Origin of the sequence: Amycolatopsis lurida, assembly GCF_900105055.1 — a bacterium.
GTDB lineage: Bacteria > Actinomycetota > Actinomycetes > Mycobacteriales > Pseudonocardiaceae > Amycolatopsis > Amycolatopsis lurida.
The window spans coordinates 167860-398545 of the sequence record NZ_FNTA01000003.1 but is presented as its reverse complement, the minus strand read 5'-3'; the positions used below and the strand labels follow the sequence as shown (position 1 = coordinate 398545).

The 230686-nt window shown below is 68.4% G+C and carries 211 protein-coding genes and 2 pseudogenes (2 of these 213 running past the window's edge); 103 read left to right on the top strand and 110 right to left on the bottom strand.

Annotated elements, in window-relative coordinates; genetic code table 11:
- The 8 genes in view from BLW75_RS04190 to BLW75_RS43385 are tightly spaced (at most 20 nt apart) and all read right to left on the bottom strand, a layout consistent with a single transcriptional unit that may run on beyond the window.
- A protein-coding gene (locus tag BLW75_RS04190; RefSeq protein WP_034317509.1) for a hypothetical protein crosses the window boundary here: on the bottom strand, window positions 1-94 show its 5' portion. Its footprint begins 92 nt before the window's first position; 94 of the gene's 186 nt are visible here — the first part of the coding sequence; its start codon is at window positions 92-94; its stop codon lies beyond the left edge, outside the window.
- Complete coding sequence (locus BLW75_RS04185) at window positions 87-380, bottom strand: hypothetical protein (protein ID WP_091596758.1); 294 nt, start codon at window positions 378-380, stop codon at window positions 87-89. The genes BLW75_RS04190 and BLW75_RS04185 overlap by 8 nt, the downstream gene beginning before the upstream one ends.
- A gap of 6 nt (window positions 381-386) precedes the next feature.
- Entirely contained in the window at window positions 387-530 is a 144-nt protein-coding gene (locus BLW75_RS42695) for a hypothetical protein (RefSeq protein ID WP_158005398.1), read from the bottom strand.
- Window positions 512-1477, bottom strand: a complete 966-nt coding sequence (locus tag BLW75_RS42150; protein ID WP_198935795.1) for a LysM peptidoglycan-binding domain-containing protein — start codon at window positions 1475-1477, stop codon at window positions 512-514. Before BLW75_RS42150 ends, BLW75_RS42695 begins: the two co-directional genes overlap by 19 nt.
- Entirely contained in the window at window positions 1474-1791 is a 318-nt protein-coding gene (locus BLW75_RS42145; RefSeq protein WP_034317512.1) for a hypothetical protein, read from the bottom strand. Before BLW75_RS42145 ends, BLW75_RS42150 begins: the two co-directional genes overlap by 4 nt.
- A gap of 15 nt (window positions 1792-1806) precedes the next feature.
- The gene (locus tag BLW75_RS04175) at window positions 1807-4062 is read right to left on the bottom strand and encodes a hypothetical protein (protein WP_034317515.1); all 2256 of its coding nucleotides are present in this window, start codon (window positions 4060-4062) and stop codon (window positions 1807-1809) included.
- Window positions 4063-4905, bottom strand: a complete 843-nt coding sequence (locus BLW75_RS04170) for a hypothetical protein (RefSeq protein WP_034317517.1) — start codon at window positions 4903-4905, stop codon at window positions 4063-4065.
- A gap of 20 nt (window positions 4906-4925) precedes the next feature.
- Window positions 4926-7847 carry a phage tail protein gene (locus BLW75_RS43385; RefSeq protein ID WP_241783869.1) on the bottom strand — a complete coding sequence of 974 codons (2922 nt, stop codon included), beginning with the start codon at window positions 7845-7847 and terminating at the stop codon, window positions 4926-4928.
- A gap of 132 nt (window positions 7848-7979) precedes the next feature.
- Between BLW75_RS43385 and BLW75_RS04160 the strand changes: the two genes are divergently transcribed.
- Window positions 7980-9284, top strand: a complete 1305-nt coding sequence (locus BLW75_RS04160; protein ID WP_158005399.1) for a pentapeptide repeat-containing protein — start codon at window positions 7980-7982, stop codon at window positions 9282-9284.
- Between the two features lie 23 nt (window positions 9285-9307).
- Here BLW75_RS04160 and BLW75_RS04155 read toward each other — a convergent pair whose 3' ends face one another.
- The 10 genes from BLW75_RS04155 to BLW75_RS04110 all read right to left on the bottom strand — a co-directional run bounded on the left by BLW75_RS04155 (window position 9308) and on the right by BLW75_RS04110 (window position 14097).
- Window positions 9308-9586: a hypothetical protein gene (locus BLW75_RS04155; protein ID WP_198935796.1), complete on the bottom strand. Its 279-nt coding sequence runs from the start codon at window positions 9584-9586 to the stop codon at window positions 9308-9310.
- Between the two features lie 125 nt (window positions 9587-9711).
- The gene (locus BLW75_RS04150; protein ID WP_034317520.1) at window positions 9712-9990 is read right to left on the bottom strand and encodes a hypothetical protein; all 279 of its coding nucleotides are present in this window, start codon (window positions 9988-9990) and stop codon (window positions 9712-9714) included.
- Between the two features lie 80 nt (window positions 9991-10070).
- Window positions 10071-10721 carry a phage tail tube protein gene (locus tag BLW75_RS04145; RefSeq protein WP_143055294.1) on the bottom strand — a complete coding sequence of 217 codons (651 nt, stop codon included), beginning with the start codon at window positions 10719-10721 and terminating at the stop codon, window positions 10071-10073.
- A gap of 12 nt (window positions 10722-10733) precedes the next feature.
- The gene (locus tag BLW75_RS04140) at window positions 10734-11156 is read right to left on the bottom strand and encodes a hypothetical protein (RefSeq protein WP_034317527.1); all 423 of its coding nucleotides are present in this window, start codon (window positions 11154-11156) and stop codon (window positions 10734-10736) included.
- Window positions 11153-11464, bottom strand: coding sequence for a hypothetical protein (locus BLW75_RS04135; RefSeq protein ID WP_034317530.1), 312 nt, complete (start codon window positions 11462-11464; stop codon window positions 11153-11155). Before BLW75_RS04135 ends, BLW75_RS04140 begins: the two co-directional genes overlap by 4 nt.
- A gap of 4 nt (window positions 11465-11468) precedes the next feature.
- On the bottom strand, window positions 11469-11798 hold the full coding sequence (locus tag BLW75_RS04130) for a hypothetical protein (protein WP_034317532.1): 330 nt from the start codon (window positions 11796-11798) through the stop codon (window positions 11469-11471).
- Window positions 11799-11812: 14 nt separating this feature from the next.
- Window positions 11813-12169 (bottom strand): hypothetical protein, encoded by a 357-nt coding sequence (locus BLW75_RS04125; protein ID WP_143055293.1) that lies wholly within the window; start codon window positions 12167-12169, stop codon window positions 11813-11815.
- 34 nt (window positions 12170-12203) lie between these two features.
- Complete coding sequence (locus BLW75_RS04120; RefSeq protein WP_034317539.1) at window positions 12204-12383, bottom strand: hypothetical protein; 180 nt, start codon at window positions 12381-12383, stop codon at window positions 12204-12206.
- Window positions 12383-13366 carry an SU10 major capsid protein gene (locus BLW75_RS04115; protein WP_034317544.1) on the bottom strand — a complete coding sequence of 328 codons (984 nt, stop codon included), beginning with the start codon at window positions 13364-13366 and terminating at the stop codon, window positions 12383-12385. The genes BLW75_RS04120 and BLW75_RS04115 overlap by 1 nt, the downstream gene beginning before the upstream one ends.
- 59 nt (window positions 13367-13425) lie before the next feature.
- Entirely contained in the window at window positions 13426-14097 is a 672-nt protein-coding gene (locus BLW75_RS04110; RefSeq protein WP_091596749.1) for a hypothetical protein, read from the bottom strand.
- 60 nt (window positions 14098-14157) lie between these two features.
- Here BLW75_RS04110 and BLW75_RS42140 point away from each other — a divergent pair, with 60 nt between their 5' ends.
- Window positions 14158-14349: a hypothetical protein gene (locus BLW75_RS42140; protein ID WP_143055292.1), complete on the top strand. Its 192-nt coding sequence runs from the start codon at window positions 14158-14160 to the stop codon at window positions 14347-14349.
- Window positions 14350-14749: 400 nt separating this feature from the next.
- Here BLW75_RS42140 and BLW75_RS04100 read toward each other — a convergent pair whose 3' ends face one another.
- From BLW75_RS04100 to BLW75_RS04090, 3 genes are all read right to left on the bottom strand, one after another.
- On the bottom strand, window positions 14750-16273 hold the full coding sequence (locus BLW75_RS04100) for a phage portal protein (RefSeq protein WP_241783871.1): 1524 nt from the start codon (window positions 16271-16273) through the stop codon (window positions 14750-14752).
- Window positions 16274-16294: 21 nt separating this feature from the next.
- Window positions 16295-17833 carry a terminase large subunit gene (locus BLW75_RS04095; RefSeq protein ID WP_241783873.1) on the bottom strand — a complete coding sequence of 513 codons (1539 nt, stop codon included), beginning with the start codon at window positions 17831-17833 and terminating at the stop codon, window positions 16295-16297.
- Window positions 17834-17999: 166 nt separating this feature from the next.
- The gene (locus tag BLW75_RS04090; RefSeq protein ID WP_034317550.1) at window positions 18000-18461 is read right to left on the bottom strand and encodes a phage terminase small subunit P27 family; all 462 of its coding nucleotides are present in this window, start codon (window positions 18459-18461) and stop codon (window positions 18000-18002) included.
- 335 nt (window positions 18462-18796) lie between these two features.
- On the opposite strand from BLW75_RS04090, the gene BLW75_RS04085 reads away from it, so the two are divergent.
- A complete protein-coding gene (locus BLW75_RS04085) occupies window positions 18797-19009 on the top strand; it encodes a hypothetical protein (RefSeq protein ID WP_034317552.1) in 213 nt (70 codons plus the stop codon).
- Window positions 19010-19269: 260 nt separating this feature from the next.
- Here BLW75_RS04085 and BLW75_RS04080 read toward each other — a convergent pair whose 3' ends face one another.
- The 3 genes from BLW75_RS04080 to BLW75_RS04070 form a co-directional block, all read right to left on the bottom strand.
- A complete protein-coding gene (locus tag BLW75_RS04080) occupies window positions 19270-19686 on the bottom strand; it encodes a hypothetical protein (RefSeq protein WP_034317555.1) in 417 nt (138 codons plus the stop codon).
- Window positions 19670-20374, bottom strand: coding sequence for an adenine nucleotide alpha hydrolase family protein (locus BLW75_RS04075; protein ID WP_091596743.1), 705 nt, complete (start codon window positions 20372-20374; stop codon window positions 19670-19672). The genes BLW75_RS04080 and BLW75_RS04075 overlap by 17 nt, the downstream gene beginning before the upstream one ends.
- A 69-nt stretch (window positions 20375-20443) precedes the next feature.
- A complete protein-coding gene (locus BLW75_RS04070) occupies window positions 20444-20677 on the bottom strand; it encodes a hypothetical protein (protein ID WP_034317562.1) in 234 nt (77 codons plus the stop codon).
- Between the two features lie 743 nt (window positions 20678-21420).
- Between BLW75_RS04070 and BLW75_RS04060 the strand changes: the two genes are divergently transcribed.
- The 5 genes from BLW75_RS04060 to BLW75_RS04045 all read left to right on the top strand — a co-directional run bounded on the left by BLW75_RS04060 (window position 21421) and on the right by BLW75_RS04045 (window position 24615).
- Complete coding sequence (locus BLW75_RS04060) at window positions 21421-21855, top strand: hypothetical protein (RefSeq protein WP_034317565.1); 435 nt, start codon at window positions 21421-21423, stop codon at window positions 21853-21855.
- 17 nt (window positions 21856-21872) lie between these two features.
- On the top strand, window positions 21873-22346 hold the full coding sequence (locus BLW75_RS04055; protein ID WP_034317568.1) for a hypothetical protein: 474 nt from the start codon (window positions 21873-21875) through the stop codon (window positions 22344-22346).
- Between the two features lie 96 nt (window positions 22347-22442).
- Window positions 22443-22859, top strand: a complete 417-nt coding sequence (locus tag BLW75_RS04050) for a hypothetical protein (protein ID WP_034317571.1) — start codon at window positions 22443-22445, stop codon at window positions 22857-22859.
- A gap of 66 nt (window positions 22860-22925) precedes the next feature.
- On the top strand, window positions 22926-23195 hold the full coding sequence (locus BLW75_RS42135; RefSeq protein WP_034317574.1) for a hypothetical protein: 270 nt from the start codon (window positions 22926-22928) through the stop codon (window positions 23193-23195).
- Window positions 23196-23559: 364 nt separating this feature from the next.
- On the top strand, window positions 23560-24615 hold the full coding sequence (locus BLW75_RS04045; RefSeq protein ID WP_158005400.1) for a DUF932 domain-containing protein: 1056 nt from the start codon (window positions 23560-23562) through the stop codon (window positions 24613-24615).
- Window positions 24616-25058: 443 nt separating this feature from the next.
- Here BLW75_RS04045 and BLW75_RS04040 read toward each other — a convergent pair whose 3' ends face one another.
- The 5 genes from BLW75_RS04040 to BLW75_RS04020 form a co-directional block, all read right to left on the bottom strand.
- The gene (locus tag BLW75_RS04040) at window positions 25059-25766 is read right to left on the bottom strand and encodes a DUF7341 domain-containing protein (RefSeq protein WP_034317580.1); all 708 of its coding nucleotides are present in this window, start codon (window positions 25764-25766) and stop codon (window positions 25059-25061) included.
- The gene (locus BLW75_RS04035; RefSeq protein WP_034317583.1) at window positions 25763-26314 is read right to left on the bottom strand and encodes a zinc finger domain-containing protein; all 552 of its coding nucleotides are present in this window, start codon (window positions 26312-26314) and stop codon (window positions 25763-25765) included. Before BLW75_RS04035 ends, BLW75_RS04040 begins: the two co-directional genes overlap by 4 nt.
- On the bottom strand, window positions 26311-27561 hold the full coding sequence (locus tag BLW75_RS04030; protein ID WP_091596737.1) for a hypothetical protein: 1251 nt from the start codon (window positions 27559-27561) through the stop codon (window positions 26311-26313). Before BLW75_RS04030 ends, BLW75_RS04035 begins: the two co-directional genes overlap by 4 nt.
- Before the next feature lie 78 nt (window positions 27562-27639).
- The gene (locus BLW75_RS04025; RefSeq protein WP_034317586.1) at window positions 27640-28074 is read right to left on the bottom strand and encodes a hypothetical protein; all 435 of its coding nucleotides are present in this window, start codon (window positions 28072-28074) and stop codon (window positions 27640-27642) included.
- Entirely contained in the window at window positions 28071-28406 is a 336-nt protein-coding gene (locus BLW75_RS04020; RefSeq protein ID WP_034317588.1) for a hypothetical protein, read from the bottom strand. Before BLW75_RS04020 ends, BLW75_RS04025 begins: the two co-directional genes overlap by 4 nt.
- Window positions 28407-28626: 220 nt before the next feature.
- Here BLW75_RS04020 and BLW75_RS04015 point away from each other — a divergent pair, with 220 nt between their 5' ends.
- From BLW75_RS04015 to BLW75_RS04000, 4 genes are read left to right on the top strand one after another with little or no spacing between them, the layout of a single operon-like run.
- Window positions 28627-29121, top strand: a complete 495-nt coding sequence (locus BLW75_RS04015) for a hypothetical protein (RefSeq protein ID WP_143055291.1) — start codon at window positions 28627-28629, stop codon at window positions 29119-29121.
- Complete coding sequence (locus BLW75_RS04010; RefSeq protein ID WP_143055290.1) at window positions 29118-29702, top strand: hypothetical protein; 585 nt, start codon at window positions 29118-29120, stop codon at window positions 29700-29702. The genes BLW75_RS04015 and BLW75_RS04010 overlap by 4 nt, the downstream gene beginning before the upstream one ends.
- Window positions 29703-30908: an MAB_1171c family putative transporter gene (locus BLW75_RS04005; protein ID WP_034317590.1), complete on the top strand. Its 1206-nt coding sequence runs from the start codon at window positions 29703-29705 to the stop codon at window positions 30906-30908.
- Entirely contained in the window at window positions 30886-31524 is a 639-nt protein-coding gene (locus tag BLW75_RS04000; protein WP_034317593.1) for a phosphatase PAP2 family protein, read from the top strand. Before BLW75_RS04005 ends, BLW75_RS04000 begins: the two co-directional genes overlap by 23 nt.
- An 8-nt stretch (window positions 31525-31532) precedes the next feature.
- Here BLW75_RS04000 and BLW75_RS03995 read toward each other — a convergent pair whose 3' ends face one another.
- Window positions 31533-32936, bottom strand: a complete 1404-nt coding sequence (locus BLW75_RS03995) for a helix-turn-helix domain-containing protein (RefSeq protein WP_091596727.1) — start codon at window positions 32934-32936, stop codon at window positions 31533-31535.
- A 247-nt stretch (window positions 32937-33183) separates the two neighbouring features.
- Between BLW75_RS03995 and BLW75_RS42130 the strand changes: the two genes are divergently transcribed.
- The 5 genes from BLW75_RS42130 (at window position 33184) to BLW75_RS03980 (ending at window position 36142) form a co-directional block, all read left to right on the top strand.
- Window positions 33184-33483 carry a hypothetical protein gene (locus BLW75_RS42130; protein ID WP_143055289.1) on the top strand — a complete coding sequence of 100 codons (300 nt, stop codon included), beginning with the start codon at window positions 33184-33186 and terminating at the stop codon, window positions 33481-33483.
- A gap of 41 nt (window positions 33484-33524) precedes the next feature.
- Entirely contained in the window at window positions 33525-33851 is a 327-nt protein-coding gene (locus BLW75_RS42125) for a hypothetical protein (RefSeq protein ID WP_143055288.1), read from the top strand.
- Window positions 33852-33967: 116 nt separating this feature from the next.
- Window positions 33968-34126: a hypothetical protein gene (locus BLW75_RS42690; RefSeq protein ID WP_167373466.1), complete on the top strand. Its 159-nt coding sequence runs from the start codon at window positions 33968-33970 to the stop codon at window positions 34124-34126.
- 13 nt (window positions 34127-34139) lie between these two features.
- Window positions 34140-35363 carry a JmjC domain-containing protein gene (locus BLW75_RS03985; protein WP_034317600.1) on the top strand — a complete coding sequence of 408 codons (1224 nt, stop codon included), beginning with the start codon at window positions 34140-34142 and terminating at the stop codon, window positions 35361-35363.
- 8 nt (window positions 35364-35371) lie between these two features.
- Complete coding sequence (locus BLW75_RS03980; protein WP_158005401.1) at window positions 35372-36142, top strand: aldo/keto reductase; 771 nt, start codon at window positions 35372-35374, stop codon at window positions 36140-36142.
- Window positions 36143-36152: 10 nt separating this feature from the next.
- Here the strand turns inward: BLW75_RS03980 and BLW75_RS03975 are convergent, their stop codons facing one another.
- The 3 genes from BLW75_RS03975 to BLW75_RS03965 form a co-directional block, all read right to left on the bottom strand.
- Window positions 36153-37016, bottom strand: coding sequence for a phosphotransferase (locus BLW75_RS03975; RefSeq protein WP_034317666.1), 864 nt, complete (start codon window positions 37014-37016; stop codon window positions 36153-36155).
- Between the two features lie 651 nt (window positions 37017-37667).
- On the bottom strand, window positions 37668-38162 hold the full coding sequence (locus BLW75_RS03970; RefSeq protein WP_034317606.1) for a TIGR03618 family F420-dependent PPOX class oxidoreductase: 495 nt from the start codon (window positions 38160-38162) through the stop codon (window positions 37668-37670).
- Window positions 38163-38180: 18 nt separating this feature from the next.
- Entirely contained in the window at window positions 38181-50099 is an 11919-nt protein-coding gene (locus tag BLW75_RS03965; RefSeq protein WP_158005402.1) for a type I polyketide synthase, read from the bottom strand.
- Window positions 50100-50279: 180 nt separating this feature from the next.
- Between BLW75_RS03965 and BLW75_RS03960 the strand changes: the two genes are divergently transcribed.
- The 3 genes and pseudogenes from BLW75_RS03960 to BLW75_RS03950 form a co-directional block, all read left to right on the top strand.
- On the top strand, window positions 50280-51557 hold the full coding sequence (locus BLW75_RS03960; protein ID WP_091596859.1) for a cytochrome P450: 1278 nt from the start codon (window positions 50280-50282) through the stop codon (window positions 51555-51557).
- Window positions 51557-58024, top strand: coding sequence for a type I polyketide synthase (locus tag BLW75_RS03955; protein WP_091596719.1), 6468 nt, complete (start codon window positions 51557-51559; stop codon window positions 58022-58024). Before BLW75_RS03960 ends, BLW75_RS03955 begins: the two co-directional genes overlap by 1 nt.
- A 143-nt stretch (window positions 58025-58167) precedes the next feature.
- Window positions 58168-61986 (top strand): annotated as a pseudogene (locus BLW75_RS03950) (type I polyketide synthase); the annotation flags it as partial.
- Between the two features lie 241 nt (window positions 61987-62227).
- Here BLW75_RS03950 and BLW75_RS43130 read toward each other — a convergent pair.
- Window positions 62228-62416 (bottom strand): GrpB family protein, encoded by a 189-nt coding sequence (locus tag BLW75_RS43130; RefSeq protein WP_198935821.1) that lies wholly within the window; start codon window positions 62414-62416, stop codon window positions 62228-62230.
- A 36-nt stretch (window positions 62417-62452) separates the two neighbouring features.
- Between BLW75_RS43130 and BLW75_RS03940 the strand changes: the two genes are divergently transcribed.
- Window positions 62453-64168, top strand: a complete 1716-nt coding sequence (locus tag BLW75_RS03940; RefSeq protein WP_034320762.1) for a cation:proton antiporter — start codon at window positions 62453-62455, stop codon at window positions 64166-64168.
- 56 nt (window positions 64169-64224) lie between these two features.
- Here the strand turns inward: BLW75_RS03940 and BLW75_RS42685 are convergent, their stop codons facing one another.
- On the bottom strand, window positions 64225-64374 hold the full coding sequence (locus tag BLW75_RS42685) for a hypothetical protein (protein WP_158005421.1): 150 nt from the start codon (window positions 64372-64374) through the stop codon (window positions 64225-64227).
- Between the two features lie 295 nt (window positions 64375-64669).
- Between BLW75_RS42685 and BLW75_RS03935 the strand changes: the two genes are divergently transcribed.
- On the top strand, window positions 64670-72991 hold the full coding sequence (locus BLW75_RS03935) for a SpvB/TcaC N-terminal domain-containing protein (RefSeq protein WP_241783994.1): 8322 nt from the start codon (window positions 64670-64672) through the stop codon (window positions 72989-72991).
- A 213-nt stretch (window positions 72992-73204) separates the two neighbouring features.
- Here the strand turns inward: BLW75_RS03935 and BLW75_RS03930 are convergent, their stop codons facing one another.
- Window positions 73205-74599: a KamA family radical SAM protein gene (locus tag BLW75_RS03930; RefSeq protein WP_034320707.1), complete on the bottom strand. Its 1395-nt coding sequence runs from the start codon at window positions 74597-74599 to the stop codon at window positions 73205-73207.
- Window positions 74600-74741: 142 nt separating this feature from the next.
- On the opposite strand from BLW75_RS03930, the gene BLW75_RS03925 reads away from it, so the two are divergent.
- The 3 genes from BLW75_RS03925 to BLW75_RS03915 are packed head-to-tail and all read left to right on the top strand — an operon-like array spanning window position 74742 to window position 78748.
- Complete coding sequence (locus BLW75_RS03925; RefSeq protein ID WP_034320757.1) at window positions 74742-76352, top strand: amidohydrolase; 1611 nt, start codon at window positions 74742-74744, stop codon at window positions 76350-76352.
- Between the two features lie 9 nt (window positions 76353-76361).
- Window positions 76362-77954: an apolipoprotein N-acyltransferase gene (lnt, locus tag BLW75_RS03920; protein WP_034320703.1), complete on the top strand. Its 1593-nt coding sequence runs from the start codon at window positions 76362-76364 to the stop codon at window positions 77952-77954.
- Window positions 77955-77980: 26 nt separating this feature from the next.
- Complete coding sequence (locus tag BLW75_RS03915) at window positions 77981-78748, top strand: polyprenol monophosphomannose synthase (protein ID WP_034320701.1); 768 nt, start codon at window positions 77981-77983, stop codon at window positions 78746-78748.
- Here the strand turns inward: BLW75_RS03915 and BLW75_RS03910 are convergent.
- Entirely contained in the window at window positions 78702-79499 is a 798-nt protein-coding gene (locus BLW75_RS03910; protein ID WP_034320699.1) for a DeoR/GlpR family DNA-binding transcription regulator, read from the bottom strand. The two genes, BLW75_RS03915 and BLW75_RS03910, sit on opposite strands and share 47 nt — an antisense overlap.
- A 51-nt stretch (window positions 79500-79550) precedes the next feature.
- Here BLW75_RS03910 and BLW75_RS03905 point away from each other — a divergent pair, with 51 nt between their 5' ends.
- From BLW75_RS03905 to BLW75_RS03895, 3 genes are all read left to right on the top strand, one after another.
- Window positions 79551-79925, top strand: coding sequence for a DUF4406 domain-containing protein (locus tag BLW75_RS03905; protein WP_241783993.1), 375 nt, complete (start codon window positions 79551-79553; stop codon window positions 79923-79925).
- Window positions 79926-79969: 44 nt separating this feature from the next.
- A complete protein-coding gene (locus BLW75_RS03900; RefSeq protein WP_034320694.1) occupies window positions 79970-81238 on the top strand; it encodes a sigma-70 family RNA polymerase sigma factor in 1269 nt (422 codons plus the stop codon).
- A gap of 69 nt (window positions 81239-81307) precedes the next feature.
- A complete protein-coding gene (locus BLW75_RS03895; protein ID WP_034320692.1) occupies window positions 81308-82093 on the top strand; it encodes an SDR family NAD(P)-dependent oxidoreductase in 786 nt (261 codons plus the stop codon).
- Here the strand turns inward: BLW75_RS03895 and BLW75_RS03890 are convergent.
- Window positions 81986-82978 (bottom strand): LysR family transcriptional regulator, encoded by a 993-nt coding sequence (locus tag BLW75_RS03890; RefSeq protein ID WP_034320689.1) that lies wholly within the window; start codon window positions 82976-82978, stop codon window positions 81986-81988. The genes BLW75_RS03895 and BLW75_RS03890 overlap by 108 nt on opposite strands.
- 73 nt (window positions 82979-83051) lie before the next feature.
- On the opposite strand from BLW75_RS03890, the gene dapA reads away from it, so the two are divergent.
- The gene (dapA, locus tag BLW75_RS03885) at window positions 83052-83957 is read left to right on the top strand and encodes a 4-hydroxy-tetrahydrodipicolinate synthase (RefSeq protein WP_034320686.1); all 906 of its coding nucleotides are present in this window, start codon (window positions 83052-83054) and stop codon (window positions 83955-83957) included.
- Between the two features lie 118 nt (window positions 83958-84075).
- Here the strand turns inward: dapA and BLW75_RS03880 are convergent, their stop codons facing one another.
- The 3 genes from BLW75_RS03880 to BLW75_RS03870 all read right to left on the bottom strand — a co-directional run bounded on the left by BLW75_RS03880 (window position 84076) and on the right by BLW75_RS03870 (window position 86839).
- Window positions 84076-84423 carry an RNA polymerase-binding protein RbpA gene (locus tag BLW75_RS03880; RefSeq protein WP_005151365.1) on the bottom strand — a complete coding sequence of 116 codons (348 nt, stop codon included), beginning with the start codon at window positions 84421-84423 and terminating at the stop codon, window positions 84076-84078.
- A 226-nt stretch (window positions 84424-84649) separates the two neighbouring features.
- Window positions 84650-85408 (bottom strand): thymidine kinase, encoded by a 759-nt coding sequence (locus BLW75_RS03875; protein WP_034320681.1) that lies wholly within the window; start codon window positions 85406-85408, stop codon window positions 84650-84652.
- A 30-nt stretch (window positions 85409-85438) separates the two neighbouring features.
- Entirely contained in the window at window positions 85439-86839 is a 1401-nt protein-coding gene (locus BLW75_RS03870) for an MFS transporter (protein ID WP_034320677.1), read from the bottom strand.
- Window positions 86840-87109: 270 nt separating this feature from the next.
- On the opposite strand from BLW75_RS03870, the gene BLW75_RS03865 reads away from it, so the two are divergent.
- Complete coding sequence (locus tag BLW75_RS03865; protein WP_034320674.1) at window positions 87110-87784, top strand: transglycosylase family protein; 675 nt, start codon at window positions 87110-87112, stop codon at window positions 87782-87784.
- A gap of 58 nt (window positions 87785-87842) precedes the next feature.
- Here the strand turns inward: BLW75_RS03865 and BLW75_RS03860 are convergent, their stop codons facing one another.
- Complete coding sequence (locus tag BLW75_RS03860; RefSeq protein WP_034320672.1) at window positions 87843-88622, bottom strand: glycerophosphodiester phosphodiesterase family protein; 780 nt, start codon at window positions 88620-88622, stop codon at window positions 87843-87845.
- Window positions 88623-88688: 66 nt separating this feature from the next.
- Here BLW75_RS03860 and BLW75_RS03855 point away from each other — a divergent pair, with 66 nt between their 5' ends.
- Window positions 88689-89072, top strand: coding sequence for a hypothetical protein (locus tag BLW75_RS03855; protein ID WP_034320669.1), 384 nt, complete (start codon window positions 88689-88691; stop codon window positions 89070-89072).
- A gap of 1 nt (window position 89073) precedes the next feature.
- Here BLW75_RS03855 and BLW75_RS03850 read toward each other — a convergent pair whose 3' ends face one another.
- Window positions 89074-90054: a tyrosine-type recombinase/integrase gene (locus tag BLW75_RS03850; protein ID WP_034320667.1), complete on the bottom strand. Its 981-nt coding sequence runs from the start codon at window positions 90052-90054 to the stop codon at window positions 89074-89076.
- Between the two features lie 780 nt (window positions 90055-90834).
- Here BLW75_RS03850 and BLW75_RS03845 point away from each other — a divergent pair.
- The 7 genes from BLW75_RS03845 to BLW75_RS03815 all read left to right on the top strand — a co-directional run bounded on the left by BLW75_RS03845 (window position 90835) and on the right by BLW75_RS03815 (window position 94224).
- Window positions 90835-91161, top strand: coding sequence for an ArsR/SmtB family transcription factor (locus tag BLW75_RS03845; protein ID WP_034320666.1), 327 nt, complete (start codon window positions 90835-90837; stop codon window positions 91159-91161).
- On the top strand, window positions 91158-91640 hold the full coding sequence (locus BLW75_RS03840; protein WP_034320663.1) for an SRPBCC family protein: 483 nt from the start codon (window positions 91158-91160) through the stop codon (window positions 91638-91640). The genes BLW75_RS03845 and BLW75_RS03840 overlap by 4 nt, the downstream gene beginning before the upstream one ends.
- Window positions 91641-91669: 29 nt before the next feature.
- Window positions 91670-92119: a pyridoxamine 5'-phosphate oxidase family protein gene (locus BLW75_RS03835; protein WP_158005420.1), complete on the top strand. Its 450-nt coding sequence runs from the start codon at window positions 91670-91672 to the stop codon at window positions 92117-92119.
- 18 nt (window positions 92120-92137) lie between these two features.
- Window positions 92138-92674 (top strand): DUF4303 domain-containing protein, encoded by a 537-nt coding sequence (locus BLW75_RS03830; RefSeq protein ID WP_091596710.1) that lies wholly within the window; start codon window positions 92138-92140, stop codon window positions 92672-92674.
- An 88-nt stretch (window positions 92675-92762) separates the two neighbouring features.
- Window positions 92763-93203, top strand: a complete 441-nt coding sequence (locus BLW75_RS03825) for a VOC family protein (protein WP_034320751.1) — start codon at window positions 92763-92765, stop codon at window positions 93201-93203.
- Window positions 93200-93352 carry a hypothetical protein gene (locus BLW75_RS43125; protein ID WP_198935822.1) on the top strand — a complete coding sequence of 51 codons (153 nt, stop codon included), beginning with the start codon at window positions 93200-93202 and terminating at the stop codon, window positions 93350-93352. Before BLW75_RS03825 ends, BLW75_RS43125 begins: the two co-directional genes overlap by 4 nt.
- A gap of 50 nt (window positions 93353-93402) precedes the next feature.
- Window positions 93403-94224, top strand: coding sequence for a class I SAM-dependent methyltransferase (locus BLW75_RS03815; RefSeq protein WP_034320656.1), 822 nt, complete (start codon window positions 93403-93405; stop codon window positions 94222-94224).
- A 1-nt stretch (window position 94225) separates the two neighbouring features.
- Here the strand turns inward: BLW75_RS03815 and BLW75_RS03810 are convergent, their stop codons facing one another.
- From BLW75_RS03810 to BLW75_RS03795, 4 genes are read right to left on the bottom strand one after another with little or no spacing between them, the layout of a single operon-like run.
- Window positions 94226-94867: a class I SAM-dependent DNA methyltransferase gene (locus BLW75_RS03810; protein ID WP_034320748.1), complete on the bottom strand. Its 642-nt coding sequence runs from the start codon at window positions 94865-94867 to the stop codon at window positions 94226-94228.
- A gap of 10 nt (window positions 94868-94877) precedes the next feature.
- The gene (locus tag BLW75_RS03805; RefSeq protein ID WP_034320653.1) at window positions 94878-95636 is read right to left on the bottom strand and encodes a putative protein N(5)-glutamine methyltransferase; all 759 of its coding nucleotides are present in this window, start codon (window positions 95634-95636) and stop codon (window positions 94878-94880) included.
- Window positions 95633-96400, bottom strand: a complete 768-nt coding sequence (locus tag BLW75_RS03800; RefSeq protein ID WP_034320649.1) for an NAD(P)-binding domain-containing protein — start codon at window positions 96398-96400, stop codon at window positions 95633-95635. The genes BLW75_RS03805 and BLW75_RS03800 overlap by 4 nt, the downstream gene beginning before the upstream one ends.
- A 2-nt stretch (window positions 96401-96402) precedes the next feature.
- Window positions 96403-96918, bottom strand: a complete 516-nt coding sequence (locus BLW75_RS03795; RefSeq protein ID WP_034320646.1) for a DinB family protein — start codon at window positions 96916-96918, stop codon at window positions 96403-96405.
- 144 nt (window positions 96919-97062) lie between these two features.
- On the opposite strand from BLW75_RS03795, the gene BLW75_RS03790 reads away from it, so the two are divergent.
- The 6 genes from BLW75_RS03790 to BLW75_RS03765 all read left to right on the top strand — a co-directional run bounded on the left by BLW75_RS03790 (window position 97063) and on the right by BLW75_RS03765 (window position 101688).
- Entirely contained in the window at window positions 97063-97596 is a 534-nt protein-coding gene (locus BLW75_RS03790; RefSeq protein WP_034320643.1) for an RNA polymerase sigma factor, read from the top strand.
- A 20-nt stretch (window positions 97597-97616) separates the two neighbouring features.
- Window positions 97617-98075: a peroxiredoxin family protein gene (locus tag BLW75_RS03785; protein WP_034320639.1), complete on the top strand. Its 459-nt coding sequence runs from the start codon at window positions 97617-97619 to the stop codon at window positions 98073-98075.
- A gap of 32 nt (window positions 98076-98107) precedes the next feature.
- Window positions 98108-98713, top strand: coding sequence for a TetR/AcrR family transcriptional regulator (locus tag BLW75_RS03780; protein WP_091596704.1), 606 nt, complete (start codon window positions 98108-98110; stop codon window positions 98711-98713).
- Window positions 98697-100316 carry an acyl-CoA dehydrogenase family protein gene (locus tag BLW75_RS03775; protein ID WP_034320635.1) on the top strand — a complete coding sequence of 540 codons (1620 nt, stop codon included), beginning with the start codon at window positions 98697-98699 and terminating at the stop codon, window positions 100314-100316. Before BLW75_RS03780 ends, BLW75_RS03775 begins: the two co-directional genes overlap by 17 nt.
- 267 nt (window positions 100317-100583) lie before the next feature.
- Window positions 100584-101015 carry a hypothetical protein gene (locus BLW75_RS03770; RefSeq protein ID WP_091596851.1) on the top strand — a complete coding sequence of 144 codons (432 nt, stop codon included), beginning with the start codon at window positions 100584-100586 and terminating at the stop codon, window positions 101013-101015.
- A gap of 25 nt (window positions 101016-101040) precedes the next feature.
- Window positions 101041-101688, top strand: a complete 648-nt coding sequence (locus BLW75_RS03765) for a DUF4865 family protein (RefSeq protein WP_034320745.1) — start codon at window positions 101041-101043, stop codon at window positions 101686-101688.
- Here BLW75_RS03765 and BLW75_RS03760 read toward each other — a convergent pair.
- Complete coding sequence (locus BLW75_RS03760; protein WP_034320630.1) at window positions 101625-102785, bottom strand: SWIM zinc finger family protein; 1161 nt, start codon at window positions 102783-102785, stop codon at window positions 101625-101627. The two genes, BLW75_RS03765 and BLW75_RS03760, sit on opposite strands and share 64 nt — an antisense overlap.
- Entirely contained in the window at window positions 102782-105499 is a 2718-nt protein-coding gene (locus BLW75_RS03755) for a DEAD/DEAH box helicase (protein WP_034320627.1), read from the bottom strand. The genes BLW75_RS03760 and BLW75_RS03755 overlap by 4 nt, the downstream gene beginning before the upstream one ends.
- 68 nt (window positions 105500-105567) lie before the next feature.
- On the opposite strand from BLW75_RS03755, the gene BLW75_RS03750 reads away from it, so the two are divergent.
- Window positions 105568-106362 (top strand): TetR/AcrR family transcriptional regulator, encoded by a 795-nt coding sequence (locus BLW75_RS03750; RefSeq protein ID WP_034320624.1) that lies wholly within the window; start codon window positions 105568-105570, stop codon window positions 106360-106362.
- 178 nt (window positions 106363-106540) lie between these two features.
- On the opposite strand, the gene BLW75_RS03745 is transcribed toward BLW75_RS03750, so the two are convergent.
- From BLW75_RS03745 to BLW75_RS03725, 5 genes are read right to left on the bottom strand one after another with little or no spacing between them, the layout of a single operon-like run.
- The gene (locus tag BLW75_RS03745) at window positions 106541-106771 is read right to left on the bottom strand and encodes a hypothetical protein (RefSeq protein ID WP_034320742.1); all 231 of its coding nucleotides are present in this window, start codon (window positions 106769-106771) and stop codon (window positions 106541-106543) included.
- A 5-nt stretch (window positions 106772-106776) separates the two neighbouring features.
- Entirely contained in the window at window positions 106777-107325 is a 549-nt protein-coding gene (locus BLW75_RS03740; protein ID WP_034320621.1) for a hypothetical protein, read from the bottom strand.
- Window positions 107309-108709, bottom strand: a complete 1401-nt coding sequence (locus tag BLW75_RS03735) for a hypothetical protein (RefSeq protein WP_091596701.1) — start codon at window positions 108707-108709, stop codon at window positions 107309-107311. The genes BLW75_RS03740 and BLW75_RS03735 overlap by 17 nt, the downstream gene beginning before the upstream one ends.
- Entirely contained in the window at window positions 108706-108993 is a 288-nt protein-coding gene (locus BLW75_RS03730; protein WP_034320618.1) for a hypothetical protein, read from the bottom strand. Before BLW75_RS03730 ends, BLW75_RS03735 begins: the two co-directional genes overlap by 4 nt.
- Before the next feature lie 12 nt (window positions 108994-109005).
- Window positions 109006-110031, bottom strand: a complete 1026-nt coding sequence (locus BLW75_RS03725) for a hypothetical protein (protein WP_034320615.1) — start codon at window positions 110029-110031, stop codon at window positions 109006-109008.
- 74 nt (window positions 110032-110105) lie between these two features.
- Here BLW75_RS03725 and BLW75_RS03720 point away from each other — a divergent pair, with 74 nt between their 5' ends.
- The 3 genes from BLW75_RS03720 (at window position 110106) to BLW75_RS03710 (ending at window position 113311) form a co-directional block, all read left to right on the top strand.
- Window positions 110106-111239 carry a glycosyltransferase gene (locus BLW75_RS03720; protein ID WP_034320737.1) on the top strand — a complete coding sequence of 378 codons (1134 nt, stop codon included), beginning with the start codon at window positions 110106-110108 and terminating at the stop codon, window positions 111237-111239.
- On the top strand, window positions 111236-112462 hold the full coding sequence (locus BLW75_RS03715; protein WP_034320611.1) for an RNA polymerase sigma factor: 1227 nt from the start codon (window positions 111236-111238) through the stop codon (window positions 112460-112462). Before BLW75_RS03720 ends, BLW75_RS03715 begins: the two co-directional genes overlap by 4 nt.
- A 75-nt stretch (window positions 112463-112537) precedes the next feature.
- On the top strand, window positions 112538-113311 hold the full coding sequence (locus BLW75_RS03710) for an alpha/beta fold hydrolase (protein WP_034320607.1): 774 nt from the start codon (window positions 112538-112540) through the stop codon (window positions 113309-113311).
- A 5-nt stretch (window positions 113312-113316) separates the two neighbouring features.
- Here BLW75_RS03710 and BLW75_RS03705 read toward each other — a convergent pair whose 3' ends face one another.
- Both BLW75_RS03705 and BLW75_RS03700 read right to left on the bottom strand, forming a co-directional pair.
- Complete coding sequence (locus tag BLW75_RS03705) at window positions 113317-113808, bottom strand: anthrone oxygenase family protein (RefSeq protein ID WP_034320603.1); 492 nt, start codon at window positions 113806-113808, stop codon at window positions 113317-113319.
- A gap of 32 nt (window positions 113809-113840) precedes the next feature.
- Window positions 113841-114668: a Rossmann-fold NAD(P)-binding domain-containing protein gene (locus BLW75_RS03700; RefSeq protein WP_034320600.1), complete on the bottom strand. Its 828-nt coding sequence runs from the start codon at window positions 114666-114668 to the stop codon at window positions 113841-113843.
- An 81-nt stretch (window positions 114669-114749) separates the two neighbouring features.
- Here BLW75_RS03700 and BLW75_RS03695 point away from each other — a divergent pair, with 81 nt between their 5' ends.
- Window positions 114750-115688, top strand: coding sequence for an AraC family transcriptional regulator (locus BLW75_RS03695; RefSeq protein WP_034320597.1), 939 nt, complete (start codon window positions 114750-114752; stop codon window positions 115686-115688).
- Here BLW75_RS03695 and BLW75_RS03690 read toward each other — a convergent pair.
- Entirely contained in the window at window positions 115667-116620 is a 954-nt protein-coding gene (locus BLW75_RS03690; RefSeq protein WP_034320593.1) for a helix-turn-helix transcriptional regulator, read from the bottom strand. The genes BLW75_RS03695 and BLW75_RS03690 overlap by 22 nt on opposite strands.
- Window positions 116621-116733: 113 nt before the next feature.
- Between BLW75_RS03690 and BLW75_RS03685 the strand changes: the two genes are divergently transcribed.
- Window positions 116734-117372 carry an SDR family NAD(P)-dependent oxidoreductase gene (locus tag BLW75_RS03685; RefSeq protein WP_034320590.1) on the top strand — a complete coding sequence of 213 codons (639 nt, stop codon included), beginning with the start codon at window positions 116734-116736 and terminating at the stop codon, window positions 117370-117372.
- A 5-nt stretch (window positions 117373-117377) separates the two neighbouring features.
- Here BLW75_RS03685 and BLW75_RS03680 read toward each other — a convergent pair whose 3' ends face one another.
- Window positions 117378-118181: a pentapeptide repeat-containing protein gene (locus BLW75_RS03680; protein WP_034320588.1), complete on the bottom strand. Its 804-nt coding sequence runs from the start codon at window positions 118179-118181 to the stop codon at window positions 117378-117380.
- Window positions 118182-118483: 302 nt separating this feature from the next.
- Between BLW75_RS03680 and BLW75_RS03675 the strand changes: the two genes are divergently transcribed.
- Window positions 118484-119623, top strand: coding sequence for a S8 family peptidase (locus tag BLW75_RS03675; RefSeq protein WP_034320585.1), 1140 nt, complete (start codon window positions 118484-118486; stop codon window positions 119621-119623).
- A 141-nt stretch (window positions 119624-119764) separates the two neighbouring features.
- On the opposite strand, the gene BLW75_RS03670 is transcribed toward BLW75_RS03675, so the two are convergent.
- Window positions 119765-120595: an SGNH/GDSL hydrolase family protein gene (locus tag BLW75_RS03670; protein ID WP_034320734.1), complete on the bottom strand. Its 831-nt coding sequence runs from the start codon at window positions 120593-120595 to the stop codon at window positions 119765-119767.
- Window positions 120596-120747: 152 nt separating this feature from the next.
- Here BLW75_RS03670 and BLW75_RS03665 point away from each other — a divergent pair, with 152 nt between their 5' ends.
- The gene (locus BLW75_RS03665) at window positions 120748-122016 is read left to right on the top strand and encodes a PucR-like N-terminal domain-containing protein (RefSeq protein ID WP_241783990.1); all 1269 of its coding nucleotides are present in this window, start codon (window positions 120748-120750) and stop codon (window positions 122014-122016) included.
- Here the strand turns inward: BLW75_RS03665 and BLW75_RS03660 are convergent.
- Window positions 121929-122765 (bottom strand): helix-turn-helix transcriptional regulator, encoded by an 837-nt coding sequence (locus tag BLW75_RS03660; protein WP_034320732.1) that lies wholly within the window; start codon window positions 122763-122765, stop codon window positions 121929-121931. The genes BLW75_RS03665 and BLW75_RS03660 overlap by 88 nt on opposite strands.
- 85 nt (window positions 122766-122850) lie before the next feature.
- Between BLW75_RS03660 and BLW75_RS03655 the strand changes: the two genes are divergently transcribed.
- The 3 genes from BLW75_RS03655 (at window position 122851) to BLW75_RS43380 (ending at window position 125375) form a co-directional block, all read left to right on the top strand.
- A complete protein-coding gene (locus BLW75_RS03655; RefSeq protein WP_034320583.1) occupies window positions 122851-123630 on the top strand; it encodes an SDR family NAD(P)-dependent oxidoreductase in 780 nt (259 codons plus the stop codon).
- A gap of 99 nt (window positions 123631-123729) precedes the next feature.
- Complete coding sequence (locus tag BLW75_RS03650) at window positions 123730-125130, top strand: WXG100 family type VII secretion target (RefSeq protein WP_241783988.1); 1401 nt, start codon at window positions 123730-123732, stop codon at window positions 125128-125130.
- Entirely contained in the window at window positions 125127-125375 is a 249-nt protein-coding gene (locus tag BLW75_RS43380) for a hypothetical protein (protein WP_241783986.1), read from the top strand. The genes BLW75_RS03650 and BLW75_RS43380 overlap by 4 nt, the downstream gene beginning before the upstream one ends.
- 370 nt (window positions 125376-125745) lie before the next feature.
- Here BLW75_RS43380 and BLW75_RS03645 read toward each other — a convergent pair whose 3' ends face one another.
- A complete protein-coding gene (locus BLW75_RS03645; protein ID WP_034320580.1) occupies window positions 125746-126651 on the bottom strand; it encodes an NADP-dependent oxidoreductase in 906 nt (301 codons plus the stop codon).
- Window positions 126652-126744: 93 nt separating this feature from the next.
- On the opposite strand from BLW75_RS03645, the gene BLW75_RS03640 reads away from it, so the two are divergent.
- Complete coding sequence (locus tag BLW75_RS03640; RefSeq protein WP_034320576.1) at window positions 126745-127704, top strand: AraC family transcriptional regulator; 960 nt, start codon at window positions 126745-126747, stop codon at window positions 127702-127704.
- 18 nt (window positions 127705-127722) lie between these two features.
- Here BLW75_RS03640 and BLW75_RS03635 read toward each other — a convergent pair whose 3' ends face one another.
- The 3 genes from BLW75_RS03635 to BLW75_RS03625 are packed head-to-tail and all read right to left on the bottom strand — an operon-like array spanning window position 127723 to window position 129847.
- Window positions 127723-128415: a class I SAM-dependent methyltransferase gene (locus BLW75_RS03635; RefSeq protein ID WP_034320730.1), complete on the bottom strand. Its 693-nt coding sequence runs from the start codon at window positions 128413-128415 to the stop codon at window positions 127723-127725.
- A gap of 11 nt (window positions 128416-128426) precedes the next feature.
- Window positions 128427-129077: an ABATE domain-containing protein gene (locus tag BLW75_RS42680; protein WP_395766702.1), complete on the bottom strand. Its 651-nt coding sequence runs from the start codon at window positions 129075-129077 to the stop codon at window positions 128427-128429.
- A gap of 2 nt (window positions 129078-129079) precedes the next feature.
- Window positions 129080-129847, bottom strand: coding sequence for an MBL fold metallo-hydrolase (locus BLW75_RS03625; protein WP_034320573.1), 768 nt, complete (start codon window positions 129845-129847; stop codon window positions 129080-129082).
- A 98-nt stretch (window positions 129848-129945) separates the two neighbouring features.
- Between BLW75_RS03625 and BLW75_RS03620 the strand changes: the two genes are divergently transcribed.
- Window positions 129946-130536 (top strand): CGNR zinc finger domain-containing protein, encoded by a 591-nt coding sequence (locus tag BLW75_RS03620; protein WP_034320571.1) that lies wholly within the window; start codon window positions 129946-129948, stop codon window positions 130534-130536.
- Here BLW75_RS03620 and BLW75_RS03615 read toward each other — a convergent pair.
- Both BLW75_RS03615 and BLW75_RS03610 read right to left on the bottom strand, forming a co-directional pair.
- Entirely contained in the window at window positions 130527-131657 is a 1131-nt protein-coding gene (locus tag BLW75_RS03615; protein ID WP_034320569.1) for an FAD-dependent oxidoreductase, read from the bottom strand. The two genes, BLW75_RS03620 and BLW75_RS03615, sit on opposite strands and share 10 nt — an antisense overlap.
- Window positions 131654-132328, bottom strand: coding sequence for a TetR/AcrR family transcriptional regulator (locus BLW75_RS03610; RefSeq protein WP_034320565.1), 675 nt, complete (start codon window positions 132326-132328; stop codon window positions 131654-131656). Before BLW75_RS03610 ends, BLW75_RS03615 begins: the two co-directional genes overlap by 4 nt.
- Window positions 132329-132542: 214 nt before the next feature.
- Here BLW75_RS03610 and rox point away from each other — a divergent pair, with 214 nt between their 5' ends.
- On the top strand, window positions 132543-133970 hold the full coding sequence (gene rox / locus BLW75_RS03605; RefSeq protein ID WP_034320561.1) for a rifampin monooxygenase: 1428 nt from the start codon (window positions 132543-132545) through the stop codon (window positions 133968-133970).
- A gap of 68 nt (window positions 133971-134038) precedes the next feature.
- Window positions 134039-134419 (top strand): VOC family protein, encoded by a 381-nt coding sequence (locus BLW75_RS03600; protein ID WP_034320725.1) that lies wholly within the window; start codon window positions 134039-134041, stop codon window positions 134417-134419.
- A gap of 26 nt (window positions 134420-134445) precedes the next feature.
- On the opposite strand, the gene BLW75_RS03595 is transcribed toward BLW75_RS03600, so the two are convergent.
- Window positions 134446-134892, bottom strand: coding sequence for an Lrp/AsnC family transcriptional regulator (locus BLW75_RS03595; protein ID WP_034320558.1), 447 nt, complete (start codon window positions 134890-134892; stop codon window positions 134446-134448).
- A 93-nt stretch (window positions 134893-134985) separates the two neighbouring features.
- Between BLW75_RS03595 and BLW75_RS03590 the strand changes: the two genes are divergently transcribed.
- The 3 genes from BLW75_RS03590 (at window position 134986) to BLW75_RS03580 (ending at window position 137474) form a co-directional block, all read left to right on the top strand.
- Window positions 134986-135855: an LLM class flavin-dependent oxidoreductase gene (locus BLW75_RS03590; RefSeq protein WP_034320554.1), complete on the top strand. Its 870-nt coding sequence runs from the start codon at window positions 134986-134988 to the stop codon at window positions 135853-135855.
- On the top strand, window positions 135852-136280 hold the full coding sequence (locus BLW75_RS03585; protein WP_034320551.1) for a nucleoside deaminase: 429 nt from the start codon (window positions 135852-135854) through the stop codon (window positions 136278-136280). The genes BLW75_RS03590 and BLW75_RS03585 overlap by 4 nt, the downstream gene beginning before the upstream one ends.
- A gap of 69 nt (window positions 136281-136349) precedes the next feature.
- Window positions 136350-137474: a tyrosine-type recombinase/integrase gene (locus tag BLW75_RS03580; RefSeq protein ID WP_158005419.1), complete on the top strand. Its 1125-nt coding sequence runs from the start codon at window positions 136350-136352 to the stop codon at window positions 137472-137474.
- On the opposite strand, the gene BLW75_RS03575 is transcribed toward BLW75_RS03580, so the two are convergent.
- Window positions 137465-137653 carry a hypothetical protein gene (locus tag BLW75_RS03575; protein ID WP_034320545.1) on the bottom strand — a complete coding sequence of 63 codons (189 nt, stop codon included), beginning with the start codon at window positions 137651-137653 and terminating at the stop codon, window positions 137465-137467. The genes BLW75_RS03580 and BLW75_RS03575 overlap by 10 nt on opposite strands.
- Before the next feature lie 25 nt (window positions 137654-137678).
- Here BLW75_RS03575 and BLW75_RS03570 point away from each other — a divergent pair, with 25 nt between their 5' ends.
- From BLW75_RS03570 to BLW75_RS03560, 3 genes are all read left to right on the top strand, one after another.
- On the top strand, window positions 137679-138191 hold the full coding sequence (locus tag BLW75_RS03570; protein WP_034320543.1) for a CGNR zinc finger domain-containing protein: 513 nt from the start codon (window positions 137679-137681) through the stop codon (window positions 138189-138191).
- 125 nt (window positions 138192-138316) lie between these two features.
- The gene (locus BLW75_RS03565; protein WP_034320541.1) at window positions 138317-139120 is read left to right on the top strand and encodes an SDR family oxidoreductase; all 804 of its coding nucleotides are present in this window, start codon (window positions 138317-138319) and stop codon (window positions 139118-139120) included.
- Window positions 139121-139177: 57 nt separating this feature from the next.
- The gene (locus tag BLW75_RS03560) at window positions 139178-140029 is read left to right on the top strand and encodes a helix-turn-helix transcriptional regulator (RefSeq protein ID WP_034320538.1); all 852 of its coding nucleotides are present in this window, start codon (window positions 139178-139180) and stop codon (window positions 140027-140029) included.
- Here the strand turns inward: BLW75_RS03560 and BLW75_RS03555 are convergent.
- Window positions 140026-141246 (bottom strand): hypothetical protein, encoded by a 1221-nt coding sequence (locus tag BLW75_RS03555; protein ID WP_241783984.1) that lies wholly within the window; start codon window positions 141244-141246, stop codon window positions 140026-140028. The genes BLW75_RS03560 and BLW75_RS03555 overlap by 4 nt on opposite strands.
- A 152-nt stretch (window positions 141247-141398) precedes the next feature.
- On the opposite strand from BLW75_RS03555, the gene BLW75_RS03550 reads away from it, so the two are divergent.
- Both BLW75_RS03550 and BLW75_RS03545 read left to right on the top strand, forming a co-directional pair.
- On the top strand, window positions 141399-142154 hold the full coding sequence (locus BLW75_RS03550; protein ID WP_034320532.1) for an SDR family oxidoreductase: 756 nt from the start codon (window positions 141399-141401) through the stop codon (window positions 142152-142154).
- A gap of 51 nt (window positions 142155-142205) precedes the next feature.
- The gene (locus BLW75_RS03545; protein ID WP_034320529.1) at window positions 142206-143081 is read left to right on the top strand and encodes a LysR substrate-binding domain-containing protein; all 876 of its coding nucleotides are present in this window, start codon (window positions 142206-142208) and stop codon (window positions 143079-143081) included.
- Here BLW75_RS03545 and BLW75_RS03540 read toward each other — a convergent pair.
- Window positions 143078-143536, bottom strand: coding sequence for a MarR family winged helix-turn-helix transcriptional regulator (locus BLW75_RS03540; protein WP_034320526.1), 459 nt, complete (start codon window positions 143534-143536; stop codon window positions 143078-143080). The two genes, BLW75_RS03545 and BLW75_RS03540, sit on opposite strands and share 4 nt — an antisense overlap.
- A gap of 90 nt (window positions 143537-143626) precedes the next feature.
- Between BLW75_RS03540 and BLW75_RS03535 the strand changes: the two genes are divergently transcribed.
- Window positions 143627-144721, top strand: coding sequence for an epoxide hydrolase family protein (locus tag BLW75_RS03535; protein ID WP_034320523.1), 1095 nt, complete (start codon window positions 143627-143629; stop codon window positions 144719-144721).
- 12 nt (window positions 144722-144733) lie between these two features.
- Here the strand turns inward: BLW75_RS03535 and BLW75_RS03530 are convergent, their stop codons facing one another.
- From BLW75_RS03530 to BLW75_RS03515, 4 genes are all read right to left on the bottom strand, one after another.
- Entirely contained in the window at window positions 144734-145909 is a 1176-nt protein-coding gene (locus tag BLW75_RS03530; protein WP_091596698.1) for a glycosyltransferase 87 family protein, read from the bottom strand.
- Between the two features lie 102 nt (window positions 145910-146011).
- The gene (locus tag BLW75_RS03525) at window positions 146012-146674 is read right to left on the bottom strand and encodes a response regulator transcription factor (protein WP_034320520.1); all 663 of its coding nucleotides are present in this window, start codon (window positions 146672-146674) and stop codon (window positions 146012-146014) included.
- Entirely contained in the window at window positions 146671-147912 is a 1242-nt protein-coding gene (locus tag BLW75_RS03520) for a sensor histidine kinase (protein WP_034320517.1), read from the bottom strand. The genes BLW75_RS03525 and BLW75_RS03520 overlap by 4 nt, the downstream gene beginning before the upstream one ends.
- A gap of 53 nt (window positions 147913-147965) precedes the next feature.
- A complete protein-coding gene (locus BLW75_RS03515) occupies window positions 147966-148691 on the bottom strand; it encodes a TetR family transcriptional regulator (RefSeq protein WP_034320513.1) in 726 nt (241 codons plus the stop codon).
- 99 nt (window positions 148692-148790) lie between these two features.
- On the opposite strand from BLW75_RS03515, the gene BLW75_RS03510 reads away from it, so the two are divergent.
- Window positions 148791-149249 (top strand): glycogen operon protein GlgX, encoded by a 459-nt coding sequence (locus tag BLW75_RS03510; protein ID WP_244175773.1) that lies wholly within the window; start codon window positions 148791-148793, stop codon window positions 149247-149249.
- 10 nt (window positions 149250-149259) lie between these two features.
- Here BLW75_RS03510 and BLW75_RS03505 read toward each other — a convergent pair whose 3' ends face one another.
- The 7 genes from BLW75_RS03505 to BLW75_RS03475 form a co-directional block, all read right to left on the bottom strand.
- Window positions 149260-149982, bottom strand: a complete 723-nt coding sequence (locus tag BLW75_RS03505) for a VanZ family protein (RefSeq protein WP_034320511.1) — start codon at window positions 149980-149982, stop codon at window positions 149260-149262.
- A gap of 124 nt (window positions 149983-150106) precedes the next feature.
- Window positions 150107-150712: a TetR/AcrR family transcriptional regulator gene (locus BLW75_RS03500; protein WP_091596693.1), complete on the bottom strand. Its 606-nt coding sequence runs from the start codon at window positions 150710-150712 to the stop codon at window positions 150107-150109.
- 28 nt (window positions 150713-150740) lie between these two features.
- Window positions 150741-151784, bottom strand: coding sequence for a hypothetical protein (locus BLW75_RS03495; RefSeq protein WP_034324913.1), 1044 nt, complete (start codon window positions 151782-151784; stop codon window positions 150741-150743).
- Window positions 151781-153259 (bottom strand): FAD-dependent oxidoreductase, encoded by a 1479-nt coding sequence (locus BLW75_RS03490; protein ID WP_034324911.1) that lies wholly within the window; start codon window positions 153257-153259, stop codon window positions 151781-151783. The genes BLW75_RS03495 and BLW75_RS03490 overlap by 4 nt, the downstream gene beginning before the upstream one ends.
- 208 nt (window positions 153260-153467) lie before the next feature.
- Entirely contained in the window at window positions 153468-157829 is a 4362-nt protein-coding gene (locus tag BLW75_RS03485; RefSeq protein ID WP_091596690.1) for a cation-translocating P-type ATPase, read from the bottom strand.
- Window positions 157830-157908: 79 nt separating this feature from the next.
- Window positions 157909-158571, bottom strand: coding sequence for a hypothetical protein (locus BLW75_RS03480; RefSeq protein ID WP_091596687.1), 663 nt, complete (start codon window positions 158569-158571; stop codon window positions 157909-157911).
- Between the two features lie 2 nt (window positions 158572-158573).
- On the bottom strand, window positions 158574-159296 hold the full coding sequence (locus BLW75_RS03475) for a helix-turn-helix domain-containing protein (protein WP_034318407.1): 723 nt from the start codon (window positions 159294-159296) through the stop codon (window positions 158574-158576).
- Window positions 159297-159426: 130 nt separating this feature from the next.
- On the opposite strand from BLW75_RS03475, the gene BLW75_RS03470 reads away from it, so the two are divergent.
- Window positions 159427-160890 (top strand): alpha/beta hydrolase, encoded by a 1464-nt coding sequence (locus tag BLW75_RS03470; protein WP_241783894.1) that lies wholly within the window; start codon window positions 159427-159429, stop codon window positions 160888-160890.
- Window positions 160891-161162: 272 nt separating this feature from the next.
- Here the strand turns inward: BLW75_RS03470 and BLW75_RS43375 are convergent, their stop codons facing one another.
- Window positions 161163-161507: a hypothetical protein gene (locus tag BLW75_RS43375; protein WP_241783896.1), complete on the bottom strand. Its 345-nt coding sequence runs from the start codon at window positions 161505-161507 to the stop codon at window positions 161163-161165.
- Window positions 161508-161584: 77 nt separating this feature from the next.
- Window positions 161585-162157 carry a TetR/AcrR family transcriptional regulator gene (locus BLW75_RS03465; RefSeq protein ID WP_034318416.1) on the bottom strand — a complete coding sequence of 191 codons (573 nt, stop codon included), beginning with the start codon at window positions 162155-162157 and terminating at the stop codon, window positions 161585-161587.
- 87 nt (window positions 162158-162244) lie between these two features.
- Here BLW75_RS03465 and BLW75_RS03460 point away from each other — a divergent pair, with 87 nt between their 5' ends.
- On the top strand, window positions 162245-162706 hold the full coding sequence (locus BLW75_RS03460) for a nuclear transport factor 2 family protein (RefSeq protein WP_034318419.1): 462 nt from the start codon (window positions 162245-162247) through the stop codon (window positions 162704-162706).
- Between the two features lie 11 nt (window positions 162707-162717).
- On the opposite strand, the gene BLW75_RS03455 is transcribed toward BLW75_RS03460, so the two are convergent.
- Window positions 162718-163401 carry a class I SAM-dependent methyltransferase gene (locus BLW75_RS03455; RefSeq protein WP_034318423.1) on the bottom strand — a complete coding sequence of 228 codons (684 nt, stop codon included), beginning with the start codon at window positions 163399-163401 and terminating at the stop codon, window positions 162718-162720.
- Window positions 163402-163499: 98 nt separating this feature from the next.
- Here BLW75_RS03455 and BLW75_RS03450 point away from each other — a divergent pair, with 98 nt between their 5' ends.
- The 3 genes from BLW75_RS03450 (at window position 163500) to BLW75_RS03440 (ending at window position 167107) form a co-directional block, all read left to right on the top strand.
- Complete coding sequence (locus BLW75_RS03450; RefSeq protein WP_091596684.1) at window positions 163500-164540, top strand: DUF2891 domain-containing protein; 1041 nt, start codon at window positions 163500-163502, stop codon at window positions 164538-164540.
- 578 nt (window positions 164541-165118) lie between these two features.
- Window positions 165119-165520, top strand: coding sequence for a hypothetical protein (locus BLW75_RS03445; RefSeq protein WP_241783898.1), 402 nt, complete (start codon window positions 165119-165121; stop codon window positions 165518-165520).
- Between the two features lie 123 nt (window positions 165521-165643).
- Window positions 165644-167107, top strand: a complete 1464-nt coding sequence (locus BLW75_RS03440; protein WP_241783900.1) for a trypsin-like serine protease — start codon at window positions 165644-165646, stop codon at window positions 167105-167107.
- A gap of 56 nt (window positions 167108-167163) precedes the next feature.
- Here the strand turns inward: BLW75_RS03440 and BLW75_RS03435 are convergent, their stop codons facing one another.
- On the bottom strand, window positions 167164-167595 hold the full coding sequence (locus BLW75_RS03435) for a hypothetical protein (RefSeq protein ID WP_241783902.1): 432 nt from the start codon (window positions 167593-167595) through the stop codon (window positions 167164-167166).
- Window positions 167596-167925: 330 nt separating this feature from the next.
- On the opposite strand from BLW75_RS03435, the gene BLW75_RS03430 reads away from it, so the two are divergent.
- Window positions 167926-168177, top strand: coding sequence for a hypothetical protein (locus tag BLW75_RS03430; protein ID WP_034318432.1), 252 nt, complete (start codon window positions 167926-167928; stop codon window positions 168175-168177).
- On the opposite strand, the pseudogene BLW75_RS03425 reads toward BLW75_RS03430, so the two are convergent.
- Window positions 168149-168562, bottom strand: a pseudogene (locus BLW75_RS03425) (aldehyde dehydrogenase family protein); the annotation flags it as partial. The gene BLW75_RS03430 and the pseudogene BLW75_RS03425 overlap by 29 nt on opposite strands.
- A gap of 114 nt (window positions 168563-168676) precedes the next feature.
- On the opposite strand from BLW75_RS03425, the gene BLW75_RS03420 reads away from it, so the two are divergent.
- Together BLW75_RS03420 and ligA are read left to right on the top strand one after the other, a co-directional pair.
- Window positions 168677-169774 carry a calcium:cation antiporter gene (locus BLW75_RS03420; protein ID WP_034318438.1) on the top strand — a complete coding sequence of 366 codons (1098 nt, stop codon included), beginning with the start codon at window positions 168677-168679 and terminating at the stop codon, window positions 169772-169774.
- 54 nt (window positions 169775-169828) lie between these two features.
- Window positions 169829-171820 carry an NAD-dependent DNA ligase LigA gene (gene ligA / locus BLW75_RS03415; RefSeq protein ID WP_034318442.1) on the top strand — a complete coding sequence of 664 codons (1992 nt, stop codon included), beginning with the start codon at window positions 169829-169831 and terminating at the stop codon, window positions 171818-171820.
- A 21-nt stretch (window positions 171821-171841) separates the two neighbouring features.
- Here the strand turns inward: ligA and BLW75_RS03410 are convergent, their stop codons facing one another.
- From BLW75_RS03410 to BLW75_RS03395, 4 genes are read right to left on the bottom strand one after another with little or no spacing between them, the layout of a single operon-like run.
- Window positions 171842-172972 carry a family 2 encapsulin nanocompartment cargo protein terpene cyclase gene (locus BLW75_RS03410; protein ID WP_034318445.1) on the bottom strand — a complete coding sequence of 377 codons (1131 nt, stop codon included), beginning with the start codon at window positions 172970-172972 and terminating at the stop codon, window positions 171842-171844.
- 27 nt (window positions 172973-172999) lie between these two features.
- Window positions 173000-173863 carry a geranyl diphosphate 2-C-methyltransferase gene (locus tag BLW75_RS03405; RefSeq protein WP_034318448.1) on the bottom strand — a complete coding sequence of 288 codons (864 nt, stop codon included), beginning with the start codon at window positions 173861-173863 and terminating at the stop codon, window positions 173000-173002.
- Window positions 173864-173901: 38 nt separating this feature from the next.
- Complete coding sequence (locus tag BLW75_RS03400) at window positions 173902-175290, bottom strand: family 2B encapsulin nanocompartment shell protein (RefSeq protein ID WP_034318451.1); 1389 nt, start codon at window positions 175288-175290, stop codon at window positions 173902-173904.
- Complete coding sequence (locus BLW75_RS03395; protein WP_034318454.1) at window positions 175287-176708, bottom strand: family 2B encapsulin nanocompartment shell protein; 1422 nt, start codon at window positions 176706-176708, stop codon at window positions 175287-175289. Before BLW75_RS03395 ends, BLW75_RS03400 begins: the two co-directional genes overlap by 4 nt.
- 454 nt (window positions 176709-177162) lie before the next feature.
- Between BLW75_RS03395 and cmtR the strand changes: the two genes are divergently transcribed.
- From cmtR to BLW75_RS03375, 4 genes are read left to right on the top strand one after another with little or no spacing between them, the layout of a single operon-like run.
- On the top strand, window positions 177163-177489 hold the full coding sequence (cmtR, locus tag BLW75_RS03390; protein WP_034318458.1) for a Cd(II)/Pb(II)-sensing metalloregulatory transcriptional regulator CmtR: 327 nt from the start codon (window positions 177163-177165) through the stop codon (window positions 177487-177489).
- A complete protein-coding gene (locus BLW75_RS03385; RefSeq protein WP_034318461.1) occupies window positions 177486-178139 on the top strand; it encodes a cation efflux transmembrane domain-containing protein in 654 nt (217 codons plus the stop codon). The genes cmtR and BLW75_RS03385 overlap by 4 nt, the downstream gene beginning before the upstream one ends.
- Window positions 178140-178149: 10 nt before the next feature.
- Window positions 178150-178761, top strand: coding sequence for a class I SAM-dependent methyltransferase (locus tag BLW75_RS03380; protein WP_034318464.1), 612 nt, complete (start codon window positions 178150-178152; stop codon window positions 178759-178761).
- A gap of 43 nt (window positions 178762-178804) precedes the next feature.
- Window positions 178805-179251: an LppU/SCO3897 family protein gene (locus tag BLW75_RS03375; RefSeq protein ID WP_034318467.1), complete on the top strand. Its 447-nt coding sequence runs from the start codon at window positions 178805-178807 to the stop codon at window positions 179249-179251.
- Here BLW75_RS03375 and BLW75_RS03370 read toward each other — a convergent pair.
- Window positions 179219-180058, bottom strand: coding sequence for an MBL fold metallo-hydrolase (locus tag BLW75_RS03370; RefSeq protein ID WP_034318470.1), 840 nt, complete (start codon window positions 180056-180058; stop codon window positions 179219-179221). The genes BLW75_RS03375 and BLW75_RS03370 overlap by 33 nt on opposite strands.
- A complete protein-coding gene (locus tag BLW75_RS03365; protein ID WP_034318472.1) occupies window positions 180052-180657 on the bottom strand; it encodes a TetR/AcrR family transcriptional regulator in 606 nt (201 codons plus the stop codon). The genes BLW75_RS03370 and BLW75_RS03365 overlap by 7 nt, the downstream gene beginning before the upstream one ends.
- Before the next feature lie 70 nt (window positions 180658-180727).
- Between BLW75_RS03365 and BLW75_RS03360 the strand changes: the two genes are divergently transcribed.
- Window positions 180728-181621, top strand: a complete 894-nt coding sequence (locus BLW75_RS03360; protein ID WP_034318474.1) for an NADP-dependent oxidoreductase — start codon at window positions 180728-180730, stop codon at window positions 181619-181621.
- A gap of 6 nt (window positions 181622-181627) precedes the next feature.
- Here the strand turns inward: BLW75_RS03360 and rraA are convergent, their stop codons facing one another.
- The gene (rraA, locus tag BLW75_RS03355; protein ID WP_034318691.1) at window positions 181628-182113 is read right to left on the bottom strand and encodes a ribonuclease E activity regulator RraA; all 486 of its coding nucleotides are present in this window, start codon (window positions 182111-182113) and stop codon (window positions 181628-181630) included.
- A 13-nt stretch (window positions 182114-182126) separates the two neighbouring features.
- Window positions 182127-182726, bottom strand: coding sequence for a TetR/AcrR family transcriptional regulator (locus BLW75_RS03350; RefSeq protein WP_034318477.1), 600 nt, complete (start codon window positions 182724-182726; stop codon window positions 182127-182129).
- Between the two features lie 62 nt (window positions 182727-182788).
- On the opposite strand from BLW75_RS03350, the gene BLW75_RS03345 reads away from it, so the two are divergent.
- Window positions 182789-183025 (top strand): hypothetical protein, encoded by a 237-nt coding sequence (locus tag BLW75_RS03345; RefSeq protein WP_034318480.1) that lies wholly within the window; start codon window positions 182789-182791, stop codon window positions 183023-183025.
- Between the two features lie 2 nt (window positions 183026-183027).
- On the opposite strand, the gene BLW75_RS03340 is transcribed toward BLW75_RS03345, so the two are convergent.
- Together BLW75_RS03340 and BLW75_RS03335 are read right to left on the bottom strand one after the other, a co-directional pair.
- The gene (locus BLW75_RS03340; RefSeq protein ID WP_034318484.1) at window positions 183028-183648 is read right to left on the bottom strand and encodes an NAD(P)-dependent oxidoreductase; all 621 of its coding nucleotides are present in this window, start codon (window positions 183646-183648) and stop codon (window positions 183028-183030) included.
- A complete protein-coding gene (locus BLW75_RS03335; RefSeq protein WP_198935804.1) occupies window positions 183645-184547 on the bottom strand; it encodes an EamA family transporter in 903 nt (300 codons plus the stop codon). The genes BLW75_RS03340 and BLW75_RS03335 overlap by 4 nt, the downstream gene beginning before the upstream one ends.
- A gap of 79 nt (window positions 184548-184626) precedes the next feature.
- On the opposite strand from BLW75_RS03335, the gene BLW75_RS03330 reads away from it, so the two are divergent.
- Window positions 184627-185511 (top strand): LysR family transcriptional regulator, encoded by an 885-nt coding sequence (locus BLW75_RS03330; protein ID WP_034318487.1) that lies wholly within the window; start codon window positions 184627-184629, stop codon window positions 185509-185511.
- A gap of 191 nt (window positions 185512-185702) precedes the next feature.
- On the opposite strand, the gene BLW75_RS03325 is transcribed toward BLW75_RS03330, so the two are convergent.
- Complete coding sequence (locus BLW75_RS03325) at window positions 185703-186563, bottom strand: NAD(P)-dependent oxidoreductase (RefSeq protein WP_034318490.1); 861 nt, start codon at window positions 186561-186563, stop codon at window positions 185703-185705.
- Between the two features lie 11 nt (window positions 186564-186574).
- Window positions 186575-187450, bottom strand: coding sequence for an NAD(P)-dependent oxidoreductase (locus BLW75_RS03320; protein ID WP_034318493.1), 876 nt, complete (start codon window positions 187448-187450; stop codon window positions 186575-186577).
- Window positions 187451-187545: 95 nt separating this feature from the next.
- Here BLW75_RS03320 and BLW75_RS03315 point away from each other — a divergent pair, with 95 nt between their 5' ends.
- The 4 genes from BLW75_RS03315 (at window position 187546) to BLW75_RS03300 (ending at window position 194805) form a co-directional block, all read left to right on the top strand.
- Window positions 187546-190734, top strand: a complete 3189-nt coding sequence (locus BLW75_RS03315; RefSeq protein WP_034318698.1) for an AfsR/SARP family transcriptional regulator — start codon at window positions 187546-187548, stop codon at window positions 190732-190734.
- Between the two features lie 147 nt (window positions 190735-190881).
- The gene (locus BLW75_RS03310) at window positions 190882-193458 is read left to right on the top strand and encodes an FtsX-like permease family protein (RefSeq protein ID WP_091596679.1); all 2577 of its coding nucleotides are present in this window, start codon (window positions 190882-190884) and stop codon (window positions 193456-193458) included.
- Window positions 193451-194143, top strand: a complete 693-nt coding sequence (locus BLW75_RS03305) for an ABC transporter ATP-binding protein (RefSeq protein ID WP_034318499.1) — start codon at window positions 193451-193453, stop codon at window positions 194141-194143. Before BLW75_RS03310 ends, BLW75_RS03305 begins: the two co-directional genes overlap by 8 nt.
- The gene (locus BLW75_RS03300) at window positions 194143-194805 is read left to right on the top strand and encodes an ABC transporter ATP-binding protein (RefSeq protein ID WP_034318501.1); all 663 of its coding nucleotides are present in this window, start codon (window positions 194143-194145) and stop codon (window positions 194803-194805) included. The genes BLW75_RS03305 and BLW75_RS03300 overlap by 1 nt, the downstream gene beginning before the upstream one ends.
- A 61-nt stretch (window positions 194806-194866) precedes the next feature.
- Here the strand turns inward: BLW75_RS03300 and BLW75_RS03295 are convergent, their stop codons facing one another.
- Window positions 194867-196510 (bottom strand): tannase/feruloyl esterase family alpha/beta hydrolase, encoded by a 1644-nt coding sequence (locus BLW75_RS03295; protein ID WP_034318504.1) that lies wholly within the window; start codon window positions 196508-196510, stop codon window positions 194867-194869.
- A gap of 200 nt (window positions 196511-196710) precedes the next feature.
- Between BLW75_RS03295 and BLW75_RS03290 the strand changes: the two genes are divergently transcribed.
- Window positions 196711-201003, top strand: coding sequence for a GH92 family glycosyl hydrolase (locus tag BLW75_RS03290; protein WP_034318507.1), 4293 nt, complete (start codon window positions 196711-196713; stop codon window positions 201001-201003).
- Window positions 201004-201094: 91 nt separating this feature from the next.
- Here BLW75_RS03290 and BLW75_RS03285 read toward each other — a convergent pair whose 3' ends face one another.
- Window positions 201095-202495, bottom strand: coding sequence for an MFS transporter (locus BLW75_RS03285; RefSeq protein ID WP_034318510.1), 1401 nt, complete (start codon window positions 202493-202495; stop codon window positions 201095-201097).
- 325 nt (window positions 202496-202820) lie between these two features.
- Between BLW75_RS03285 and BLW75_RS03280 the strand changes: the two genes are divergently transcribed.
- Genes BLW75_RS03280 through BLW75_RS03265 form a run of 4 tightly spaced genes read left to right on the top strand, consistent with a single transcriptional unit; the run spans window position 202821 to window position 209718 of the window.
- Window positions 202821-203717, top strand: a complete 897-nt coding sequence (locus tag BLW75_RS03280; protein ID WP_034318700.1) for an RNA polymerase sigma-70 factor — start codon at window positions 202821-202823, stop codon at window positions 203715-203717.
- Window positions 203718-203748: 31 nt separating this feature from the next.
- On the top strand, window positions 203749-204507 hold the full coding sequence (locus BLW75_RS03275) for an SDR family oxidoreductase (protein ID WP_034318514.1): 759 nt from the start codon (window positions 203749-203751) through the stop codon (window positions 204505-204507).
- A 55-nt stretch (window positions 204508-204562) separates the two neighbouring features.
- Window positions 204563-207634 carry a GH92 family glycosyl hydrolase gene (locus BLW75_RS03270; protein ID WP_034318517.1) on the top strand — a complete coding sequence of 1024 codons (3072 nt, stop codon included), beginning with the start codon at window positions 204563-204565 and terminating at the stop codon, window positions 207632-207634.
- Window positions 207631-209718, top strand: a complete 2088-nt coding sequence (locus BLW75_RS03265; protein ID WP_034318519.1) for an FUSC family protein — start codon at window positions 207631-207633, stop codon at window positions 209716-209718. The genes BLW75_RS03270 and BLW75_RS03265 overlap by 4 nt, the downstream gene beginning before the upstream one ends.
- A 49-nt stretch (window positions 209719-209767) precedes the next feature.
- Here the strand turns inward: BLW75_RS03265 and BLW75_RS03260 are convergent, their stop codons facing one another.
- A complete protein-coding gene (locus BLW75_RS03260; RefSeq protein WP_034318522.1) occupies window positions 209768-210412 on the bottom strand; it encodes a DUF4360 domain-containing protein in 645 nt (214 codons plus the stop codon).
- 275 nt (window positions 210413-210687) lie between these two features.
- Window positions 210688-211269, bottom strand: a complete 582-nt coding sequence (locus BLW75_RS03255; protein WP_091596675.1) for a DUF4360 domain-containing protein — start codon at window positions 211267-211269, stop codon at window positions 210688-210690.
- 229 nt (window positions 211270-211498) lie between these two features.
- Here BLW75_RS03255 and BLW75_RS42115 point away from each other — a divergent pair, with 229 nt between their 5' ends.
- Window positions 211499-211726, top strand: coding sequence for a hypothetical protein (locus BLW75_RS42115; RefSeq protein WP_143055287.1), 228 nt, complete (start codon window positions 211499-211501; stop codon window positions 211724-211726).
- Between the two features lie 43 nt (window positions 211727-211769).
- Window positions 211770-212759, top strand: a complete 990-nt coding sequence (locus BLW75_RS03250) for a malate dehydrogenase (protein WP_034318525.1) — start codon at window positions 211770-211772, stop codon at window positions 212757-212759.
- Between the two features lie 12 nt (window positions 212760-212771).
- Here the strand turns inward: BLW75_RS03250 and BLW75_RS03245 are convergent, their stop codons facing one another.
- Window positions 212772-213155 carry a MerR family transcriptional regulator gene (locus BLW75_RS03245; protein ID WP_034318528.1) on the bottom strand — a complete coding sequence of 128 codons (384 nt, stop codon included), beginning with the start codon at window positions 213153-213155 and terminating at the stop codon, window positions 212772-212774.
- A 52-nt stretch (window positions 213156-213207) separates the two neighbouring features.
- Between BLW75_RS03245 and BLW75_RS03240 the strand changes: the two genes are divergently transcribed.
- Together BLW75_RS03240 and BLW75_RS03235 are read left to right on the top strand one after the other, a co-directional pair.
- Complete coding sequence (locus tag BLW75_RS03240) at window positions 213208-214044, top strand: NAD(P)-dependent oxidoreductase (protein ID WP_091596672.1); 837 nt, start codon at window positions 213208-213210, stop codon at window positions 214042-214044.
- Between the two features lie 287 nt (window positions 214045-214331).
- Entirely contained in the window at window positions 214332-216779 is a 2448-nt protein-coding gene (locus BLW75_RS03235) for a DUF6493 family protein (protein ID WP_034318533.1), read from the top strand.
- Here the strand turns inward: BLW75_RS03235 and BLW75_RS03230 are convergent.
- Together BLW75_RS03230 and BLW75_RS03225 are read right to left on the bottom strand one after the other, a co-directional pair.
- Window positions 216762-217895, bottom strand: a complete 1134-nt coding sequence (locus tag BLW75_RS03230; RefSeq protein ID WP_034318535.1) for an SWIM zinc finger family protein — start codon at window positions 217893-217895, stop codon at window positions 216762-216764. The two genes, BLW75_RS03235 and BLW75_RS03230, sit on opposite strands and share 18 nt — an antisense overlap.
- A gap of 214 nt (window positions 217896-218109) precedes the next feature.
- On the bottom strand, window positions 218110-218310 hold the full coding sequence (locus tag BLW75_RS03225) for a hypothetical protein (protein WP_034318537.1): 201 nt from the start codon (window positions 218308-218310) through the stop codon (window positions 218110-218112).
- Between the two features lie 167 nt (window positions 218311-218477).
- On the opposite strand from BLW75_RS03225, the gene BLW75_RS03220 reads away from it, so the two are divergent.
- Complete coding sequence (locus BLW75_RS03220; protein ID WP_034318542.1) at window positions 218478-219350, top strand: helix-turn-helix domain-containing protein; 873 nt, start codon at window positions 218478-218480, stop codon at window positions 219348-219350.
- Window positions 219351-219355: 5 nt separating this feature from the next.
- On the opposite strand, the gene BLW75_RS03215 is transcribed toward BLW75_RS03220, so the two are convergent.
- Window positions 219356-220453, bottom strand: coding sequence for a ThiF family adenylyltransferase (locus tag BLW75_RS03215; RefSeq protein WP_034318545.1), 1098 nt, complete (start codon window positions 220451-220453; stop codon window positions 219356-219358).
- Between the two features lie 336 nt (window positions 220454-220789).
- On the opposite strand from BLW75_RS03215, the gene BLW75_RS03210 reads away from it, so the two are divergent.
- Complete coding sequence (locus tag BLW75_RS03210; protein ID WP_034318547.1) at window positions 220790-221659, top strand: DUF5753 domain-containing protein; 870 nt, start codon at window positions 220790-220792, stop codon at window positions 221657-221659.
- Window positions 221649-221882 carry a DUF397 domain-containing protein gene (locus BLW75_RS03205; RefSeq protein WP_034318548.1) on the top strand — a complete coding sequence of 78 codons (234 nt, stop codon included), beginning with the start codon at window positions 221649-221651 and terminating at the stop codon, window positions 221880-221882. The genes BLW75_RS03210 and BLW75_RS03205 overlap by 11 nt, the downstream gene beginning before the upstream one ends.
- Before the next feature lie 49 nt (window positions 221883-221931).
- Here BLW75_RS03205 and BLW75_RS03200 read toward each other — a convergent pair whose 3' ends face one another.
- Entirely contained in the window at window positions 221932-222798 is an 867-nt protein-coding gene (locus tag BLW75_RS03200; RefSeq protein WP_034318550.1) for a TetR/AcrR family transcriptional regulator, read from the bottom strand.
- 88 nt (window positions 222799-222886) lie between these two features.
- On the opposite strand from BLW75_RS03200, the gene BLW75_RS03195 reads away from it, so the two are divergent.
- Both BLW75_RS03195 and BLW75_RS03190 read left to right on the top strand, forming a co-directional pair.
- Complete coding sequence (locus BLW75_RS03195) at window positions 222887-224686, top strand: right-handed parallel beta-helix repeat-containing protein (RefSeq protein ID WP_034318554.1); 1800 nt, start codon at window positions 222887-222889, stop codon at window positions 224684-224686.
- Window positions 224687-224756: 70 nt separating this feature from the next.
- Window positions 224757-225386, top strand: coding sequence for a hypothetical protein (locus tag BLW75_RS03190; RefSeq protein WP_034318556.1), 630 nt, complete (start codon window positions 224757-224759; stop codon window positions 225384-225386).
- A gap of 18 nt (window positions 225387-225404) precedes the next feature.
- Here BLW75_RS03190 and BLW75_RS03185 read toward each other — a convergent pair whose 3' ends face one another.
- On the bottom strand, window positions 225405-226787 hold the full coding sequence (locus tag BLW75_RS03185; RefSeq protein WP_034318559.1) for an aminotransferase-like domain-containing protein: 1383 nt from the start codon (window positions 226785-226787) through the stop codon (window positions 225405-225407).
- Between the two features lie 31 nt (window positions 226788-226818).
- Between BLW75_RS03185 and BLW75_RS03180 the strand changes: the two genes are divergently transcribed.
- Window positions 226819-228009: an aminotransferase class V-fold PLP-dependent enzyme gene (locus tag BLW75_RS03180; protein ID WP_241783905.1), complete on the top strand. Its 1191-nt coding sequence runs from the start codon at window positions 226819-226821 to the stop codon at window positions 228007-228009.
- A gap of 56 nt (window positions 228010-228065) precedes the next feature.
- Here BLW75_RS03180 and BLW75_RS03175 read toward each other — a convergent pair whose 3' ends face one another.
- Together BLW75_RS03175 and BLW75_RS03170 are read right to left on the bottom strand one after the other, a co-directional pair.
- Window positions 228066-230108, bottom strand: coding sequence for a M3 family metallopeptidase (locus tag BLW75_RS03175; protein WP_034318566.1), 2043 nt, complete (start codon window positions 230106-230108; stop codon window positions 228066-228068).
- A gap of 102 nt (window positions 230109-230210) precedes the next feature.
- A protein-coding gene (locus BLW75_RS03170; protein WP_034318705.1) for a histidine phosphatase family protein crosses the window boundary here: on the bottom strand, window positions 230211-230686 show its 3' portion. The gene runs 235 nt beyond the window's last position; only the last 476 of its 711 coding nucleotides appear in the window; its start codon lies beyond the right edge, outside the window; the stop codon is at window positions 230211-230213.

Genomic DNA, 230686 nt, shown 5'->3' with positions numbered 1-230686 from the left:
CGGTGGCCGCCGCGTTTCGGGCGGCCTGGAGAACTGCGGGGGTGAGCACGGAGGCCGGATCGGTGATCGCCGTGCCGGAGCGGGTGTCAGGCACGGCCGGTCTCCCGGCTCTCGGCGGCCCGGTACAGGGTGTCTCCGGCGGTCTCAGCGGGCACCAGCGGTGCCCCCTGGCGGGTGCGGGGGTCTACCAGCGGGGTGACCTTCCTTTCGGCGGAGATGACGACACCGAACGCGGCCAGGAGGGTCACCAGGCCGGTGATGACGCCGGTGGTGGCGTTGCCCTGGTCGGTGGTGATCAGTCCGGAGCCGACGAGGCCGGACACGATCGCGGTGAGCGCGCCGACGATGGATCCGGCGATACGCAGGGGGTAACGAGACACGTGTGTCTACTCCTTGGGTTTACGGGGTGGGAGGGAATCGAGGTAGTCGTAGGCGCGGACGAACGCGCGGGCGGTTTTCCAGGCCAGCCAGACGAACAGGACGAGCAGGAGCAGCCAGCCGCCGTTGCCGGTCACGGGATCGTCAGCCACTGGCCCGCGTAGATACGGTTCGGGTTCGAGATGTTGTTCCGCGAGGCGAGAGCGGAGACGCTGGTGCCGAACTTCGCGGCGATGCCGGAGAGGGTGTCGCCGGACCGGATTTGGTAGCGCTGCCCGCCTGCCGTGCCGCCGCGGATTCGGATCTGCTGTCCGGCGTAGATGCGGTTCGGGTCGGAGATCCCGTTGAGCGCGGCCAGCGCGGCGACGGTGGTGCCGAATCGCGCGGCGATGCCGGAGAGGGTGTCGCCGGAGCGGACGGTGTAGACCTCGGTGTCGGCCGGTGGTGTCGGTGTCGGCGGGACCGGCTGCGGCGTCGGGGCGCTGCCGCCGGTGACGAGATCGGACAACGTGAACTGTCCGATGGTGGCGTTGCGGTCGACGTGGCCGCTGATCCCGGGAACGGTTCCGGTCTGGGTGTGCTGGTGCAGCGCGAGTTTCGGGTGGGTCCAGCCGGGGTTGCCGGGGTTGCCGTTGTATCGGGCGATCCACAGCAGCACGCCGTCATCGGCCCACCGGGCGGGGTCGAGGATTCGGGTGAACCAGTCCAGGTTCGCGTACACCAGAACCTTGCGGACGCCGGTCGCGGCGCGCAGCCGGGCGATGAACCGCGGAATGAAGGCGTTGGCGGTGCCGCGCAGTTCGGCGGCTTCCATGTCGAGCATCGGCGCCAGGGATCCGCTGGTGTGCAGGTTGTTTTGGCGCAGGTGGTTGGCGAAGTGATCGGCCTGGGCGTCCGGGTCGCCGGGGCGGGCGAAGTGGTATCCGCCGGGGACGACGCCGGCGAGGCGGGCAGCCGGGATGCGGGCGCCGCTGGTGCGGTCGGTGTAGCCGGTGCCTTCGGTGAGTTTGAACGAGCAGTAGTTGATTCCGTTGCCTCGCACGGCGTTCCAGTCTTGGACTGGATTCCAGTGCGACACGTCGATGCCGTAGTCGGTCAAGGGGTTGGCGGTCCTTCGGGTGGGCGGTTCATCTGGGCGCGCAGGGCGCCGACTTCGAGCAGCAGCCGCGCGTTCTCCTGGCGCACGGCGGACAGTTCGGTTTTCACGGCCGTGAGTTCGGCCAGGACGTCGCGGGTGTGGGTGGCGCGGTCTTTCAGCAGCGCCTGATATCCGGCGTGCAGTTCGGCCAGTGCCTGGTGATCGGCCGTAGTGCGGGCGGTGCGGATAGCGCGCCGCGCCGCGAGCAGGCCGGTGAGGGCGCCGGTGGCGGGGCCGAGGGTCGCGGCCAGCGCGGTGAGCCAGTCAGGCGTCACGGGCGGCTCCAGGGTTCAGCGGCGGACCCGGAGGGTGAGGGTGTCGGCGAGGCCGTCGGTGGTGTTGAGGGTGCGGCGGCTGCCGATGACGACAGCGGCGATAGGGCCGCCGAGTCCGTCGGGGTCGTGGATGTGGAGGGTGTCGAGGAGGCGTCGGCGGGGGTCGCCGACGACGGCGATGTCTTTGAGGACCGTGGTGGGCTGGGCGAGGTCGGCCAGCAGGGACGTGGTGATGGCCTGCATGGATTCGAGGGTTTGCCGGAACGGGTTGTCCGGCAGGGCGAGAACACGTCGGCCATAGCGGGCGATGGAGGCGTCATCGGTGGCGACGTGGGCAATAGGGCGGCCGTTGATCACGGGATTACCGACGAGCCGCAAGGCTGGCGTGCGGCGGTCGTCGAGGGCGAAGCGCAGGGCGAAGCTGTTGGTGTTCTGGATTTCCAGCTTGACGCGGTTCTGGCTGACGGGCATCGCTCGTACCGTGATGCCGGTGGTGACCTCGGCTCCGGTGTCCCGGCGTATCGGGCGGCAGGCGGAGAACCGTGTGTAGTCGTCGCTGGTGTAGGCGCTCAGGGTGTGTATCGACAGAGCGTTGCCGTGGAACGTGGATCTGGTTTGGAAGGTGACGATCGGTCGTGTGGTGCCCATGGGGGCTTCGAGTTCGTCGGCTGTCGCGGGTTCGTAGACGTTGACGTCTTTCATGGATTTCAGCCGGGGTACGGCGGTGAGGCTGATCTCGTTGCGGATCGAGTCCAGCGAGGTCGAGAGCGACAGCTCAGTAAGCGCCCCGGAAGCGGAGAGGGTCGCCGTAGTCGGTCGCGCGGCCAGGGCGTGGACGGTGTCTCGGTTGAGGAACCGGAAGCGCCCGTTCTCGGTGTAGCTGATCACTCCGAACTCCGCTGCCGCTGCTTGTTTGAGGACGTCGAAGGAGTCGGCGTTGACGATGTCGGGCAGGCCGGTCATCCAGTTCAGGCCGGTGTCGATCTCCGCTTGCGGCGTGTGCGGTGCGCCCCAGTCCGCGGGTGGTGCGGCCGCGATGCTGATTTGCAGGCAGCTCACCGGGACCGGTGTGCAGGCGAAAATGGAGGTTCCGCCGCTGCTCTCCTCGGAGATCAGGGGCACGGTCTCGGTCGCGATGGGCGTGATCGTGCCGTCGACCATCCAGCAGGTCTCGATCGTGTACTTGGGGTACGAGGTGTAGCGGAACCAGAGGCCGACCCGATGCCACGCGGCCTCCCCGGCGAAAGTGGGGCCGTTGATCGTGGTGACCAGGGACCGGTTCGAGTGGACCTTCAGCACGACTCGCCCGCCGGTGGTCACGCCGACGGCGAACGTCCCACCGGAAATGCCCCGGACGCCGGTGCTCATGCTGAGGATGTCACCGTTCATGTTCGGCGCGAAGGTGTTGCTGGCACCGGCTTTGCAGTGGAATTCGAACAGGTGCCCCCGGTCCGGCCAGCTGGGATAGAACTCCAGCGCCGCGTTGGCGTACATGGTCGCGGACAGCTTCGGCGTCCCGTTCGCCGCGAGCATCCCGTAGGGACCGGGGACGAACGCGGGCACGCTCGCGTCGAGCTTTTCACCGTAGCCGAAGTCGGAGTTGAACCCGACGTCGGCGATTAGGCCGCCGTGACAGGTCATCGCGAACATGCAGTCGGGCCGGGGTGGTGGGGAGGCGAAGATTCCGTTGCGCCGCAACACATAGTCGATGACCCACTGGGTGTTGATGCGCCATTGGAACGGCCACTCGGTGGTGTTGTAGTGCTGCTCCTCCTCTTGCGCGACCGGCGGCAGCGTCACCGATGCCCGGAGCGTTTCGGCAGGGTCCAGCGCGGCTAGCTCCACCGACCGGCCGGTCGCCGACAGCGTCAGCGTGCGGGTGGAGCCGGTGAACTGGCGGACGAGTTCCCGCCCCGACGCCGTGAGCAACCCCAGGTCACACGTCAGCGGAGCGTCGACGAGGTCGGTGTCGCGCAGCAGGGAATCCGGCCTGTACGGCGTGAGCATCCTGGCAACGTCGCGGGAATCGTCGGCGCGCTGGCCGGCGAGGGTGGCAGCCAGGGTCGCAGTCGTGTAGCCCTCGATCAGGGTGCACTCGTCCGGGAGATCCCCGGAGATCTGCCGTTCGATGACCAGGCTTTCGGCCACAGTGGACAAATCCGAGAGCGGATGGTCGAACCCTCCGCTCCTGCCCCAGTCCACGCGAACCTTGGCGCGGGGCTGGCGTTGCGGGGCGTCGACCGCCGCCGCCAGCTCGTCGGGTTGGGTCACCTATACCTCCAGCAGGGTGAGCGTGGTCGCGAACGACCCGGGAACGGGGTACTTCCACGGAATCGACTCGATCAGCACCATCGCGGCGCCGCCCCCGGCAGACCACACCACCGGCTCCGTGCCGCTGGTGAGCGACCACGCCGAGGTGGTCGCCGTTCCGGCCTGCCCTAGCACCAGACCGGGGCGTACTGACGCGGCCCCGTCCGTCGCGGGCACGGTCACCCTCATTCGAGCGCCGCGGCTGCTGGGCGTGGCCGGTGCCGTCGACACGGTGGTGATCACGACGTCGGTCGCGTTGAGCACGAACGCGGTCAACGCCACCGGGACCGTGGCGGCGACGTTGGCGGCGAACGTCACCGGCTCGCCCGGCAGGACCGGGACGGCGGACCGGGTCAGCAGCAGACCGCCGCCAGCGTCGGCCGTGGTCCACGTCAAAGCCCCGGACCCCGCAGGTGCCGGGTGATCCGGTGGGGTGACAGGGGTGGCCTGCCAGGTCAGGGTTCCGGCGGTAGCGAACCCTTCCGGGCCATGCTCGACGCTCCCGGCAGTGGCCACCTGGACAGATAGCCGGTTTCCGGCCGTCGGGTCCAGCAACCACACCGGTCCGCCGAGCAGGCCCGCGTATAGCAGCGACAGCCACCGGTGGGTGTCCTCGTCAAGGTAAGGCCAGGTGAGGACCCAGGTGCGGCGGATCCCGAGCCGGTCGAGTGTCGGGCGCCCCGTGATCGACCGGTGCAGCCCGCCGGTGCGGACCGGCACCATTTCCGGCGGGCCGCCCAGCGACGGTGACGGCAGTGCCCGTAGCGCGCCGAGCGGCCCCAGGCAGAACACGGAATCACCCATCACAATCACCGTCCCTTTCGCTAGCGCCGGGCGTTGGCTGCGTTGACCGTGTTCACCAGTCGCGCAGTCCCCGCCCCATCGACACGGAGCCGTGCGCCGTCCAGCGCGAGCAGCACCCCCGCCGTCACGGCGGCCGAGATCGACGCGGCGTCCAACGCGGACGTTCCCGGCGGGAACACCGGCCGGACCGGTGCAGCCGCCTGGCCGTTGGCTGCCGGTGCGGTGCCGTGAGCGGGTGGTGTGTCCACGTGCAGGGCGTTGGTGAGGCCGGTCAGGTAGTCCCGGATTTGCGGTTCGCCGTCTTCCAGCCCGGTCAGCAGACCGCGCATGATCAAGCGGCCGTTCGCGGTGAGGAGGACGCGGTCTCGTGCGGGTGGTCCCTTCCACGAGGTGATCCAGTTGGTGAGTTCGCCGAGCCGGTCTTTCACCCAGCCGAAGCCGGAGGTGAGGCCGTCGACCAGGCCGCGGATCACGTTCCGCCCGGCTTCCCACAGCAGGGACCCGAGATTGCCGAGCGCACCGAGGATGCGGCCCGGGATGCTGGCGACGAGATCGAGCACGCCGCCGATGCTGTGCGAGACGATCCCCTTGATCATTCCCCAGGCACCGGAGACGATGTTCTTCACGCCGGTCCACGCCTGATCCCAGTTGCCCGAGATCAGGCCCGTCACTACGGAAATGACGCCGGAGATCACGGTCAGCGCACCGGAGATGATCTCCACGATCGCGGAGAACTTGCCCTTCACCAGCCCGAACAGCTCCAGGATGATCGGCATCAAGAGCTGGCTGATCTGCGTGATCAGCGGGGTCAGCGCGACGGCGAGCTGCGTAAACAGCCCGGCGGCCTGCACGATCACCGGCAGCAGCGACGTCACCAAATCGAGCAGCGGCGGCAGCAGCCCCGACACGAGTTGCAGCAGCGGCGGCAGTATCGGCAGCAGCGCCGTCACGATCCCGAGGAACGCCTCCGCCAGCGGCGGGATCACCGGCAGCAGCGCCGCGAGGATCTGACCGGCGATCTGGCCGAGCAGCCCGCCGACCTCCGACAGCACCGGCGTGGCCGCCTGCAACGCAGTCGACACGACACCCGCGAGTTGCTGAATCGCTTGCACCACAACGGGAAGCACCGGCATCGCGGCGTTGAGCGCGGCCAGCAGCACCGAGGTGAACACCCCGCCCAGCGCCGACAGCACCGGCAGCACGGCCGAGAGGGCTTGCAGCAGCGCACCACCGAGCTGCCCGATGATCGGCGACAACGCGGTCAGCAACTGCCCCAGCGCCGGAGCCGCGAGCCGCAGCGCCTGCACCAGGAGCCCGCCGAACTGCGTGATCAGCGGCGCCAGCGTCCGCGCTAGCTCCACCAGAGCGGGAGTCAGCTCGGTGACCGCCGCGCCGAGAGCGCCGCCGAGCTGCCCCACCAGCTCCGCGACGGCTGGAGCCAGCGCGCCGACGATCGGGGCAAGCGCGGCAGCCGCCGGAACCAGGACCGCCGCCAATGCCTGGGCCGCCGTGCCCAGCACGGGAGCCAAGGCGGCGAGGACCTGGCCCAGCGGAGCGATCGCGGGGCCCAGCGCGGCGAACGCCGCCCCGATCATCGGCCCCAGCTGCGCAATCGCTGGAGCGATCGAGGTGACGATGGCCTGGCCAAGCGCGACGAGAACCGGCATCAACCCGGAGGTGACGGCGTGCAAGCCGTCGAAGATCTGGCCCAAGGCCCGTGCACCTTCGGCGGAGCGCACGAACTCGGCCATCTGGCCGGTGACGTCGACCAGGACCGTGAGCAGCCCGCCGCCGCCAGTGCTGGCGGCGGAGAACACCGCGAACACGACCTGCCCCAGGTTCTTCAGAACCGTGACCAGGTCACCCACAGCCGACAGACCGGCCGAGAGCCAGTCGCGGAGCTGTCCGGACTCGCGTGCCGCCGCGATGAAGTCGGCGAACTTCTGCGCGCCGTCGGCAAGGCCGGAGCCGAAGCCAGGCAGGAACTCCGCGCCCACGGCGGCGATATCGCGCAGCCCTTGCAGGAACGGATGCACCGCCTGTGAGAGCTCGTGCATGGTCGCCGAGGTATTGCCCAGGATCGAGCCGACGTCAGAGATCGTGCGGCCTTCGCGGGCGAACGCGACGAACCCGAGCGCGCCGGCGTTCAGCCCCTCGGAGATCCCGCCCAACCCGTGCCGCAGCAACGGCAGATACGTGCCCGACAGCGCGGTGATCTCCGAGGCCAGACCGGTGAACAGCCGCTGCTGCACCTCTTGCCTCAGCCCGACGAACTCCGGGCGCAGCGCGCGGACCGCGTTCGCGGCCGCCGCCATCGCAGGCGGAAAGTCCTTGATCGCCTCGGCGTACTTCTTCGGATCCTCCTGCTTGAGCGCATCGGAGAACCCGGAGATCCCGAGCTTGAGCGTCTGCATGATCGCCACGGCCGCGAGCCCGGCCGCCGGGACCGCCAGCAGCGACCCCGACGCGGTGGCCGCGACCGACCCGAGCCCGCCCAGCGCGGTCACGGCCTGCCCGGCACCGGCCGCCATCGCCCCGTACTTCAAGGTGGCCAGACCGACCGCACCCGAGTGCAGCGCTACCGCACCGGTCACCGACCGCATCCGGGACTCCACGTCGGACAGGCCGCGGAGACTCGCGCCGACCGACTTGTCCAGCACGACCTTGAGCGTGATGTTCTGGCCGTCGAGCCGCCGTTTCAGCGCAGCAAAGCGGGTTTCGGCCGGTTCAGCCTCCAGCTCAGCCAGCAGCCGGATCGCGGTCTGATCACCTTCACGGGCGGCCACGCGCAGTTGCTCGCGCAGCAGCGCGGTTTTCACCTCGGCCGACAGGCTGACCTTCGGGGCCTGTCCCTCGGCCTCGCGGACCTGATCGCGCAGGTGTCGCCCCAAGCCCTGGAGGGACGGCATGATCTTGAGATAGGCGTGAGCAACCGAGGTCACGGGCGTTCACCACCGAGACACTTCGATCGGTCAGGGCGGACATACCCGCGCCTCAGCAGCGCGCTGTGCTCAAATAGCTGGATGAACGGTGGGAGGAAAGATCAGCCTCTACGCGAGTTCGCGTGGGTCTGGGTGTGGTTGACCCTGGTTGTAAGCGTTGCGGCGGGTACCACGATCACCGCTCTGCTGTGGGGCGACACGCCGACCAACCATCGCGACGCGTTCGACATCGGATGGAAAAGCTCCGCAGCCGTGCTCGCGATCCTCGCCGCCTTCGTCACAGTCGAACGTCTACGCCTGAGCCAGCGGGAACATCACCGGCAACTTGACAACGACGAAGCCACGCACATCAACACACTGTCTTCGCAAGCCAGTGAGCAACTCGGCAGCGACAAAGCCGCCGTGCGCATCGGTGGACTTACCGATCTGGAGCGACTCGCCGAGCAATACCCCGACCTGCGGCAGACCGTGGTCGACAGGATTTGCGCGTACCTCCGCGCTCCCTACCAGCCTCCACCCAATTTAGCCGCTGTCACATTCGACGCCGAACCCGAGTCGAGGGGCGCCCCTGCCACCCAAGCGGGACCGAGATTGTCGGGACCGTCCGATGACGAGATAGCAGCCCGCCGACTCGAACTGGACGTGCGTCGAACTGCGCAGCAAATCTTACACCGACACCTAAGAAATGAATCACGACCAGAAAATTCACTCCACAATTTTTGGGATGGAATTAGCCTTGACCTTCGGGACGCCGCCCTCATCGAAATCGACTTCTCGAATTGTCGAATGGCATCCGCAGACTTCCGAGGGGCTAAGTTCTACGGTCGAGCTAAGTTTCTTGATGTTTCCTTCGACGGGGACGCTGAATTCGATGGGGCGACATTTACCAGGAGTGCTCATTTCAACAAGGCTACATTCGCAGCGAATGCTTCCTTTGACAATGTAGCGTTCAATGTGGCCACCTGGTTCACCAAGGCGACGTTCAGTAGGAATGCAACATTCGACATAGCGTCGTTCGATGGAATTGCGCGATTCAACCAGGCGACATTCGCCTCCGTCGCCTGGTTCGAAAACGCGACGTTTGTCGAAGAGGTGGCGTTTATTGGAGCGACGTTCACGAAGGGCGTCATGTTCGACGAGTCGACATTCGCTAAGGATGCCATCTTTAGCAACGCGATATTCGCCAGGGAAGCCCACTTTCAGAGTGCAACTTTCGAGGGGCGTGCCATATTTGACGCGGTGGAACATGACGCTAATTTTGAGTTTCATCACGCACGTGTCACCAAGCCGGGCCAATGGCATTCATGGCCTGCCGGTTGGCGGATGGAAGATTCTTCAGATGCGGCCGGTAATGTGGCATCGCTGGTTCGGATTAATTCGTCGCAGGACGATGTGCCCGGCTCACGATCCGGAGATGAGCCTGAGATCCAGGTGTAGCTCAATGTAAACTGTTCGGTCGGTCAGTCGCCACGCATCCATAGCGCGATTTCGCGTAGCGACTTCAGCTCCGCGTCAGCCGGTACACGGTCGGCCCGAGTGTCGACCGTTGGGGAAATTGATTTGTTCAACGGTCCGGCGAGCTCGGAATCGGTGACGTCTTGACCTAGCGCAACGGCGATAGTCGCCCACAGTGCCGTTACGCGTCGTTCGGTCGCAGCCAACAGCAGTTCGACTCGGGTTAACGTGCCGTGCGGGTCGTGCAGCCGCCAGACCGCCGCGTCGTCGGGCAGGTGCGCCACCAGCGCGCATAGCCGCCGGTAGGACAGGAGTCCGCGGTAGAGGTCGAGCAGATCGACCCCGTACCGCAGCAGATCGGTTTCGAGGGCTTCGGCGGTCGCCTCGTCTGCTAGGAGCAGGGCGACCGTTAGGGGTTTCCCCGCCCCAGCTCCTTCATGACGACGGCCGAGAAGTCTTCGGCGTCGGCGGCTGTGGCAGCCAGACCACGCCACTTGGCGTACTGATCGGGTCCGAGGATGAGTTTCAGCGCAGTCAGGTGCTTGCCGTCTTCCTCTGCTTCGAGGGCTTCGAGCGGGAACCGGTCCGGGCTGGGCAGGGTGAACCGCTTGCCGCGCCAGGTCACGGCCAGGTCCGCGCCGGGAGAGGCGGGCTTGCCGGTTGCTTCCGCGCGCTGTCGAGTCGCCATCAGGTGGTGTGCTCCTTCAATGAGGTGTGTTCGGAACTGTCGTTGCGGTGTGGATGCTGCTTAGCTGAGCTGGCTTAGCGTCACTTCCCGCGCGGCTGGTCCTCGGTGATCACGTCGAGCGCTCCCGTGGTGACCGCAGGTGCCCCGAACAGCACAGCGGGGTCGTCGGTGAGCCACACGGCGATGTAGGTTTTTCCCTTCGGCGGCGCCAGGGCGGAGAACTTCATGCCCCAGCGCGCTTCCTGGGAGCGGCCCCACTGTGCGTCTTCGGTTTCGGACACCTCGGCGCGCGGCAGGTACAGGCGGTGGTGGTAGACCTCGGTGTCGGAGACGGTGTCGATCCAGTCGACGCAGAGCGCGCGGACGTCGCCCTTGGGGATGGAGCTGATCTCGGCCCGGTAGACCTTTGGGGTACTGGTGCCGACGGCGGCGAACTTCATGCCACCGAAGTACGCGCTGAGCACTTCGCCCTTGGTTTCCTGGAACACCGAGGCTACGGTGAGTTCCTGTGACTTGTAGATGTAGCGGGCGGGTGTGAGTTGCTGCCAGTGCTCGGTGCCCTCTTTCTCGACTTTGCGGGCCAGGGTGGTGCCGTCCGGGGTGGACAGCCCGAGCCCGACCCACGGGGCCGCGAGTGGTGCGATGGGGTCGGCGGGTTCGGGGGTGTCCGCTGGTGCGAGCGACACCTCACCGGTACCGGGGACGCGGACAAGCGCGGAATTCATTGCCATGTAGGGGAAACCTCAAATGGTGGGGGTGCGCGCGAAGACAGCGGCGGCGCAGGTGGCCAGCGGTGCGGCCGTGTGTGGATCGATCCCCGCGAGTGGCGCGGTGATCGGTTCGGCTCGGATGATCAGGCCCGGCGGTGCGGGTGCGCAGAGCAGGCCGAGCGCGAGTCCGGCGAGGGCTTTCGAGGTGTGCGGGCTGTGGTGCCAGACGGTCAGCCGGATGACGGCACGTTGCACGGCGGGCCAGGTCCAGGTGTGGCCGTCCTCGGCGACGAGCAGCCACGGCAGCGATGGCGGTCCGCCGTCCGGCCCCGCGCCGGTCTCGGTCGAGACCTGGACTCGTTCGGCGACCGCGAGGCTCTGGCCGGCGAGCAGACCGCGCAGGCGCCGCACGACCAGCCCGGCGACGTCGACCGGTACCGGTACAGGACCTGTCACGTTCCGCCGTCCTGTTCGCTCTCGACCGACAGGCTCGCGGTTTCCGCCGCGCGTTTGAGCAGCCCGTAGCGTGCTTCCATCCCGACTCCGGCCGGGTGGCGGATGGCGACCGACCAGCCCACACGGTCGGTGTCAGGGTCGGCGTAGACGTCGATCGGCAGCGGCTCACCCGAGGTCACCACGTGCCCGGACGCGCGGGCAACCTCGCCGACCTTCTCAGCAACGGCCCGAATCTCTTGCTCGAACTCTGGCGAATGCAGAAGTCCGGCGACGGCGGCGTAGTCGATCGTGATGCGTTCCAGGGCCATCTGTTCAGCCCTCCACGTGAGTCAGGGCGAGTTCGTAATGGACGTAGCCAAACCGCGGTGACCACCGCGCCGGTTCCCCGGACACCTCGAACGTCCGCCCGTCCCACTCGATCCGCTCCCGCGCGGTGACCGGTACGGCGGTAAACGCCCGCCAGCCGGTGACCACCGCCTGACGGCCGGGCACGGCCGGTTCGGTCGAGCCGCCCGGCTGCATAAATCCGGCTACGGTCCGCCGGGGCGCGTCCGGGCCGTAAGTGAGCCGAGGAACCGGGTTCTCGTACTCGTCCGGCACCGGAACGGGGGTGACGACGACCAAGCGATGCGGGAAACGCACGAGGGTTCACCGCCTCACACAGTCCAGATGGTGAACGCCGCACGGGGCGCCGGGACTGGTGCGCGCAGCAGGTCCAGTTCGTCTTCGGTGAAGTACAGGCCGCCCCCGGCATGGGCGGCGGTCCGGGAATGCCCGCCGACGGTTTCGGAGGTGTTGCCGTCCGCCGGGGACGCCAGTGCCCGCAGGACCGCCGTGCAGACGACACCGGGCGCGGTGTCCGGCGGTGGGTCCGATAGGTCGGGAACCTCGTGCCGGACCCACGCGGAGGCGTCCTCCAGGAGCACGGCGGCGCGGGCTTCCTGTTCGGTGGTCAGTGGTGCTTCGGATCGGTTGCGGACGTCGGTGACGGTCGCCAGCGGCGGAAGGGACACGAGGTGATCACCTCCCGCCACCGGCTGGACTTGCTCAGCTGTCCGGACCGTCCTTCGGCGGACGTCCACCGGCCGCGCGGACTCCGACCTCGGACGGCAGTTTCCTGAGCGCGTCGGCGGTGGCCTTGTCGGTGACCTCGGCCTCGCCGTCGACGAAGGTCACGCCGAGGTCGTGCACGGTGAGTGCCGGGTACCTGGTGCTGGTGAACTTCATCAGGCACCCGCCACGGTGAGGCCGGTGATCTTGCCGTGGGCGTTCTCCGGCCCATATTCCAGCCCGATCTCCCCGTAGATCTGGGCCTTGTCCACCGAGCCGGTCTTGGCCAGGGGTTCGGAGAACAGGAAGCCCTTGCCGGGCGTCTCGAGCAGCACCGGCGCGCACTGGTCCAGGGACACCACTTCGACGGCATCGGCGGGCATGTAGCGGTTGAGCATCACGTTCAGCGTGCCGAAGTCGGTTTCGATGGTCGTCACCGAGACTCCGGCGACGTTGCGGGTCTGCTCGCGGTAGTTCTTCTTCGTGATGAACTCGTTCGTCAGCTGCCGTTTCTGCCACGCCCCGCACATCAGGGTCGCGGTCTCCGACACCTGAATACCGCCGCTCGTCCAGACCTTTTGCAGCAGGTCCAGCACCATCGCTTCCGTCAGCGGTGCGGGGGTGGCGTTGGTGATCACGTTCGTCTTGGTCGCCTCCAGGATCCCGCGCGTCTTGCGGACCTTGGAGTTATCGGTGGGCTCCTGGAACGTGCCGGTGATGAACCCGGCTTCCACGTCGCGCCCGATCTGGATCAGCGCCTGACGGGTCTGCCAGTCCATTTCGTTCACGACCGGGTTGGTGCCGCCGATCGACGCGGCGTTCGGGTGGGCCGAACCGGTGGCGGCGAACATCTGCTGCGTGGCCTGTCGGGTGTAGGTGACGCCGATGGTTTCCTGGTGGATCTCCAGGACGTTGCGCTCGGTGCCCCGGACGCGGGTGTCCGGACTGGGCGCGTCCGCGCCTTCGGCCCGCTGCCGGTTGGCGTCGGGGGCGCGCAGGTCGTAGACCTGCCAGGTGTGCACGACGGCGTTGGCGCGCTTGCCGCCGGTCAGGCCACCGATGGCGGACAGAAACGGCGTGTCGGTCGGAGTGAGGGCGAACAGTTCGCCCACGAAGTTCGGTGCGTTGTAGGTGTTGGCGATCGCGGCCACACCAGGCATAACGGTCTCCTGAAAGGTGTACGGGTGGTGTGCCGCCGACGCGGCCGGGAACAAGCGCGCTAGCGCTTCTGCGCTGCCTGTTCGGCTAGGCGCTGGTTTTTCAGCGTGATCGCCGTCGCCCAGTCGCCGCGCTTCTCCGCGTCGGCGATCTGCGAGTCATAGCCCGCCGGGCCGGACTGCCGCGCGCCTTGCGACGGGTCGGGCGCGGGCCGGCGAGGACCGGCCGGTTCACCAGTCCGGGCGAGATGCGGGCGGGCGAGAAGAACCGCGGCGAGGTCGGCCGCAATGGCGGTGGTGTCGATCTCGCCATCCGTGCTGACGTAGCGGTCGCGGTCGTCGAGGTAGCGGGGCGCGTCGGTCGGATCCGCCCACCCCGAGGCAGCGGCGCGGATCTCCGCGTCCACCGCCCGACGCCGCAACACGGCCACCTGTTTCTCGGCGGACTCGGCGCGCTTGGCGGCCTTCTCCGCGTCGGTCTGCTGCTCAGCCTCGATCGCGTCGAGCTTCGCCGCCTTCGCCTTGTGGTCTTTGGCGGTCTTCTCGGCCTTGCTCAGCTTGGCCTGGGCCTGCTCGAACAGGGCCTTGTAATCCGCTTCGGCGGCCTGCCCGGTCTCGGCCGGTGTGCTGGCCTGCCCGGTCTCGGGCGGGGTCGTGCCGGGCGCGGTCGTGCTCGGCTCCGGCGGGGTCTGCGAGGTGGGGGCGTTGTCGCCGGGTACGCGGGAATCAGTCACTACCTGTCCTCATGGGAATGCACTAAGTGCCATCAGAGGCACGTATGAAAAACTCGTGGCGTGAACGCCAAGCCAAAACGGACATGGGCCGCTGTGCCTGTCTTTGGCGCGTGCTCGGTCGGAGCTCAGGTCGTCGCCGGTGCCAGCAGCGGAATCACGGCGTGGCAGCTCGGCTGGATGCTGGTCGCCATGATCACGTTCGCAGGCGCCGCGATCACGACCGAAAGCCTTCAAAAAAAGGCTATTACTTGACTCCCTGCAACGCCGGGGGTTCAAGTAACTAGCGTGCTCGCAAAGCGTCCGCCAAGATCCATTGCCGATGCGTCGTACCTCCGGAGCCGGGGGTTCCGAGCATGAAGGTGACGAAGCCGACCCAGTGGCCGGTGGTCGTTGCGATCCAGGCGGTGAGCGTTCCTGGCACTAGCCCGGTGAGGTCCAGTCCGTCGGGGACAGTGCCTTTGGGCGCTCCGATCGGGTAAACGTGGCGTAGGTCGACCCACACGGGTTGACCTGGGTCAACCGTGTGCAGGTACGGCGCGCCTCCACGATCGGACATGTGTTCGATTATGCAATGCCCTTCGGTGGCAGGCTATGCGGCCTGAGCTGCGCTGACACGTCTCGCGCCTGGTATGTCCACGATGGCCAGCCAGCGTTACGACGTGCTTGCCGGTTCGCGGAACTGCACCGCCAGCGCGGGCCGAAGCCGTGATCCGGCAAGCACGCTCGGCCGCTCCTGCTCCTGTTCCTTGCGGTTCGGCAGCTCGGCGGGATCGCGATCCGGCGTCGGGCCGTTTCCGGTCGCGTCGTCTCGGTCGGTTTGCTGGGTGTCGGCCTCGCGGTCCTCGGTCTCCATGTCGCGGATCTGCGCGTCGGAGTAGCCGAGTGCACGGCGGGCGGAGCGGCGCGGCAAGAGCTTGTCCGCCGCGTACAGCTTCACCACGCCGTCGGCCTGGGCGGCGAACGTCGGCGTAGCGGGATCCACCCACTGGGTTTCGACCCGTAGCGCCTCGTCGGGCACCTTGCCGTCGCGCACGTGCAGGATGCGCTGCGCCACGCGGTTCCAGCCGCTGCCGAAGGAGCGTTGACGTCGTTCGGCCCGTTTGATGTGCCGGGACTCCGACGACCGGATCCCCTCGGCGCTGGCGGGGTTTTCCGTGCTGTAGCCGAGGAAGTGCGGCGGGAGCCCGGACAGGCTGGCAACGAGACGGGCCAGGGTGTTGAGCGTGTTGTGGAAGTTCGACAGGTCGGCTTCGGGGAACTGCCCGACCGCCACCCCATCATCCTTCGGCGATTTCGAGGACGCCCAGAGAACGCCGGCGACAGCCTCCCACGGAGTGAGCGGGTTTCCCTTGCTGTCAACAAAATCGTCCTTGTCGAAACCGAGCGCGTACCGTCGCGGCATCGCGTGGAACTCCGCGCTCACCATCATGTCGGTGGCGATCTTGCACGCAGCGTCCGACAGCGGCAGGACGCTCGCCAGCTCCGAGCGTCCAAGCCGCGGGGGCGCGCTGCGGCGCCTCCGCGTGCGGGGACGGTTCACCAGCGGCACGACGGGCACCACGCCCATGCCGTGCCCGTCGCGGTCGGTCTCTTCCCAGACTCCGCCGCCGTTGTCGGAGCTGTACCAGATGGTTTCGTTCGGCAGGTACAGCGTGGCGTAAGCCTCGGACTGGTCCCCGTCTCCGTCCTCGGAAAACTGCCGCTTCAGCGCCGCCCGGACCTCGCGAGTACGCGGGTCAATGTCCACATGGACGTCGAACGGGGACTCGACCGTCACCAGCGGCATCGACGGGCGGGCCTCGTTCGTGCCGACGATCGCGAAGGACCGGCCGAGCACCAGGGCGTCGATGTGGGCCTGCTCGGAGTGCAGGCCCAGCTCGTTCGCCGCCCAGATGTTCCACAGCTCCCGGTCTGCGGCCTGCTCACCGCCGAGCCGGAACCCGGTCACGTCCAGCCGCTCATCGAGCGAGTCCACGACCAGCTCAGGCCAGTTGATCACGACCTGCCGCACGCGGGTGTCCAGGCGGCGCAGCAGCTCCGGGTGCATGTACGACAGCGACTGCTCGCCCTCGTAGTAGGCATCGAGGATTTCCAGCCCAGGAATCTGCGCGTCATGCTGGCGAGTGATGCGGGTGATCCACTGCTCAGACGTCAGCTCAGCGAGGTTCACAGCCACGGCGACCTCCGTCCGTCGCGTTCAGCCCATGACGACCATCCGGCCGGACTTCTTCGGCTTCTGACCGCGCAGCCGCCAGCCCGAAACCGCCATGGCGGCGGTGGGTACCGCGTCGATGCGCTTGCCGGTCTTCCCGCGCTGGGGTTTGTCGGGTCGGATGAGGTCGGGTTCTCCGGGTGGATGGCGCACCTCCACGGAGTCGAAGCAGAACGCCGCAACTGGGTTGCCGTGGTGCGACCACGAGCGCGAGCGGGTCAGCGTCATGAGTTCGGTCATGCCGTGGGTCATTCCGCGGAACGTCTGCGGCACCGGATACATCGGCACTCGCGTGACCCGTTCCAGGCGCTGGCGGACGGGTTCGCCGCTCCACTCGTCGTAATTGATATCGGCGACCCGCAGCGCGGCGCAGTCGGCGGCGACGTCGGCCTCGATCACCTCGTAGTCGATGACTTCGCCGGGGGTGGTGGTGATCCAGCCCTGGTCGACCCACTGGGAGACGCGGTGGTCGGTGTGCTCGTCGAGGAAATCGACCCCAGACTCCGGGAGCCAGAACCGCCACAGCGCCGAGACGTGGCCGTCGATGCCGTCCGGCACGATCAGGCACCAGGCCGTCAGGTCCAGCTTGGACGCGAGATCCAGACCGCCCCAGGCTGGCCGGCGAGCAACCAGCTCCCGCAACCGCGCCGCTTCGGGGAACTCGGTTCCGGTGCACGCGGTGTAGAGGTGCATGGGCATCCACCGCGTGGACTGCGACACCCATTGATTCAGCCGGTACTGGCGGAAGCTGTTCTCTCGCGCCGGATCGTTGCGCGCTTCGAGCGCCTCTTCCCGCAGCGCGGCCAGCGACAGGAAGTCACCCAAGGCCGGGTTGGCGAAGTACCAGTTCGCTTCATCCCACGGGTCCGCATCTTGCGGGAGGTTGCGCAGGTAGACGAAGCGGTGTGGGGCGCGGGACGGGTCTTCGGCGATCTTCACGCACTCGTCGTGCTCGGACTTGGCGAAGCTGATGGGGTCGTTCCCCGCCGTTGTGGCGGCGAGCAGCAGTGGCTGCACTCGGGTGCCCATGCCGGTCCGCAGCGCGGCCCACAGGTCACCGTTCGGCTGGGTCAGGACCTCGTCGAAGATCACGCATGACGGGTTCGACCCGAGGTTGCCCAGCGCGTCGGCCGCGACGACCTGATAGACCGAGTTGGTTTTCTCGTCCACGATCCGGGCGGCGTGCTCGACCACCCGCAGCCGCTTCGACAGCACCGGCGACAGCGCGACCATGCGGGCGGCGACGTTGAACACCAGCCGCGCCTGGTCCTTGTCGCGGGCGGCGCCGTAGACCTCGGCGGACTCGACCCCGTCCCCGACGAGCATGTAGAGCGCGACGAACGCCAGCAGCTCGGACTTGCCGTTCTTCCGGGCGAGTTCGATCCAGCCGGACCGGTAGCGGCGGACGTAGGTCTGCCATTCCGGATCCCACCGGACCTCGCCGAACAGCGGCCGGACAATGTCGTCCCGCTGCCAGTCCGCGAGGATGAACGGGGTTCGTGCCCACCGGTCCTTAGTGTGCACGCAGATCTCTTCGGCGAACGCTTGCGCATGATCGGCGCGCTGATGGCAGAGGTGGTCGCCGCGTTGGCGGCAGGCACGTCCATCGAAGGACCAGCCGCACACCGGAAGCCGCGGAGCCTTCGCCTTACCGGTCTTGGAACTGGGTTTCCGCGTGTGGGAACGGGGTTTAGGAGAGGAGACGGCCCGCGTCGCCCGAGGTCCCGCCATCGGCGCTCACCTCGGCCTTGATCGCCTGCCGGTCCGACGGCGTCAGCCCAAAACGCGCCGCGAACGTCAGAAACGTGCGCTCGGAATCGGCCTGCACCTTCAATGCCGGGTTCGGCACCAGGCCCCCGCCGCCGGGAACCAGCAGCGCCGAGCCGTTCACCAGCGCGGTTGCCACTGCGTAGCGGGCCAGCGCCTCGCACAGCACACCGAACGCGTCGACGTCCCACGCAGTCAGGACTCTCCGGGTGATCATGCTCGGCGCGAGCCGATCCCAGATCGCCTGGCCCTTCTCCGACAGCCACTCCGGCGGCACGATCTCCACCTCAGGCGGCAGCGGCTCCGCGTCGTTGATCCGGTCCTTCCGGTCACCATGCAGGATCCGTAGCGAGGTCGGCTTGCCTGCGGGACCACGTTTTCCCATGAGTAGCAACACCTCGCGTCGATCCGGTTCACGATGGCTTACCGCTCATGTGCGGCCGGAACGGGCAACTCATATGGACGCCTCCACAGAAAGGAGGGCTTGAAAGGGCGCTATATGGTCTCAGAAGGGTCTTTTAAGGGCCTTAATGGGGCCATGTTAGGGCCATGTTGGGCAACTCATATGGACGCGCTTTTGTTGCAGTGCCCCGATTCTTTCCGGAAAAAACCCACAGGCTAGGCTCGTGCCCGGTGCCGCTCCCTCGTGGTCCGGTCGCTCCCGATTGTTCGGGGTCGACGATCGGGAGGTAGGTAAGCCTCCCTGAAGGGAGAACACGAATGAGTGAACACCGCAAGGATGGAGACGACTCCGGTGATCCGCTGCCGGACGAATCTCGCGGACGGTTGCCGGAGGATTCCGGCGGCCGACCGTTGGATCACGCCTCCAGCCGGGGTAAGAACCTCGACTGGAGGCGCAATCTCATCACGGTGATCCAGCTCCTGACGGTGCTGGCTGCCCTAGCCCACGAAGTGTGGAAGCTACTGGGCTAGGCAGGGGTGGGCGTCCGGCACGGGCGCCCACCCGTTCACATCGTTACGTGCCCTGAATACTTGACTCTCACCCAGGGTACGAGTCAAGTATCGCATCGCCCTTACTCAACGGAGCGTCGGGGACTTCGTGATGGCCTAGCTGGAGCCACTGGATGCCTTGCCGCGTCCCTTCGCCTTGGGGGCGGTGGTGGCCTTCTTGCGGGCGGCGCCGCGTCGCTTGGCTGCGGCGGCGGTCTGTCGCTTGCGTGGAGGCATTCAGTTCACCCCCTCTCGGTGTCGTCGGTCTCGGGCATCGTGACGCCGAGCAGTTCCGCGGTGGCGTAGCCGTCGAGGTACTTGTCCCCGATGACGACGAGACCAGCGGCGGCGAGGAAAGCGTCCTTGTCGTCCTGGCTCTTGAAGCAGACGCAGAACCAGTACTCGCTTTCGGTCGCGAGCTGCATCCGTTCCAGCTCGCGGGCGGTGCGTTCGCGGAAGCCGCGGTGAAGCGCGTCGAGCTCGGCGCGCGCGTCGTCCTCTTCGTCGCCCGTGTACTCGACGCCGGCGAGCGGATCGGGGTCCGGCTCGGCCGTGAGCAGGGCCAGCACGTCGTCATTGGACTTCATGCCGGACACGGACGACGACATTTTGAGCTGCGCGAGCAGCGCGGCATTGGGGTCGTCAGCGGGTGAGGTCATGGCGCAGCAACTCCAGCTCGGCGAGGGGGAACCAGTCCAGGACTCGGGCGTAGTCCTCGGGGGCGTGACGGCTCAGCGGTTCGATGAACCGGTAGTCCAGGCCGTCGAACGAGCGGCCGAACCACTCGTAGTCGATCGGCAGAGGGCAGCTGTGCCGGGTGAGCGCTGCCCGGACGTCGGCGATCTGCCAATCCCAGATGGCCGAGACCTTGCGCGTGTCCTGGCGGATCGGGCCGTGAGTGGACATGGCCATGCGCCGCATCGGGCTGTCGGTGGCCCGGACGCCGTCGACGTTCCACGCATCGGCGGGCAGGCCGACGTCCTGGCGCAGCGTCGCGGCCACGTCCTCGTAGGTGAACTCCGTCAGACCGGCCGCGTCGATGATCCGCCACCGCTCGGGCGGGCAGAACACGTAGTTGACCAGCCACCGGTAGAGGCTGGGGTGGGGCAGGTCGTAGATCTTCTGCCCGAAGAAGTCCTCATACATCTTGAGGCTATCGGCGACGAACCGGAGGCCAGGCACGCTGTAGAGGTGGTACGGCACCACGGGAATGCCGCGTTCACGCAACGCCAGCCACGCGCTCAGCGAGTCCTTACCTCGGGAGAAAGCGAGCAGAACCGGTTTCCCCTCGGCCTCCATCTCGCCGAGGATCTGTTCCGACGACGGCAAGCCGTCGATGGTGATCACGGGCACCTCCGTAGCTCATGGTGGGCACCGAGTGCACGAATGTGCACCAGGGCAACGGTTTCTCCGGTCTCAGCCGTCCCGGTCGCGGCGGACGATCTTGCCGACGCCGGACGCCGAGAGCCGCGCGGGCACTGCGGTGTCGCGGTAGGACTCACCCGCCGCTACCAGCTCGATGACCAGGCGATTTCGTTCCGCGTGCCACGCGTCCGCCTGCTCGGCGGCGCGCTCCAGTTCGTGGGCGAGGTCGGCGCGCCGCTGCTCGGCGCGAGCGATCGGGTCGGACGTAGGGGAAGGGGCGCTCAAAACCTGGCACCACCCCTCCGGGGTTCAGGGGCTTGTGCGCCGCGACACCGCTGAGGGGGCCTCCCCCTGGGACGCAACCGAGGCCGTTGCCGACAGGTGGGAACCGTGTAGCGCGCTCGGCGTACTCGTCCGGTTCGCCCGCGGTAGACACTTTGTCCTTAATGGACCATCAGGAACGGTGCCACCCACCTTTGGTTGCCACAGTTCGGGCGGTAACCCTGCTATGGCAACGGGCACACAACCCTCGGCCTCGTGCTGGATCATCAGCATCCAGACCAGCGGCCGTCAGCTCTCGGCGAATGATCGGCCAATGATCGGCCACGGTGGACGGCTGACCACAGCTGCGGCCCAGGTGGCTCGTGCAGTCAGTCAGATCACAGCGGCACACCGGATCCCGCGCCAGCACACCGGGCCGGAAGCGGGAGCGATGTCCTGCCGTGTAACCGCGTTGCGCGGAGCTGCCGAAAGCCGATCGGGCACGCGATCGACAGTCGGGACACCTGCCACCCGAACCTGTCATATGCGAACACCCCGGACGAGTGCATGCCCTATAGGCACGTCCAGGCATGGTGCAAATCCTCCTTTCATATGTCCGTCGAATCGTCAGAACATAAGGACACTAGCCCATTCGGGTGAAATTTCATGCTGAATATTGACTAGTGTTTTATGCAAATACACTCTGATTCGGCTAGTTCCAATTCGGGGTGCAGCAACACCCCGAAAATGAACCGAAAGGATCCGTTGTGTCGCGTGATTTTGTCATGCCCGAACGCGAGTATGGGCGCAACTATTTAGCGACTGCTCAGATAGCCGACTTGCCCACGCTGGCCGAAAGGATACTCGCAGATTTACAGACTATCGCCTCACGAGAATTGGCAGCTGGGGCGGATCTGAGTATTCACGTCAGGGGTTCCAAGAGGCTGACACTGTGCCTCGGCGGCTTGGCCAACGGCTATCTCTTTGCTTGCCTGCGGACTCGTCGACCCAGTGAGGAAGCGCAAGAACTCATCAAGCGCGCCTACCAGCTCCTGGATACCTACAACTGGCGCACTCTGAACGACGCGCGCGACGTCCGCTTCCTGCCGAACGTCGTTGTAGTGTCCGAAGAGGACTACGGTAGCGATCGCTGGACGCCTGGCGTTGTCGTTCACGAGCACGACGATTGGCGCAGCCAATGATGCGAAGAAGAGCCAACATGCTCGTGCTCCCGCAGCTGGGCAAATATACGGAGCCGCGTATTCTTGGCGATCGAGTTGTCGATACCGCACACATCACGCACCTGTCGGCTCTCGCGCGAATCATCGTGCAAGAGGTGGACCTGCAATTTCGTTCCACTGTATCGACACCCGAGCGGTTCGGCATCAATGCCTGGGTTTACGGCGAGCGTGTTCTCGACCTTGAGATCGCAGGCTTCCGCGACGCCGAACTGAACGATCCAGACTTTCTGCACGTGACCCGGCAAGAGTTCATCGACTTCGTCGATCGATTCAACTGGATAAATCTGGACGACGAGCGGGATCAGAGATTCCAAGGCGCGGTGTTTCTCTGCAACGAAAGAGAGCAGAGTATCCGGCATCACTTCGGGCGTGTCCGGATTTACCGGAGCTGGCGCCGTCATCTCGGGCGTCGCTACCAGCCGTTCTTGCCCTTGGCGCGCGGCTGGCTCTGACGCGTCCATCAACCCCTAGACGTGACTGTGCCCCCGGTCAACCGGTGCAGCAACACCATCCCGGGGGCGCAGCGCGGAACCCTGAAAGGATCTAACATGAGTTCCGACGAGCACGACTTTAGCGCCTTCATCCCCGGTCTGTCGCCTATCGACGCACACGAGGTCTACCTGCTAGCACGTGGTGTCTTCGTCAGCTCGCTGCGTAGCGCGGTGCTTGACTGCGCCGAGACGCGGGAGCGGTACTACGCAGCGGTCAGCGGCAGAAGTCTCGTCCTGCGAGTGCTTCACCTGATCTCCACGGGCTACGGCGGTACACCGAAGTTCAACGCGCCAGAGCTCGCCCCACCGTTGTGGCAGGCCGTTCTATCGGATTTCGTGCACTACGACGAGGATGAGAAGGTCCACGTGATCACCGAGAAGGGGCGCGGGGTGATCACGAGGTGGTATGAGTTGGTGCAACCGATCAAGGATCACCCGAGGTTCGCGCCACTGTGGGCAGAGGTGACCGACTAACACTTATGGGCGCGGGCCGGGGAAACTGTCCCCGGCCCGCGTTCGCGATCCCGGCAGGAGGTGCCCGTGTCAAGACCTAGCAAGGAGCTGACCGACGCTCAGCGACTCGCCGCCATCACCGCCCAGGCTGGCGTGGTGGACAGGCTGGACAAGAAGCGGGCGGCGGCCGAGAAAGCGCTGCGCGAACTCGTCGCCGACGCTCGCCGCGAGGGCCTTTTGAGTAAGGACCTCATGCAGGCCGCCGGGTGGTCCAGGGCCAAACTCGCTGGCGTTCTAAATGAGGCGGGAGTGCAGCCAGACCGGTCCGCGCCGCGTAAGCGATCGACGGCACCGTAGGCCCCTGACCTGCGGGTTTCACTCTTTCAGCCTATTGACTAGTGTTCAGGGTCTATACACTATCGGGAGGTTCCAGACATGGATCCGGCCTTGGTGCAGCAACACCGGGGGCGGACCCAACCGAAAGGATCACAACACTATGTCTAACCCTGTGAAGCCTGCCCCCAAGCAGGCCACTGCGGCCCCTGGTAAGCCTCCTGCGGCTGGCAAGGCCCCTGCGGATGGGAAGGCTGCCACCAATCGGCCCAGAAAGTCCGGGACGGCCTCCAAGGCTCCGGCTACGGTCAGTAAGACTCCGGCTACGGGGAAGGCTTCGGGCAAGACGGCTTCGGAGTCGGTCACCCCTGCTCCGGCGCTGCCGAAGGTGCGCGATGCTTGGTGCACCCTGGCTACCCAGGTCAATGGGTCGCGCACGGCGGCCGAGTTGGTCACGAAGGCGGGTTTGAAGGACTGGGATGTCCGCCCGGAGCCTGCGTTCGCGTTCGTGCCGACTGGTGCGTGCGTCGAGTGCGGCAAGGCGATAGGCGTGAAACACAAGGCGGACTGTTTCCTGGGTGAGGCCGAGCCGGGCGAGGAGTTCGACGGCAAGGTCGATGAGAACGACACGACCGAGCCGATGGAGATTCCGGGCTACTACGCGCTGGTGCGCACCAATCCGAGCACAGGTAGGCGCGAGGCGATCGGGGGTTCGGCTCGGCAGTTCACGCCCGCCGCGATCGAGGACCGCGCGCAGATGCTCACCGACATGGCCAAGCAGCTGAACGCGAAGTACGGTGCCGCTGGTCCATTGTGGAGCAACACGGCTGGGTTCGTGTCGATCCGGCAGGCCGACCCAATCAAGGTCGGCAAGGTCGACGAACTGGAGATGCGCGTGGTGGTGGTGTGCTCGCTCCTGCCGGGCAAGCCGTCGCAGGTGCTGTTCTCGCCGGTACGTCCGGCGTCGGCAACGGTGCAGCATTTCGGCTTGGCGCCGCAGAGCCTGGATGCGGTGTCGAATCCGAGTTCGCGGCTGTCTGAGGGCAGTCAGGCGATCGCGGCGGCACAGGCCGCCGTGGAAGAGGTCACGGAGCGCGCGGGCAAGCTGCTGGCCGCGAAAATGACGCTGACCGCCTTCGGGGAACTGTGCAACGAGTTGTGGAAGCCGCCGTCGGACACGGCGAACACCTGGTTGAAGGAACAGCACAAGGTCCGTAAGTCGATGCTGGAGATGCTGTTCTTCGGCGACTACGACATGTTCGCCGGAATCGGCAGGACTCGATGGGCCGCGTGGCAGGCAATCCAGACCGTCGCCGAGCACATGCCGCACGTGCCGATCAAGGATGATGACAAGGACGCCGAGCTTGCCCGCCGTGCCGAGCAAGCCTTGTTCGGCCGGTCGGCCAGCATTGCGGCGGAAGCACTGCGGAAGCTGGAGAAGTGACCATGCAGCCGTAGCCGTCTCGACGGCAACCAGCCACCCCAGGGGGACCGGACTTTGTCCGGTCCCCCTGGGGCTTTTCCGGGGCTCTACGGGCCTCTCAGGGCCTGAAACGGCCGGTGGATTGAGGGCAAGCAGCCATGCTCACCAGCCAAATCCGGGGGTCTGTCGGTGTCCGGTCCCTGTGGGGTTCTTCGGGGCCTGCGGGCCTCTCCAGGGTGGGAACGGCCGGAGATTTGGGGGTGTGCGGACAGCGGCTCACCGCGTGCGGCCTGCTCAGTGAGGGGTGCCGGGGCCAGCGTCCGGTGGCCGCTGTCCGCACATGACGAAGGCCCCGCGCCGGAGGGGGAGGGAGCGCGGGGCCTTCAAGGAAATCTTGACTACTTGGTGGGTATAGCTCCGCCAAGCCCTGTCAGTATCGCTGGTTCGTGATCATCGTGTCAAGGCTATTCACAGTCCAGGGCAAGGGTTTCCGCCCGCTGGCTGTCCAGCACCTGACCGAGCTGGGCCCAATGTTCCAGGCCCCACCGCGAATCGCAGGCCGCGCACACCGTTTCCACGCGGTCAGTGTCCACAGAGAGCGCTGGGCGGCGCAGCCATTCCTGCTCGGTGTCAGACCACACGAGAACCGTTGTGTGTCGGCAGGTGGGGCACGCGTGCCCGCGCAGCCGGTAGGCCGGGGCGGGATTGAGCACCGATCGGCCAGCGGCCACCCACCGCTCTGCCTCCTGGGCCGCGTAGGCGAGGTAATCGACGTCCTCCAGTTGCCAGGCCCCCGCGTGCGAGGCCCACAACCTCAGCTGTCCGGTGAGGGACGGTCGCGCGCCGGTTCCGAAGAGGTCGTGTCCCAGAGCTGCCAGGGCTCCCCGGAGGGTCTGGCTGATCTCGGCGACCAGCGCGAGCGCGTTCAGGGAGGCGGGTGGCCGTGATCCTCGCGCGGAGCCGCCTGTGCGTTCGGTGCCCGGCTGGGTCGCGGTCACCAGCTGGTCGATTAGGCACGGTGCGAGAGCGCGTTCCACGGCTCCGGAGTCGCGGAGCAGGGTGTGCATGTTCGGCTGGATGAGTTGATCGATCGCGGCGTCGAAGGCCAGCCGAGCGGCCAGCGGGTCGGTTTGATGTTCCTCGGCCGTGTGAGGGGTGAGGGTGCTGGTCATCGGGTGGTCTCCTGTTCGGGTGTGGCGTTGGCGCGCTCGAGTTCGGTTTGGGCGCGGCGGAGGCGGGAGGGGTGCATCCGGTGCACGGGGTCGCGCATCTCCCGGACGCCTGCTCGGTTGCGCGAGAGCGGCCCGCACACCGCCCAGGCTCGTGCCTTGCAGAACGGGCAGGCCACGGAGCGGGCGAGGTCGTGGTCCGGGTTGCGTTTCCAGCCCATCGCCGCGTACACCGCCCGGATTCCGAGCATCCCGGCTTGCCGGTAGTAGTCGCGGCTGGTCGCGCGTGGTGAAGCCGCGGACTGAACCGGCGTGGGTTCGCCCGTGTCGCGGTCGCGGGCCGCGTCGCAACGACCTGCGATCTCGGATGGTGTCGCCCGCCGCGCGGCCGGGCCGAGTGCGACGAAGGCGCGATGGCACTCGGCGAGGCTGTAGCCGGCGAGGCCGGACTCCCAAGCCGAGACGACGTCCTCTGACGCGTGTGCGCCGGTGTGCCGGATCAGCAGGCCGCGCACGTCGCTGCGGTTCATCACCGCGTGCAGCGTGCTCATGCGGTCGCCTGGTCGAGTGCGGCGTCGAGGATCGCGGTCAGCTGGTCGGCGTCCGCGTGCTGCGGCTGCGCCTGCCGCACGAGCAGGCCGACCCCGTGTTGTTCGTCTTCGGCGATCGCGGCTGAGCGCAGGCTCTCGAACCGGTCCACCATCTCCGCGTCCCAAGCGCGTTTTTTCGGATCGGTCGCGATGCGGGCCGCACGCATCCGCTCCCCGACGAGCATCGGCAGGAAGGTCGGCGGTAGCGCCTTGCTCGACCACGCGGCCAGACCCGCGCCGATGGTGTTGCTGCCGATGCCTTCGCGCAGCAACGGGATGACCTGCGCGACGAGCTGCGCCCGGACAGGCGCGGGCACCGGCGAGCCGTAGAAGTCCACCAGCCGTTCAGCCTCGGCCCGTCGACGCCGACGCACCGAGCCCGGCGGGGCAGCGCCCGCGGAATCGCCGGGACTGTCCTCTTGCGCCGATGACGTGGCGGCTGGTACGCGCGTGGCGCGGGTGTCGTGCGCGTCACGCGCGGGTAACCCCGCTTTCTCACTACGAGAAGCGAAAGAAGGTTCTCCAGTCTCCCGCTCCCTACTCCCTTCTCCCAGGTCCTTCGCCGAAGGGTTCAGCGAAGGGGTCGCGGAAGGGTTCGCTGAACCCCGTGAGCTGGGCGCGGGCTGGTCGATGCCAGGTGTGATCGCCCCGCCGGAGTCCGGTTCGGACGCTCCGTCCTGGCGTGGGGGTCGGCCCGCCGGCGAGGGTCGGCCGGACGGGCGGACCGTCATGGCGGCCTTGACGACCGGTGGTAGCTCAGGCGCTCCGGCCTCCAGTTCGTTCGCCGCGATCGCCGGGGCTGGGCCGGTCACGTGCGCGGGCAGACGCCGCAGTTCGGCGGCGAGTGCGGCCCGCAGGATCGGGGACTCAATGTCGAACGCGACGCGCAGCGCGCCACGCAGCATGTTCGGCTGCTTGTACAGCTCGTCGCTGCGGATGAACGACCTGACGAGGAGTTCTTCGGTGTCCTGGTCGATCACTACGAACCGGGCGGCGTCCAGCTCGGAGAGCGCCGCGCGCATCTCCGTCAGGTCCAGGTCTGCGTGCGGCCGGTTCCAGCGCTTCACCGCCAGGTCGAGTACCCCGGCGTAAGAGAGCTTCCGCTGTGAGAAAAGCTGGATATACAAGAGTTTCGCTTCGCGCGAGAGCGCGCGGAAGTCGTCCTTGTCCCAGATGTTCAGATCGAGGCGTGCGTGATCACGCGCCATGAAGAAACCCCCCTACAGGACAAAAATGGGCACGGTGAACACCGCCACGCGTTCGCGTGGCGGTGTGAAGCGGGTTGGTCAGGACGCGGTGGCCTGCGCCTGTGGCTCGTGGTCGCGCAGGGCTTCGGAGTCGAAGGCGTAGACGGCTTGGAGTTTGCCGACGTTGCGGCCTGTCGAGTCGGTCGAGCGCACGTAGCGGCCGGTGTGGACCAGCAGCCCGGCGGCGCGAAGACGGTTTACGGTCGAGCCGATCAGTTGCGGCTGCACCCAGCTCGGCAGCAGCGACCGCCAGCGGTTCGCGGTGGTCTCGCGGAACGGGTCGGCCAGGCTGTCGCGGACGATGACGGTGACGATCGCGAGGATCTGGGCCTCATTCCGCGGTTCGGCCGTGAGCAGGGCAGCCACGGTCGCGGCGGTCTCGCCGTCGTCGGGCACACCGGCCGGGCTGGTCGCGCGGGCCTGGGCAACCATGGCCCTGGCCAGCGCGACCAAGTCGCCGAACGGAACTGTCATACGCCGAGCAGGCGGAACGTGGCGACCTCCGAAATGTCGGCACACTCCTTTGCGATCTCCGGATAGCGCTCCTTGAGCAGGTTCTGATCCAGCGCGATTCGCAGAGCGTGGGTGAAGCTCACGACCGGGACGCCGTTGACCGTGCCGACTTCGGCTCCGGCCGCCACCAAGGCGGCCTTGATCACGGCCTCGTGCTCTTTGCGTTCCTGGGACAGTTTCGCCTGCTTGCGCTTGATCCGGCGCAGCGAGGCGATCAGGTGAGCGAAGGCGTCGACCGGCCTTGTGGGCTGGTCGGCGTACTCGTTAGTGCAAGTGGGTGTGTCGTGCTTCACGTACAGCGGTCCCCTCAAACTCGTTAACGCAGGGCGTGACACCTGCGATCAACTAAGACACGGCTTGATCAACAAAAGGTGTGTGAGTACCGGCGGGCGTTCGTAGGGGAACGAGCGCCGGAAAACTAAAGAATGTTTATGGGCGTAAACACTTTCGAGTCTTGCGTGTGTGCTGGCGAAGCAGCGCGGTAACCCGACCATAGCCGGGTGAGGTGCAAGTTTGTCAACGCGATTCGCGAGATCGCTGGAAAGTGTTGACAGCCGTAAACAAAAAGAGGATGCGATGACGCTTGAGGGGGTCGTCTCGATCCAGGAAGCCCTGAGTTTCCTGTACGAGAATCGACGAAGGGAAGACGGAAAACCGCACAGCGACCGGGACGTTGCCGACGCTCTAACGGCGGCAGGTGTCGACGTGTCGTACTCGTCGCTGTGGCAGATGCGAACGGGGAAGCAGCCACACCCGCGCACCAACATCATCGTGGGGCTGGCGAGGTTCTTTGATGTGCCAGCGGGGTTTTTTCTCGACCGCGACGTCTACGACGGCTGGCGGCGCAAGCTGTCCGGCGAACCTGAGATGCCGCGCCAGCGCGTGGGCTCGGGGGCGACGACGATGCTGCGCAGCTTCGCCATATCGGACCGCAGCGCAAGCCTGATCCAGGAGCTGACCGAGCACGTGCGCGGACTCGAAGCCCGGGACGGTGGACACGGCACATGAGCCTGCCCGCCATCGGGCGGGTACTGCTGAACTGGACACGACGGGGACAGCGACGGACTCAACGCGTCGTGACCGGCAGCGCGCCGGTCACGCAGCTCGATGACGTCCGGGCGCTGGTGTCCGCTCTGGACCTGCCCGCCACCGCCACGCCCGACGAGCTCGCCGCCCGTCTGTCCACAGTGCGCCGCCGCCCCATCCAGATCCAGCCCTACCCGCCGAACATCGTGGCCGAGGCCCGCCGGACAGGCGAGCCTTTGCCTTACGGCGTCTGGGTTTCTGGTGCCGCTACTGACTTCATCTTCTTCCGAGAAGACACCACGCACAGCCACCGGCGGCACATAGTCCTGCACGAAGTCGGGCACATCGTCTGCCGTCACGTCGGGGACGACGCCGGCGAGGCCGACTCCGGCGAGCCTGATCACGCCACGATCACCCGCGCGGTGAAGCGCGCCGGGGGCTTCGCTGCGGACCAGGAGCAGGCCGCCGAAACATTCGCCTACCTGATCGAGCGCCACACCAGGCCCAACCTTTCCGCGACCGGCGAAACGCCCGCCGCGCGCTACCGCCTCCTGGAGGACTGAATGCCCATCCCCGTCGCCCAGGTCCAGCAGCTCCTGACCTGGCTGGCCGTGACCGCCGCACTGCTCTACTGGATCAGATCCTGGCGGCGCTCCCGCACCCCTGGCCTGCTGGCCATGGTCAAGGCTCTCGCCGCGCTCAACGTCGCGTTGATCCTCGGCACCGACTGGGGCGTCCACGACTGGCTGTTCGGCATCCCCACACTGCCGAACTACATCGTGCACGTGCTCACGTTGTCCTCGGCCTACTGGCTCCAGGTCTTCGTGCTCTACCTCGCCCACCCCGTCGACACCATCCCGGCCAAGGTCCGGATCCGGACCCGTCTCCTCATCGGGGCGCAGCTCGCACTGTGCGTCCTGTACCTGCTCGGGCCGCTGCCGGGCAACCTGCCCGCCATCACCGCCGAGGCGGGCAACCACACATTCGTCGTCGCGTACCTCGCCGTCTTCGAGCTGTACCTCGGACTGGCCATGTTCGACGTCGTCTACGTCGGCCGCCACGCCAAGGACCTTCCCCGCGGCTACCTCCGCACCGGCCTCCGCCTCCTGCGCTGGGGCGGCATCTGCGGCCTGGCCTTCGTCGCGCACAAAGCCCTGTACTCCCTCGCGGTCCGCTTCAACCTCAATCCGCCATGGGCCGAACTCGGCAACATCGGCGCCAGCCGCGTGCTCACCACGGCCGGAATCCTCCTGCTCATGGCCGGGGTCACCGTGCCCGCCGTCGTCCCTCGCCGACAGCTCCGCCGCCACTACCGCGCACTCGAACCGCTGTGGCGCGACCTGACCACCTTCGCCCCCGAGCTGCGGTACGACGCACCACCAACCCGGCGAGTCTTCGGACGGCCCGACGTCACCGATCTTGTCCGCACCCGCCTGACCGAGATCAACGACGTGCTGGTCGGGCCGTTGCAGCCGTACCTGGACCCGGCGGTCTACACCGCCGCACTCCAGCCGGCCGAGGCTGGTACTTCCAGCGCGAACCGGGCACACGCGCAGGCCGTGACCATCGCCACGGCCCTGGTCACCGCGGAGCACGGCGCACCCGTGCACGCCGAACACCCGGTAGCGTTCACGCCGGACGAGGCCACCGATGACTACCGCGAGGAAGCCGCGTGGCTCGCGACGGTCGCCACCGCCTACAGCACGTCCACCACCGTCGCCGAGATCCTGAAGGAGACCAGCAGCCATGCCGCCGACCCTGTCCACTGAGACCGCCACCAGCGAGACCCGGCGGCGCGCGGCCCGCATCGCCACCGAAGTTCTCGCCCCGTGGGTCTGGGTCCTCGGACTCCCGCTCGCCGTGGCCTGGAAAGTCACCGGCTACCACCTCGGCCAGACCCTGCTGTGGGGGCTCATCGTCGGCGTCACCGGCTCGCTGATCCCGATGGCTGTCATCGTGCGCGGGGCAAAACAGGGGAAGTGGGACAGCCACCACGTCACCAACCGCGCCGGACGGCTCGTCCCGTTCGCCGCGTGCATCGGCTCGCTCGCACTCGGGTTCGTCATCCTCATCGTCGGCAACGCGCCGCACCAGATGATCGCTCTCGCGGCCGCCGAGCTGGCGTGCCTCCTGGTCGCGCTCGCAGTCACGTTCGGCTTCAAGTTCAAGATCTCGATGCACGCCATCGTCGCGGCCGGTGCCACCATGATGCTCATGAGCGTCTACGGCCCCTGGCTCGCCCTGCTGTTCCTCGGCGTCGCCTGGGTCTGCTGGTCCCGCGTCGAACTCAAAGACCACACCACGGCCGAAGTGTCAGTCGGCACGCTCGTTGGCCTCATCGTCGGCGGCGGCGCCTACCTCGCGCTCGTATCCGCCTTTATCTGAGTCCCTTGCTACGCCAATGCGGCCATGAGCAGGTCGGTCTCTTCGAAGAAGTCTTGTACGACTGGGGACCGCCGGTGTGGCTTGAGCCTGTCACGAAGGTCATTTACAGCCTCAGTTGAGCGCGACGACTTAACCGTGACAGCAAGGTGTGTTGCTTCCAGCGCAACCGCCGTCGCCTTGTCCAGGTTGTGTTCAGACAAGGCTGCCCGCGCCATGGCAGCCTTCGCCAGAGACCCACGTCGCGCTCGGCGTTGCCTGGCTGCATCGTCCGCCGACAGCTGCGCAAACAGGGCAGCTTCTGCCGGACGTTCGAGGTCGCGGAAGGCGTGCGCGTACTCACCGTTGAGGTACGCGACGTCGATGAAGCGTGCCCACTCTTGCTCATCGTCCGTAACGACCTGTTCGAATGCCTGTTGGGAAAGGTGGACGCTCTTCGCTGCCGCACTACCGTCGCCCATCGCAGCCTCAGCGCGAGCCTGAAGCGCTCTTAGGTCGGCGAGGCAGGCGGGCGAGTGACCACGCGAAAGTCCTGCGATCCCGGTTCGAGCCAGCTGCACTCCGTGGTCAGGGTGACCCGTCAGCGTGGCCTGGTCGGAAAGGCCGGCGAGAACATGGGCTCCCAGTTCGACGTTCATCGCCGCTTCGGCGAGACGCAAGGACTGGATTAGATACCGCTGCGCAATCGCGTGTTCGCCATTGTCAAACGCCATCCAGCCCAACAAGTAGAGCTGTTCGCTGGCCGCCGAGTACAGCTCGGCTCCATTGGCGGTCTCCGGATCGTTCTCCTGGAGCAGCGGGATCACGACCTGCTTCAAGTACGCCGTCAGCTGCGTGCGGGCATGACCACCACCACGCATCACGTCGAGCTCCTGGAAGATGCCGAACGTCTTCCGGATCGTCTCGATCTGCGGCGATCCGACCCGGCCGCGCGTCTGGGTGGCCTCCTCAAGAGTTGCCACCAGCCAATCGCGACTTGGAGCGATCGATGCCGCCACGCTGAACATCGCGCCCGTCAGGAACTGCCGCCGCTCCATGTCGCTTCTCCCTAGCTCGGCTACGACCTCTACGGTAGCTGGTAGTGAGGCGGCATACACCAGCCCGAAGTGCGCGGCTCGCATCGTGAGGTCATTCGCGCTGCTCAGAATCGTCGGCGGCGAGGCCGTTGCAGCCTGCGTCACACTGACCAGATCGCCGGTAGCCTCGACACCTTCCCGGAGAAGTTCCTCCAGCTCAGCGGGCGTCACTTTGAGTAGCTCGGCGATCTTCGGCCAGTTGTGAACCTGCGGTTCCGACGTGCCGCGTTCCCAACGGTTGACGGTGCTGGGATCGAGGTCTAGGGCAAAGGCAAAGCCTTCCTGTGTGTACCCGGCCGCCTTCCTGGCCCCCACGAACCGCGTGCGTCGACCGCCCATTCCCGTCTCCCCTCGGTAACGCCACGAAGTGAACACGTTACCGCAGGTCAGAGCCGTCGATGCAAGGAAAACGCCAGATTTTCGCCCTGGCCTGCACTTCTTCCACGGACGAAAGTCATTGGCGGCACCCCGACGACTGGTCGACAGCCACCGCAGGTCACGGGCGGAGCTCCCCTTCCCCTCGGGCCGCCCGCGACCGGGTCCTGGTCGTCGGGGTGCTCCCAACGACGTAGTAGAGGACGAGGCGATGGCTGGAACGACGCAGGGTGACCAAGATGCTGGCGGCGCGACGGTGCCGTTGGAAACCGCGGGGTTGTTGCGTGCGCTTGGAGCCGTAAATCAGCTGGTTCCGAGAGTCGTCGGCGAGCTGGCAAGCGGACAGATGCTGCCAGATCGGCAACGCGAGTTCGCCAAACTGCTGCAAAGGCTTGCCGCAGTTCTACACGAACACGCCGACAATCAGACCTCCGGCAACGCCGCGACTCCGCAAAACGCTGCCAGCTGCGGCCTGCTGCCCAAGTCACTCCGACACCTCGTTGAACCGTGAGCACCCGGTCTGCCCTTAGGTCGCAGACTGCAGGTGAAGGGATGGCGAACCTGGAAGACCAGTGCGGCGCCTCGGTATGGCGGGCAGTGCTGCATGACACGGTCTTGCATCAAGTCGCGAGCGAGAAGAGCCGCCTGCGCGCCACGGGGAAGTTGTTCGGTGTCGCCAAGTGTGGAGTCGTCTGCACGCTCGACACACAAAGTATGGACGGCTTCAAATGCCCGAAATGCTTCCCGCAATGGCCAACTGAGCAAGACACGCAAGTCATCCGAATGCCGACGCCGCGACTGCCGAAGCGAGTGCCACGCCCCGTGCCGCCTCCGAAGTCCAGCCGAGAAAAACGCGACAGCGGCTGGTTTGACGTCTAGTCGCCCTGTCAGTCAAGGCGTCTCCACTTCAACAGAAAGGAGGAATGGTTCCACAGTTCGAAACTGCTTAGCTTCAAATCTTTGAATAGAAATAAATCAAGCAAAGGAGCACTCTCGTGGAATCGAAGACCGATGGTCTGGTTGTGGCAGTAGAGCAGTTGTCCTCCGTCCGAGGTCGTATGGACGCTGTGCACTCCGATGGTGCGCAGGACGCGGGCGGGGATGGCCATGGTGACGCGGGCGGCGACGGGCTGAACATCCCCGAGTCGTCCTGACAGGGCGGCGGCAATGGATCACGATTTGGTCCGGTCGATCGAGAAGGCGTTGGGGTGGAGCGATCCGAGCGGGCTCGGTGTCGAGTTCGCTCGGGGCAGCATGGCTGACCCGGGGCTGTGCTCGCAGCTGTTGACTCCGCAGCGCTTGTTGGACGTCGTCATGCGGCGCAGCTTGGCCCCGCCGCAATTCCGGTGTTTTGAGAACGGCACCGAGTTGCATCCCGACGCCTACCTCACTCAGCAGGTTACGCGACGCGGGCAGGCGGTGCCGGTGGCCAACATGGACAGACTCGGCCAATTGTTACAATCGGGATGCACGGTGGTGCTCGACGCACTTGACGCATTCGATCCGACAATGGAGGTCGCCTGCCGTGCTCTGCAATGGTGGTCACGAGAGGTAGTGCAGGTAAACACCTATCTGACCACCAACGACGCGGCCGGGTTCTCGCTGCATTGGGATGATCACGACGTAGTGATCGTTCAAATCGCGGGCGAAAAATCCTGGGAAGTGCGCGGTGCTTCCAGGCCGGTGCCAATGTATCGAGACGCCGAGCCCAATACCGCGCCGAGCGAAGACATCGTGTGGTCCGGGACTATGCGTCGTGGGGACGTCATGCACATCCCGCGCGGCTACTGGCATCAGGCCACGCGCGCTGATCAGGGCGAGGGCTACAGCCTTCACTTGACATTCGGGTTCGTGAAGCGAACCGGTGTGGACTGGTTGACGTGGGTAGCCGACCGTAGCCGCGAGCGCGAGCCGTTCCGCCATGACCTTGACCGGTGGAACGGGTCGGACGCGGAGGCCGACCAGCAAGATCAACTCGTCTCGGAGGTCCGCCGACTCGTGGCTGACTATCCGGTCGGCGAGTACCTTTCCCTTCGGGAGCAAGAGCGACATCCGCCACGGCAGGTAGCCACGCGCGGAGTGTTCGGTCCGCCGACGACAGTGCTGTGTGTTGCCGACTTCCCGCCCCAGGTCGAGCACCAAGGCGAGATGATTGAGGTACGCGCAGCGGGGAAGAAAATCACCTTTGGTGAAAGGGCAGGACCGGCGCTGCTGCAGCTGCTGTCGGGGCATCCGGTTGATCTCGTCGACGTGACAGCGACGACCGGGGTAGACGCGGCGGCGATCGCGGAGCCATTGCTGGAGGAGGGCGTGTGTGCGGAGCTGACCGAGGCGTTGTCCTCGGCCTGCACCGGTCTGATCCCGACCGGGACGTACTCGAACACGCCGTAAGACTCGGCGTGCGCGGTATCGACACCGCGTACAACTACCGGGGCTTCACCACGCACCGGGCGCTCGCGCGAACCGCGGCCGACCTGCTCGGGGAGTTCACCTTGTCCACCAAGGTGGGGTACTTCCCTGGCGGCAGCGGTGAGCGCCCGGTGCACTCGCTCGACCCCGCCCGTCTTCGGGCGGCGGTCGAGCGGTCAGCCTCTGAGCTGGACCACCTCCCGGACGTCGTGTTCCTGCATAACCCAGAACTCGCACTGTCAGGGCTCGGCCCTGCGGAGTCCTACGACAGGTTGGCAGCCGCTTGCGCGGTGCTGAGCGAAGCTGCCCAGTCCGGGTTGTGCGGTACTTGGGGCGTCGCCACCTGGGATCCTCGGCCTGTCGTGGCCGCCGTCGAGTACGACGTGTCGGGCATTCGGCCAGAGGTGGTCCTCTTGCGAGCCGGTTTGTCAGTGGCGGCACCGATTCTCAACGCGGGGACGAGCTTGTGCCAGAGGGTCGGCGTAGCTTCGCACCACCGATGGGGCATGAGCCCATTTGCTGGAAACACCGCTGACACGGCATGGGCTGAGCTGGACTTGCGGGCTTTCCTGGCAGCCGATCAGGACTGCTCAACACCGCAGGCAGCGTTCCGGCTGGCTTACGAGCTTCCAGGCGTCACGCGGGTAGCGGTCGGCACCAGCAGTCCCGCTCACCTACGCGAACTCGTCGCAGCGACGACGTTGACGGTAAGTTCTGCTGCGGTCGCCCGCTACACGGAGTTGATCAACACGGCATCGTGACGGACACCGATCAGCGTTGAAGATCGGCGACGACCGCGCTTGCCTCGCGGGTCACGATTTCCCGCAGCTCGGCCGGAATCGACGAGTCATTGAGAATCTTCGCGCAGCAGAACAACGCCATGACCATTCCCGGCCGCGTTTCCATGTCGGCACGTCGTTCCTGCCGCACACGCTCAGCGAGCCCGGGGATCCCCAACGAACTGGCCCATAGGTTCGCCGAGTCCAGCCCGCGCGGCGCCATGCCCCAGTCCTCCCAGTCGATGATCCAGCACCCGGGCCACGTCAGGTTCGCCCAGTTCAGATCCGCGTGCGCGGGCACCCAGGGGCCAGTGAGCGTGCTGTCTACCTGCCCAGGGAAAGCGCGCTCGATCTCGCGTGTGACCAAGGATTGCGTGATCACCTCGGTGTCCGGGGTAGCGATCCGGGTCGTGCGCTGGCCGGCGAGGGAATCCAGCGAGGCGTTGAACGTGGCCCACCACGCCGCGGACAACGACACGTCCCGCATCATCCGCCGCTGAAGGGGCGCATCGGTGACGAACTCGACCTCATCAGCACGCCAGACGACCTGAGCATCACCTGCGTGCCAGCTCAGCGCGGCATACCAAGCGGGCTTCGCGATGTCACTAAGCAGGTTCGCGGCCTCCGTGCCGTCCGCGGCCTGCCCCTGGGCAACGATCTTGGCCAGCGGACGGAACTCGATCCGCACCCAGGTACCCCGATCGCTCCGGGCACCGACCGAGCGCCGCTTGCGCGTCACCGTCGCACGATCAAGCACCACGCCCAGTCCGGCCTCGACGCGACTCAACACCTCATCCACCGACTCTTTACGCAGGTCACGTGGCTGGAGAGGAGTGCTGAGAGTGACGTCCGCCATGCCGTTCAAGGTATCAGTCCGTGTGATCATGGCCGCCGCCCTATTGGTTCGACGGCCATGATCAACGGGTCTGTCTCACGGTGACGCCGCAGGCTGTAATACCAATCGGCCTGATGGGCATGGATGCGGCGAGTCTCCAGGCTCACAAGCCCCTGAACAGCGGAAACAGTCAGCGGTGGTTCGGTACCTCAGTGCAAACTTGACTTTCCCTACTCTCAAGGTAGGGAAGGAGGCCTTCACGGTAAGCCGAACGTGGCGTAGCTTCGGGGCCCGATCACGCTCGGGGCGTCCACAAGGGACGCTTCCTGACCCGAAAAGTGCCCGATTCAGGAATCTGCATGATTCTGCGAGGGTCGTGAGTAACAAGGGCGGTTCTATTGAGCGATAGGGCAAAGGTGTCGCGGGCGGGCCACGCGCAAGGAAGCCTTCGTGGTGACGTGCGGAACTGACGGGACTCGCTCTGCCCTTAAGCGTCTACCAAGGACAGTTCCCGTGGCCGAATGCCCGGTTGATGCTCATATGGGCAGGTCTGCGCGGGGGTCGTGAGTGATAAGGAGCGTTAGAACGACACTTATCACTCACGACCCCCGCGCGCTGTCCCCGCGTGAGACGCGAGGAATGCTCCCTTTGTCGCGAGAGATGGGAAGCCGGCTACCACTGCCACCGGGTGGGCGTGCCGGTGAAGTCCTCGGCCCGCATACCGAACGCCCAGGCCGGCCGGATCGCGACGACGGCGTTGACGTCCGGGTCGTAGCTGTAGGCCGACGCGTACTTCGCGTTGGCCGTTTCGACGAACGTGGCGATGGCTTCCGGATCGGTGACGAAGTCCGCGACGCCGTCGAGGACGACGGGGTCGAGCGCGTCGTCGATGGTGACGGTGCAGCGGGGGTCGGCGCGCAGGTTGCGCATCTTGCGTGACGTGTGGGTGCTGCCGAACCAGAGCGCCTCTCCGTCCCAGGCCGCCCACACCGGCATCACATGCGGCCTTCCGTCGGGCCGGACGGTCGCGACCCAGTAGTTCATCGTGGCGCGCAGTTTGTCGTCGGCCCAGGACCAGGGCAGCAGCCCGGCTTCACCCTGCTCGGTGCCGTAGCCGGGCATGTGCGGGCGGCCGGCATTCAGCGGTTCTCGGGTACCAGCGCTCATTTTCCCTGCTTCCTTCTCTCAGGCGGCTGACGCGTCGTCGTCGAAGGCGAGGACGTCGTCGATGATGTCGAACAGTTCGTCTTCCGACGCCGAGTCGAGGTCGTCGTCGCCGGCGAGGGCCGGGCGCGCCTTGAGCGCCATCGCTTCGAGCCTCTCGGCGATCTCGGCATCGATGTCCACACTGGACAGGGTGGTTTCGAGTTCGCGGAGTTTCGCGAGCACGGCCCGTGTCGCGTCCGCCCGGTCGTCCCCCAGGCACTCGTCGAGGTGCCCGGCGAGACCGGCCGGGGTCGGCTGTTCGTAGACGACGGTGGTGGCGAGCCGGAGCCCGGTCTCCGCGTTGAGCCGGTTGCGGAGCTGGATCGCGGCGAGCGAGTCCATCCCGAGGTCGCGGAACGGCCGGTGCATGCCGATCACGTCGTCGTCGTGCCCGGAGACCGCGGCGACCGCGCGCACCACCAGGTCGAGCAGGATGGTCCGGCGCTCTTCGGCCGGTACCCCGGCGAGCCGGTCACTCAGTGACGTCTCGGCCGTCGTGTCCACCTGCCGTCCTTCCACCAGCTCGTCGAAAACTCGGCTGGCCCGGGTCGCGGTGTGGGTGGGGGCGAATGCCGCCCAGTCGACGTCGCCGACCGCCTGCACGGCCACCGGGCGGGCGAGCGCGCGGTCCAGCGCCGCCAGCGCGGTCTCCGCGCTCATGCCCGACACACCTTCGTGCTGGCTCTGGCCGGGCACCGCGGTCCCCATGCCTTCGTCCGCCCACGGCCCCCAGGCCACCGCGGTGGCGGGCAGCCCGAGCGCCGCCCGGTGCTGGGCGATCGCGTCGACGGCGGCGTTCGCCGCGGCGTAGTTGGCTTGGCCGGGAGCGCCGAAGGTGCCTGCCATCGAGGAGAACAGGACGAACTGTTCGAGCGGCAGGTCCCGGGTCAGCTCGTGCAGTCGCCAGGCGGCGCCGGCCTTCACCTCGAACACGGTCTCCAGCCGTCGCGCGGACTGGGCGTCCAGTACGCCGTCGTCGAGGAGCCCGGCCGCGTGCACCACACCGGTCACCGGATGCTCGGCGAGCAGGGTCCGCAGCGCTTCCGGGTCGGCGACGTCGCAGGCGGAGATCGTCACGGTGCTGCCGAGCGCGGTCAGTTCCGCGCGCAGTTCTTCGGCGCCTGGCGTCTCTGCTCCACGACGGCCGGCGAGGACCAGATGCGGTGCGCCGTGGCCGGCCAGCCATCGGGCGACCCGCTTGCCGAGCGCGCCGAGCCCGCCGGTGACCAGGACCGTGCCCGACGGCCGCCAGCCGGTCCCGGTCTCCGGGAACTCGAGCGTCCTCAGCCGTCGCACGTGGAGCCCGCTCGCACGCACCGCGAAGTGGTCTTCACCGTCATCGCAGGTCAATGCCTCGCAGACGTGGGCCCAGTCGGTATCGCCGGGTTCCGGCGGCAGGTCGACGAGGCCGCCCCAGCGATGCGGGGCTTCGAGCGCGACCACCCGGCCGAGCCCCCAAACGGCCGCCTGCCAGGGATCCGGCGGCGCGTCGGCGGGCCCGGTCGCGACCGCGCCGGAGGTCACCGCCCAGACCGGTGCCTCGATCGAGGTCCGCTCCAAGGCCTGGACGAGCGCGAGCACGTCCGCTGTCGCGCCCGCCAGCCAGAGGATGCCGTCGGGTGCGGCCTCCTCGAGCCGTTCCGCCCAGCCGTCGGAGCCGGTGTGCCGGAGGAGCCGCACCGAGCAGCCGCGTTCGCTCAGCGCACGCTCCGCCTTGGTGACCCGTTCGTCGAGGCCGGCCCCCGGCGGGGCGATCACCAGCCAGTTCCCGGTCGGCAACGGATGCACCCGGGGGTTTCTGAGCCGCCAGACGGGCTCGGTGGCGACCGGATCTTTTGTGGACTGTCGCCGGTGGATCCAGTAGCGCCTGCGCTGGAAGGCGTAGCCGGGTAGGTCCACCCGGCGGCCGCCCTCGTACCACGGTGAGAAGTCCACGTCGGCCCCGCGCGTGTACAGCGTCGCGAGCGCGGCGCCCAGCGTCTCCGTCTCGTGCCTGCCACGTCGGAGACAGGACACGAGTTCGATCGCGTGGTCGGCGAGGGCCTGCTGCCCCAGCGTGGTGAGGGCGTTGCCGGGTCCGGTTTCCACGATGGTGCGGGCGCCTTCGGCCGCGATCGTGCGCAGCGCGTCGCCGAATCGGACGGTGTCCCTGGCGTGCCGTACCCAGTACTCCGCGGTGCTCGCTTCCGATGGTTCGAGCCGTTCGCCGGTCACGCACGAGACGATCGGCACCTCCGCCGGGCGGAAATCCAGCGTGTCCAGAACCCGCCGGAAGGCGGCCAGCATCGGATCCATGTGCGGCGAGTGGAACGCGTGGCTCACCGCGAGCCGCGTCGCCCGGCCACCGGCCGCGGTGACGGTCGCCGCGAGTGCCAGAACTGCGTCCTCGTCACCGGAGATCACCACGGAGCCGGGACCGTTCACGGCCGCGATCCCGACCCGGCCGGCGTGCTCCGCGAGCAGGTCTTCGAGTTCGTGCTCTCCCGCACGCAAGGCGACCATCGCGCCGCCGGGCAGAGCCTGCATCAGCCGTCCCCGCGCGGCCACCAGCGCGGCGGCGTCGGAAAGCGAGAACACTCCCGCGGCGTACGCGGCGGCGATCTCGCCGACCGAATGCCCGGCGAGCAGCCCCGGCCGTACCCCGAATCCGGTCAGAACCCGGAACACGGCCACTTCGACGGCGAAGACGGCAGGCTGGGTGAAGTCGGTGCGATCCAGCAGCGCCGCCTCCGGCGTACCCGGCGCGGCGAACACGACATCCGCGAGCGGGCGTTCCAGGTGCGGATCCAGCTCCGCGCACACCTCGTCGAAGGCCTCGGCGAAGCCGGGCAGGTCCTCGCGCAGCCGCCCGGCCATCCCCGGGTACTGGCTGCCTTGGCCGGGGAAGACCACCGCGACCGGTCCGTCGGTGACCTCGCCGGTGAAGAGGGCGGCGCCGGCAAGCGCGGTCACCAGATCGTCGGTGTCGCGGCCGAGCACCACCGCGCGGTACCGGTGCCGGGCACGCGTCGTGGCCAAGGAGTACGCCAAATCGAGCGGATCGCTGCCAGGCGTGATGTGCCGCGCCAGCCGCCGTGCCTGCTCCGTCAGCGCGGCGGGCGAGGCCGCGGAGAAGATCCACGGGACCAGCGGACCTCCTCGCTCCGGGGAGGGTTCGGAGGTTTCCGGCTCGGGTTGTTCCAGGATGACGTGCGCGTTGGTGCCGCTGATCCCGAACGCGGACACGGCGGCGCGGCGCGGCCGGTCCGACACCGGCCACGGCGTCGGTTCGGTGATCAGCGCGATCCCGGCGTCGTTCCAGTCGAGGTGGGCGCTGGGCCGGTCGTGGAGCAGCCCGGGCAGGGTCCCGTGGCGCATCGCCTCGATCATCTTGAGCACACCCGCGATTCCCGCGGCGGCCTGGGCATGGCCGAGGTTGGCCTTCGCGGAACCGACGAGCAACGGGTGACGCCTGTCCTGGCCGTAGGTGGCTTGCAGCGCACCCGCCTCGATGGGGTCGCCGAGGGTGGTCCCGGTGCCGTGCGCTTCGACCACGTCGATGTCCTGTGTGGACAGCCCGGCGTCGGCGAGGGCGCCGGTGATGACGCGTTGCTGTGCCCGGCCGCTGGGCGCGGTGAGACCGTTCGACGCGCCGTCGGAGTTGATCGCGGAACCCTTGAGGATCGCCAGGACGGGGTGGCCGTTGCGCCGGGCGTCGGACAGTTTCTCCATGACGACGATCCCGGCGCCCTCGGCCCAGGCGGTGCCGTCGGCGTCGGCGGAGAAGGGTTTGCACCGCCCGTCCGGCGCGAGGCCACGTTGCTCGGAGAACTCCACGAACAGCTTCGGGGTGGCCATCACCGTGGCGCCACCGGCGAGGGCGAGCGCGCTTTCCCCGTTACGCAGGGACTGGGCGGCCAGGTGCATCGCCACCAGCGACGAGGAGCACGCCGTGTCGAGGGTGATCGCCGGACCCTCGAAACCGAATACGTACGACACCCGGCCGGAGGCGACGCTCCCGGCATTGGCCACCGACACCTGGCCGACGAGGTCCTCCGGCAGTTCGGCGAGCGGAAGCGCGTAGTCGCCGCCCATGATTCCCGTGAAGACACCGGTCCTGCTGCCGCGCAGCGTGGCCGGATCGATCCCCGCCGATTCCAGCGCGTGCCAGGAGACCTCCAGGAGCAACCGCTGCTGAGGATCCATCACGAGGGCCTCACGCGGTGACAGCCCGAAGAACTCCGCGTCGAATTCCGTGGCCGTGGCGAGGAAACCGCCGTGCCGGACGTAGGACTTGCCCGGCGTCTCGGGATCCGGGTCGTAGATCCCGGCCAGATCCCAGCCCCGGTCGGCGGGGAACTCCGAGACCACGTCACGGCCCTGGGCGAACACCTCCCACAGGTCCCGCGCCGATTCCACCCCGCCCGGATAACGGCATCCCACACCGACGATCACGACGGGGTCGTCGTCGACGGCGCGGACCGTCGTGGGAGTGCTGACGGCGGCTCGTGGTGCCTGGTCGCCCCAGAACCTGTCCGCGAGGTACTCGGCCAGCGCGCCGGGGGTCGGATGGTCGAAGACCAGGGTCGCGGGCAGACGCAGCCCGACGGCCTGCCCGAGCCGGTTACGCAGTTCCAGGCCGGTGAGGGAGTCGAAACCGAGGTCCTGGAACGCCCGGTCGCTCACGACCGAATCCTTGGTGGTGTGGCCGAGTACCGCCGCGACGGTACGGCGGACGAGTTCGGTCATCGCCGCCTCGTCCCGTTCCGGCGGCAATGAGGGCCCGGCAGCGCTCGCTTCCCGCACAGCGGCCGCGACGCGCCGCGACGGCGCGGCCAGCGCGGAGAACAGTGGTGAACGCTGGTCGCGCAGCGCGGTGACGTCGAGGCGTGCGGGTACCAGCAGGGCGGGAGCGCCGGCGAGAGCGGCGTCGAACGCCGCGAGCCCTTGCTCGGTGGACAGGGGCAGCAGGCCGCGGCGGGCCATCCTGGCGACGTCGGTCTCGGACAGATGCCCGGTCATCCCCGTGTCGAGCGCCCACAGCCCCCACGCGAGCGACGTCGCGGGCAGGCCGACCGCGCGGCGATGGTGGGCGAGGGCGTCGAGGTAGCTGTTCGCCGCCGCGTAGTTCGCCTGGCCCGCGTTGCCGATGATGCCCGCGATCGAGGAGAACAACACGAACGCCGCGAGGTCCAGCCCTTCGGTGAGCTCGTGCAGGTTCCGCGCGCCGTCGACCTTCGGCCGGAATACCGTGTCCACGTTGGACTCGGTGAGCGATTCGACCGTGCCGTCGTCGAGTACGCCGGCCGCGTGGACGACCGCGGTCAACGGGTGTTCGGCGGGGACGGCGTCGAACACCTCGGCCAGCCGGTCCCGATCGGCGACGTCACAGGCGGTCACCGTCACCCGCGCGCCCGCACTGGTCAGCTCGGCGACCAGATCCCCGGCGCCCTCTGTGCCCAGACCGCGGCGGCCGGTGAGCAACAGGTGACGGACCCCGTGTTCGGCGACGAGATGCCGGGCGATCAGCCCGCCGAGGCTTCCGACGCCGCCGGTGATGAGCACCGTCCCATCCGGATCGAGCGCCTTTTCCCGCCGGTCGGCGGGTTCAGTCACCCTGACGAGCCGGGGCACGAGCACCCGGCCGCCGCGGACCGCCGCCTGCGGTTCGCCCGCGGCGAATGCCTGTTCCGGTGTGCTTTCGTGATCGAGGTCGGCGATCAGCACACGGTCCGGCGCTTCCGACTGCGCGGCGCGGACCAGTCCCCACACCGGGGAACCGGTGGTTTCGGGCGAATCGTCGTCCACCGTGGTCGCGACCGCCCGCCGGGTGAGCACGACGAGCTTCGCGGCGGCGAAGGTCTCGTCGGTGATCCAGTCCCGCACCAGGTTCAGCGCCTCGATCGTGACCGCACGAGGATCGGCCGACTCGTCCTCCGGTCCACAAGGGACGCCGACGAGATCGGGCAGCTGCCCGCCCTCGTCGAGCGACGCGCGCAGCGCGGCCAGATCGTCGAAGACGGCGAACGAAGGCGGTTCGGCCGCCGCCGCCGGGATCCAGTCCACGTGCTGCAGCGAGCGGTTCACCCGTGGTCCGGCGAGCTTGGTGAGGTCGACGTGGCGGAGGGTGAGGGATTCGATCGTCGCGACGGGATCGCCCGCCCCGTCGGACAAGATCAGGGCGACCGCGTCGTCGCCCGCCGGAGTGACGTGCACCCGGAGGACTGTCGATCCGGTCGCGTGAAGATCGATCGACGTCCACGCGAAGGGAAGCCGTACGGTGTCGTCTCCCGCCCCGCCGGCGAGGATCGCGTGCAGTGAAGCGTCGAGCAACGCGGGGTGGATACCGAATCCTTCGGCCGACTCGCCCGGCAGTGCGACCTCCGCGTACAACTCGTCGCCGAGCCGCCACAAAGCCCGTAGTCCCTGGAAAGCGGGACCGTATTCGTAACCGATGTCGGCGAGGCGCGCGTAAGAGCCTTCGAGGTCGACGGCTTCGGCTCCCGACGGTGGCCACTCCCGTAGTCCCCGCCCTGGTGCGGCGGGCGTGGTGAGGGATCCGGTCGCATGGCGGATCCAGCCGGATTCGCCGTCGGAATCCGCCGGCCGTGAGTGGATGGTGAAACCTCGCCGCCCCGGTTCGCCCGCGGTGACCGTGAGCTGCAGTTCGACGGCGCCGTCGGCCGGGATGATCAGGGGATTTTCCAAGGCCAGTTCGTCCACCCGGCGGCAGCCGACCCGGTCACCGGCGTGCAGGGCCAGCTCCGCGAAGGCCGCTCCGGGCAGGAGGACCGTGCCGTTGACGGCGTGGTCGGCCAGCCAGGGATGGTTCGACAGCGAAAGCCTGCCGGTCCACAGCGATCCGTCGCCGTCCGCGAGGGTGACCATCGCGCCGAGCAGAGGATGGCCGGCGTCACGCAGGCCCAGTGACGCCGACCCGGCGGCTCCCGTCGACGGCGTCAGCCAGAAACGCTCCGTCTGGAAGGGATAGGCGGGCAGCGAAACGAGCCTGCCACCGGGGAAGACGGTGTCCCACCCGACTCCGGCTCCGTGCACCGCGGCTTCGGCGAGCGAGCGCCGGAACCGGGCGACGCCGCCTTCGCCTCGCCTCAATGTGCCGAGCGCGACGCCCTCGTGCGCGGACTCGTCCAGGATCTCCTGCAATCCCATGGTGAGCACGGGATGAGGGCTGCATTCGACGAACAGCGCGTGTCCGTCGTCCGCCAGCCGCCGGATGACGTGGTCGAATTCGACCGGGTTCCGGAGGTTCCGGTACCAGTATTCGGCGTCCAGGGAGGCGGTGTCGATCAGGCCGCCGGTCAGCGTCGAATGGAACGGTACTTCGCTCGTCCGGGGAGCCAGTTCCGCCAGCAGTTCGAGCAGGGGAGCGTGGAGCTCTTCGACTTGGGCGGAATGGGAGGCATAGTCGACCGGAAGCCGCCTGGTCCGGACGCCCGCATCACGGAGTTCCGCGGTCAGTTCGTCCAGCGCCGCCGGATCGCCCGACAGCACCGTCGCCGACGGCCCGTTCGCCGCCGCGATCGACACTCTGCCGTTCCAACGCTCGATCCGGCGCCCGGCCTCCGCTCTCGGCAGCGCGACCGAAAGCATCCCGCCTCGGCCGGAGATCGCGCGGATCGCCTTGCTGCGCAACGCGACCACTCGCGCGCCGTCCTCCAGGGACAACGCGCCCGCCGCGGTCGCCGCCGCGATCTCGCCCTGAGAATGGCCGACGACGGCGGCAGGCCGCACCCCGTGCGCCTGCCACAGCGCGGCGATCGAGACCATCACCGCCCACAGCACCGGCTGGACGACGTCGACCCGCTCCAGCGCCTCCTTGTCGGCCAAGGCCTCCGGCAGGAGCCAGTCCACGTGTGGTTCGAGCGCCCGTCCGCAGTCGGCCATGCGTTCGGCGAACACCGGGCTGGTGTCCAGCAGTTCCTTGGCCATACCGACCCATTGGCTGCCCTGACCCGGGAACACGAACACCGGGCGCGGATCCGCCTTGTCCGCACCGGTGAGGACCTCCGCCGTCGACTCCCCGGCGGCGAGCGCGGCGAGACCGCGAAGAAGCTCCTCGCGATCGCCTCCCAGCACGGCTGCCCGATGAGCGAAGCGGGTCCTCGCGTTCGCCAAAGTGAAACCCGCGTCGTGAACGTCGAGCGCGGGGTCGGACGCGATGCGGTCGCGCAACCGATCCGCTTGATCACTCAGCGCTTCTTCGCTGTTCGCCGAGAGGATCAGCGGCACGACCGGAGCGGTCGCCTGGGCCTTTTCGGGCTCGTCCGGGGCCTCTTCGAGGACGACGTGGGCGTTGGTCCCGCTGATCCCGAACGACGAGACCGCCGCACGCCGCTTGCGGCCGGTGTCCGGCCAGGGTGTGTGCTCCGCGAGCAGTTCGACCCGGCCCGCCGACCAGTCCACGTGCCGGGACGGTTCGTCCAGGTGCAGCAGCTTCGGCAGCATTCCGTACCGCATCGCCTGGACCATCTTGATCACGCCGCCGACCCCGGCCGCGGCCTGGGCGTGGCCAAGGTTCGACTTGAGCGAACCGAGCAGCAGTGGACGGTCCGCCGGTCGTGCCTGGCCGTAGGTCGCGAGCAGCGCCTGAGCCTCGATCGGGTCGCCTAGGGTGGTCCCCGTGCCGTGCGCCTCGACGGCGTCCACGTCCGACGCACGAAGACCCGCGTCGGCGAGCGCGTCGAGGATCACCCGCTCCTGCGCCGGTCCGCTGGGCGCGGAGAGCCCGTTCGACGCGCCGTCGGAGTTGACCGCCGAGCCCCGCAGCAGAGCCAGTACCCGGTGCCCGTTCCGCCGTGCGTCGGACAGCCGCTCGACCACGAGCACGCCGACGCCTTCCGCCCACGCCGTGCCGTCCGCCGACGCGGCGAAGGACTTGCAGCGGCCGTCCGGGGCGAGGCCCCGCAGCCGGGAGAATTCGACGAACATCTCCGGTGTCGCCATCACCGTGACACCCCCGGCGAGCGCCAGATCGCTGTCACCCGAGCGCAGTGACCGCGCCGCGAGGTGAAGCGCGGTGAGCGACGAGGAGCAAGCGGTGTCCACCGTGACCGAAGGGCCGTGCAGACCGAACACATAGGACAGTCGCCCGGAGACCACGCTGGAGGTGTTCCCGGTGATCAGGTGCCCTTCGAGTCCGTCCGGCACGGTGTGCACCCGGGGCGCGTAGTCGTGATGCATGACGCCTGCGAACACCGCGGTCCGGCTGCCGCGCAGGCTCGCCGGGACGATGCCCGCGTCCTCGAACGCTTCCCACGCGGCGGACAGCAGCAGGCGCTGCTGCGGATCGGTGGTCAGCGCCTCCCTCGGCGAAATGCCGAAGAACCCCGCGTCGAATTCGGCCGCGTCGTACAGGAAGCCTCCGTTGCGGGTCACCGAATGCCCTTGCCTGCCCGGATCGGGGTCGTAGAGCGAGTCGACGTCCCAGCCGCGGTCGCGGGGGAGTTCCCCGATCGCGTCGGTGCCTTCGGCGGCCAGCCGCCAGAGCCCTTCCGGATCGCGGACCCCGCCGGGAAAGGTGCAGGCCATGCCGATGATGGCGATCGGCTCGTGCGCCTCGGCGGGTTCCGACACCGTGGCGGGGGGACGGCGCTCCGGCTCGTCGCCGGACAGCAGCGAACCCAGGTGGCGGATCAGTGCTTCGGGGGTGGGGTGGTCGAAGATGACGGTCTCGGGCACGGTCAGGCCCAGCGCCTCGGTGAGCCGCCTTGCCAGTTCCGCTCCCATGATCGAGTCGAAACCCAGCTCGGTGAACAGGCGGCCGGGCGGCGCGTCGTCGAGCCCGAGTACCGCGGCCGCGTGGCCGAGGACGGCTCCGGCGATCGTGCGCTCGGTGTCCGCCGTGGACGGCGCCTCTGTGGCCGGGAGGGTGTCGAGCCAGTGGCGTTCACGCTGGAAGGCGTACCCGGGAAGGTCAACCGTCGACGGGCGTCCACCCGGGAACAATGCGCTCCAGTCCACGGAGGCGCCTTCGACGTACGCGGAAGCCACCGCGGCGAGGAAGTCCCTGGTGCCGGGCCGAAGCGGGATCTCCTGTCCGTTCGACGACAGGAGCACGGCGGTTTCGCCCGCGTGTTCCGCCGCCGTCGCGGCGAGCACCGCTTCGATCAGCTCGCCCGTCGGGATCGTCCGGGTCACGTACGCCGCCGCGAACTCGCCGATCCCTTCGCCGGAAACCGTTTCCGGCTCGATGCCCGAGTCCGTCAGCAGGCGATGGATCGCGACCTGGGAAGCGAAAGTCCGGGCCGCCGCGTTGTCGCTCCGTTCACCGAAGAGCGCGAGCGTTTCGGTGAACGCCGTGGTGAACGAGGGGAAAACATCGCCGAAGTCGCCGGGCGCCGAACCGAACCGCAGCTCCGCGGACCAGCCGGGGACGGCTTCCTGTACCTCGGTGCTCACCTCCTCCAGCGCGGCCAGCAGTTCCGCCCGATCACCCGCGACGACGGCGGCCCGGTACTCGAACGCGGTCCGCGTGGTGGCCAGCGACCAGGCGATCTCCGCGAAGTCCTGTTCCGGACGCGCGAGGAGGTGCGCACGCAGCCGGTCGACCTGGGCGCGCAGCGCGGACGGCGTCCGGCCGGAGACCACGCAGGCCGCGGACGGCGGTCCCGCGACGGCGGTGCGCGGTGCGGGCTCCGGGGCCGTGGTGAGTACGACGTGGCAGTTCGTGCCGCCCATCCCGAGCGAGGTGACGCCGGCGGCGCGTTCGACGTCGTCCCAGGCGATCCCTTCGGTGCAGACGCGCAACTTCAGTTCTTCCAGCGGAATCCGCGGATTCGGCTCGCGGAAGTGCAGGCTGGGCGGGATTTCCCCGTGGTGGACGGCAAGGGTCGCCTTGATCAGCCCGACCACCCCGGCCGCGGCTTCGAGATGTCCGAGATTCGTCTTCACCGAGCCCACGGGCAACGGCGCCGACCGATGACGGCCGTACACAGCCCCCAGTGCCGCCGCCTCGATCGGGTCGCCGACCTTGGTCCCGGTCCCGTGCAGTTCGACGTAGCCGACGTCGTCCGGAGTGATGCCGGTGCTTTCGAGGGCCTGGGTCAGGACCTTTTCCTGTGCCGCCCTGTCCGGCACGGTGAGGCCGGCGCCGCCGCCGTCGTTGTTGACCGCGCTGCCCGCGATCACCGCGTAGATCCGGTCGCCGTCGGCGATCGCGGCGTCCAGCGGCTTGAGCACGACGATGCCGCCGCCTTCGCCCCGCACGAAACCGTCCGCCGCCGCGTCGAAAGTCCGGCAGCGTCCGGTGGAGGAAAGGCCACCGAACTTTTCGGCCTCGCGTGCGCTCGCCGGGACCAGGTTCAGGTTCACCCCACCCGCCAGGGCGATGGTGGATTCGCCGGAGAGCAGGCTCCGCGCGGCCAGGTGGACGGCGACCAGGGACGAGGACTGTCCACTGTCGACAGTGATACTCGGGCCGCGCAGTCCGCAGAAATAGGACACCCGGTTGGCGATCAGGCCGCGTTGGAGGCCGGTGAAGCTGTGCTGCGTGGTCACGTCGAGTTCCTGGGCCAGCCGGGCGTAGTCGTCCCGCATCGCGCCGAGGAACATGCCGCAGTCCTGGCCGCGCAGGGTGGCGGGGACGAGGCGGGCGTCTTCCATCGCCTCCCACGCCAGTTCCAGCGCAAGCCGTTGCTGCGGGTCGAGCACCGCCGCCTCGCGCGGTGACACGCCGAAGAACGCCGCGTCGAAACCTTCGACGCCGGCCACGAACGACCCGTACCGCGAACCGGCGTCACCGCCGGAATCCCAGCGGTCGTCCGGGACCTCGGTGACCAGGTCCCTCGCCGCGCGCAGGACATCCCAGAACTCGGAAACGTCCGCCGCTCCCGCGACCCGGCAGGCCATGCCGACGATCGCGACCGATCCGGACCGCGCGAAATCTTCCCCACCAGACATGGCTCCGAAACTACGGCCGCCGCCGAAGCGCGAGCCAGGTCGCCGAGTGCATCGGGCACATCGGAAGAACAGATGTATTACCAGGTCATGAGCATGAGAGCGGAGCAAAGACGGAGGTGTGCGGCCGGCGGCGCGGCGGGCAGAGTGGCGTCCATCGACTCGACCACGGGGGCGCTGAGAATGACTTCGCTCGACGAACGCGAACGGGTGGCGGAATCGGGGAATCCGCTTCACGTCCTGCTGGACCCCGCCATGCGGATCGATCCGCATCCGACCCTGGCCAGGCTGCGGGCCGCGAGTCCGCTCGTCACGCCGGACGGCACGGTGGTCGTCGGGGACTACGCGAGTTGTCTCGACGTGATGCGGAATCCGGCGATGGGCAACGACACCCTGGACTCGCCCGGCCTGCGTGGCCTGGTGCCGAACAGTGGCGCGAAACAGGTTCTCGACTCGATCTTCTTCATGGACGGCGGCGACCACGGCAGGCAGCGGCGGCTGATTTCCAAGGCCTTCACCCCGAGGATCACCGCGCGCTATCGCCCGCGGATCGAGAACATCGTCGATGAATTGTTCGCGGAAATCGCCGGCGCGGACGAATTCGACGCGGTCGGTGAATTCGCCAATCTCCTGTCCATTCGCATCATCTGCGAGCTGCTCGACGTCCCGATGTCCGATGTGGACGTTCTCAAGGAATGGTCGGACGACCTCGCGCTGGCGACCGAGCTCCCGACGCTGGTCGCCGGGTTCCGGCGGCTGGGCCTGCTCTCACCGGAGGAACTGGCCGTGGTCGACCGCACGTGCGCGTCGATGCACGCCTACTTCGCGGACCTGATCTTCAAACGCCGCCGCGCTCCCGGCGAGGACCTCGTGTCCAGCCTCATCCGGACGGAGGACCGCGGACAGACCCTCGCCCGGCACGAGGTGACGAACGTGCTCGTCACCTTGTTCGCCGCCGCGCACGAGTCGGTCACGAACCTGATCACGAACGGGATCCTCGCCCTGCACCGCAACCGCGAGCAGCTGGCGTTGCTGCGGGCGGACCCGGCACTGGCCGCGCCGATGGCCGACGAGGTGCTCCGCTATGACGCCCCCGTCCAGCTGACCGCCAGGGTCGCGCTGAGCCCGACCACGGTCGCCGGACTCGACGTCGACGCCGGGACCGTGGTGATCCTCCTGCTCGCCGCCGCAAACCGGGACGAGGCCGAATTCGCCGAGGCGGACCGGTTCCTGATCTCCCGTACCACCAAGCGCATGCAACTGGCCTTCGGCGCGGGCCCGCATTTCTGCATCGGTTCCAGTCTCACCAAGCTCGAAGCCGAGCTCGCCTTCCGTGCCGTCGCCGAACGTTTCACCGATTTCGAGGTCGACGAGGGTTCGCTGGAGTACCGCCGCCACGTGGTCGTCCGCGGCCTGCGGAAGATGACCGTCCGCGTCTCGCGCCGAAACCTGGAGCTTTGATGTCTACAGAGGACAAGACCCGCCAGTACCTGAAGAAGGTCACGGCCGAACTGCGGCGTACCCAGGACAGGCTTCGTGAGGTGGAGGGCCGGGCACACGAGCCCATCGCCGTGGTCGGGATGGGCTGCCGCCTTCCCGGTGGCATCGACTCCCCGTCCGGGCTGTGGGAACTGGTCCGGGACGGGGGTGACGCGATCACGCCGTTCCCGGACGATCGTCACTGGGATCTCGAGGAGCTCTACGACCCGGATCCGGACGCGGGAAGATCTGGCCGCTCCTACGTCCGAGAGGGCGGCTTCCTGCACGACGCACCGCTCTTCGACGCCGGCTTCTTCGGTATTTCCCCTCGAGAAGCGCTCGTGATGGATCCCCAGCAGAGAGTGCTGCTGGAGGTCGCGTGGGCGACCTTCGAGTCCGCCGGGATCGCCCCGGACGAGCTGCGCGGCAGCCGGACCGGCGTCTACGTCGGCTCCACCGGCAATGACTACGAGCTGGTGTGGAAGGGGTCGAAGGAGTACTCCCCGCACGGCATCACCGGCAACAGTTCGAGTGTCATCTCGGGCCGGATCTCCTACTGCTTCGGCCTGGAAGGACCCGCGGTGACCGTCGACACCGCCTGTTCCTCCTCGTTGGTGGCGATCCACGAAGCCATTCGCGCGCTGCGCGAGGGCACGTGCGGGATGGCGCTGGCCGGCGGGATCACCGTGATGGCCACGCCGGACACCTTCACCGAGTTCTGCGGCCAGGGCGTGACCTCGATCGACGCCAGGTGCAAATCCTTCGCCGACGGGGCGGACGGGGCGATCTGGGCCGAAGGCGCCGGTCTCCTCCTGCTCGAACGACTGTCCGACGCCCGCCGCGCCGGGCATCCGGTGCTGGCGCTGCTGCGAGGTTCCGCGGTGAACCAGGACGGGACGAGCAACGGTCTTTCCGCCCCCAGCGGGCCCGCGCAGCAGCGGGTCATCCGGGCCGCGCTCGCCGACGCCGGACTGTCCGCACAGGACGTCGACGTGGTGGACGCGCACGGCACCGGAACCACCCTCGGCGACCCGATCGAGGCCAATGCGCTCATCGCGACCTACGGCAAGGACCGGTCGCCGGACCGCCCGCTGCGGCTCGGCTCGCTGAAGTCGAACATCGGGCACACCCAGGGCGCGGCGGGGGTCGCCGGCGCGATCAAGCTGATCATGGCCATGCGGCACGGTGAGCTGCCCAAGACCCTGCACGTCGACGCCCCTTCGTCCAAAGTGGACTGGACGAAGGGTGCGGTCGAGCTCCTCACCGAAGCGGTCCCGTGGCCGGAGACGACGTCACCGAGGCGAGGCGGCGTGTCCTCCTTCGGCATCAGCGGCACCAACGCCCATCTGCTGATCGAGGAAGCGCCCGCCCAGGAGGTGCCCCTGGTGGCGGCGACCGGGTCGCTTCCGGTGCTGCCGTGGGTGATCTCCGCCAAGACCGGGGCGTCCCTGCGCGGCCAGGCGGCCCGGCTGGCGTCCTGCGCCGAAAGCCACGCGCCCGCCGACGTCGCGGGCGCGCTGGCCACCATGAGGGTCGGTTTCCGGCATCGCGCGGTGGCGTTCGGCAGGACCGCCCGAGAGTTCGCCACGGCGCTGAAGGCTTATGCGGACGGCGCGGCGACCGGCGCCGTCGTCGAAGACGTGACCGGCAATGGTTCGCTCGCCTTCTTGTTCACCGGTCAGGGCGCGCAGCGGCCGGGGATGGGAAGCCGGCTCGCGGCCGAGTACCCCGTGTTCGCCGCGGCGCTCGACGCCGTCTGCGTCGAACTCGACCAGCACCTGTCCCGGCCACTGCGCGAGATCATGTTCGCCGAAACCGGCTCGGCGGAAGCGGAACTGCTGTACCGCACCGAATTCACCCAGCCCGCGTTGTTCGCCTTCGAAGTCGCCCTGTTCCGGCTCGTCGAGTCGTGGGGGGTGCGGCCGGATCAGCTGCTCGGGCATTCGGTCGGGGAGATCGCCGCCGCGCACGTCGCCGGGGTCTGGTCGCTGTCCGACGCCTGCCGGGTGATCGCCGCCAGGGGACGCCTGATGCAGGCGCTGCCCGAGGGCGGGGCGATGGTCTCGGTGGACGCGACCGAAGCGGAGGTTCTGCCCGATCTGGCCGGTCTCGAGGACCGGGTTTCGATCGCGGCGATCAACACCGCGGAGTCCGTGGTGGTGTCCGGGGACGAGGACGCGCTGGCCGGTCTCGAACGGCTCTGGGACGGCCGCGGTCACCGGACCAAGCGGCTCCGCGTCAGCCACGCCTTCCATTCGCCGCTCATGGAACCGATGCTCGCCGAATTCGAAGCCCTGCTCGGCGAACTCGTGTACCACCCGCCGTCCATCCCGGTCGTGTCCGACGTGACCGGGGAACCGGCGACGGCCGAGCGGCTGCGCTCACCGGCGTACTGGGTCGAGCACGCGAGGGCGGCCGTCCGGTTCTACGACGGCCTTGCCACCTTGCGGGAAGCGAAGATCACCACCCTGCTGGAACTCGGCCCGGCCGCGGTCCTCTCCGCGATGGTGCCCGCCGACGGTGAACCCGGACTGGTCGCGATCCCGGCCGTGCGCACCGACCGGGACGAGGCCGAAGCAGTCCTGCGTGCGGTGGGCGCGCTGCACGCCCGTGGCGTATCGGTGGACTGGACGGCGATCCTCGCCCCCGTCGCGCCTTCGCCCGTCGAACTGCCGACCTATGCCTTCCAGCGCGAGCACTACTGGATCGCGCCGGAGGCGGAGACCGCCGACGTCCAGGCGGCAGGTCTGCTCCCGTCCGGACATCCGCTGCTGGGCGCCGCACTGACCCTCGCCGACGGCGGCGGAATCGTGCTCACCGGCCGGATCTCGTTGCGGGCCCAGCCCTGGCTGGCCGGTCACCGCGCCCACGACACGGTGATCCTGCCGGGTACGGCGTTCGTGGAGCTCGCGTTGTCCGCCGGTGAACAGGTCGGCTGCGACGTGATCGAAGAACTCACGATGGAGACCCCGCTGACCCTGCCGGACGAGGGTGGCGTGCGGATCCAGGTGCTGGTCGGTGAACCGCTGGACTCCGGTAGCCGTCCGGTGCGGGTGTTCTCCCGGCCCGACGGCGCCGATGTCGGGGGCTGGCGTTCGCATGCGGCCGGGCTGCTGAGTGCCCACACCACACCCACCGGCGACGGGCTGACCGAATGGCCTCCTGAGGGTGCGGAGCCGATTCCCTTCGACGGCGGCTATTACGACGACCCGGAGGTCGTGCTGGCGTTCGGGTATGAAGGGGTGTTCCGCGGCCTTCGCAAGGTCTGGCTGCGCGGGGATGCGGAGCTGTTCGCGGAGATCGAACTGCCAGGGGACCATTCGCTGACCGACGGCTACGGTCTGCATCCGGCGTTGCTCGATGCCGCGCTCCAGGCCGTCGGGCTCGGCCCCTTCCTGGACTCGATCAATCAGGGCTCCGGCAGCATGCCGTTCGCCTGGTCCGGGCTGACCCTGCACGCGGCGGGCGCGTCGATGCTGCGGGTGCGGGTCACCGGCGCCGACGGGCACGTGGCGCTGACCCTCGCCGACGGTGCGGGCGCACCGGTGGCCACGATCGAGAACCTCGCGTGGCGACCGGTCGCCGAACGGTCGGCTCTCGGCGCGCCGGACGTCGACGACTCCCTGTACGGGCTGGATTGGGTGCCCGCCCGCGGACCGGCCGCGGCGGGCGTCGGCGGACACGTCCTGCTCGATTCGGGAGCCGCCGGGCTCGCCGCGCTGATCGCCGCGGGCGGGCCGGTCCCGGAGACCGTGGCCGTCCCGATGTCCACACAGGACGGTCCGGTGGTGCCATCGGCACGAGCTGCGCTGGCCGAGGTCACCGAAGTGCTGCGCGTCTGGCTCGCCGCGGAACGGTTCGCCGACGCGAAGCTGGTGCTTTCCACTCGCGGGGCCGTCGCCGCGGTGGCCGGGGACCGGATCGACCTGACGGTCGCCGGTGTCTGGGGCGTGGCGCGGTCGGCCCAAGCGGAGCATCCCGGCCGGATCGTGCTGCTCGACACCGACGGCCCGGTGGCCGACGCGATCCCGGCCGCGCTCGCGACCGGCGAGGCACAGATCGCCGTCCGGGCCGGGGCGGCCCTGATCCCGCGGTTGCATCCGGTCGCGGCCGACGGGCTTCTGCCGGTCCCGGCGGAACCGGCCTGGCGCCTCGACAGCACCGGGCACGGCACGCTGGACAACCTGGCGCTCCTGCCTTGTCCGGAGGTGCTCGGACCGCTCGGGCCGCTCGACGTCCGGGTCGGGATCCGGGCCGCGGGGGTGAACTTCCGCGACGTCCTGGTCGCACTCGGCATGTACCCCGGGAAGGCGGTGCCGGGAGCGGAAGCCGCCGGGGTGGTCCTGGAAACGGGCGACGGCGTGTCCGGTCTCAGCCCCGGTGACGCCGTGTTCGGCGTGTTCAGTGGCGCGATGGGGCCGGTGGCGGTCACCGATCACCGGCTGCTCGCGCCGATTCCCGCGGATTGGTCGTACGAAGCCGCGGCTTCCGTTCCGATCACGTTCCTCACCGCGTACTACGGCCTGACCGATCTCGCCGGGCTCCGGCGAGGCGAGTCCGTGCTGATCCATTCCGGCGCGGGCGGTGTCGGCATCGCGGCGATCCAGCTCGCGAAGCATCTCGGCGCGGAGGTGTTCGCCACGGCCAGCGAGGCCAAGTGGGACACGCTACGAGGGCTCGGGCTGGACGACGCGCACATCGCTTCCTCGCGGACGGTCGACTTCGAAACCCGGTTCCGGGAGACGACCGGCGGACGTGGGGTCGACGTCGTGCTGAATTCGCTGACCGGCGAGTTCTTGGAGGCGTCGTTGCGCCTGCTCGCTCCGGGAGGACGGTTCCTGGAGATCGGCAAGGCCGACGTCCGCGATCCCGAAGCGGTGGCCGCGGCCCATCCGGGCGTCCGCTACCACTCGTACGACCTGGTCGCGTCCGCGGGCGAAGACCGGGTCCGCGAGATGCTGACCGAGGTCTCCGTGCTGTTCGGACGCGGCGTGCTCACCACCCCGCCGCGCCGCGACTACGACCTCCGGCGTGCGGGAGAGGCGCTCCGCCACGTCAGCCAGGCGAAGCATGTCGGCAAGGTGGTCCTCACCGTGCCGCGGAAGCCCGACCCCGACGGCACGGTCCTGGTCACCGGCGGCACGGGCTGGCTCGGCGGCCTGATCGCCGAACACCTCGCACGCCGGGGCGCGCGGCACCTCATGCTGCTCAGCCGTCGCGGCGACGACACTCCCGGTGCCGGCGACCTGATCGACAGGCTGTCCGGCCTCGGCGCCGGGGTCACGGTCGTCAAGGGTGACGTCGCCGACCGCGGCGACGTCGAGGCCGCGCTGGCCGCCGTGGCACCGGAACACCCGCTCACCGCGGTCGTGCACGCGGCCGGGGTGCTCGCGGACGGCGTCGTCGCCACGTTGACCGAAGAACAGCTCGACGCCACCCTCCGGCCGAAACTCGACGGGACCTGGCATCTGCACGAACTCACCGAGGACCTCGACCTCGCCGCTTTCGTCTGTTTCTCTTCCGCGGCGGGCATCTTCGGGGCCGCGGGGCAGGGCGCCTACGCCGCCGCGAACTCCTTCGCCGACGCGTTGATGAGGTGGCGGCGGGACGCAGGGCTTCCCGGCACGTCGCTCGCCTGGGGGCTCTGGGCACCAGGCGACGAGCGCGGCGGGATGGCCGGCGGCCTCAGCGCCGCGGACTGGGCACGGATGGGGCGAACCGGCGTCCGCGGGCTGACCGCGACGCAGGGCCTCGCCCTCTGGGACGCGGCGCAGGAGTCCGATCGGGCGCTGCTCGCCCCGCTCGGTCTCGACCTCGGCACGATTTCCGGGCTGGGCGAAGGAATCCCGCCGTTGCTCCGGGACATCGTGCGCGGCTCCGCCCGGCGGGTGGCGGCCGGTCGCCGTCAGGACACGCCCACCGAGGCGCCCGACGCGCTCAGGCGGAGGCTGGGTTCGCTGCCGGAGGCCCAGCGCGAACGGCAGCTGGTGTCCCTCGTGCGAAGTCACCTGGCGGCCGTCCTCGGCTATGCGTCGGGTGACGAGGTGCCCACCGAAACCCCCTTCCGTGAACTGGGCTTCGACTCACTGACCTCGGTCGAGCTCCGCAACCGGCTCACCGCGGTCACGGGCCTCAGGCTGCCGCCGACGCTCGTTTTCGACCACCCGACGGCGAACGCCCTGGCCGGGTACCTCGGCACGGAGATCGCCGATTCCGGTGCTCCCGCCGCTCCGGCGCCTTCGCCCGCGCTGGCTCAACTGACCGCCCTCGAACGGACTGTCGCCGAGCTGGACGAGGACGCCGAAGTGCGCGCGACGCTGGGTGCTCGTGTGCGAGCCCTGCTGACGAAGCTGGAAGGCGACAGTTCCGGCGACGCGGAGGACACGCTGCGGTCCGCCTCCGTCGACGAGCTGTTCGACTTCGTCGACCGGGAGTTCGGCCGTGGGTGAACCTGCCGTGCCAGTGACGACGACGAATCCGTGGGGGCCTAGCCATGTCCGATGACCCGAAGCTCGTCGAGTACTTCAAGCGGGTGACGGCGGAGCTGTACGAGACCAAGAAGCGGTTGAACCGCCTCGAAAACGCCGACGCCGATCCGGTGGTGATCGTGGGCGCCGGCTGCCGGTTCCCGGGCGGGGTCGAGTCGGTCGACCAGCTGTGGGAGGTGTTCGTCGAGGGGCGCGACCTGATCTCGGAGTTCCCCGGCGATCGGGGCTGGAACCTGGCGGAGATCTACGATCCCGACCCCGAGGCACCGGGGAAATCGTATGTCCGTCATGGCGGCTTCATCGAATCGGCGACGGAATTCGACGCGGGATTCTTCGGTGTCTCGCCGCGGGAAGCGCTGGTGATGGACCCACAGCACCGGCTGCTGCTGGAGGTCTCCTGGCACGCGCTGGAGTCCGCCGGGGTCGACCCGGCCCGGCTTCGCGGCAGCCGGACCGGCGTGTTCACCGGCCTGGTCGGCGGGGACTACGCCTCCCGGGTCGAAGAGGTGCCGGTCGACCTGGTCGGACAGGTCTCGATCGCCAATGCGGCCAGTGTCGCCTCCGGGCGGGTGTCGTACCTCTTCGGTTTCGAGGGCCCGGCGATCACGCTCGACACGGCGTGTTCCTCCTCGCTCGTGGCGATGCACCTGGCCGCCCGATCGCTGCGGAACGGCGAATGCGACCTCGCGCTCGCCGGTGGTGCGACCCTCATCCCGAGCCCGATCCGGTTCATCGAGTTCTCCCAGCAGCGCGGCCTCGCGCCGGACGGCCGGTGCAAACCCTTCGCCGCCGCCGCGGACGGCACCGCCTGGGCGGAAGGCGCCGGGATCGTCGTCTTGGAGAAGCTCTCCGACGCGCGCCGCAACGGGCACCGGGTGCTCGCCGTGCTCAGGGGGTCGGCGGTCAACCAGGACGGGGCCTCCAACGGTCTCACCGCGCCCAGTGGGCGAGCGCAGCAGCGGGTGATCACCGACGCGCTCGCCGACGCCAAACTGTCCACACAGGACATCGACGTGGTCGAAGCCCACGGCACGGGGACGAAACTGGGCGATCCGATCGAGGCGCAGGCGCTGCAGGCCACCTACGGGAAGGGCCGCGCCGAGCCGGTGCTGGTCGGTTCGGCCAAGGCCAACGTCGGGCACACCCAGGCCGCCGCCGGGATCGCCGGTGTGCTCAAGATGCTCATGGCCATGCGCCACGGTCTCGTGCCCCCGTTGCCGCACCTCGACCGGCCGACGCCGCACGTCGACTGGGACGGCGGCGGGATCGGCCTGACCACCGAAACCGTTCCCTGGCCGGAGACCGGCCGGCCCCGTCGCGCCGCTGTCTCGTCGTTCGGGATGAGCGGAACGAACGCGCATCTCGTTCTCGAGCAGGGCGAGCCACCGGCGGAGGTCGAACCCGGCACTCCGCCGCCGCTGCTGCCGTGGGCGGTTTCCGCGGCCACAGCGGCGGGCGTGGCGGCCCAGGCGAAGAAGCTGCTCGACGAACTCGGCGATGCCGACCCGGCCGACGTCGCGTATTCGCTCGCCACGACCCGAACCCATCACCGGCACCGCGCCGTGGTGCTGGGCGCCGATCGCGAGGAACTCGTCTCCGGCCTTTCCGCGCTGGCCTCGGGTGAACCGTCGCCGTTCGTGGTCGAAGGCACCGCGATCCCGGACTCCGGTGTGGTGTTCGTCTGCCCGGGGCAGGGCGCGCAATGGCAAGGAATGGCGGTGGACCTGCTGGACACGTCGCCCGTGTTCGCCGAGCAGATCGTCGAGTGCGAGAAGGCGTTGACCCCGTTCGTCGACTGGTCCCTGGCCGACGTCCTGCGCCAGGCCGAGGGCGCGCCTTCGCTCGAACGCGTCGACGTGGTCCAGCCAGTGCTGGCGGCCGTGATGATCTCGCTGGCCCGGCTCTGGCGGCAGCACGGGGTGGAGCCGGCCGCCGTCGCCGGTCACTCGCAGGGCGAAATTCCGGCGGCCTGGATCGCCGGTGGCCTGAGCCTGTCCGCCGCCATGCGGGTGGCCGCGCTGCGCAGCCGTGCGCTGACGGCGCTGTCGGGAACCGGCGGGATGGTCTCGGTCGCCTTCGGTGCCGAGGCGACGGCCGAACTCATCGACGGGGTGTCGGGCGAGCTCACCGTCGCCGCGGTCAACGGCGCACTGTCCACAGTGGTCTCCGGCACCCCGGACGCGCTGACGGAACTACTCGACGAATGCGGGAAGCGTGGCCTGCGGGCGCGCCGCGTCCCGGTCGACTACGCGTCGCATTCGGCTCACGTCGAACGGATCCGGGACACCGTCCTCCGCGAACTGGCGCCGCTGGTGCCCGCCGACCCGGTACTGCCGTTCGTATCCGGCCGGACCGGCCGGTGGCTGGACGGCGAACCGCTGGACGCCGGGTACTGGTACCGAGGACTGCGGGAAACGGTCCGGTTCGACGAGGTGACCACCACGCTGCTGCGTGACGGTCACCGGGTGCTGCTCGAGGTGAGCCCGCATCCGGTGCTCGCCGGTGCGATGCGCGAGACCCTGGACGCGAGCGGTGTGACCGCCTCCGTGCTCGGGACGCTGCATCGCGGAGAAGGCGGTCCGGACCGGTTCCTGCGCGCCCTCGCCGAAGCCCACGTCGCCGGGGTCGAGGTGGACTGGCGGGTCGTTTTCGAAGGCAGCGGGGCACGCCGGGTGGATCTTCCGCCTTACCGGTTCCAGCGCGACCGGTACTGGCTCGAGCCGATCCTGCCGGAATTCGGCGACGGCGGAGCAGCGGGGGAGAACGCCGAGCCGGACACCGACCTGGCCGCGTTGTCGCCGGGGGAGCGGCGGGATCGGCTGGTCCGGCTGGTCCGCGGACACGTCGCCGCGGTGCTGAAGTACCCGCGGGGCCGTGAAGTCCCGCTGGACGACACCTTCCGCGACCTCGGCTTCGAGTCGCTCACCGCCGTGGAACTGCGCAACCGGATCGCGGGCGCGACCGGCGTCGACCTCCAGCTGACCGACGTGCTCAACTATCCGACGGTCGAGGAGCTGGCGGAATTCCTCTCGGACGAGGTACCCGAGAACGGATCCGGCGGGGCCGCGACGGACGAGTCCGATTCGGACAGTCTGGTTTCGCTGTACCTGCGGGGCGTCGAGCAGGGACGGCCGCACGACGCGATGGGTCTGGCCAGGATGGCCGGGCGCTTGAGGGAGTCGTTCGGCGACTCGTCGGACGCGGCCGCCCTGGTGGGGATCTCGCGGCTGTCCGTCGGTTCGGGTGGCCCCGCGCTGGTCTGCGCGGTGCCGCCGGTCTCGCCGATCACCGACGCCGCGTATTCGTTCATCGCGCCCGCGATGCAGCGGCCCCGGGACATGTGGACGATGTGGCCGCCGGGGTTCACCGACGGCCAGCCGTTGCCCCCGGACCTGCCCAGCCTGTTCGAAGCCCAGCGTCGCGCGCTCGACGAGCACGTGGGCACCGGACCGCTGGTGCTGGTCGGCTACTCCGCGGGCGGCTGGGTCGCCCGCGCGTTCGCCGAGTACCTGGAGGAGCGAAACCGGCCCGCGGACGCCGTCGTGCTGGTGGACATCTACCTGCCCGCTTCGGACCGCAACGAGGTACGCGGGCGCTTCATGCAGGAACAAGCCGGACGACAGGAACTGTTCGCCGGCGGGAAAACGGGTTCGATGGCGAGCCAGCTCGGCGCGATGGGCCGGTACGTCACGCTCTTCGACACCTGGGAGCCCGTCCCGATCCGCACGCCGACCCTGCATCTGCGGGCCGCGGAGTCCCTGCCCGGACTGCCCGCGTTCACCGCGGACGAACAGTTCCCGACCACGCTGTGCGCGCGGACCGTCGATCTGCCGGGCAATCACTACACGCTGCTCACCGAACACGCGGAGGCGGCCGCGGCCGCGTTGCACGACTGGCTGACCGAGCTCTTCGGGAACCATTGAGTCTCGTTCACTTTCCCACACCGGGATCGAGGACAGACCCGGCGCACGGCGTGCCCGGTCGGTCAGCTCCTGGAACAGCTCCGTCTTCGCAGCGGCGTACTGGGCGGAGCCGGTTCCGGCGGCCACGATCGCCCGCTTGAGTTCGGCGTAGCGCGCCGCGTCGGCCAGCTGTCCGCCGTGACGACGTGCAGGATGTGGGTGCGGAGCCCGCCGCGGGCACACACGTACAGCAGGCGATCGGTCATCCCGCTGTGGTGCCGGCGGTACCGATGTGCTCGATGGACACGAAGACGCCGGGCAGCGCGTTCTCCAGCTCCGTGATCGCCCGTGCCGCGAGGCGCGGCCAGGCCGGGTCGTATTCGGAGATCTCGATACCCGGCCTTACCGCTCCGACTTGCGGGTCCGGCGCCGTCGTGTCACGAATGGACACGTTCGGAGTGCCGCGAACACGAGAGGACACGTGCCGGTGAACCTGACTCTCGTCGCCGTGCTCGGCGTCGTCATCATCGTGGTGGTGGCCGCGTTCTCGGAACGGCTGAACCTGGCCGCCCCGCTGAGTCTCGTGGTCGCCGGTATCGGGCTGAGCTTTCTGCCGGGTGTCCCGCATCCGGAGATCGAACCCGAGCTGATCCTTGCCGGGGTGCTCCCTCCGCTGCTGTATTCGGCGGCGGTGAACATGCCGATGGTCGACTTCCGGCGGAACATCCGGCCGATCACCGGGCTCGCGGTCCTGCTCGTGGTGGGGACGACCCTGGGCGCGGGCTGGCTGTTCCACTGGCTGGTGCCGGGGATCGGGTGGCCTGCCGCGTTCGCGCTCGGCGCGGTCATCAGCCCCACCGACGCCGTCGCGGCGACGTCCGTGGGACGGCGGCTCGGTCTGCCACCCCGGTTGCTCACCGTGCTCGAAGGCGAAGGGCTGGTCAACGACGCCTCGGCCCTCGTGCTGCTGCGGTCCGCCGTCGCCGCGGTCGCCGGGTCGGTGTCCGTCTGGGGCGTCATGGGCGAGTTCGCCTTCTCGGTCGTCGTGGCGGTCGGGATCGGGATCCTGGTCGGGATCGTCAACGTCCGGGCGCGCGCCTTGCTGGGCAACGCCGTGCTCAACACCGCCATCTCGTTCGTGGTCCCGTTCATCGCCTTCCTGCCCGCGGAAGAGGCCGGTGCCTCGGGGGTGCTCGCCGTCGTCGTCGCCGGACTGGTGACCGGACATCTCGCCCCGCGCCACCTGCGCGCGACGGACCGCCTCGCCGAGACCGTCAACTGGCGCACCGCGGCTTTCCTGCTGGAGAGCGGGATGTTCCTGCTCATGGGGCTCAGCGTGAAAACCCTCATCGACGAGGCGCACGAGGACGGTTCGAGCGTCTGGCGCGCGCTCGTCATCGGACTGGCCGCGTCGGCGCTCGTCATCGTCGCGCGCGTCGTCTTCGTCGGGCCGCTGGTCGCAGGCCTGTACCGCGAGCAGCGCAAAGCCGCGCGCTTCAAACCACGGCTCGAAACGACACAGGCGGTGCTGCGGGGCGACGAGTCGAATCCCGCCGTCACCGAGCGACTGGACAAAGCGTCACCGAGACGGGTGGCGCATTTCCGGAAACGGCTCGATCGCGCCGCCGCCGACGTCGAGTTCCGGCTTACCGAGACCCTGGGCTGGCGCGGCGGTGTGGTGCTCGGCTGGGCGGGGATGCGGGGCGCGATCACCCTCGCGGCGGCGCAGACCCTTCCGCAGGACACCCCGGACCGCGCCTTGCTGGTCCTGATCGCCTACGTGGTGGCGACCACGACACTGCTGGTCCAAGGAATGACGCTCCCGGCGGTCATCCGCGCGGCCCGGGTGCCCGCGGAGGACCCGGACCGCGCGCGCCAGGAGTACGTCAGACTCATGACCGAGCTCGCCGACGCCGCGAATTCCGTTCTGGACGATCCCGGCGACGAGCCGTTCAGCCAGGGGGTCCTGGACCGAGTGCGTGCGGACGTGCGCGTCCCGGGCAAGGCGCCGGCCGGCCGCTCGGCTTCGGACGTCCAGCAATATCTGAGGCTGCGCTTGCGGGTCCTCACCGGCCAGTCCGAATGCCTTCAGCGTGCCCGGTCGAGCGGTGGATACAGCTCGGAGACGTTGAGCCGGGCGCAAACCGCCCTCGACGTGGAGATGGCCCGCCTCGAGCAGCTGGCGGACAAACCGGCTTCCTGAGCCTTCCCCGCCTGGTGTTCGGCATACTCGCGACCCGATGGTCGAGCGGATCGAGGCTAGATCCGGCTCGTGCCGTTGCCGGCGGGAACCGGATGACCGACCTCGTGCGAAGCGCCAGAGATGTCGCGCTGGTAGATGCTTTGCACACCGTTCCACTTCATCAGCACCTGGACGCGGATGCCGCACCGAATGTAAAGGCCCGGCATTGCAGGCTCATCGCAGATTCCGGGCACCGGCCCAGCGCTTCCCGAAGCAGGGCACGTCGCAAGAACGGGCGTTTCATCGAAATTTCATGACCCGCCGATAGCGTCCACCGAAGATCGAAGTCTCTTTTTGCCGGGATCATGCGCTGGTCTCAGCGGGAGTTCGTCCGAACGCACTAGTTCGTTTCGACTGTTCGATCGAACGTCTTTCGTTACACGCGTCACCGCTCGATCCCCTGCGCGACAGGGATTGCCGGGTTCAGGTAACCGAATTCACTGATCCAGAGGGGGTCGGGGCATGTCTGCCTTCGTGTGGGCTCGTCCGGTTCGTCATCGCCACAAAGCCGTGGTGGTGCTGTTGTTCCTGGCTTTGGTGGCGATGGTGGTCCCGAGTGCGGGCCCGCCCGCCTCGATGCGTGTGGCGGGGCAGGCGTCAGGTGCGGATGGCGCGGTGGCCGCTCCGGAGCATCCCGAGGGGACGGCGTTCGATCCCAATCAGATCAAGGACATCAAAGCCGCCGACCCGGGGGCAGGCGTGAACCTGATCGCGCCCCCGTCGGCGAACAGCTCCGGCGATGCGCGGATGTCCTACCCGCTCGAGGTGCCCAAGGGGCGGGCGGGTCTGGAGCCGAAGCTGGCGGTGGCGTACAGCTCCGGAGGCGCGAACGGCTGGGTGGGGGTCGGGTGGGACGTCACCATGCCGACGATCACGGTCGACACCCGGTGGGGAGTACCGCGGTATGACGCGGCTCTGGAGACCGAGACCTATCTCCTGAACGGTGAGCAGCTCACGCCGGTCGCCCATCGGGGCGAGTTGCGGAAGAGGTCGGCGGAGAAGGTGTTCCACGCCCGCGTGGAGAGCCGGTTCGACCGGATCGTGCGTCACGGGGACAAACCAGCCGATTACTGGTGGGAGGTCACCGACAAGGCGGGCACGCGCACGGTGTTCGGCGGGGCGGAGAACACCACGCTGACCGATGCCGCGGGACACGTGGCGACGTGGGCGGCACGCGAGGTCCGCGACACCAACGACAACGTGCTGCGCTACCACTACGCCCGGGTGGAAGACGGCGGCACCGAGAAGTCGACGGTGCCGGGCGGCAACCTGTATCCGCGACGGATCACTTACACCGGCCACGGCGCGACCGAAGGCAAATACTCGGTGACGTTCCTGCGCGACCGGGACCGGGGTGAGCCCCGCCGTGGCGACGTGCAGATCGATGCTCGTGGCGGGTTCAAGAGGGTGACCGCCGATCTGCTGCGGCGGGTCGAGGTCAAACTGGACGACCAGCTGATCCGCGCCTACGAACTGAACTACCGAACCGGAGCCTACGCGAAAACCCTGCTCGCCTCGGTGTCGCAATTCGGTGAGGACGACAAGCTGTTCAACACCCACTCGTTCGACTATTTCGACGAGGTGCGTGACCAGGCGGGCAACTACACCGGGTTCGCCGGCGCCGCCGGTTGGTCGGTCCCGGACGACGACCTGGGCGTGAACATCCGTGAAGGTGAGGCGAGTGCGATCTCGGCGAACACCTCCGTCGGGTTCGGTGCGCACTTGTTCGCCGGCTACAACGTGCAGGGGCTACCGGTCAAGCAGGGTGGCGTCGGGCTGAAGGTCGGGTTCAACGCCGGCCAGTCCGATGGCCTGTCGGCACTGGTGGACGTGAACGGCGACAACCTGCCGGACAAGGTTTTCCGCAAGAACAACGAAGTGCACTTCCGCCCCAATCTGAGCACCCCCGGAGGGGAACCGAAGTTCGGTGACACGCCGATCAGGTTGCGCGACCTCCCGGGGATCTCCTCCGAGCGGACGTTGTCGGGCACGATCGGTGTCGAGGCGTTCGTCCTCACTGTCGCCGCGCAGCTGGACTTCATCGGGACCACGACCACGTCGGATCGGTTCTTCAGCGACGTCAACGGTGACGGCCTCACTGACCTGGTCAACAACGGCGGTGTGCTGTTCGGCTATCTGGACGCCAACGGGCAGCCCGCCTACACCGCCGATTCCACCCGCACCCCGGTGCCGGTCGGCGGTGGGGCGGTGACCGGCGAGATCGTCGGTGACCAGACAGCGCAGTTCAACCAGCAGGTCGACAACTCGCCGCTGCTGGACTCGGTACGCCGCTGGGTCGCGCCGTTCGACGGCACCGTCCGCGTCGACGGCCGGGTGCAACTGACCGTCGACCCCTCGCCCGCACGCGCCGCGTACACCAAGGCCGACGGTGTGCGGGTCACCATCCAGGCCAAGGACACCGAACTCTGGGCGCAACGAATCGGCCCGGACGACCACACGGAGTTCACCCCGGCCAATGTGTCGGCGGTCGCGGTGAAGAAGGGCGACGCGCTCTACTTCCGCACACAGTCCATTCTGGACGGAAAGTACGACACGGTGGCGTGGGATCCGACGATCACCTACACCGACCTGGCGGCCGGTACGGACGTGAACGGGTTGGCCGACACCGTCTTCCGTGCGTCCGCGGACTTCACGCTCGGCGGCCGCTCGTCGCAGGTGATGGTGCCGGTGACCGGCAAGCTCCGGCTGACCGGCGACGTGGTCAAGAACAAGGTGACCTCGGATGACGTGGCCGTGGTGATCACGAAGGGCAACGGGGTGCACGCTCCGGCGGAGGTGTTTCGCAAGGTCCTGCCTGCCGGGTCGACCGGGACCACCACGATCGACATGAGCCTCCCGGTGAGCCAGTTCGAGAAGATGTCATGGCATATCAAGTCAGACTCCCCGATCGACGTTTCCGCGGTGTCCTGGGTACCGAAGGCGCACTACACGGAGGCGCCCGGGGTGGAGTCGCTGGTCGACGACAAGGGTCAGCCGAGCCTGGTGATCAGCCCGCCGTACGACGTGGACATGTATCCCGCCGATACCCTCAAGGCGCCGCAGCAGACCTACAAGGTGACCAAGACCGGCAAGCTGCGGGTCCGGCCGGGTGTGAAGCTCAACTTCGGCTTTCCCGGAGCGACCAAGATCGCGTTCACCGTCAAGAAGCGCGGCGGGCAGCTGCTGGGGAAGCGGGTCGTCGACATCGTCAACGGGCAGTACGGCTCGCCCGGCCAGGACCTGGACGTGGTCGTCCCGGTCACCGAGGGCGACGAGCTGTATTTCGACCACGCCACGACGGATCCCTACCTGTTCGGCTTGATCGCCGAACAGTCCGCGAAGGTCACCTACGACCTCTCGTCCCCATGGCCGACGTTCAGCCCAGCACCGAGCGCGGCACACGGCTCCGCTCAGCAGGGTGCGTTCCCGCAGCCCTACCGCGGCTGGGGTGTGATCGGCTACCAGGCCAACCGCGACCGCGCCACCCAGCCCATCAAGCAGGCCGAACTCGCGATCGACCAGAGCTTCAAGGACGCCCTTCCCCGGGAACCCAAGGAAGCCGACATCGCGGGATTCGCCGCGAACCCCCGGATCACCATGCCCCGGTTGGCGATCTTCGCTCCGAACCCGGCCAAAGGCGGCTGGGCCGCGCAGGACGAGTCGTCCTGGTTCACCTCCACCATGGCGACCAGTTCCCGGCTCGGCGCGGACACCATCGACGTGGTCACCGACGCCGATGTCGCCGGTGACCGCACTGTGATGCGTCGCGGCGTGACCGGTCAGGTGTCCGGCACGCTGTCCGCCGGCCCGTTCGGGGGCACGGTCGTCGGTGGGATCACCGCGGGTTCCGTCGACTACGTCGACCTCAACGGTGATCGCTTTCCCGACGTCGTCGGCGCCAAGGAGATCCAATTCACCGACATGAACGGCGGGCTCGGCGCTCGACGCGGCACGCTCGGTGGCAACGTCCGCGAGTCCGACACCTTGTCCGGCAACGTGTCCTACTCCGCCGGCAGTGAGGCCGCGACACTGGCCAGTGCGCAGGGCCTGGCCGCTCCCGAAGCCGGAAGCACCAACAACACCGCCACCTCCGGCCCGGTCCAACCGGCACTCGGGATCGGTGGCAGCCTCGGCGGCGGCGAGTCCGACACCCGCGTCGACCTCGTCGACATCAACGGCGACGGTCTACCGGACAAGGTCTTCGCCAACGGCGACGCCCAGCTCAACCTCGGCTACAGCTTCGCCGCCAGAGAACCCTGGTCAGCGGGACCGATCAACGACGCCTCCACCCGCAACCTCGGCGTCAACCTCGGTTTCAACGTCGACAACTACGGCTTCGCCGGGGGACTGTCCGCCGAACTGGGCACTTCTTTCACCAACGCGAGCATGCTCGACGTCAACGGCGACGGTCTCACCGACCGCGTCTTCACCGATGGCGCCAATCCGATCAAGGTGGCCATCAACACCGGCACCGGCTTCACCGCGCCCACTCCGTTCCGCGGCGGCTTCACCGACATCGCCGTCGACAAGAACGCCACCCTCGGCGCGGGCGTCTACTTCACGTTCCCAATCCCCACCCCGGTCGGCACATTCGTGTTCAACCCCGGGGTCAACGCCTCCACCAGCATCAGCCGTGCCGAGATCGGCCTCCGTGACATCAACGGCGACGGCCTGGCCGACCATGTCAAATCCACCCGGGACAACGAGCTGCTGGTCGCGGTGAACAAGACCGGCCGTACGAACCTGCTCCGCACGGTGACTCGGCCGTTGGGTGGGAAGATCGATCTGGACTACACCCGTACCGGTAACACGCAGGCGACGCCAGAGTCCCGCTGGGTGCTGTCCCGCACCAGCGTGTCCGACGGTCATCGCGGTGACGGGGCCGATACCCAGCTCACCACCTATCGCTACGAACAAGGGAAGTACGACCGGCTCGAACGCGAGTTCCACGGCTTCGGCAAGGTCGTCACCGAACAGCGTGACCCTGGCGCCGCCGAGGCGCTCTATCGCTCGACCACTGACGAATACCGCACCGACGGTCCGTATACCCGCGGATTGCTCGCTCGCACCCTCAGCGCCGACGGTGCGGGACGGCCGTTCGCCGAAACCGTCAACACCTATCAGCTCCGCGACACCGCACCGGGAAGCGTGTTCGCAGCTCTGTCCCGGGTGGACAAACACTTCCACGAAGGTGCCGAGAACCCTGGCAAGTCCACCTACACCGAAATGTCGTATGACGACTTCGGCAACTTGATCCGCTCGTTCGACGCCGCCGACGAGGGCGTCGCCGACGACGTGGAGACCACCTACGGCTACTCCGCGTCCGACCCGGCTTGCCGGGCGCGGAACCTGGTCGGTACCGCGAATCTGCTCAAAAAGCGCGCAGGCGCCGACCTGTCGCGGCACAGCGAATCCACAGTGGACTGTGTGACCGGTGCGGTACGGCAGGTCCGCGCGTACCTCACCGACACCACCTCGGCCGACACCGACCTGGAGTACTACCCGGACGGGAACCTGAAAGCGGTCACCAAACCGGCAGGCAAGTCCGGCCAGCGGTACCGCCTGGAGTACGGCTACGACACGCTCGTCGGCGTCCACGTCGAGTCCATTGTCGACAGCTTCGGGCTGCGGTCGGGCGCGACGCACAACCTCAAATACGGGCAACCGGACCGCACCACCGACCAGAACGGTCAGCAGGTGCTGCGCGGCTACGACAGCGTGGGCCGGTTGGACACCGTCACCGGACCGTACGAGATCGGGTCGGGCAAGGCCACGATCGACTTCGACTATCACCCCGAAGCCACCGTTCCGTACGCCACCACGCGTCACCTCGACCGTGATGCCACTGGTGTCCGTGAGGACACCATCGACACCGTCACCTTCACCGACGGTCTCAAACGCGTTCTGCAGACCAAGAAGGACGCGTCGGTCGCGGACAATCCCGGTGACACCCCCGACCAGGTCATGACCGTCTCCGGCCGAACCAAGGTCGATTTCGCCGGCCGCGTGGTGGAGCAGTATCACCCCGTGACCGAGCCCAAGGGTGACGGCAACACCACGTTCAATGCCGCCTTCGACACTGTGGCGCCCACCCGCGCCTCGTTCGACGTGCTTGACCGGCCGGTCAAGACGGTCGCACCGGACGAGGTCACGACCGCCGTGGCCTATGGATTCGGTCCCGACCGCGCCGGTGTCACCCGGTTCGAAACCATCGCGACGGACGGCAACGGCAAACAGAAGCGCAGCTACGCCGATCTGCGCGAGAAGACCACCGCGGTCAAGGAGTTCAACCCGGCCGCTGGACACCCGGTGATCTGGACCAGCTACGGCTACGACGCGCTCGGGCAGATCACCACCGTGGTGGACGACAAGAACAACATCACCCGCTCCGAGTACGACACGCTCGGCCGCCGGACGGTGCTCGACAGCCCCGATGCGGGCCGCACCGAGACGCGCTTCGACCTGGCGGGCAACCCGACGGCGAAGATCACCGCCGGCGGTAAGCAGGTCGAGTACGACTACGACCACAGCCGCCTCACCGCAGTTCGTTACCCGACCTTCCCGGCCAACAACGTCACCTACACCTACGGCGCAGCTGGCGCGCCGGACAACGCCGCCGGGCGGATCACCGAGATCCGCGACGCGGCCGGGACCCTCACCCGTGGTTATGGCCCGTTGGGCGAGACCACCCGGGAAACCCGCACCATCAAGATCGCCGGGCAGGCGGACCGTGGCTACACCACCGGATGGCGCTTCGACGCCTTCAACCGTGTACTGCAGATGACCTACCCGGACGGCGAGCTGCTCCGCTACGACTACGACACCGGCGGCCAGGTCACCCGCGCCACCGGAACCAAGAACGGAACCGACTACGTCTATCTTGGTCGCCTCGACTACGACAAGTTCGGCCAGAAGGTGCTGCAGCAAGCCGGTAACGGAGTACGCACCACCTACACCTACGACCAGGCCGACCGCAGGCTCGCCACTCTGAAGTCGAAGACGCCGGGTGCCACCGAGTTCCAGAACCTCGGCTACACCTACGACAACGTCGGCAACATCACGCAGCTGACCAACAGCACGCCACAGAACCCGACGATCGGTGGTCCGAGCAGCCAGACCTTCGGCTACGACGACCTGTACCAGCTCACCTCCGCCAGCGGCCAGTACACGACCAAGAGCAACCAGCAGGACAAGTACACCCTGGCGCTGAGCTACGACTCCATCCACAACACCACCGGCAAGACCCAGCACCACGAGATCACCGGCACGACCACTCAGGCGGCGGCGCTGAACCGCGGGTCTGGTCCTGTGTCGCCGGTCGGTGGCGGCGGAGGGAGCCCGGCATCGCTAGGTCCGCTGTCCACCGGACCGATCGAGGCCGCTGGGAGCTACGACTACAAGTACGACTACGGAAGCGGAAAACCCCACGCACCGAGCAAGGTCGGCCCGATCACCCAGGCCTACGACGCGAGCGGAAACCTCACCGACACGGTGAACACCGAAGCCGAGGGCAAACGACGCCAGTACGTGTGGGACGAGGAGAACCGGCTCGCCTGCAACCAGGACACCACCACGGCGACAGTCCCTCAAACCCCGGCAGGCTGCCAGGCCGCCACCGTCGGCTACACCTACGACGCGGCCGGCGAACGCGTCATCAAACAGGGTGACGGCCTGTCGCTCTACCCCAACCGTGGCTACAGCGAACGTAACGGGACCGGCTTCAAACACATCTTCATCGGGGACAGCCGCCTCACCACCAAGACCGTCGCGGCCGACGACCCCGAAACCACCCAGTCCTACTTCCACGCCGACCACCTCGGCTCATCCGGGTACGTCACCGACAGGCAAGGCAACGTCACCGAACACCTCGAGTACATGCCGTTCGGGGAAACCTGGGTGGAGGAGCGGGCAGGCCAGAGCGATACGCCGTACAAGTTCACCGGCAAGGAACTCGACGAAGAGACCGGCCTCTACTACCACGGTGCTCGCTACTACAACCCGAGAACACAACTCTGGGCGAGCGCGGATCCGGCGCTCCCTGACTACCTGGACTCGAACGTCGCGGGCGGCATCACCAACCCCCGCAACCTCGCCACCCACACCTATGTTCACAACAACCCGGTCAGACTCACCGACCCCACCGGGAAAAGCCCCAACGATGGCCCCTCAATGACGGGGCCTGGGATCAACTCCACGACGATGGAGCAGATCAAGAAGCAGTTCCCCAAGCTCCCGTCGGACGGAGCGGGTGCGAAGACGACGTTCGGCCCTTACTCGGTGACCGAGAAGGAAAGGGCCTTGTTCGAAGGTCTTGCCAAAACCAAGCCCTGGGAATTGGAAATGATCTTGTCCAGCAAGGTCGAAGCCCAAAGGACTGCGGCCAAGCTTTTCGGTGGAAAATATGGCAATGGTGAGGATCCGACGATTGACGGGACAATCGGAAACGCATTCCAACACGCCTACTGGAGTGCCCTGCTGACGATGCGCTTTGGTCCGGAGAGAGCCCAGGAGCTCACTGACGCCCACGAGGCCACCTCGGACAACCATGGAAAATTCTGGCTTGAGCTGATGGATCTGCACAACAACTGGATTGGCCGGACCATCGGCGTGCACTTCAAACCCGGCGACTTTATCGGAACAATCGACCCCGACGAGGAAGATCTCTCGAAGAACAACAAGTACCAGCCTCTCATCGATGCGGTCATGTACGCGGTGAACATCGGGAGAACGGTCATGGTGACCCCCGAGGGAAATTGGCTCCAGTGGACTGGACCAAAAAAGTAGCCACCGTTCTTGGCCAGGCCAGGTAAGCCTGTTGACAGGGCCTACCTGGCCTGGGTGCTTTCGCTTCTGACAAGAACTATCCGCGAGCGGCTTGACGGCGGCCAAGGGTGACCATTTCCGACCAGCACAAATAGCGTGCACAACGGAGGGGGCGTTTAAAGCTCGCACCTGAGCCTAAACGCCCCCTCGGGACCTACCCGCCGAGCTGGCCGGTCAGGGCTGCCGGGGCTGGTCGCGCCACCAGCGCTGGCCGGCTTCGGGCAGCGTGGAGATCGGGTCGTAGTACGGGTACTTGCGCTGCAAGGCCTCCGGGTCCTCGTGCTCGATCCCGGTCCGGTAGTTCTTGGTCCAGTACGAGATCCCCAGCTCGCGGTCGTACTCGGCGAGCTGGTGCACCCAGCGCTTCCCGACATACGGCACGTCGCAGACGATGCGCGGCGTCGCGTAACCCGGCAGGTAGCCCATGATCGCGTGCTGCAGTTCCTGTGCCTCGTGCACGGAAACCCGCCAGTGCTCGGCGTTCGGGATCATGTCGCACATATAGAAGTAGTACGGCAAGATGTTCGCCTCGCCCTGCAGCGCGAAGCACAGGTCCAGCAGTTCGGCGGGGGTCGCGTTGACGCCCTTCATCAGCACGCCCTGGTTGCGCACGTCGCGGACGCCGACGTCCAGCGCGGTCCTGGCGGCCTCGGCGACCAGCGGGGTCACCGACTGGGCGTGGTTGACGTGGGTGTGGATCGCGAGGTTGACGCCGCGGCGCTGGGCGGTGCCGGCGACGCGCTCGAGGCCTTCGACGACCTTCGGCTGGATCCAGTGCTGCGGCAGGGCGGCGAGCGCCTTGGTGGCGAGCCGGATGTCGCGGACGGTGTCGATGTCCATCAGCCGCATGAGGAACGACTCCAGTTGCGGCCACGGCACGTTGGCGACGTCGCCACCGGAGACCACGACGTCACGCACGCCGGGTGTCTTCTTCAGGTACTCGATCATCGCGTCCTGGCGGTCGACCGGTTTGAGCGAGAGCTTGTGCTTCTCGATCTGCTCGGTGGAGTTGCCGACCAGGTCCATCCGGGTGCAGTGCCCGCAGTACTGGGGGCACGTGGAGATCATCTCGGCCAGGACCTTGGTGGGGTAGCGGTGCGTCAGCCCCTCCACGACCCACATCTCGGCCTCGTGCAGTGAGTCCCGTTCGGAGTGCGGGTGGCTCGGCCACTCGGTGTCGCGATCGCTGCGCACCGGAAGCATGTAGCGGCGGATCGGGTCGGCGTACCAGGCCTCGGTCACCTTCGCCGGGTCGGTGCCCGCGTTGGGCGCCATCGTGTTGATCATCTGCGGAGGCAGCAGCATCGACATCGTGGCCATCTCGCGCTGGTCGGCGAGCATGTCCTCGTAGAAGCGCTCCTCGAGCAGGTCGCCCATGAGGGCGCGCAGTTGCTTGGCGTTGCGGATGCAGTGCACTCGCTGCCACTGCGCGTCACGCCACTCTGCCTCGGTCACGTCGTGCCAGCCGGGGAAGCGGCGCCAGTCGGGTTCGATCAGCTCGACTCGGGTGTAGTCGTAGGGCTGATCGTAGGCGGCCACCGGCGAGGTCGGTTCCTGGATCGCAGTCACTTGTACTCCTCGTCGTCGGAAACGCGTGAAAATATCCTGTCACATCGTTCGGAAGACGTAAATATTCCTGTCTTGCGGGATGTGTCGAAATCTCGCCGACCCGCCGGACACGTGGTCGTCCGCACGCTGCAAACTCGGGAGCGTGACGAACGCGCGAAGCACGCTCCTCCTCGGCGGGCGTATCTACAGCCCCTCGGCCCCCGACGCCACCGCCATGGCGATCACCGACGGCACCGTCGTCTGGGTGGGGCAGGACGGCCCGGCCAAGGCCCTGCATCCCGATGCCGAGGTGGTCGACCTCGACGGCGCTTTCGTCGCCCCGGCTTTCGTCGACGCGCACGTCCACGCCACCGCGACCGGCCTGCACCTCACCGGGCTGAACCTCACGAACGTCCGCGGCGCCGGCGAGCTCCTCGCCGCCGTCCGCGACGCCGTCCGCCCCGGCCAGGTGCTCGTCGCGCACGGATGGGACGAATCGCGCTGGACCGACGGCAGGCTGCCCAGCCGTGCGGAGATCGACGAGGCCTCGAACGGGACACCGGTGTACCTGAGCCGGGTCGACGTCCACTCGGCGCTCGTCTCCAGCGCGCTGGTCGCGCTCGCCGCCGGCGTGCACGAAGCGCCGGGCTGGTCGGCCGACGGTCCGCTGACCCGCGACGCCCACCACCTCGTGCGCGCCGCGATGCGTGAGGCGATCACGCCGCAGCAGCGCCGCGAAGCCCAGCGCGCGTTCCTCGCCGCAGCCGCCGCGCGCGGAGTCGTCAGCGTCCACGAATGCGCGGGCCCGGACATCTCCGGCGCCGAAGACCTCACCGACCTGCTCGCGCTGGCCGCCGAACCAGGGCTACCGGAGGTCGTCGGTTACTGGGGCGAACGCGGCGGCGTCGACACCGCCCGCGCGCTCGGTGCCAGGGGAGTCGCGGGCGACCTGTTCGTCGACGGCGCGCTCGGCTCCCGCACCGCCGCCCTGCACGAGCCGTACACCGACGCCCACGGCACTTCCGGGACGCTCTACCTCGACGCTCCCGCCATCGCCGAACACATCAGCGCCTGCACCGAGGCGGAACTCCAGGCAGGGTTCCACGTCATCGGCGACGCCGCCGTCGCCGAGGTCGTCGAAGGGTTCCGGCTCGCGGAGAAGACCGTCGGACGCCGGGCGCTGGCCGCCCGCCACCACCGGCTCGAACACGTCGAGATGATCGACGTCGACCAGGCGAAGGCGCTCGCGGGCTGGGGTGTGGTCGCTTCGGTCCAGCCGCAGTTCGACGCGGAATGGGGCGGCGCGCACGGCATGTACACCGACCGCCTCGGCACGGAACGGGCCGCGAAGCTCAATCCCTTCGCCGCCATGGCCGCCGAAGGGCTCCTGCTCGCCTTCGGTTCCGACGCCCCTGTCACGCCGGTCGACCCATGGGCCACCGTCCGCGCCGGGACCTATCACCGCACGCCGGGTTCGGGCCTGTCCGCCCGCGCGTCCTTCACCGCCCACACCCGCGCGGGACACCGCGCCGCCGGGGTCAACGACGGCGTCACCGGCAGCCTGGTCCCGGGCGCTCCCGCGCACTACGCGATCTGGGATGCCGAAGACCTCGTCGTCGCGACACCGGACTCACGCGTGCAGCGCTGGTCGACCGACCCGCGCGCGGGGGTGCCCCCGCTGCCGAACCTCGCGGAGGGCGCGACACTGCCCCGTTGTCTGCGCACGGTCCGCGGCGGACAGGTCATCCACGATCTGTTCACCCGCACGGCCTAGGGTTCAGGAGTGTCCACGACCGTGACCGATCCGGATCCCGAAGCGGCGCCCCGGAAGCGCTTCTCCCGCGCCTGGCTCGTGCGTTTCCTCGTCGCCGCGGCGTCGGGATTCACGCTGTACCTCAGTTTCGCTCCGCGTCCGCTGTGGTGGCTCGCGCCGCTGGCGTTCACCGGCTTCGCCCTGGTGGTGCACGGGCGGAGGTTCCGGGGCGCGTTCGGTTACGGGTTCGTGTTCGGGATGGGGTTCTTCCTCCCGCTGCTGACGTGGCTGCTGGACTTCCTCGGGCCGGGCTTCGGGCCGTGGCCGTGGCTCGGACTGGCGATGGCGCTGTCGGTGTACCTGGGTTTCGGCGGGGCGTTCGCCACCGTGGTGTGGAGGCTGCCGCTCGGGCCGCTGTGGGCGGCTCTGGTGATCATCGCGCTGGAGACACCGCGCACCTGGTTCCCCTTCGGCGGCTTCCCGTGGGGCCGCGTCGCGTTCAGCCAGCCTGAAGGCGCCTTCGTCTCGCTGGCCTCCATCGGCGGCGCGCCGCTGGTCGGTCTCGCCGTCGTGGCGACCGGTTTCGGGCTCGCGGCACTGTGCCTGCGGCTGAAGGGCGCCCACCCCCGGCGTTCCCTGGTGGCGGCGTCGGCGCTGACGCTGGTGCCCGTGGTGGCGGGACTCGCGGTGTGGCCGACGATCGGTACCGAGGCCCAGGACGGCGAACTCACCGTCGCCACGGTGCAGGGCAACGCCCCGGATATCGGCCTGGCGCTGGAAGGCCGCCGCGACGAACTCCGGAGCAACCACCTCGCCGAGAGCGCCCGGCTGCTGGAAAAGCTCAAGGCGAGCAATACGAAGGTCGACCTGCTCGTGTGGCCCGAGACCGCGATGGCCATGCGCACCGGCGACCCCGGCGTCGATCGGATGGTCCGCGACTACGGCACGCAGGCGATCATCGGCGCGCTGGTCCGGCTGCCCGACGGAAGCGCGCAGAACTCCGCGCTCGTCTGGGATCCGGTCACCGGCCCGGGTCAGCGCTATGCCAAACAGCAACTCGTCCCGTTCGGCGAGTACGTCCCGGCCCGTGAGCTCGCGAAGCTGGTGACACCGTTCGTCGACAGCGTGGCGAACATGACACCGGGTGACGGCGCCAACGCCGCCCTGTCGGTCGCGGGCACCAAGGTCGGCGTCTTCATCTGCTACGAGACGGCCTTCGACTACCCGGCGCGGGAGTCGGTCGCGGACGGCGCGGAACTGCTCGTCGTACCCACCAACAACGCCTGGTACGGACCGGGGGAGATGAGCTACCAGCAGCTGGCGATGTCGCGGCTGCGGGCGGTCGAGCATGGGCGTTCGGTGATCGTTTCCGCCACCAGCGGAGTCAGCGCGATCGTCGCGCCGGACGGTTCGATCATGGCCTCTACCAGCCTGTTCACCGCAGACTCCCTGGTGGGGCGCGTACCGCTGAGGCAGCAGACTACGCTGTCGGATCTACTCGGTGTGACGACGGAGTACGGGCTGCTCGCCCTGGCGATCGCCGGGGTTACCGGCGGGTACGTGCTGCGTTTCCGCACCCGGCGCGCGAGCGCCGCCAAGGCAACGAGGGAAGCGGCGGGCTGACCCGCCGGAACACGGAGGAAAAGCGGATGGCGCAGGCGCCACGGGGGGCCCAGGGAATCGACCCGGTGCTGGTGGTGGTCCCGACGTACAACGAGCGGGAGAACATCGGCCCGATCCTGGAGCGCCTGCTCAAAGCACTCCCGGAGGTCAACGCCCTCGTGGTGGACGACGGCAGCCCGGACGGGACCGGTGACGTCGCCGACGAGCTCGCGAAGGCCGACGAGCGGATCCACGTGATGCACCGGACCGAGAAGGCCGGTTTGGGCGCGGCGTACGTCGCGGGTTTCCGCTGGGGTCTCGCTCGCGACTACGCCACGATCGTCGAGATGGACGCCGACGGCTCGCACGCGCCGGAGGATCTGCCGCGGGTACTTGCGGCGCTCGAGGACGCGGATCTGTCCATCGGCTCCCGGTACGTTCCCGGTGGCAGCACGGTGAACTGGCCGTTCCAGCGCAAGGCGCTGTCCTGGGTGGCGAACCTCTACGCGAGGATCGCGCTCGGCACGAAGATCAAGGACATCACCGCGGGTTTCCGCGCGTACCGCCGCACGGTGCTGGAGAAGCTCCCGCTCGACGAGATCGCCTCGCGCGGCTACTGCTTCCAGATCGACCTGGCGTTCCGCACGGCGCTCGCCGGGTTCGAGGTGGTCGAGGTGCCGATCACTTTCACCGAGCGCGAGGTCGGCCAGTCGAAGATGAGCGGTTCGGTCGTGCGTGAGGCGATCGTCCTGGTCGGTCTGTGGGGGCTCAAGCGTCGCTGGCAGCAGCTTCGCGGGCTGGCCAAGAAGGGCTGACCCCCAGCACGCTCACGCCGAGCTTCCCCAGCTCCTTCACCGTCGGCTCGTCCGGGGCCGCGTCGGTGATCACGCCCGCGACGTCGGACAGGGGGAGCACGGTGAACGGCGAGGCCGCGCCGATCTTCTCCGAACTGGCCAGCACGTAGGTGTCGGCGGCCCGTTTGGCGAGGGTGCGTTTCATCGCGGCCTCGTCGGAGTCGCCGGTGGTGAGCCCGGTCTCGGGATGCACGCCGGTGACGCCGAGGAAGAACAGGTCGGCGTTGATGCCCTCGGCCGCCTCGGCCGCGGCCGCACCGCAGGTGACGGCGGAGTGCTTGAAGAGCCGCCCGCCGATGAGGAACACCTCGACCTTCGGATGCGTGACGAGCGCGGCCGCGACCGTGGGGCTGTGCGTGACGATCGTCGCTTCGAGGTCGACGGGGAGCGCCTTCGCCAGCGCGAGCGCGGTCGTGCCGCCGTCGAGGATGACCGTCGATCCCAGGTGGATCAACGCTGCTGCACGTTTCGCGATCCGTTCCTTGCCCGCGACGCTGACCGCCATGCGCGTCGCGTAGTCCGCGGTGGCCGGGGAGACCGGCAGGGCTCCGCCGTAGACCCGCTGACAGAGCCCGGCGTCCGCGAGTTCTCGCAGGTCACGGCGGATGCTGTCCTCTGATATGCCGAGTTCGGCGGCGAGATCCTTGGCCACGATGCGGCCTTCGGTCTTCAGTCGTTCCAGCAGCAGGTCTCGTCGTTGCGCAGCCAACATGTGCACGTTCCTCCTTGTTCCTGCCGATTGTTGCACACTATGCTCCGCCGCATGAGTAAACCTCTGATGATCCTCATCGCCGGACCGTTCCGCTCGGGCACCGGCGACGACCCCGAACTCCTCGCCCGCAACCTCGCCCGGCTCGAAGAGGCCGCCTGGCCGATCTTCCGCAGCGGGCACGTGCCGATGATCGGCGAGTGGGTCGCACTCCCGGTGCTGCGCGGCGCCGGCGGGAAGACCGTCGCCGACCCGATCGCGAAGGAGATCATGTATCCGACGGCCGATCGCCTGCTTCACCACTGCGACGCCGTTCTGCGGCTGCCAGGTGATTCCGCCGGGGCCGATCAGGACGTCGCCATCGCGCTCTCCCGCGGGCTCGCGGTCTATCACCGTGTCGAGGACATCCCGGGCTATCAAGCCGCATAATGCGTAACTCGGCCGAGCGTGACGTTTACGGGGGAAGGTGAGCCGTGACCGGTCAGGTCTGCGGGGTTTGCGAAAGCCCTTTGCCGTCGAAGGCGGGTTCCCGCGGACGCGCGGCCGTCTACTGCTCGGCCGCGTGCCGCCAGCGGGCCTACCGGTCACGGCGTGACCCCGCCCCCGACGTGGACGCCCTCATCGCCGAGGTCGGCCGCGTCGCGAACCGGCTGACACCCCGGCCGGCGGAAGCTCTCCTCACCGATCTCACCTCGCTCACCGCCGACGTGGGCAGGCTGCGGCGCATCGCGCAACTGGCGCTCCGGAGCGAAGAAGAAAACGTCACACCGGAACCCGTGACGGAAACCGTGGACGAGGTCGACTTCGCCGAGAGGATCGAGCAGCACCAGCGAGAACTGCGCGTGCACTGCTACCGCATGGTCGGGTCCTACGACGACGCGGAAGACCTGGTCCAGGAAACCTTCCTCCGGGCCTGGCGCGGCCGCGAGGGCTTCGAAGGCCGGTCGAGTTTCCGCGCGTGGCTCTACCGGATCGCCACCAATACCTGCCTGGATTTCTTGCGGCGCAACAAAAGGGTCCCGCGTCCGTACGACCCGCTGCCCGACGTCGACCAGCAGGGCGAACCGCCCCAGTTCATGCCCTGGTTGCAACCGTTCCCGGACGACTCCGCGGAGATCGCCGAGACCAGGGAAACGATGGAGCTCGTCTTCCTGGCCGCGATCCAGCACCTCCCGCCGAAGCAACGGGCCGTGGTGATCCTCAACGACGTCCTCGGCTGGAAGGCCGCGGAGACCGCCGACCTGCTGGAAACCAGCGTCGCGTCGGTCACCAGCGCACTCCAGCGCGCCCGCCCCACCCTGCGCGAACGCCTCCCGGAACGCCGCGCCGACTGGGTTCGGACCGCCCAGGTGACCGAGGAGGAGCAAGCGATCCTTCGGCGCTACATGGCCGCCGCCACCGGCAACGGCGACAGCCGGGTGATGGCCGAGCTGCTGCGAGAAGACGTGCTGGTCACGATGCCGCCGAACCCGCTGTGGTTCTCCGGCCGCGACGTCTTCCTCGACTTCGTCGCCCAGTCCCTCGACCCCGCGTCACCGACCTACTTCGGCGAGTGGAAACACCTCCCGACCAGCGCGAACCGCCTCCCCGCGGCGGCGGGCTACGTCCGGCGGCCGGGCACCCGGGTCTACCGCGCGCAGGTGCTCGACGTCCTGCGGATCGAGGACGGAAAGGTCGTGGAGATCACCGCTTTCGAACCGCACCTGTTCCCCGCGTTCGGCTTGCCGCTGACCCTCACCTGAGGACCGATGAGATCCACGTTCCTTCCGCGTCTCAACGGTCGAACCCGAAAACGCGGAAGGAACACCCTCATGAGCCTCCAGAACAAGAACGCGGTCATCTACGGCGCCGGCGGATCGATCGGCGGCGGTGTCGCCAAGGAGTTCGCCGCGCGCGGCGCCCGCGTCTTCCTCACCGGCCGCCACGAACCGGCGCTGACGAAACTCGCCGACGAGATCAAGGAGACCGGGGGACTGGCCGAAGTCGCCGTCGTCGACGGCCTCGACGAAACCGCGGTCGACGAGCACGCGGCGTCCGTCGTGACAAAGGCAGGCAGTATCGACATCTCCCTGAACCTCGTCCCGCGCGGCGACATCCAGGGAATCCCGCTCGTGGAGATGTCGGTCGAGGACTACGTCCGCCCGATCACCACCGGCATCACGACCAACTTCATCACCGCCCGCGCGGCCGCTCGGCACATGATCGCCCAGGGCTCCGGCGTCATCCTCGCCCTCGACAGCGGCTCCGCCCAGGGCAGCCCGATGATGGGCGCGACCGGTTCGATCGACGCCGCGCTGGACACCTACATCCGCAACCTCGCCGTCGAGATCGGACCGCACGGCGTCCGCGCGCTCGGCATCTGGGTCGCGGGGATCCCGGAGACCTTCACCCCCGAGAAGCTCTCGGCCGTGAACAACCAGCTGCCCGCGAGCCCGGAGATGGTGGAAAACGTTCTCAACGGCCTCAAGGAGGCCCGGATGACCAAGCGTTCACCGCGCCTCGCCGAGGTCGCCCGCACACTGGCGTTCCTGGCCTCCGACGACGCCATGGGGATCACCGGCACCTTCGTCAACGTGACCAGCATGTTCCCCAGCTGACCGGAGTTCGGCGAGGACGGCGCGGATCGCCGGGCTCGCCTCGGCGCTGCGGCGCCACGCCGCGTGCACCTCGCGTGTCGGCGGGCGCCGCAATGGCCGGACGACGAGCCCTTCGGCCAAGGGCGGGCGCGCCAGCCGCGGGATCAATGCGAGAACTTCGCCGGAGGCGACCAGCGACAACTGCGTGGAGAAGTCGTCCACCAGATGCCGGACGTCGGGCTCGTCCGGCAGCCCGCCGAACAGGCGCCGGAACCACTGATGGCAGACCGTGCCCGGTGGACTGGTGACCCACGCGTGCCCGGCCAGGTCCACGCCGTCCAGCAGCGATTCGGCTCGCGCCAGTGGATGGGTCCCGGCCATGACGACGTCGCCGAGGTCGGTGTGCACCAGGCGCCGGGCCAGGGCGGGGGAGAGCGGGACGGGCAAACCGTCGGCGTCATGCAGGAGCGCGAGGTCGGCGGTGCCTGCCTCGACGCTGTGCGACGCCTGGTCGGGATCCTGCTCGGTGATGTGCAGCCGGAGATCGGGATAGCGCTCCAGCAGCCGCGGGTGCACAGGGGCGAGGAGCCCGCGGATACCCGTCGAGAACGCGGCCACCCGTAGAACACCGCGAGGCGCGCCCTCCGCCACCGACTGGGCGGCCTCCGCGCAGCGTTCCAGCGCCTGGAACACCTCTAGAGAGGAGTCGACCACGGCTTGACCTGCCGGAGTGAGCACGACCCCGCGCCCAGCCGGAGCGAGCACGGGCATCCCGATCTGACGCTCCAACCGCTTGATCTGCTGCGACACCGCCGACGCCGTGAACCCCAGCTCGTCCGCCGCACGCGCCAGCGTCCCCAAAGCGGCCACCGACCGCAGTGCCCGTAGAGCCCCGACCTCGATCATGAAGCAAGGCTACGCAATATCGGCCAAAAACCGTCGCTGGACCGCAGGTATTGCCGCCGACAGGATCGACCACATGACCGAGACCCTCTTCGGCTCCAACCTCGTCGCCATGGTCACCCCGATGGAACCCGGCGGCGCACTCTGCGAACCCGGCCTCACCGGCCTGGTCGACCACCTGCTGGGCGCCGGCTGCGACGGCATCGTCGTCGGCGGGACCACCGGCGAAGCTCCCACCTTGACCGACGCCGAAGCCACCCGGCTCGTCCACACCGTGGCGACCCGCGTCGAGAACCGGGCACGCGTGATCGCCGGCGTCGGCACCTACGACACCGTCACCTGCATCCGGCGCGCGAAGGAAGCCGAGGCAGCCGGCGCCGACGCGCTCCTGCTCGTCTGCCCCTACTACTCCAAGCCGACGCAGGCCGGGATCGTGGCGCATTGCCTGGCCGTGGCCGACGCCACCGAGCTGTCCGTGATGCTCTACGACGTCCCGGCCCGCACCGGGACGGCCATGGACGCGGCGACCCTCATCGAGCTCGCCCGCCATCCCAGGATCCGCGCCGTGAAGGACGCCAAAGGCGACCTGTTCGAAGCGATGACCGTCATGGCGCGCACCCGGCTGGCCTTCTACTGCGGCATCGACGAACTCAACCTGCCGTACCTCGCCGCGGGCGCCACCGGCCTGGTCAGCGTCGTGGGCAACGCCTACGCCGACCGGAACGCCGAGCTCATCGCCGCCGTACGCGGGGGAGACCTCGACAAGGCGCGGACCCTCAACGCCGCGTTGCTTCCTCTGGCGGACGCTGTCATGCGCACTTCGCAGGGAGCGATCATGGCCAAGGCCGCGCTGGCCGATCTCGGCGTCATCCCGCACGCGACAGTCCGGCTTCCGCTGCTCGAATCACCGCCGGAGCACTTGCGGCGGCTTCGCGCCGCCATGGCGCCTGCGCTGAGTCGGTCAGAGCTCGTGAGTGGTTAGGACGGTTCTAACCGTCCTAACCACTCACGAGATCCCCGAGACGCGGCGAAGCCCCCGCGGAGGGAGGTCGCGGGGGCTTCGCCGTGTTCGTGGTGGGGCTAGCTACTTGTGCCGTGCGTCAGGCGGACCGGGTGGTCCTGCGTCCCTTCAGCTCGGCGAGACGTTCGTTGAGCAGATCTTCGAGCTCCGGGATCGAACGACGTTCCAGGAGCATGTCCCAGTGCGTCCTCGGGGGCTTGACCTTCTTCTGCTCCGGCTGCCCGCCGTCCACGATCTCGGACTCGCTGCCGTGCAGCCTGCACTCCCACACCGAGGGGATCTCGGCGTCGTCGGAGAAGGGCACCTCGAACTCGTGGTTCTTGGGGCAGGCGTAGCGCACGGTGCGCCGAGGCGCGAGGTCGTGGTTGCGGTCGGTCTCGTAGCTGACCGCTCCCAGCCGGCTTCCACGGAGAACACGGTCGGCCATGATGGGGGTCCTTTCAGTCAGCTCCGGGTGGAGCCAGGGTGATGCTCACCCTATGCAACGACATTGAAGGCCAGAGGATTCCCTGGACGGCATGTCCTTGCTCACGATGAGCTGTGTCACCCGGTGGCAACAGCTTCTCCTAGTAGGAGTGGTTTCGCGCTCTGGCGTGACGTCAATACGGCCATCTTGGTGCGGATATCCCCCAGATGGGCTAGTAGTACGCCTGTCACGTCAACCGTAACTGACCGTGTTGGGCCGAGGTAGGCCCCAGGTCGCCCAGTCGAAAGTGGCGACGGCACAATACCTGATAACGGACCGTGTTCGGTTCGCCCTCAGAACGTGATGCCGATGAACTTTCAACGACCATCTGCTCGGTATCCGCCACCACCACGGTGTCCCCAGCCCGCAGCACCTCGCCGTCGGACACCCGCGCGTTGAACCGCCCAGTCTGCCCGCACCAGCACAGCACCTCGACCTGAACCGGCTGCAGCTCGTCCGCCAGTTCGAACAACCGCGCCGCACCCGGGAACAACACACTCCGGAAATCCGTGGCGATCCCGAAGCAGTACACGTCGATCTGGACGTCATCGGCCAGTTCAGCCAGCTGATCCACCTGATCGGGCGACAAGAACTGCGCCTCGTCGACGATCAGGTAGTCCACATGCCGCCCGGCGGCCCACTGCTCACGCACCAGCAACCGCAGATCGGTCTCGTTCCCCACCTCGATCGCCTTGCGCGTCAACCCGATCCGGCTCGTGATCTGCGGCTCCCCGGACCGGTCATGCCGCACCAGCACCATCCCGCGACGACCCTGCCGCGCGTGGTTGTGGTCGATCTGCAACGCCAGCGTCGACTTTCCGCAGTCCATCGGCCCGTAACAGAACTTCAGCTTCCCGACGACCGGCACACCCCGCCGTGAACCCGCCACCGGCACCGACGACAACGCGTCGGTGGGATCCGGGCCACTCTCCTTCAGTACGGTCACGACGCTCGACCCTATCGGCACGCTCCGCCCTCACAGCACCGCCGGTGGTCGGTTGCCCGCCGCCTCGATCGCCCGGCGCACCGGCACCAGCCAAACGAACACGAACCCGAGCACGAAGAAGATCACCAAAGCGATGATCGCGTACCGGAACGAGCCGGTGATCTGCCCGACCGCCGCGAACAACAACGGACCGAGCCACGACGTCCCCCGCTCACCGACCACGTACAGCGAGAAGTACTGCGCGTCCTTCCCCTCCGGGATCATCTGCCCGAACAACGACCGCGACAACGCGTTCGTGCCGCCCAGCACCAGCCCGATCCCGACCGCCACCGCGTAGAACTGCAGCGGCTGGCCGGCCTCGATGAAGAACGCGAAGCACAACACGACCACCCAGGCCACCAGACTGCCCAGAATCGTCTTCTTCGCCCCGATCCGCGCCGCGATCGCGCCGTGGACCATCGCCCCGGCGTACGCCAGGAACTGAATCACCAGGATCGTGACGATGAGCACCTGGGTGCTGTACTTCAACTCGTCCTTGCCGTACTGCGCCGACACCGCCACCACCGTCGTGATCCCGTCGGTGAAGACCAGATAGCTCCCGAGGAACGCCAGCGTCAGGGGATAGGCCCTCGCCTCCTTGATCGTCTGCTTCAGCTCCTTGAACCCGGCCGTCAGCACCGACAGGCCCCGCGCGCTCGACTTCGGCACATGAGTCTGGGGGAGCGCCCGCACCGCCGGGATCGTGAACACCGCCCACCAGATCCCCGACGTCAGGAAGCAGATCTGGATCGCCAGCCCCTCACTCACCCCGAAGAACTCGTGCCCCATGAAGAACCCGAGCTGCATCGCCAGCGCCAGACCACCGCCGAGATACCCGAAAGCCCAGCCCTTCGACGACACCGCGTCCCGCTCATCGGGCTCGGCGATGTCCACCAGGAACGAGTAGTAGACGACCAGCGCACCGCCGTAACCGATGTTGGCCAGGATGAACGTCCAGACCCCGACCTCCCAGTTCGTCCCCGCGATGAAGAACATCGCCGCCGACGCCACCGCGCCCAGGAACGCGAACCCGCCGAGGATCCGCCGCTTGTGCCTGCTCCGATCCGCGATCGCGCCGGCGATCGGCAGCACCAGCACCTGCGTCACCGTCGCGATCGACAGCAGATATCCCCACAGCGAACCCGCGGGGAAGTGGAGCCCGAACAAAGAGACGTCGCAGTTCTGAAGGGTGCTCGAAGCTCCACTCGAATCGGTGCACGCCCTGTCCCCGTTAAGGGTGAAATTCGTCTTCGCGTCCGCCGACGCGATCTCGCTCAAATAGAGCGCTCCGAAGACGGTGATCACCGACGAATAGAACGGCGAATTGGCCCAGTCGTAGAGGTACCAAGCCCGCCACACCCGCTTGCGTTCACGGGTCACGGCCACCGTCATGCACTGCTCCTGAGGTCGAGAACGTCGAGGTCAGCGGGAGACTACTGGTGATCACACCCACCTGTCCGGCACGAGTCCGGACCGTGTTCGTTTCGACGCGGGACGAACCTTTCCCGGGCACCTTCCCGACCATCGTCGGCGTGTCGCTGCCGCGATCCCTGTGTGTTTCGTGTGAGGCTGGTGAGCGATCTGTGACTCTTGTGAAGCACGGGACGGATACTTACTGTTCCGCTCATGAGGACCCATCGCCTTCGCACAGCACACCGCGTAGTGGCGAGAACGCTCCTGCTCGCCCTCGCCGTGACGGGCCTGCAGATCGCCACCACCGGATCCGCCGCCGCGGATCCCCACGGCTCCCACTGGGCCAAGCTCCGCATGTGTGAATCGAGCGGGCGCTACAACATCAACACCGGCAACGGCTACTACGGCGCCTACCAGTTCGACCTGCCCACCTGGCGCAGCGTCGGCGGCCAAGGGCGACCCGACCAGGCCGCCCCCCGCGAGCAGGACTACCGGGCCCTCTACCTCTACCGCATGCGCGGCTGGCAGCCCTGGGAATGCGCCGGCAAACTCGGCTTCCGCAACGACAGCGACGGCCGCAGCAAACGAGTCCCGTCCTACGCCGACTCCGCCTACATCGGCGGGGGAGGACAGCCCGCACCACCGCCTCAACCCAAGCCGAAGCCGACCCCGCCCGCTCCGCCCGGCGGCCCTAAACCCGCCTGGCCTGGCGTCGTCTACGCCTACGGCGACTGCGCGGCACCCCTGAAGCAGTTCCAGCTGCGGATGAACGCCTTCGGCTACGGCTTCACCGGAACAGGCTGCTACTACGACAAGACCCGCGAAGCCGTCCTTGCGCTCCAGCGAGCCAACGGCATCAACGACTCAGGACGGCTCGGCCCCAAGACCTGGGACGCCGCCTGGAACGGCAAGGCGCCCCGCTGAACCCCCGCGTTCAGTCCGCTAAATGCGCTGACAACGCATTTAGCGGACTGAACGCGGATCAGGAAGGCCAAGCGCCGCGCTCCCGAAGCACTTCACGCAGCAGATCCGGCCGGTCCGTCACGATCCCGTGCACCCCCAGATCCAGCAACAGCCGCATCTCCGCCGGATCGTCCACCGTCCATGTGTGCACCTCGAAACCCCCACGCGTCGCCTGCCGCAGGAACGCCCGGTCCACCACCTTCAACCGCCCCTGCCGCACCGGCACCTGAGCCATCGCACCCCGCGACAACGCGCGCAACGACACCAACGGCAAGAACCCGTTCGCCCACATCACCGCCACCGAACGCGGCCCCATCGCGGTCACCAGCTTCGGCCCTGCGAGCTTCCGGATCCGCGCCAGCCGCGCGTCCGAGAACGACGCCGCCGCCACCCGGTCGTAGGCCCCGGTCCGCTCGATCACTCGCACGAAGGGCGCGACCGCCTCGTTCGACTTCACATCGATGTTGAACCGCGCCTCCGGCAACTCCTCGAGGACGTCCTCCAGTCGCGACAACGGCACACGTCCACCGACCTTGACCGTCCGCAACTGAGCCCACGTCTGCCGGGAGATCAACCCCGCGCCGTCCGTGGTCCGGTCCAACGACGCGTCGTGATGAACGACCACCACACCGTCCGACGTCGCGTGCACGTCCGTCTCCAGATAGCGATAACCCTCCGTCACCGCCTGCCGGAAGGCGGGCAACGAATTCTCCAGTCCTTCCAGGTCACCGAGGTGCCAGCCCCGATGGGCGAAAGCACGCGGGAGCGGGTCGGCGAGATACGGGAACAGTGTCGGCACCCCACTAGTGTGCACTTCGGTCGTGGCCCCGGCATGATCGCCGGATGGCCAGCTAGGGTCAGACCCGTGAGGGAAGTGGCCGAACACCCGAAGACGTCCGCCGAAGAGGTGTCCGAGCTACGCCGCGCCGGAGCACCCAAACACTGCGGATGGTGCGGCCGACGGCTCGAACAAGGCGGCAACGTCGGCAGGCGCCGCCGCTACTGCGGGCAATCCTGCCGCCAGCGTGCCTACGAACGCCGCACCGCCCTCCAGCGCAGCGGCCTTCCCGAAGATGCCGTCGTCCTCTCCGACACCGAGATCGCCACTCTGCAGGACAGGCTCTTCCAGCTCCGCTGCGCCGCCGAAGACGTCGTCACCGCGGCCGACGATGGCGCTTCCGTCGCCGAACTCCGTGGCCTCGCGGGCGAAATCGCCCAAGCCGCCAAGGACCTCGAACAACTCCGCTGAGCTACACGATCCCGTCCAGCGCCCGGTACGTCCGGTTGCTCGCGGCCGCCGCACGCTGCTCACGCCCCGTCGCCTCGATGTAGTTCTGACTGGTCGCGAGGCTCGCGTGCCCCAGCAGAGCCATGATCTCCGACGCCGTCGCGCCGTCCTCCGCCAGCCGTGTCGCGAAGGTGTGCCGCAACGCGTGGAGGTTCGCCCCGACCGGTACGCGGTCGTGCAGGCCGGCCCACCGGTAGCAGGACTTGACCAGGTACTCCAGCGCACCGCGGCCGATCGGCTCGCCGGCACGATCCCGGAGGAGGGGAGTGGAGGGCCCGAACCGCTGCTGGGGGAACCGGCGACGGCAGGAGGCCAGATACTCTTCGATGATCTTCTCCATGATCGGCTGCACCGGGATCGACCGGTCGCGGCTTCCCTTGCCATGGACGTGCAGCCGCATCTCGCCCTGACGGCCGACCAGCGACCGCGCGGTCAGTGCCCGCATCTCCGCGGCGCGCAGCCCGGCGACCAGCCCCAGCGCGATCACCAGGACGTCCCGCTCGGGCCACGGATCCCGCGTCCGGCGCGAGCCGTCGGCGGCGGCCGCGAGCAACTGCTCCGGGGTTTCCTCACCCCGCAACGGTTTCGGCGTCAGCGGAGGCGCCTTCGGCCGCGCGACCGCGCCCATCGGATTGCCCGCGAGCAACCCGTCGGACACGCAGAAAGTGAGGAACTGATTCCAGGTCGACCAGGCGCGGAGCACCGAACTCTTCGCGTGGGTGTCCGCGAAGGCACCGAAGGCGTTACGGAGTGCCTGCGCGGTGAGCATCTCGACGGTGAGTTCGTCAGGGGAGCGGCCCAACTCGCGGAGCAGAAGAGCGGTGATGCCGGCGAGGTCGCGGCGGTAGGCGTCGGTGGTGTGAGGAGAATCCTTACGGGGACGACGTGCGGCGAAAAAGGCTTGCTGTGCCTCGGAAACCCTCATGAACATCTTGTACCGCATGGCACCGACAGTCTTACAGTGGGTTATATTCTGTTTCATGCATAATAGTGATTATGCATGAAACAGAGTGACGGATCCGGAAACCCCTCACGGGGGATCTCGGTTCGCTCGCCGCCCTTCGGGCGTCACGACCGGGTCGCTCTTGTGTGTGTTCTGAGCGAATCGGTGCATGCCGCCTGGGCGACGACTGAAGCCCGAGCCGTCGCCCAGGCTGGCTGACTAGCTGGCTCGAAGTGATCCATCCGAGCCGAGTGCCTCCGTTGATCATCTGCAGCCCCCGGAGCCCATATTGATTCGTCACAGTGACGTATTGGGGCTGGGTGATCGGACATCCGTTTCGCGTCCCCGGGGGCGCCTTGGGTCGGCACAGGAGATCCGCGGCCTGGAGGCCCTGGGGGCTGAAGGGAGCCATGCCCGCATCTGACGCGGCGAGGGGCGCCTTCACTGCATGACATGCGGCGAAGGACGCTTTCAGCCCACCCTTGGGGCCCCTCTCGACCAACGTTATCCAGGTCGGCCAAAGTGCCGATAATGTACATTATGTCAAGTAAGTCTCTGCGCAGGTGTCGCGGCCCCTCACCCACAAGCCCCTGATGCGACTCGGCGGCAGTCCTAGGTCGTGATCGGACATCGACAGGTTCACGCCCTGGCGCCTGCCAACTCGTCGGGCGACCTCGGATCCGCTACACCCCCGACCGATCGGCACGAGATACGCAGACTTACCGGTAAAGACCGCTCGCCCGTTGCGATGGAAGCTCCGTAAGTCTAGGCTTACGGTTCGTGGGCACTTACCGAATATCTGACGCCACGTGGAGCGCGTTCGGGGATCCGAGTCGGCGCGCGATCATCGAGTGCCTCGCCGAGCGGCCGCAGTCCGTCCGTGAACTCGCCGACCAGCTGCCCATCAGCCGACCAGCGGTATCCCAGCACCTCAAGGCCCTCAAGGTCGCGGGGCTGGTCACCGACCGCCCTGTCGGTACCAAGCGCATCTACCGGCTCAATGCGACAGCCGTGGGCGCTTTGCGCGATCAGCTCGACACCTACTGGAGCCGCGCGCTGTCCGCCTACAAGGACGCCGTCGAACAACCCGAAGGAGACAAGCAATGACCCAGGCAACGAGCCCGGTGGTCCGCAAGGAGATCGTGGTGAACGCCCCGATCGAACGGGCCTTCATCGTTTTCACCGAGCGGTTCGGCGACTTCAAGCCCCCCGAGCACAATCTCCTTCAGGTCGAGATCGTCGAGACGGTGTTCGAACCCCACGTCGGTGGCCACATTTTCGACCGCGGGGCCGATGGCAGCGAGTGCAGGTGGGCTCGAATTCTCACCTACGATCCCCCGCATCACGTCGTCTTCAGCTGGGACATCAGCCCTCAATGGCAAATTGAACGCGACCACGAGCACACGAGTGAGGTCGAGGTTCGCTTCATCGCCGAAGCCGCGCACCGCACGCGGGTGGAACTCGAACACCGCAAGCTGGACCGCCACGGACCGGACTGGAAAGCCGTCAGCGACGGCGTGGGAGGCGATGCCGGCTGGCCGCTGTACTTGACCCGCTATGCCCAGCTGCTGGCCGGGGTCCGCTGATGGCGACATCGGGGCTTACCGGCGACACGATGTCACCCCCTCGAAAGCCTTTGCAGCGTAAGAGCGATGTGCTCGAGTTGCTGCGTTCGGAAACCACCGCGTGGTTGGCAACGGGCGATACCGACGGCCCACATCTCGTCCCGCTCCTGTTCCACTACAACGGCGAGGTGCTCACCTTCGCGACCTTCGCGAACAGCCGAACGGTGACCAACGTGGCCGCGACCGCACGAGCGCGAGCAGCCATCGGCCAGCACTACGACGTGGTCATGATCGACGGCTCGATGGAGATCATCGAGCCCGACGCGATTGATCCGGCCATCGCCGACCCGTTTGCTTCCCTGCTACGCGGTGGCCCTGACCCGCGGCATACACCCGGATTCGTCTACCTCCAGCTCACTCCGACTCGGGTACAAGCATGGCGCTCGTTCGCCGAGCTCCGTGGCAGGACACTGATGAACTCCGGCCGATGGCTGGTCTGACCGTGGACGCGCGGCCTGGTGTGGTTCGATGCCGTGGTGGTGCCTACTGAAGCCGACCTTGCGGACGCGTTGACCACGGCAACTCGTGCGGCTGTCACTGACCTGTTTCGCGACAACCCCGGCCACACGTTCTACTACCTCACGCTGACCACGCCAGGCGAGGCGTTCGGCCCGGCGCTGTCGGCGTGGTCTCGCGAGGCACTGGCACAGCGAGCGGACGCCGCCGAAGTTCGCTACTCCTACGCGGATTCCCCGTTTTCGATTGTGGGCGAGGAATACCTGACCCCGGTCCGCGAGATGTTCGCCGCCCGGCCGGAGGTGTTCGACATCGCCGACGACGACGCATCAGAGGCGGAGTTCGAGCTTCGGCTGCGCGCGATGGAGACCGCGTTGCGCAGGCTGGCCGACGAAGGGCTGTTCGGTGTCGGCGAGGCTCGCGCGAACGTGCTGGTCCTGGTCGAGGTCGTTCCTGACGATGAGGACAACGTGGCCCGGGCTCGTCGGCTCAACCCACCCGGACCGGCGCTGGATGCTTGGTTGACCTACTGGGCCTGAATCTTGCCGCGAATATCCGACACAGGGTGTCGTGTATTCGGTGGAATGCTCGCGCTTCACCGAATACACGGAGGGCATGCGAAATCTCATGGGGTCTCGACTCAACCCGTACATCAGGTACAACGGGAACGCACGGCAGGCGATGGAGTTCTACCACCAGGTACTCGGCGGCAAGCTGGAGATCGGCACGATCGCGGACTTCGGTTCACCGGACTCCCCTGACGCCGACAAGGTCATGCACGCCGAGCTCGTCACCTCGCACGGATACACGCTGATGGCGTGTGACGTCGATGGCCAGATCGAGGACGTGCCGCACTCCCCTGGCAACAATGTCGCGGTCTACCTAGGTGGCGACGGCGAGCTGCGCGACCATTTCGAGAATTTGTCCGTCGGCGGCACCGTGACCATGCCACTGGAGAAGCAGGTGTGGGGTGACGAGGCCGGCGCGCTCGTGGACAAGTTCGGGATCACCTGGATGGTCAACATCGCGAACGCTGCTTCGGGTCGGGAGGGGCCAGACGCCGGGTGACCCGGTCGAACAGTTCCACCAGTGGCTCGCTGATGTCCCGGCCGAACTCCGTCAGCCCGCAGGGACTGGGCGAGCATCTTCTCGGTGATACCCGCGCGCCGCGGTCGTTCGCCGATTGGGCCGCGAGGAACGTCGCCGCGTTCCGCTGACGGGTTCGCGCTAGGGTCGTCCTTCGAAAGCGAACCTGGGGGTTGCCGAGATGCGTGTCGATCCGTCCAACGAGCGGATGCTGAAGGCGTGGGACGGTGATGACGGCGCTCTTTGGGCGAAGCGTGCGCAGCGGTTCAACGACGGTGTCGCCGCTTATCGCGACACGTTCTTCGCCGCGGCCGGCATCAGACCGACTGACAACGTCCTCGACGTCGGTTGCGGTGCGGGTCAGACGACGCGGGACGCCGCACGGTTCGCCGGCCGCGGTTCCGCGCTGGGTGTCGATCTCTCTGGTGAGATGCTGGCTCTCGCTCGTCGGCTCGCCGGGGAGGAAGGCGTTCCCAATGTCTCTTTCGCACAGGTGGACGCGCAGATCCATCCGTTCGCCGAAGCGCGGTTCGATGTGGTGATCAGCAGGCATGGGTCGATGTTCTTCGGTACTCCCCTGGCTGCGTTCTCCAACTTGGCCAGGGCGACCCGGCCTGGTGGCCGTCTGGTGCTGCTGACGTGGCAACCGTTGCGGCTCAACGAGTGGATCACCACGTTCCGGACGATCTTCGCGGCCGGTCGTGAGGTGCCGTCGTCGGATCTCGCGCTGAGCGACCCGGCCGAGATCGAGAGGTTGCTGGTCTCGGCCGGGTACTCCGAGGTCCGGTGCACCGCGGTGGACAAGCCGATGTACTTCGGTCAGGACGTGGATGATGCGGCCGAGTTCATCGTCGAGCAGCACGGTGGTCGGTTGAGCGATCTGGATGGGGCCACGCGTGCCGCGGCCGTGGCCGCTTTGCGGGCTGATCTCGCCGAGCACCAGACCGACCGAGGTGTTTTCTACGGCTCGGCGGCCTGGCTCGTCGAGGCCCGGCGCCCTTGAGCTACTGCTTGCGGGCGATCAAGTAGGCCTGTGGTGTGCTTTCGAACTCCTCCGACGGTTCGCGGACGAGGGTGGAGAGCATGCTGAACTTCGCCTCCCCCAGCTGCTCGGTGATCTTCTCGGGCGACAGGCGGTAGGCGTCGCAGGAGATGTCGTGCCCGTACGCGTGCTCGATGTGGCGTACTTCGTCGCCGACCTGGAAGGCCACGAGCAGGTGGCCGCCCGGGGCCAGGATCCGGTGGAAGTCGGCGAAGATCTCCGGCAGCCGCTCGCGTGGAGTGTGGATGATCGAGTACCACGCGACGACGCCGGCCAATGTGCCGTCCTCAATGGACAATCCGGGCATCTCTCCGACCTGGAAGTCCAGGTGTGGGTACCACTTCCGGGCGACGGCGACCATTTCCGGCGAGAGGTCGACGCCGTGGACGTCGAGCCCGAGCTGGTGGAGGTACTCGGTGATGCGGCCGGGTCCGCAGCCGATTTCGGCGACACGGCCGCCGCCGGCGGCCTGGACGAGTTCGGCGTAGGCGCCGAGCACCGCTCGGTCCCAGGTGGATCCGGCGAGGTGGTCGCGGAGGAGCTCGGCGTAGTCGGCCGCGACCGTGTCGTAGGCGGTGCGGGTGGTTCGGAGGTAGTCGGTCACGGCGGCGACCTTAGCCGCGGGCACCGACAACAATCGTCGCGTACAGGTCGTCGTCGGTGATCACTTCGGGGGTCAATCCGTTGTGCGCCATGGCTTCTGCGGTGCTCGCGGCCTGGTTTTCGCCGGTTTCGATCAGCAGGTGCCCGCCCGGCGCGAGCCATTGTGGGGCTTCGGCGGCGACGCGGCGGTGGACGTCGACACCGTCGTGCCCGCCGTCGAGGGCGACGCGGGGTTCGTGGTCGCGTGCTTCGGGCGGCATCATCGCGATGGCGTCGGTGGGGACGTACGGGGCGTTGACGACCAGGATGTCGACGCGGCCTCGTAGCGTCGCGGGTAGTGGCGTGTAGAGGTCGCCTTCGAAGACCTCTCCCCTGGCTTGGGCGACGTTGATGCGGGCGCAGCGGACGGCGGCGGGCTCGATGTCGGCCGCGTAGAGCCGGATGTCGCCGAGTTCGGCGGCGATGGCCGCGCCGAGCGCGCCGGTGCCGCAGCAGAGGTCGAGGACGACCGCGCCTGGTGCGGCAAGGGTGGTGGCGTGGCGGACGAGGAGTTCGGAGCGTTGCCGCGGCACGAAGACGCCGGGTTCGACGGTGATGCGCAGGCCGTGGAATTCGGCCCAGCCGAGGATGACTTCGAGCGGTTCGCCGTCGACGCGCCGTTGGACCATGGTGTCGAGTTCGGCCGGGGTGTGGGCTGCGGCGGTGAGGAGCCCGGCTTCGTCTTCGGCGAAGACGCATCCGGCGGCCCGGAGCCTGTCGATGACGGTCACTGGTCTCGCAGTCTGGTGAGGATTCCGTCGAGTGCGTGGCGGACGGTGTCGGGGACGCCGTTCGTGCGCAGGTCGGTGAGGAATTGTTCGTTGAGTCCACCGGGGGTCATGTGTTTGCCGGTGAGGGTTTCGAGGGAGCCGCTCTGCTGGACGAGGGCGTGTCCGAGCTGGCCGAAGATGTGCCGGGTGAAAGTGGTCGCCGTGGTGTCTTCGATGCCTTGGTCGGTCATCCAGGCGGCGATGGTGCCGAGGTAGTCGAGGTGGGCGGCGAAGGTGGCCGTGGCGCCGCTGAAGACGTCGAGGTCCTTCTCGGCGGCGGGGACGACGCTGCCGCCGATGCTGTCGAAGAGCGCTCGGGCTTCAGGGTTGTCGGGGTACATCGCGGTGAGGCTTTGGCGGCGTGCGGCCGGGGGCAGCGGAATGCTCCGGACGACTTCGCGGGCAGGCGCGGCCCAGTCACGCAACCGGTCGAGGGGGACGCCGGCGAGGGCGCTGATCAGGACGTGATCGGGCCGGAAGGTGAGGTCTCGGAGGACTTCCTCGGCGATCGGCGGGCGGACGGCGAGGACGATCGTCGCGGCGCTGTCGAGGACGGCTTGGTTGCTGTCGCGGACTTGGACGTTGGCGAAGCGTGCCGAGAGTTCTTGGCCGACGCTGCGGCTGCGGGGTGAGAGGAAGATCGAGGGCGGGTCGGTGATGTCCTTGCTGAGGCCTTCGACGATGGCGGCGGTGATCTCGCCCGCGCCGACGAATCCGTAGTCCATGGTCAGGCTCCCGTGTGGCCGTCGACGCGTTCGCGGATGAGGTCGGCGTGGCCGTTGTGGCGGGCGTATTCGCCGATCATGTGGAGGTAGAGCATGCGCAGCGAGAACGGGTTCCCGCCGAGGTCGAAGGTGTCGTCGAGGGATCCTTCGGCGGCGGCTTCGTCGGCCAGCCGGATCTCTTCGAGGAGGATGTCGTAGGCCTCTTCGGCTTGGGTGGCGTCGAGGACTTCGAAGTCGTGGTCCTTGCCGAGGGCGGGGTCGTAGAGGGGGTCGATGTCCTGTGCGGCGTAGCGCAGGCGGAACCAGAAGCGTTCGACCTTGGCGAGGTGCCGGATGAGGCCGAGGAGGGTCATGTTCGACGGCGGGACCGACGCCGTGGCGAGCTGTTCTCCGGTGAGGCCGGCGAGTTTGTGGAGGAAGGTGCTGCGGTGCCAGGCCAGCAGGGAGGGCAGGAGGGTTCGTTCGTCGGCGGCGGTGTCGCCGGACGGCCGGGTGACCTCGGGGGCGGTCCATGTCATAGCGGCGATCATGCCATCGGGTGACGTGGGGTTCGGGGTGTGCCCGCTGGGGTGAGCGGCGTCACGTGGAGGCTGCTGAATCCTTTTGCGAGGGTCGCGGCTCTTGTAGGGGCCGGGACAAGCTCGGCGCAGGAGGAGGTTGTCGTGGAGGCCGAGTGGCCGAGGGAGTCGTTGATCGTGGCGGCGCAGGGCGGGGACGCGTCCGCCATCGCGGCTTTGGTCTCGGGTTCCCATCCGCATGTGCAGCGGTTCGCGCGGTCGTTGTGTGCTTCGCCGGAGGACGCGGAGGATTCGGCGCAGGAGGCGCTGATCATCCTGTACCGGAAGATCGGCACGCTGCGTGCCACGGGTGCGCTCGCGTCGTGGATGTTCCGGATCGTGCGCAACGAGTGCCTTCGGCGGGCGCGCCGGGTGGTGCGTGGTGCGGATCCGGCGGATTCCGTCGCGATGGTGTCGGCCGAGGAAGACGCGTTGGATCGGCTGGAGGCGCAGCGGGTGGCGGCGGCGATCGCCGAGTTGCCCGCTGACCAGCGTCGCGTCTTGATCATGCGTGACATCCAGGGCCATTCGGGCCGGGCGGTCACCGACGCGCTCGGTTTGAGCACGGCCGCGATGAAGTCCCGGTTGCACCGTGCGCGGGCGACGGTCCGTGTGCTTCTCGACAACCCTGCTTCCTGACCTTCCGTTGAGGAGTTTTGATGCTCGAAATCGGTTCCACGGTCCCTGACGTCGCGTGGGAGGACACGACAGGGCAGGTCGTGCGGCTTTCGGAGTTCCGCGGTACGGCAAGCGTGCTGATCTATTTCATGCGCTCGACCACGTGTCCTGTGTGCGCCGGCCATGTGAAGGACCTGGCGGCGCGGTCGGAGGAGCTGGCGGCCGCCGGTGTGCGTGTGCTGGTGGCGGTTCCCGAGTGCCGGGTGGAGGCCAAGGCGTGGCGGGCGAAGCGCGGATTGTCGCTCCGGGTGGTCTCGGGCGGGGACGGCACGCCGCATGAGGCGTTCGGGCTGGCGAAAAAGATGCTGCAGCAGTCGGGCAGTGTGCTGATCGACCGGGACGGGGTGGTCCGGTACGCGCACGCGGCGACCATGCCGACCAGTGCCTACGACAAGAAGGGCATCGCCAAAGCGGTGGAGGAGCTCGCCAGGGTGCGTTGACTGAAGGTGTGAATCAGTGCTTCACTTCTTGAGTGCCGTATCGCCGTACACCGAAGGTCCAGGAGCGCCTGGACGCCCAGCGTGACGCCGTCCTCGCCGCCGCCATGGAGCAATTGGCCGAGCGCGGGTACGCGGGCTGCTCGGTGTCGGCGGTCGCCGAACGGGCCGGGGTGGCGGTCGGGAGCGTGTACCGCCACTACCCCACCAAGGCCGCCTTGGTGGTGGAGTTGTTCCGCAAGGTCGTCACGCGTGAGGTCGAGGCTGTGCGCGAGGTGTCGGAGCGGCCCGGCACGCCTGCCGAGCGGGTCGTGGCGGTCTTCGACACCTTCGCGAGCCGGGCGCTGAAGACGCCGCGGATGGCGTACGCGCTGCTGGCCGAGCCCGTCGACGCGCCCATCGAGGCCGAGCGGCTGGTGTTCCGGCGTGCCTTCCGCGACGTCGTGGCCCAGCACGTGGCCGACGGCGTCCGGTCCGGGGTGCTGCCGGCCCAGGACGCGGACGTCACCGCGGCGGCGCTCGTCGGGGCCGCCGCCGAGGTGCTGATCGGCCCGTTGACCACCGGCAGCGCGGACGAGGTGTCCGGGCTGCGCACTTTCGTGTTGCGTTCCTTAAGAGGTTCCGATGCCGAGCACTCATGAGGTCACCAATCAGGTCCCGCCGCTGGCGGACTACGACGTCGCCGCCGATCCGGCCTTGCTGGAGGGGCTGGAGCGGGCGGGCGCCGGGTGGGCGGTGGCCGAGATGCACTCCCTCGGCAGGCTCGCCGGGAGTGAGCACGTTCAGGAGTGGGGCAGGCTGGTCAACGAGAACGAGCCGGTGCTGCGGACGCACGACCGGGTCGGGCACCGGATCGACGAGGTCGAGTTCCACCCGCACTGGCACGATCTCATGGACGTCGCGGTGTCCTATGGGCTGCACGCGGCGCCGTGGCGGGATTCCCGGCCGGGCGCGCACGCGGCGCGGGCGGCGAAGATGTACGTCTGGGGCCAGGTCGACGCGGGGCACACGTGCCCGATTTCGATGACGTACGCGGCGGTCCCGGCGTTGCGGTTCAATCCCGAGCTGTCCGCGCGGTACGAGCCGCTGCTGGCGGCGACGGAGTACGACTTCGGATTGCGTGAGCCGAGTTCCAAGCGTGGGCTCATCGCCGGGATGTCGATGACGGAGAAGCAGGGCGGTTCCGACGTCCGGGCGAACACGACCACGGCGCGGCCGCTCGGTGACGGCAGCTATGTGATCGTCGGGCACAAGTGGTTCACCTCGGCGCCGATGTCGGACATGTTCCTGACGCTGGCGCAGGCGCCGGGCGGGTTGTCGTGTTTCCTGCTCCCCCGGGTCCTGCCGGACGGCACGCGCAACGGGATCCGGTTGCAGCGGCTGAAGGACAAGCTGGGCAACCGGTCCAACGCGTCGTCGGAGATCGAGTACGACGACGCGATCGGCTGGCTGATCGGCGAGGAAGGCCGCGGGGTGCGCACCATCATCGAGATGGTCAACAACACCCGGCTGGACTGCGCGGTCGGGAGCGCGTCGGGCATGCGGTACGGCGCCGTGCGGGCGATCCACCACGCCCGGCATCGGAGCGCGTTCGGGGCGAATCTGGTGGATCAGCCGCTGATGGGCAACGTGCTGGCGGACCTCGTCGTGGAATCCGAGGCGGCGACGACGGTCGGGATGCGGCTCGCGTCGGCGACCGACCGGCCGGAGGACGAGCAGGAGCAGGCGTTCCGTCGGCTGGGGCTGGCGGTGACGAAGTACTGGGTGTGCAAGCGCGGCCCGTCGCACGCGGTGGAGGCGCTGGAATGCCTCGGCGGGAACGGGTACGTCGAGGAGTCGGGGATGCCGCGGCTCTACCGTGAGGCTCCGCTGATGTCGATCTGGGAGGGTTCGGGCAACGTCGCGGCGCTGGACGCGTTGCGGGCGATGGCGAAGCAGCCGGAGTCGGTGGCGGCGTATTTCGCGGAGGTCGAGCAGGCGGCCGGCGCCGACACGCGGCTGGACGACGCGGTGGGCAGGCTGCGCAAGGAACTGACGGATCTGTCGGACATCGAGTACCGGGCGCGGCGGCTGGTCGAGTCGATGGCGCTCGTGCTGCAGGGTTCGTTGCTGGTGCGGCACGGGACCCCGGCGGTGGCCGACGCGTTCTGCGCGTCGAGGCTTGGTGGCGACTGGGGTGTCGCGTTCGGGACACTTCCGTCCGGAGTGGACACGCGGGCGATCATCGCCCGCGCGGAGGTTTGAGATACTCGGAGTGCCGGCCTTCCACGGTGACGGCTCAGTGACCGTGCCCCGATCATGAGGTGCTGGGAAGGCCTGTGAGTCCTTGCCCAAGTCGGCGGTTTCACCGTCGTTTTCTCGCATTTCGGACTCTCGGTGCCCGCATGACCACGTGCTGCGGCGGTCCGCCCGCTTCCCCCGGTCGGACCGCCGCCGAGCACTGCGAACAGCCGCAGGATTGCGGAATTCGGGTGCATGCAAGGGCTCGCGCTTCGGCTACGTTCGTCGGTCATGGTCGATCGCCGAAGATGCCTGGCCCTGGTCCCCTTGGCGCTGTTCGCCGCCGGTTGCGCGGCGCCGGAGCCGACGCCGATCTTCGCCGCGACGAGTTCGAGGCCTTCGGTGGGGAGCGGGCCGATGATGGAGGCGGCGGCCCCGTCCGGAACGCCGTTCATCGCGGTGGACGGGCGGAATCTGAAGGCCTGCTCGGACGGGGAGTGTGAGGTGCTGGTCCGGACCGGCGACCAGATCCCCAACGACGGTGGCGCCGGCCCGCTCGCGGTCACGGTCCAGGCCGGGAAGGTGGGTCTCGCCCCGGCTTCCGGCGGGATGGGCGGGGCGGTGTCGGGCCCGCCGGGGATGGTGCACCAGATCAACCGGCAGGCGATCGCCGTGGTCGCGGTGCAGGGTGACGAGGGGATCGTCCGGCTCGACCGGAAATAGTCCTGTACCTACTAGTATGTACGGCATGCATGCGATGCAGTACGAGATCACCCTCCCCGCCGACTACGACATGGGCGTCATCCGCGAACGCGTCGCCACGCGCGGACATCTGCTCGACGACTTCGGCGGCCTGGGGCTGAAGGTCTACGGGATCCGTGAGCGCGGCGTCGACGGCTCGACGCTGAACCAGTACTCGCCCTTCTACCTGTGGCACGACGAGGCCGGGATGAACGCCTTCCTGTTCGGCGGCCCGTTCAGCGGCATCGTCGAATCCTTCGGGCGTCCCGCCGTGCAGCACTGGACCGTGCTCGGTTTCGAGGAGGGACCCGCGTTCGGCACTCCTCCGGTCGCAGCGGGAAAGCACGTCGTGCGAATCCCCGACGAGACCGACCCGGTCGTGTTCCTCGGCGAGGCTCTCGACGAACTTCGCGAACACCTGCGCCAAGACGGCGCGCATTCGGGCGCGCTCGCCGTCGACCCGCGGACCTGGCAGGTCATCCGCTACAGCCTGTGGACCGGTGAGGCGCCGGAGTCGGACGAGATCCGGTACCAGATCCTCCACCTGTCCTCGCCGCACCTGGATCAGCTGCGGCGAGGACGGCAGTGGGATCAGCCGAGCAACGCGGCGAACAGCGCGCCGGGATCGGCTTCGGGCGGACCAGCGGGCCACTGATCCCGGTACGGATACCAGAGCCCGTCCTTGCCCAGCCGCACCTGCACGCCGGTGCCGTGGACGGTGCAGTGGTTGCGTTCGACGTCCAGCCCCTGGCCGGGGTCGTCCACGACCTCGGCCAGGGCGGCCCGTGCCCGGCCCATCGCCTGCGGCGGCGGGGTCCACGCGGTCTCCAGGACGTCGAGGCCGGCCCGGCCACCGTGCCGCCAGGCCTGCACCGCGCGATCGAAGTCCTCGCCGTTCTCGGCCGGGCGCAGCCTGTCGGCGGCCTCCGGACGCGTCGCGGCCAGGCGGACGGCGTCCTGTTTGCGGGTGAACTTCGGTTGCGACGTCAGCAGCGCACCGGCCGTCTGGCTCGCGTTGGCGATCAGCAGGGCGAAGGCCTCGGCCGGGATATCGGGCGCGCCCGGCACGGTCGGGCCTCCGGTGGGCGCGAACCCGTCGAGATCCGGCAACGGACCCGGCTCGTCGGCGTACGCGCGCTCGGCCGGGACTTCGTCGTCCCCCGTCCGCACGAACCGAGGCGCGTTGCGCCGCTGCAATTCGTCGAGCAGTTCCCGCTCCCCCTTGCCCCGCATCAGCAGCAGCACGAAGGGATCCGCGTCGAGCAGCCACGAGGCCTGGAACGACAGCGCCGCGGCGTGACGGCACGGCAACTCCCAGCCGGGGCAGTCACAGTCGGGATCGAGGTCACCGATCCCGGGCAGCAGATGCACCCCGGCGTCGTCGGCGGCCTCGACGAGGTCGTGCGGCATGTCCCGGTCCAGCAACGCGGCGAGATGTCCGGCACGCGAGGCGACCCGGTCGAGGAACCGGTCCCACTCGTCGCCGGTCAGCTCCGCGAGACGGACCTCGGTGCGGTACTGGCCCTCCTGGTCGTCGACCACGGCGGCGATCCGCCCCGGGCTGACCGTGATCGGACCGACCCGGCCCGCCGCGGCGTACTTGCGGCCTTGTTTGAGCTGGCGCAGATCCAGCGCGGTGTCCTCCATCGCGCTGATCCACGCGCGGCCCCACCACGAGCGGGCGAACTGGCCGCGGCCGCCTTGGGCGCCGAAAGCGGGGAAACCGCGGACGCGGTCGTCTGGCGTGCTCATCGGCGGCTCCTCAACTCGACCAGATCGGCCAGCTCGGCGTCGGACAGTTCGGTCAGCGCGGCCTCGCCGCCGGCGAGCACCGCGTCGGCGAGCGCACGCTTCTCCCGCAGCATCGCCGCGATCCGGTCCTCGACCGTGCCCTCGGCGATGAGCCGGTGCACCTGCACCGGCCTGGTCTGCCCGATGCGGTAAGCGCGGTCGGTCGCCTGGTCCTCCACCGCGGGGTTCCACCAGCGGTCGTAGTGCACGACGTGATCGGCGCGGGTCAGGTTGAGCCCGGTCCCCGCCGCCTTGAGCGACAACAGGAACACCGGCACCTCACCGGCCTGGAACCGGCGCACGAGCTCTTCACGTTTGGGCACCGGGGTGCCGCCGTGCAGCAACTGCGTACCGATCCCACGCTGCGCGAGATGCCGTTCCAGCAGCCGCGCCATGGCCACGTACTGGGTGAACACCAGCACCGATCCGTCCTCGGCGAGGATCGTGCCCAGGAGCTCGTCGAGCAGTTCCAGCTTGCCCGACCGCCCGTCCAGCACCGCTTCCGACGGCTCCTTGAGGTACTGCGCGGGATGGTTGCAGATCTGCTTGAGCCCGGTGAGCAGCTTGACGATCCGGCCCCGGCGCGCGATGCCCTCACTGCCGGCGATCTCGGCCATCAGTTCGCGCACCGTCGCCTCGTACAGGGCCGCCTGCTCGGCGGTAAGCGTCACCGGCCGGTCGGTCTCGGTCTTGGGCGGCAGCTCCGGCGCGATCCCCGGATCGGACTTTCGGCGGCGCAACAGGAACGGGCGGACCAGCCGGGACAGGCTTTCCGCGGCTTCGGGGTCCTTTCCGGACTCGACCGGTTTCGCCCACACCCGGCGGAAGTCGGCCATGGTCCCGAGCAGCCCTGGTGTCGTCCAGTCCAGGATCGCCCACAACTCGGCGAGGTTGTTCTCCACCGGGGTGCCCGTCAACGCCACCCGCGCCGACGACGTCAGCGTCCGCAACGCCTTCGCCGTGCCCGAGCGGTGGTTCTTGACGTGCTGGGCCTCGTCGGCGACCAGCAGTCCCCAATGGACACTCCCCAGCGGTGCCGGGTCGGCACGGAGGGTGCCGTAGGTCGTGAGCACGAACCCTCCGTCGAGATCGTCGAGCGAGCGCTCGGTGCCATGGAACCGGCGCACCGGAACGCCGGGGGCGAACCGCGTGATCTCGCGTTCCCAGTTCCCCAGCAGCGAAGCCGGGCAGACGACCAGCGTCGGACCGTCCGCACGATGCAGGTGCAGCGAGATCAGCGTGATCGTCTTGCCCAGCCCCATGTCGTCGGCGAGACAGCCACCGAGCCCGATCGAGGTCATGGCGGTGAGCCACTGCAGGCCGCGCATTTGGTAATCGCGCAAGGTCGCGGCCAGCCCCGGCGGCGGTGCCTGCGGCTCCGGTGGCGCGAGCAGCCGTTCCCGCAACGCGGCGAGCCAGCCGTCGGTGAGGACGTCGACGCGTTCACCGTCGACCTCGGCCGTCCCGCTCAGGGCGGCGCCGAGCGCGTCGATCGGCGTGAGCGGCTTCAACGCGCGATCCCGCGCCTTCGCCGCCAGCGCCGGATCGACGAGCACCCACTGATCCCGCAACCGCACGACGGGACGGTGCGCTTCGGCCAGCGCGTCCATCTCGGCCGCGGTGAGCGGTGCGCCACCGAGGGCCAGCTGCCAGTCGAACTGCAGCAACGTGCCGCCTGCGAAGAACGACGGAAGGTCGGCAGGCGGCGCGGCACCACCACCGACGACGGCCTTCGCGCTCAGATCACGGACGAGATCGGCCGGCCAGTGCACGTCGATACCAGCCGTGGCCAGCAGAGGCGCGGCCGTGGTGAGCAGCTCGGTGATGTCGGTGTCACCGAGCCCGACCTCATCGGGCACTGCGGCGCTGAGCAGGGGCTCCAGCGGTGGCCACAGCTGGGCTGCGCGGCGCAGTGCCAACATGACGTCGATCCGCGCTCGCGGGCCGAACCGGTCGTCACCCGCCCAGAGCGCGGCGGCGTCGATCAGGACGCCAGGGTCGGCCAGACTGTGCACCTGGACGACGCCGCTGAAACGCCCGGTCGTGAAGTCGTCGCCCGGTGCCTCGATGCGCACCGAGACCCGGACACCGGAGTCCAGCCCTGCCGCGACCTCGGCCGCCCAGTCCCGCAACTGCGGGACACGATGCGCGGGCGCGGCGGCGAACGCCTTGACGCCCGCCGCCTGCGCGGCCGCGGGCGTGCGGGGAAGGGTGTCGGCCACGGCGTCGAGGAACGCGCGCAGCAGCGGATAACGCGCGGGGAGCAGGTTTCCCTCGCCCGGGATCGCTCGGGCCCGCGCCGGCATAGCTTCGGACAGTTCGCGCAGCCAAGTGGCGTCGGCGGGTTCCAGCGGGCCCGCGCGCCAGGCGTCCACATCGGACTCCGTGAGCCCGGGAAGCAGCCTGCCCGCCTCGGCGAGTTTCAACGCCGCCGTGGCCGCGGTGCTCCAGAAACGCGCGGAGGGATCGTCGCTCTCACGAAGCCGCAGCAGCGCGGGGAGCGCCTCGATCATCGGCAGCCGTACGCACGGCACCGTGGTGACCTCGGGGAGGGCGACTGTCACCTCCCCGGTCCCCGGCGTGTTCCCCTCGGCGTTCCAGAAGACGAATCCGCTGGTCCGAGGGGGATTCTTCGGTTCGAAAACGACACTGCCGAAACCGTCGTGAGACGCCACTCAACCCCAATCTCTGTACGGTGTACAGTTCAGGATAACACAACTCTGTACACTGTAGAGAGAACGTGATGACAGACGCGGACCACACCGGCACGGGCGATCCACGGCGGACCATCGAACTGCTCTGGGGTGTGCGCGAGAAGCCCCGTCGCGGCCCCAAGCCGAAGCTGACCGTCGAGGAGATCGTCACCGCCTCGATCGAGCTGGCCGACGCCGAGGGCATCAGCGCGCTGTCGGTGCGCCGGGGCGCGGAGAGGCTCGGCGTCTCCCCCATGACGATCTACACCTACATCCCCGGCCGCGCCGAACTGCTCGACCTGATGATCGACCGGGTCCACGGCGAACTGGCCGATCCGCCGGAGAGTCACGACTGGCGGGTCACCATGACGATTCTCGCCGAGGACGCGTGGGAGATGTACCACCGGCATCCGTGGATGCTGCAGCTCACCACCGGCCGTCTCCCGCTCGGCCCGCACACCTTCGCCAAACACGAACGCGAACTCAGGGCCGTCGACGCGATCGGTCTCACCGATCTGGAAATGGACGCCGTCGTCGCCATGGTCAACGGATTCGTCCAGGGCATCGCCCGCGGTTCGGTCGAATCGGCGAGTCTCGTACGGCGATCCGGGCTGACGGACATGGAGTGGTGGACGGCCAGCGCGCCCGTGCTCGCGGAGATCCCGGAGGCGGACGTCGGACTGTTCCCGCTGGCGGCGCGGATCGGACAGGCCGCCGGGGAGACGCACGGTGCGGCGAGCGCGCCACTGCACACCTTCCGGTTCGGGTTGGCGCGGATCCTGGACGGGGTCGAACAGCTGGTGAACGGCGGCTCCGGCGCCTCGGGGGCCGAGCTGCCGTCGTGAGTGGTGCCGGCGGTCGGTGGCGGGGTGAAAGCTCCCTTCGCCGCGTCCAATGCGGTGAACGGAGCCTTCACCCACCGACCACCGGCACCACTCACGACACGTATGCCCTCAGCGGCAACCCCGGGAAGACAGGCATTTCACCCCGCGAAAGTGTCCGATGTGGACCGCGGTACAGCCGTCACTTGCCGCGTCGCCGCAGTGAGCGGTAGACCAGCCACAGCGCCAGCGCCACCGGGGTCAGGACCACCGTGAACAGGATCCCGCCGAACATCCCGTAGCCGTGCGGATCAAAGGACAAGCCGGTCGCACTGAGCACCACGCGGCCGATGAGCAGCACGATCACCGCGGCGACGCAGACGAACGCGCCGAGCACGACGCGTCGTAACACCGTCCGCGATGTGCTCTCCATGTCGGTCACTTCGGGTCGGGAGTGCAGATGGTCAGGAACGACTTCCGGTTCTCGCGCTGGACGGCCACCGCATCCATCCAGCCGCTCCGGCCGAACAGGTAGCTGCCGGACGGGTGCTGGGCCGACTCGCGCAGCACCTGGGCGACGTCGGCCTTGGCGCCGTTCGCTTTCGGGCCGTCGACGGCGACGCTGACCGAGCCCGCCTTGGTCCAGTCGTACCCTCCGGGCAGCGGTGTCCGCACCTGGAGCGGGCTCTCGGTGTCCGGAAAGGACACGCCGAGCAGGTCCAGGTGCTCGACCCGCACTCCCGGCCGCGGCGCGGCCCAGACCTGTTCCGTGCTCGCCTGGGTGCCCGAGTCGAACGTCAGCCTCAAGCCGGTGACGCCCTCGCACGGGGTGCCCGTCCACAGTTTCAGGACGCCGTCGTCGACCCGGAATCCGGCCTCCGGTGGCAGTGACGGTGCGAACTGCGCCTTGGTGTCGCACGCCGCGGTCACCGCCACCACGAACAAGGCGGCGCAGGCGACGCGTGAACCCCTAGTGATATCCGCCATCGGTCAGTCCCGCGTCTTCCTCGGTTTCGTTGCCGCCGGTGACCTGCTCCCACGCGTAGGAGGCGAGGAAGCCGGCATAGCCTTCGCGCGCCCATTGCTGGGAGTGGCGCTCCTCGTGGTGCAGCAACCGGTCCAGGTCGAGCGAACCCTGGGACGCGCCGTTGTCGTCCTCGTACCAGGCGTGGCCCGACTTCACGACCTCTCGCAGTTGCTGCGCCGGATCCTTCGCGTCGTCGATGTTCAGCATGAACGTGTCGCCCCAGGCCGTTCCGCCCTGCTGGCTGAACTGGTCCTGGATGAGGTTCCCGCCCAGGCCCATCATCATGCCGTTGGGGGTGGTCACCAGCCGCCCGCCGTTGCCGTGCACGAAGCCCACGTCGTCGTCGTAGCTCCAGGAGTTCTCCCGTTGCCGGTCGGTGATCCGCCGCAGTTCCTCGGATCCGTACGGGGTCGGGGCGAAGTCGGTCTTCTCGCCTTCGGTTCCGTAGTCGGTGCCCGCGTTCAGGAGGTAGGTCATCCGGACCGCCTTGGCGGCGTCGTCCCCGCTGATGTCGGTCGGCATCAGGAAGTACGACTTGAAGGTCCCGTCGCCGTCTTCGTCCTCGCGGATCTCTTCCATACCGTCGAGGACCTTGAAGTCCTCGGGCGTGATGTCGTGTTCGTCGGCGATCTTCTTGATGGTGTCGATCGATACGCCCCGGCGTACGGCGTTCTCGAGCCACTGCCGGTAGTGCCCGGACGCGGGTGGCCCGGTCAGCAGCCCCGCCTCGCGCAGGGACTGCTCCATCTCGATCACCTTGGCGTCGATCTCCCCGCTCTTCTTGGCTCCCGCGAGGGTGGTCGCTCCGTCGTCGCTGACCTTGCCGTCCTGCGCGAGCCGCATCACGCGGGCGAGGGCGGCGTCGATGTTGTTCGCCGCCGTGAGGATCGCCTTGGTTTCCTGCTCCAGCTGCTTCTTGATGGTTTCGCGGTGCCGCCGGGACTCGGCGTACTCTTCGGCCTCGAACCGCGATTTGGGGGGTGGGTCGGCGGGCTTGTCGTCCACGAGCGCCCCGTCGGCGGCGATGCGGAACTGGTAGGTGTGGGCGAGGGAGTCGTTGTTGGCGACCCTGCTCTTGAGCGCGGTCACCTCGTCCGACGCGTTCTGCAGGGCGGTTTCGACGGCGGACAGCTCCGCGACCAGGACCTCGGCCTTGTTCCGCGTGTCGCCCAGCGAACCGCGTGCGCGCTCACCGGCCGGGCCGCGCCAATCGGGCAGTTTCCGGGCGTCGTCGAGTTCGTCCTGCAACCCGATGAGCTTGTCCCGCCGCCCAGCCAGGTTGGTCGCCGTCGCGTCGAGCGCCTCGGCGTCCCATTTGCGGACGTCGTCGTAGCCGATCGTCATCCTCCGAAAGCCTCCTTCGCGGAGTTCTCGTTTTCGGAGTAGGTGTTCGCGGCCTTCGTGATCGAGTCGCTCCAGCCGTCGATCTCGCCGGCCCACCCCTTCGCACGCTCGGTGAACGTCGACGCCAGCGCGGGCGCGTTCTTCGCGGCCTCACCGCCGGGCAGCGCTGTCGCGATCGCCTCCACGCCGTTGCCCGGTTCCACGACTCTGGCCTGGTCCGCGGCGGATCCCGCCGCCTTGGCCGCGTTCCGCAGCTGACCGATCTGGACCTCGTACCCGCTCACAGCCGGTGGACTCTACTTGAGCTCGGGGGCCTCCACAGGCGATTCGGGCGATTCTTCGACGATCGGAGGACGGGCGAGTTCGGCCAGTTGCCGGACGACGTCGTCGTATCGCGCCTGGTCCGCGACGGCACGGGCCTGTGCGCGCTCCAGTTCTTCGGCCAGGGTCGTCGCCCGGGCTTCGGCGAGGCTCCGGGCTGTGTGCTCCTGAGCGAGTTCGGCTCGGACCCGGTCCAGGTCTCCGCGCAGAGCGGCCGATTCCGCCCGCGCGGCGGCACAGTCCTTTTCGGACACTGTCGCCCTGGCCTTCACCTCGTCGAGCCGGTCCAGCAGCGCTTCGAGTTCCGCGACCGCCCTGGCCAGCGCCGTGTCCCGCTCGCCAAGCTCCGCCGCCAGCCGGGTCTTCTCCTCTCGGACGGCGGCGAAGTCCTCGCGCAGCGTCCGGAGATCGGAGACCAGCGCGTCTCGGGCGCGTTCGGCCGCGACGGTCGCGGCTTCCGCGGCGCCCCGGGCCCGTTCGTGGGCGGCGACTTCGGCCCACGAACGCTGGCGGGTCTCCTCGGCGTCCTTCAGGGCCTGTTCAGCGGCGCGTTCCGCTTTGGCCTTGGCCATCTTGTCGTCTCGGGACGCGGCCAGCGCGGTCGCGCGCGCGGTGTCGGCCTTCGCCGCCGCCTGTTGTGCGTCCTCGGCCTCGCGCCGGGCCGCGGCCGCGTCGGTTTCCGCTTCGGTGACCCGGCCCAGGGCAGCGTCGGCGGCGTTGTCGAATCGCGAGCGCATGGCGTCCAGCAGTTCCACGAGCGACGCCGCGGCCGGGGTGAACTCGTCGGCGATCCGGCGGACCTCCAGCAGCGGATCGGCCACGCTCGCCACGGCGGCCGCCCGCCGGGCACGCGACGCGGCGTCGGCGTGGGTCTTGCTGCAGTAGGCCGAAGGCCTGCCGCCCTTGCGTTTCCCGTCGGCGTCCACCGCGGGCGGGGGCAAGGGATTCTCGCAGCCTTCCAGCGCGCACAGCCGGACCTCGTCGGCGTCCGTATCGATCACCGCAGCAGGGTAGCGCTGCCCGCCCGTGCGAAAAGCGAGGCAACGCCGGTATGACCGCCGATAGGGTCGATCGCATGCGTGTCCTGTTCACCTTCGCCGGCGGCAACGGTCACTTCCGGCCGCTGCTCCCCCTTGCCCGCGCGCTCGCCGACGCGGGCCACGAGATCGCGTTCACCGGCGAGCCGTTCATGGTCCCGATCGTCGAGGCGACGGGATTCGCCGCGTTCCCATCGGGGCCCAACCTCGGCAGCGACGGCCGCCGTCGCCCGTTGCTGCCCGTCGACAGGGACCGGGAGGACGCCGACCTCCGTGACGGGTTCGTCCGTCGCACCGCACCCTTACGCGCGAAAGACGTCTTGACCCTCTGCGAGGACTGGACGCCGGATCTGCTGGTCTGCGACGAAGCCGATCACGGCGCGATGATCGCGGCCGAACAGCTCGGTCTCCCCCACGCGACCGTCCTGGTCATGGCGGCGGGTGTCCTCATCCGTCCCGAACTGGTCGACGACGCGCTCAACGGGGTCCGAGCCGCTCATGGGCTTCCCCCACAGCGGAACCTCGAAATGGCCTACCGCCATCTCGTGCTCTCACCGTTCCCCGCAAGCTTCCGCGATCCACGGTTCCCCTTGCCGCCGACCGCACAGTCGTTCCACGATCCCGTTCCCGGCCGTGGACCGGTGCCGGACTGGCATGTCGAGGGCCGCCCGACGGTCTACTTCACCCTCGGCACGATCTTCAACACCGAATCCGGCGACCTGTTCACCCGGGTACTGGCCGGGCTGAAGGACGTCGACGCGACGTGTGTGGTGACCGTCGGAAACCTCATCGACCCCGCCGAGTTCGGCCCTCAACCGGAGCACATCCACCTCACGAGGTACCTGCCGCAGGACGACGTCCTCCCGTACTGCGACGCGGCCCTCACCCACGGCGGTTCGGGCAGCCTGCTGGGCGCGATCGCGCATGGGCTGCCGATGGTGCTGCTTCCGATGGGCGCCGACCAGCCCCACAACGGTGACCGGGTCACCGAACTCGGACTCGGCACCGTTCTCGACGTCGTCGAAGCCACGCCGGACGACATCCGCGACGCCGTGACCAGGGTGCTGCGGGAACCGTCCTACCGGGAGGCGGCCGCGCGGTTGCGCGACGAGATCACCGCGTACCCGCCACCGGAGAAGACCGTCCCGCTCCTGGAAGGGCTGCTCCGGTGACGACCGACCTGGACACCGCGATCACCCGAGCGTTCCGCGAAGAGTCCGGGCAGGTGATCGCCACCCTGATCCGGGTCACCGGGGACTGGGATCTGGCCGAGGAATGCCTCCAGGAAGCGTTCGCGCTCGCGCTGCGCACCTGGCCCCGCGACGGTGTCCCGGCGAAACCCGGGGCCTGGCTGACCACGGCCGCACGCAACCGGGCCACCGACCGGATCCGGCGTGAGGCGGTCGGTGCGGCGAAACTGCGGGAAGCGGCCGCGCTGGACGTCCCCGCCGAGCCGGATCAGGACGAGAGCGGCGTCCACGACGACAGGCTCCGGCTGATCTTCACCTGCTGCCACCCCGCACTGTCACTGGAAGGCCAGGTCGCGCTCGCACTGCGGACCTTGGCCGGGCTCAGCACAGCCGAGATCGCCCGCGCGTTCCTCGTCTCCGAGGCGACGATGTCGCAGCGTCTGGTCCGGGTGAAACGGAAGATCCGCACCGCGGGCATCCCGTACCGGGTGCCACCGGCGGAGCTGCTGCCCGAACGTACGGCCGCGGTGCTGGGGATGCTGTATCTGCTGTTCAACGAGGGCTACTCGGCCAGCGCGGGCACCGATCTGCTCCGGCCCGACCTGTCCGCGGAAGCCATCCGGCTCGCCCGGATCCTCGCCGACCTGATGCCCGGTGAACCGGAGGTCCTCGGGCTGCTGTCCTTGGTGCTTCTGCACGACGCCCGGCGTTCCACCCGGGTCGACGGTGACGGCGCCCTCGTCTCACTCGAAGACCAGGACCGCGGCCGCTGGAACACCGCCGAGATCGCCGAAGGCACCGGACTGCTGGAGTCCGCGCTCCGCCGCGGCGTCCCCGGGCAGTACCAGATCCAGGCCGCCATCGCGGCCTGCCACGCGACGGCGGCCCACGCGGCCGAGACCGATTGGGCGCAGATCGCCGCCCTCTACGGGGAGTTGCTGCGTTTCGTGCCCTCGCCGGTCGTCGAGCTGAACCGCGCCGTCGCCGTCGCCATGGCCGAAGGTCCCGAAGCCGGGCTCGTGCTGGTCGACAAGCTCGCCGGCAGCCTTCCGGGCTACCACCTGCTTCCCGCGACCCGTGCGGACCTGCTGCGGCGCCTCGGCCGCATCGAGGAGGCCGCCGGCGCCTACCGCGAGGCGCTCACGCTCGCCGGTACCGAAGCCGAGCGTGCCTACCTGTCGGGAAAACTCGCCGAAATCTCCTGACGCCGGGTTGTCTGTCTCCGGTGACGCCGTTCGTCGGTCGGGTGACAAGTCCCGACAGAGCAAGGGGGTCATCCGATGGCCGTTCTCGACGTTCCCGGCGCCCGGCTCCACCACACCGTCACCGGCAGTGGTCCGGCGCTGCTGTGCATCCCCGGTGGCGCGGCCGATTCCGGAATGTTCGCGCCGATCGCGAGCCTGCTCGCGGAGCACCACACGGTGATCACCTACGACCCGCGCGGAATCTCCCGCAGCACCCTCGACGATCCCGACGAGGAGCAGCGGATCGAGGTCCACGCCGACGACGCGCTCCGCCTGCTCGACAGCGTGAGCGAGGAACCCGCGGCGATCTTCGCGTCCAGCGGCGGCTGCATGCAGGCTTTCGAGCTCGTCGCCCGCCATCCCGGGCGGGTACGGACGCTCCTGGCGCACGAACCGCCGCTGACCAGCCTGCTGGACGAGCAGCCTGACGTCGATCCCGGTGAGCTGCTGCGCATCCACCGCGAGCACGGCATCGAGGCGGCGATGGCGAAGTTCATGGCGGAGGCCGGTTTCGAGGCGGGCGAAGGTGCCCTCCCACCGGGGATGCGGAAGAACATGGAGTTCTTCGTCGTGCACCTGATGACGATGATCGGGAACTACACCCCGGACTACGCGGCCCTGAAGGCGTCGGGGACCCGGATCGTCGTCGGTGTCGGCAAGGAAGCGGCCGGGCAGCCCGCACACGAGGCGGCGGTGCTCGCCGCCGGCCGTCTCGGGCTGGATCCGACCTACTTCCCCGGCGACCACGGTGGTTTCGCCTCCGAAGCCACTACGTTCGCCCCGCTGCTCCGGGAGATTCTCGGAGCCTGACCGCGTCAGGCGCGGACGTGCACGATCAGCCCGCCCACCAGAGCACCGAAGCCACCGATCGCGGCCAAGGTCCGGACCAGGTTCCACCGCTCCCAGACACCCTCGAACTTCGCCCGCAGCGCCTCGAAGTCGGTTTTGTCGCCGTCGAAACCGGCTTCGAGCGCGTTGTTCAACGGCACGTTGATCGCCATCGTCACGATCAGCATCACCAGCAGCAGCACGAACCCCGCGATGAGCCACGGCAACGCGGACCGCAGTTCCGACCGGAAGTGCAGTACCGACGCCACCGCGGCGAGCAAGGGCGCGCCGCCGAAGCTGATCGCGAACCAGCCGTTGAGGATGGCGATGTTGATCTCCCGCATCCCGGTCACATAGGTCCGGGCGTCGGCCCGGCCCAGCCCCGGCATGACCGAGCACGTGTAGGCGTAGAACAAGCCCGCGATCAACCCCGCCGTGATGACGGCCGCGATCAGGACGATCTCGCTCAGCGTCGCCATTCCTGTCGCCTCCCTTCCGATTCCCGCTCGTTTCACTGATTCCAGACCCCGGTGGCCGCTGCCTTCGCGGCGTACTCGGAGAAGTCCCTCGCGGGCCTGCCCAGCACCTTCTCGACGTCACCGGTGAGAGATTCGTTCCGGCCGTCGAGGACTCTGCTGAACAGGTCGGTCAGGCCCTCGATCTCTTCCTCCGGCACACCCTGCTCGGCCGCTCCCGCGGCGAACTCCGCCGGGGAAACCGGAACGTACTGGATCTCCCGCCCCGAAGCCTTGCCGATTTCCGCCGCCGCGTCCGCGAAACCCAGCAACCGGGGCCCGGTCAGCTCGTACACCTCGCCGTCGTGCCCGTCGGTGGTCAGCGCGGTCACCACGACGTCGACGATGTCCTCGACGTCGATGAATGGCTCGGTCACCTGCCCGGCGGGCAGCACGATCTCCCCGGCGAGCACCGGTTCCAGCAGGAAGTGCTCGCTGAAGTTCTGCGCGAACCAGCTGGCCCGCACGACCGTCCACTCGGCACCGGAGTCCCGCACTCCCTGTTCGCTGACCACGGCCTCCTCCTCACCGCGGCCGGATAGCAGGACCAGCCGCCGGACGCCGTGTTCGACGGCCAGCTTCGAGAAGTCGCGGATCGCTTCGGCGGCACCGGGGAAGGCGAGGTCGGGGTAGTAGGTCAGGTAAGCCGCGCCGACTCCGGTGACGGCCGCGGTCCAGGTCGAGCGGTCGTTCCAGTCGAAGCCGGGACGCGACGCCTTGCGGACCTCGATGCCCCGTTCGGTCAGGCGTTGCGCCACCCGGCTCCCCGTCTTGCCGGTAGCGCCGAGGACCAGGATCGTTTCGTTGTTCTTCGTCTCTGTCATGTCCCTAGTCAAGCGTCTCCGAATGAGACGGAACATAGTTCAAAGGCTCTATTCCATGTTTCATCGTCTACACTTCTCGGCATGGATCCCCTCGCCGGTCTGCTCGACGGACCCCGCGCCCGCGGCGCGTTCCTGCTGAAGTCGGTCATGACCCCGCCGTGGTCGCTGCGGATCGAGGACGAGGCACCGTTGACGGTGATGGCGCAGGTTCGCGGCGAATCCTGGGTCGTGCCCGACCACGGGGAGGCGGTCCGCCTCGGTACGGGCGACATCGCCATCGCGCGCGGTCCGGACCCGTATCTCGTCGCGGACGACCCGGCCACGCCACCGCAGGCGATGATCCTGCCGGGACAGGAATGCCTGACCCCGGACGGCCGGCACCTCACCGAGCTGTCCGATCTGGGCGTTCGCACCTGGGGCACCGATCCGGACGGCCCCGTAGTCCTGCTCACCGGCACCTATCCGCTGGAAGGTGAGATCAGCAAACGGCTCCTCAACGCGCTGCCGTCACTGCTGGTCGTGCGGGACGAGGAGTGGGACAATCCGCTCGTGGCGTTGCTGGCCGGCGAGATCGTCAAGGACACGCCCGGTCAGGAAGCCGTCCTGGACCGGGTGCTCGACCTGCTCCTGGTCGCCGCGCTGCGGACCTGGTTCGACCGGCCCGGCGCCGAAGCACCCGCCTGGTATCGCGCGCACAGCGACCCGGTCGTCGGGCGAGCGCTGAAACTCCTGCAGCACAAGCCTTCCGAACCGTGGACCGTGGCGAGCCTCGCGGCCGACACCGGAGTTTCCCGCGCCGCGTTCGCCCGCCGGTTCACCGCCGCGGTCGGCGAACCGCCGATGGCCTACCTCGCGAGCTGGCGTATCGCGCTCGCCGCGGATCTCCTGCGCCAGCATCCCGACGTCACGATCGGCGCGGTCGCCCGCCAGGTCGGCTACGGCAGTTCGTTCGCGCTCAGCACCGCGTTCAAACGCGAGCACGGCGTCAGCCCGCAGGGTTACCGCGCCGGCGTCGCGTAACGCTCGACCAGTTCCGCGCCGATCCGCGCGAGTTCCGCCTGGACCGACGGCGGCCCCAGTACTTCGATGATCGAACCCCAGCCCGCGAGCTGCTGGGCGATCATCCACGCCACCGGCGCCGACACGGTCACCCGAACGCGGCCGTCGTCGAGTTTCTCCTCCACAGTGGACTGACGTCCGAAGTGGTCCTGGAGGATCGGCAGATGCCGCTCGGCGATGAGCACGGTCGCGTCCAGCCCCGAACGGCGTTCCTCGACGCGGTCCACCACCTGCTCCCAGGCGCTCGACAGCTCGAAGTCGTCCGGGCGATCGGCGGGCAGGTCGGTGACCTCGGCGTCGGACATGCGGTCGACCCGGAAGGTGCGCTGGCCCTTCTCGGTGCCCGCGATGAGGTACCAGATGTCGTCCTTGTCCACGAGACCCCACGGATCCACGACCCGCTCGACCGGCTCCGCGCCCTTTTTCGCATAGCCGAAGCGGACTTTGCGGCGCCGGACGATCCCGGACTGCAGCACGTCGAGCAGCTCGGGCCGTTCCTTCTCGCGCTCGCCCCAGCGCGAGGGGTCGATGACGACCGCGTCCGCGGCGGCCTGCGCGTCGGCGCGGAAGGTGTCGGGCAGGGCCCGGACCAGCTTGCGCAGCGCGGATTTGACCTCGGGCGAGATCGACGCGGCCGGACCCGCGAGCAGGAACAACGCCTGGGCCTCCGACGCCGACAGTCCACTGAGGTCGGTCCGCGCCCCGCCGACCAGCGACCAGCCGCCGCCACGGCCGGGCTGCGGGTACACCGGCACACCCGCGGCGGACAACGCCTCCAGGTCACGCCGGGCGGTGGCGACGGAGATCTCGAGTTCCTCGGCCAGTTCGGCAGCCGTGACGCGGCCACGAGCCTGCATCAGCAGGAGGGTGGCCACCAGGCGATCGGCACGCATGGGCACGAGTCTGGCAGGTGAACCGCTCAACGGGTGAGCACTTTGGGATCAACGCTTGACCTTCACATCGATGTCAACCCCTACGGTCTCTCCACCGACCCAGAGGAGAAGACATGGCAGGCGCAGTGGTCATCGGCGCGGGACCGGGTATCGGCCGGTCGGTCGCCCACCGGTTCGCGAGGGAAGGGCTACCGGTCACCCTCATCGCCCGCACCACGGAGACCATCACCCCACTGGCCGCAGAGATCGGCACCGCGCTCGCGCTCACCGCCGACGTCACCGACGAAAAAGCCCTCAAGACCGCTCTCGACATCTCCGTCCGTGAGCACGGCGAGCCCGACGTCGTGGTCTACAACGCCGCGATCATCCAGGCCGACGCCCCCGGGGAGCTGTCCGTCGAACGGCATCTCGCGGCGTGGTCGGTCAACGTCGTCGGCGCGATCACCGCCGCCGCCCATGTCGCGCCGCGGATGGCCCAACGCGGTTCGGGCACGATCATCGTGACCGGCGGGATGCCCGAAGCCGTCCCCGCCTACACGAGCCTCTCGCTCGGGAAAGCAGGCGTGAGAGCACTGGTTTCCCTGCTCGACACACAGTTCGGCCCGTCAGGAGTGCATGTCGCCACGGTCACCGTCGCCGGACCGGTCGCGAAAGGCACGCCCTTCGACCCTGACGACATCGCCGAGCACTACTGGCGGCTGCACACCCAGCCCCGAGCGGACTGGACTCGGGAGATCGTCCACAAAGGATAGAGAACTCACCAGTGCGCGGGATGGGCGAGCGACTCCGGCAGCTTCGTCGTCGCGTCGCCCTTCGCCGCGTCCAGTTGCGACTGGATGAGGAAGAGCGCGTCACGGAAATCCGCGCCGCGGACATCGGCGTCGCGCAGGTCCGCGCCGGTGACGTCGGCCTGCCGGAGATCGGCTCCCCGCAGGTCCGCGCCGATCAGGTACGCCCCACGCAGCAGCGCCCCGCGCAGGTTCGCCCCCTTGAGTTTCGCGCCGATGAGGTCGGCACCGCGCCGGTCCTTCTTCTTGCCCGGCACGGCGGCGCGAGCAAGCTCGCTGGCGCGCACCAGCAGCCTGTTCACCGCGACCCGATGCGTGGGGACGTCCAGCTTCCTCAGCACGCCGGGCGTGTCCAGCGTCATCCGTTCGGTCCGGTCGATCATCTCGGCAAGGTCGTCGCGGATGGACGCGGACGTCGGCAGTGCCGCCGCCTCGGTGAGGTAGTAGAGCAGTTCCTGCAGATCCCGCATGACCGGGAAGACCGCGAACATCGATCGCGCCGTCTTCGGCGCCTTCCGCCAGTCCTCGCCGTCGAAGGTGCCCTGGGAGACCTTCTGCCCCGCGCCGAAGCAGTCATAGACCGTGCAGCCGGTGAAGCCCTTCTTGCGGAGCTTGTCGTGGATGCCGCACCGGGAATCCTCGCGCAGGTTCGGACACGCCTGACCGGCCGGTTTGGTGATCGCGAAATCGGCCGACGCGGCGAAGGCCGGGACGACACAGCACAGGCCGAAGCAGTTCTCGCAGTCGGCTCGCAGGCTGGAAGGGGCTGGCACGGTGGTTCGGGCTCCAGATGATCGGCAAGGTGTTCCAGCCACAGGGTACGGAGAGCACTTTCCGTACAGGGCACCCGCCGCCAATGGCCGCCAGACGAAGGTCGGGTGCTGCCCCGTTCAGTCGATTCGGACATCTCGGCCGCTCAATAGCCTCGACCCTCGTGGGATCCGGCAGGTGCCGTCCCATGCGGTCGTGCCGGACCGCTTTCCGCCGCTGTGGTCCTGACCGGCCGGTCCCCTGCGAACGACAGGACGAACACATGCGAGAGACGAGACAAACGCGTTGGCTGTCGCGTGCCGGAATGGCGAGCGCGGTCGCGGTGGCGATCAGCGTGACCGCCGCTCCCGCCCACGCCGCCGAAGGACGAATTCTCGCCGCGGGATCCGCCGAAGCGATCCCGAACAGCTACATCGTCACGCTGAAGGACACCGGCGTCGTCGACGCGCTGGCGAACCGCTTCGGCGCGAAGGTCGAGCAGGTCTACAGCAGCTCGCTCAAGGGCTTCTCCGCGACGCTGTCGGAGCGGCAGGCCAAGCGGCTCGCCGCCGACCCGTCGGTGGCGTCCGTCGAGCAGAACCAGGTGGTCCGCGCGGACGCGACCCAGACCAACCCGCCGTCCTGGGGCCTCGACCGCGTCGACCAGCGCAACTTGCCGCTCGACAAGAAGTACAGCTACACCAGCACCGGCGCGGGCGTGAACGTCTACGTCATCGACACGGGCTTGCGGATCAGCCACCAGACCTTCGGCGGCCGCGCCCGCAACGGCTACGACTTCGTCGACAACGACGCCGTCGCCCAGGACGGCAACGGCCACGGCACCCACGTCGCCGGCACCATCGCCGGATCGCAGTACGGCATCGCCAAGGGCGCCACCGTCTACGGCGTCCGCGTGCTCAACAACTCCGGCAGCGGTACCACCGCCGGAGTCATCGCCGGCATCGACTGGGTCACCAAGAACCACGTCAAACCGGCCGCGGCCAACATGAGCCTCGGTGGCGGCGCCTCCAGCACGCTCGACGACGCCGTCCGCCGGTCGATCGCCGCGGGCGTCACCTACGGCGTGGCCGCCGGGAATTCCAACTCGAACGCCTCGGGCTTCTCCCCCGCCCGCGTGACCCAGGCGATCACCGTCGGCTCGGCCACCGAAACCGACGCGCGCTCCAGCTTCTCTAACTACGGCAGCGACGTGGACATCTTCGCGCCGGGAACGAACATCACCTCGGCGTGGAACACCAACGACACCGCGACGAAGACCATCAGCGGCACCTCGATGGCGACCCCGCACGTGGTCGGCGTCGCCGCCCGGTTCCTGCAGAACAACAAGACCGCCACACCCGCGCAGGTGGCCACCGCGCTGATCAACGCGGCCACCCCCGGCAAGGTGACCAACCCGGGCTCCGGTTCCCCGAACCGGCTCCTGTACTGGGCGCCGACCGCCTGATCACCTCGTGATCTGACGGTTGCTGCCCGCCTGAAGTACATGAAGGCCCCCTTCCTTGCGCCTGGCGCAAGGAAGGGGGCCTTCATGTACTTGCCCTTCACGGACTCTCAGCCAGCGCACGAACACGCGCGAGGTGTTGCGCTACAGCACCTTCCGGATGCTCGGCACCACGGCGGCGAGCCCGGCGGCGTTCGGGTGCAGCGGAGCGAAGCTGTTGTTCACCACCGACGGGATGAGCCCCTCGATCCACTTGACGCCGATCGGCTGGCAGGCGTCGTGACCGATGCTCGGCGTCCGGATGTCGACGTACTTCGCGCCGTGCGCGGCGGACTGTTCGGCCATCCGCGCGTTGAGCCGGTCGATGTTGGCCTGGATGTAGTCGGCGTCCTGCGGCAGCACCGGGACGAGCGGCCAGCATCCACCCGGCTTGATCCCGGTCGGGTAGCCCACCATGACGATCTCGGCCCGCGGAGCGCGCAGACGGATCTGCTCGATGACCGTGCCGTAGGTCGCGGCGAAGGCGTCGATCTTGGCGGCGTACTTGTCCACACCGCCCGTGGTGTTGGCCGCCTTGCACGAAGTGCCCACCGGAAGCAGATTCACGCACGACGTCGCGAGCCCGACCAGGCCGACGTCGTTACCGCCGATCCCGACGGTCACCAGCGTCGTGTCGGCCGAGAGCGCGTCGTACTGCGGCGGGTTGGTGCCGGAGACGATGCCCTTCTGCGGGTTGGTGAAATGGGACGTGGTCGCCGCGCCGCAGGTGACATCACGCAGTTCGTCCACGTCGAGTTGCTTCGCCAGCAGCCCGGCGTAGTTGATCGCCGACCGGGCGCAGGTGAGCAGATCGGATTGCGGCAGGACCACCGAGCCCGCCGAGAACGAGTCGCCCATCGCGACGTACACCTGCCGTTCCGCCGTGGCGAGGGCCGGTGTCCCGATGCCGACGAAGGTCAGTGCGGTGCCCGCCACCGCGGCGATCCGGGCGAGTCTTCCCCAGCGCGTACGTGTCACTGCCGCCTCCTGCATGCGTCGTCGAATGCCGCGATCAGCGTCCGCTGAGCAGCGGAAGACCACTAGAACGGAGGCGCGCGTTCTTGATCGGGGTTTTGTAGGTTCCCTCTATGACAAAGGCGTCGGTACAGCCCTGGCGCAGGCTGGACGCTTCAGTGCTGACACGGCTGGAGCCGGACACCGCCGCGATCGCGTCCGCCGCGATGGACCAGGTCCGCGCCGGACTGCGGAACCCACTGGACGACCGGACGGCCGCGAACCTCCAGGTCACCCTCGACGTCGCCTTGCACGCGTTCTTCAGCGAGATCGGTCATCCCGACATCACCACCGATCGGGAGGTCTACCGGGCGCAGGGCCGGGCCCAGCACACCGCGGGTCGCAGCCTCGAAGAGATGCTCGGCTTCTACCAATCGGCGGCGCTGGGTGTGTGGCGGCAGCTCACCTCGGCGGCACCGGTCGTGGATCTGCCGACACAGGCGATCGTCGAACTCGGCGAAGCGCTGTTCGCGTTCATCGCGGAACTCTCGGCGGCGGCCGCAGACGGGTACGCCGAAGCACGGTCACAAGCGGCGCGGGCCGGACAAGCGCGACGCGACCGGCTCCTCGGTCTCCTGCTCGCCGAACCGGCCGCCACCCGCGACCAGCTCGACGACGCCGCGAACCAAGCCGCTTGGGCGCTGCCCGACAGGCTTGTCATCGCCGTCACCAGCGCCGATGTCGCGCCGCAGCTGCTGGACCGGATGCCGGGCCGGGTGCTGATCGGCCGTCACCACGACCTGACCGCGGTGGTCATGCCCGCCGACCGGCTCGAGTGGTACCTCGGCCGCTTGCGGGACCTGCTCCGGGACGACCAGGCCGGGGTCGGCCCGGTCGTGCCGCTTCGCTCGGCCGCGCTCAGCGCCCGTCGGGCGAGCGCGCTGTGGCGGCTGACCCGCACCGGCGCGCTCGGCGACAGTCCCCTCGTCCACACCGTCGACCACCGTATCGATCTGCTGCTGACCGCCGATCCCGAACTCGCCGCCGAGTTCGCGAAGGGCGCCCTCGCGCCGTTGGCCGGTCTGCCGGAACCGGCGAGGCAACGGCTCACCACGACCCTCGCGGCGTGGCTCGCCCGGCCCGACCAGCCGCAGGCGATCGGCGTCGAACTCCACGTCCACGTCCAGACCGTCCGGTACCGGATCCGGCAGCTGCGGACGCTCTTCGGCGGAACGATCGACGATCCCGCCGGGCGGTTCGCGCTGGCGATCGCGCTGAGGATCGATCCACTCGTATCGAGGGAACCTACAAACGGTCAGAGCGGGGAGTCCATCCGCTGCGTCCCGACGACGGACAGCAGGCGTAACGCGTTCTCCGACGGCGTTCCGGGGTCGGCGGTGTAGATCACGACCTGCTGGTCGCGGTCGGTGATGTCGAGGACGTCGCAGTTCACGCTGACCGGGCCGACCACCGGATGCCGGAAGGTCTTGCACGGGGTGGGCGCGGCGCACACGTCGTGCGCGGCCCACAGGCGGGCGAACTCCTCGCTGCCGTCGAGTAGTTCCCGGATCAGCCCGGCGACCTCGGGATCGTCGGGATAGCGGCCCGCGGCGGCCCGAAGATTGCGGACCGCGCTCGCGGAGAACTCGTCCACATCGGACGCCCCGTAAAGCCGCCGCCCGAGGAAGGCGCGGCGCACGAGGTTGCGGTCCCGTGGCGGCAGGGCGGAGAAGTCCTCCATCAACGCGGCGGCGAGGTCGTTCCAGGCGAGTACGTCGTAGGTCGCCGACAGCACGATCGCCGCCGCCTGCGGAAGCCGGTGCAACAGCGCGAGAATGCTCGGCCGGACCTCTCGGGACGGGCCGGGTGGTGGTCCCGGCGGCGCACCGGCGAGGTGGTGCAGGTGATCGCGTTCCACATCGGACAACCGGAGGGCCCTGGTCAGCCCGGCCAGCACCTCGCGAGAAGGCCTTGGGCCGCGGGCCTGCTCCAGCCGGGTGTAGTACTCGGTCGAGATGAACGCCAGCTGCGCCACCTCCTCACGCCGCAGTCCGGGAGTACGGCGACGGTGCCCGGCGGGGAGGCCGACGTCCGCGGGAGTGATCCGCTCGCGCCTGGTGCGCAGGAAGTCCGCGAGTTGTCGTCTGTCCACCACTCCAGTGTGGACGATGCCGGTACGTCAGCCAGGTATCGCCGGTGCCTGGCTAGGCGCTGACGGCGGAGGAACGCTCGGTGCCATGACCACTACAACGACTGTTCCGGGCCTGCTCGACGGCAAGGTCGCCTTCATCACCGGCGCCGGCCGCGGTATCGGTGCCGCCGCCGCGCGGCTGTTCGCCAGGGAAGGCGCTCGCGTCGTCCTCGCGGCTCGCACAGAGTTCCAGCTCAAGACCGTGGCCGAGGAGATCCGCGCCGACGGCGGCGTCGCGGATCACGTGGTGTGCGACCTCGGCGACGCGTCGAGCATCCGCGCGGCCGTCGGCCGTGCCGTGGAACTGCACGGCAGGCTCGACATCGCGTTCAACAACGGCGCGACGAACGTGCCGCCGGGCCCGATGGACCAGGTGACCGAGGCCGATTTCGACCATATCTACACGGTGAACCTCAAGGGCCCGTGGCTGGCGATGCTCGCCGAGATCGAGGCGATCCGGGCCACCGCGAAGACCGGGGCCATCGTCAACAACACCAGCGTCGGCAGCCTGATGTCCAATCCCGAACTCCCGGCCTACGGGGCGATGAAACGAGGCGTCAACAGCCTCACGGCCTCCGCGGCCACCACCTACGGCCCGGAAGGGATCCGCATCAACGCCGTCGCCCCCGGCACGACGCTGACCGAGATGTTCAACGAGTGGGTCGAAAGTTCCCCGGGCATCCTCGAACAGCTCAACGCGCGTACCCCGTTGGGCAGGGTGGCCGAACCCGAGGAGGTCGCCGAGGCCGCCGCGTGGCTGCTGAGTGACCGCGCCTCATACGTGACCGGCACGGTCCTGCGGGTGGACGGCGGCATGCTGGCCTGAGCGGTGGCGGGGTGGGTGAGGTGCGGGAACCGGTGTCGGCCTGTAGGCGTCTGAACGCGCACGACCCACCCCGACCGGGGGTTGCCCGAGGAGAAGCCGATGCCGTTCCTGGATCCCGAACCGCTCTACGCCAAACTCACCTCGGGCGACGCGGCGGGTATCGCCGAGGTCGGCGCCACCATCGCCGACACCAAGGCGTCGTTGCAGACGGTCGCGGACGGGATCTCCGACGGCGCGCTACGAGCTGCACGGTCATGGCGTGGCACGGCGGCGGCCGAGTTCGTCGGTAAGGCGAAAGCGTCCTCACGAGCCGTCGCCGAGGTGTACGCCCAGCTCCAGACCGCGGAGGCAGCCGTCAAAGGCGCCGCGGGGGCGTACACCGCCCTGCGGTCGGCAGCCGACGCCGCCATCACACCATGGCGCAAGCTCGGCCTGAGCGACCTGGTCGAAGCACCGGAAATCGCGATGAAGACCATCCGAGCGCTGACCGTGGCCCAGCAGACCTACGAAAGCAGGCTCACCGCGCTGGCGGCCACGACCGACGGCGGCGGTGAAGGCTGGGACAGCGAGGGCAACGCCGACATCAGCGGCGTCGACCCAGGCGAGCCGTGGACCTCCCAGGGCTTGGCCTACGACAGTGAGAACCTGCTCGTGGGCTCGTACCACGACGGTGACGGGGACGGCTCCGGCGACAACCCGATCGGGCCAGGGCTGACCCCGAGCAGGCTGACCTACGTCGACTACGAGACCGGCGTAGAGACGGGAAACGTCTACCTGAACGGCAACGGCGACGTCGGCGCACCCACCCACACCGGTGGTGTCGCGACGGACGGCAAGCACGCCTGGGTGTCGTCCAACGGATACGTGTACGTCTACGACAAGGCCGAACTCGACGCCGCGCAGAACAGCGGCAAACCCGTCGACGCCATCGACGTGGTCCCGACGCCCGCCCACAGCTACGTCACCTACGCCCAGGGCAAGCTCTTCGTGGGCGACTACGGGAACAACCGGCTCTACGAAGTCCCGCTCGGCCCGGACGGCTCACCCCAGCCGGACAAGGCCGGAGATCCGATCGAGACTCCGAACAACGTCCAGGGTGTCGTGGTCCGCGACGACGAATTCATCTTCTCCTCCTCCGATGGGCACAGCGGCAGGTTCTACCGGCAGGACCGGACGCCGGAGTGGTACGACTTCAACGATCGCGAGGAGATCGAGCTGAGGGGCGGCGAGCCGGGCAACGAAGACGGCTACGACTCGCACGGTGTCGAGGAAGCCGTCGAGATCGACGGGGAAATCGTGCTGGCGCACGAATCCGGCGCCTACGGCTACCAGAAGAACCCGGGTTCGAAGTGGGACGAGCCCGAGCTGACGAGGATCTCGTTGGAGGAGCTGGGGCTCGACCCGGACGGCGCGCTCTCCCCGTCGAGGCAGGGTACGAAACCGATCCCGATTCGCTGGTCGGTGCCGCGGGTGTCCTGGACAGGGCGACGTCGACGTTGAGCGCCGCGGCCGGCGCGACGTCACGGCTGCAACTGGTGTCGCACCTGTTCGGCGAAGTTCCCGCGGCCGCCACCTTCAGCGACGCGCTGACCAAGCACATCAGCGCCGCAGGGGATCGGCTGACAGTGGGTGTGGACACGGTCGGTGGCATTGCCGACAGCCTGGTCACGAGCGCGGACACGTATCGGCGCATCGAGGACGGGATCCGCGAGGGGCTGGACAAGCTCGGGAGCATCCTTCCCTGAACCGGGCGTTTCGCTTCAGCCGACGGGTGTGTCGATCCTTTCGTCTGGAGGGCACTCAGGGAGTCGCCGCAGTGCCCGCGCGCCCTTCATCGAGCTTCCCGCTTTCTACTCCGCCCATCGGCGCCTCTTTTCTCTCCACAGCCTCAAATTCCTGTCCGTTTTGACCGTTTACGCGATACGCTTAACTGGTTTCGCGCCATCTACACGCGATACTCTGGCAAGATCGATACACTGTGATAATGCCCCTTATGACTGAGTGGTCCTGAAAAGAGCGCGAAATACACTGTCGAACGACTCGCAGGAGCCGGGGCGAAGACACCAGGCGGTCCCGATTAGGCGCTCAGCGGCGATCTGAGAGCGTTTTGCCAGGTCAAGCCACTGGCAGAATGATGACCTTGCCGTGGATGCCGCCCGCTTCGCTTCTGCGGTGAAGGGTGGAGAGCGCGCTGAGCAGGTGTCGTTCGCTCACCTCGACCGTGATCGTGCCGCTGTCGGCCAAGGCCACCAGTTCGGCGAGCTGGGCGGAGTCATTACGGGCGACGACACGTGTGGCGATCGGCGCCTTGATCTCGTTGGTGACCGAGACGATGCGACCATCGCGCCGGACGAGCGCGGCCAACGCCGCGCTTCGCGGCTCGTCGAGACCGACGAGGTTCAGGACGACATCGACCTGACCGTCGAGCGCGTCCCCGAGCGACGAGGTGGTGTAGTCGACGACCAGATCCGCGCCATACCGCAGGACCGCTCCCCTGCTGCGCGGACTGGCAGTGGCGATCACGTGCGCGCCGGCCCGTTTCGCGAGTTGGACGACGAAGCCGCCGATGCCGCCGCCCGCGCCGTTGACCAGAAGCCGCTCACCCGGCACGAGGCGTGCGCGCTCGACCGCCTGCCACGCTGTCAACCCGGCGAGCGGCAGGGCGGCCGCGTCGGCGAGAGGGATGGCGGTGGGCGCGGCGACCAGCGTCGCGGCGTCGGCAACGGCGAACTCCGCGGCCGCACCGTCGATCCAGCCGATGACCTGGTCGCCGACCGCGTGCGTGCGCACTCCTTCGCCGAGTTCGACGATCGTGCCGGCGACATCCCAGCCCAGGGTGAGCGGCAGAGTCACGGGCACCAGGTCGCGGAGCGCGCCGGAGCGCAGGGCCGCCTCGGTGGGATTGAAGGAGGTGGCGGCGACCTCGATCAGCACCTCGCCCACCGCGGGGACGGGCCGCGCGATCTCCTCGATGCGGATGACGGTCGCGTCTCCGTGCTGATGGATCCGTGCGGCTTTCATGTTCTCGACCGTAGGGACGCCTGGAGAGACGAACCATGTGCCAAACCCGCCTATTTCCTTCGCGATCGTCTCCGAACACGTAAGGTCGCCCCGATGGACGTGCTGAGCGACGTGCTGTCGGTGGTACGCACCGGCCGTCCGAGGTCTGCTCTCGTGGCGTGGCAGGGCCCCTGGGCGCAACAGTTCTCTCCGGTGCCCGGCGCCGTCGGCTTCCGTGTCGTGGTGAGAGGCAGTTGCGTCCTCGTCCCGGCCGGTGCCGAGCCGGTGCGGCTTGTCGCGGGTGACGTCGTGCTCCTGCCGCACGGACGAGGGCATGTACTGGCGGACAGCCCGGCCACGCCGCCGACCGCGCGGCCTTGCGATCCGACCGCCGAGGACCATCCCCTCGCGCTCGCTGACACGCCGGAACCTTCCACCGTCACCCTGTGCGGCGCCTACGAACTCGCACCCGAGGGCCGGCACCCGTTGCTGCAGGACCTACCCGAGGTCATCCACCTCGATACCCTCGCCGACGGTCTCGGCGAACTGAGGACCGTCGTGGACATGCTCGACGCCGAATCGACGCGGCCGCGGCTCGGAACGGACGCCGCCATTCCCGCACTCCTGGACATGCTGCTGCTCTACGCCTTGCGAGCCTGGTTCGACGGCGCCAGGACCGGGCCTGACACCGGTTGGGCGACGGCGTTGCGGGATCCGGGCGTCGCGGCCGCGCTGCACGCCATCCACCGGAAACCGGCGCACCCGTGGACGGTCGCATCGCTCGCCGCGCTCGCGGGTCTGTCCAGGGCCCCGTTCGCCAAGAAGTTCACCGAATCGGTCGGCAGACCACCGATGCGCTACCTGACCTGGTGGCGCATGACCACGGCGGCCCGGCTGCTGCGCGAGTCCGACGCGCCGCTCAGCTCCATCGCCGATTCCGTCGGCTACCAGTCGGAATTCGCTCTCGCCGTGGCGTTCAAACGCCAGTACGAGATCCCGCCCGGCAGGTACCGGCGGTCGTTTCCTCTCAGCCCGGAGACGCGCTCGTGGCGCGCAGTTCGTCGAGGGCCTTGAGCAGAGTCGCCGGCTGGCTTAGACGGCCTCGAGGACGAAGAACAGGAAGCTCAAGAAGGCGGTCTTGCCCGCGAGTTCGTCGGGGAAGCGCTCATGCGCGCCCGGTGCGGGGTGGGGCTCGCTGATGACGGCGGTCCGGAAGCCAGCCGCGGTGAACGCGTCGGTCATCGCGTGCAGGGGCCGATGCCAGTACGTCAGCACGGCTTTCCGGCCGTTGAAGGTGTACTCGTCGGACCACTTGGCGGTCTCGAAGTAGTCGGCGCCGGGATGGACGAGTTTGAAGAGAAGCGGGTGGTTGACGGCCATGATCAGCCTGCCGCCGGGTTGCAGCACGCGCCGGATCTCGGCCAGCGGTGCGGACCAGTCTTCGAGGTAGTGCAGCACGAGGGCCGCGACGACGTCATCGAACGCGCCGTCGGGAAAGGGCAGCGGGGCGCCGATGTCGGCGACCTGGAGGGCGGCGTCTTCTCCGAGTCGTTTCCGGGCCTGCTCCACCATCTTGGCGCTGGCGTCGAAACCGGTCACGATGGCGCCCCGCTCGCGCAGTGCCTCGAACAGGGGGCCTGCGCCGCAGCCGGCGTCGAGGATCCGCCTGCCGGTCACGTCGCCGGCGAGGTGCAGGATCGCGGGCCGCGTGTAGTAGGCGTTGATCAGGCTGTTCTCGGTTTCGGCCGCGTATGCCTCGGCGAAACCGTCGTAGTCGTTCTCCATCGCGATGCCTTTCACCGGCTCTTACGGTTGGCGTTGAACCGCGCTTTCTTCTGGCGGTTCCCGCACGTGTTCATGTCGCACCATCTGCGGGTGCGGCTTTGGCTGGCGTCGAAGAAGGCGGCCCGGCAGGTCGGCGACGCGCACAAGGCGAATTTCCCGTCCCGTTCGCCCGCGACGAGGCTGATCGCGTCGGCGGCGATCACGCCGAGGGCGTCTTCCACTCCGGAAACCCGCCATCGCCGCTCGCTCTCGGGCGTCAAGAGGGCCGTGGCCTGTCCCCGGGCGCTGCACTCGTTGATGACCTGGACGGCGGATGCGGGAAGCGCGTCCTGGAGTGCGGTCGCTGTCGCGGCGGCGTGAATCGCTTCCCTCAGCTCACGCGCGAGGTCGAGGTCGAAAACGGGCGCGGGGCGGTGCCGGTGGAAGACGTTCGGGACGAGTACGTAGTAGCCGTGTCCGGCCAGTTCGCGGGCCATGTCCCACAGGACGGGCCGTGGCCCGAACGCGTCCGGGTACAGGAGGACACCCGGATGCGTTCCGCCGCCGCCGGGGAAGGCGGCGAAGGCGTCGGACTGGCCGTCCGGCGTGGGAATGCTCAGCGTGGTGGCGGGAATGGCGATGCTCCTCGTCTCGTCGGTGTGCCTCCGAACGTAGACGATCAAGCTCAGCCCAGCCGCAGCCGATCGGCCAGTCCGGCCGCGGTGAACGCGGCGACCAGGTCGTCGCGGCCTTCGGTGAAGTGGCCCCAGCTGTCGATGTGCACGGGGACGACCGTGCGGGCACCGAGAATCCGCGTCGCCTCCGCCGCCAGCGCGCTGTCGAGGACGAGCAGGGCGCCGTCGAAGATCGGCTTCAGCCGCGGAGCCCCGGCGAAGAGCACGGCGGTGTCGATCGGGCCGAACCGGTCGGCGACCTGCCGGACGACGTCGAGCGAAGCGTTGTCGCCACTGACGTAGACCGTCGGCAGCCCCTCGCCGGTGAGCACGAAGCCGACGACATCGCCGGTGACCTTCTCCGAGCCTTCCGGGCCGTGGAGCGCGGGCGCGGCGGTCACGGTCACGACTCCCCCGCCGGGCCGATCGAGCTCGACCGTCTCCCAGGTCTCCAGCCCTTTCGCGGTGCCGCCCAGCCTGCCCGCCCCGCTGGGCGTGGTGAGCGTCAAGGGGACGTCCGCGAGCAGCTTCCGGCCGGAGTGGTCGAGGTTGTCGGGATGCTCGTCGTGGGAGAGCAGGACGGCGTCGACGCGGCCGAGATCGGCGGGGTTCACGGAGGCCGGCGCGGTCTTGGTGAGGCCGGGTTTCCCGTCGGGCCGCCCGTAGTGGCCGGGCTCGTCGAAGGTCGGGTCGGTCAGGAACCGCAGGCCGCCGTAGTCGATCACGGCGGTCGGGCCACCGGTGACCTGGACCGAGAGCTGTTCGCCGAGCTGATGCATCGCTTCTCCTCACGGATATACGTTCCTTCTTCCGTGAGGACACTAGCCAGTTATCACGGAAGAGTGCAACAAATTCCGTGAGGACCTACGATGAGAGCGTGGACGACACCGCTGCCCTTCCCCCGGCGCCGGGCTCCGAGCAGTACGTCGCGCTGGCGCTCGCCAATACCACCATCGCGTTGCCCGGCGGCCAGTTCACCGATTTGCTCGGCACGCCGGCCGCCGCGACGGCGTGGCTCGCCGAACAGGGGCTCGCGCCGGTCGACGCCGGTCTGCAGGAGATGTGCGCGGGTCTGGTCCGGTCGTTGCGCGAGCAGGTGCGGGTGTTGCTCGCGTCGAGGTCGTGCTCGGATCCGGCTCCGCAGAGCGCCCTCAACGCCGTCAACGAAGCGCTGAGCAAGGCGCCCACCGCGGAACTCCTGCGCTGGGACCCCGCCCGCGGGTTGTACCGCACCGCGTCGCATCCGATCACCCAGATCGTCGAGCACGCGCTGGCGACGCTCGCCGCCAACGCCGCGGACCTGTTGACCGGTCCGGACGCGGAGCGGATCGCCGCCTGCGGGTCGCCGCCGTGTACACGGTTCTTCCTGCGCAACGGGCGGCGCCAGTGGTGTTCCGTGCGCTGCGGCGACCGGGCTCGTGCCGCCCGCGCCTATGCCAGGCGCTCGCAGCCGGCCGGTCAGCGGTAGGACGCGAACTGGTCCAGCAAAGGCTTCGGGGAGTCTTCGGCGAAGCAGAGGGCGAGGCTTTCGGCGGATTCGGCTGCAGACGCCTCACTGCGCGGGAACAGTGCCGCCTCATACGTGCCGAGGGCGGCTTCGACGTCGCTGGGATTCGCGGCGAGTGCGAGACCGAGTTCCGCGCCATCGAGCATCGCGAGGTTGGCGCCCTCTCCGGCGAACGGTGACATCAGGTGAGCGGCATCCCCGAGCAGGGTGACACCGGGGACACGGTCCCAGTGGTGGCCGATCGGCAGCGCGTGGATCGGCCGCGGGATCAGCTCGCCGTCGGCGTCGGTGACCAGCGCGCGTAGTCCCGCGGCCCACCCGTCGAAGTGGGCCAGGACGGCCGCTTTCGCGGCGACGGTGTCACCGAAGTCGACGGTGGAGATCCAGTTTTCGGCGGTTTTCAGCGCGACGTAGACGTGGAGGCTGCCGGCGGTGTCGTGATGCGCCAGAAACCCTTTGCCCGCGCCGAGTGCGAAGAACATGCCGCCGCCGACGAGTGCCGCGCTCGCGGGATGGCGGGTCTCGGCGTCGTTCAGGTGCACTTCGACGAAGGAGACGCCCTCGTAGGCCGGTGCGGCGGCGGACACCAGAGGCCGGACCTTGGACCACGCGCCATCGGCACCGATCAGCAGGTCCGTGGTGAACGTCGTGCCGTCGGCCAGGACGACTTCGTGCCTGCCGCCGAGCGGCCGGGCGCCGGTGACCTTGGCGCCCCAGCGCACGGTGCCTTCGGGCAGGGAGCCGAGCAGCAGGTCGCGCAGATCGCCCCGGGCCACTTCCGGGCGTCCGCCGTCGCCTTCGTCGGTCTCCTCGTGATGCACGACCGCGTCCTGGTCGAGGATGCGCACGGCCTCGCCGCCGGGATGCACGATCGCCCGGAATTCGTCGTGGAGACCGGCGGCCCGCAGTGCCTCCTGCCCGGAGTCCGCGTGGATGTCCAGCATTCCGCCCTGCGTGCGCGCGGATGGCGAGGCGTCGAGGTCGAAGACCGCGGCCTCGATGCCGTTGACGTGCAAGACGCGGGCCAAGGTGAGGCCGCCGAGACCGGCGCCGATGATCGCGATGGGGTGATGTGTGGTCATGCCTGATTCCTTTCGACGGGGAGGTTTGTGTGGGTGATCCCGGTGATCAGCACCCGCAGTCCCCACGACATCCGCTGCTCGGGCGCTCCGGTGAGCAGGTCGGCCGCGTGGGCGGCGATCTGGGGATGGGTCGTCTCGTCGGCGTCCCGCACTGCGCGGGCCAGCGCGTCCCACTCCTCCGGCGACTCCTCATCGGCATGCTCGGCCGCGGTCGCCGTCGCGTGCTGCAGGAGGATGTCGATCCCCCACGCGCGCCGCTCGGGCGCCACGTCGCCCTCGGCCAGGAGGGCGAGCAGGTTTTCGCACAGCGCGAGATAGTTCTCGCCGCTCGGGCGGGCCACCAGCGCGGACAGGGCGAGGCCGGGATATTCGAGCAGCGTCGCGGTGTAGGCCGTGAGCAGCCGTTCGAGCCGATCACGCCAGTCACCGTCGGGGGCCGGCGCGGGGATCGTGCCGAGGAGCTCGTCGAGGATCGCCGCGTGCAGCTCGGCGGTGTTGCGGACGTAGACGTAGAGCGAGGCCGCGCCGGTGTCGAGTTCCTGTGCCAGACGGCGCATCGTGACCTTCCGGAGGCCTTCTTCGCGCAGGATCGCGACCGCCGCGGCGACGATGCCGTCACGGGTCAACGCGGGTTTCGCCGGTCGTTCCCGGCGGCTCTTCTCGGGTGCCATACGGATATCATACCGAACATGTTCGTTACGAACATGTTCGGTATGTGTCGCGGCTGGCTCACTTCGGAAAACGGGGGTGAAATGACAACGGCAGAGAGATCGACTCTCCCTGCCACTTCCAACATATAGCGCACCCTGGGGCTTGCGGCAAGACCCCGGTCATGCCGCAGAATCCCCCGCCGTACCGGCACGAGCTCGACAAACGGGGGAACTCTTGATCGACGTGATCATCGCGGGCGGCGGACCGACCGGCATGATGCTGGGCGCCGAACTGCGGCTCCACGGCGTCCGTGTGGTCGTCGTGGAGAAAGACCTGGAGCAGACCAAGGTCGTCCGCTCCATGGGTCTGCACGCGCGCAGCATCGAGGTGATGGACCAGCGTGGCCTGCTGGAGCGGTTCCTCGAGAACGGAACGAAGTACCCGGTCGGCGGCTCTTTCGCGGGTATCCGGAAATCGGCGCCGCCGCTGGACAGTGCGCACGCCTACATCCTCGGCATCCCGCAGACCGTCACCGACCGGCTGCTGATCGACCATGCCGCCGAAATGGGCGTCGAGATCCGGCGTGGCAGCGAATTGGTCGGCCTCAGCCAGGACGAGGACGGGGTGGAGGTCGAACTGGCCGACGGCACGACGTTGCGCGCCCGATACCTCGTCGGCTGCGACGGCGGGCGCAGCACGGTGCGCAAACTCCTCGGGATCGGTTTCCCCGGAGAACCCGCCACCGCCGAGACCCTGCTGGGCGAGATGGAGGTGACCGAGGACTGGGAAACCGTGCTCGCCGTGATGACCGAAGTCCGCAAGACCCAGTTGCGTTTCGGCCTCTCCCCCATCGGCGACGGGGTCTACCGGGTCGGTGTGCCCGCCGAAGGCCTGGCCGACGACCCGCGGATCCCGCCGACCTTCGACGAGGTCAAACGGCAGCTCAAAGCCGTCGCGGGCAGCGATTTCGGCGTGCACTCACCGCGCTGGCTCTCCCGCTTCGGCGACGCCACCCGCCTGGCGGAGCGTTACCGGGACGGACGTGTGTTCCTGGCGGGCGACGCGGCGCACATCCATCCGCCGGTCGGCGGGCAGGGGCTCAACCTCGGCGTCCAGGACGCCTTCAACCTCGGCTGGAAACTGGCCGCCGCGGTCAACGGCTGGGCGCCGGAGGACCTGCTGGACACCTACCACACCGAACGGCATCCGGTGGCCGCCGCCGTGCTGGACAACACCCGCGCGCAGATGCAGCTGATGTCACTCGATCCGGGCTCCCAGGCGGTTCGGCGGCTGCTGGCGGAACTCATGGAGTTCGAAGACGTGAGCCGGTTCCTGACCGAGAAGATCACCGCGACCGCGATCCGCTACGACTTCGGCGAAGGGCACGAACTTCTCGGCCGCCGGATGCGGGACCTGGAGCTCGAACGGGGACATCTCTACGGGCTGACCCGCGGCGGCCGGGGTCTGCTGCTCGACCAAACCGGCGCGCTGTCGGTCCAGGGCTGGTCGGATCGGGTCGATCACGTCGTCGACGTCAGCGAGGACCTGGACGTACCTGCCGTCCTGCTGCGGCCGGACGGTCACGTGGCGTGGGCGGGCGAAGACCGGCAAGGGCTCGTCGATGCCTTGCGACGGTGGTTTGGAGAGGGCGAAGTCCTCTAGCGCGCCCAGGACGGCGGATATTGGCTGGGGGCGTTCCGAATCCGCTGCCACGACAGGAGTTGATGACCATGGCCGGACGGGTGGTGCATTTCGAGATTCCGTTCGAGGACGGCGATCGCGCACGCGGCTTCTACCGGGAGGTCTTCGGCTGGAAGGCCGACACCATGCCGGGGATGGACTACACGATGGTCGCTTCGGGGCCGACCGCCGAGACCGGCATGCCCGAGGAGCCGGGGTTCATCAACGGCGGGATGCTGGCCAAGGAACTCAGCCCCGCTTCGGGCCCGGTGATCGTGCTCGACGTCGAAGGCATCGACGACACGCTCGCGATCATCGAGAAGCAAGGCGGCGCGACCCTCGTCGGCCGGACCGCGGTCGGCGACATGGGTTTCGCCGCCTACTTCAAGGATCCGGAAGGCAATGTCATGGGGCTCTGGGAGACCGCGTGATCCCGCAGGGCCCGTGGCCGGTGTGGTCACGGGCCCTGCGGTCCCCGGTACGGCAACGTCTGGTTGTAGACGATGTTGGTGTTCGTGCTGCCGAAGAGCGCGAGTTCGTTGACGATCTCCTCCAGCCGCCCCATCGACGGCGCCGCGATCTTCAGCGAATAGCAGTCGTCACCGGTCGTGCGGAGGCATTCGAGGATCTCGGTCCGCTCGGCCAGGAGCTTGTGCAAGGGCGCGTGCTTGCTGCCCGGGTACTTCAACCGCACCACCGCGAGCACCACGTACCCGGCCTTCTCCAGATCGACCTCGGCGCGATAACCGGTGATCACCCCGGCAGACTCCAGCCGCTTGACCCGTTCCGTCGTCGCCGACGCGCTCAAGCTCACCCGCTTCCCCAGCTCGGTGAGCGGAAGGCGCCCGTCCTTCTGGAGCTCGATTAGGATCGCCCAGTCCGTCGCGTCGAGAGTCTCGGCCATCGGGAGAGAATACCGGCAGATCCACGGCGGAAACGGTCATACGCAGGGAAAGATCCCTTCCCGCGATTCGGCCCTCGCCGATAGCCTTGACCTGTGCGAATAGGTGTCAACGTCCCGAATTTCGGACCGGGGACCGACCCCGGGATCCTCCGCGGCTGGGCCACCACGGTCGAAGGCCTCGGCTACGACCTGCTCATGGTGTCCGACCACGTCGCCATCACCCCCGACGTCGCCGAGCAGTACCCGGCTCCGTTCTACGAACCGTTCACGACGCTGTCGTGGCTCGCCGGCGTGACGGACCGGATCCGGCTGGGCACCACCGTGCTCATCGTCCCGTACCGGCATCCACTGCTCATCGCCCGCATGGCCGCGAACCTGAACCAGCTCAGCGGCGGACGACTCGTGCTCGGCGTCGCCTCAGGCTGGGCCCGCCAGGAATTCGAAGCACTCGACGTCCCGTTCGAGCAACGGGGACGGCTGACCGACGGCCACCTCGACGCCGTCCGGAAGGCGTGGGCCGACGACGCCGACTACCGCGCCGGCGACATCCCGATCTGGGTCGGCGGCAACAGCGACGCCGGGATCCGCCGCGCCGTCCGGATCGGGGACGCCTGGCACCCGCTGCGGGCCACCCTCCCCTGGCTCAACGAAGCGCTCACCAGGGTCAAGACCATCGCCGACGCCCACGACCGGCCGGTCCCCGCGTTCGCCCCGCGGATCCTGCTCAACGTCACCGAACACCCGGTCACCGGACCCGATCGCCCCGCCGGGGAAGGCACGATCGAGCAGATCGTCGACGACCTCGACCATCTTCGCAACCTCGGCGCCGAGACGGTCGTGCTCGACCCGTTCTCCGGCGATCCCGACGAGACCCTCCGCCCGGAAGCCGCCTGGCAGGCATTGGCGACCGTGGCCGCACACTGGGAACTGGGCCACTACCGAACCGAACAGGACCGACGATGACCGAAGAAGACGAGAAGTTCCTCCGCCGCGCCATCGAACTGGCCGCGAAATCCCGCAAGGACGGCGACCCGCCCTTCGGCTCGCTGCTCGTCGGCCCCGACGGCACGGTGCTGGCCGAGGACCACAACACCTCGGTGTCGCAATCGGACATCAGCCTGCACCCGGAACTGAAACTCGCCGTATGGGCCGCCCGCGAACTCGAACCCGCCGTCGCCGCGAAGACCACCATGTACACCAGCTGCCAGCCGTGCGGGATGTGCCAGGGCGCCATCGAACGCTCCGGCCTGGGCAAGGTCGTGTTCGCCCTCTCCGGCGAACAGGTCACCGCGCTCAAACCGCCCGTCACCGCACCGCCCGTTCGGCTGGAGGGACCTGCGTTGTACGACGAGGCCCGCGTCCCCGTCGAGGGCTACTACACCTCGTGAGTGGCAAGGACGGTTAGAACCGTCCTTGCCACTCACGAGGGGCGCGGTCCCGTCGCTAGGATGATCACGATGTCCGCCGAACTCGTGCCCACCGCGCCGGAACCACCGGCCCGCCTGCCGGAGACCAGGCCCGAGAACCGGCGGCGGATCCTCGCCGAAGCCGTCGCGCTGCTGCCCGCGCTTCCCCCGGCCGACCCGCTCGACCGGTACGCGATCCGGCACATCACCACGCTCTGGCTCGAGACCGACAAGACCGACCACACCCGCCGCGCCTACTACGCCGACCTGTCGGCCTGGCTCGGCTGGTGCGCCCGCACCGGGCTCGACCCGCTCATGGCGCGCCGCGCCGACGTCGACGCGTGGAAGAACACCCTGACCGTCACCGGCAAGGACGGTCTGCCCCGGCCCGCCGCGGACTCCACCGTCGCCCGCACCCTCGCCGGCATCTCCAGCTGGTACCGGTACCTGCAGTCCAACGACATCGCCGACCGCAACCCGGTCTCCGCGGTCAACCGGCCCAAGACCGGCAAGACCCCGCCGCTGCCGGCGCTCGGCGGCGAGTCGACGGCGAAACTGCTGAACCACATGGAGAAGCGAGCCCGCGCCAACGACACCGAACCGTCCTGGCGCGACGCCGCCGTCGTCGCGATCCTGTTCTACACCGGCCTGCGCGTCTCCGGCCTCACCACCGCCACCGTGCAGGACCTCGACACCGACTCCGGGCACACGATCCTGCGTTACACCGCCAAAGGCGGCCACCGCGACTTCGTCCCGCTCGTCCCCGCCGCCCAGCACCCGCTGCGCCGCTACCTCGAGCTGCGCGCCGCACGCAGCGGCGTCCGCCCCGATGAGCTGACCGGCCCGCTGCTCGCGACCATGCCCCACCGCTACGACAGCACCAAATCCGGAGGGAAACCGCTGGCACAGCGGGATGTCTGGTTCCTCCTACGGGCACAGGCCCGTGCCGCCGGGCTCGCCGAAGCGAACACCATCTCTCCGCACACCGCACGGCGCACCACCGGAACCCTGCTGCTGGCCAACGACGTCCCGGTCCAGAAAGTGCAGGACCTGTTGGGCCACGCCGACATCCGCACCACCCGCGACCGCTACGACGCGCACCGCCACAAGCTGGAGACCTCTCCCGTGCACGCGCTCGCGCAACTGCTCGCCGACGCGCGTCACCGTCAAAGCTGAGCCTGCCCCAGCTGGGACTTCGTCGCCCCGATCACCACACCGTCGACCCGCGCGAGCCAGCTCCCGCACAGACACCGGACGTACTCCAGCCTCCCCTGGGAGACCCGCTGGGACCTCGTCGCGCTTCCAGGCAATTCGGCCAGCGGCCACCCGCACCGCGGGCACTCGTTCGCTTCCATGCCCCGATCGTGCTGTAATGAGTCAATGCACTTCAACCCTTACGGCGGCGCGGCGGCACAGATCGCCGCCGACCTGGTCAACCTCGGCGACGCCGCCGACCCGGCCACGCTGACCACGATCTTCCGCGACCGCATGACCGTCGCCGCCGTGAAGGACCACGAATCGACCGAGATCATCGCCTGGACCAAGCGACTCCGGGACGTCTTCGAAGCGGATCCGGCCACCCGCGTCGACCTGGTCAACGCACTGCTCCACGATTCCGCGTCCAAGCCGTACATCTCCACCCACGACGGCAAGGCGCCCCACCTGCACTACGTCGACGCGCAAGCAGGCACCGCCTCCCGGGTCCGGGCCTACACCGCGGGCGGACTCGCACACCTCGTCTGTGACGCCCCGGACCGCTTCGGCGTATGCTCACGCGAAGGCTGCGAAACAGTCTACGTCGATGTCTCCCGCAACGGCCGCCGTCGATTCTGCTCCACCCGCTGCGCGACCAGGGTCCACGTCGCCGACCACCGGAACCGGCAAGCGAGCTAGCACTCGTTCAACGAGGGAGGTTCTCTCGGTACCTGTATCACCAGGGTCTCCCAGCCGTCCAAAACGCCCGTCAACCTTTGATCGAGCCGGAGACACCCGGAATCACGACAAAGGTACGGAGACTCATGGCGGACGAACAATTCACCGCTCACTCAGGACTTTTCGATCTGAGCGGGAAGGTTGCCCTTGTCACCGGCGGCACCAGGGGCATCGGGATGATGATCGCGCGCGGCCTTCTCCAAGCGGGCGCTCGCGTCGTCATCAGCTCACGCAACGCGGACACGTGTACGGAGGCGCAGCATCTGCTGGCCGAATTCGGCGACGTTCGGGCAATTCCCGCCGACCTGTCCAGGCACGCCGAGTGTCAGCGCCTCGCTGATCTCGTCAAGGCCGAATCGGAACGCCTCGACATCCTTGTCAACAACGCGGGAGCGATGTGGCGCGAGCCGCTGGAGACATTCCCGGACGAAGCCTGGGACACAGTGCTCGACCTCAACCTCAAGTCGCCGTTCTGGCTGGTGCAGGCGCTGCTGCCCGCGCTCCGCAGGGCGGGCACCGCGGATGATCCCGCGCGGATCATCAACATCGGCAGTATCGCCGCCATCCACGTCGCCGAGTCGCCCAACTACTCCTACGCCGGCAGCAAAGCGGCACTCCATCAACTCACCAGGGTGCTTGCCAGGGAACTGGGCCCACAGCACATCACAGTGAACGCGGTGGCCCCAGGAGTGTTCCCGTCGCAGATGATGGCGGCCACGATCGACGCCATCGGCGACTCGATCGCGGCGAAGGCCCCTCTGCGCCGGCTCGGCCGCGACGACGACATGGCGGGTATCGCCGTGTTCCTCGCCGGCCGGGCCGGGTCCTACCTCACGGGCTCCGTCATCGCGGTGGACGGCGGCATCGCGACGACCGCATCGGGAACCTAGACGTCGGGGTACCCGCAGTGCCTCCCTCTGGCTGCGGGACAGGCTTACGGTGAGGGAATGGCCACGATGGATCCACGCGCCGACATCCGCGAGTTCCTCAGCTCGCGGCGCGCGCGCATCACACCCGAGCAGGCGGGCCTGACCGCCTACGGCGGCAACCGTCGAGTCAAAGGTCTGCGCCGCGAAGAAGTAGCGCTACTGGCCGGGGTATCGGTCGACTACTACGTCCGCATGGAGCGCGGCGGCCTCGCCGGCGCTTCCGACGGCGTGCTCGAGGCATTGGCCTCCGCCTTGCAACTCGACGAGGCGGAGCGCCAGCACCTGTTCCACCTCGCGCGCCGATCCAGCCCACGCCGGCGCCGGTCCCCCGTGACGGTGCGCTCGACGCTGCAGCAGGTACTCGACGCGATCTCCGATGCGCCGGCTTTGATCGGCAACGGCCGTTATGACGTGCTCGCCACGAACCACCTCGCTCGCGCGCTGTATGCACCGGTGTTGGCCGACCCGCGACGGCCCGCGAACACAGCGCGGTTCCTCTATCTGGACCCCGAGACGGCCCGAGAATTTTTCGTCGACTACGACCAAGTCGCCAGTGCCGTGGCCACGAAGCTGCGCATGGAAGCCGGCCGCAACCCACACGATGAGGAGCTGATCGCCCTGATCGGCGAACTGTCGACGTGCAGTGAGCCATTCCGGCGCCGGTGGGCGTCGCAGGACGTGCGACTGCACCGGTCCGGCCGGAAGCGTGTGCGGCACCCGATCGTGGGCCAACTCGACCTGGACGTCGAGCCCTGGGAACTGGCCGCCGAACCCGGCCTGCACCTGAACGTCCACACCGCACCCGCGGGCACACCGACCGCTGACAAATTGGCGCTCCTGGCGTCGTGGGCGGCCACCCGACCCGCCTAGATCGCGTACCGCCACGCCGTCAGGGCGTGCGCCGAGAACCAGGCACCCAGCACCACCCACGCCACCGCGGCCGCCACCGCCGTGACCGTCCGCCGCTTCGACAACCCGATCGCGATCGGCACCAGCACCGGGAAAGCGGGCAGGATGAACCGGATCTTCGCATCCGGCAAGCCCCGCGTGCCGATCGCCAGCAACAGCACCCCGGCCCCGTACAGCGTCAGCGGCCACGGCACCCGGAGGAACGCCGCCACCAGCACCAGCGCCACCGCACCCAGCAGCAACAACACCGTCAGCGTGCTGAACACCGACTCGTCCCCGGTCAACCGCGCCAGCACCGAATCCGCGGTCTCCGCACCGAAGTCGAACTCGGTGTTCCAGCCCCGCAACTCGATGTCCTGCCAGCCGGTCCAACTACCGGTCCGGTACGCGACGAACCCCAGATAACCGGCGACCCCCAGCGGAGCCACCACCGCACCCGCCAACGCCCACCAGCGCTTCTCGGTACGCCGGAAGACCGCGATCAGCGCCGCCACCACGACCACCGCGACCAGCACCACCGCCGTCGACCTCGACAACCCGGCCGCGAAAGCGCACAGACCCGCCGGCAGCCAACGCCGCTCCAGCACACCCACCAGCGACCACACCGCGAACGCGCAGAACACCGCTTCCGTGTAAGCCATCGAGAACACGATCGCCATCGGTGCTCCGGCCCACAACGCCACGAGCAGCAACCCGGTCCGGTCGCCCCGCTCCGGCGAAACCGCCCGCCCGATCCGGATCAGCCCGCACGCCAGCACCAGACCGGCCAGCACCGACACCGTCAACGCCGCCGTCACCACATCCGGCCCGAGCCACATCACGGCGGCGACGAGCTTCGGATACAACGGGAAGAACGCCATCGGCGCGTCCGAATACGGCTGCCGCGCCGCGTCCAGCGTCCCCGGCAGATCCGCGTACCCGTGCACCGCCAGCCGCAGATACCACTGCCCGTCCCACGCCGTCAGCCGATCGGTCAACGTGGCACCACGCCGGGCGGCCAGCAGATCGAGCAACTGGACACTCGCCGTCCGGATCACGAGATACAACAGGATCGCCCGCGGATAAGGCGAGCAGGCCAGTCTGTCGAGAACTCTCTCGAACACACGCGCCGGACGCCCCTGCCGGGGCGCCTTCTCGGGAGCGGCGGACTGATCAAGGTCGTCGACTTCTCGGAGCACGCTCAGAGTGTCCACAATGCGGAGTCAGCTCGCCGTTCGATCCCGAAGATTCCCGGCTCCCGCGCAGGTGGGAAAGGCCACAAACCAGGCTTGTGACCCCACCTCGATCTTGTGTTTCCCAGCCACCGCCCCCGGCGCCTACGTTCGAAGTCATGAGCGAACAGAACCTCAAGGACACCGTCGCGATCATCGCCGGCGGCGCGAAGAACCTCGGCGGACTCCTTTCCACCACCCTCGGTGAAGCAGGGGCCAAGATCGTCGTCCACTACCACGGCGACGCCTCCGCGGCCGACGCCGACAAGACCGTCGAAGCCGTCCGCGGTGCGGGCGCCGATGCCATCGCCGTCCAAGGCGACCTCACCGTGGTAGCCGACGTCCGCCGCCTCTTCGACACCGCCATCGACACCTTCGGCCGGGCCGACATCGCGATCAACACCACCGGCATGGTCCTGCGCAAGCCCATCCTCGAAACCACCGAAGAGGACTACGACCGCATGTTCGCGGTCAACGCCAAAGCCGCCTACTTCTTCATCCAGGAAGCCGGACGACGCCTCTCCGACAACGGCAAGATCATCAGCCTCGGCACCTCCCTGCTGGCCGCCTTCACCGACGGCTACTCCACCTACGCCGGCGGCAAAGCCCCGCTGGAGCACTTCACCAGGGCCGCCGCCAAGGAGTTCGCCGACCGCGGCATCTCGGTCAACGTCGTCGCACCCGGCCCGATGGACACCCCGTTCTTCTACCCGCAGGAAACACCCGAGCGGGTCGAATTCCACAAGTCCCAGGCCATGGGCGGACGACTCACGAAGATCGAGGACATCGTGCCGATCATCCGGTTCCTGGCCACCGACGGCGCCTGGTTCACCGGCCAGACGATGTTCCCCAACGGCGGCTACACCACCCGCTGACCTTTACGCTGGCCAAGACGCCGTAGACCGGACACGAAGGGGAACCCCGGGGTGGGCCTGGACCTGAACAAGCTGAACCACCTCATCGCCGTCGCCGAAGAAGGCAGCTTCACTCGTGCGGCGGCCCGGCTGCACCTGAGCCAGCAGGCGCTGTCGACCTCGGTGCGCACGCTCGAGCGGGAAGTCGGCGTCCCCCTGCTCGAGCGGAGCGCCACCGGCGTCACCGTGCTCCCCGCAGGACAGGCACTGATCGCCGACGCCCACCTCCTGCACGGCATCGCCGACTCCGCCGTCCGGCGCGCCAGGCGCATCGGCCGCAGCGAACCGGAACGACTCCGCGTCGGCCACACCCCCGCCGTCACCGGCGACGAGGTCACCGCCCTCCTGCGCAGACATCAGGCCGACCCCGATCTGATCATCGACGTCAACCAGCGCTACCCCGACGAACTCGTCGCACAACTGCTCGGCGGGCAACTGGACCTCGGCCTCGGCCGCGCGCTGACCCTCGCGCACGGCTTGGTCGGGACCACCCTGATCCGGCAGCGTCTCAACGTCGCGGTCGCCACCGGACACCGGCTCGCCGAGCGCGAGTACCTCGCCTTGACCGACCTCGACGGCGAGGAGATCACCGTCTGGGGGAATCCCGGCCGGTCCGGATACACCGACCTGCTCGTCAACCTCTGTCGCGACGCGGGATTCGAACCCCATGTGCGCCGCAACCCCATCCAGGGAACACCACCGGTCACCGCGGTCCTCGACACCGAAGGCGTCGCGTTCGTGACCGCGTCACCCGGGCCGGCGGCGGGCGGCGCCGTCCAGGTCAGGGAACTGCGGCCTGCCGTACACGTCCCGCTGCAAGCCCTCTGGCCGCAGCACAGCACCTCCGACGCACGGCAGGCCTTTCTCGCGTCCGCTCAAGGCTTCTAGGCGTTGCGCCGGTCGTGGTGCTCCAGAAGCTTCGACAGCAACTCGGTGAACCGCTTCCGCTCGTCGGCCGAAAGCGGCGCCAGTAGCTCGTCCTGCTGGTCGGCCAGCTGTTTCTCCAGCCGCCGCAGCTGTCGCCTCCCCTCGGTGGTCAGTGAGATGACGTTACGCCGCCGATCGGCCGGATCCGGGGCCCGCTCGACCAGCTCACGCTCGGCGAGTTCGTTGATCGTCGCGACCATCTCGCTCACGTGGACACCGCTCCGGCGGCCCAGCATCGCCTGACTGGCGGGGCCGAACTCGTCCAGCGTCGCCAGCACGCGGTAGTGGTAGCCGCGGGCCTCGACGGCGGAGAACCCGGCCGTCACCAGGCGATGCGCGTGGTTGGCGGTCTGTGTGAGCAACCAGCTGGGCAGCTTCCGCCAGCCGCCACACGACTCCGCCGAGGGGTTCTCCATGTGACGAGTCTAACGAATCGTTGGGTGCCCGAACGATCGCGGCATCGTTGGGTTACCAAACGTTTAGCGACCCAACGAATCGGAGACCACGTGACGATCAAGCCCTTCCGCATCGACATCCCCCAGGCAGATCTCGACGACCTCGCCGCCCGGCTGGCTCGCACCCGCTGGCCCAACGAGGTCGCCGACGCCGGCCTGGACTACGGATTCCCGCTCGCTCGCCTCAAGGAACTCGCCGAATACTGGCGAACCGGATACGACTGGCGCGCCCACGAAACCGAACTCAACGAGCTTCCGCACTTCACCACCGAGATCGACGGCCAGAACATCCACTTCGTGCACATCCGGTCGGCGAACCCGGACGCGCTCGCACTGATCCTCACCCACGGCTGGCCCGGATCGTTCCTGGAGTTCCTCGACATGATCGAGCCACTCTCGCCCGACTTCCACCTGGTGATCCCCTCGATTCCCGGCTTCGGCTTCTCCGGTCCGACCCACGAACGAGGGTGGAGTGCCGAGCGGATCGCCCGGGCTTGGGCCGAGCTGATGCGCCGGCTCGGCTACGAGCACTACGGCGCGCAAGGCGGCGACTTCGGCTCGGGGATTTCGACGGCACTCGGGGCGGCGGCGCCGGAGCACGTCGTCGGGGTGCACGTGAATTACCTGCCGACCCGCCCGGATCCGGACGCCCGTCTCGAACTGTCCGAAGAGGACGAGGTTCGGCTGGAGAAGGTGAAGCGCCTGATGGCGAATCGCCCGCCGTATCAGGCACTGCAGGCCGCCACCCCGCAAACCATTGGCTACGCGTTGACGGACTCGCCGGTCGGGCAGCTCGCCTGGATCGCCGAGCGCTTCGCGCAGTGGACAGATCCGCGCACACCGGTCAGCGACGACCGGATGCTCACCGACATCTCGCTGTACTGGCTGACCGCGACCGCGGCCTCGTCCGCGCGCCTCCACCACGACGCAGGAAGGGGGAACACTCCTTGCCGTGCACCGCTCGGCGTCGCGGTGCTCCCGTATGACATCACGCAGTCGGTACGGCCATTGGCCGAGCGCCTGTACGACATCAGGCACTGGTCGGAGTTCGAACGCGGTGGCCACTTCGCCGCGATGGAGGTACCGGGCCTGCTCGCGGAAGACGTCCGCGAGTTCTTTCTCGGCTTGGCCGCTACTCGGCTCTGAGCTGATTTTTCCTTACGAAATATAGGTTTTGACTTTGCCCTCGGCAGTATAGGTCGTTATACATCTTGACCTGGAAAGACAGACGAGTCCTCCGACGAAGGCCACGGTCAGGTATGCGTTGCCGATGATGGCCTCCGCGAGGTTCCAGTCCCGCTCCGCTCCCCCACCGCCCGGGACCACTGCCACAGTCCACCCCGTGAACAGCACGGCGACCGCTACCACTACCCCACGATGTCCCCTGGCCGCGAGGAGCGCGAGCGCGGGCACCACCCATACCCAGTGGTGGGTCCACGAAATCGGACTGATCAGCAGGGAGCATCCTGCCGTGACCAGCAGCGCGGCCCGGTCGTCACCCGCTCGGTGGAGGCGGTGCACGAGCCATATCGCCACCACCGAGCACACCACGGCGAACACCACGATCACCACCGTCGCCGGGTGGCCTTCCGGCACCGTGCGCGCGACGAAACCCTGCCATGACTGGTTTCCCACCCAGCCCTTCATCTCGGCGAAGTGATCGTTGAAGATCGCCGAGGTCCAATATCGGACGGAGTCCGACGGCAGGACGGCCGCAGCGAACGCCGACGCGCAGAGAAAGGCCGTGAGCGCCCGGGCGGCGTCCGCGGTCCGCCTGACCACCAGGAGATGGACGATGAAGATCAGCGGGATCAGTTTGACGGCCGCGACGATCCCGATGGTGATTCCGCTCCAGCGCGAGCCACGCAGCAGGAAGATGTCCGCGACCACGGCGGCCATGAGAACGAGATTGACCTGTCCGAGGCCGATCGTCTGCCATACCGGTTGCAGGGCGAACGCGCCGATCAGCAACAACGGAAGGTGGGCCCGGTCGGCGAACGGCCGGACTGCGCAGTAGAGGGACGGCGCGGCGGCCAGCGTGAGGAGACCCCACGACAACTGGGAGGGCAGCGCGGTCAGCGAGGTGAACAGCAGCGCGGCGAACGGCGGATAGGTGAAGGGCAGCTCCGGCGCCCATCCGGGCAGCGCGAGCAGAGGTGAATACAGGCTTTCCCCGTGCACTACGGCGAATCCGCCTGCCCGGTAGACCGCCGAATCCACGCCGAGCGGCGTATCCGAGAGCCACCAGACGATCGCCACGGCGGCGAATACGGTCATCGCTCCGCCGACGATGATCAGCGCGGGGTCGGCGAGCCGCCCTCTTGACCTGTCCATGGGGAAACGATCTCCGGAACTGCCTCGGGAGACGTCACCCCGGAGAGCCGTCTTGGCGGCGCTACCCCGGTATCCGCTTCCGGCGGTACCCCTACCCCGGTATCAGGACGTGGTTCCCGGCACGACGAGCCCCGCCTCGTACGCGACCATGACCGCCTGCGCGCGATCACGCACCCCGAGCTTGGCGAAAACCCTGCTGACATGGGATTTGGCCGTCTGCTCCACGATCACCAGCGCTTCCGCGATCTCCGCGTTCGAGAGGCCGCGCGCGACCAGCCGGAGCACTTCGGTTTCCCGCGCGGTCAGCTCGGCCACGAGGGATCGGCCCGCGTGCGCCGACGCGTGTGTCCGGGTGAACTCGCCGATCAACCGCCGGGTGATCGTCGGCGCGAACAACGCGTTGCCCGCGGACACCACCCTGACGGCGGTCACCAGGTCGTCCAGCGGCGAGTCCTTCAGGAGGAAGCCACTGGCACCCGCTCGCAGCCCGCCGAACACGTACTCGTCGATGTCGAAGGTGGTGAGGATCAGCACGCGGACTTCCCGCCGCCCCGCCAGGATCCGCCGGGTCGCTTCGAGACCGTCGAGTTCGGGCATGCGGACGTCCATCAGCACGACGTCCGGTTCGAGTTCGGCGCACAGTGCGACGGCGGCGTTCCCGTCCGCGGCCTCTCCGACCACGCGGATGTCGTGCTGTGCGTCGAGCACGGCACGGAAGCTCTGCCTGACCATGGTCTGGTCGTCGGCGATGACCACCGAGATCATGGTTGCGGACACCCCTCACGGTCGAGCGGAACGGTCAGGGCGACACGGAAGCCGCCGTCCGGCCGCTCCCCCGCCTCGAGATCGGCCGCGAGCATAGCGGCCCGTTCCCGCATCCCCACCAAGCCGTGTCCGCCGCCTGCCTGGTCCGTCCTCTTCGGACCGTCCACCGGCCCGTTTTCGATGAGCAGCCGGACCGAATCCGGCGCGCTCACGAGTTCGACGGAGACCGCCGATCCGGGTGCGTGCTGGATCGCGTTGCTGAGGGCTTCCTGCACGATCCGGAACACCGACAACGCGACGCCGACCGGAACGTGGTCGAAGCCGCCACGCACCGCGAGTTCGCACTCGGTGCCTGCGGCCTTGACCCCTTCGACGAGTTCGGCGACCTTGCCCAGCCCCGGCTGCGGCGTCAGCGCCACGGAGTGCTCTTCCGACCGGAGCACCCCGAGCAGCCTGCGCAGCTCGGTCAGGCCCTCGCGGGCGGTTCCGGCGAGGTCGGCGAACTCCCGCCAGATTTCGGCTTCGCGATCGGCCTTGTCCTGATCGGCGAACCGGAACCGCGCGGAGTCGGCGCGCAGAGCGAGCACGGACATGTGGTGCGCGACCACGTCGTGCAGTTCCCTCGCGATGCCCGCACGTTCCTCCAGCAGCGCCGCCCGCATCTCTTCTGCGAGCCTGCGTTCCTGGTGCGCGGCACGTTCTTCCTCGGCGAGCCTGCGCTGGCGCACGGTGTTGCCGAGGAAGAACGCGATTCCGCCCAGCAGCACGAGAAGCGCCGCGTCCCGCCAGTCACTGAGGAACGGCGTGGCGGCGCAGAACGAGATCAGTCCCGCCCAGGCGAGCTCCGGCTGATTGTTGCTCTCCCCCACCAGGTAGAAGACGAGTGCCGCGGTGAGCGCGAAACCCGGCGCCCATGGCCAGCCCCAGGAAGCGGCGATGCCGGGCAAGGTCAGCGGGGTGCTCACGATGCCGACGATCAGCGTGCGCCATCCCCACAGCGGCGAACGCACCGCGAGCAGGCAGGGCAGCACGGTGACGAGCACGTTGAACGTCTTCGCGGGCGGCGGCACCGAAACGGTCGAGAATGTGACGAAAGCCGCCCAGAGCCCACAACCGACGATCGCGAGCCCGCGCAGCCAGTTCAACCCCGCCGAGCGCTTCGGCGGGGCGTCGGTTCCGGCGAATGCCGTGTAGCGCAGGGCATCCCACCACACCCGAAAGCGTCGTCGGTCGATCATCAGGCATCACCTTACCCGCGGATCGACTCGCGAAATGGCACTCAGTGCCACGGTCAGGGTTCGGCCAAGGCGGCGTTGACCTTGGCGATGACGGTGCGCAGAGGCGTCGACGTGGTCATCACCGCCACCATGGTCGTTTCGGCCGCGGCGTCCTGGACCTTGAACGCGTCGATCACCAGCGCGAAGGCCTCCGCCGCGCTGGCGGCGATGTCGTCCTGTCCGCCACTGCGCAGCCAGCGCCGGAGCACGTGGTTGTTGGCGGCCGCGATCGCCGCGGCGGCCACGGCCGCTCGCAGGCTCGCCGTCTCGTCACCCTGTTCGGTGAATCGCGCCCGCAGGTAGCGGGCGAGCACGCGCTGATAACGGTCAACGGTCGCGACTTCCTTGTCCCGCAGGGAAGGCACCGTCCGCGTCAGAGTGAACCGCTTGAGCGACACGTCGAGTTCCGCGGCATAGGAGTCGAGGACCAGGCCGACGGCCTCGCATGCCACCTCGACGGGAGCACGATCCGGGTCCGCGGCGGCGAACGTCTCCTCCATCTCGGCCACGATCTCGTCGTGGTTGGCGAAGAGCACGTCGTCCTTGGCGTCGAAATACCGGAAGAACGTCCGGCGCCCCACCCCCGCCGCGGCCGCGATCTCGTCCACCGTCGTGGCTTCGTACCCCTTGGCGACGAACAGGTCCACGGCCGCCGCGGCGAGCGCACGACGCAGACGGCGCCTCCCGTCGGGGGTCGCGCCGGCTCTGGTCACCGGCGCTCGGCGCGGCGAATCGCTCATAGCCGGACGGTAGCAGCCACTTGCTAGTGGCACTGAGTGCCGTTAGGCTGTGCACAGTCCCCGGGGCACCACGTCCCCACCCCCGCTCGGAAGGCGCCGATGATGTCGCTGGACCACCAAGTGCTCCCGGTCGAGTCACGTTCGATCCGCCCCCGCGGCGAGGCCTTCTACGGCCGTCTCTTCGGCTGGTCCCTCAAATGGCGAGGCACGCAGCCGTTCCTGGTGCTGGAAGGCGGGATCTGCGCGGTGACCCTGCCCAAGATCAACGGCGCCGAGGTCCTCGGCAGGCTCGCCGACACCGGATGCGGAGGCCCCGCCATGGCGGTACTGACGCAGCAGGGTCCGCGGGTGGCCATTCTCGCGGAGACCGACGGGCTGCTTCCTTCTCGGGACTCCCTGCCGCCGCATGTCGAAGTCCTCGCCTGGGGCACGCTGCTCCCCCTGCCCGTCGACTCCGGCCGAGCCGAGGCCCACGCGGAATGGCTCTCGGCTCCGGATCCGCGGCAGCGGTGGCTTCCCAGCCTGGACGCCGTCCTCGCGAGCGTCCGGCCGAGGTAGCGCACGGGGCTCATGCCGCCACTGACGCCTGCGCGGAGACGAGCAACGCTCCACCGTCCGATTCGGACAGGGTGATCTCAAGAGTCGCGCCGCCCGCAAGCGGCGGCAGATCGCTCAGGGTCACCTGGCCGATCAACCTTTGCCCACGGCGGGCGTTCACCGCACCGGAACGCCGGACTTCGATTCCCGAGCGGTGCCACACGCGGACGCTGCCCGTCGCCCGGCCTCGCCACCGGCTTCCACACCAGGCCGCGAGCGCGGCGCCCGCCGTGTTGCACAGGACGTCGTCGAGCGAACCCACCCGTCCGGCGCCCTGCCAGACCTGAAGGCATTCGATCGATACGGACACCGCGAACGCCGCCAGAACGACCCGCGGCACCGGCTTCGTCCAGTCGAAGCGCATCGGCGCCAGCACCGCGAGCGGAGCCAGCAGCAGAACGTTGCCCGCCAGCTGGACCACGGCGAGATCCGTCCGACCGTCGAACACCGGCAGGACATCACCCAGCAGGTGCAGACTCACCGACGACCCTCGGCCTGGCACCGGCGCCGGTACGAACACGATCGCAAGTACCGCGAAAAGCGAGGCCAGCAAAGCGAAATCCAGCGCGATCGCGGACCGGCGGCGCCGATTTCGCCGAAGGCGCGCGACGAATTCGGCGACGACGGCGCCGGCCGCGGCGGCGAGCAGCGACCACGGTGCGACGTCGGAGAACGCCTGCCACCACCATCCCATGCGCTCCCCTTTCGCCGATGATCGTCTTCGGCGAGGGTGGCAGGATCGTGAAGACCAGACAAGAACCTTGGCTATTGTCGGTGAATAACTACCATCCGCGTTGAAACTTCACGGAGTTCGATTGTCATGGCCGTGCGGTCAGCGCCGGGCCGATCCAGCGGCGGACGAGGGCCCGCAACCGCTCGTCGGTGTGCGCCGGTGTCGAGGGGTACTGCAGGAACGACAGGAACAGCCGCATCAGCATTTCGGCGAGACCCTCGAAGTCCTCGTCGGTCGTGACCCCCACCGCGGTCCAGTCGACCGGCACATTCCGGAGGATCCGCGCGCCGAGCGCGAACGACTGCGAAGAAGTGACCGCCACGGTGAAGACGTCGGCCTCGCCGGCTTTCAGGAGCAGCCCCAGGTACGGCTCGTCGGGGACCGCACGGACACCGAAGACCACGGATTCCACGGCGACCTCGGCGGGGTCGGCGAACGTGGCCAGATGCCGTTCCATCCGCCCGGCGAACTCCTCGACCCGATCCAGCGCGACCGCGCTGAGGATGTCGGCGAGGCTCGGGAAGTAGCGGTAGACGGTCTGGCGGGTGACGCCCGCTTCGGCGGCGACGTCGGAGAGGCTGGTCTTGGCGAGGCCGACCCGGTCGATGCAGGCGGTCGCCGCCTCGACGATCCGGCGGCGTGCCTCGCGCTCGGTTCCGGGCGGGTTGCCCCGCCATCCGTGGTGCCCCATACGTCTCATCTTCCCCGAACGGAGAATCTCAGACGGTGGCAGGGGCCGCGCGGCGTACGCGGTACAGCGCGGCGAGCATCAGGCCCGCGGCCACGAAGCAGGCCAGTACGTAGAGTCCACTCCCCGGCGTGATGCCGTTTTCGATGACGGCACCCAGCCAGAACACGGCCATCGCACCCAGATAGACGGCGGGATAGAACCGGGCGAAAGGCGCGAGAGGCTCATCGGTACCGCGGTGCCGGATGAAGATCCAGGTTCCCGCCGCCCACAGCAGCGCCAGCTCGACGGCGAGAATCCAAGCTTGCGCGGTCACATTGCCGCCGAAGAGGCTCGATGGGAGCCCGGCGATCGCCATGCTCAGCGGCGTGAGGACGCCGGCCACCACGATGCGCGCCACCAGCGGCCACCCGCGCCTCGAACCACCGGCGAGCCGCACCACCAGATAGGTCATGGCGCCCATCGAAACGGAGGCGAAGAGCAGCATGCTGGTCATGGGCACGGAATCCAGCGCAGGATGATTGACGATCCGGTTGTTCCCGTTCCAGGCCCACCACTTCAGCTGGGGACCGAGGTGGTCGAAGACCTCGTAGAACACCTGGCAGGCGAAAGCGACCGCCACCGACCCGGCCAGCGCGCCCCGTGCGCGGAAGATCCCCAGCGACCGGACGAGTTCGTAGGCGAGCTGGCTGATCATCGGATAGAACGCCACGATGTAGAGCGGCAGCCGGTCCCACATGAACTGCACGGTGAATCGGTTGTGGGCGAAGATGAAACCGTACTGACGCTCGAGGCCGAACCATTCCGGGAAATACAGGGGCGGTTCGATGACGAAGAGGTAGACCAGCGAAGCGCACCACAGCGCCAGATTGACCGAATCGCCCTGCCGATGACGGCGGACGGCGTGCACCAGCGCGAACACGGCTCCGCCGAGGACGAGCAATTCCAGCAACGGCATCGTCCAGTGCCCCACCGTCCACGGTGGACGGATCGAGAGCCAGGCGGACACGTCGTGGCAGTCGAAACCGAGGGCACGGGTGACGGCTTCCGCGTCCGCCCCGCATACGGCGTTCATCGGGCGACCGCCGGTTCGGCGGCGCCACCTTCCGGTGAATAGTCCGTGACCGGTGGCTCGGCGCGGGCGTCGAAGTCGAACGGGATCCGGTGCCGCCCCAGCGCCGCCCGGATCCGGTAGCGCACGAGCCCCGCGATCACCCGCGGGTTCGTCATCATGTCGCGCAGCGACTCGTCGAGGTTGAACACCTTCGCGAAATGCTCGTCGACCACATCGTCCTCGCGCGCGGCGCCGACGATGAGCCTGAACGCCGGGCCGGACACCGCCGAGAGCGCACGCCGCTTCCACTCCCCCGCCTTCTCGGTGCCCACCGCACAGGCGTAGCCCTGGTCCCTCGCCATCGCCAGGCTCCACGGCACGTTGAGCAGTTTGCGCTGGGCCACGAGGAATCGTGCCGAGAAATCGGTGTCGAGACGCTCGGCGCGGGCGAGACGTTCGCGCAGCAGCAGCGCCGAACCGGCGGCGGAACTGATGCCCTGCGCGTAGAACGGGTTGAAAGCGCAGATCGAGTCGCCGACGAACGCCAGCCGTTTCGGCGGGGTGCGGAGCCGGTCGTAGCGCCGCCATTTGTTGCCGGTCGACCGGGTGAGGTGCACCTCGGAGGTCGGGGTGGACCGGTCCATCGCGGCCGCGAACAGCGGCGCCCGCACCCGGCGGGCCGACTCGACGAACGCCTCGGTGGTGCGCGGCATCTCGAGACCCCACGAGCCCATGCACGCGATGACCCGGTTGCCCTCGATCGGGAAGAAGTTCACCAGGAACTCGTGCTCGTCCGGATGCGGTCCCTTGTCGGGCGTCGGCATGATCACCAGGTGCCGCCACCACCAGGACGGCGGCCGCTCCTCGGGTGAGGGCAGGTCGTACCAGCGTGAGGTGTAGGTGACCTTGGCGTCGAGGGTCCGCACTTCGGGTTCCGGCCAGCCTGCCGCCACCAGCCAGGCGCCGACCGGGGAACCACGGCCCATCGCGTCCACCACGAAGTCGGCGTCGAGGTGCTCCTCGCCGTCGCGCGTGGAAAAGCCGACGCCCGTGACGGCGCCGTCCCGGGTCGTCAGCCCGCTGACCGCGACGCCCTCACGGATCACGACGTTCGACAGCCCGCGGACCTTGTCCCGCAACACGCGCTCGATGAGGATCCGGGAGCTGTAGATCATCGTCATCGTGCTGCGTTTTCGCGCCGACCAGCCCTTCCCGTCGAGATAGGCGGCGTCCATGGACGGCATGAGATGCAGGCCGCCCGCGGCGATGAGGTCGTCCTCGAAGCCGGGGAACAACGCCCCGATCGCGCGGCGGCCCGAGTTCAGGAGGAAATGTGGGTGCTTGCTCTGCGGAACCCCGCGCCGGTGTTCGGCCTCGGCCGGGAGCTCGTCGCGTTCGAGCACCAGCACGCGGTCGAAGTACGGGGCGAGCGCGCCCGCGGTGCAGAGTCCGGCGGCGCTGCCCCCGAGGACGACGGCGGTCTTGCCGAGTCGCATACGACCAACTCCCAGCGTCATTCATACAGTTTGACAACGCCTGTATGAATGTATGAACGACACCGAGGACTGTCAAGATGCCGACGGATGCGCCGGAAGCCGGATCACGCGTGTATGGAGCCGTAACTCGCGTGATTGAAGCCGTAACTCGCGTGTTTCGGGCCGGATCAACGAGTTACGCCTCCAATCACGCGAGTGTCGGCTTCAATCACGCGAGTTCGGGCGAAGGTGCGAGCCCCTGAGATCCGAGGAGCAGGCCGCCGACGGTCGCCGCGCCGGCGCTGCCGAGCGCGATCCCCCAGCCGACCGGCCCGAGCGGCGTGCAGCCGAAGAAGCGGCTGACCCCGGGAGTCTGGACCAGGATCGCCAGCAGTGCGGCGGAACCCAGGCCCGCGGCGAGGACGGTGCGGTCCCGGCCGCCGACGGCCAGCGTCTGCCCGAGCTGGGTACCGATCAGGGAGACGAGCGCGATCGTGCTCGCGCGCCGTCGCCTGCCGGTCAGCCTCGCGAGGGTCCACGCGGTGGACGCCCCCAGTGTCGTGGTCACCGCGCGCGTGGTGATGTCGCGCCGGAGAGCGTTCCCGAGTGACGCACTGGGCCCCTCGCGCAGCAACTCCGGCACGGACTCACCGTCCGGCCTGCTCAACGCGATCGCCAGAGCGGGCGCCAGGTCGGTGAGGAGGTTCATCAGCAGCAGCTGCCGGGCGGTGAGCGGCGAGCGTCCGGTGACGACCGAGCCGAGCACGGTGAAGGCGATCTCGCCAAGGTTCCCGCCGAGCAGGATGCCGAGCGCCTCCCGGACCGACGCCCACATCGCCCGGCCTTCCACCAGCGCGGCGACGATCGTCTCCAGCCGGTCGTCGGTCACCACGAGGTCCGCTGCCGCCCTCGCCGCGGCCGTCCCCCGCTGCCCGAGCGCGATCCCGACATCCGCGAGCCGGATGGCGGGCGCGTCGTTGGCACCGTCGCCGGTCATCGCGACGACCCGGCCGCCACGCTGGTAGGCCTGGATGATCCGGACCTTCTGCGCCGGGCTGCACCGGGCGATCACGTCGACGTCGGCGAGTTCCCGATCGAGCTCTTCGTCTTCGAGTTCCTCGATCCTCGCGCCGGTGAGTACCTTGGTATCGCCGTTGCGGCCGGTGATCTCCTCGGAGACGGCCTCGCCGGTGGCCGGATGATCGCCGGTGATCATCACCGTCCGCACTCCGGCTTCGCGCAACCGTTCTGCCGCCGGCGCCGCGCTGTCACGCACTGGATCCGCCAAGGCGACGAAGCCGAGCAATCGGAGATCCGCGACGTCGTCTTCGGAAAGGTCCTTTGTGGACACCGTCCGCTCGGCGACGGCGAGGACGCGGTGCCCGGCGGCCGCCAGGCGGCCGACCCGCTTCTCCAACCTGCTCCGGACACCAGGGCCCATCGGCCGATCGCCGTGCCGGGTACACAGCGGAAGGACTGTCTCCGGTGCCCCTTTGACGCACACCACGTGCCGTTCGCCGAGTTTCCCGTTGGTGGCGTGGAATCCCCGTGACGGCTCGAACGGGACGGCGCCTGTCTTCTCCCACCCGCCGACCTCCACACCCGCGCTGATGCCGCCTTCGAGCACGGCCTGATCCGTGTGATGCGGCAGCTCCTCGGGATTTTCCGCCCGAGGTGTCGCGCGGACGGCCGCGGTCAGTACCGCCCGGTGGCTCTTGCGCAGCCGGCTCACCGAGGCGGTGGTCCTCCCGTCGTCGATCCGGCTGACGCTGAGCTTTCCTTCGGTGAGGGTGCCGGTCTTGTCGAAACAGAGGACGTCGACGCGACCGAGCGCTTCGATGGTGCGCGGATTGCGGACGAGCGCGCCGTGTTCGGCGAGCCTGCGGGCGGCCGCCAGCTGGGCCGCGTTCACCAGGAACGGCAATCCTTCGGGCACCGACGCGACCGCGAGATTCACCGCCGCTCCGACACTCTGCCGCAGCGGCACGCCACGGATGAGTCCGGCGCCCGCGACGGCGGCCGCGGAGCCGACCGCGACCGGCAAGGCCTGTTTGGTGAGCGAAGCGAGCCGCGCTTCGACGCCGGTCTCCGGAGCGGCGCCCCGTGCGGCGGCCAAGCCTCGTCCGACCTCCGTCTCGTCTCCGGTGGCCACGACGACCGCCGACACCTTGCCCGCGGCCACCGTGGTGCCCTCGTACAGCATCGACGCGCGCTCGGCGATTTCCGCGGCCACGACCGGCGCCGGAGTCTTCGGCACCGGCAACGACTCCCCCGTCAGCGACGACTCGTCGAGTTCCGCGCCGGTCGCTTCGAGTACCCGGCAGTCCGCGGGTACGACGTCGCCGGACCGCAGCGACACGACATCACCCCGCACCAGCCCGTCGGCGACGATCTGCCGCTCGGCGCCGTCGCGTAGGACGGTGGTCACCGTCGCGGACCGTTCGAAGAGCCCGGCGAGCGCGCGGTCGGTGTGCACCTGCTGCACGCTGCCGATCAGCGCGGACACCCCGACGATCCCTGCGACCAGCGCGGCGTCGACCGGCGAGCCCACCGCGGCCGAAACCGCCGCACCACCGGCCAGTACCGGGGTCAGGGGGTTGGCGAGCTCGGCCATGAAGGCCTTCGCGATGCTCGTGCCCGCGTGGCCTTCGCCGCCCGCACGATCGGCGGGCGCCCGCCGCCGGGCCTCGCGCTCGTCCAGACCACGCGGGCCGGAACCGAGCCGGTCGAGCACGAGGTCCGGCGGCATCAGGTGCCACGGCGGCACGACGCGTCCCGAGGACGGGGTCTTCCGCTCGCCGGTGAGTGTGCGAGCGCGCCAGATCCCGTCACCGAAGGCCATGAGCGCCCCGGCGTTCACCGCGCGAAGGCCGCTCGCGGCGGGCCTGCGCCGGGCGCTGAGCGCGGTCACGCCACCGATTCCACTGGCCGCGGTCGCGAACATCGTCGAATCACGGACGACCGCCTTGGCGGCGGTGATCGCTTCGACGAGCAGGACGGCCGTGCCGACGTCGCGGCCGATCAGCACATGTGCGCCCCACGGCGGCGGGGTCCCGTCCTCGTGGACGCCGACTCCGCAGTCGGACGCCCCCAGCGCCCGGCGATCGTCGGACACCAGCATGACCACCCGTCCGCACGCCTGGAGTTCGCGGACGGCGTCGAGCACCACCCCACCATCGGTCTGGACCACCCGCATTCCGGCGGTCTCGGCAGCCGACGCCAACGCGTCCACATCGGGCGAGCGCTCCTGTGCGACGGCGAGCAGCCCCGCCGGCCGCCCGTCACGGACCAGCCCCAGCACCATCCGGGCGCCTTGGTCCAGCATCCGCCGGCGCTCGGGGAATCCCTCGCCACCGTCCAGGTCTTCGACCGGGCCTAGCGTCCACTCGCCGTCTCGCCGGACCACCTCGGGTTTCTCCGGGTCGAACAGGGCGAAAGCGGCGGCGGTCAGGTCCACCGGGTCGGCACCGGGCAAGGGAACCAGATCACTGAGTACGTTGGCCCCGGCACCGAGCGCCGTGGTGTCGATGAGGACGGTGTCGAACAGATCGAGCCCGCGCAGCACGGACCGGTCCATCACCAGCGCGCCGCGCCTGGCGAGGACCTGGCCCAGTTGGGCGGAAAAGGCGGCCGCGCCGTTGGGCGGGGCCTTGGGCAGCGCGGATATCCCGACCGCGGCGGCGCGCCTCGGGCCCACGAACGGCAGGGCGGCCGCGGCGGCCGCGGCTCCGGCGGTGATGGACCGGCGCGCGTGACGATCGGCGGCACTTTCCGGAAGCGGCCACGGTCGTTCGCTCACCACCGAGTCCGCGCCGGCGTGTTCGCGCTGCCCGACCAGCCTGGACTCGGCCTCGCACCAGGCCCGCTGGTGCGCCTTGGCCTCCCGCCATTGGGTACCGCGGACCAGGATGTCCAGTACCGTTCCCTCGCTGCGGGCGGCGAGGCCATGAACCAGGGCCGCGCCGATGGAGGTCGCCGAATCCGCCCTCTCCCGCCCGCGCAGCTTCCGGTCCGCCAGGTCACGCAGCCGCGGATGCAGGTCGACGAGTGAGGCCAGTGCCGCGACCTCGGTCGGCAGCGGAGCCCACGGCATGACCTTCGAAGCCACCGACAGCATCAGACCGGCGGCGTCCGCGGCCAGCGTGGACGGCAGCCGGGTCGCCGTGGTGCCGTCCGCCGGATGATGGAGTTCCTCCTCCTCGACCCGCTCGGCTTCGGAAGCGGGCTCCGCCTCTGCTCGTTCGACCGCGCGGATCAGCTCCAGGCGCCTGGGTTCCGGGTCTCCGACCGCGACGACCACCCGGGACGTCGGCGCGTTCACCTGCGCCCATCGCACACCGGGGATCTCCGCCAGTGCTCGTTCCACCCGCCGGGCGACGCGGGCGCCGTCGGGTCCTTTCACTCCGTGGGTCTCGATGTAGAGCCTGCCTGGACACGACCAGACCGCCCGCCGCGGTCCGCGTCCCGGGATCCCCTCCAGCGGCAGAAGTGCCAGCCCGGCCAGCCCCCGGGCGACCCGCCCCAGCGTCCGCGACGGTTTGGGGAAGGCGACACCCAGCACGTCCACGGTCTCCAGGTCCGTCCGCCGCATGCGGCTTCCTCCTCGCGCTCGGTGCCTTGTGGATCTCACCGAGTACCCGCGTGCCGGAACGTCGAATCCCCCTTCCCCCTCAAGAGGTGACGGAGTCGATCAACCGGTTGTACCGGAGCCTCAGCGCGCGTTCGAGCACGGAGAAGAATCCCGCCACCGTGAGCGTGATCTTCGCCCACTGCGGCAGATGCACCGGCGAAGTGAACGTGCCGACGTGTTCGGCGACGACGGGGATCTTGGTGACGGCCTCCGCGCCCTGGAGCAGGCCGACGACGAGCGCGACCAGCAGGATCACGAGCGAGACCGCGCCGATCGCGGCACTGGTACGGGGAAACCGCCGTCCGAACCTCGCCCGCAGTCCTTCCTGCGAACGAGGGTGAGGACGCAAGGTGCGCTCGCCGCCGTGATCGGGGACGAAGTGCATGCGCTTCAGCCCGACCGCACTGGTCGCGACCTCGATGACCCCTCCCGGCACGGGGAACGCCGCGGGCAGGTTGGACCGGAAGACCTGGACGCCGTCCCGGTACAGCGCGGCGGGGCTCTTGCCGACCGCGTCTTCGTGCTGCTTCCGGGTTTTGGCGTCGGCGAGGTACCGGACGTCGACCGCGTACACGTGGGGTTCGAGATCGAGGAAGAACAGCGAACGGGAGAACAGCTGCCATCGGCGGTACTCGGCCAGCGCGGATCCGTCACCGGACCTGACCCTGGAGAGCTGCCACCGTCGGGTGAGTTTCTTGACCATGGTCAGGACGTCGCTTCCGGTGGGTTGAGATCGAGTAGGACGTTCACGCGCTGCAGGACGTCCAGCTGGGCCGGGTTGTACAGATCCGCCACCCCGCGGAGGACGACCGGTTTGGTGAGGGCTTTCCACGTCTTCGCGTCCAGCAGTTCCGGCTGGGCTTCGTACTGGTCGCGGGCGATCGGCGCGAGGTCTTCGGCGATACGCTGCCGCGTCGCGTCGTCGGCGTCCTCGGGAAGCTCGTCGAACTCGGTCTGCACGGCAGGCCGGGACTTCGATTGCAGCTCGCGCAGCGTGGCCATCGTGGCCGGGTCCAGCACGGTCGAAAAGATCATCATCAACGCACGTTCCTCTTCCGGCATGCCCTCGACGTCCCCGTCGAAGCCCGGTGGCAGGTCCACCAGGCTGCGGCGGCGCAGGATCAACGCCAGCTCGTCGCGCATCCGCTGCTGCCGTTCGATACTCGCCCGCAGTTCCTCGTCCAGTGCGCGCAGCGTCTGCTCCGCGCGCTCGTCCGAGTCCGCCATCGCCGGGATTTCGGACAGCGGCACACCCAGGTCCACCAGCCGTCGGATCCGCAGCAACCGGACCAGATGCTCGACGCCGTACCGCTTGTATCCGTTGTGCGCTCTTTCCGGCTCGTCGAGCAACCCGATCCGGTGGTAGTAGCGGACGGTCTTCAGCGTCGTGCCGGCCAGTTCCGCCAGCTCACGTGTGCTCCAGGACATCCCCCGCATTGGACACCGTGCCCCAGGGGCATGGTCAAGCGGCTTGACGATGCCCCGAGGGCACGGTCTCGAATACGCCCGTCGGTGCTCACACCAAGATCGGGGAAAGATGATGAGACGGAAGCGAGTTGTGGCCCTGACGGTCCTCCTCGGCCTCACGGCGCCACTGTTCGCGGCGCCCGCCGGGGCGGCGCCGGGCCTGACGTGGGCCGCGTGTCCCGAGGACGTGGAGATACCCGCGGGCATCGTGCTGCAGTGCGCGACGGTGCCGGTGCCCTTGGACTACCGGAGGCCGGAAGGCGAACAGATCGACGTCATGATCTCGCGGCTGGCCAGCACGAAACCGGCGACGCGGCGAGGCGTGCTCATGCTGAACCCCGGCGGTCCGGGTGGGCCGGGGCTGTCGTTTCCCGCGGACCTCGCCTCGCACGGCATGCCCGCGAGCGTCCTTGACGGCTACGACGTGATCGGCATGGACACGAGGGGCATCGGGCACTCGACGCCGGTGAGCTGCGGATTCACCGCCGAGCAGGAGTATCTGGGCAACATTCCGCCGTACGCGGTGGACGAAGCGGCGGTCGCAGAACAGGCGAAGATCGCGAAAGGCGTGGCCGCGCAATGCGCCGCCAACGACAAGGACGGCAGGCTGCGGCATATATCCACGGCGAACATGGCGAGGGACCTCGATCGGATCCGGGCCGCGCTCGGCGAGGAGAAGGCCAGCTTCCTGGGGTATTCGTACGGTTCCGCACTCGGTGCGGCGTACGCGTCGTTGTTCCCCGAGAAGTCCGACCGGGTGGTGCTCGACAGCAACATCGGCGACACCCACCTCGACCGCGCCGGGATGCGCAGATTCGGGCTCGGCGCCGAGGAGACCTTCCCGGATTTCGCGCAGTGGGTGGCGGCACGGCACGAGTCGTACGGCCTCGGCCGTACGGTCACCGAGGTGCGCAAGACGTACTTCGCGCTCGCGGAGAAGCTCGACAAGGCCGCGGTGAACGGCCTCGACGGGCGTTTGTTCCGGCTGGCCACCTTCGCGGGCCTTTACGGGAAGACGAGGTACGGGCAGACGGCACAGTGGTGGCAGTCGGTCCGTGACGGCGACAAGGCAGTGGCGGAACGGGTCGCCGCCGAAGCGAAACGCCTGGCCCTGGCGGCCACGCCGTCGCCGGCGGACAACGCGTGGTCGGTGTTCCTCGCGGTGACCTGCAACGACGTCGCGTGGCCCTCGGACATCCGCGCCTATCAGCGTGGCGTGGCCGAGGACCGTGAGCGGTACCCGCTCTACGGCGCTGCCGGAGCGAACATCCTGCCGTGCGCGTTCTGGCCTTACGCGCCGGCCGAACCGCCGGTGGCGGTTGAGGACAAGGGGCCGCAGAACGTACTGGTAGTCCAGAACCGGCGAGACCCGGTGACACCGCTGCGGGGTGGGCAACTGCTCGACCAGAAGTTCGGAGACCGGTCGCGGCTGGTGACCGTCGAAGGCAGCGGCCACGGCGTGTACGTCCTCGGCGACAACGCCTGCGCGCTGAACACCACGACGAGTTTCCTGCTGTCGGGGAAGCTGCCGAGGCGCGACGTGTTCTGCAGGTGATCGCCGGCTGGAGGGCCCAGGCGCGGTCCTGGGCCCTCCAGCCGGCGCGACAGATCCCGGCTGATCGCCGAAACGCGCAAATACAAGCGAGTTCGAAAAAAGGACTTTCCGGCGAAGACTCTCACCGTGAAGCGCCCGAAGCCAATGGGATGAACCGCCGCGAACCGATATACCGAGCGCCGGTTCGTCACCCGGTGAGAACCGGTAGAAGACGAACCCATCGGATCACCCGATGCGTGGGGAATCGTATCCCCGTTCCACCGTCCGGCTCCTCACCCGCGTGGAGACGCGAGAAGATCCATGCGGGACCGCGACGAAAGAGGATTCGGCGAAAAGTCGACCGGTCGTTCACCGGACGTCGCCCGGTACCGCTCGAGCAACCGGTCGGCGACCAGCCGCGCGCTCGCGAGCTCCCGTTCCTTCGGCCGGAGCATCGCCTCCGGCCGCACCGCCGAATATGCCGCTACCGGCTCGGCACCCCGGTTCGCTGCCGGATTTCGGCGACGGTCATAGAACCGGTTCCGGCGGTCGATTTCACTCAGACCGATGATGTCCAGTAATTCGGCTCCCGCCACGGTAGCTTTCGCCTGACCATACCGCTGGGCTTCGGCGCGCAAAGGGACCGTTCTCCACCGAGCGCGGGCATTCCGAACGCCAGAAAGGCTACCCTCGCGTCGAGGTTCTGACGGTCCCTTCATGGTGACGGCCTTCCGAGCAACGCCGCGACCGCCTCGCGCGCCTGGCGGGCGGGCACCGGGTCACCACTGATTCCTGCCGTCACGATGGCCCCCTCGGCGAGCAGATAGACCGGTTCGGTCACCGGCAGTCCCGTTGCCCGCACCCAGGTGTCGATCTGGTCGTGGAACGCTTGTTTGTGCGCCCGCACCTCGGCCAGCACCGCCTCGGACGACGCGCCGAGTTCGCCGTGGGCGTTGATCCAGGCGCAGCCGCGGAAACCCGGTTCGGCGAACCACTCGGCAAGCCAGTCGAAGACCGCGAGCACCCGCTCGCGGGGATCCGCGACGCGGTCCACATGGGCGGCCAGGCTGCCCCGCCAGCGCAGATCACGACGTTTGAGCATCGCCACCACGAGGTCTTCCTTGGCTTCGAAGAACCGGTAGATCCGCTTGAGCGAGAGGCCGGACGCCGCCCGGACCTGGTCCATCCCGACCGCCTGGATGCCGTTCTCGTAGAAGAGTTGCTCAGCGGCGTCGAGCAGCGCTTCACGATCAACGCGGTTCTGCTCAGCGGTGACGGCGGCCGGCATCGGGTCTCCTTGACGTCGAGAACGTGCGTTCCCTATCGTAGGCGACGAACGTTGAGAACGCACGTTCTCTACCTGAGGAGGTTCGACATGACCGAAGATCGCCCGCCCTATCCGCCGTTCACCCGCGAGACGGCGCTGCGGAAGGTCCAAGCGGCCGAGGACGCCTGGAACACCCGGGATCCGCGCAAGGTGGCGTCGGCGTACACGCCGGACTCGGTGTGGCGGAACCGGGAGACCTTCGTCCGAGGCCGCGAGGAGATCGTCACGTTCCTGACCGGCAAATGGGAGCGGGAACTCGATTACGCGCTGCGCAAGAACCTTTGGGCGTTCACCGAGAACCGGATCGCCGTCCGTTTCCAGTACGAATGGCACGACCGGGCCGGCAGGTCATGGCGTAGCCACGGCAACGAATTGTGGGAGTTCGACGAGCACGGTCTCATGAGCCGCCGGGAGGCGAGCATCAACGACGTCGCCATCTCCGAGGCCGAGCGGCGCATCCACGGCCCGCGCCCGAAGGAGGAACACGGCGCCGACTTCCCGCTTCGGTGAAGCCGCCGCGATCAGTCCACGATCGCGGCGATCTCCCACAAGCCCAAGGATTTGTCGGCGTAGGCGCCGTCCTCCTCGGTGCATCCCTCGACCAGCACGGCCAGCGGTTCCGGGAACCCGAACGGCTCCCGGCACAGATTCAACGGCCGCCAGTCGCCGGTCACGATGTCGGTGTTGGTCCGCAATTCGGTGAACGTCGTGGTCAGCAGGTAGCGGGAACCACTCCGCCGCAGGTTGCGCAAGGCTCGCCGGATATCGGCGAAACTCAGATGGACCAGGCAATCCCGGCACAGCACGAGATCGGCCGACGGCAGCGGATCACCGGTCAGATCGAGCACCCGGAACTCGTGGACCGGGTCGTCCCGGAACCGTTCGGCGTTCATCTCGACCAGATCGGGAACGATGTCGGCACCGATGTACCGGTCGAGTTCAAGGCCCACGTCACTGAGCCAGCCGTAGTCGCCGCACGGCAGGTCGAGCAGGGTGCGCACCCCGAAACGATCGAGGAGATCCGGTAACCGGTCGCTCAATTCCCGCGTCTGGACCGACTCCGAGCCCGGCCCGGAGACCGAGGAGGAACTCCACAACCGGGAACGGAAGATGTAGGTGAAACGATCCTGGGTCCCCATGCTTTCCAGCTTGTCGGCGACCCGCCGGAAGTTGCGCTGCGCCGTGGTGATCGGTCGTTCGTCCACTCCGGCATCGTAACGTCGTGAGCGGCAGAGGGCGGGCGACGACATCCCGGCCGCGTCGTGTCGTCCATCCAGACACGGAACTCACGAGGGGCAGTGCGATGACCGATGGGGTTTTCGAACGCGAGCGGCTGCTGAAGTCGAATGCCGGCGCGTTGGCCAGGACGGCGCTTTCGAACGTCGTGCGCGAATATCCTCACCACGAGAGTCACTGGCATGTCGAAGGCGTGCCCATCCTGTCCCCTCGGCTGTCGCACCCGTGTTTCTACGGCAGTTTCGACTGGCATTCCTGCGTGGAGATGTTCTGGGTGCTCGTTCGTTTACTGCGCCAGCACGCCGAACTCGTGCCCGCCAAGGAGATCCGCGCTCTTCCCGACGAGCACTTGACCGTCGAGAGACTCGCGCGCGAGGCCGCTTACTTCGCGCCTGAGGAACACCGCAACACCCAACGCCCGTACGGCTGGTCGGCGTTGCTGGAACTCACCTTCGAAACCTCCACCTGGGACGACCCGGACGCCGCACGCTGGTCGGTGGGGCTACAGGAGTTGAGTTCGGTCTTCGTGAACCGCTACCTCGACTGGCTTCCCCAGGCCACCTACCCGATCCGGTACGGGGTGCATGACAACGGCGCGTTCGGGTTGTCCCGCGCTCTGCCGTACGCGAGACACCTCGCTGATCATGGCGACCCGCGGCTGCACGGCCTCATCACCGAGACCGCATGGCGGTGGTTCGGATCCGACCGCGATTACCCCGGTTCCTGGGAACCGTCCGGGGCCGATTTCCTGTCCCCCGCGCTCGCCGAAGCCGAGCTCATGTCCCGTCTGATGCCCGCGGCCGAATTCGCCGATTGGCTGGACGGTTTCCTGCCAGGTATCGCGGAACGGAAGCCCGCGACCCTCTTCGCCCCGGCGACCGTGACGGACACCTCCGACGGACAGCTCGCCCACCTGCACGGTCTCAACCTGCATCGGGCGTGGTGCTGGCACCGCATCGCGGACGCCCTCCCCGGCGTCGACGACCGGATCCCCGCCGCACTCGAAGCCACGCACGCCCATACCCACGCTTCACTCGGGCAGACCACGGGCGGCTCTTACATGGTCGAACACTTCCTTGCCTACTACGCGCTCCTCCTGCTCAGCTGAGCCGACGGCACCGCGAGCAGTGTGTGCGGAATGCGACCACCCGTTCAGAGCAGTCACTCGCTGTTGGTAAGCCGAGCGGGGCGACTAACGGACGAAGAGCCGCCTGATCGGGTGAACCCAGCGTGAGCACGACTGCTCGAATCTCGTCGAGCTTGGACGAAGTTCGACCGAACCCGACGGTTGCGATCAGCATTTCGCACAATGCGAAAACAGCCTGTGCCAAGATGCCAATGTCGACCTCCACCTGCAGCCTTCGCTGTCACCGCATATCCGGCGATGACCTGGCTCGACGGAGGGAAGGCAAGATTCCGGGCCGCGGAGGCCTCCACGCGGCATTGGTCCATTCGGCCCCACCCACTACTTTGAGTAGTTTTCGGCGTCACCCAGACCGTTGAGCGACGCGTGCATACCGTTCAGCGCGACACACGCTGTACTACTGAACGGTCACAGTCTGCTTTCGCCAAGATGTCTTCAGCCGCACCGGTCAAGAACCGGTAACGCACGCGTGGCCCCCTGCTGTCACAGGAGGCCACGCGGATGTCCATTCGCCCGCTCGCTAGAACAAGGACAGGACGGTCGTGACCCTACAGCCTGACAACACGAAGACACCAGACAACGAGCCGCCCCAACGGGTCAAAGTCGTCATCGAACACGCCGAGAAGCCGCCTCGGCGAGTGGCGACGTCCGCGGAAATGATCCGCGCGGCGCGGCCGCTGCTGAGGACACCGGGACGCCATCGCAAAGAGCAGACGCGCGACAGTTGGCTCTGCCTGGCGATGGCGGTCCTCGCCGGCTGGGCACCGACCCTGCGGATGTGCCTCCTGCTGACGATCGGCGGCGGAATCGTCGTCGGCGTCGTCCGGATCAGCACGCCGCAAATCGGGGTGTCGGCGGGGACCTCCGTCGGTCTCCTGACCCTCCTCGGCGCTTGGATCATCAAGTCCCGGCAGGGAAAACAGCGACGAGAACCGAGTCTGTAGCCGAATCGCGCCCCGTGCCCGCCGCCTCGCGGGCACGGGGCCCGGCGATGTCGGAAAATCTCCCCACCCAGGCGGTGGCTTCCGGTTGAATGATCGCGAAGTCCCGACATGTGAGGAGATCTCGTGCGGAGAGCTAGAAGACTGGGGGCCCTGGCCGTTTCGGTGCTGGCAGCGGCCACGGCACTGGGCAGCCCGGCGTCGGCCGACACCGTGCGGTCGTTCCACACCTCGCTCGACCCCGCTTCGGTGCGGGAGTCGATGCGCTATCTGGTCGAGAACTACGGAGTGAGCGAGCAGGAGGCGCTGCGGCGCCTGGAATTGCAGACCGACAGCCTCAAGCTGGACGAACTGCTGCGCCGCGACCGGGGCACCGAATACGGCGGCATGTGGCTCGATCAGGACAAGGGGCAGCTGGTCGTGGCGATGACCAAGCCCTCGGCGGCCGAGCCGTACCTGAGGGCGATGCCCGTCCGGTCCGCCGTTCGCACGCAACAGGTCCAGCACTCGTTGCAGCAGCTCACGGCGGCGAAAGAACGTGTCGCGGCCAAGGTCGGTGCCGGCCCGGAAGCGGTCTACCTGCCTTCGGTGAGCGAGTCCGAAAACCGTGTCGTGCTTTGGGAACGCGAGTGGGTGGCGCAGGAAAAGGCGGCCAAGCGCACCGCGTCCGCCGAGACGAACTCCGCCGGCCAGGCCACGGCGGCGGAATCCGGCATGGTCGTCTCTCGCGTGCTGAAGAACCCGAACGCGCTGTCCACGGCGAACGTGGATCTGGGGTTCTGTCATCCGCTCTACTGCACGAACTACGGGCCGATGCGGGGCGGCATCCGGCTGGACATGAAGCGCGACAACGGCACGTGGGGCGGTTGCACCAGCGGCTTCAACCTGCGGTCCACCGGTGGCGGTTTCTCCGGCAAGGGCTGGGTGCTCACCGCCGGCCACTGCATGCGGACCAAGACCAACAACACGCCGACGCAGCACAACGGCAACGACGTCCTGCAGCAGCACGGCATCGAGAAGAGCTCGTACCCGTACGACTACGCGGCCCTGCCGTACGTGAACGACGCGGCGGCGACGCAGTGGCTCGAAGGCCAGACCGGCCGCAACCGCGTGCTGAAGTACTGCCGCAACGGTGGCATGGACAGCAACGGTGACACCCCGTGCGGGGCGCAGGCCACCTCGGTCGACGAGTACATCACCAGTGCCCGCAAGCTCGCCGACATCAAGGCCGGGTATGTCGTCTGCGCCTCCGGGACGGCGTCGAGCGCGGTGAACTACCCCGATTCCGTGGACAGCGGCGCGGGCGCCGGCTACCTCGTCGGGACCCGGTGCGGACGTGTGCTCTCCACGGACGTCGGCATCAACACCGACCTCTGCGCCCGTCCGGGCGACAGCGGCGGACCGCTGTTCAGCCAGGCCGACCACGCGGCGCTCGGCATCCTGGTCGGCAACCAGCAGTCCCGGTCGGGCCCCTGCCAGGCCGGGGAACTGAACAACTACGCGCCGATCGAGACGATCACCACCGATCTCAGCGAGCGGATCGCCGGCCAGGGATCCAAGTTCGCGGTGATCACCACTCCGAACGGCTGACCTCACAAGGACGTGAAAGCCCCCTTTCCTCTCCTGAAGGGGGCCTTCACGTATTTTCACGCGGTCAGCAGAGGACCTTCGTATCGCAGCGCGCCGCCCTCGCCGTACACCCGGACGGTCAGCTCCGGCGGCTCCCATGGGGCGAACACTTCGTCGATCGTCTGGGGCACCGGACCCAGGTCCACGTCCACGGCGAAGGTGTGCGCCACGATCGCGGCCCGGACGACGTCACCGTCCGCGTCGGTCACCTCCAGGCGCGTCACCCCGTCGTCGATCGCTCCGAGCACGCCCGGTCGTCTGCTCCATACCGCGAACCCGCGCTCGCCGGTGTCGCTCCCGTATCCGGTGCTCATGATGTTGAACAGCGGGCGCTCTCCCTCCCGGAAGACGCACTCCGCCTCCACACCCGAATCGTGGTAGGCCAGCATCCGCCCGTCCGCGGTGCTCGTCCCGATCCGGGCCCCGGTGTGCCACCCCGCGTGTGACACCGCCTCTGCCGATCCCGCGCTCTCCGCGGATCGGTAGAGCTCACAGAGGGCCATCAACTCCGCTATCCATCGCGTGGTCTCTTCATCACTTGCTGGGGCCACTACGCGTGTGCCCTCCTTCCTGACTGTCCACAATGGTCAACCTCGAGGCTGACACACCCGGCTGTCGATCACATCGGGGTTCTCCCGGAGATCGGCCCGGCCCGATGCAAGGTTCGGTGCAACCGACTCTGGTTAGGCCGAGCAGAGCAATCTCGCGGGTATCCCGTCATGGGTGTTCCGGTCGTCCGTCGGAGTGTCGTGACACTCCGACGCGAAGAGGTACGGCCGATGACCGCGCAGCGCACGATCACGGACGAGATCGGCGAAATCGCTGTCTGGCTGATGGGCGAGTTCGGGGGCCGGGTGCCCTCGGCCGTGATCAGCCGGGTGCTCAACGCGAGCAAGCGCGACCTCGAAGGCCGTATCGACCCCGAAGAGCTGGGTGAAATGTTCTACACCCTATGCCGGTTCCGCCTTCAGCGGATCGTCGCCGCGGACGACCGGATCACCGTCAGGATCCCCGACGCCCGTCTTTCGTGATGGTCTTGAGTTCCACGTACTGGGCGAGGCCCGCGGCACCGTATTCACGGCCGATTCCGCTGGCCTTGTAGCCGCCGAAGGGGCCGTCGAAGCCGATCGGCGCACCGTTGACGGTGACGGTCCCGGTGCGCATTCGCCGGGCGACGGCAAGCGCGCGTTCCTCGTCCGCGGACCAGACGCCGCCGGAGAGCCCGTACTCCGAATCGTTGGCGATGCGGATCGCGTCGTCTTCGTCGGCGTACGGAATGACGACCAACACCGGCCCGAAGATCTCCTCCTTGGCGATGCGCATCGTGCTGTCGACGTCGGCGAACAACGTCGGCGTGACGTAGTTGCCCTTGTCCAGGCCAGCCGGGACTTCGCGTCCTCCGGTGACCAGCCGCGCCGTGGACCTGCTCGTCGAGACCTTCCTCGACGGAGTCGGTGCTGGCTAAGAACTGCGTCACCCCGCGACCCCTATGGAGGGGCGACGTCACACAGAGTGTGCGAAGGTGGCGTCATGGCCGCTTCGCGCAGACGATTCCCCGTGTCTTGGACCACCGTCATGCCGGTCCTCGCCATAGTCGTGCTGGCGCTGAGCTGGGGCCGCGACCTGGGCCCGGTGCCCGTGGCGATCGTCGCGCTCGCGCTCGGCGGGACGGTGCTGGCCGCGGTGCACCACGCCGAGGTGGTCGCTCACCGTGTCGGGGAACCCTTCGGCTCGCTCGTGCTGGCGATCGCGGTCACGGTCATCGAGGTCGCGCTGATCGTGACGATGATGTCCTCCGGCGGCCCCGAGGCCGGAACCCTCGCCCGCGACACCGTGTTCGCCGCGGTGATGATCACGATGAACGGCATCGCCGGCATCTCGCTCATGGTCGGCGCCCGCCGCTACGGCGAGACGCACTTCAATCCCGAAGGCAGTGGCGGCGCGCTCGCCACCGTGGCGACACTCGCCTCCGTCACCCTCGTGCTGCCCACGTTCACCACGAGCACCCCCGGCCCGGCCTTCAACGGCACGCAGCTCACCTTCGCCGCGGTCGCGTCGCTGCTGCTCTATGGACTCTTCGTGCTCACGCAGACCGTGCGCCACCGCGACTTCTTCCTGCCGGTCGACAGTGATGGCGCCGTGAAAGAAGAGGAGCACGCCGAACCGCCGACCAACAAGGCGGCCCTGACCAGCCTGGGGCTCCTGCTGGTCGCGCTCGTCGCCGTCGTCGGACTGGCCAAGGTCGAATCGCCCGCGATCGAAGCGGGGGTCCGCGCCGCGGGCTTCCCGCAGTCGTTCGTCGGCGTCGTGATCGCCATGCTGGTGCTGCTGCCGGAGACACTGGCCGCGACCCGGGCCGCACGGCGCGACCGGATGCAGACCAGCCTGAACCTCGCCTACGGTTCGGCGATCGCGAGCATCGGGCTCACCATCCCGACCATCGCGCTGGCGTCGATCTGGCTGGACGGACCGTTGATGCTGGGCCTCGGCGCCACGCATATCGTGCTGCTGGCGCTGACGATCGCGGTCAGCGTGCTCACCGTCGTCCCCGGCCGGGCGACCCGGCTGCAGGGCGGGGTGCACCTGGTCCTGCTGGCCGCGTTCCTGGTGCTGGCCATCAACCCGTGACACGAGTCCTCTTCGGACGGTGTTCTGTCGGTGGTCCCGGGTAATCTCTGCCCCGTGAACGCTCGGGACCGCATCCAAGAACTCGCCGATCAGATCGTCGTCCTTCGCGACGCCTACTACCGAGGCTCGCCGAAGGTCGCCGACGCCGACTACGACGCGATCGAAGACGAATTGCGCGGGCTCATCGAGGCGAACCCCGAGCTCGCTCCCGATCCGAACCCGCTCGACCAGGTCGGCGCGCCCGCCATCCTGCACGCGCCCATCCGGCACTCGCGCCCGATGTTGTCGCTGGAGAAGGCGACCAAGCCCGAGCAGGTCGCGGCGTTCTTCACCCGGTTCCCCGGGCAGCCGGTGGTCGTCATGCCGAAGCTCGACGGCCTGTCGCTGGCGCTGGTCTACGAAAACGGACGGCTCGCCAGGGCGGTCACCCGCGGCGACGGGACCACGGGCGACGACGTGACCATGCTCGTCCGCGCACTGACCGACGGTGTCCCGGACAAGGTCGACGCCCCCGGCCGGGTCGAGGTCCGCGGTGAAGCGGTCATGCTGCGCTCCACTTTCGCCGCCTACAACAAGGTTCACCCGGACAAACCGCTGATCAACCCGCGCAACGCCGCCGCGGGCACGCTGCGTGCCAAGGATCCGGCAACGGTCGCCGAACGACGTCTCCAGTTCTTCGCCTTCGATCTCTCCACCGAGCCCGAAAGCGCGGAAACCGATCTCGACGGCGCGCTGCGGACGCTCGGGTTCGCCGCAGCCGACATGCGTCACTGCGAGGACGCCGAGGCGGCACAGGCGGTCATCACGACGATCGAGCAGCAGCGCAACGAACTCGACTACGACCTCGACGGTGCCGTGCTGCGTCTGGCGGATCGCGACGCGTACGCCGCCGCCGGGACCAGGTCCAGCTCACCGCGCGGCGCGCTGGCGTTCAAGTTCGCCGCCGAGGAGAAGACCACCGTGCTCGCCGATGTCGTCTGGGACGTCGGCAAGACCGGCAAGATCGCGCCCGTCGCGTGGCTGGAACCGGTATTCGTCGGCGGGACCACCGTCACCAGGGCGACGCTGGCCAACCAAGAGGTCATCAAGGCCCGGGGCATCAAGATCGGCGACACCGTGCTGGTGCGCCGCGCGGGCGACGTGATCCCCTTCGTGGCGGGCGTCCTCGACGCCGCCAAACGCACCGGCGAGGAGCGGGAGATCGTGCCGCCCTCGGTATGCCCGTCGTGCCAAGAACCGCTGACCGAACAGGGCAACAGCCGGGAACTGTTCTGCACCAACGTCGCCTGCCCCGCCCAGACCGTCCGGCGGCTGATCCACTGGGCGTCTCGCGCGGCCGCGGACATCGACGCGATCGGCGGCGTCTGGATCGAGCGGCTCGCCGAGGCCGGGATTCTCGAACACCCGTCGGACTTCTACCGCCTCACCAAGGAGAAGCTGCTGGAGTTCGACCGCATCGGCGAAATCTCCGCCACCCGCATGATCGAGTCGATCGAAGCGAGCCGGGCCGTCGGCCTGCGCCGGGCGCTGATCGGGCTCGCGATCCCGATGGCCTCCGAGGGCACCGCCGCGCGGCTGTGCCGGGCAGGGTTCGGTTCGCTGGAAGCCGTCGCAGACGCCGGCGAGGAAGGTCTCGTCGCCGTGGAGGACATCGGCCCGAAGGTCGCCGCGTCCCTGATCGAGCATCTCACCCGGCTGCGTCCCGAGCTCGAGAGGCTGCGGGAAGCCGGAGTCTCACTGGACGTACGCGAGGAAGACCTCCCACCGGTCGTCGCGGCCGGTGCGCCACTGGAAGGCAAGACGGTGGTGGTCACCGGCTCGATCAGCGACCCCCGCTCCGGTGAGAAGGTGCCGCGCCCGACCTTCCAGCGGCTGTGCGAGAGGGCGGGCGCGACCATCGCGTCCTCGGTTTCGGCGAACACGGACATGCTGATCACCGGCGCCGACGTCGGGGCGAGCAAACTCACCAAGGCCGAGAAACTCGAAGTCGAGGTCGTGGACCAAGGCGTGATCTGGCAGCAGCTGATCGGAGCCGGTGTCGTTTAGCCTCCTTCCGCATTCAGAGGACTAAACGCTGGGCTTCGTCCGGTACCGGGGACTCGTCGAGTGCCATTCGAAACCGCCGCCCATCCACCCACGCAGTCCGCGCAGGAACCGTTGCAGCTCGATGGAAGGGACCGTGCTCAGCTTTTCGTACGCGGATTGGAAGTCCCGGACGACGTCGTTGTGCAATTCGACGGTGATCGCCGTGGCCTCTTCGATCGAGCATTTCCGGTCGTCGGCGATCAGCAGGACCGCGTTGCAGGGCGGCGACTCGTCCTCCAGGTCCTTGGTGACCGAGTGCACGTCGTTGACGAGTACGGACGCCGTCCCCGCTTGGATCGCCGCCTCCCGGACCCGCGGGTCGTAGTACAGATTCGAAGTCAGTTCGTAGCCACCGAGGACGTCGATCAACGTCATCGAGGTGTAGAAGCTGTCGTGCTGCCGCGCCGCGAGGTACTCCCATGCCGGCGGGTATTTCCCGCTGTGGCGCCACGCGGCGTAGGCGGTCCAGCTCACGAACATCGCGAAGGTCGAGTAGCAGACTCGCTGGACCTGCGCGGCGGTCCCGGATCGCCGCAGGAAGTCCGTCGCCGAGCCCAGCGCCACGAGAACCCGGTCGTTCCGCAGTGTTTCGTCGAGGTCGCGGCTGAATTCGCCCAGCGACGGCACCGGGTCCATCGCGGCCATCGCCAGCGCGAGCTTCGGCGGCAGCTCGGCAGGCACGGCGCCGAGGGAGGTGTCGTCGGCGTAGAGGTCGTCGGCCGCCCACCACGCGGCGTTGAGCCGCGCGGAGATCAGCAGCCTGTCGGGATCCTCGCAGTCCGGGTGGGCGAGCATGACGAGCCTGCCGAATCCCGCCTTCCCGATCTGCTCGCACTCCTCCTCGCCGAAGCCGCACTCCCCCGCCCACCGGACGAGCCGCCGGTCGACCTCTTGGGCGAGTGGATCGTTGATCCGTTCGGTGACGGGGCAGTACACCGGCGGCGCCGATCCGTCGCCCCACGGCCGGTAGGCATACGCCGGGTCCAGACCGTGTTCCTCAGGCGGCGGAGCCTCCTGAGGAACAGCGGTCAGCCGGGCCGCCAGCCGGGCGGCCGACGTGCCCAGCCCGCTCGGACCGGCCAGCAGTGTGGCGAGCGCACCCTGTTCGGTCATCGCTTCGCTCCGATGGTCTCGCGGGGATCAGACGCGGTCGGCGGCGATCAGCAGGTAGTGGAAGCTGCCTTCGCGATAGGCGTCCAAGAACGGTCCTTCGATCCCGGTCGCCACCGACGACTTCGCCCGCAGCTCCCAGTACGGGATCGTGTCCGGCGTCAGATCCACCACCGAGATCGGCACCAGTCCGTTCGCCGTCATGGCCTTGAAGTACTCACTGCGCGGATGGATGTTGCAGGTGTAGTGCTGGTCGATCTGCGCGACGGCCTTGGACCGGCCACCGGTCACGTCGTTGTAGCACCCCGTGATGGTGACGTACCGCCCGCCGAACTCCAGCTGCCTTGCGTGCTCGGCGAAGAGTTCGTGGAGGTCGACGTACATCGTGCTTTCGTTGTTCCAGATCGCCTTGCGCGAGCCGGTTTCGAAGCCGGTGTCGAGCATGTTGCGGAAGTGGTAGCGCACCCGGTCGGCGACGCCCCTGATCTCCGCCTGGTGATTGGCGAACTCGACCTGCTTCTCGGAGATGGAGATCCCGTCGACGTGACAGCCGAATCGCGCGTTGGCCATGATGCTGGATCCGCCGCGTCCGCAGCCGGCGTCGAGGAGCCGGTCGTCCGGTTTGACGTCGCCGAGGTGATCGAGCAGGACGTCCGCCTGAGCGGTCTCCAGCCGGTGCATCTCGGCGATGATCCGCTCGTCGCGAGTGTTCTCGGGGCCTTCCAGCACCGACCAGTCGACCTCGCCGATCCCGTAGTGGTGGTGGTAGAGCCCGTCCACATCGCCCAGCCGCAGGTTGACCGGATCCTTCTCCTTGTTCCAGTACGACGCCACCGATTTCTGGTACTCGGTGCGCAACACCTTGGCAGGAACGGGAGTACGGGCGATGGTCACGTGTGTTGTCCTTTCTGGAGCGTTGTTGTTCGTTGTCGTCACCGCGCGACCTCGACGTTCTCCAGAACGCCGAGCGCGTCCGGAACGAGCACGGCGGCCGAGTAGTAGGTGCTGACCAGGTAGCTGGCGATCGCCTGTTCGTTGATGCCGTCGAAACGCACGTTCAGACCCGGCTCGTACTCGTCGGGCAGGCCGGTCTGGTGCAGCCCGATCACGCCGTTGTCCTCGATACCGGTCCGCATCGCGAGGATCGCGGACGTGCCGCTGTCGGTGATCGGGATCTTGTCGCAGGGCAGCAGCGGCACGCCGCGCCACGCGGCGACCACCTTCCCGTCGACCATGGTGCCCTCCGGATACAGGCCGCGGCGCGTGCATTCCCTGCCGAACGCGGCGATCGCCTTCGGATGGGCGAGGAAGAACTTCGTCTTGCGGCGACGGCTGACGAGTTCGTCCATGTCGTCGGGGGTCGGCGGACCCGACCGGGTCTGGAACCGCGACTTGAGGTCGGCGTTGTGCAGGAGTCCGAACTCGCGGTTGTTGATCAGGTCGTACTCCTGCCGCTCCCGCAGCGCCGCCACGGTCAGCCGGAGTTGCTCGTCGAACTGGTCCATCGGCCCGTTGTAGAGATCGGTCACCCGCGTGTGCACCCGCAGCGACGTCTGCGCGACGGCGAGGTCGTATTCGCGCGGCGAGATCTCGTAGTCGACGAACGTGCCGGGAAGCAAGGGCTCGCCGTCGTGCCCCGACGCCATCCCGATCTCGGCCTCGCCCTTGGCGTTCTGCGGCTTTCCCTTATGCGCCAGCATGTCCTGGACATGGCGGCGCATCGCCTCGGACCGGCCGTTGAGGTCGGCGAAGTCTTCGGCACGCAGGGTCAGCACGATCACCGGGGTGACGGCCTTGGCGGTGAACGGCCAGTTCCGGTCGATGCCGGCGAGCATTTCGTCACCGAAGTGGTCACCGTCGGCCATGCTGCCGACCGAGGCTTCGGCGCCGTACTCACCCGGCACCACCTTGGCGATCTTGCCGTGCGCGACCAGCACGACCTCGTCGAGCGGAGTCCCGTGGCCGACGATGGTCTCGCCGGGCTGGTACTCGTGCTGCACGAATCGGTCGGCGAGCGCGGTGAGTGTGTCCTCGTCGTCGAAACCCCGCAGCAGGGCCAATTCCGCGAGTTCCTGCGGGACGACCCGGACCTCGGTGCCGACGTTGGTGAAGCTCACCCGCCCGTCACCGATCGCGTAGGTGAGCCGCCGGTTGACCCGGAAGGTACCGCCGGACGCCTCGACCCAGGGCAACATCTTCAGCAGCCAGCGCGGCGTGATGCTCTGCATCTGCGGCCGGGTCTTGGTGGTCGTCGCCAGGTTGCGTGCGGCGGCGGGGCCGAGGCTGAGCCGCCGGTCGGCCTCCGGCGTCGTGGCGGTCATCCTTCGCGGCCGAGTTCGGCGGCTTCGAGGACGGCCAGCGCGTCCGGGACGAGTACGGCCGCGGAGTAGTAGGTGCTGACGAGGTAGGAGATGATCGCCTGCTCCGAGATCCCCATGAACCGGACGTTCAGGCCGGGCTCGTATTCGTCCGGCAGGCCGATCTGACGCAGGCCGACGACGCCCTGGTTCTTCTCGCCGGTGCGCATCAGCAGGACGGAACTCGTACTGGTCTGGCTCACCGGGATCTTGTTGCAGGGCAGGATCGGCACCCCGCGCCAGGACGGCACCTTGTGGCCGCCGAGATCGGTTCCGGTCGGGTAGATCCCGCGTTTGCTGCATTCGCGGCTGAACGCGGCGATCGTGCGCGGATGCGCGAGGAAGAAGCCGGGTTCCTTCCACACCAGTGCGAGCAGATCGTCGAAATCGTCCGGAGTGGGCGGACCGGTCCGGGTCGCGATGCGCTGGGTGAAGTCGGCGTTGTGGAGCAGGCCGAAGTCCGTGTTGTTGATCATTTCGTGTTCTTGCCGCTCACGCAGCGCCTCGATGGTCAGCCGCAACTGCTGCTCGGTCTGGTCCATCGGCTGGTTGTAGAGATCGGACACCCGGCTGTGGACCCGGAGCACCGTCTGGGCCACGCTCAGTTCGTATTCGCGCGGCGAGGTCTCGTAGTCGACGAACGTGCCCGGGAGCAGTGGCTCGCCATCGTGCCCGGACGAGATGTCGATCTCGGCCTCGCCGAAGTCGTTGGCGCGTCCGGAATCCTGTGACGCCTGCTCGATCTGCGCCTGCAGCGATTCGGACTCCTCCAGTACGCGCTCGAAGTCCAGTCGGGACAGGGTGAGCACGGTGCAGGCGGTGGCCGCCTTCGCGGTGAACTCCCAGATGCCGTCACCGTCCACGAGGGCTTGCGCGCCGAAGTAGTCGCCGTCCTTGACCACGCCCAGCGCGGTCTCGTCTCCGTAGGGACCAGGGCCGGTTTTGGTGATCTTGCCGTGTGCGATGAGGTAGACCCGGTCGGCCCGGTGGCCGAATTCGACGAGTACGTCGCCTGCCGCCACTTCCTGCTGCTCGAATCGGCGGGCGAGTTCGGTGAGTACTTCTTCGTCGTCATATCCCTTGAGTGGCTTCAGTTCTCCCAGTTCCGCCGGGATCACGCTGACCTCGGCGCCGGCCTTCGAGAAGGTCACCCGTCCGTCGCCGACCGAGTAATTGAGCCTCCGGTTGACCCGGTAGGCACCACCGTTCACCTGAACCCATTCGAGCGATTTCAGCAGCCACCGGGACGAAATTCCCTGCATCTGGGGAACGGATTTGGTGGTCGTCGCCAGATTGCGCGCGGCGGCCCTGCCCAAGCTCAGCTGCGGATTTTCCGGCCCCTGGACACCTTCGGCGGAAGTGTCCGATTCGGTCACGGTCACAGCAAGGTCCACCCTTCGATAGTCGTGTGAACAAACAAGATCCACAATTCGCGGCGCGCCGGTCATGCCCCGAAGTGCGGCCCGCACGATCAACATAGCAAGGGGTTTTTCCCGCACAAGCGCACTTTCAGGTAATACGACAAGGCCACCCGAATGCCGAATTCCCCCTTGCCTGCAAAGCCTTTGAACAGGGTCACTCGACGTTCTACGGTGGCCACGCAATCGGGCCGGCAATTGTACTGAGGTGTCACACGAAGCCCCGCCGGAACTCCCCCGGGTATCCGCGATGCGGCCGTTGGAGTGGCCACACCGGACTCTTTCGGGTCGCTCCGGCGTCGGTGTTCGGCGATGGCTTGACAGACCGCGACGAAACAGAGGGTCGCGTCCGGACACTCCGTCGGGTCAATGATTCAGCCCTTGCTGACATGTCAGCGTTCACTGTACTGTCCTGCCTGTGCTGACATGTGAGACCCAGGGCGCCGCGCTCGCCCGGCTCGGCCGCGCCCTCGCCGACCCGAACCGGTGCCGGATCCTGGTCGCCCTGCTCGATGGCGTGAGCTATCCCGGGCTGCTGGCCGGGCAACTCGGGCTGAGCCGCTCGAACGTGTCGAACCATCTCGCCTGCCTGCGGGGTTGCGGACTCGTCGTGGCCACCTACGAAGGCCGACAGGTCCGTTACTCGCTGGCGGACGCGCATCTCGCCCGCGCCCTGCGGGAACTCGTCCAGGTCGTACTGGCCGTCGACACCGCCGAACCCTGCGTGGACGAGGTGCTCCGTTGAGTGCGGAGAGTGGTTCCTGCGCGGACGGCTGCTGCGCCGCGAAGCCCGCAGTGACCCCGGATCGCCGTGCCGTGCTCTCCCGGCGGGTCCGGCTCTTGGTCGCCGCGACGATCACGTACAACGTCGTCGAGGCGATCGTCGCCATCTCGGCGGGCACCATCGCCTCGTCGACGGCCCTGATCGGCTTCGGCCTGGACTCGGTGATCGAGGTCGCCTCGGCCGCGGCGGTGGCCTGGCAGTTCTCCGGGAAGGACCCCGAAGCCCGCGAACGCGCCGCACTCAAGGTCATCGCGGTGTCCTTCTTCGCACTGGCCGCGTACGTCGCCGTCGAATCGGTCCGCACCCTGTTCGGCGCCGACCCCGCCGAGCACTCCCCTGTCGGCATCGTGCTGGCGGCGGTTTCGTTGCTCGTGATGCCGTTCCTGTCCTATGCCCAGCGCCGCACCGGGCGCGAACTCGGCTCCGCGAGCGCCGTCGCCGACTCGAAGCAGACCTTGCTCTGCACCTATCTTTCCGGTGTGCTGCTCGTCGGGCTGCTGCTCAACAGCCTGTTCGGCTGGTACGGGGCCGATCCGCTGGTCGCGCTCGTCATCGCCGCCGTCGCGATCAAGGAAGGCCGCGAGGCCTGGCGCGGTGAGCACTGCTGCTGAAAGGAGCGTCATGACCCGGCCCGCCCGCTGGAACCGATACTGGGACACCAAATCCCGTAACTACGACCGGGAGATGCAGTTCCTGGACCGGAAGCTCTTCGGCGATTCCCGTGCGTGGGCTTGCGGCCAGGCCACCGGCGAAGTCCTCGAAGTCGCCGTCGGCACCGGCCTGAACCTGCCGCTCTATCCCGCCGGCGTCACGCTCACCGGTATCGATCTCAGTGACGGCATGCTCGCCATCGCCCGCGGCCGCGCCGAACGCCTCGGCCACCCGGTGACGTTGCGGCGGGCCGATGCCCATGGCCTGCCCTTCGACGCCGACTCGTTCGACACGGTGGTCTGCACTCTCGGACTCTGCGCCATCCCCGACGACGGCAAGGCGTTGCGGGAGATGGCCAGGGTGCTCCGGCCAGGAGGCAGGCTCATCCTGCTCGACCACATCGCGAGCTCGTCGCGCGCCGTCCGCGGTCTGCAGTGGATCGCCGAAAAGATCACCGTGCCGATGGCGGGTGAGCACTTCCTCCGCCGCCCGCTCGACAAGATCGACGGTCTCGGCTTGGCCGTGGAGCATCAGGAGCGGTTCAAGCTCGGGCTGGTGGAACGGCTCGTCGCCCGCAAGTGAAGCCTGTCATCGGAATTTCATCGGCGAGGCCGATCCTGATGACGTGACCTACCCTCAGCAACAGTCGCCGATCTGGCAGCAGTATCCCGTCGCGCCGCCGAAGAAGGCCCCGAAGACCGGGCTGATCGTCGGGATCGCCGCGGCGGCGGTCGTCGTCACCGGCGGGGCGATCGCGGTGACCGTGGCGATCACCACGAGCGGCGGCTCGTCCGGTGCCAATGTCCCCCAGGTCGACCCCGACCCGTTCTCCGCGCAGGCCGGGGATTGCATCTCGGCCGACGAAGACGCCGGTAGCAACGGCGCGTTCAGCGCCAGCGCCGTCCGGGTCCACTGTTCGGACAGCTCCGCCAACTACTCGGTGATCGCCCAGCTCGCGTCCGCGTCCGGCTCGGACTGCGACTCCGTGCCCGGCTACGAGTACGGCAATCCCGTCGTCTACGACTTCAAGTCCGGGGAGTCACGGGAACTTTGCGTCATGCCGAGAGGCTGATGGCTGCCTCCGGGCGAGCCTCTGGGATTGCCCGGCGTGCAGATCGCTCACCCATTCCCATCCGGGTTTCGCCGACGGGCCGATTCGCGGGTCGTTCGGAGTCCGGCCGTCGCGGAGGGCGTGCACATACGCCCTGTCCAGGTCTATCCGAGCCCGCATTTCCCCGGCGCCGCCGACGGCCCCGTGGCCGGGTACGACGACATCGACGTCGCCCGCGAGGTCTCCGATCACCCGGAGCCCGGCCAGGTAGTCCTCGACCGGGTCCCCATTGTCGTCGAACATCGGGACCAGGACGTCGGAAAGCATGTCGCCGGCGACGAGTACTCCGCGTTCCTCGATCAGCAGCGCCGCATGACCGGGAGCGTGGGCCGGATGCTCGATGATCCGGATGCGCGGGCCGTCCCAAGGAATCCGGGTGGTTCCGGCGGGCAGACCGGTGATGAGGCCGAACAGCTCCAGCGGCACCTCCCCGGCGATTTCCGGCGGCAGCCCCTCGGCGACGCCGGTCTTCCAGTCCACGTTCGACCGCAGATCTCGCAGGTACTCCGCGCAACGGGCGGTGCCGTACCGAGGCGCGTCACCCAGTTCGGTGTGCCAGAGCACGTGATCCCAGTCGGGATGCGTCGCGAAACCCGCCACCACCGGTCGGCCCGACTCGGAGAGATCCTGTGCGAGGCAGGCCATTTCGCTGCCCGTGATGCCGGGGTCGACGAGCAACACTCCGTCCCCGCCCTCCACGACGACCGTGTTGTTCTCCAGCAACGCGCTCTGATGGACCAGCACACCCTCCGCGACCTGTGTCAGCACGGCGAGCCCTCCGCTGGTGATGGGCCGGGACCACCGGCTTCCCAGGCCGCTTCGATCATCCGGAAGATCTCGTTCACCGCGGCCTCGGGATCGGCCGCCTCCCGGCCGATCGAGTAGGCGTCGATCACGAACCTCGCGATCGTCCGGCAGGCGGCCGCGGACCGCGAGAACCCCGGATCCGCCGCGATGGCCGCCGCCAGGGACTCCGCGTGACGCAGCCGCATCGAGTACTCGTACTCCCGCAACGGGGGCGACTCGTCGATCATGCGCCAGATCGGGGCGGCGCCGTCGACCGTGCAGTGACGCACCATCGCGTGGACCTCCCGGCGCAGCGCGGGAATGAGTGGCTCGTGCGGCGCCCGTTCGGTGACCGCCCTGGCAAGGCCTCGCTCGAACTCCGCGTCCTGCCCGAACACCAAGGCCTCTTTCGAGGCGAAGTGGGAGAAGAGCGTCGTGACGGCTACGTCGGCCTCCGCGGCCACCTCGCGGATACCCACCGCGTCGTACCCGCGGTCCAGGAAAAGCCGCAGCGCGGTGTCGGCGATCTTCTGACGGGTCGCGGCCTTCTTCCGCTCACGACGTCCGGTCGGCACGGTCATGCGGTGACGCTATCAGATCCAAAACAACAACGGTTCCAAAACACTAACCGTTAGTGCTACGGTCGGTCGTATGAAGAAAGTGATCTTCACCGAGTTCGGTGGTCCGGAAGTCCTGCAGCTCGTCGACGCCGAAGATCCGCACGCCGGCCCGGGCCAGGTACGCATCGCGGTGCGGGCCGCCGGGGTGAACCCCGTCGACTGGAGAATCCGTGAAGGCCAGGTTCTCGGCGCGCATCCGACCGTGTTGCCGTCCGGCGTGGGCCTGGACGCCGCCGGAGTGGTGGACGAGATCGGCGAAGGTGTCGCCGGAGTAGACATCGGGGACTTCGTGTTCGGCGAGGGCGCGAGCACCTATGCCGAGTTCGCCGTGCTGACGGCGTGGGCCGTGATGCCCGAAGGGTTGAGCTTCGAGGAGGCGGCCGGATACCCCTCCGTGGTCGAGACCGCGCTACGGCTGATCCGCGAAGTGGGGGTGCGCCCTGGCGAGAATCTTCTGGTCAGCGGCGCGTCCGGCGGGGTCGGGTCCGCGGTGCTGCAGATCGCGCGGGAACGCGGCATCGCGGTGATCGGCACGGCGGGCGCCGCGAACCAGGAGTACCTGCGCGGCCTGGGCGCGCTCGCCACGACCTACGGCGAGGGCTGGGTGGGACGGGTGCGGCGACTCGGCCGCGTCGACGCCGCTCTGGATCTGGCCGGGTCCGGGGTGATCGCCGAACTGGTCGAGCTCACCGGGGATCCGGCGAAGGTCGTCTCCATCGCCGATCTCGGCGCGCCGGAGCTCGGTGTCCGCTTTTCCGGCGTGGCCGGGAGCGTGCCGGACGCGCTGGCCGAGGCCGTCGACCTCATCTCACAGGGGAAGCTGCACATCCCGGTCGAGAAGGCCTACTCGCTCGCCGACGCCGCGGCGGCGCATGCCGACAGCCACGCCGGGCACACCCGCGGCCGCCGGGTCATCGTCGTCTGAGCCGGTTCAGGATCCGGCCGCGGGAAGGACCACGACGCCGTCGTCATCGGCGTAGAGCGTGTCGCCGGGAGTGAAGGTCACTCCCCCGAAACCGACAGGGACGTCGACAGCGCCGGCGCCCGCCTTGGAACTCTTGCGCGGGTTGGTGCCGAGCGCCTTCACTCCGAGCGGGAGCCCGGCGAGCTCGGCGCTGTCCCGTACCGCGCCGTGGACGACGATGCCGGACCAGCCGTGGTCGACGGCGGACTTCGCGATCATGTCGCCGGTGAGCGCACTGTGCAGCGAGCCGCCACCGTCGACCACCAGGACGGCGCCGTCGCCGGGAGTGGCCAGGAGTTTCTTGACCAGGCCGTTGTCCTCGTGACAGGAGACGGTCCGGATCGGGCCCGAGAACTTCCGGTGCCCGCCGAACTGGCGGAACTGGGTGTCGCAGACGCGCAGCCGGTCGCCGTGCTCGTCCACGAGGTCGGCGGTGGTGAAGGAATCGATCACGCGCACGAGCTTCTCATGTCACCTCGGGCGGGAACACCGAGTCCAGCACGTGAGTGAGGATGGCGGCGGGATCGGCGGCGGGTGCGACCGCCTGCCGCAGGGCGAGCCCGATGCCCAGAGCGCCCAGCATCACCACGGCATCCCGGAGCGGCAAGGCGGGTTCGAGGCGGAGCCGCCGCGCATGTTCGGCGAGCAGGGAGACGACCTCGTCGTCATGACGCCGCTGGACGGCGGCGACGAGCGCGGCGGTTTCCGGTTGCTGCGCCGTCGCGGCGAGCACTTCCGCGGCCGCCGCGCTCCATTGGGCGGCATCCTTGTCCACCACGTCGACAGGGGCCAGGGCCGCGATCACGTCGTCCCGGCCGGTGGCGAGGGCGAGAGTCCTCCTCAACCGCTCCAAGTGTCCTTCCGCGGTGGCTTCGATGATCGCCAGCCACAGTCCTTCCTTGCCGCCGAAGTGCTTGTAGACGGCGCCGCGGGTGTACCCGGCGTCGGCCGCGATCTCCTCGACAGTCGCCGCCAGGAAGCCGCGCCGCAGGAAGACCTGACGCCCCGCCTCCAGCAGGTGCTCGTGGGTGCGCCGCTGTTGTTCGGCCCGTGTCAGCCTGGTCATCGCCCGTCCGATTCAGTAACAGAACGTTTCTGGATACACGACGTTACTGTATCGTCCGTCGCATGGAGTTCTTGGCACCGGTGGCCGCGTTTCTCAGCCTTCCCCTCTTCCTGGCCGGGTTCGCGTGGTACGCCGCGCGTGCCCGCCGGGCGGGCGTCAGCCAGTCGCTGCTGGCGCCGATCGAGGAGATCTGGGACCCGATCTCGCACAAGACCAACATCGAGATCCAGATCGAGGCCGAACGGAGTCCGGAGACGCCCTCGCCCGGAGACCCGCCCGAGCTGAAGTGGCGGTTGTAGCGTCAGTACCCGACGGTGAAATGCCGGTCCTGGCCCGGATTCTCGAGCTCGTCCACGACGGCGACCGCGAGATCCTCCGCCGATATCCCGGACGATCCGTCCTCCGCGGTGAGGATGGTCGTCGTTCCCCGTCGGTAACCCCCGGTCCTGACCCCGGGCTCGAGTATCGCGGGCGGACTGAGATACACCCAGTCGCCCGCGTGGGCCTCGCATGCCCGGAGTTGGCTCGTACTGGCGGAGGCGATGGTCCGCCACGCCGGCGGCACGAACGCCGGATCGTCGATCACCAGCCCGCCGGACGGCGACCGCAACGGTCCGGCGCCGCCGACGACCAGGACGCGAGTGCCCGCCGCGGCGTCGAGCAGGGCCGTGACCGTGGCGGCGACCGTGTCTTCGGCGCCGGGTGCGGGTCTCGTCGCGCCCACGACGGCATCGACTCCCCCGAATACCGCGCTCATGTGGCCGGTATCGGTGACGTCGCCGCGTACGACTTCCACGTCCGGATGCGGAACTGCCGGTGGAGTGCGGCGAAAGACGGCGGTGACGTGGTGTCCGCGGGAAACGGCCTCGGCGACGATTCGGGAACCCGCCATTCCCGACGCTCCGACGACGGCGATCTTCATCGGACAACGCCTTCCTGCTTGCTCTTCGGGGTGATCTGGCCTGCCACGATCGAGGCCAGGGCGAGCGCGAACCCGGCGAGCTGGATCGGTCCGAGCGACTGACCGAGCAGCACGGCGCCGAGCACCGCGGCGACCATCGGCGAGAGCAGGCCGAGGACCGCGACCGAGGTGACCGGCAAGGACGTGATGCCGCGGAACCAGAGGACGTAGGCGAGCAGACCGCCGATCGCTCCGAGCCAGAGGTAGCCAAGGGCCGCGTTCAGGTCGATCGCGGGCGGTGCGCCTTCGACCAGGAAGGTCACCGGCACCAGGAACAACCCGCCCGCGGTGAGCTGCCACGAGGCGAACGCGGTCGGCCCGACGTCAGCGGGGCGTCCCCATCGTTTGGTGAGCGTGACGCCGAGCGCCATGGTGCCCGCGCCGCCGAGTCCGGCGAGCACCCCGACGAGGTCGAAGCCCGCCGCGGGTCCGATCACCACCAAGCCGACACCCACGATCCCGACGATCCCCCAGGCGAACCGCCACGCGGAAGGGCTCTGGCGCAACACGGCCACGGCGAGGATCGCGACGAGCAGCGGCTGGGCGGCGCCGAGCGTGGCCGCGACTCCGCCTGGCAGCCGTTCGGCGGCGACGAACAGCAGGGGGAAGAACAACCCGATGTTGAGGACGCCGAGCGCTGCGGCCTTCAACCACCAGGTGCCGCGCGGAAGGGTACGGGTGATGGCGAGCACGATCAGGCCGGCGGGCAAGGCGCGCATGAGTCCCGCGAAAAGCGGATGTCCCGGCGGGAGGAGTTCGGTGGTGACCACGTAAGTCGTCCCCCAGACCATGGGGGCGAAGGCGGTCATCGCCGTCCCGGCGAGACCTGCGGCGAGCGGTGTGGTCGTCAGCGTTTTCACGCTTTCTAGCTTCGACCTCGACGATCGATGAGTCCAACACATGTTTGTCACTTGATCCATCGTGGTTCAAGATGGATCCATGGAGCTTCAGCAGATGCGGTACGTCGTGGCCGTGGCGGAGACGAACAGTTTCACGCGTGCCGCGCAACGGTGTCTCGTCGTGCAATCGGCGCTGAGCCACCAGATCGCGCGGCTGGAACGGGAACTCGGCGCGCGGCTGTTCGAGCGCACAAGCCGCCGGGTGCGGCTCACCACCGCCGGCGAGGCGTTCCTGCCCGCCGCCCGGCAATGCCTCGAGGCCGCCGAGCGGGCCGGATCGGAGGTCGCGGCGGCCGTCGGCGAGATCCGCGGGCGGCTCACCGTCGGCGTCATCCCGACCGTCGCGGCGGTCGACGTCCCGGCCGCCCTGCAGACCTTCCGCGGCCGGTATCCGCACGTCCGGATCGGGCTGCGGGTCGGGGCGAGCGGGCAGCTGGTGGAGCAGATCAAGGACGGTGCGATCGAGGTCGCGTTCCTCGGCCTCCCGGTGACCGACCGGCCGGACGGCGTGGCCACCTGCGAACTGGGCCGCGACGATCTGATCGCCGTGGTGGCTCCCGGGCACCCTCTCGCCGTCGAGTCCGAAGTGGACTTGAAGCGGCTCTCGTCGGAGGTGTTCGTCGACTTCCCCGCCGGATCCGCGGGACGCGCCCAGACGGATCAGGCCTTCGCCGCGGCGGGAGTGACCCGGGAGGTCGCCTTCGAGGTGACGGCCGCCGACTTCATGGCGCGGCTGATCCATCAGGGATTGGGGGTGGCGCTGCTGCCGTCGAAATTCGTGCCGAACCTGACCGACGTGGTCACCGTGCCGGTGCGGGACGCGCCCGCGCGGATCGAGCACCTCGTCTGGAACCGCTTCACGAGCACTCCGGCGGCGAAGGCCTTCCTGGAGATTCTGGGCGTCGTGAGCGAAACGGACCGCTAGCTCCCTGGGTGAGATTGGCCGCGGGCCGGTCCGTGAAGGCCACGTTAGCCCCATAGGCTTCCCTCGGCTCAGCCGAGAAACTCGACCTTCACACCTGCCGAGTACCTACTGCCGTTGGTCGGGCGCCGGTCAAGTCTCGTGAGTGGTAAGGACGGTTAGAACCGTCCCAACCACTCACGAGCCACGGGCGCTTACTTGCGGTCCGCCTTGATGATCTCGAAGAGGCTCGTCCACGAGCTACGCCCGTGGCCGGCGGCGATCGCCCGGTCGTAGTGCGACTTGACCGCCTCGGGCAAGGCCAAGTCGACCCCGGCGTCCCGGCTCGCCTGGACGATGTGGTCGGCCGTCGCGCCCATCATGGTCACGTTGGCGTCGTCGCCGGGGTGCTCGCCGTTCTCGATCTGTTCGACCGCGGCGTCCAGGTAGAAATCCATCATCGTGAAGTTGTCCTTGGCGTACGGAAGGAACTTCTGCGCGGGCACGCCTGCCGAGCGGACCAGCGCGCTCGCGTGCAGGAACACCGAAAGCGAGGTCAGGAAGATGTCCAGCTGCGCCTGGTAGAACAGCTGCGCCAGCCGGACGTCCTCACCGAGGAAGTCCGGTCGCCCGATCAGCGCCAGGGTTTCGCGGTGCTTCTCGAAGACGTCGGCCGGGCCGCTGTAGAAGACGTACGCCTCGTCCTTGCCCACCAGTTCGGCGGGCACCATCACGCCACCGGCGATGAACTGCCCGCCCCTGGCCTTGACCCAGTCCGCGGCTTCGCGGGTCTTCTCCGGGGTGTCCGAGCTGAGGTTGACGATCACCTTGCCCGCCAAGGCATCCTCGGCCTTGCCAAGGATGTCGTACATCGCGGCGTAGTCGGTGAGGCTCAGCAGCACCAGATCCGACGCCGCAACCGCGTCCGCGGGGGTCGCGGCGCGCACCGCACCCGCGGCGACGACGTCGTCCGCACGGGCGGCGGTGCGGTTCCAGACGGTCACTCCGTGGCCGTTCTCCAGGAGCACCCGGACCATGGCCTGTCCCATCGGGCCGAGCCCGATCAGTGTGATCATTGTGTTTTCCTTTACTTTTTGAGGAGTTCGATGACGCCGATCAGGTCTTCGGCGCTGCGGCCGTCGGCGACTCGCCGGTCCATCAGCGACTGGAGCGGCGTGAGCAACTCGGCGCTGATGCCCTGGTCCTTGGCCGCCTGCGCCAGATTCGGGTAGGCGGCCGCCTGCATCCCGATGTTCGACACGACGTCGGTCACGTAGTCGCCGTCGTCGATCTGCTCGGCGGAGCGCTCCAGGAAGCCGCTCATCGCGTCGATCCACGCTCGGAGCAGCGGCGCGAATTCCCGCGCCTTGACCCCGGCCGAGCCGACGAGCGCGTACGCCTGGATGACGCCGATGAAGTACCCGTACATCCCGCTGAGCAGCGCGATGTCGTGCAGCGGTGCCAGCCCCGGGTCCGCGCCGAGGTAGTTGGCGCCGCCGAAGGTGTCGAGCGCGGTGCGTGCCCGGCCGAAGACCGTGCCCGAGCCGCTGTAGAAGATGAACGCCGCCGGGGTGCCGATCATCGGCGGGACGGCCATGATCCCGCCGTCCAGGTACTCCGCGCCCAGTTCTTCGGCCCAAGCACCCATTTCGCGCGCTTGGCCGGGGGTGCCGTTGGTCAGGTTGATCAGCTGCCGGCCCGCGAGCTCGGCGGCCACCGGGTCGAGGACCTCGTGCACCGAGTCGTAGTCGAGCAGGCAGGCGATCACGATCTGGTTCGCCGCGAGGGCCTCCGAGACGGTCGAAGCGACCGAAGCTCCCTTCGCCGCCACCGCTTCGGCGCGGCCCGCGGTCCTGTTCCACACCGTGACCGGATGGCCCGCGGCCAGTAGTGCCTCTGTGAGCGCGGTTCCCATCGCGCCCAGCCCCAGTACCGTCACCGGGGTCTTGCCGTGTTCGCTCATGGGACCACCGTGACGCGGGCCGCGCACGGATCGCTGCGGGTCCGCGCACGGCCTCGCGCACGATCCTGTCGGTGGTCCGCGCTAACGTCGGTTTCGTGCGATTCGGAGTGCTGGGACCACTCGCCGTGTGGACGACCGCGGGCGAGCCCGTCGTCGTACCCGAGGCGAAGGTCCGCCTCCTGCTCGCGGGGCTGCTCAGCCGCGACGGCAGGGCGGCGTCGGTGTCGTCGTTGACCGACGACCTGTGGGGCGAGCATCCGCCGGGCAATCCGGGCAACACCCTGCAGACGAAGGTCTCCCAGCTGCGTCGCGCGCTGGAGCGCGCCGAGCCCGGCGCGCGGGAACTCGTGACGCACCAGCCGGCCGGGTATGTCCTCGCCGTCGAGCCGGGCGACCTGGACGTCCATCGGTTCCGCGCGCTCACCGCCCGTGCCCGTGACGCCGTCGACCCGCGCGCCCGTGCCGCTTTGCTGGCGGATGCGCTGGCGTTGTGGCGAGGGCCCGCGTACGCCGGATTCGAGGACGAGCCGTTCGCCGTCGCCGCCGCTCAGCGGCTGGAGGAGGAAAGGCTGCTCGCCGAGGAGGAGCGAGCAGAAGCCCGGCTGGCGCTCGGCGAACACGGCGTCCTCACCGGGGAGCTGGCCGGGCTCGTCTCGCGCCATCCGCTCCGGGAACGGCTCCGCGGCCTGCTGATGCGTGCCCTGTACGCGGCCGGACGGCACAGCGAAGCTCTCGAAGCCTACGCCGAACTGCGTGTCCGCCTGCGTGACGAATCCGGTCTCGAACCGGGCCCGGAGCTCGCGGCGTTGCACCAGGCGATCCTCACCCGCAGTCCGGATCTCGAGCCGGTCCGGGCCGCCCGGCCGGTGCGCGGGAATCTGCCGGAGGCGTTGACCGAACTGATCGGCCGCACGACAGCGGTCAAGGAGGTCGTGGCGCTCGTCACCGACGCGCGGCTGGTCACCCTGACCGGGCCCGGCGGTGTGGGCAAGACCAGGCTCGCCATCGAGGCCGCGTCGAAGCTTCAGATGGGCGATGGCACCTGGCTCGTCGAGCTCGCGGGTCTGGACAACGTCGAGTGCCCGACGTGCCCGCCCGAGGATCTCGTCGCCGTCGTCCTGGCGGCCGTACTGGATCTCCGGGAGGACGCGACGTCGACCGGAACGCTGACCCAGTCGCTGGCCGATGCCTTGCGGGACAAGGAGATCCTGCTCGTACTGGACAACTGCGAACAGATCGTCGAACCGGTCGCCGCGCTGGTGGAAAGGCTGCTCGCGACGGCGCCCCGGCTCCGCGTCCTCGCCACCAGCCAGGAGCCGCTCGGGTTGCCTGGAGAGAACGTCTGGGCGGTGCCGCCGCTGGAGCTGCCCGAGCTGCCGGATTTCGCCGCCGTGCGGGAGTCGAGCGCCGTCCGGCTGTTCGCCGCCCGCGCCGCGGCGGCCGCGCCGGGGTTCGCGCTCGACGCGGAGAACGCGGCCGTGGTCGCCCGGATCTGCCGCACTCTCGACGGTATCCCGCTGGCGCTCGAACTCGCCGCCACCCGGGTCCGGACACTGGGTGTGCACGAACTCTTCGCCCGCCTCGACGACCGCTTCGCCCTGCTGTCCTCGGGCAGGCGAGGCGGGCCGCGTCGCCAGCAGACGCTCCGAGCGATGATCGACTGGAGCTGGAGCCTGTTGAGCGAGCCCGAACAGATCGTGCTGCGCAGGCTCGCCGTCCACGCCGAGGGCTGCGGGCTCGACGCGGCGGAGTCGGTCTGCGCCGGCGGCGAGATCGCCGCCGGCGATGTGCTGGACCTCGTGTCGCGGCTCGTCGACAGGTCGCTGGTGGTCAGCAGGCCTGGCACGTCGGGGGCACCGCGGTTCCGGCTGCTGGAGTCCGTATCGGCATTCGCCTTGGACCACGCCGAGCAGACGGGTGAACTCGACGACCTGTACTTGCGGCACGCCCGTTTCCACGTCGAGCTGGCCGAACGCGGGGACACGGGCCTGCGCGGGAGAGAGCAGCGGCGCTGGCTCGACAGGTTGGACGCCGAAGGAGCCAACATCCGGCGCGCGCTGGAAACACTGCTGCGGCAAGGAGAACATCGGCTCGCGTTGCGGCTGGTGAACGCGACGGCCTGGTTCTGGTTCCTCCGCGGACGGCTCACCGAGGCCAAGCGCTCGCTGGATCTCGTGCTCGGCACCGAGGCCGCCACCGGAGACGAGTACGCGCAGGCGCTCGGCTGGCGAACCGGGATCGCCGTGCTCGACGGCACCGCCACGGAAGGCGCGGCGGAAGAGACCGTATGGGGCATCACCGATCCCCTCGTGCGGGCGCGAACATTGTGGTTCCTCGGCTACGCGTGGTCCACGGTCGGCGACCTGTGCCGGGCGGAGAAGCTCACCCTCGGCGCGTTGGATACCGCCCGCGACCTAGGTGACGACTGGAGCGCCGCCGCCGCGCTGAGCGACAGGGCTGCCCACCTGATCGCCGGGGGCGACCTCACCGGAGGCGGCCGCATCGCCGCGCAGAGCGCCGCCGTCTTCGACGGGCTCGGCGAACGCTGGGGCTGGTTGCAGGCCTCGTTCGTCATCGGCATGCTGGCTTCGATCGCCGGGGACTACGACCACGCCGCCCGCGTCCATCGGGAAAGCCTTCGCCGCGCGGAGGAATTGGAGCTGTGGCCGGAGGTTTCCTACAAACTGTCGTGGCTGGGCCGGACCGCGCTGCTCACAGGTGACTTCGAAGAAGCGAAGGAGTTCCACGAACGGGCCAGGACGCTGGCCGTGGAGCACAGTTTCAAACCCGGTGAGGTCTACGCCGAGACAGGGCTCGCACTCGGCGCCCGACGGCAGGGGCTATTCGAAGAGGCGGAGCAGCGGCTGCTGTCCATATTGGACTGGCATCGCCGGGTGGAGTCCGAAGCGGGCAGCACGCTGATCCTGGCGGAGCTCGGGTTCATCGCCGAGCAACGCGGAGACGCCGTGGCGGCGAAGCGGCTCCACCTGGACGGTCTCGCGATCGCCCGGCACAGCGAGGATCCCCGCGCGATCGCCCTCGGCCTCGAAGGCCTGGCCGGCGCGGAGGCGGCCGACGGCTCGTATCACCTGGCCGCGCGGCTGCTCGGCGCCGCCGCGGCCTCGCGGCGCTCGGTGGGCGCTCCCCTGCCGAAAGCCGAACGCGTCGACGTCGACAGGATCACCGACATGATCGTCGCGGCGATCGGAGAAACCGCATTCTCGGCGGAGAGTCAGGCGGGTGAGGTGACGCCGATCGATCGATTGGTGACGGACAGTCAGTGATCACGTACCCGTATCACCACAATGGACCAGGCCTTACTTCACGTCAGCAACAAACAGTGATTTCTTCCTGTCGTCCGAGCGTCGTGACCGGTAGCGTGCGTATCCATGCGGGTGAGGTGGGGGGCTCCCGGCGGGCCCAGGGTGACAATGCCGTGGCGAGCGGCTCCGAAGGCGGCACTGACCAGTCCCCTGACGTTGATCATCGCCGCGGTGACCACCTTGCTGGCGTGTTTCCTCGGAACCGCGGCCGTCCTGCAGGCCTCGGCCGCGGGTGGCGCGGCCGTGACGTATCAGTCCGGCATGGTGTGCCCGGACTATTACGGGCCGGTTTTCAGCAAGGACAACGTGCCCGCAGCGGTGGCTCCGCAGGTCGTCGACTCGGTCCGCCGGAACGCCCCGGCGCACGGCTTCTCCGCGCCGGTCACCTCCCGCTACACGCCGTACCTCTTCGGCACCGAGTTCAACGGTGACCCCAACTACAAGGTCGTTCTCGCCCATCGTGACCAGGCCACGCAGGGCCATCTCGACGTGGCGAGCGGATCCGCGGGCGCCGGTTTCCTGCTCGGCACCGTCGTCGCCGGAGCGGAGAACATCAAGGTAGGGGCCACTCCGAGCATCAAGGGCACCCCGATTCCTCCGGTGACCGGGCTGTACCGCGACCTTCCCGACCCGGCGCCGCGCTGGTGGTGCTCGCAGCAGCGGAACGCCGTCGTCAGCAGGCTCGCCAACGATCCGCTCGACTCGGTCATGTTCGCCCACGACGGCAAGACCTTCGACGACACCGTCCGCGCGCTGGGCATCCCGACGATCAAGACGCTGCACATGTCGTTCTACGAGGCTCCGCCCAAGACGGTGAGCGAAGCCGAAGACCTGCAGGAACGTTCGAAGGCCCTCATCGCCGCGGTCAAGGCGGATCTGGGCTCCCGCGGCCTCGGTGACGCGATCGTCGGGTCGCTGCCGTTCGAGCGCTCGGTCGAGATCAGCAAGCAGGCGGAATCGAACGTCCTGATCTCGATCCTGCCGCTCGCGGCCATCAGCATTCTCGTCGGCTGCGCGGGGATCGGCACCGTCGCGTTGCAGTGGTACCAGCGGCGGCACCCGCAGCTGAGACTGCTGTCCGCGCGGGGCAGCGGCCCCGGGGCGCTGGGGCTGCTCGCGGTCGCCGAACTCGGGCTTCCGATCGTCGCCGGTGGCGCGGCGGGCGCTGTGCTCGCCCGGTTGTTGCTCGGGCTTTACGGACCACCAGGTGAACTGGACGACGGCGCGACGTTCTGGGGATCGCTGGTCGCGGCCGCGATCCTGCTCATCTCCCTCGCGCTGCTCGCCGGGGTGATCTCCGTCCGGACCCATCGGGAGTTCGAGCTCGGGCGCGTCCGCTCCGGAGGGCGCAAGAAGGTGAAGTTCCTGGCCTTCTTCCCGTGGGAACTGCTCACCGCAGGTGTCGCCCTGCTCGGCTGGAACCGGCTCGTCGACTACAGCAAGGGTTCGCGGATCGGCAATCCGCTCCCCCAGGTCGACCCGCTCGCCCTCACGTATCCGGTGTTCGTCGTGCTCACGGTCGGGCTCGTCGCCGCACGACTGGCCTGGCTCGCCCTGCACGCGTCGCATCGCGCCCGGCTGTGGTCCCGGCCCGCGTTGCAGCTGGCGATCCGGCGGCTCGCCAGCGCCCGCGCACCGGTCACCGGTGTACTCGTGATCGGCACGCTCGCCATCGGGACCCTGGCCACCGGCATCGGTATCGCGCGCGGTCAGGAAGAGGCCCTGCAGACGAAGTCCGCCATCTTCGTCGGGGCCGAGACCAGGGTCGACACCGAAAGCGTCGTCGGCACCGGGAAGGTCACGCTGCCCGCCTCGGTCAGCGGCAGCACCACGATCGTCGGCGAGCTGACCGGCACCGGCAATGTCGTGCTGGTCGTGGACCCGCGAACCTTCAGGCAGGCCGCCACGCTCGGTCCGCTCGACGGCGCCGAGGTCGACCGGCTGCTGAGCGGTCTGTCGGGTCAGGGCGCCGGTGTCCCGGCCATCCGGATCGGACACGACGCCGCCCAGAAGACCACGCTGCCCGCCGGTCTCGCCGATGCCGAGGCGATCGGCGAACTGCCGATGTTCCCGATCATCGGCACCAAGGCCGGTTACGTGATCTCGCGGGAATCGCTCACCGAGGCGCAGTTGCGCACCGTGCCCAAGTGGAGCGTGCTCTCCAGCTCGTCGATGACGCAGGTGACTGAAGCGCTGGCCTCCGTGGGGGTGGTGACGGCGGTCAACCGCGTCACCCGTGAGTCCGCGCTCGACGCGCTCCCGTTCTACGTGGTGTCGTGGACGTTCTCGTTCATGGCCCTGCTCGGGGCCGTGCTCGGCGTGGTGGCAGTGCTGTCGCTGCTGGTCGCGGTCGAGGTCCGACGGCGCCAGAACGCGCTGGCCGGCGCTCTGGTGCTGCGGATGGGTATGCGGCCGCGTGCCCTGCTGGCGAGTCATCTGATGGAACTGGGGACCCTGAGCGGGCTCGCCGTGGTCATCGGTGTCGTATGCGGTGTCTCGGTCGCGGGGCTTTCGGTGCCGCGGTTCGATCCGGCGACGTTCCTCCCGCCGCAGTCCGCGCTGCCCGACCCGACCCCGCTCGCCCTGACCGTGCTCGCCGTCGGTGTGCTCGTCGTGGCGCTGGCGGGCTGGATCGCGATGCGCTCGGTGCGCACCGCCCGGACCGCGGAGTTGATCCGTGCCTGAGAAACCGATCTTCCGGCTGCGCGGGATCGGCGTCGACTACCAGACGCCGGCGGGCACGGTCACCGGCGTCGAAGACGTCACCTTCGACATCCCGGCGCGCGGGATCACCGTGCTGGCGGGGCCGTCCGGCTCCGGCAAGTCCACCCTGCTGCGGACGCTCGGCCTCTTCGAGCAGCCCGTGCGGGGCACGATCTCCTTCCAGGGCAGCGAAACCGGCAAACTGCGGCATCGTGACCGGCGGGCGCTGCGGCGAAACCATCTCGGCCTGGTGTTCCAGAACCCGACCGACAACCTGCTCGCGTATCTGAGCGTCGCGGACAATCTGCGCGCGGCGGCGGAATCGGCCGGGACCGAATGCCTTCCCGACGACATCCTCGAGCAGCTGGGACTCGGCGGGACCGGCAGCTGGCGGATTTCCGCGCTGTCGGGCGGGCAACAGCAGCGTCTCGCCTTCGGCTGCACCCTGGCCCGCCGCTCGACCGTCGTACTCGCCGACGAGCCGACGTCCCAATTGGACGAAGGCTCCGCCGACCGCGTGCTCGACACCCTGAGGTACCTGGCGGATCAGGATTTCGCCGTCATCGTCGCCTCGCACGACGGCCGGCTCATCGAACTCGGCAGCCGGGTCGCGCGGATGCACAAGGGCAGACTGGAAGAAGTCGAAGAACGGGAGGTCGTGCCGTGATGGCGGAACCCGCCCTCGAGGCCGTCGGGTTGCGCCGCCGGTTCCCCCATCCCAGCGGGGACGTCGAAGTCCTGCGCGGGCTCGAACTGCGGGTGGCCGCGGGCGAACTGGTCACCGTGTCCGGCCGGTCGGGTTCCGGCAAGAGCGCCCTGCTGGCACTGCTGTGCGGTTTCGACTCGCCCGATTCCGGCAGTGTCCTGCTGGACGGCGTCCCGATAGCGGGTGCGCCGCCGTGGCACACCTGCGCGGTCCTGCCGCAGGCGCTCGGCCTCGCGAACGAGCTGACCATCGCGGAGAACGTGGCGCTGCCGCTGCGGCTCCGGTCCGACGTCCCCAAACCCAGCGCGAAAGACATCCACGCGCGGGTTTCGGAGCTGCTGGAGGAACTCGGGATCGGCGATCTCGGCGACCGCTATCCGCTCGAGGTCTCGTTCGGGCAGCAGCAACGAGTCGCGCTCGCCAGGGCGGTCAGTGGGCGTCCCCGCGTCCTGCTCACCGACGAGCCGACGGCGCATCTGGACGCCGGGAGCACGCCGCGGGTGCTTCGGCTGCTGCGGCGCTGCGCCGAGGAGGGTGCCGCGGTCATCGTGGCGACGCACGACGACGAGGTACACCGGATCGCGGACCGGCGGGTTCGACTGCTGGACGGCGTCCTTTCCTGACTCGTGAGTGGTGAGGACGGTTCTAACCGTCCTAGCCACTCACGAGACGCGCCAAGACACCTCAGGGAGCGACCGGTCCAGCCTTCCCGTACAGGCCGTTCCCCGCCCAGTTCACGAGATCGTGCGAAGGCCGCGAAGGCGGAACAGGCACGAAGTTCGCGGCGTCGTCGACACTTCCGGTGCCGTCGTACTTCGCTTGCAGCGGGTACGGGAACACCGGCCGCGTGCGGAAGACCTTGCCGTCGGCGTCGCGGCCGGTGGCGATCGTCCGGTCCGGCGCGGTTCCGCGCTCGACCCAGGAGACGAGTTCCTTCAGCGGGTCGTACTCGGTCAGCTTGTCACCGGTCGCGCAGTGGTACAGCGCGGGCACCATGAACAGCCTCGCCCAGTCCCGCGTCGCGGCGGGGCCGCCGTTGGCGCGGGTGAGCCGCTCGTAGTAGTCGATGCTGCCCGCGGCGGGGATCGCCTGGTCCGCCCAGCCGTGCCAAATCACGAGTTTCCCGCCCGCACGCCGGAACTCGCGCAGGTCCGGAGCCATCGCGTTGGAGCGGACGCCTTCCGGGGTCAGTCTGTCGAATTCACGAGCGGTGAAAGCGAACTTCTCGACCGAAGAATGCGGTGTCCCGATCGGGTACGCCATGTACTTCAGGTAGTTGTCCGCGAGCGCGTGCGCGAACGGAATCCCGCCGGTTTCCGGGGACGGGATGATCCAGCCGTACCAGGAGAGTTCGGAGCCGACGGTCTGGCCGCCCGGGTACAGCTTGCGGCCGTGTTCGTCGGTCGGCGGCGCGTAGATCTTCTTGGTGGCTCCGACCTGCGCGGCGGTGAGACAGCCCGCGTGGTCGGTGCCCGGCGGGCAGGCGATGGTGGCCGGGTCGAAGCGGCAGGTACGCGGATCGTCGATGGCACCGTCGCCGAGCCCGTCGGACTTGTCGCAAGAGGACAGTGCGGCGGCGTGCAGGGCCGGGAGTTTGTCCTCGGTCAGGACCGGCTTGCCGTCGGCGCCGGTATTCACCTTGGCGAGCCAGGTCTGGTAGACGCCGAGCAGCGGCCCCCAGTACCCGGCGGGCGCGCCGGCGACGATGCCGTCGAAGTCGTGGGGATAGCGCTGCGCGAGCAGAAGCGCCTCGCGACCACCGTCGGAGCAGCCGCTGAAGTACGACTTCTTCGGCGGAGCACCGTAGAAGTGCGTGATCAGGCGCTTGGACGCCTTCGAGACCACATGCGGCGCCCGGAACGCGAAGTCGTCGCGCGCGGCCTGGTCGTTCTCGGCCCACTTGCCGTCATCGACGACCGCGGGGGTCTTGCCGACGTGACCGTCATCGGTGGCCGCGACCGCGACGTCACCGCCGTGCGGGAAGCCGCAATCGGCGAACGGAGGCGTGTTGACCACCCCGCAGAATCCGCCGCAGCCAAACTGCAGGTACCGGCCCGCGTAAGTCTTGGTCGGCAGCCGCAGCTGGAACCGCACCGCGGGTTCGACGTGGCCGCGGACGTCGCAGTTCTCCGGTTCGGTCGCCGTCGCCGGTACCACGGTCGCGGTCTCGACGTGCGTGACCGCGCCGGGGATGTCATAGGTCCGCACCAGGTCGGCGCAGGAGCGCACCGGGCGGAGCGTCGTTTCGCCGGCGGTGGCCGCCGGCGCCGTGAGTATCGAGCCTGCCGTGATGAGCGCCGCCACGCCGAGCATGGACAACCGCCGCATGTCCCCACCCCAGTTTCCCGGATCGGCTTCAGTCGTGTCTTCACCCTGGCCCCGGCCCCGTCGGTTGTCCACCAGGTTTCCGGGCATCCGGGTTGTCCAGTTCGGGCCAGGTTTGTCCGGGTGTCTTGACATCGATGTCACACGCGAGCTTTTCTCTCTTGGCGTCACCGGTTCCCCTGCGAGAAAGCATTGGTGCAACGATGCCCCGAAGCGTCAGACCTTGGGTCTGCAGCCTTCTGAGTGCCACGGTCGTGGCGTCCGGGCTGGTAGCCCTCCCTGCCACCGCCGCGGCCGAAGAGGCCCCACCGGACTTCTACTCCTCGTTCGAGCCGGGCGAACCGGAGCCGACGTGGAGCGACACCGTCGACGTCGACCCGTCCGGCCGGCCGAAGGCCTTCGGTGTCGACGGCGCGAACGCCACCACCATCCCCGGTGACATCCGCGGCAAGGTCACCGAGGTCTCCGCCAACAGCGAGAACACCCCCAACGAGGGAGTGGCGAACCTCGTCGACGGCTCGACCGACACCAAATGGCTGGCCTGGACGCCGACCGGCTGGGCGCAGATCACGCTGTCCGAGCCGACGTCGATCACCCGGTACGCGCTGTCCTCGGCGAACGATTTCGACAACCGCAACCCGCAGGACTGGACGCTCCAGGGATCCGCCGACGGTAAGTCCTGGACCGATCTGGACAAGCAGAGCGGGCAGAAGTTCAGCGAGCCGTTCCAGAAGAAGGAGTACCGCCTCGCCACCGCGAGCGCCGCGTACAAGTTCTTCCGGCTCGAGGTCACCAAGAACAACGGCGGCCCGATCCTGCAGCTCTCGGAGCTGCTGCTGGCCAACGAGGACCCGGCCCCGCCGGCGTTGCCGAACATGCGCAGCTTCACCGACAGCGGCCCGGGCAGCGGCTACACCAGCAAGAACCGGGTCGGATTCACCGGTCTGCGCGCGTTCCGCTACTCCGGCAGCCACAAGGCGCAGGGGCACGGCTGGTCGTACAACAAGATCTTCGACGTCGACATCCCGGTGGCGGCGACCTCGGAGCTGTCGTACAAGGTGCAGCCGGAGTTCATCCGCGGCGACCTCAAGTACCCGAGCACGAACGTCGCGGTGGACCTGGCGTTCACCGATGGCACCTACCTGAGCCAGCTCGGCGCGGTCGACCAGTACGGTTTCGGGCTCTCTCCGCAGGGCCAGGGCGCGAGCAAGGTGCTCTACACCAACCAGTGGAACCTGGTGCGCTCGCAGATCGGCGTGGTCGCGAAGGGCAAGACGATCGACCGGATCCTCGTCGGCTACGACAACGCCGACGGCCCGGGTTCGCTGCAGGGCTGGCTGGACGACATCAAGGTCTCGGCGACGCCGACGCCGCCGGCGAGCCTTCGCCCGTCCGACAACGTGCTGACCACGCGCGGGTCACTGTCCAACGGGTCGTTCTCGCGCGGGAACAACATGCCCGCCACCGCGGTTCCGCACGGGTTCAACTTCTGGATCCCGACGACCGACGCGGGCACGTTGAGCTGGATGTACTCGTACCACTCGCGCAACAACGAGCAGAACCTCCCGGCGCTGCAGGCGTTCTCCGCGAGCCACGCGCCGAGCCCGTGGATGGCGGACCGGCAGACCTTCCAGTTCCTGCCCTCCACCGCGTCCGGGGTGCCGAATCCCGACCGCGAGGCGCGGAAGCTGCCGTTCAAGCATTCCAACGAGACGGCGCGGGCCCATTACTACGGCGTCGACTTCGAGAACGGGATCAAGGCAGAGGTCGCGCCGACCGATCACGCGGCGCTGTACCGCTTCAAGTTCCCCGGAGCGGATTCGAACCTGATCTTCGACAACGTCAACAACAACGGCGGGCTCACGCTCGACCCGGCCGGCCGGTCCATCACCGGGTACAGCGACGTCCGCAGTGGACTCTCGGCCGGCGCGACCCGGATGTTCGTCTACGCCACCTTCGACAAGTCGGTGACCGCGGGTTCGAAGCTGTCGACCGGTTCGGGTGACCAGAAGCGGGACAACGTCCTCGGCTACCTGAAGTTCGACGCGGGCGCCGACAAGACGGTGAACATGCGGATCGCGACCTCGCTGATCAGCGTGGACCAGGCGAAGAAGAACATGGAGCAGGAGCTCGCCCCGAACGCGACGCTCGAGTCCGTGGCCGGCGCCGCGCAGAACGCGTGGGACGAGAAGCTCAAGGTCATCGAGGTCGAAGGTGCCTCGAAGGACCAGCTGATCACGCTGTACTCCAACCTGTACCGCCTGTTCCTGTACCCGAACTCGGGTTTCGAGAACGTCGGCACGGTCGAGAAGCCGGTGAAGAAGTACGCGAGCCCGGTGTCGCCCAAGGCCGGTCAGGACACTCCGACGCAGACCGGGGCGAAACTGGTCGACGGCGAGTTCTACGTCAACAACGGGTTCTGGGACACCTATCGGACGGTGTGGTCGGCGTATTCGCTGCTGAGCCCGGACACCACCGGCAAGCTCGTCGACGGTTTCGTGCAGCAGTACCGTGACGGCGGCTGGATCTCGCGCTGGTCCTCCCCCGGTTACGCGGACCTGATGACCGGGACCAGTTCGGATGCCGCGTTCGCGGACGCCTATCTCAAGGGAGTCAAGGGTTTCGACGTCCAGTCGGCCTACGACTCGGCGATCAAGAACGCCACGGTGACCCCGCCGAACGGCGCGGTCGGCCGCAAGGGCATCGACGAGGGCACGTTCCTCGGGTACGCACCGAACACCGCGGACCACGGGTTCTCGTGGGCGATCGAGGGTTATGTCAACGACAACGCGATCGCGAACATGTCGAAGAAGCTCCACGACGAGGCTCCGGCGAACGATCCGCGCAAGCAGGAATACCTGGACAACTACGGGTACTTCACCGAGCGGGCCACCCAGTACGTGAACGTGTTCGACCCGAGTGTCGGCTTCTTCCAGGGGCGTGACGCGGCGGGCAAGTTCACCCGGAGCAAGGAGGAGTTCGACCCGGAGGTCTGGGGTATCGACTACACCGAGACCAACGCCTACGGCATGCGGTTCTCGGTGCCGCAGGATGGGCAGGGCTTGGCGAACCTCTTCGGCGGCAAGGCGGGGCTGGCGTCCAAATTGGACGAGTTCTTCGCCAAGCCGGAGCAGGGTCTCAAGTTCGGCACCTATCCCGGTGTCATCCACGAGATGACCGAGGCGCGGGACGTCCGGATGGGCATGTACGCGCATTCCAACCAGGCCGCGCATCACACGCTCTACATGTACGACTACGCGGGCCAGCCGTCGAAGACGCAGGCGAAGGTCCGCGAGGCGCTGGCCAGGTTGTACGTCGGGAGCGAGCTCGGCCAGGGCTACGGCGGTGACGAGGACAACGGCGAGCAGTCGGCTTGGTGGCTGTTCGGCATGCTGGGCTTCTACCCGCTGCAGGTCGGCAGCTCGGACTACGCGATCGGCTCGCCGCTGTTCACCAAGGCGACCGTGAACCTGCCCGGCGGCAAGAAGATCGTGGTCAACGCGCCGAAGAACAGCGCGAAGAACGTCTACGTGCAGGGTCTGAAGGTGAACGGCAAGGCGCAGACGTCGACGTCGCTGCCGCATTCGGCGATCGCGAACGGCGGCACGCTGGACTTCGACATGGGCCCGACCCCGTCGTCGTGGGGTACCGGCCCGGACGACGCGCCGAAGTCGATCACCAAGGGCGACGCGGTGCCGACTCCGGTGCACGACCTGACCAAGCCGGTCTCCGGTGGGGATGCCGCGTTCTTCGACAACACGTCGCGGACCGAGGCGAAGATCAAGGCGCCGATCCAGTACCAGGTGCCCTCGACGAACGAGGCGGGTTCGTTCTACACGCTGACTTCTGGCAAGGGCGCGGGTGACGCGAAGAGCTGGGTGCTGAAGGGCTCCTACGACGGGAAGACGTGGGCGGTCGCGGATCAGCGAACCGACCAGACGTTCCAGTGGCGTCAGCAGACCAGGGCGTTCAAGATCGCGAATCCGGCGCACTACGCCCACTATCGGCTCGAGGTCACCGCGACCACGGGCGGGGAGGCGTCGCTGTCGGAATTCGAGGTGCTGGGCAAGCCCGACGCGGCATGCACGCAGACGATCACCGGCGAGCGCAAGGGTCCGCTGACCGTGCGGAACGGGGTGACCTGCGTGGACGATGCGACGATCTCCGGTCCGGTGTCGGTGTCGGCGGGTGCGAGCTTGATCGTCCGTGGCGGCTCGATCTCCGGGCCGCTGACGGCGACCGGCGCGGCGCAGGTCGTCCTGGACCGGACGAAGGTGGGCGGCCCGGTGGCGATCACCGGGACGACCGGGACGGTCTCGATCGAACTGACCGAGATCGGCGGGCCGGTGGCGTTGACGGGCAACAAGGGGCCGGTGCTGACTGCCAGCACGATCGGCGGACCTCTGGCGTGCGCGGCCAACTCCCCCGCTCCGACGGACTACGACCTGCAGAACACCGTCCGCGGCCCGGCCGCCGGGCAGTGCGCGAAGCTGTAGTCCCCCGGTAAGTACGTGAAGGCCCCCTTCATTGCGCTAGACGCAGTGAAGGGGGCCTTCACGTACTTCGGCCCCCCACGCAATTCGTCACCTACTTGCGGCCGCGGAGGATGCCGAATCCCACGAGGACGGCGGCCAGCAGGGTGAGGGCGAGACCTGCGAAGGTGAGCGCCTTCTGGAAGTCGCCTGATCGCTGGGCCGCCACGAGCGCGCCGGGGAAGACCAGCGCGAGGATGGTGCCGCTGAGCGCGATCCCGATCCCGGTCGTGACCTCGCCGGCGGTGTCGACGAGCGCGGCTCCGACGGTGGTCCGGTTCGAGGGCAGGCCGCGCATGACGTTGGTGCCCGCCACGACACCGACCACGCGCATCCCCGCCGCGACGAGGGCGAGCGCGGCGGCGATCCAGACGTAGCCGAGCCCGCCGAACACGGTGTAGACGGCGAGCCCGCACACCACCGCGGCGGCGCTGAGCCAGGCGGCCTTGGTGAGACCGACGCGGGTGATCAGCGGACCGATGAGGGCGCCGCCGGCGAGGAGGACCACCACCTGGGGCAGCATCCCCATCGCCGCCTGAGCGGGCGCCCAGCCGAGACCGAACTGGAGTTGCAGGGTCACTAGGTACCCGAGCCCGGCGGTCGCCAGCCCCGCCGCGGCTTTGAGTGCCAGACCACTGGACACGAGCGGGCGGGCGATGAGTTTCAGGTCGAGCAAGGGGTGCCGGGCGGTCTTCTCGCGGATGACGAAGCAGGTTCCGGCGGCGAGCGCGGCCACGGTGGCGCCCCAGGGCAGAACCGAGGCGGTGCCCGCTTCCACGAAAAGCGTCGGGGCGAGCAGTGCGAGGACGATCGTCGCGGTTCCCAACGCCGCGCCGGCGATGTCGATCGGATCGCGGTGCAGGTCGGCGGGATCGTCGGCGGGGATACCGGCCCGGATGCCGAGGAACGCGAGCACGGCGATCGGCGCGTTCACCAGCAGCAGCGCCTGCCACGGCGCGACCGTGAGCACCAGCCCTCCGGCGGTGGGGCCGACGGCGAGGCCGATCAGGCCCACGGTCGAGATCAGGGTGGTCGCACGGACGCGTAGCACGTCTTCGTCGAACAGGCGGAACGCGAGGGCGAGTGAGCCCGGGGTCGTCATCGCGGCCGCGACACCCATGAGCGCCCGGACGGCGATGAGCTGCCACGCGGCGGTGACGAGCGGCGTGGCCAGGCTCGCCGCTCCGAGCAGGACGAGCCCGGTGAGCATGATCTTGCGCCTGCCCACCCGGTCGGCCAGCGCGCCGAACGCCAGCATCAGGCCACCGAACACGACGGAGTAGGCGCCGGTCACCCATTGCAGGGTGGTCGTCGAGGCGGAGAGCTCACGGCCGATGGTCGGCAACGCGACGTTGAGGATCGAGTTGTCGAGCATCTCGACCAGGAAAACGGCCGAGAGCCCGGCCAGCGCGGGCCATTTCCCGGCCAGTGAGGGGCTTTGGACAGGGGAACGCATCACGTACTCCTTCGCGGTGAAGGAGTGACGGTTCGTTCGATACCGCGTATGCGCGTGCCCGGTACGGCGGGCACGTTTCTACCCCGATATCCCGATCATAGCCGGGTCGTGAGTGGTAGGCACGGTGCCTTCGGTACCTACGTGAATTCCGGCCGCGAGATTGCCGGCGACAGTGCCCCTGACCAGTGCTAACGTACGTGACGTCACTCCCTTCGGGCCGATACAGTCGCAGTGGACGTCAGCGCCGGTCTGGTACGGAATTCCCGAAGAGCGGCACCCCGACACTGGAGTGTCCACAGTGGACAAACGGGATTCGCAGAGGAAGATGGACGACGCCACGGAATTCGAGCGGCTGCGACCCGCCATGTTCGGACTGGCGTACCGTCTGCTCGGTTCTGCGGCGGAGGCGGAAGACGTCGTTCAGGACGCTTACCCGAAGTGGGCGGGCGCCGAACGCGGGTCGATCACGTCGCCGCGTGCATGGCTGGCGAAGGTGGTCACCAATCTCTGCCTGAACCGGCTGACCTCGGCCAGGGCTCAGCGGGAGCGTTACGTCGGGCCATGGTTGCCCGAACCGGTTCTGACCTCGGACGACGTGCTCGGACCGCTGGAGACGGCGGAGCAGCGGGAGTCGGTGTCGCTGGCGATGCTGGTGTTGCTGGAGCAGCTCGGCCCGGTCGAGCGTGCGGTGTTCGTGTTGAAGGAGGCCTTCGCCTACAGCCATCGTGAGATCGCCGGGATCCTCGACGTCTCCGAGGTCAACTCGCGCCAGCTGCACAGCCGCGCGCGACGGGCACTGGACCGATCGGACGAGCGACGGGTTTCGAACCCGCGACAGCTCGAGGAACTGGTCGAGAGTTTCCTGTCGGCGGCGCGGGACGGCGATTTGCCCGCTTTGGAGAGTCTGCTGACCGCCGACGTCACCGCGTGGTCGGATGGGGGCGGCAAGGCCACCGCGGCCCGGCGTCCGGTGCACGGCGCGGCGAAGGTCGCGCGGCTCTACGCCGGGATGTTCGCCGGCGTCGGACAGGTGTCGATCGAGATCCTCGAGGTCAACGGCGGTCCGGCCGTGGTCGCGACGGCCGGTGACGTCCTGTACGGCATCCTCGGGTTCGAGGTGGTGGACGGGCGGATCCGCGGGCTTCGCGCGGTCGCGAATCCGGAGAAGCTCGCGTTCCTTTCGGGACAGTTGTCACGTTCCGGGCAGCCCGCCGGTTCTTGAGGGTGGAAGCTCTCGCGAACGGAGGATCAACGTGACGAACCCGATTCTGGTGACCGGCGGTACCGGCGATCTCGGCCGCGAAGTCGTGCGGCGGCTGGTGGCCGAAGGTCGGCCGGTCCGGATCATGAGCAGGCGACCGCGTCCCGCCGGGGAACCGAACGAATGGGCGCGGTGCGATCTGAAGACCGGTGACGGCCTCGCCGAGGCGGTCGAGGGTGTCCCGGCGATCGTCCATTGCGCGTCGACGCTGGGCCGCGGGGACGAGCAGGTGACGCGGAACCTGGTCGAGGCGGCGAAACGGGCAGGCGGTCCGCATCTGGTGTACATCTCGATCGTCGGTATCGACGTGATCCGATTCTTCTACTACGGCGAGAAGCTGGCCTCGGAGAAGCTGATCGAAGAGTCCGGTCTGCCGTGGACGGTGCTGCGCGCGACGCAGTTCCACGAGCTCGTCGCGCGGGCGTCGTCGGCGCAGCGGCGGCTGCCGGTGACGTTCATGCCGTCGGGGTTCCGGTTCCAGCCGGTCAGCACCGCCGATGTCGCGGACAGGCTGGTCGAGCTGGTGTCCGGCGAACCGTCGGGGCGGGTGCCGGACATCGGCGGCCCAGAGGTGCGAAGCGCCCGTGACCTGGCGGAGGCGTATCAGCGGTCGGTGGGACGCCGGAAGCCGATCGTGTCGCTGTGGCTGCCGGGTAAGGCGGCGCGGGCGTTCCGGGAGGGCGGCAACCTGACACCGGAGAACGCGACCGGCTCGGGCACTTTCGAGGAGTTCCTTTCCTCACGCGTTTAGTCCTCTGGATGCGGCACACCGAGCCGCGCTCACGCCTCCGAGTTACGGTGGCCTGGTGACGATCACCGGGTTCTTCTCCTCCTTCGAAACGGGTGATCCGCAGCCGGTGGATCCGGCCCTGCGCGTCGGCACCGGCCCGGCGTCGTCGCCGACCGCGAAGGCCGGTGTCGGGTTCACCGGCGCGCACGCCCTCCGCTACGAGAACACGCTGCGCGCGACCGTGTTCGAAGTGGACGTCGAGGTCACCGGCGACACCGAACTGTCCTATGTGGTCTTCCCCGAAGCCGGGACCGGCTACCGAGGCACTTTCGTGGCGCTGGATGTCGAGTTCTCCGACGGGACGCCGGCCGGGTTCAGCGCCACGGAGCAGGGGTTGGACAAGACGCTGTACGTGGACCAGTGGAATCTCGTGCGCCGCCGGCTCGGCGACTTCGCCGGACGGCGGATCGCCCGGATCGTCCTGGTCAGCGAGCCACCGGACGGCGAGAGCGCGGGCTGGGTGGACGACGTCCGGATCACCGAGCGCACGGTCGAAATCCGTGAGCCGGTCGACCACGTCCGCACCACCCGCGGCACGCATTCCAGCGACAAGTTCTCCCGGGGCAACAACTTCCCCGCGACCGCGGTCCCGCACGGCTTCAACTTCTGGACCCCGGTCACCGACGCGGCCGCCACGAACTGGATCTACAGCTACCACCGGCACAACGACGCCGCGAACCGCCCGGCGCTGCAGGCGTTCGCGCTGTCGCATCAGCCGAGTCCGTGGATGGGCGACCGGCACACCTTCCAGGTCATGCCGGGGATCGGTCCGGTCGAGGCCGACCGGACCAAACGCGCGCTCGCGTTCTCCCATGACGACGAGATCGACCGGCCGCATCACTACGGCGTCCGGTTCGCCAACGGCGTCACCACCGACATCGTCCCGGCGGATCACGCGGCGCTGTTCCGCTTCACCTTCCCGGGTGATCGCGGGTGGCTGTTGTTCGACAACGCCCGCAACCGGGGCGGGTTGCGGCTCGACGCGGCGAACGGTGTGGTCACCGGCCACACCTGGGTGCGCAGCCGGTTGTCGGCCGGGGCGCGGCGGATGTTCGTGCACGCCGAGTTCGACGTCCCGGCCGAACGCGGCGCGAGGATCCGGCGCCCGGTGTGGCGCACGGTGACCGGATTCCTGGAGTTCGCCGCGGGCGAGGTGACGATGCGGATCGCGACGTCGCTGATCAGCCTCGCGCAGGCCAAACGGAACCTCGACCAGGAAATTCCGGCGGGCATGACCTTCGAGCAAGTCCGTGACCAGGCCCGCGCGCAGTGGGCCGGGGTGCTGGACCGGATTGAGATCGAGGGCGCGACCGAGGACCAGCGCACCACGTTCTACTCGAACCTCTACCGGCTGTTTCTGTATCCGAACTCCGCGCACGAAGTCACCCCGAAAGGTGTCCGTCACGCGAGCCCGGTGATCCGCCGCCTCTGGCCCAGCACGCGCACCAGGACCGGCGCGAAGGTCGTCGACGGCGAGATGTACGTCAACAACGGCTTCTGGGACACCTATCGCACCACGTGGCCCGCGTACGCCCTGCTCACGCCCGGCCGGTGCGGGAAGATGATCGACGGGTTCGTCCAGCAGTACCGGGAAGGCGGCTGGATCTCGCGCTGGTCCTCCCCCGGCTACGCCAACCTCATGACCGGCACGAGTTCCGACGTCGCGTTCGCCGACGCCTACCTCAAAGGCGTGCGCGGGTTCGACGTCGAGGCCGCCTACGAGGCGGCGCTGAAGAACGCGACGGTGACGCCGCGCGGGCAGAGCGTCGGCCGCAAGGGCCTCCACGAGTCGATCTTCCTCGGCTTCACGCCGACGTCGGTCCACGAAGGTCTGTCTTGGGCGCTGGAAGGCTGCATCAACGACTTCGGCCTGGCCAATTTCGCCGAAGCGCTCGGGCGCCACGACGACGCCGCGTACTTCCGGCAGCGTTCGCGGCAGTACGCGAACCACTTCGACCACCTGATCGGGTTCTTCCAGGGTCGCAACCGTGACGGCAGCCGTCATTTCGCGGCCGAGGGCTACGACCCCGAGGCGTGGGGCGGCGACTTCACCGAGACGAACTCCTGGAACACCGCGTTCTCCGTGCCCCACGACGGTGCCGGGCTCGCCGCGCTGCACGGCGGCACCGAAGCGCTGGAGTCCAAACTGGACACTTTCTTCGCGACCCCGGAGACCGGCCGCAAACCCGGTTCCTATGGTGGGCTGATCCACGAGATGACCGAGGCCCGCGACGTCCGGATGGGACAGTACGGACATTCCAACCAGCCGTCGCACCACATCCCTTGGATCTATCACTACGCGGGCGCGCCTGCGAAGACGCAGCGGATCGTGCGGGAGGTCCTGCGGAAGCTCTACGTCGGAAGCGATCTCGGCCAGGGCTATCCGGGCGACGAGGACAACGGCGAGATGTCCGCTTGGTACGTCTTCGCCGCTCTCGGGTTCTATCCGCTGGCGATGGGCAGCCCCGAGTACGTGATCGGCGCGCCGCTGTTCACGAGGGCGACCGTCCATCTGGAGAACGGGAAGGACCTGGTCGTCGAGGCGCCCGGCAACACCACCGACACCGTGTACGTCCAAGAGCTCACGATCGACGGACGTCCGCACGACAGCGGCACACTCGCGCATTCCGCCCTCGCCGAGGGCGCCGTGCTGAGGTTCACGATGGGTGAGCAGCCGTCGGAGTGGGGCCGCTCCCCCGCCGAGCCCGCCGACCCGCGACCGCTCACGGACATCACGGTGCCCGACGGCCCACTGTTCGACGACACCACCAAGACCGAGATCACCTTCCCCGAGCGCGAACCGGTCATCGAGTTCCCTGTCGAGGACGGATCGCGGGAGGTGGTGATGTACACGCTGACCTCGGGCAGCCGCCGGGGCGACCCGCGCTCGTGGGTGCTGGAGGGGTCCGACGACGGCGAGCACTGGACGCTGCTGGACCAACGTGAAGGCGAGCAGTTCCGGTGGCGCCGTCAGACGCGGCCGTTCGCCCTCGCCGGGCCGGCACGGCACGCCCGATACCGTCTTCGCGTCACCTCGTCCACCGCCCGGCGGGTCACCCTCGCCCAAGGAGAGCTGCTCGCCCGATGATCACCCGCATCACCCAGGCCACGACCGACCGTCTGGTCGCCTCCGATCCAGGCCTGGTCCGGCTCCGGCTCGGCTTCTCGGCCGTCCTCAGCATCATCGTCGCGGTGCTGGGGATCCTGCCGTTCCACCAGCCGCTCACGGTCACCCTCGTCGCCGCGATCGCCGCGATGACCTCCGCCTTCACCGTCAACGACGAGACCCCGGGAAAGCAGGCGGTGACGCTGGTGCTGGGGCTCGTGCTCGGCGCGGCATCGCTCACCGCGGCGAGCGTCGGCTCGGCCGTACCGCCGCTCGACAGCATCGTGTTCGTCCTGCTGATCTTCGTCGCGGTCTACGCCCAGCGGTTCGGCTCGCGCGGGATCGCGTTGGGCTCGCTGTCGTTCTTCCTGTTCTTCTTCGCGATGTTCCTGCAGACGCATTTGAAGCAGGTCCCGGCGCTGCTGCTGGCGCTGACCATCGGGATCGCGGCCAACGCGGTGGTGCGGTTCGTCCTGGTGCGCAGGCACACCGACGCGGAGTTCCTCCGGATCCGGCGGGCGTTCCGGGCCCGGCTGGCCGCGGTGGTGCGCGCGGCCGAGGACCACCTCGCGGTGGGCGGCAGCGAGCGCACCCGCAAACGGCTCCGCAGGACGAACGCCCGCATGCACGAGTCCGTCCTGCTCATCGAGGACACCGCCCCGGAGGTGACCGGAGCGGATTCGGTGAACCGGCTCCGCCGTCGCGCGATCGAGGTCGAGCTGGCGGTGCAGTGGCTGACGATCACGGTGCAGCGCACCTGTGCCGAAGACCTCGACGACGACGTCCGCGACGATCTGATCGCGCGGATGCGGCGCTTCCGGTCGCTGATCGAGCGCGACCCGCGGGAGCTGCCGCTGATCAGCGAGACCGAAGAGTTCAGCAAGATGCTGGTGGAAGGCAGCCGGATCGACGAGCACGCCGCGCCCGGCGACGGCGTCCGCCGCGCGCTCGCCGAACTCGCGCTGGCCGACGTGCGCGCACAGCGGGTGGCCGAGCACGACGTCTCCGATGCCGCCGACGATCCCGAAGACCCCGAGGAGGAGAAGTCGTCGGCGTTCGCCTACGACAACCAGACACGCAGCGCCATCCAGGCCGTGGTGGGCGGCGGGCTGGCCGTGCTCGGCGGGGAGCTGGTGTCGAGCCAGCGGTGGTACTGGGCCGTGCTGACCGTGTTCGTGGTGTTCATCGGCTCGTCGACCGCGGGGGCGACGTTCGTCAAAGGTGTCCGGCGGCTCGGCGGCACACTGATCGGCATCGTGGGCGGGCTGGTGCTGACGCTGCTGGTGTCGGGCAGCGTGCCGGCGACGCTGGCGCTGATCCTGGTGTGCGTGTTCGGCATGGTCTACATGGCGCGGGTGTCGCAGGTGATCATGGCGTTCTTCATCACCAGCATGCTCGGGCTGCTGTACAGCCTGCTGGGGACGTTCAGCATCGAGGTGCTGTGGATCCGGGTCGCGGAGACCGCCGTGGGCGCGGCGGCCGGGGTACTGGCCGCGGTGGTGATCGTGCCGGTGCGAACCCGGGCGGTGATGCTGGACGACGTCTCGGCACTGCTGGAGGAACTGGACGAGTTCGTCGAGAAGGCGGCGGGGCTGCTGTCCGGCGCCGAGAACGTGAGCGTCATCGAGAAGTCCCGTGACCTGGACCGGGCGGTGGACAAGGTCCGCACGACGATCGAGCCGCTCACCCATCCGGTGAATCTCAGCAGCCGTCGTGACTACGGCTGGCACGTACTCACGACGGTGGAGACGATCGCCTTCCGCGCCCGCCACGTCGCGGCCCGGTCCCAGCCCGGGCTCCTGCTCAACGAAGCGGACCGGCTGCTGCTGTACACCGGACGGATCCGGGAGAACACCGCGGTCCTGAGGAAGGCGATCGGGGACCCCGGCGTTTCGGGGCACGGGACGCTGATCCGGGACGACGGCACGCCGGTGGCGGACCGGATCGACGATCCGCGGGCGCGTTCGGTACTCACCAGCCTCGGGCACCTCGACGAGACGGTGATCGCGCTGGGCCGCGTGTTCGGGGTCGAGGCCACCGATCCGGAGCCCTCCGGGAAGTCGTGAGTGGTAAGGACGGTTAGAACCGTCCTTACCACTCACGAGCCGTCAGGGGTCAGCTCTTCGGTTTGGGACAGTTCTTCCACGAGAAGTGATACGTGGTCTTGATCGAACCGTCGGTCGAATCCATCGTGACGAAACTGGTGGTCTTCTTCGGATCGGAAGTGCCGACCCCGGCCCGCAGTTCCGTGTTGATGTTGAAGTTCCGGTCTTCACCGCAGGGTTTGTAGACGATGGCGCCGACTTCGATGTTGTCGGTGAACTGCCAGTTGTCTTCGAACGGGCCTTTGAGGCTGTGATTCACATAGGACGTCGGGGAATTGCCCTGGAAGTAGTAGTTGGCCCGTTCCAGCCCGGTGGCTCCCGCGGCCAAAGAGGCGAAGCCGCGGTAATCGGTGCCCGCGATGCCGTAGGTGAATCCTTGCGGCACGTGGACGTACAGATTGAGCTGGCAATTCTTGCGCAGATCGGTGGGTTTCGCGCCGACGCCGACCTGGGCGGTGTATTCGCTGTAGGTGACGGTGAACGCGGTGTTGTCCGGTGAGACGGAAACGGCCGCCGTACCGGGTCTGCATCCGGTTCCGTTGACGGTCACGACGTCGATGACTATTTTGTCGGACGGCAACGGAGGCGGCACCCAGGCGTTCGGGGTGATGGCCGAAGTGAAAAGCGTTACGGCAGCAACCAGCGCGTTGAGCATGGGATCCTTCCCGAAGCTTCCACACGGCGGATCCGGCCGGATTCGATGTCAGCGAGACGTTCTTCTCCGGGTCGGCCGCCGATCGGGCGAAAACGGTTTCGGTCACCGAGCAGGGGTGACCGCCGAAAATGAGGTCGTCGAGATGGCTCGCCGCCGCCGGACAGGCGGCGGCGAGCGGCGAAACCCTCGTTCAGGGCAGCCAAGACCCTGGCCGGGGCATGGGTGGGACGGCCTTCTTCCGGACCAGGAAGCAGGCCGTCACCCGGGAACAGAGGTCAGGAGGTCGGGCAGGTCTTCCACGAGAAGTGGTAGGTGGTCTTGAACGCGCCGTCGGTCGAATCCATCGTGATGAAACTGGTGGTCTTCTTCGGATCCGACGAACCGGCGCCGACCCTCAGTTCCGTGTTCACGTTGAGGTTCCGATCCTCACCGCAGGGTTTGTAGATGATGACGCCACCCTCGGCCTCGTCACGGAATTGCCAGTTGTCCGAAATCGGCCCGTTGACGGGATGACTGACATGCGCGGTCGGCGAATTCCCCTGGAAGTAGTAATTCGCCCGCTGGAGCGCCTTCGCGCCGGATTCGAGGTGGGCGAAACCGCGGTAATCGGCACTGGCGATGCCGTAGGTGAATCCCTGCGGAACGTGGATGTTGAGGTTGAGCTGGCAGTTCTTCCTGAAGTCGGTGGGTTTCGCGCCGACGCCGACCTGGGCGGTGTATTCGCTGTAGGTGACGGTGAACGCGGTGTTGTCCTTGGCGACGGCGACCGCGGAAGAACCCGGCGGACATCCGGAACCGTTGACGGTGACGACGTCGATGACGACGCGGTCGGGCGGCGGTCCCGGCGGCGGGGACATGCTGTTCGGTGTTATTATCGACGAGAAAAGGGATACGGCGGCAACCATTGCGCTGAGCATGGGGTCCTTCCCGAAAACTTCCACACGGGGGGCGGGGAACTGGGCGGACTCATGTTAGCGAAACGATCTTCACGATGCCGCCCGCCGATCGGACGCAAACCTCCCGGCAATCGGTTCATGAAATGCGATTATGGTCTGTAACCGTTTTCCGCATCCCAGGGGAACACCGTTGTCCCCGGAAAACACCATTCACTTCGCACGATATGAAAAAGGCTTTCGCGGGTTCGCCGTTGACGATTCCGAAGAGACACGGCGTTTCCGACCGCTCGTTCCCCTGCGTACCGATGCGCCGGAGCGCGTGAGCCGGGTCACCCGGCGGCGCGACGCGGCCGCGGACCGCATCGATCAAGAAAACAGTGACTGGACGCACCCGAACGGCGACTCGGGACAGGACTAGCATCGCGGTACAAGTCGATGTCGCCTCAAGCTGGAGAACCGCAATGACCCAAGCCCCTGTCAACGTCACCGTCACCGGTGCGGCCGGCCAGATCGGCTACGCGCTGCTCTTCCGCATCGCGTCCGGTCAGCTGCTCGGCCCGGACACCCCGGTGAAGCTGCGGCTCCTGGAGATCCCGCAGGCGGTCAAGGCGGCTGAGGGCACCGCGATGGAACTCGAAGACGGCGCGTTCCCGCTGCTGTCGGGCATCGACATCTTCGACGACCCGAAGCAGGCCTTCGAGGGCGCGAACGTCGCCCTGCTCGTCGGCGCCCGTCCCCGCGCCAAGGGCATGGAGCGCGGCGACCTGCTCGAGGCCAACGGTGGCATCTTCAAGCCGCAGGGTGAGGCCATCAACGCCGGCGCGGCGAGCGACATCAAGGTCCTCGTGGTCGGCAACCCGGCCAACACCAACGCCCTCATCGCGCAGGCGCACGCGCCCGACGTCCCGGCCGACCGCTTCACCGCGATGACCCGCCTCGACCACAACCGCGCCCTCGCGCAGCTGTCGAAGAAGCTGGGCGTGCCGGTGACCGAACTGAAGAAGGTCGCGATCTGGGGCAACCACTCCGCGACCCAGTACCCGTCGATCGCGCACGCCGAGGTGTCCGGCAAGCCCGCGACCGAGGTCATCACCGACCAGCAGTGGCTGGCCGACGACTTCATCCCGACCGTCGCCAAGCGCGGCGCGGCGATCATCGAGGCCCGTGGCCTGTCCTCCGCGGCGTCGGCGGCCTCCGCCGCGATCGACCACGTGTACACCTGGGTCAACGGCACCCCCGAGGGCGACTGGACCTCGGCGGCGGTCGTGTCCGACGGTTCCTACGGTGTCCCGGAGGGCCTGATCTCCTCGTTCCCGGTCACCGCCTCGAACGGCGAGTACAAGATCGTCCAGGGCCTGGAGATCGACGACTTCTCGCGCGCCCGCATCGACGCTTCGGTCAACGAGCTGGCCGAAGAGCGCGACGCGGTGAAGAAGCTCGGCCTCATCTGAGCCTGAACCACCTCACGAAGGCGGCCGTGTCCCCCGGGACGCGGCCGCCTTTTCGCCGCCGATGATCGTGTCGAGATTCGCGCGGGTGGTCTCCAGCTCACCGATCGCGTCGTCGATCCGGCTCCGCTGCTCCCGCAGCGCCTCGACCAGCTCCGGGCACTCAGGCGTCAGCCAGCCGTCCTCGTCGACGATGCACGGCAGGATCTCCAGGATCTGCGCGGTGTTCAGCCCGGCCGCGAGCAGGATCCTGATCCGCCGCACCGCCGCCACGTCGGCGTCCCCGTAAACGCGATAGCCGCTCGGCCGCCGCTCCGGGGTGAGCAGACCCTGCTCCTCGTAGTACCGCAGCGCACGCTCGCTGACGCCGGTCCGCCGCGCGAGCTCCCCGATCCGCATCCGCACTCCAGACTTGACTCTCACGTCAATGTCAAGGTTTAGCTTAGCCGCCATGACCACCGTGACCGTCCTCGGACTCGGCCCCATGGGCCACGCCCTCGCCACCGCGTTCGCCGCCGCCGAGCACTCCACCACCGTGTGGAATCGCACTCCTGGCAAGGAAAACGGCCTCGACGCCGCCGTCGCCACGACCGCCGTGGAGGCGATCGAGGCAAGCCCGCTGGTGATCGTCTGCGTCCGCGACTACGCCGTGGCACAGTCGGTCCTCGACACCGACGCCCTCAAAGGCCGCACCCTCGTCAACCTCAGCGGCGGCTCACCACGACAAGCCAGCTCGATGGCGACCTGGGCCGCCGAGCACGGCATCGACTACCTCGACGGCGTGATCATGGCCACCACCGACGCGATCGGCGGCCCGGACGCGGCCCTGTTCTTCAGCGGCCCCGCCGACGTCTACGAAGCACACCGGCCCACGCTGGCCGCGCTCGGCGAGAACGCGCAGCACGTCGGCGACTCCCCCGGCCAGGCCGCCGCGTTCGACGCGGCCCTGCAGGACATGCTCTGGACCTCCATGAGCGGAGTGATCCACATGCTCGCGCTCGCGAAGGCGGAGAACATCGGCGCCACCGACATCGCCGCGCGCGCCAAGGCACTGCTCGGCTTCTTCCCCGCCATGATCGACCTGCTGGCCGAGCAGGTCGACGCCGAGAACTACTCCGGCGACGCCGGCACCCTCGAATCCACCGCCGCGACGATGGACCACATCCTCGACGCGATCCGCGCGCAAGGCCTCGACAACGGCGTCCTCACCGCTGCCCGAGCCCAAGTGCAGCGAGCGATCGACACCGGCCACGGCTCCGACGGCTTCGCCAGGCTCGCCGCCCTCTAGGAGCGGAACTGCCGCCCCGGCCCCATCCCGAGCTTCTGCGCCGCACTGACCAGCGGCCACGCGGCCGTGTCGTCCGGACAGTCACGTTAAGTCGCCGGTACCGGACCCGACAGCGGCAAGGTCGATCCCCCGCCCAGTCCGTGAAGGCCTCCTTGAGGAACCTAGAGTCCCTCAAGGAGGCCTTCACGGACTGGGTCATCGCCACGTGCGCCCCTCCAGGAACCGGAAAGTGCCCAAGACAACGGCACTTACCACGTACGAGACCGGCAGGCCGCTAAGTTGGCCCCGTGCAGCTGAACGCGCTCCTCACCGGCCAGCCCTCGGAAGTCCTCACCCGCACCCTCCAGCTCTCCCGCGCCGAGCGGAAAGCCCTCATCCCCGAACTCCTGGCCGCGTTCAAGGACAGCAGCGAGTTCATCGAGATCGAGCCCAACACCTACGGCGTCCGCAACCCGCTCAGGGGTCAGCAAGCCGCCACCGCGCTCTGGGCCGTCCTCCCCGCAAGCGACCCCCTGCTCCGCAAACTCTGGATCGCCTCACCCACGATCCTCGAACGCGTCCTGCAAGACCGGCCACTCGCCGAACGCAAGACCATCGCCCTTCGCATGATCGGCCACCAGACCGCGTGGGAAGCCATCCGCCGCATGATCCTCGACGGCGACCTCGAACCCATCCGGACACCGGAGTACCACGCCGGCTGGTTCCGCTGGGCCGGACGTTTTCGCGGCGAACCCCTGGCCCAGCGGCTCCGGACCGAACCGGAAGCCCTCACCGAACTCTGGGAACTGCTCGCGATAGAAGGCAACGGAGACGCCAGCTTCGCCGCCTTCGACAAGTACGTCCGCGACGAGGACAAGTGGTCGACCGCGCTGCTCGAACTCACCGAGACCGGCGAAATCGACCGAACCAGACTGCTCGACCTCACCCTCGACATCCTCGCCCGCGACTTCGCCGCCTTCCGTGCCCAGTGGTACGCCGCGCTCCACGAAGCACTCGCCCCAACCCCGGACGAGCGCACGAAGGCACAACACCGCTACGCCCGGCTGTGCGGAAGCGGCCTCCCGCGCACCGTCTCCTTCGCCGTCAAAGCACTGTCCCTTGTGGACAAAAGAGGCACACTCGACGACGAAGTCGCACTCCAGCACCTCCCCGCGGCAGCGGGCGGACGCGGCGCGGCCACCGCCGGACTCGCGCTCAAACTCGCCGGCCGCATCGCCGACCGGCGGCCCGAACTCAGCGATCTCGCCGACGAGGTCTTCGAAGCGGCACTCACCCACGAGGCCTCCGGCGTCCGCGCCGTCGCCGTCGCCCGGCTCGGCGTCACCCCCGACGAGGCACCCGCCATCGAGGCCGCCGAATACCCGGAACCCACACGGCCACCGTGGGACCAGCGCAAGACCTTGACCATCCCGCTCGAAATCCCCGACACCCCGGCCGCGGTCGCGGAAGCCCTCTCCTCCCTGCTGGCCGACCCTGACCAGGCCGACCTTCTCCTGGCAGCTCTCGAAGGCGCCCACCGTGTCGCGGGCGAACTCCAGGACGCCCTCAAACCACTGGTGAAACGCGCCACCAGAATCACCGACCAGAGGTACAGCGCGGCCGTGCCGAAGATGATCGCCACCCTCGTCCTCGGCCTCACCGGCCGCGACGTGACGCACCCGCCCGAGGTCGACGGCTGGCGACGCCCGCTCCACCACCGGGTCACCGCCCTGCTCGAAGGCACCGCCACCCCCGTCTCCGCTGCCACCCACCAAGGCGGCTGGCTCGATCCCGTCGTGTTCGTCTCCCGCATGCTCGACCACCCCGACGCGGCGGAAGACGACGTGGTCGACGCCCTCCTCCGGCTCGCTCCGGACACCCGGCCAGCAGCTCTCGCGCTCGCCTCGGAACTCACCGGGCCGTATGCCGACAGCATCCGCTATGCCATCGGCGGACCGCCCATCGAAGAAGCCGGCTGGATCGCCCTAGCCGCCGCCCGCGCCCGGCACCCGAGATCCGCCGACCCCGCCGCCGCGCTCCGCGGCGAACCCGGACCGCCGCTTGCCTGGACGGCGACAACCGGTCTCGACGACTACGGCCTCACCTCATTGGACATCCGACCGGCCCCGGAAGCGGTCTCTCCGAAAGCTCCCTGGCTGGGCATACTTTTCGAGGGCCCGGCCCCCGAGTGGCTCGGCTTCACCGAATGCCATGAAGCGGTCGCCTCGCCTTACGACCGGGACCACTTGGAAGCCGCCGTCGCCGAAAACCTGTTCTCCAACGACACCGAATTCGGCCATCCCGTGGAGAAGGCCGCACTGCCCCCGATCCTGGACAGCCCCTCGATCCCGGGCTTCCCCGGCACGATGCTCCTAGCAATCACCCTCGCGCTGAAACGCCCCACCGCCGTACAGCTGGGCACGGACGCCGTGCTGACTCTTCTCGACCGCCGATTGCTCGGCCCCCGGGCGCTCGGCGCGGCATTGGGAACGCTCGGCCCCACTCTCGTCGCGACCCGGCTGGCTCCACGGCTGTCGATCATCGCGAACGAACATCCCGTGGCAGTTCTGTCCACACTGGACACTTTGCTGCCGAAGCTGGAGCACTCCCATCGCGGTGTCTTCGCGCTCCTGGAACTCGCCGCGGACCTCGTCGAACGCGGGGCCGGCACGATCAGCGCCGAAACGAAGGATTGGCTGGCGGGTTTCAAAGGCAGTTCGAAAGCGGCGAAGGCGGCGTCACGGCTCCGCCGATGACATCCGGGCTGCCAGGACGTGCGAACACGGGCCCCGGGTCTCCTGGTGCTTGGCCCACCACGCACACGTGCACCCGGCCGGGGAAAGCCGGACGCGCTGCACAGAAGCGCCGCGCGTGATCTCGTAGCCACCGCCGGGCAACAAGCGGACAGCTCCGGCGGCGACGAGCTCGCGGGCCTTCGCCAGACGGCCGTTCGCCGGAGCGTTCCCGCTCGGGAGTTCGCGCGGAAACCACGTGCCGTCGACGACGTCGTGACCGGCGCGACCATGGACCGGCTCCGGTGCTTCGAGACCGGCGGCAAGCGAGTTCAGCCAGCCGCCTTCTCCCGAAAAGCCACGAGACGGCTCCGGGGACAGCGTGACAGTGAATCGCGCGCGTTCCAGCCGCAGCACCCAGGTCGCGACCTCGCTGTCCGGTCGCGTGTAGACGGTCAACCCTTGGGCGAACCGGATCAGCGGCTCGATCACTCGCAGCCGATGCAGTCCGGTCGCCGGAATCGAGTCGCGCCCCGGCCGCGACGTCATCCTGAGCCCGCGGCCGGACACAACTGCCCACGACCTGCCGACAACGGTCGGAATCCGCCTCAGGAAGTTCCGTGTCTCCGCCTTGTCCAGGTTCGCCTTCTCCACCGCGCCCTTCGTGACAGCGGCGACTTCGGCGAACCCCGCCACCCACCGATCCGGCAGCGGCACCTGCGACTCGTCGTTCTGCCCGTCAAGCGTGCGGAGGCGGATTCCCTCACCACGAACGGTCAGATGCAGAGGGTCTTGGGCCACGACCCCTGCGAGGACAGTCCGCGTCGCGTCGGACAGGTCGACGTTCGTACAGCCTTCGCCGAGATCTCCCACGTCCGGCAGGTCGAGCCTGGCGTACACGCCGCAACATGGAGAAAAGGCCTCCGCACGCAGCGTCGTCCCGTCCGCGGTGAACACCGGATCGGACTCGGCGATGAGCCGGTTCACCATGGACGGTGGCATCCAGAACCGGATGCGGGCGACCTTCCCCAGCACGAGCAGCGACTGGGCCGCCTGTGCCCCGGGTTCCAGAAAACCCTCGAAGAGCACAGGCGTCCGAACGTCCTCTTCGGCCTGTTCCAGCAAGACCTCGGTGATCACCGGGAAACCCTAACCAGGAGGTTCGACAGTCTCTGCGGGTTTTTTCGAATCGGTTGAAATGATCTTGTTCGACGCCAAGTCGAATAGGGCGTTATACACCTCTACACGGCAAGGGCGTCGACGGCAGGCCCCGGCGCGGGTTTCGGGGCCTGCCGTCGCCCTCCCCCACCCGGAGGCTCGACCCGTATGAGGTGCCCCCTCCCCTGGGTTCGGCCTACCGGGCAGATCTCCAGCCGGCCCCCACGTCCGGGACCGGGCGCTGATATTCGGCGACCAAGCCGGGATGGGTGATCGTGACCCCCTCACGGAAGGATGCCCGCTCCTCCCGGTGGCAGGTCCGTCCCGCCGCATAGCCGATTCCCAAGCCCAGTGGCAGCAGTGCGAGTTCGGCGATCTGGATCCAGTTGGCGAACATCGGCCCTCCCCTTGTCCGGCCACTTCATCTCGCTCGATTCTATTCGCCAGCTATGCTCAACTGATGCGTCTATTCGTGTACTATTCGCGCTCTAGCGCTGCGTGGGAGTAGCATGATCACGCACCGAGCAGCAGCTCCGCTTCGCCTCGACCCCGCGAAAGAAGATCATGCCCACGTCGCCGCCTCATCACGGCTCCGACCGCGTCCGGCTCGCCACGAGACTCCGCGAGCTCCGGGCGGCCACCGGCCTGTCCGGCAATCAGTTCGCCAAAAGCCTGGGCTGGCCCCAATCACGAGTGTCCAAGATCGAAACCGGCGTCCAGTTCCCGACCGGTGACGACATCACCGACTGGCTCACCGCGGCGGACGCCGACGATCAAAAGGACTCGATTCGCGAACTGCTCAAACGTGCCCGAGTGGAATCGGTGTCGTTCCTTGACGAGTTCCGCAAGCCGGGCGGAGCCGCCACCAAACAGCGGTCCGTCCTCGCACTCGAGCAGCGCGCGAGCCGTGTCGCCACGTTTCAACCGGCACTGCTTCCCGGACTGGTGCAGACACCCGGCTTCATGCGGGAATTGCTCGCACTCCCCTCCGGTCCGGTACGCACGGGAGGCGCCGCGGAGGCCGACATCGAACGCATGGTGGCCATTCGGATCGAACGGCAAGCACAACTGCACGACCCCGGCAAGGCGTTGCCGCTGGTGATCGGCGAGGCCGCCCTCTGGATCCGGATAGGTGACCTCGACACTCAGCTCGGCCAGCTGGACCGGCTCCAGTCACTGGCCGGCCTGCGCACTGTCGACCTGCGGATCCTTCCGTTCAACAAGGCCATGCCGATCGCCCCGCTGCACGGATTCCGCATCTACGACGCCGAACTCGTCGTGGTGGAACTGTTCGCAGGCGAGCACTTGATCAGGGATCCGGAGGAGATCGCCTTGTACGAGCACATGTTCGGCACGCTGCACACCGAAGCGCTGTCCGGTGACGCGGCGGCCCGGCTGATCCAGAGCGTGTCACGACGACTGGCCGAGGACGCCTGACTCGATCACCCGGCGGCCAGGCACGTCCCGCACTCCGCGTGCGACCGTTCCAAGCTGGTCACGAAACTGTGGTCCATTGTCGCGAGGCTGAAGCCGTACTGACAGTTCAGCGCGAGCTTCGGCGCGTTGGTGATCAGGCGCATCACCGCGTGTGCGACCAGATTGCCCGCGACACCGGCTGTCACCGCATTGGCCGCGTGCGCCGGGATGCTCGCGGCCGGACGCCACGTCGCCAGCGGCGGCCGCGCCGCGTCGCGATCACGCTCGGCGAGCCGTGCGCACTCGTAGCACGGCCCCGCGCCCGGGCGGTAGACACCCAGGTTGACCTGCGGGCCGTGGTAACCCCCGTACACCCAGGGCGTGCCGGTCGCGGCGCACGCCTGGTTGGTCCAGGTCCGGATCTCCGGGGGATGATCGGCGGTCATGATCAAGACGTCACAGCCGGCGGCCAGCCTCCGCAGCGAAGCCGCGTTTTCGATCCGCGTCGGCTCCCCGGTGACCTCGACGTCCGAATTGGCCGCACGCAACCTTTCCACCGCCACGTCCACCTTCGGCAGCCCCAGATGTTCTTCGGTGTAAAGGATCTGGCGGCCCAGATTGGAAAGCTCGACCAAGTCGGGTTCGACACAGTGCAGCCGCCCCACCCCGGACATGACCAGGCTCAAGGCCGCCGTGCACCCGACGCCGCCCACACCGACCAGCACGACCCGCGCCCGGGCCAGGAGGACCTGGAAGTCCCAGCTCGACGTTCTTCGTGTCAGATCGATCCACCGGTACAGCGACCTGCTTCTCGAATGACGTTCGAGTTGCCGCTCGGTCAGCGCGATACAAGTCGGCTCGTCGGCGTTCTCGACATACCCGAGTTCGGCGAGCTTTTCGATGGCGTCGGTGACGTCTTCGGGAGAGGTGCCGGGAATCAGACGAGCCAGGTCGGCGACGACCTGGCTCACTGTTCGAGTTCCGTCGAGGAGTTCCAGTAACGCCCACACGGCACCGTCCGAGTCCCTCAACTCGGCGGCGATGCCGAACACCTCCCCGCCGATCCGGATCCAACCGTCGCCGAACCGGACCGGGCGATGTTCGTCTTTGATACGTGGACGCACCGGAACCCCTCCTCGGTCAACCGTTGTCTCCGCTGTAGACGTGGCGGATCGCGTCAGCACGCTCCACCATCACGATCTCGATCATCGCCGGACACCCCCTCTCCCCCGACCAGCCGGGAGCGAGCCGGACAACCGCGGCCTCACCCATCGCGTCCGCCTCCCTCCCGTGTTTCGACCCGCCCGGTGGCGAGTTCAGCTCTACAATGTAGAGTGCCCTGATGTAGAGGGCTTAAATGTAGAGCTATACATTCACTACCGTCTACTGGCACACTCTGCGCTATACGGGTGATACTGGGGTCACTTTCCGTGACGAAACACTGAGGAGGTGGTCAGTTCGTGGGCACGCTGACCCCCACCGCCATCAAGCGCTGGATCGCGCTCGAGATGAAGCGCCTCCGGGAAGCGGCGGGCTACGACCGGGCCGCCGCGGCCGAGCGCATCGGCAAGGCCACGACGGTCATCGCACATATCGAAACCTCGCGAAATCTGCCGGCACCCGCCGACCTGGAAGTTCTGCTCGATTACTACGGGGTGCCCGAGCGGGCGCCGTTCTTCCGTGACCTGATCAAACGGGCGAAACGCGGGCGGGATTGGTGGATCAACTTCGACCACGGGGTATTCGAGTGGTTCAACCTCTATTTGGGCCTGGAAACCGGTGCCGCCCGGATCAGCACCGTCGACCTGGTCGTACTGCCCGGTTTGTTCCAGACCCGCGACTACGCGCTCGCCATCATGCGAGAAGGTCGACGCTGGAACAACAAGGCCGAACTCGAGACCATGGTCGATTTGCGGATGGCGCGCCAAGAAATATTGGACCGCCCTGGGGATGCACCGCATATCTGGTCGATCCTGGACGAGAGCGTCCTGCGCCGCCAGGTAGGCGGACCGGCGGTCATGCGTGATCAGCTGGAGCACTTGATGGAGCTGTCGGAACGGCCGAACATCGACATTCAAGTGCTTCCCTTCACCGCGGGCGCCCACGGCGCCTCGGACGGCATGTTCATTCTTTTGGACTACCCGTCCGAATTCGGCGGTGATCCAGGAACCGTGTACGTCGAGAATCGACGCGAAGGCCTCTATTACGAGGACAACGAAGACCTGCGTCGGTTTCGCAGTACATTCGAACGACTACAGGCACAAGCGGAGCATCCTGGGCGGACACGGTCTTTCATTCAAAACTTGGCAAGGGAACTCAATGAACAATGATTCTTCTCGTCCCACCCTGCTCGGCCTTTCCGGCTGGTGGAAATCGAGCTACAGCGCCGGTTCGGCCGGTTGCGTCGAAGTCAACGACTCCGTAAAGGGCTACGTGGGCGTGCGCGATTCGAAGCTCGGCGAGAACAGCCCCGTCCTTGTTTTCGAACCGCACGAGATCAAGGCCTTCGTTCTCGGCGCGAAGAACGGCGAGTTCGACCACCTGCTCACCTGACCGGTCGTGGTCCGCCCCACGCGGGCGGACCACGACTCTCGTTCGAGAATCAGGACCCGGCCTGACGTCGGCGATAGGCGCGCTGCTGGCAAGCCCTCGAGCAGTAGTCCCGAGGCCTGCCCCGCCCTCCCCCGTTCAGCGGCTTGCCACAGGAGACACACTCTCCCCCGCCAGTTTCGTCACGCATTACCTCACGCTCTTGGCTTTCGATCAACGCCTGCACGCCGTCGAGGGTGCGTTGCAGCCCGAATTCGAACTGATCGAGCGGCGCGTCCATTCCCCCGTGCTGCCACAGGCGTTCCAAGGCCGGATAGCGGTCCAACCGCTCGAAGAGCGACTCGCGTTCGCTCCACCAGCGCTCATGGGACACGCCGGTACGCCGCTGAAGTTCCGCGGTCTCCCCCGCCTGACGCGCGACGGAATCCACGAATCCGCCCACCAGGTTCACCACCGCGATCACCTGCGCCGGCGCCAGACCGGTCCGTGAGGCCACGTCCAGCGCGTGGTCGTATCCGGCCATGATGTTCGGCCCGGGCAGACGGCGGGTCCCGCCACTGTGGACCAGCCACGGGTGACGGCGATGCATCTCCCATGCCCGCCGCGCCCAGCGTTCGAGGCCGGCTCGCCAGCCGAGCCCCTCCGAAGACTCCATCGGAAACCTGCCGTACACGGCGTCGCGCATGAGTTCGACCAACTCCGCCTTGCCGGGGACGTACCGGTAGAGCGACATGGTGGTGGTGCCGAACCGTTCCGCGACCTTGCGCATCGACAGGGCGGCCAGCCCTTCCGCGTCCGCGACTTCGACGGCCGCCGCGACGATCCGGCCGAGGTTCAACCCTGGCCGCTCCGGCTCGGGTGTCCCCCACAGCAGCTCGATCGCACGCTCCGGATCCGGCTGCGCGTCGTCTTCCACCACCCGTCACTCCCTTGACGCTTGTCACTCGTCCGTGTTTAGCTGATAAACCTCAGTATATCCTATAAACCTCCCATAGGAGCGCTTCAGCATGCCTGAAATCAGGTTCTTCGTGTCCACCAAGGGTCGAGACGACTGGGACGGCTCCACCGACCGGCCGTTCGCCACCCCGAAAGCTGCCCAGAAGGCCGTCCGCGCCGTCACCGCCGGAATGACCGGTGACGTCATCGTCACCTTCAGCGCAGGTGTCCACCACCTCGCGGAACCCCTTGTCTTCGACGACGCGCTGGGTGACTCCGGTTCGAACGGCTTTCGCGTGATCTACCAGGCGGAGGGCTACGGAACACCGGAGCAGGCGAAGGTCGAACTGAGCGGCGGCCGCGAAATCACCGGATGGACGGAGGGCGACGACGGCGTCTGGACGGCGCCCATCGGCGACCTCGCGCCTCGGCGGCTCACCGTGGACGGCCGGCCTGCCGCCCGCGCGGCCCGCGCCGAGGGCCTCCCGGGAAACGTGACGAAAACAGCGACTGGTTACGTCACGGACAGCGCGGAGCCGCAATCGTGGCCGGACCCATCCGGCCTGGAGTTCGTGTACCCCGGCGTCTACCCGTGGTCCGAAGCCCGGCTCGCGGTCACCGCGATCACCGGTGACGCCGGCTCCACCACCATCACCCTGGCTCAGCCCGCGTTCGACCACGCCAAATCCCTCTACGACTCCAAGTGGTACGGCGCGGGCGGAGACGGCACCTGGGACGGTCTCGCCGCGCCTTCGGTACTTGAGAACAACGTGGCCTTCCTGACCGGACCAGGAACCTTCGCCGTCAGCCGTACCGATCGGGACGGCCACGTGCTGCACTACCGTCCGCGCCCCGGCGAGGAGGTCGGCAAGAGCGGAGTCATCGCCCCGGTGCTCGAGACGCTCATCAGCGGACGACACGTGCACGACATCGTGTTGCGTGGCTTCACCTTCGCCGACGCGGCCTGGTCCGGCCCCACCCGCACCGGCGGCTACCTGCACTATCACGGCAACGCCCGCTACGAGCGGGGCGAATTCCAGAAGATCGACCTCGGTGCCGACGTGGGCTATGTCCATGTGCCGGCGGAGCCGGTCCAACTGCCCGCCAACGTCGATCTCACGTCGGCCTGCCGGGTCACCTTGGAGGGCAACCACTTCACCCGGCTCGGCGCGGGAGCACTCCTGATCGAAGCCGGCACCGACATCGACATCCGGGCGAATGTCTTCGACGAGATCTCGGGCAGCGGGATCGCCGTCCACTCCGCGACCCGGGTCTCCATCGAGGACAACCTCGTCCACCACGTCGGCACCGAGTACCGCGGCTCCCCCGCAGTCCTCGTCGTCGAGTCCGAAGAGACCACCGTGGCCCACAACGAGATCCACGACGTCCCGCACAACGGCATCGTGATCACCGGCGGCGAGAAGGCCAAGGCCACCCAGGTGATCTCGAACCTCGTCGAACGCAGCATGGGGAAGCTGATGGACGGCGGCGGGATCTACCTGTCGGCCCCGCAAGGCTCGTCGTTCGCGAGTGGGGCGCTGGTCCGCGGGAACGTGATCCGCGACGTCCTCACCTCGTACAACTTCGGGCTGTACGCCGACTACGGCGCGGCGTGGATCACCGTCCTCGGCAACATCGTCTGCCGGGCCGACACCCCGATCGTGCTCCAGGTGGGTCCGCCGATGGAGAACGTCGCCTTCGTCGGCAACTTCTGGGATGTCCGTCCCGACGGCTACGAAACCCCGCCGGAGACGGTGATCGCGGCCGGGAACACCGTGCTGCCGAAGGAAAGTTTCGACGAAGCCGGCCGAGCCCATCCTGCGGCCGCCGACATCCTCGCGCGAGCGGGACGCCGCGGTCTGGAACGATGATCACCGTTCCTGCCGGGCATCAGTCCGGCAGGAACGGCTCCGGCCACGATCCCCCGAGGAGACACCCGCCATGCCCACCCTGTCCACGGAAGCCCCCGGGGGCCGCCGGCACCTCGCGCGGATCGCGACCGAGGTGCTCGCTCCCTGGGTCTGGGTGCTCGGTCTCCCGCTGGTCGTCGCCTGGAAGGTCACCGGCCACCACCTCGGCGAGACCGCGCTGTGGGGACTCGTCGTCGGCGTCTCCGGCTCGCTGATCCCGATGGCGGTGATCGTGCGCGGCGCCCGGAAAGGCAAGTGGGACAGCCACCACGTCACCGACCGCGCCGGACGGCTCGTCCCGTTCGCGGTCTGCATCGGCTCGCTTGCCGCCGGCTTCGCCGTGCTGATCGCGGGTGACGCGCCCCACGAGATGGTCGCGCTCGCGGCCGCCGAGCTCGTCTGTCTGGTCGCCGCCCTCGCGATCACCTTCGGGCTGAAGTTCAAGATCTCGATGCATGCGATAGTGGCGGCGGGGGCGGCCGTGATGCTCATCCGCGTCTACGGCCCCTGGCTCGCACTGCTGTTCCTTCCCGTGGGCTGGGTCTGCTGGTCCCGCGTCGAACTCGGTGATCACAGCAAGGCCGAGGTCATGGTCGGAACGGCCGCCGGGGTTGTCGTCGGCGGCGGTGTTTACTTGTTTCTTGAAGCGGTTTTGGCTTAAGCCACGCCGTATAGGCCGTTATACACTCGGGTCGAGCCGCCGGATGCCTTCGGTGAGTTCGGCGATGTCGGCCGCGGCGGCGAAGCTCAGTCGCAGGAAGGGACCCGCCGGCTCGGTGGCGAAGAATCGCTCCCCCGCCCCGACCACGACTCCTCGCTCGCGTGCAGTGCGGGCGAGCTCGTTCGGGTCGCTCCCCGCCGGTAGCCGCACCCACAGGTGCAGGCCGCCCTCGGGGAGCCTTGCGATGGTCCACTCAGGACACTTCGCAGCCAGCGCCGCGGCCGCTTTCGCGCATCGTTCGCGGAGTTCGGCTCCGAGTCTCCGGACGTGCCGTTCCCAGGATGGTGCGCTGAGCAGTTCGAGGGCGGCTTCCTGCAGTGGACGGGCGACGAAGAAGTCGTCGACCTGCCGGATCGCCTTCATCCGGTCGAGGACCGGCCCCCGCGCGATCAGTGCGCCGATCCGAAGGCTCGGCGCGCTGGCCTTGGTCACCGACGTGAGGTGGACGACCGTGCCGTCGCGATCGTCGGTGATCAGCGGACGTGGTGTGGTCGCCCCATGGGAGAGATGCCGGGCGAAGTCGTCCTCCAGGACGAACGCGCCCGCCGCCCGGGCGACGTCCAGTACTCGCGTGCGCCGTTCGGCCGCGAGCACCGTGCCGGTCGGGTTGTGGAAAGTGGGCTGGCAGTAGAAGAGCCTGGCGCCCGTCATCGCGAATGCCTCGGCCAGCAGATCGGGACGGACCCCTTCGTCGTCGAGCGGAACCGGCACCGGCCGGAGGCCCGCCGCCCGAGCGGCGGCGAGCGCTCCCGGGTAGGTCGGCGATTCGACGAGGACCGGACTTCCGGGCGCCGCGATCGCCCGGAACGCCATGGACAGCCCACTCTGCCCGCCCGCGGTGATCAGGACGTCGTCCGGCGACGCACCGGCAGGCCCCGCGAACACCGACCTCAGCGCGGTCAGCCCGGCGGCCGGCGCGCGATCCCAGGCGTCCGGGCGGCGGCCCGCCCGCGCCAGCGCCGCGCCCAGGAAGCGACTCGCTTGCAGGGATCGGTGCGGATAGCCGCCGTCGAGAAGGATCGCGTCCTCCGGTGCGGGACCGAGGGCGCCGGTGAGGGAGGTGGTGTCGACGCTGCGGTCGGTGAGCGCGACCGTCTGCCACGCCGTGTCGAGCGGCTCGCCTGCCCCTGTCGGCTTCTTCGCCACGTACGTCCCGCTCCCGGGGCGGGTCACGACGATGCCTTCCGCCGCCAGCAGGGCTATCGCACGGGAGACCGTGCCCGGGCCGACCCGATAGCGCTCGATGAGCTCCCGGCTGCTGGGCAACCTCTCCCCCGCGGCCGCCGTGCGGACAAATAAACGCAGCTGGGCGACGAGTGCGGAAGTGCTACTATCTGACATGACGCAACATGATAGTGCTACTGGCTCATCGGTGGAATCACTACTGGACGTCCGGGCCCTGCGAGCCGATACCCCGGGCACCGAGAAGGTCGTCCACTTCAACAACGCGGGCTGCGGACTGCTGGCGAAGCCGGTACTCGCGACGATGCTCGATCACCTGAATCTCGAAGCCGAAATCGGCGGCTACGAAGCCGCCGCCGCCCGTTCGGCCGAGGTCGAAGGCTTCTACCGTGAAATCGCCGCGCTCATCAACGCGAGGCCCCGCAACATCGCCTTCGCGGCGAGTGCCACCCACGCCTACTCCACGGCGTTGTCGTCGATCCGGTTCGAACCCGGCGACGTCGTGCTCACCACTCGCAACGACTTCATCTCCAACCAGATCGCGTTCCTGTCGCTGCGGAAGCGGTTCAGCGTGGAGGTCGTGCACGCGCCGGACTCGCGGGAAGGCGGTGTGGACGTCGAAGCGATGGCGGCTCTGATGCGCACGAGGAAGCCGAAGCTGGTCGCCGCCACGCATATCCCGACCAACTCGGGCCTCGTCCAGCCGGTCGCCGAGATCGGGCGGCATTGCCGGGAGCTCGGCCTGCTCTACCTGGTCGACGCCTGCCAGTCGATCGGCCAATACCCCATCGACGTCGAAGAGATCGGCGCCGACCTGCTCACCTCGACGTGCCGTAAATTCCTGCGCGGGCCGCGAGGTTCGGGCTTCTTGTACGTCTCCGACAGGTTCCTCGACGCCGGCCATGAGCCGTTGTTCATCGACATGCACGGTGCCCGCTGGAGCGCCCCCGGCGCGTACGAACCCGCGAAGTCCGCTTCCCGGTTCGAAGAATGGGAATTCCCCTACGCCACCGTGCTCGGCTGCGCCGCCGCCGCGAGATACGCCCGTGAGGTCGGTTTGGAGGCGATCTCACGGCGCACTCCCGCGCTCGCGGCAAGGCTGCGGGACGGACTCGGCGCCATCCCGGGCGTCGAAGTGCTCGACCGGGGCCCGGAACTGGGCGCGCTGGTGACGTTCTCCATCAAGGGCTGGCAAGCGGTGCCCTTCAAGGAGGCGATGGACGCCCGCCGGATCAATTCGGCGCTCAGCTACCGGGAGTTCGCGCAGTTCGACTTCGGAGACAAGAACGTCGACTGGTGCCTGCGGCTGAGCCCGCACTACTACAACACCGAACGGGAGGTGGACGACGTGGCCGCAGCCGTCGCCGAACTGGCCGTCTGAGCGCGGTTCCTCCGCCTGGACACCGGGGGTGTCCAGGCGGAGGAACCGTCAGGAGGTCAGGCGCCCGCGAGGCCGCGCCGCTTCAGGAGCGGCTCGATCTCCGGGTCGCGGCCGCGGAACGCGCGGAAGGCCGCCATCGGGTCGACGCTGCCGCCCCGGCCGAGGAGTTCACGGCGGAAGTGGTCGCCGTTCTCCCTGGTGAGCCCGCCGTTCTCGCGGAACCACTGGACCGTGTCGGCGTCGAGGACCTCGCTCCAGATGTAGGAGTAGTACCCGGCGCTGTAGCCGCCGCTGAAGATGTGCGCGAAGTAGGTGGTCCGGTAGCGCGGCGGCACGGCTTCCAGCGCGACACCGGCCTTGGTCAGCGCCTCGGCCTCGAATCGCTGGACGTCCTCGACGTTGTCCTCGGTGCCCAGCGCGTGCCACGCCTGGTCGAGAAGCGACGCCGCGAGGTACTCGGTGGTCGAGAAGCCTTCGCCGTACTGCTGCGACGCCAGGAGCTTGTCGATCTGCTCCTGCGGAAGCGGCTCACCGGTCACGTGGTGCTTGGCGTAGTTGGCCAGCACCTCGGGCCAGAGCATCCACATCTCGTTGACCTGCGAGGGGTATTCGACGAAGTCACGCGGGACGTTGGTGCCCGAGAACATCGGGTATTCGACATCCGAAAGCAGCGAGTGCAGTGCGTGCCCGAACTCGTGGAACGCGGTGACGACCTCGTCGAAGGTCAGCAGGGTCGGCTCCCCCGCCGGCGGCTTGGCGACGTTGAGCACGTTCACCACGACCGTCTTCGTGCCCAGCAGCCTCGTCTGGTCGACGAAGTTGTTCATCCAGGCGCCGCCGCGCTTCGAGTCGCGGGCGTAGTAGTCGAGCAGGAACAGGCCGAGTTCCGAGCCGTCGGCGTCGAAGACCTCGAAGGTCCGGACCTCGGGGTGGTACTTCGGCAGGTCTTCCCGCTCGGTGAAGCTCAGGCCGTACAGCTTGGACGCGGCGAAGAAGACGCCGTCGGTCAGCACGCGGTTCAGCTCGAAGTACGGGCGCAGCGCCGCGGTGTCGACCTCGAACCGGTCCTTGCGGACGCGTTCGGCGTAGAACGCCCAGTCCCACGGCCGCAGGATCGCGCCGGGGATGTCGGCTTCGAGGTACCGCTGCAGCTCTTCGGCCTCCGCTTTGGCGTTGGCGACCGCGACGGGCGCGAGCCGCTCCAGGAGACCGACAGCGGCCTCGGCGGTCTTCGCGGTCTCGTCCTCGATGACGTACGACGCGTGGTCCGGGAAGCCGAGCACGGCGGCCCGTTCGGCGCGCAACCGGACCAGCTGGGCCACGATCTCGTTGTTGTCGAACTCGTTGCCCCGGTTGCCGCGAGAGACCGATGCGGTGAAGATCCGCTCGCGCAGCGCGCGGTCTTCCAGCGAAGCCAGCGCGGCCTGCGCGGTCGGCAGGGTCAGCTTGAGGACGTACTTGCCCTCCTCGCCTGCGGTTTCGGCGGCCGTCGCGATCTCGTCCTCGCCGAGACCCGCGAGTTGCGCGACGTCGTCGACGACCACGGCCAGTTCGTTGGTGTCCTTGAGCAGGTTCTGCTGGAACCGGGTCGACAGCGTCGAAATCTGTTCGTTCAGCTCACGCAGGCGCTTCTGGTCGGCTTCGGGAAGCCCTGCGCCGGCGCGGCGCACGTCGGTGTGGTGCCGCTCCAGCAGGCGCAGCGACTCGGTGTCGAGGCCGAGTTCGTCCCTGCGCTCGAACAGGGAGTTGATCCTGGCGAACAGCGCGGGGTTCAGGTTGATGGCGTCGGCGTGCGCGGCCAGCCGCGGTGCCATCTCGGCCTGCACGCGCTGGATCTCGTCGTTCGCGTTCGACCCGGCGAGGTTGAAGAACACGCTGGAGACGCGGGACAGCAACCTGCCGGATTTCTCGAGCGCGACGATGGTGTTCTCGAACGTCGGCGGCTCGGCAGAGCCGGCGATTTCCTCGATTTCGGCGGCGTGCTCGGCCAAGCCCGCTTCGAAGGCGGGAAGGAAGTGTTCGTCGGCGATCCGGTCGAACGGCGGAAGGGCGTAGGGCAGCTCACTCGGCGCGGCGAACGGGTTGTCCTGCGAAATCATCGGTGTTGCTCCCGGGTCGTCGAATCTGCTGGTCTGGCCACCTTACGGGCAGCGAGGGGCCGGTGGATGCCGTCCGTGGCGGTGACGCCACCACGGCGGTGGTCACGCTCCGGTGGTACCGCCCACCACCGCGTCGGAGCTGCGTTTTCCCTTGCCTCGTTTGGCTTTGGCCTTCGGTTCGGGTGGGGCGACACCGGCCAGGTCGCCGCCGTTGTCGTTGACGCGCAACACGAACGGACGAGTCTCGGTGTACCGGACGACCGAAACCGACGCCGGATCGACCACGATCCGCTGGAAGGAATCGAGATGCTGGCCGAGCGCGTCGGCGAGGATCGCCTTGATCACATCGCCATGGCTGCATAAGAGCCATACCGCGTTCTCCCCGTACTTCGCGGTGATCCTCGCGTCGTGCGCGCGAACGGCGGCGACCGCCCGCGCCTGCATCTCGGCGAGCCCTTCCCCGCCGGGGAAGACCGCGGCCGAGGGATGCGCCTGCACGACGCGCCACAGAGGTTCCTTGAACAGATCCTTGAGCGCGCGCCCGGTCCATTCGCCGTAGTCCACTTCGGACAAACCGG

Coding starts and splice junctions, on each gene's coding strand:
- BLW75_RS04170 (WP_034317517.1), bottom strand. CDS start 4,905: ATGGGTGATTCCGTGTTCTGCCTGGGGCCGCTCGGCGCGCTACGGGCA.
- BLW75_RS04150 (WP_034317520.1), bottom strand. CDS start 9,990: ATGGCGACTCGACAGCGCGCGGAAGCAACCGGCAAGCCCGCCTCTCCC.
- BLW75_RS04145 (WP_143055294.1), bottom strand. CDS start 10,721: ATGGCAATGAATTCCGCGCTTGTCCGCGTCCCCGGTACCGGTGAGGTG.
- BLW75_RS04135 (WP_034317530.1), bottom strand. CDS start 11,464: ATGGCCCTGGAACGCATCACGATCGACTACGCCGCCGTCGCCGGACTT.
- BLW75_RS04120 (WP_034317539.1), bottom strand. CDS start 12,383: ATGAAGTTCACCAGCACCAGGTACCCGGCACTCACCGTGCACGACCTC.
- BLW75_RS04115 (WP_034317544.1), bottom strand. CDS start 13,366: ATGCCTGGTGTGGCCGCGATCGCCAACACCTACAACGCACCGAACTTC.
- BLW75_RS04090 (WP_034317550.1), bottom strand. CDS start 18,461: ATGGGAAAACGTGGTCCCGCAGGCAAGCCGACCTCGCTACGGATCCTG.
- BLW75_RS04085 (WP_034317552.1), top strand. CDS start 18,797: ATGAGTGAACACCGCAAGGATGGAGACGACTCCGGTGATCCGCTGCCG.
- BLW75_RS04080 (WP_034317555.1), bottom strand. CDS start 19,686: ATGACCTCACCCGCTGACGACCCCAATGCCGCGCTGCTCGCGCAGCTC.
- BLW75_RS04055 (WP_034317568.1), top strand. CDS start 21,873: ATGCTCGTGCTCCCGCAGCTGGGCAAATATACGGAGCCGCGTATTCTT.
- BLW75_RS04050 (WP_034317571.1), top strand. CDS start 22,443: ATGAGTTCCGACGAGCACGACTTTAGCGCCTTCATCCCCGGTCTGTCG.
- BLW75_RS04040 (WP_034317580.1), bottom strand. CDS start 25,766: ATGACCAGCACCCTCACCCCTCACACGGCCGAGGAACATCAAACCGAC.
- BLW75_RS04035 (WP_034317583.1), bottom strand. CDS start 26,314: ATGAGCACGCTGCACGCGGTGATGAACCGCAGCGACGTGCGCGGCCTG.
- BLW75_RS04030 (WP_091596737.1), bottom strand. CDS start 27,561: ATGGCGCGTGATCACGCACGCCTCGATCTGAACATCTGGGACAAGGAC.
- BLW75_RS04025 (WP_034317586.1), bottom strand. CDS start 28,074: ATGACAGTTCCGTTCGGCGACTTGGTCGCGCTGGCCAGGGCCATGGTT.
- BLW75_RS04010 (WP_143055290.1), top strand. CDS start 29,118: ATGAGCCTGCCCGCCATCGGGCGGGTACTGCTGAACTGGACACGACGG.
- BLW75_RS04005 (WP_034317590.1), top strand. CDS start 29,703: ATGCCCATCCCCGTCGCCCAGGTCCAGCAGCTCCTGACCTGGCTGGCC.
- BLW75_RS04000 (WP_034317593.1), top strand. CDS start 30,886: ATGCCGCCGACCCTGTCCACTGAGACCGCCACCAGCGAGACCCGGCGG.
- BLW75_RS03995 (WP_091596727.1), bottom strand. CDS start 32,936: ATGGGCGGTCGACGCACGCGGTTCGTGGGGGCCAGGAAGGCGGCCGGG.
- BLW75_RS42130 (WP_143055289.1), top strand. CDS start 33,184: ATGGCTGGAACGACGCAGGGTGACCAAGATGCTGGCGGCGCGACGGTG.
- BLW75_RS42125 (WP_143055288.1), top strand. CDS start 33,525: ATGGCGAACCTGGAAGACCAGTGCGGCGCCTCGGTATGGCGGGCAGTG.
- BLW75_RS03985 (WP_034317600.1), top strand. CDS start 34,140: ATGGATCACGATTTGGTCCGGTCGATCGAGAAGGCGTTGGGGTGGAGC.
- BLW75_RS03975 (WP_034317666.1), bottom strand. CDS start 37,016: ATGGCGGACGTCACTCTCAGCACTCCTCTCCAGCCACGTGACCTGCGT.
- BLW75_RS03970 (WP_034317606.1), bottom strand. CDS start 38,162: ATGAGCGCTGGTACCCGAGAACCGCTGAATGCCGGCCGCCCGCACATG.
- BLW75_RS03965 (WP_158005402.1), bottom strand. CDS start 50,099: ATGTCTGGTGGGGAAGATTTCGCGCGGTCCGGATCGGTCGCGATCGTC.
- BLW75_RS03960 (WP_091596859.1), top strand. CDS start 50,280: ATGACTTCGCTCGACGAACGCGAACGGGTGGCGGAATCGGGGAATCCG.
- BLW75_RS03955 (WP_091596719.1), top strand. CDS start 51,557: ATGTCTACAGAGGACAAGACCCGCCAGTACCTGAAGAAGGTCACGGCC.
- BLW75_RS42685 (WP_158005421.1), bottom strand. CDS start 64,374: ATGCCGGGCCTTTACATTCGGTGCGGCATCCGCGTCCAGGTGCTGATG.
- BLW75_RS03935 (WP_241783994.1), top strand. CDS start 64,670: ATGTCTGCCTTCGTGTGGGCTCGTCCGGTTCGTCATCGCCACAAAGCC.
- BLW75_RS03915 (WP_034320701.1), top strand. CDS start 77,981: ATGGCGCAGGCGCCACGGGGGGCCCAGGGAATCGACCCGGTGCTGGTG.
- BLW75_RS03910 (WP_034320699.1), bottom strand. CDS start 79,499: ATGTTGGCTGCGCAACGACGAGACCTGCTGCTGGAACGACTGAAGACC.
- BLW75_RS03905 (WP_241783993.1), top strand. CDS start 79,551: ATGAGTAAACCTCTGATGATCCTCATCGCCGGACCGTTCCGCTCGGGC.
- BLW75_RS03895 (WP_034320692.1), top strand. CDS start 81,308: ATGAGCCTCCAGAACAAGAACGCGGTCATCTACGGCGCCGGCGGATCG.
- BLW75_RS03890 (WP_034320689.1), bottom strand. CDS start 82,978: ATGATCGAGGTCGGGGCTCTACGGGCACTGCGGTCGGTGGCCGCTTTG.
- dapA (WP_034320686.1), top strand. CDS start 83,052: ATGACCGAGACCCTCTTCGGCTCCAACCTCGTCGCCATGGTCACCCCG.
- BLW75_RS03880 (WP_005151365.1), bottom strand. CDS start 84,423: ATGGCCGACCGTGTTCTCCGTGGAAGCCGGCTGGGAGCGGTCAGCTAC.
- BLW75_RS03870 (WP_034320677.1), bottom strand. CDS start 86,839: ATGACGGTGGCCGTGACCCGTGAACGCAAGCGGGTGTGGCGGGCTTGG.
- BLW75_RS03850 (WP_034320667.1), bottom strand. CDS start 90,054: ATGCGGTACAAGATGTTCATGAGGGTTTCCGAGGCACAGCAAGCCTTT.
- BLW75_RS03840 (WP_034320663.1), top strand. CDS start 91,158: ATGACCCAGGCAACGAGCCCGGTGGTCCGCAAGGAGATCGTGGTGAAC.
- BLW75_RS03835 (WP_158005420.1), top strand. CDS start 91,670: ATGTCACCCCCTCGAAAGCCTTTGCAGCGTAAGAGCGATGTGCTCGAG.
- BLW75_RS03825 (WP_034320751.1), top strand. CDS start 92,763: ATGGGGTCTCGACTCAACCCGTACATCAGGTACAACGGGAACGCACGG.
- BLW75_RS03815 (WP_034320656.1), top strand. CDS start 93,403: ATGCGTGTCGATCCGTCCAACGAGCGGATGCTGAAGGCGTGGGACGGT.
- BLW75_RS03800 (WP_034320649.1), bottom strand. CDS start 96,400: ATGGACTACGGATTCGTCGGCGCGGGCGAGATCACCGCCGCCATCGTC.
- BLW75_RS03795 (WP_034320646.1), bottom strand. CDS start 96,918: ATGACATGGACCGCCCCCGAGGTCACCCGGCCGTCCGGCGACACCGCC.
- BLW75_RS03785 (WP_034320639.1), top strand. CDS start 97,617: ATGCTCGAAATCGGTTCCACGGTCCCTGACGTCGCGTGGGAGGACACG.
- BLW75_RS03775 (WP_034320635.1), top strand. CDS start 98,697: ATGCCGAGCACTCATGAGGTCACCAATCAGGTCCCGCCGCTGGCGGAC.
- BLW75_RS03770 (WP_091596851.1), top strand. CDS start 100,584: ATGGTCGATCGCCGAAGATGCCTGGCCCTGGTCCCCTTGGCGCTGTTC.
- BLW75_RS03765 (WP_034320745.1), top strand. CDS start 101,041: ATGCATGCGATGCAGTACGAGATCACCCTCCCCGCCGACTACGACATG.
- BLW75_RS03760 (WP_034320630.1), bottom strand. CDS start 102,785: ATGAGCACGCCAGACGACCGCGTCCGCGGTTTCCCCGCTTTCGGCGCC.
- BLW75_RS03750 (WP_034320624.1), top strand. CDS start 105,568: ATGACAGACGCGGACCACACCGGCACGGGCGATCCACGGCGGACCATC.
- BLW75_RS03745 (WP_034320742.1), bottom strand. CDS start 106,771: ATGGAGAGCACATCGCGGACGGTGTTACGACGCGTCGTGCTCGGCGCG.
- BLW75_RS03740 (WP_034320621.1), bottom strand. CDS start 107,325: ATGGCGGATATCACTAGGGGTTCACGCGTCGCCTGCGCCGCCTTGTTC.
- BLW75_RS03735 (WP_091596701.1), bottom strand. CDS start 108,709: ATGACGATCGGCTACGACGACGTCCGCAAATGGGACGCCGAGGCGCTC.
- BLW75_RS03720 (WP_034320737.1), top strand. CDS start 110,106: ATGCGTGTCCTGTTCACCTTCGCCGGCGGCAACGGTCACTTCCGGCCG.
- BLW75_RS03710 (WP_034320607.1), top strand. CDS start 112,538: ATGGCCGTTCTCGACGTTCCCGGCGCCCGGCTCCACCACACCGTCACC.
- BLW75_RS03705 (WP_034320603.1), bottom strand. CDS start 113,808: ATGGCGACGCTGAGCGAGATCGTCCTGATCGCGGCCGTCATCACGGCG.
- BLW75_RS03700 (WP_034320600.1), bottom strand. CDS start 114,668: ATGACAGAGACGAAGAACAACGAAACGATCCTGGTCCTCGGCGCTACC.
- BLW75_RS03695 (WP_034320597.1), top strand. CDS start 114,750: ATGGATCCCCTCGCCGGTCTGCTCGACGGACCCCGCGCCCGCGGCGCG.
- BLW75_RS03690 (WP_034320593.1), bottom strand. CDS start 116,620: ATGCGTGCCGATCGCCTGGTGGCCACCCTCCTGCTGATGCAGGCTCGT.
- BLW75_RS03685 (WP_034320590.1), top strand. CDS start 116,734: ATGGCAGGCGCAGTGGTCATCGGCGCGGGACCGGGTATCGGCCGGTCG.
- BLW75_RS03675 (WP_034320585.1), top strand. CDS start 118,484: ATGGCGAGCGCGGTCGCGGTGGCGATCAGCGTGACCGCCGCTCCCGCC.
- BLW75_RS03665 (WP_241783990.1), top strand. CDS start 120,748: ATGACAAAGGCGTCGGTACAGCCCTGGCGCAGGCTGGACGCTTCAGTG.
- BLW75_RS03655 (WP_034320583.1), top strand. CDS start 122,851: ATGACCACTACAACGACTGTTCCGGGCCTGCTCGACGGCAAGGTCGCC.
- BLW75_RS03650 (WP_241783988.1), top strand. CDS start 123,730: ATGCCGTTCCTGGATCCCGAACCGCTCTACGCCAAACTCACCTCGGGC.
- BLW75_RS03645 (WP_034320580.1), bottom strand. CDS start 126,651: ATGAAAGCCGCACGGATCCATCAGCACGGAGACGCGACCGTCATCCGC.
- BLW75_RS03640 (WP_034320576.1), top strand. CDS start 126,745: ATGGACGTGCTGAGCGACGTGCTGTCGGTGGTACGCACCGGCCGTCCG.
- BLW75_RS03635 (WP_034320730.1), bottom strand. CDS start 128,415: ATGGAGAACGACTACGACGGTTTCGCCGAGGCATACGCGGCCGAAACC.
- BLW75_RS03625 (WP_034320573.1), bottom strand. CDS start 129,847: ATGCATCAGCTCGGCGAACAGCTCTCGGTCCAGGTCACCGGTGGCCCG.
- BLW75_RS03615 (WP_034320569.1), bottom strand. CDS start 131,657: ATGACCACACATCACCCCATCGCGATCATCGGCGCCGGTCTCGGCGGC.
- BLW75_RS03610 (WP_034320565.1), bottom strand. CDS start 132,328: ATGGCACCCGAGAAGAGCCGCCGGGAACGACCGGCGAAACCCGCGTTG.
- BLW75_RS03600 (WP_034320725.1), top strand. CDS start 134,039: ATGGCCGGACGGGTGGTGCATTTCGAGATTCCGTTCGAGGACGGCGAT.
- BLW75_RS03595 (WP_034320558.1), bottom strand. CDS start 134,892: ATGGCCGAGACTCTCGACGCGACGGACTGGGCGATCCTAATCGAGCTC.
- BLW75_RS03585 (WP_034320551.1), top strand. CDS start 135,852: ATGACCGAAGAAGACGAGAAGTTCCTCCGCCGCGCCATCGAACTGGCC.
- BLW75_RS03580 (WP_158005419.1), top strand. CDS start 136,350: ATGTCCGCCGAACTCGTGCCCACCGCGCCGGAACCACCGGCCCGCCTG.
- BLW75_RS03575 (WP_034320545.1), bottom strand. CDS start 137,653: ATGGAAGCGAACGAGTGCCCGCGGTGCGGGTGGCCGCTGGCCGAATTG.
- BLW75_RS03570 (WP_034320543.1), top strand. CDS start 137,679: ATGCACTTCAACCCTTACGGCGGCGCGGCGGCACAGATCGCCGCCGAC.
- BLW75_RS03565 (WP_034320541.1), top strand. CDS start 138,317: ATGGCGGACGAACAATTCACCGCTCACTCAGGACTTTTCGATCTGAGC.
- BLW75_RS03560 (WP_034320538.1), top strand. CDS start 139,178: ATGGCCACGATGGATCCACGCGCCGACATCCGCGAGTTCCTCAGCTCG.
- BLW75_RS03550 (WP_034320532.1), top strand. CDS start 141,399: ATGAGCGAACAGAACCTCAAGGACACCGTCGCGATCATCGCCGGCGGC.
- BLW75_RS03540 (WP_034320526.1), bottom strand. CDS start 143,536: ATGGAGAACCCCTCGGCGGAGTCGTGTGGCGGCTGGCGGAAGCTGCCC.
- BLW75_RS03530 (WP_091596698.1), bottom strand. CDS start 145,909: ATGGACAGGTCAAGAGGGCGGCTCGCCGACCCCGCGCTGATCATCGTC.
- BLW75_RS03525 (WP_034320520.1), bottom strand. CDS start 146,674: ATGATCTCGGTGGTCATCGCCGACGACCAGACCATGGTCAGGCAGAGC.
- BLW75_RS03520 (WP_034320517.1), bottom strand. CDS start 147,912: ATGATCGACCGACGACGCTTTCGGGTGTGGTGGGATGCCCTGCGCTAC.
- BLW75_RS03515 (WP_034320513.1), bottom strand. CDS start 148,691: ATGAGCGATTCGCCGCGCCGAGCGCCGGTGACCAGAGCCGGCGCGACC.
- BLW75_RS03510 (WP_244175773.1), top strand. CDS start 148,791: ATGATGTCGCTGGACCACCAAGTGCTCCCGGTCGAGTCACGTTCGATC.
- BLW75_RS03505 (WP_034320511.1), bottom strand. CDS start 149,982: ATGGGATGGTGGTGGCAGGCGTTCTCCGACGTCGCACCGTGGTCGCTG.
- BLW75_RS03500 (WP_091596693.1), bottom strand. CDS start 150,712: ATGGGGCACCACGGATGGCGGGGCAACCCGCCCGGAACCGAGCGCGAG.
- BLW75_RS03495 (WP_034324913.1), bottom strand. CDS start 151,784: ATGAACGCCGTATGCGGGGCGGACGCGGAAGCCGTCACCCGTGCCCTC.
- BLW75_RS03490 (WP_034324911.1), bottom strand. CDS start 153,259: ATGCGACTCGGCAAGACCGCCGTCGTCCTCGGGGGCAGCGCCGCCGGA.
- BLW75_RS03485 (WP_091596690.1), bottom strand. CDS start 157,829: ATGCGGCGGACGGACCTGGAGACCGTGGACGTGCTGGGTGTCGCCTTC.
- BLW75_RS03480 (WP_091596687.1), bottom strand. CDS start 158,571: ATGGTCAAGAAACTCACCCGACGGTGGCAGCTCTCCAGGGTCAGGTCC.
- BLW75_RS03475 (WP_034318407.1), bottom strand. CDS start 159,296: ATGTCCTGGAGCACACGTGAGCTGGCGGAACTGGCCGGCACGACGCTG.
- BLW75_RS03465 (WP_034318416.1), bottom strand. CDS start 162,157: ATGCCGGCCGCCGTCACCGCTGAGCAGAACCGCGTTGATCGTGAAGCG.
- BLW75_RS03460 (WP_034318419.1), top strand. CDS start 162,245: ATGACCGAAGATCGCCCGCCCTATCCGCCGTTCACCCGCGAGACGGCG.
- BLW75_RS03450 (WP_091596684.1), top strand. CDS start 163,500: ATGACCGATGGGGTTTTCGAACGCGAGCGGCTGCTGAAGTCGAATGCC.
- BLW75_RS03430 (WP_034318432.1), top strand. CDS start 167,926: ATGACCGCGCAGCGCACGATCACGGACGAGATCGGCGAAATCGCTGTC.
- BLW75_RS03420 (WP_034318438.1), top strand. CDS start 168,677: ATGGCCGCTTCGCGCAGACGATTCCCCGTGTCTTGGACCACCGTCATG.
- BLW75_RS03410 (WP_034318445.1), bottom strand. CDS start 172,972: ATGACCGAACAGGGTGCGCTCGCCACACTGCTGGCCGGTCCGAGCGGG.
- BLW75_RS03400 (WP_034318451.1), bottom strand. CDS start 175,290: ATGACCGCCACGACGCCGGAGGCCGACCGGCGGCTCAGCCTCGGCCCC.
- BLW75_RS03380 (WP_034318464.1), top strand. CDS start 178,150: ATGACCCGGCCCGCCCGCTGGAACCGATACTGGGACACCAAATCCCGT.
- BLW75_RS03365 (WP_034318472.1), bottom strand. CDS start 180,657: ATGACCGTGCCGACCGGACGTCGTGAGCGGAAGAAGGCCGCGACCCGT.
- BLW75_RS03360 (WP_034318474.1), top strand. CDS start 180,728: ATGAAGAAAGTGATCTTCACCGAGTTCGGTGGTCCGGAAGTCCTGCAG.
- BLW75_RS03350 (WP_034318477.1), bottom strand. CDS start 182,726: ATGACCAGGCTGACACGGGCCGAACAACAGCGGCGCACCCACGAGCAC.
- BLW75_RS03345 (WP_034318480.1), top strand. CDS start 182,789: ATGGAGTTCTTGGCACCGGTGGCCGCGTTTCTCAGCCTTCCCCTCTTC.
- BLW75_RS03340 (WP_034318484.1), bottom strand. CDS start 183,648: ATGAAGATCGCCGTCGTCGGAGCGTCGGGAATGGCGGGTTCCCGAATC.
- BLW75_RS03330 (WP_034318487.1), top strand. CDS start 184,627: ATGGAGCTTCAGCAGATGCGGTACGTCGTGGCCGTGGCGGAGACGAAC.
- BLW75_RS03325 (WP_034318490.1), bottom strand. CDS start 186,563: ATGATCACACTGATCGGGCTCGGCCCGATGGGACAGGCCATGGTCCGG.
- BLW75_RS03320 (WP_034318493.1), bottom strand. CDS start 187,450: ATGAGCGAACACGGCAAGACCCCGGTGACGGTACTGGGGCTGGGCGCG.
- BLW75_RS03310 (WP_091596679.1), top strand. CDS start 190,882: ATGCCGTGGCGAGCGGCTCCGAAGGCGGCACTGACCAGTCCCCTGACG.
- BLW75_RS03300 (WP_034318501.1), top strand. CDS start 194,143: ATGGCGGAACCCGCCCTCGAGGCCGTCGGGTTGCGCCGCCGGTTCCCC.
- BLW75_RS03295 (WP_034318504.1), bottom strand. CDS start 196,510: ATGCGGCGGTTGTCCATGCTCGGCGTGGCGGCGCTCATCACGGCAGGC.
- BLW75_RS03290 (WP_034318507.1), top strand. CDS start 196,711: ATGCCCCGAAGCGTCAGACCTTGGGTCTGCAGCCTTCTGAGTGCCACG.
- BLW75_RS03285 (WP_034318510.1), bottom strand. CDS start 202,495: ATGCGTTCCCCTGTCCAAAGCCCCTCACTGGCCGGGAAATGGCCCGCG.
- BLW75_RS03280 (WP_034318700.1), top strand. CDS start 202,821: ATGGACGACGCCACGGAATTCGAGCGGCTGCGACCCGCCATGTTCGGA.
- BLW75_RS03265 (WP_034318519.1), top strand. CDS start 207,631: ATGATCACCCGCATCACCCAGGCCACGACCGACCGTCTGGTCGCCTCC.
- BLW75_RS03260 (WP_034318522.1), bottom strand. CDS start 210,412: ATGCTCAACGCGCTGGTTGCTGCCGTAACGCTTTTCACTTCGGCCATC.
- BLW75_RS03255 (WP_091596675.1), bottom strand. CDS start 211,269: ATGTCCCCGCCGCCGGGACCGCCGCCCGACCGCGTCGTCATCGACGTC.
- BLW75_RS03250 (WP_034318525.1), top strand. CDS start 211,770: ATGACCCAAGCCCCTGTCAACGTCACCGTCACCGGTGCGGCCGGCCAG.
- BLW75_RS03245 (WP_034318528.1), bottom strand. CDS start 213,155: ATGCGGATCGGGGAGCTCGCGCGGCGGACCGGCGTCAGCGAGCGTGCG.
- BLW75_RS03240 (WP_091596672.1), top strand. CDS start 213,208: ATGACCACCGTGACCGTCCTCGGACTCGGCCCCATGGGCCACGCCCTC.
- BLW75_RS03225 (WP_034318537.1), bottom strand. CDS start 218,310: ATGTTCGCCAACTGGATCCAGATCGCCGAACTCGCACTGCTGCCACTG.
- BLW75_RS03220 (WP_034318542.1), top strand. CDS start 218,478: ATGCCCACGTCGCCGCCTCATCACGGCTCCGACCGCGTCCGGCTCGCC.
- BLW75_RS03205 (WP_034318548.1), top strand. CDS start 221,649: ATGAACAATGATTCTTCTCGTCCCACCCTGCTCGGCCTTTCCGGCTGG.
- BLW75_RS03195 (WP_034318554.1), top strand. CDS start 222,887: ATGCCTGAAATCAGGTTCTTCGTGTCCACCAAGGGTCGAGACGACTGG.
- BLW75_RS03190 (WP_034318556.1), top strand. CDS start 224,757: ATGCCCACCCTGTCCACGGAAGCCCCCGGGGGCCGCCGGCACCTCGCG.
- BLW75_RS03185 (WP_034318559.1), bottom strand. CDS start 226,787: ATGTCAGATAGTAGCACTTCCGCACTCGTCGCCCAGCTGCGTTTATTT.
- BLW75_RS03175 (WP_034318566.1), bottom strand. CDS start 230,108: ATGATTTCGCAGGACAACCCGTTCGCCGCGCCGAGTGAGCTGCCCTAC.